General features: G+C 47.4%; 200 protein-coding genes, 1 tRNA gene and 3 pseudogenes (2 of these 204 only partly in view). 105 read left to right on the top strand and 99 right to left on the bottom strand.

Translation table 11 applies throughout. The features are described 5' to 3' along the window. The 4 genes in view from C1H71_RS19675 to C1H71_RS19660 are tightly spaced (at most 3 nt apart) and all read right to left on the bottom strand, a layout consistent with a single transcriptional unit that may run on beyond the window. Positions 1–120, bottom strand: the start of a protein-coding gene (locus C1H71_RS19675; protein WP_223145943.1) for a hypothetical protein. The gene continues 144 nt to the left of window position 1, outside the view; the window shows 120 of its 264 coding nt (coding positions 1–120); the start codon lies at positions 118–120; its stop codon lies beyond the left edge, outside the window. A 3-nt stretch (positions 121–123) separates the two neighbouring features. Continuing rightward, a complete protein-coding gene (locus C1H71_RS19670; protein ID WP_130104734.1) occupies positions 124–1,923 on the bottom strand; it encodes a replication endonuclease in 1,800 nt (599 codons plus the stop codon). Position 1,924: 1 nt separating this feature from the next. Beyond that, positions 1,925–2,179: a hypothetical protein gene (locus C1H71_RS19665; protein WP_130104733.1), complete on the bottom strand. Its 255-nt coding sequence runs from the start codon at positions 2,177–2,179 to the stop codon at positions 1,925–1,927. Positions 2,180–2,182: 3 nt separating this feature from the next. Then, on the bottom strand, positions 2,183–2,500 hold the full coding sequence (locus C1H71_RS19660; RefSeq protein ID WP_130104732.1) for a hypothetical protein: 318 nt from the start codon (positions 2,498–2,500) through the stop codon (positions 2,183–2,185). A 332-nt stretch (positions 2,501–2,832) separates the two neighbouring features. Here C1H71_RS19660 and C1H71_RS19655 point away from each other — a divergent pair, with 332 nt between their 5' ends. Both C1H71_RS19655 and C1H71_RS19650 read left to right on the top strand, forming a co-directional pair. Continuing rightward, complete coding sequence (locus C1H71_RS19655) at positions 2,833–3,483, top strand: hypothetical protein (protein ID WP_130104731.1); 651 nt, start codon at positions 2,833–2,835, stop codon at positions 3,481–3,483. A 2-nt stretch (positions 3,484–3,485) separates the two neighbouring features. Then, positions 3,486–3,761 (top strand): hypothetical protein, encoded by a 276-nt coding sequence (locus C1H71_RS19650; protein ID WP_130104730.1) that lies wholly within the window; start codon positions 3,486–3,488, stop codon positions 3,759–3,761. Positions 3,762–3,810: 49 nt separating this feature from the next. On the opposite strand, the gene C1H71_RS19645 is transcribed toward C1H71_RS19650, so the two are convergent. After that, the gene (locus C1H71_RS19645; protein WP_130104729.1) at positions 3,811–4,038 is read right to left on the bottom strand and encodes a hypothetical protein; all 228 of its coding nucleotides are present in this window, start codon (positions 4,036–4,038) and stop codon (positions 3,811–3,813) included. A 216-nt stretch (positions 4,039–4,254) separates the two neighbouring features. Here C1H71_RS19645 and C1H71_RS19640 point away from each other — a divergent pair, with 216 nt between their 5' ends. Next, positions 4,255–4,875 (top strand): hypothetical protein, encoded by a 621-nt coding sequence (locus tag C1H71_RS19640; RefSeq protein ID WP_130108075.1) that lies wholly within the window; start codon positions 4,255–4,257, stop codon positions 4,873–4,875. A gap of 948 nt (positions 4,876–5,823) precedes the next feature. Here the strand turns inward: C1H71_RS19640 and C1H71_RS19630 are convergent. The 9 genes from C1H71_RS19630 to dapA form a co-directional block, all read right to left on the bottom strand. Then, the gene (locus C1H71_RS19630) at positions 5,824–7,227 is read right to left on the bottom strand and encodes a hypothetical protein (protein WP_130108074.1); all 1,404 of its coding nucleotides are present in this window, start codon (positions 7,225–7,227) and stop codon (positions 5,824–5,826) included. Positions 7,228–7,329: 102 nt separating this feature from the next. Continuing rightward, a complete protein-coding gene (locus C1H71_RS19625) occupies positions 7,330–9,081 on the bottom strand; it encodes an ATP-binding protein (protein WP_130108073.1) in 1,752 nt (583 codons plus the stop codon). A gap of 160 nt (positions 9,082–9,241) precedes the next feature. Beyond that, positions 9,242–9,670, bottom strand: a complete 429-nt coding sequence (locus C1H71_RS19620; RefSeq protein WP_130108072.1) for a hypothetical protein — start codon at positions 9,668–9,670, stop codon at positions 9,242–9,244. Between the two features lie 429 nt (positions 9,671–10,099). Further along, entirely contained in the window at positions 10,100–11,938 is a 1,839-nt protein-coding gene (locus C1H71_RS19615) for a DEAD/DEAH box helicase (RefSeq protein ID WP_130108071.1), read from the bottom strand. Positions 11,939–12,291: 353 nt separating this feature from the next. Then, a complete protein-coding gene (locus C1H71_RS19610; RefSeq protein WP_262488347.1) occupies positions 12,292–13,122 on the bottom strand; it encodes a serine/threonine protein kinase in 831 nt (276 codons plus the stop codon). Next, positions 13,071–13,226: a hypothetical protein gene (locus C1H71_RS21715; RefSeq protein ID WP_262488346.1), complete on the bottom strand. Its 156-nt coding sequence runs from the start codon at positions 13,224–13,226 to the stop codon at positions 13,071–13,073. The genes C1H71_RS19610 and C1H71_RS21715 overlap by 52 nt, the downstream gene beginning before the upstream one ends. Before the next feature lie 89 nt (positions 13,227–13,315). Then, positions 13,316–13,534, bottom strand: coding sequence for a Lar family restriction alleviation protein (locus C1H71_RS19605; protein ID WP_130108070.1), 219 nt, complete (start codon positions 13,532–13,534; stop codon positions 13,316–13,318). Positions 13,535–13,695: 161 nt separating this feature from the next. Further along, complete coding sequence (gene bamC, locus C1H71_RS19600) at positions 13,696–14,844, bottom strand: outer membrane protein assembly factor BamC (RefSeq protein ID WP_130108069.1); 1,149 nt, start codon at positions 14,842–14,844, stop codon at positions 13,696–13,698. 10 nt (positions 14,845–14,854) lie between these two features. Then, positions 14,855–15,733: a 4-hydroxy-tetrahydrodipicolinate synthase gene (gene dapA, locus C1H71_RS19595; protein ID WP_130108068.1), complete on the bottom strand. Its 879-nt coding sequence runs from the start codon at positions 15,731–15,733 to the stop codon at positions 14,855–14,857. 587 nt (positions 15,734–16,320) lie between these two features. On the opposite strand from dapA, the gene C1H71_RS19590 reads away from it, so the two are divergent. Continuing rightward, on the top strand, positions 16,321–19,062 hold the full coding sequence (locus tag C1H71_RS19590; RefSeq protein ID WP_130108067.1) for a sensor domain-containing diguanylate cyclase: 2,742 nt from the start codon (positions 16,321–16,323) through the stop codon (positions 19,060–19,062). 141 nt (positions 19,063–19,203) lie between these two features. Here C1H71_RS19590 and C1H71_RS19585 read toward each other — a convergent pair whose 3' ends face one another. Further along, positions 19,204–19,827, bottom strand: coding sequence for a LysE/ArgO family amino acid transporter (locus tag C1H71_RS19585; protein ID WP_130108066.1), 624 nt, complete (start codon positions 19,825–19,827; stop codon positions 19,204–19,206). A 418-nt stretch (positions 19,828–20,245) separates the two neighbouring features. On the opposite strand from C1H71_RS19585, the gene C1H71_RS19580 reads away from it, so the two are divergent. The 10 genes from C1H71_RS19580 (at position 20,246) to C1H71_RS19545 (ending at position 26,272) form a co-directional block, all read left to right on the top strand. Then, complete coding sequence (locus C1H71_RS19580; protein WP_130108065.1) at positions 20,246–20,935, top strand: energy transducer TonB; 690 nt, start codon at positions 20,246–20,248, stop codon at positions 20,933–20,935. Between the two features lie 29 nt (positions 20,936–20,964). Further along, a complete protein-coding gene (locus tag C1H71_RS19575) occupies positions 20,965–21,642 on the top strand; it encodes a MotA/TolQ/ExbB proton channel family protein (RefSeq protein ID WP_130108064.1) in 678 nt (225 codons plus the stop codon). 1 nt (position 21,643) lies between these two features. Then, positions 21,644–22,060, top strand: a complete 417-nt coding sequence (locus C1H71_RS19570) for an ExbD/TolR family protein (protein ID WP_130108063.1) — start codon at positions 21,644–21,646, stop codon at positions 22,058–22,060. Positions 22,061–22,301: 241 nt separating this feature from the next. Next, a complete protein-coding gene (locus tag C1H71_RS21710; protein WP_262488345.1) occupies positions 22,302–22,604 on the top strand; it encodes a hypothetical protein in 303 nt (100 codons plus the stop codon). After that, a complete protein-coding gene (locus C1H71_RS21705) occupies positions 22,597–22,788 on the top strand; it encodes a hypothetical protein (protein ID WP_262488344.1) in 192 nt (63 codons plus the stop codon). The genes C1H71_RS21710 and C1H71_RS21705 overlap by 8 nt, the downstream gene beginning before the upstream one ends. Beyond that, positions 22,789–22,875: a hypothetical protein gene (locus tag C1H71_RS22080; protein WP_374704465.1), complete on the top strand. Its 87-nt coding sequence runs from the start codon at positions 22,789–22,791 to the stop codon at positions 22,873–22,875. It abuts the gene before it with no gap. Between the two features lie 95 nt (positions 22,876–22,970). Further along, positions 22,971–23,198: an FmdB family zinc ribbon protein gene (locus C1H71_RS19560; RefSeq protein ID WP_262488343.1), complete on the top strand. Its 228-nt coding sequence runs from the start codon at positions 22,971–22,973 to the stop codon at positions 23,196–23,198. Positions 23,199–23,211: 13 nt separating this feature from the next. Further along, positions 23,212–23,862 (top strand): DUF502 domain-containing protein, encoded by a 651-nt coding sequence (locus tag C1H71_RS19555; RefSeq protein WP_130108309.1) that lies wholly within the window; start codon positions 23,212–23,214, stop codon positions 23,860–23,862. Between the two features lie 24 nt (positions 23,863–23,886). Next, a complete protein-coding gene (gene aspS / locus C1H71_RS19550; RefSeq protein ID WP_130108062.1) occupies positions 23,887–25,692 on the top strand; it encodes an aspartate--tRNA ligase in 1,806 nt (601 codons plus the stop codon). Between the two features lie 97 nt (positions 25,693–25,789). Continuing rightward, positions 25,790–26,272: a hypothetical protein gene (locus C1H71_RS19545; protein ID WP_130108061.1), complete on the top strand. Its 483-nt coding sequence runs from the start codon at positions 25,790–25,792 to the stop codon at positions 26,270–26,272. Between the two features lie 102 nt (positions 26,273–26,374). Here the strand turns inward: C1H71_RS19545 and glnE are convergent, their stop codons facing one another. Further along, positions 26,375–29,098, bottom strand: a complete 2,724-nt coding sequence (gene glnE, locus C1H71_RS19540; protein WP_262488342.1) for a bifunctional [glutamate--ammonia ligase]-adenylyl-L-tyrosine phosphorylase/[glutamate--ammonia-ligase] adenylyltransferase — start codon at positions 29,096–29,098, stop codon at positions 26,375–26,377. Between the two features lie 95 nt (positions 29,099–29,193). On the opposite strand from glnE, the gene C1H71_RS21695 reads away from it, so the two are divergent. From C1H71_RS21695 to C1H71_RS19480, 13 genes and pseudogenes are all read left to right on the top strand, one after another. Then, complete coding sequence (locus C1H71_RS21695; protein ID WP_262488341.1) at positions 29,194–29,577, top strand: hypothetical protein; 384 nt, start codon at positions 29,194–29,196, stop codon at positions 29,575–29,577. Continuing rightward, complete coding sequence (locus C1H71_RS19535; protein WP_262488340.1) at positions 29,478–33,044, top strand: YhdP family protein; 3,567 nt, start codon at positions 29,478–29,480, stop codon at positions 33,042–33,044. Before C1H71_RS21695 ends, C1H71_RS19535 begins: the two co-directional genes overlap by 100 nt. 8 nt (positions 33,045–33,052) lie before the next feature. Continuing rightward, entirely contained in the window at positions 33,053–33,856 is an 804-nt protein-coding gene (locus C1H71_RS19530) for a carbon-nitrogen hydrolase family protein (protein ID WP_130108059.1), read from the top strand. Positions 33,857–34,325: 469 nt separating this feature from the next. Next, a pseudogene (tldD, locus tag C1H71_RS19525) lies at positions 34,326–35,764 on the top strand (metalloprotease TldD). Positions 35,765–35,817: 53 nt separating this feature from the next. Continuing rightward, positions 35,818–36,885 carry an enoyl-CoA hydratase/isomerase family protein gene (locus C1H71_RS19520; protein WP_130108058.1) on the top strand — a complete coding sequence of 356 codons (1,068 nt, stop codon included), beginning with the start codon at positions 35,818–35,820 and terminating at the stop codon, positions 36,883–36,885. A 68-nt stretch (positions 36,886–36,953) separates the two neighbouring features. Next, a complete protein-coding gene (locus tag C1H71_RS19515; protein WP_130108057.1) occupies positions 36,954–37,634 on the top strand; it encodes a Bax inhibitor-1/YccA family protein in 681 nt (226 codons plus the stop codon). A 150-nt stretch (positions 37,635–37,784) separates the two neighbouring features. Then, positions 37,785–40,052 carry a PAS domain-containing sensor histidine kinase gene (locus C1H71_RS19510; protein WP_130108056.1) on the top strand — a complete coding sequence of 756 codons (2,268 nt, stop codon included), beginning with the start codon at positions 37,785–37,787 and terminating at the stop codon, positions 40,050–40,052. Positions 40,053–40,155: 103 nt separating this feature from the next. After that, on the top strand, positions 40,156–40,764 hold the full coding sequence (locus C1H71_RS19505; protein WP_130108055.1) for a response regulator transcription factor: 609 nt from the start codon (positions 40,156–40,158) through the stop codon (positions 40,762–40,764). Positions 40,765–41,329: 565 nt separating this feature from the next. Next, positions 41,330–42,577: an ABC transporter substrate-binding protein gene (locus C1H71_RS19500; protein ID WP_223145942.1), complete on the top strand. Its 1,248-nt coding sequence runs from the start codon at positions 41,330–41,332 to the stop codon at positions 42,575–42,577. A gap of 63 nt (positions 42,578–42,640) precedes the next feature. Continuing rightward, entirely contained in the window at positions 42,641–43,540 is a 900-nt protein-coding gene (locus C1H71_RS19495; protein ID WP_130108054.1) for a carbohydrate ABC transporter permease, read from the top strand. Further along, positions 43,533–44,384: a carbohydrate ABC transporter permease gene (locus C1H71_RS19490; RefSeq protein ID WP_130108053.1), complete on the top strand. Its 852-nt coding sequence runs from the start codon at positions 43,533–43,535 to the stop codon at positions 44,382–44,384. The genes C1H71_RS19495 and C1H71_RS19490 overlap by 8 nt, the downstream gene beginning before the upstream one ends. 74 nt (positions 44,385–44,458) lie before the next feature. Further along, positions 44,459–45,550 (top strand): ABC transporter ATP-binding protein, encoded by a 1,092-nt coding sequence (locus C1H71_RS19485; RefSeq protein ID WP_130108052.1) that lies wholly within the window; start codon positions 44,459–44,461, stop codon positions 45,548–45,550. Positions 45,551–45,796: 246 nt separating this feature from the next. Continuing rightward, positions 45,797–46,129: a DMT family transporter gene (locus tag C1H71_RS19480; protein WP_130108051.1), complete on the top strand. Its 333-nt coding sequence runs from the start codon at positions 45,797–45,799 to the stop codon at positions 46,127–46,129. Positions 46,130–46,136: 7 nt separating this feature from the next. Here C1H71_RS19480 and recR read toward each other — a convergent pair whose 3' ends face one another. From recR to dnaX, 3 genes are all read right to left on the bottom strand, one after another. Then, positions 46,137–46,733, bottom strand: a complete 597-nt coding sequence (gene recR / locus C1H71_RS19475) for a recombination mediator RecR (RefSeq protein WP_130108050.1) — start codon at positions 46,731–46,733, stop codon at positions 46,137–46,139. 219 nt (positions 46,734–46,952) lie between these two features. Continuing rightward, the gene (locus tag C1H71_RS19470; protein WP_130108049.1) at positions 46,953–47,282 is read right to left on the bottom strand and encodes a YbaB/EbfC family nucleoid-associated protein; all 330 of its coding nucleotides are present in this window, start codon (positions 47,280–47,282) and stop codon (positions 46,953–46,955) included. A 136-nt stretch (positions 47,283–47,418) separates the two neighbouring features. Then, the gene (dnaX, locus tag C1H71_RS19465) at positions 47,419–49,134 is read right to left on the bottom strand and encodes a DNA polymerase III subunit gamma/tau (RefSeq protein WP_130108048.1); all 1,716 of its coding nucleotides are present in this window, start codon (positions 49,132–49,134) and stop codon (positions 47,419–47,421) included. Between the two features lie 14 nt (positions 49,135–49,148). Here dnaX and C1H71_RS19460 point away from each other — a divergent pair, with 14 nt between their 5' ends. From C1H71_RS19460 to C1H71_RS22075, 6 genes are all read left to right on the top strand, one after another. Next, positions 49,149–49,358, top strand: coding sequence for an oxidoreductase-like domain-containing protein (locus tag C1H71_RS19460; RefSeq protein WP_223145941.1), 210 nt, complete (start codon positions 49,149–49,151; stop codon positions 49,356–49,358). 50 nt (positions 49,359–49,408) lie between these two features. Next, the gene (dacB, locus tag C1H71_RS19455) at positions 49,409–50,788 is read left to right on the top strand and encodes a D-alanyl-D-alanine carboxypeptidase/D-alanyl-D-alanine endopeptidase (RefSeq protein WP_130108047.1); all 1,380 of its coding nucleotides are present in this window, start codon (positions 49,409–49,411) and stop codon (positions 50,786–50,788) included. A gap of 153 nt (positions 50,789–50,941) precedes the next feature. Continuing rightward, positions 50,942–52,933 carry an ATP-dependent DNA helicase gene (locus C1H71_RS19450; RefSeq protein ID WP_130108046.1) on the top strand — a complete coding sequence of 664 codons (1,992 nt, stop codon included), beginning with the start codon at positions 50,942–50,944 and terminating at the stop codon, positions 52,931–52,933. A 49-nt stretch (positions 52,934–52,982) separates the two neighbouring features. Further along, positions 52,983–54,008, top strand: a complete 1,026-nt coding sequence (gene mltG, locus C1H71_RS19445) for an endolytic transglycosylase MltG (RefSeq protein ID WP_130108045.1) — start codon at positions 52,983–52,985, stop codon at positions 54,006–54,008. A gap of 278 nt (positions 54,009–54,286) precedes the next feature. Next, positions 54,287–54,544, top strand: a complete 258-nt coding sequence (locus C1H71_RS19440; protein WP_130108044.1) for a hypothetical protein — start codon at positions 54,287–54,289, stop codon at positions 54,542–54,544. Between the two features lie 12 nt (positions 54,545–54,556). Then, entirely contained in the window at positions 54,557–54,649 is a 93-nt protein-coding gene (locus C1H71_RS22075; RefSeq protein WP_130108043.1) for an IS3 family transposase, read from the top strand. Between the two features lie 126 nt (positions 54,650–54,775). Here C1H71_RS22075 and C1H71_RS19430 read toward each other — a convergent pair whose 3' ends face one another. From C1H71_RS19430 to C1H71_RS19410, 5 genes are all read right to left on the bottom strand, one after another. Then, a complete protein-coding gene (locus tag C1H71_RS19430) occupies positions 54,776–56,044 on the bottom strand; it encodes a porin (RefSeq protein ID WP_130108042.1) in 1,269 nt (422 codons plus the stop codon). A gap of 194 nt (positions 56,045–56,238) precedes the next feature. After that, a complete protein-coding gene (gene trpC / locus C1H71_RS19425) occupies positions 56,239–57,054 on the bottom strand; it encodes an indole-3-glycerol phosphate synthase TrpC (protein WP_130108041.1) in 816 nt (271 codons plus the stop codon). A gap of 90 nt (positions 57,055–57,144) precedes the next feature. Beyond that, on the bottom strand, positions 57,145–58,167 hold the full coding sequence (gene trpD / locus C1H71_RS19420) for an anthranilate phosphoribosyltransferase (RefSeq protein WP_130108040.1): 1,023 nt from the start codon (positions 58,165–58,167) through the stop codon (positions 57,145–57,147). Between the two features lie 30 nt (positions 58,168–58,197). Next, positions 58,198–58,593 carry a lysozyme inhibitor LprI family protein gene (locus C1H71_RS19415; protein ID WP_188053444.1) on the bottom strand — a complete coding sequence of 132 codons (396 nt, stop codon included), beginning with the start codon at positions 58,591–58,593 and terminating at the stop codon, positions 58,198–58,200. Between the two features lie 450 nt (positions 58,594–59,043). Continuing rightward, positions 59,044–59,613 carry an aminodeoxychorismate/anthranilate synthase component II gene (locus C1H71_RS19410; RefSeq protein WP_130108038.1) on the bottom strand — a complete coding sequence of 190 codons (570 nt, stop codon included), beginning with the start codon at positions 59,611–59,613 and terminating at the stop codon, positions 59,044–59,046. A gap of 510 nt (positions 59,614–60,123) precedes the next feature. Here C1H71_RS19410 and C1H71_RS19405 point away from each other — a divergent pair. Then, positions 60,124–60,525 carry an STY0301 family protein gene (locus C1H71_RS19405; RefSeq protein WP_130108037.1) on the top strand — a complete coding sequence of 134 codons (402 nt, stop codon included), beginning with the start codon at positions 60,124–60,126 and terminating at the stop codon, positions 60,523–60,525. Between the two features lie 144 nt (positions 60,526–60,669). On the opposite strand, the gene C1H71_RS19400 is transcribed toward C1H71_RS19405, so the two are convergent. Next, on the bottom strand, positions 60,670–62,301 hold the full coding sequence (locus C1H71_RS19400) for a methyl-accepting chemotaxis protein (RefSeq protein ID WP_130108036.1): 1,632 nt from the start codon (positions 62,299–62,301) through the stop codon (positions 60,670–60,672). 1,491 nt (positions 62,302–63,792) lie between these two features. On the opposite strand from C1H71_RS19400, the gene C1H71_RS19395 reads away from it, so the two are divergent. Beyond that, positions 63,793–64,659, top strand: a complete 867-nt coding sequence (locus C1H71_RS19395; RefSeq protein WP_130108035.1) for a hypothetical protein — start codon at positions 63,793–63,795, stop codon at positions 64,657–64,659. Between the two features lie 238 nt (positions 64,660–64,897). Beyond that, a complete protein-coding gene (locus tag C1H71_RS19390) occupies positions 64,898–65,269 on the top strand; it encodes a CesT family type III secretion system chaperone (protein WP_130108034.1) in 372 nt (123 codons plus the stop codon). A gap of 286 nt (positions 65,270–65,555) precedes the next feature. Here the strand turns inward: C1H71_RS19390 and C1H71_RS19385 are convergent, their stop codons facing one another. The 6 genes from C1H71_RS19385 to C1H71_RS19360 form a co-directional block, all read right to left on the bottom strand. Then, entirely contained in the window at positions 65,556–66,230 is a 675-nt protein-coding gene (locus C1H71_RS19385; protein ID WP_130108033.1) for a hypothetical protein, read from the bottom strand. Between the two features lie 921 nt (positions 66,231–67,151). Next, entirely contained in the window at positions 67,152–67,349 is a 198-nt protein-coding gene (locus tag C1H71_RS19380) for a hypothetical protein (protein WP_130108032.1), read from the bottom strand. A 370-nt stretch (positions 67,350–67,719) separates the two neighbouring features. Next, a complete protein-coding gene (gene sodC, locus C1H71_RS19375) occupies positions 67,720–68,229 on the bottom strand; it encodes a superoxide dismutase family protein (RefSeq protein WP_130108031.1) in 510 nt (169 codons plus the stop codon). A gap of 177 nt (positions 68,230–68,406) precedes the next feature. Continuing rightward, the gene (gene trpE, locus C1H71_RS19370; protein WP_130108030.1) at positions 68,407–69,876 is read right to left on the bottom strand and encodes an anthranilate synthase component I; all 1,470 of its coding nucleotides are present in this window, start codon (positions 69,874–69,876) and stop codon (positions 68,407–68,409) included. A 210-nt stretch (positions 69,877–70,086) separates the two neighbouring features. Further along, complete coding sequence (locus C1H71_RS19365) at positions 70,087–70,338, bottom strand: GNAT family N-acetyltransferase (protein ID WP_374704464.1); 252 nt, start codon at positions 70,336–70,338, stop codon at positions 70,087–70,089. Positions 70,339–70,760: 422 nt separating this feature from the next. Next, entirely contained in the window at positions 70,761–71,513 is a 753-nt protein-coding gene (locus tag C1H71_RS19360; RefSeq protein WP_130108028.1) for a flagellar brake protein, read from the bottom strand. Between the two features lie 265 nt (positions 71,514–71,778). Here C1H71_RS19360 and C1H71_RS19355 point away from each other — a divergent pair, with 265 nt between their 5' ends. The 20 genes and pseudogenes from C1H71_RS19355 (at position 71,779) to C1H71_RS19265 (ending at position 95,248) form a co-directional block, all read left to right on the top strand. Then, positions 71,779–72,501 (top strand): ABC transporter ATP-binding protein, encoded by a 723-nt coding sequence (locus C1H71_RS19355; protein WP_130108027.1) that lies wholly within the window; start codon positions 71,779–71,781, stop codon positions 72,499–72,501. After that, positions 72,498–73,874 (top strand): ABC transporter permease, encoded by a 1,377-nt coding sequence (locus C1H71_RS19350; protein WP_130108026.1) that lies wholly within the window; start codon positions 72,498–72,500, stop codon positions 73,872–73,874. Before C1H71_RS19355 ends, C1H71_RS19350 begins: the two co-directional genes overlap by 4 nt. 93 nt (positions 73,875–73,967) lie before the next feature. Continuing rightward, positions 73,968–74,729 carry an outer membrane lipoprotein-sorting protein gene (locus C1H71_RS19345; RefSeq protein WP_130108025.1) on the top strand — a complete coding sequence of 254 codons (762 nt, stop codon included), beginning with the start codon at positions 73,968–73,970 and terminating at the stop codon, positions 74,727–74,729. Positions 74,730–74,732: 3 nt separating this feature from the next. Next, complete coding sequence (locus C1H71_RS19340; RefSeq protein ID WP_130108024.1) at positions 74,733–75,935, top strand: hypothetical protein; 1,203 nt, start codon at positions 74,733–74,735, stop codon at positions 75,933–75,935. 122 nt (positions 75,936–76,057) lie between these two features. After that, complete coding sequence (locus tag C1H71_RS19335) at positions 76,058–77,128, top strand: sensor histidine kinase (protein ID WP_130108023.1); 1,071 nt, start codon at positions 76,058–76,060, stop codon at positions 77,126–77,128. Positions 77,129–77,141: 13 nt separating this feature from the next. After that, positions 77,142–77,870 (top strand): LytR/AlgR family response regulator transcription factor, encoded by a 729-nt coding sequence (locus C1H71_RS19330; RefSeq protein WP_130108022.1) that lies wholly within the window; start codon positions 77,142–77,144, stop codon positions 77,868–77,870. Between the two features lie 176 nt (positions 77,871–78,046). After that, complete coding sequence (locus tag C1H71_RS19325) at positions 78,047–79,663, top strand: methyl-accepting chemotaxis protein (RefSeq protein ID WP_130108021.1); 1,617 nt, start codon at positions 78,047–78,049, stop codon at positions 79,661–79,663. Between the two features lie 70 nt (positions 79,664–79,733). After that, positions 79,734–80,609 carry a DMT family transporter gene (locus tag C1H71_RS19320; protein ID WP_262488339.1) on the top strand — a complete coding sequence of 292 codons (876 nt, stop codon included), beginning with the start codon at positions 79,734–79,736 and terminating at the stop codon, positions 80,607–80,609. A gap of 63 nt (positions 80,610–80,672) precedes the next feature. Then, the gene (gene surE / locus C1H71_RS19315; RefSeq protein ID WP_130108020.1) at positions 80,673–81,416 is read left to right on the top strand and encodes a 5'/3'-nucleotidase SurE; all 744 of its coding nucleotides are present in this window, start codon (positions 80,673–80,675) and stop codon (positions 81,414–81,416) included. After that, positions 81,401–82,072, top strand: a complete 672-nt coding sequence (locus tag C1H71_RS19310) for a protein-L-isoaspartate(D-aspartate) O-methyltransferase (RefSeq protein WP_130108019.1) — start codon at positions 81,401–81,403, stop codon at positions 82,070–82,072. The genes surE and C1H71_RS19310 overlap by 16 nt, the downstream gene beginning before the upstream one ends. A 26-nt stretch (positions 82,073–82,098) precedes the next feature. Beyond that, entirely contained in the window at positions 82,099–83,067 is a 969-nt protein-coding gene (locus C1H71_RS19305) for a peptidoglycan DD-metalloendopeptidase family protein (RefSeq protein WP_130108018.1), read from the top strand. After that, positions 83,064–83,324: a sigma-70 factor domain-containing protein gene (locus C1H71_RS21690; protein ID WP_262488338.1), complete on the top strand. Its 261-nt coding sequence runs from the start codon at positions 83,064–83,066 to the stop codon at positions 83,322–83,324. Before C1H71_RS19305 ends, C1H71_RS21690 begins: the two co-directional genes overlap by 4 nt. Further along, the gene (gene rpoS / locus C1H71_RS19300; protein WP_262488337.1) at positions 83,321–84,028 is read left to right on the top strand and encodes an RNA polymerase sigma factor RpoS; all 708 of its coding nucleotides are present in this window, start codon (positions 83,321–83,323) and stop codon (positions 84,026–84,028) included. The genes C1H71_RS21690 and rpoS overlap by 4 nt, the downstream gene beginning before the upstream one ends. Before the next feature lie 448 nt (positions 84,029–84,476). After that, entirely contained in the window at positions 84,477–86,819 is a 2,343-nt protein-coding gene (locus C1H71_RS19295; protein WP_130108017.1) for a type I restriction-modification system subunit M, read from the top strand. Next, positions 86,816–87,517 carry a DUF1016 N-terminal domain-containing protein gene (locus tag C1H71_RS19290; RefSeq protein WP_130108016.1) on the top strand — a complete coding sequence of 234 codons (702 nt, stop codon included), beginning with the start codon at positions 86,816–86,818 and terminating at the stop codon, positions 87,515–87,517. The genes C1H71_RS19295 and C1H71_RS19290 overlap by 4 nt, the downstream gene beginning before the upstream one ends. Beyond that, positions 87,514–87,795, top strand: a pseudogene (locus C1H71_RS21685) (GIY-YIG nuclease family protein); the annotation flags it as partial. The gene C1H71_RS19290 and the pseudogene C1H71_RS21685, both read left to right, overlap by 4 nt. 1,088 nt (positions 87,796–88,883) lie before the next feature. Further along, positions 88,884–90,215, top strand: a complete 1,332-nt coding sequence (locus tag C1H71_RS19280) for a restriction endonuclease subunit S (protein ID WP_130108015.1) — start codon at positions 88,884–88,886, stop codon at positions 90,213–90,215. A gap of 450 nt (positions 90,216–90,665) precedes the next feature. Then, positions 90,666–91,481 (top strand): Fic family protein, encoded by an 816-nt coding sequence (locus C1H71_RS19275; RefSeq protein WP_223145939.1) that lies wholly within the window; start codon positions 90,666–90,668, stop codon positions 91,479–91,481. 17 nt (positions 91,482–91,498) lie between these two features. After that, positions 91,499–91,657, top strand: coding sequence for a Fic family protein (locus tag C1H71_RS21165; protein WP_223145938.1), 159 nt, complete (start codon positions 91,499–91,501; stop codon positions 91,655–91,657). 81 nt (positions 91,658–91,738) lie between these two features. Beyond that, positions 91,739–95,248 carry a type I restriction endonuclease subunit R gene (locus tag C1H71_RS19265; protein WP_223145937.1) on the top strand — a complete coding sequence of 1,170 codons (3,510 nt, stop codon included), beginning with the start codon at positions 91,739–91,741 and terminating at the stop codon, positions 95,246–95,248. A 418-nt stretch (positions 95,249–95,666) separates the two neighbouring features. Here the strand turns inward: C1H71_RS19265 and C1H71_RS19260 are convergent. The 4 genes from C1H71_RS19260 to C1H71_RS19245 all read right to left on the bottom strand — a co-directional run bounded on the left by C1H71_RS19260 (position 95,667) and on the right by C1H71_RS19245 (position 101,528). Next, positions 95,667–95,740, bottom strand: a tRNA-Gly gene (locus C1H71_RS19260). Positions 95,741–95,945: 205 nt separating this feature from the next. Beyond that, positions 95,946–97,355 carry an efflux transporter outer membrane subunit gene (locus C1H71_RS19255; RefSeq protein WP_130108014.1) on the bottom strand — a complete coding sequence of 470 codons (1,410 nt, stop codon included), beginning with the start codon at positions 97,353–97,355 and terminating at the stop codon, positions 95,946–95,948. Further along, positions 97,348–100,485: an efflux RND transporter permease subunit gene (locus C1H71_RS19250; RefSeq protein WP_130108013.1), complete on the bottom strand. Its 3,138-nt coding sequence runs from the start codon at positions 100,483–100,485 to the stop codon at positions 97,348–97,350. The genes C1H71_RS19255 and C1H71_RS19250 overlap by 8 nt, the downstream gene beginning before the upstream one ends. A gap of 2 nt (positions 100,486–100,487) precedes the next feature. Beyond that, positions 100,488–101,528, bottom strand: a complete 1,041-nt coding sequence (locus C1H71_RS19245) for an efflux RND transporter periplasmic adaptor subunit (RefSeq protein WP_262488336.1) — start codon at positions 101,526–101,528, stop codon at positions 100,488–100,490. 517 nt (positions 101,529–102,045) lie between these two features. Here C1H71_RS19245 and C1H71_RS19240 point away from each other — a divergent pair. The 6 genes from C1H71_RS19240 to C1H71_RS19220 all read left to right on the top strand — a co-directional run bounded on the left by C1H71_RS19240 (position 102,046) and on the right by C1H71_RS19220 (position 110,820). After that, positions 102,046–102,645, top strand: coding sequence for a TetR/AcrR family transcriptional regulator (locus C1H71_RS19240; RefSeq protein WP_188053440.1), 600 nt, complete (start codon positions 102,046–102,048; stop codon positions 102,643–102,645). A 245-nt stretch (positions 102,646–102,890) separates the two neighbouring features. Further along, the gene (locus tag C1H71_RS19235) at positions 102,891–103,862 is read left to right on the top strand and encodes an efflux RND transporter periplasmic adaptor subunit (protein ID WP_223145936.1); all 972 of its coding nucleotides are present in this window, start codon (positions 102,891–102,893) and stop codon (positions 103,860–103,862) included. After that, complete coding sequence (locus tag C1H71_RS21160; RefSeq protein WP_223145935.1) at positions 103,805–104,080, top strand: efflux RND transporter periplasmic adaptor subunit; 276 nt, start codon at positions 103,805–103,807, stop codon at positions 104,078–104,080. Before C1H71_RS19235 ends, C1H71_RS21160 begins: the two co-directional genes overlap by 58 nt. A gap of 46 nt (positions 104,081–104,126) precedes the next feature. Next, positions 104,127–107,264: an efflux RND transporter permease subunit gene (locus C1H71_RS19230; protein ID WP_130108010.1), complete on the top strand. Its 3,138-nt coding sequence runs from the start codon at positions 104,127–104,129 to the stop codon at positions 107,262–107,264. A gap of 74 nt (positions 107,265–107,338) precedes the next feature. Then, positions 107,339–108,688, top strand: a complete 1,350-nt coding sequence (locus C1H71_RS19225) for an efflux transporter outer membrane subunit (RefSeq protein WP_130108009.1) — start codon at positions 107,339–107,341, stop codon at positions 108,686–108,688. Positions 108,689–108,885: 197 nt separating this feature from the next. After that, positions 108,886–110,820 carry a DUF5666 domain-containing protein gene (locus C1H71_RS19220; RefSeq protein ID WP_130108008.1) on the top strand — a complete coding sequence of 645 codons (1,935 nt, stop codon included), beginning with the start codon at positions 108,886–108,888 and terminating at the stop codon, positions 110,818–110,820. A 192-nt stretch (positions 110,821–111,012) separates the two neighbouring features. Here C1H71_RS19220 and C1H71_RS19215 read toward each other — a convergent pair whose 3' ends face one another. Then, on the bottom strand, positions 111,013–111,576 hold the full coding sequence (locus tag C1H71_RS19215; protein WP_130108007.1) for a GNAT family N-acetyltransferase: 564 nt from the start codon (positions 111,574–111,576) through the stop codon (positions 111,013–111,015). A gap of 74 nt (positions 111,577–111,650) precedes the next feature. Beyond that, positions 111,651–112,952 carry a tryptophan--tRNA ligase gene (locus tag C1H71_RS19210; protein ID WP_223146094.1) on the bottom strand — a complete coding sequence of 434 codons (1,302 nt, stop codon included), beginning with the start codon at positions 112,950–112,952 and terminating at the stop codon, positions 111,651–111,653. A 225-nt stretch (positions 112,953–113,177) separates the two neighbouring features. Here C1H71_RS19210 and C1H71_RS19205 point away from each other — a divergent pair, with 225 nt between their 5' ends. After that, positions 113,178–113,741: a hypothetical protein gene (locus C1H71_RS19205; RefSeq protein ID WP_130108005.1), complete on the top strand. Its 564-nt coding sequence runs from the start codon at positions 113,178–113,180 to the stop codon at positions 113,739–113,741. A gap of 287 nt (positions 113,742–114,028) precedes the next feature. Here C1H71_RS19205 and C1H71_RS19200 read toward each other — a convergent pair whose 3' ends face one another. The 5 genes from C1H71_RS19200 to C1H71_RS19180 are packed head-to-tail and all read right to left on the bottom strand — an operon-like array spanning position 114,029 to position 119,896. Beyond that, positions 114,029–114,976, bottom strand: coding sequence for an alpha/beta hydrolase (locus C1H71_RS19200; protein WP_130108004.1), 948 nt, complete (start codon positions 114,974–114,976; stop codon positions 114,029–114,031). 51 nt (positions 114,977–115,027) lie between these two features. Beyond that, positions 115,028–115,804, bottom strand: a complete 777-nt coding sequence (locus C1H71_RS19195) for a 3-hydroxybutyrate dehydrogenase (RefSeq protein ID WP_130108003.1) — start codon at positions 115,802–115,804, stop codon at positions 115,028–115,030. Between the two features lie 39 nt (positions 115,805–115,843). Beyond that, positions 115,844–117,946, bottom strand: a complete 2,103-nt coding sequence (locus tag C1H71_RS19190; RefSeq protein ID WP_130108002.1) for a 3-hydroxybutyrate oligomer hydrolase family protein — start codon at positions 117,944–117,946, stop codon at positions 115,844–115,846. A 49-nt stretch (positions 117,947–117,995) separates the two neighbouring features. Then, positions 117,996–118,991: a branched-chain amino acid ABC transporter permease gene (locus C1H71_RS19185; protein ID WP_130108001.1), complete on the bottom strand. Its 996-nt coding sequence runs from the start codon at positions 118,989–118,991 to the stop codon at positions 117,996–117,998. Next, on the bottom strand, positions 118,991–119,896 hold the full coding sequence (locus tag C1H71_RS19180) for a branched-chain amino acid ABC transporter permease (protein WP_130108000.1): 906 nt from the start codon (positions 119,894–119,896) through the stop codon (positions 118,991–118,993). Before C1H71_RS19180 ends, C1H71_RS19185 begins: the two co-directional genes overlap by 1 nt. Between C1H71_RS19180 and C1H71_RS20820 the strand changes: the two genes are divergently transcribed. After that, on the top strand, positions 119,895–120,056 hold the full coding sequence (locus tag C1H71_RS20820; RefSeq protein WP_188053439.1) for a hypothetical protein: 162 nt from the start codon (positions 119,895–119,897) through the stop codon (positions 120,054–120,056). The genes C1H71_RS19180 and C1H71_RS20820 overlap by 2 nt on opposite strands. Here the strand turns inward: C1H71_RS20820 and C1H71_RS19175 are convergent. The 3 genes from C1H71_RS19175 to C1H71_RS19165 all read right to left on the bottom strand — a co-directional run bounded on the left by C1H71_RS19175 (position 120,046) and on the right by C1H71_RS19165 (position 123,267). Then, positions 120,046–121,245 carry an ABC transporter substrate-binding protein gene (locus C1H71_RS19175; RefSeq protein ID WP_130107999.1) on the bottom strand — a complete coding sequence of 400 codons (1,200 nt, stop codon included), beginning with the start codon at positions 121,243–121,245 and terminating at the stop codon, positions 120,046–120,048. The two genes, C1H71_RS20820 and C1H71_RS19175, sit on opposite strands and share 11 nt — an antisense overlap. Before the next feature lie 512 nt (positions 121,246–121,757). Continuing rightward, positions 121,758–122,486: an ABC transporter ATP-binding protein gene (locus tag C1H71_RS19170; RefSeq protein ID WP_130107998.1), complete on the bottom strand. Its 729-nt coding sequence runs from the start codon at positions 122,484–122,486 to the stop codon at positions 121,758–121,760. A gap of 10 nt (positions 122,487–122,496) precedes the next feature. Then, on the bottom strand, positions 122,497–123,267 hold the full coding sequence (locus tag C1H71_RS19165) for an ABC transporter ATP-binding protein (protein WP_130107997.1): 771 nt from the start codon (positions 123,265–123,267) through the stop codon (positions 122,497–122,499). Positions 123,268–123,708: 441 nt separating this feature from the next. On the opposite strand from C1H71_RS19165, the gene C1H71_RS19160 reads away from it, so the two are divergent. Continuing rightward, positions 123,709–124,416, top strand: a complete 708-nt coding sequence (locus C1H71_RS19160) for a hypothetical protein (protein WP_130107996.1) — start codon at positions 123,709–123,711, stop codon at positions 124,414–124,416. A gap of 66 nt (positions 124,417–124,482) precedes the next feature. Here C1H71_RS19160 and C1H71_RS19155 read toward each other — a convergent pair whose 3' ends face one another. Continuing rightward, complete coding sequence (locus C1H71_RS19155) at positions 124,483–125,898, bottom strand: sigma-54 interaction domain-containing protein (RefSeq protein WP_130107995.1); 1,416 nt, start codon at positions 125,896–125,898, stop codon at positions 124,483–124,485. 488 nt (positions 125,899–126,386) lie between these two features. Between C1H71_RS19155 and C1H71_RS19150 the strand changes: the two genes are divergently transcribed. Beyond that, positions 126,387–127,160 (top strand): hypothetical protein, encoded by a 774-nt coding sequence (locus tag C1H71_RS19150; protein ID WP_130107994.1) that lies wholly within the window; start codon positions 126,387–126,389, stop codon positions 127,158–127,160. Positions 127,161–127,249: 89 nt separating this feature from the next. Here the strand turns inward: C1H71_RS19150 and C1H71_RS19145 are convergent, their stop codons facing one another. Next, entirely contained in the window at positions 127,250–127,507 is a 258-nt protein-coding gene (locus C1H71_RS19145) for a nicotinamide mononucleotide transporter (RefSeq protein ID WP_130107993.1), read from the bottom strand. Positions 127,508–128,161: 654 nt separating this feature from the next. Here C1H71_RS19145 and C1H71_RS19140 point away from each other — a divergent pair. Then, positions 128,162–129,052 carry a hypothetical protein gene (locus tag C1H71_RS19140; protein ID WP_130107992.1) on the top strand — a complete coding sequence of 297 codons (891 nt, stop codon included), beginning with the start codon at positions 128,162–128,164 and terminating at the stop codon, positions 129,050–129,052. 73 nt (positions 129,053–129,125) lie between these two features. Here the strand turns inward: C1H71_RS19140 and C1H71_RS19135 are convergent, their stop codons facing one another. Together C1H71_RS19135 and pnuC are read right to left on the bottom strand one after the other, a co-directional pair. Next, positions 129,126–129,629, bottom strand: coding sequence for an AAA family ATPase (locus tag C1H71_RS19135; protein ID WP_130107991.1), 504 nt, complete (start codon positions 129,627–129,629; stop codon positions 129,126–129,128). After that, positions 129,626–130,183 carry a nicotinamide riboside transporter PnuC gene (pnuC, locus tag C1H71_RS19130; RefSeq protein WP_188053437.1) on the bottom strand — a complete coding sequence of 186 codons (558 nt, stop codon included), beginning with the start codon at positions 130,181–130,183 and terminating at the stop codon, positions 129,626–129,628. Before pnuC ends, C1H71_RS19135 begins: the two co-directional genes overlap by 4 nt. Before the next feature lie 66 nt (positions 130,184–130,249). Here pnuC and C1H71_RS19125 point away from each other — a divergent pair, with 66 nt between their 5' ends. Continuing rightward, positions 130,250–132,610, top strand: a complete 2,361-nt coding sequence (locus tag C1H71_RS19125; RefSeq protein WP_130107989.1) for a serine/threonine protein kinase — start codon at positions 130,250–130,252, stop codon at positions 132,608–132,610. 160 nt (positions 132,611–132,770) lie between these two features. Here C1H71_RS19125 and C1H71_RS19120 read toward each other — a convergent pair whose 3' ends face one another. Beyond that, positions 132,771–133,166 carry a hypothetical protein gene (locus tag C1H71_RS19120; protein WP_130107988.1) on the bottom strand — a complete coding sequence of 132 codons (396 nt, stop codon included), beginning with the start codon at positions 133,164–133,166 and terminating at the stop codon, positions 132,771–132,773. 165 nt (positions 133,167–133,331) lie between these two features. Between C1H71_RS19120 and C1H71_RS19115 the strand changes: the two genes are divergently transcribed. After that, on the top strand, positions 133,332–134,492 hold the full coding sequence (locus C1H71_RS19115) for an iron-containing alcohol dehydrogenase (protein WP_130107987.1): 1,161 nt from the start codon (positions 133,332–133,334) through the stop codon (positions 134,490–134,492). Between the two features lie 25 nt (positions 134,493–134,517). On the opposite strand, the gene C1H71_RS19110 is transcribed toward C1H71_RS19115, so the two are convergent. The 6 genes from C1H71_RS19110 to flgA form a co-directional block, all read right to left on the bottom strand. Beyond that, on the bottom strand, positions 134,518–135,033 hold the full coding sequence (locus C1H71_RS19110) for a GNAT family N-acetyltransferase (protein WP_130107986.1): 516 nt from the start codon (positions 135,031–135,033) through the stop codon (positions 134,518–134,520). A gap of 92 nt (positions 135,034–135,125) precedes the next feature. Then, positions 135,126–135,497, bottom strand: coding sequence for a nuclear transport factor 2 family protein (locus C1H71_RS19105; protein WP_130107985.1), 372 nt, complete (start codon positions 135,495–135,497; stop codon positions 135,126–135,128). Positions 135,498–135,863: 366 nt separating this feature from the next. Continuing rightward, entirely contained in the window at positions 135,864–136,796 is a 933-nt protein-coding gene (locus C1H71_RS19100) for a hypothetical protein (RefSeq protein WP_130107984.1), read from the bottom strand. 48 nt (positions 136,797–136,844) lie between these two features. After that, positions 136,845–137,129: a hypothetical protein gene (locus tag C1H71_RS19095; protein ID WP_130107983.1), complete on the bottom strand. Its 285-nt coding sequence runs from the start codon at positions 137,127–137,129 to the stop codon at positions 136,845–136,847. Positions 137,130–137,235: 106 nt separating this feature from the next. Continuing rightward, positions 137,236–138,462: a DUF1615 domain-containing protein gene (locus tag C1H71_RS19090; RefSeq protein ID WP_262488335.1), complete on the bottom strand. Its 1,227-nt coding sequence runs from the start codon at positions 138,460–138,462 to the stop codon at positions 137,236–137,238. A 93-nt stretch (positions 138,463–138,555) separates the two neighbouring features. Beyond that, on the bottom strand, positions 138,556–139,233 hold the full coding sequence (gene flgA, locus C1H71_RS19085) for a flagellar basal body P-ring formation chaperone FlgA (protein WP_188053435.1): 678 nt from the start codon (positions 139,231–139,233) through the stop codon (positions 138,556–138,558). On the opposite strand from flgA, the gene C1H71_RS19080 reads away from it, so the two are divergent. Together C1H71_RS19080 and C1H71_RS19075 are read left to right on the top strand one after the other, a co-directional pair. Then, a complete protein-coding gene (locus C1H71_RS19080; RefSeq protein ID WP_188053433.1) occupies positions 139,232–139,537 on the top strand; it encodes a hypothetical protein in 306 nt (101 codons plus the stop codon). The genes flgA and C1H71_RS19080 overlap by 2 nt on opposite strands. After that, positions 139,537–140,775: a DNA recombination protein RmuC gene (locus tag C1H71_RS19075; protein ID WP_188053431.1), complete on the top strand. Its 1,239-nt coding sequence runs from the start codon at positions 139,537–139,539 to the stop codon at positions 140,773–140,775. Before C1H71_RS19080 ends, C1H71_RS19075 begins: the two co-directional genes overlap by 1 nt. A gap of 168 nt (positions 140,776–140,943) precedes the next feature. Here the strand turns inward: C1H71_RS19075 and C1H71_RS19070 are convergent, their stop codons facing one another. From C1H71_RS19070 to C1H71_RS19035, 9 genes are all read right to left on the bottom strand, one after another. Beyond that, entirely contained in the window at positions 140,944–141,726 is a 783-nt protein-coding gene (locus C1H71_RS19070; RefSeq protein WP_130107979.1) for a MipA/OmpV family protein, read from the bottom strand. Between the two features lie 209 nt (positions 141,727–141,935). Further along, positions 141,936–143,165, bottom strand: a complete 1,230-nt coding sequence (locus tag C1H71_RS19065) for an EAL domain-containing response regulator (RefSeq protein WP_130107978.1) — start codon at positions 143,163–143,165, stop codon at positions 141,936–141,938. Between the two features lie 5 nt (positions 143,166–143,170). Further along, on the bottom strand, positions 143,171–144,298 hold the full coding sequence (locus C1H71_RS19060; protein ID WP_130107977.1) for a protein-glutamate methylesterase/protein-glutamine glutaminase: 1,128 nt from the start codon (positions 144,296–144,298) through the stop codon (positions 143,171–143,173). Positions 144,299–144,591: 293 nt separating this feature from the next. Beyond that, a complete protein-coding gene (locus C1H71_RS19055) occupies positions 144,592–145,050 on the bottom strand; it encodes a chemotaxis protein CheD (RefSeq protein WP_130107976.1) in 459 nt (152 codons plus the stop codon). A 12-nt stretch (positions 145,051–145,062) separates the two neighbouring features. Then, positions 145,063–145,626, bottom strand: coding sequence for a chemotaxis protein CheW (locus C1H71_RS19050; protein WP_130107975.1), 564 nt, complete (start codon positions 145,624–145,626; stop codon positions 145,063–145,065). 12 nt (positions 145,627–145,638) lie between these two features. After that, positions 145,639–147,240 carry a methyl-accepting chemotaxis protein gene (locus C1H71_RS19045; protein ID WP_188053429.1) on the bottom strand — a complete coding sequence of 534 codons (1,602 nt, stop codon included), beginning with the start codon at positions 147,238–147,240 and terminating at the stop codon, positions 145,639–145,641. Between the two features lie 17 nt (positions 147,241–147,257). Next, on the bottom strand, positions 147,258–149,189 hold the full coding sequence (locus tag C1H71_RS19040; protein WP_262488334.1) for a chemotaxis protein CheA: 1,932 nt from the start codon (positions 149,187–149,189) through the stop codon (positions 147,258–147,260). Beyond that, positions 149,186–149,440, bottom strand: coding sequence for an Hpt domain-containing protein (locus tag C1H71_RS21680; protein ID WP_262488333.1), 255 nt, complete (start codon positions 149,438–149,440; stop codon positions 149,186–149,188). Before C1H71_RS21680 ends, C1H71_RS19040 begins: the two co-directional genes overlap by 4 nt. Before the next feature lie 212 nt (positions 149,441–149,652). Further along, positions 149,653–149,970: an STAS domain-containing protein gene (locus C1H71_RS19035; protein ID WP_130107973.1), complete on the bottom strand. Its 318-nt coding sequence runs from the start codon at positions 149,968–149,970 to the stop codon at positions 149,653–149,655. Between the two features lie 571 nt (positions 149,971–150,541). On the opposite strand from C1H71_RS19035, the gene astA reads away from it, so the two are divergent. The 5 genes from astA to C1H71_RS19010 all read left to right on the top strand — a co-directional run bounded on the left by astA (position 150,542) and on the right by C1H71_RS19010 (position 157,029). Beyond that, positions 150,542–151,564, top strand: coding sequence for an arginine N-succinyltransferase (gene astA, locus C1H71_RS19030; protein WP_130107972.1), 1,023 nt, complete (start codon positions 150,542–150,544; stop codon positions 151,562–151,564). A 3-nt stretch (positions 151,565–151,567) separates the two neighbouring features. Continuing rightward, positions 151,568–153,034 (top strand): succinylglutamate-semialdehyde dehydrogenase, encoded by a 1,467-nt coding sequence (gene astD / locus C1H71_RS19025; protein ID WP_130107971.1) that lies wholly within the window; start codon positions 151,568–151,570, stop codon positions 153,032–153,034. Between the two features lie 4 nt (positions 153,035–153,038). Then, on the top strand, positions 153,039–154,376 hold the full coding sequence (gene astB, locus C1H71_RS19020; protein ID WP_130107970.1) for an N-succinylarginine dihydrolase: 1,338 nt from the start codon (positions 153,039–153,041) through the stop codon (positions 154,374–154,376). A 164-nt stretch (positions 154,377–154,540) separates the two neighbouring features. Then, a complete protein-coding gene (gene astE / locus C1H71_RS19015) occupies positions 154,541–155,548 on the top strand; it encodes a succinylglutamate desuccinylase (RefSeq protein ID WP_130107969.1) in 1,008 nt (335 codons plus the stop codon). A gap of 164 nt (positions 155,549–155,712) precedes the next feature. Then, entirely contained in the window at positions 155,713–157,029 is a 1,317-nt protein-coding gene (locus tag C1H71_RS19010; RefSeq protein ID WP_130107968.1) for an SGNH/GDSL hydrolase family protein, read from the top strand. A 140-nt stretch (positions 157,030–157,169) separates the two neighbouring features. On the opposite strand, the gene C1H71_RS19005 is transcribed toward C1H71_RS19010, so the two are convergent. From C1H71_RS19005 to C1H71_RS18995, 3 genes are all read right to left on the bottom strand, one after another. Beyond that, a complete protein-coding gene (locus C1H71_RS19005; protein WP_130107967.1) occupies positions 157,170–157,922 on the bottom strand; it encodes a hypothetical protein in 753 nt (250 codons plus the stop codon). A gap of 247 nt (positions 157,923–158,169) precedes the next feature. Then, positions 158,170–159,237, bottom strand: a complete 1,068-nt coding sequence (locus tag C1H71_RS19000; protein ID WP_130107966.1) for a type II asparaginase — start codon at positions 159,235–159,237, stop codon at positions 158,170–158,172. A 151-nt stretch (positions 159,238–159,388) separates the two neighbouring features. Continuing rightward, entirely contained in the window at positions 159,389–160,321 is a 933-nt protein-coding gene (locus C1H71_RS18995) for a dihydroorotate oxidase (protein WP_130107965.1), read from the bottom strand. A gap of 362 nt (positions 160,322–160,683) precedes the next feature. Here C1H71_RS18995 and C1H71_RS18990 point away from each other — a divergent pair, with 362 nt between their 5' ends. Next, positions 160,684–161,838 carry a cache domain-containing protein gene (locus tag C1H71_RS18990; RefSeq protein ID WP_130107964.1) on the top strand — a complete coding sequence of 385 codons (1,155 nt, stop codon included), beginning with the start codon at positions 160,684–160,686 and terminating at the stop codon, positions 161,836–161,838. After that, complete coding sequence (locus tag C1H71_RS18985) at positions 161,838–162,248, top strand: GGDEF domain-containing protein (protein ID WP_130107963.1); 411 nt, start codon at positions 161,838–161,840, stop codon at positions 162,246–162,248. Before C1H71_RS18990 ends, C1H71_RS18985 begins: the two co-directional genes overlap by 1 nt. Positions 162,249–162,584: 336 nt before the next feature. Here the strand turns inward: C1H71_RS18985 and C1H71_RS21675 are convergent, their stop codons facing one another. From C1H71_RS21675 to C1H71_RS18970, 3 genes are all read right to left on the bottom strand, one after another. After that, positions 162,585–162,908 (bottom strand): glutamate-cysteine ligase family protein, encoded by a 324-nt coding sequence (locus C1H71_RS21675; RefSeq protein WP_130107962.1) that lies wholly within the window; start codon positions 162,906–162,908, stop codon positions 162,585–162,587. A gap of 190 nt (positions 162,909–163,098) precedes the next feature. After that, positions 163,099–164,493, bottom strand: a complete 1,395-nt coding sequence (locus C1H71_RS18975) for a pyridoxal phosphate-dependent decarboxylase family protein (protein ID WP_130107961.1) — start codon at positions 164,491–164,493, stop codon at positions 163,099–163,101. Between the two features lie 10 nt (positions 164,494–164,503). Then, positions 164,504–165,268 (bottom strand): 2OG-Fe(II) oxygenase, encoded by a 765-nt coding sequence (locus tag C1H71_RS18970; protein WP_188053427.1) that lies wholly within the window; start codon positions 165,266–165,268, stop codon positions 164,504–164,506. 337 nt (positions 165,269–165,605) lie between these two features. On the opposite strand from C1H71_RS18970, the gene C1H71_RS18965 reads away from it, so the two are divergent. Next, positions 165,606–167,072 carry an alanine/glycine:cation symporter family protein gene (locus C1H71_RS18965; RefSeq protein ID WP_130107959.1) on the top strand — a complete coding sequence of 489 codons (1,467 nt, stop codon included), beginning with the start codon at positions 165,606–165,608 and terminating at the stop codon, positions 167,070–167,072. A 170-nt stretch (positions 167,073–167,242) separates the two neighbouring features. Here C1H71_RS18965 and betA read toward each other — a convergent pair whose 3' ends face one another. The 3 genes from betA to betI all read right to left on the bottom strand — a co-directional run bounded on the left by betA (position 167,243) and on the right by betI (position 171,191). Continuing rightward, complete coding sequence (betA, locus tag C1H71_RS18960) at positions 167,243–168,943, bottom strand: choline dehydrogenase (protein WP_130107958.1); 1,701 nt, start codon at positions 168,941–168,943, stop codon at positions 167,243–167,245. A 66-nt stretch (positions 168,944–169,009) separates the two neighbouring features. Beyond that, positions 169,010–170,482, bottom strand: a complete 1,473-nt coding sequence (gene betB / locus C1H71_RS18955) for a betaine-aldehyde dehydrogenase (RefSeq protein WP_130107957.1) — start codon at positions 170,480–170,482, stop codon at positions 169,010–169,012. Between the two features lie 115 nt (positions 170,483–170,597). Beyond that, the gene (gene betI, locus C1H71_RS18950) at positions 170,598–171,191 is read right to left on the bottom strand and encodes a transcriptional regulator BetI (RefSeq protein ID WP_130107956.1); all 594 of its coding nucleotides are present in this window, start codon (positions 171,189–171,191) and stop codon (positions 170,598–170,600) included. Between the two features lie 661 nt (positions 171,192–171,852). On the opposite strand from betI, the gene C1H71_RS18945 reads away from it, so the two are divergent. Then, on the top strand, positions 171,853–173,850 hold the full coding sequence (locus C1H71_RS18945; protein ID WP_130107955.1) for a BCCT family transporter: 1,998 nt from the start codon (positions 171,853–171,855) through the stop codon (positions 173,848–173,850). Positions 173,851–174,149: 299 nt separating this feature from the next. Here the strand turns inward: C1H71_RS18945 and C1H71_RS18940 are convergent, their stop codons facing one another. From C1H71_RS18940 to C1H71_RS18925, 4 genes and pseudogenes are all read right to left on the bottom strand, one after another. Next, entirely contained in the window at positions 174,150–175,289 is a 1,140-nt protein-coding gene (locus C1H71_RS18940) for a pyridoxal-phosphate-dependent aminotransferase family protein (protein WP_130107954.1), read from the bottom strand. 255 nt (positions 175,290–175,544) lie between these two features. Next, positions 175,545–176,253: pseudogene (locus C1H71_RS18935) on the bottom strand (transposase); the annotation flags it as partial. A 77-nt stretch (positions 176,254–176,330) separates the two neighbouring features. Continuing rightward, complete coding sequence (locus C1H71_RS18930; protein WP_130107953.1) at positions 176,331–177,428, bottom strand: glycerol dehydrogenase; 1,098 nt, start codon at positions 177,426–177,428, stop codon at positions 176,331–176,333. 472 nt (positions 177,429–177,900) lie between these two features. Further along, positions 177,901–178,482: a hypothetical protein gene (locus tag C1H71_RS18925; protein ID WP_130107952.1), complete on the bottom strand. Its 582-nt coding sequence runs from the start codon at positions 178,480–178,482 to the stop codon at positions 177,901–177,903. A 541-nt stretch (positions 178,483–179,023) separates the two neighbouring features. On the opposite strand from C1H71_RS18925, the gene C1H71_RS18920 reads away from it, so the two are divergent. The 3 genes from C1H71_RS18920 to cysS all read left to right on the top strand — a co-directional run bounded on the left by C1H71_RS18920 (position 179,024) and on the right by cysS (position 182,924). Beyond that, positions 179,024–179,809: an endonuclease/exonuclease/phosphatase family protein gene (locus C1H71_RS18920; RefSeq protein ID WP_262488332.1), complete on the top strand. Its 786-nt coding sequence runs from the start codon at positions 179,024–179,026 to the stop codon at positions 179,807–179,809. Positions 179,810–179,875: 66 nt separating this feature from the next. Further along, positions 179,876–181,039 carry a cardiolipin synthase ClsB gene (gene clsB, locus C1H71_RS18915; RefSeq protein ID WP_130107951.1) on the top strand — a complete coding sequence of 388 codons (1,164 nt, stop codon included), beginning with the start codon at positions 179,876–179,878 and terminating at the stop codon, positions 181,037–181,039. A 505-nt stretch (positions 181,040–181,544) separates the two neighbouring features. Beyond that, complete coding sequence (gene cysS / locus C1H71_RS18910; RefSeq protein ID WP_130107950.1) at positions 181,545–182,924, top strand: cysteine--tRNA ligase; 1,380 nt, start codon at positions 181,545–181,547, stop codon at positions 182,922–182,924. A 107-nt stretch (positions 182,925–183,031) separates the two neighbouring features. Here the strand turns inward: cysS and C1H71_RS18905 are convergent, their stop codons facing one another. After that, positions 183,032–183,931 carry a DMT family transporter gene (locus tag C1H71_RS18905; RefSeq protein ID WP_130107949.1) on the bottom strand — a complete coding sequence of 300 codons (900 nt, stop codon included), beginning with the start codon at positions 183,929–183,931 and terminating at the stop codon, positions 183,032–183,034. A gap of 293 nt (positions 183,932–184,224) precedes the next feature. On the opposite strand from C1H71_RS18905, the gene C1H71_RS18900 reads away from it, so the two are divergent. Next, positions 184,225–185,118, top strand: coding sequence for a LysR family transcriptional regulator (locus C1H71_RS18900; RefSeq protein WP_130107948.1), 894 nt, complete (start codon positions 184,225–184,227; stop codon positions 185,116–185,118). 80 nt (positions 185,119–185,198) lie between these two features. On the opposite strand, the gene C1H71_RS18895 is transcribed toward C1H71_RS18900, so the two are convergent. Both C1H71_RS18895 and cadR read right to left on the bottom strand, forming a co-directional pair. After that, the gene (locus tag C1H71_RS18895) at positions 185,199–185,762 is read right to left on the bottom strand and encodes a DUF4442 domain-containing protein (RefSeq protein ID WP_130107947.1); all 564 of its coding nucleotides are present in this window, start codon (positions 185,760–185,762) and stop codon (positions 185,199–185,201) included. Positions 185,763–185,807: 45 nt separating this feature from the next. Beyond that, positions 185,808–186,239 carry a Cd(II)/Pb(II)-responsive transcriptional regulator gene (gene cadR, locus C1H71_RS18890; RefSeq protein ID WP_130107946.1) on the bottom strand — a complete coding sequence of 144 codons (432 nt, stop codon included), beginning with the start codon at positions 186,237–186,239 and terminating at the stop codon, positions 185,808–185,810. 248 nt (positions 186,240–186,487) lie between these two features. Here cadR and C1H71_RS18885 point away from each other — a divergent pair, with 248 nt between their 5' ends. From C1H71_RS18885 to C1H71_RS18870, 4 genes are all read left to right on the top strand, one after another. Continuing rightward, positions 186,488–187,159, top strand: coding sequence for a CsgG/HfaB family protein (locus C1H71_RS18885; RefSeq protein ID WP_130107945.1), 672 nt, complete (start codon positions 186,488–186,490; stop codon positions 187,157–187,159). Continuing rightward, entirely contained in the window at positions 187,159–187,518 is a 360-nt protein-coding gene (locus C1H71_RS18880; RefSeq protein ID WP_130107944.1) for a DUF4810 domain-containing protein, read from the top strand. Before C1H71_RS18885 ends, C1H71_RS18880 begins: the two co-directional genes overlap by 1 nt. A gap of 9 nt (positions 187,519–187,527) precedes the next feature. Then, positions 187,528–188,196 (top strand): DUF799 domain-containing protein, encoded by a 669-nt coding sequence (locus tag C1H71_RS18875; protein ID WP_130108302.1) that lies wholly within the window; start codon positions 187,528–187,530, stop codon positions 188,194–188,196. Positions 188,197–188,425: 229 nt separating this feature from the next. Then, entirely contained in the window at positions 188,426–190,582 is a 2,157-nt protein-coding gene (locus C1H71_RS18870) for a heavy metal translocating P-type ATPase (RefSeq protein ID WP_262488331.1), read from the top strand. Positions 190,583–190,975: 393 nt separating this feature from the next. Here C1H71_RS18870 and C1H71_RS18865 read toward each other — a convergent pair whose 3' ends face one another. Further along, complete coding sequence (locus C1H71_RS18865; protein WP_130107943.1) at positions 190,976–192,127, bottom strand: NAD(P)H-dependent flavin oxidoreductase; 1,152 nt, start codon at positions 192,125–192,127, stop codon at positions 190,976–190,978. 192 nt (positions 192,128–192,319) lie between these two features. On the opposite strand from C1H71_RS18865, the gene C1H71_RS18860 reads away from it, so the two are divergent. Both C1H71_RS18860 and C1H71_RS22070 read left to right on the top strand, forming a co-directional pair. Next, the gene (locus C1H71_RS18860) at positions 192,320–192,898 is read left to right on the top strand and encodes an ATP-dependent Clp protease proteolytic subunit (protein ID WP_130107942.1); all 579 of its coding nucleotides are present in this window, start codon (positions 192,320–192,322) and stop codon (positions 192,896–192,898) included. Between the two features lie 143 nt (positions 192,899–193,041). After that, the gene (locus tag C1H71_RS22070; protein ID WP_130107941.1) at positions 193,042–193,266 is read left to right on the top strand and encodes a GNAT family N-acetyltransferase; all 225 of its coding nucleotides are present in this window, start codon (positions 193,042–193,044) and stop codon (positions 193,264–193,266) included. Here the strand turns inward: C1H71_RS22070 and C1H71_RS18850 are convergent. The 8 genes from C1H71_RS18850 to C1H71_RS18820 all read right to left on the bottom strand — a co-directional run bounded on the left by C1H71_RS18850 (position 193,217) and on the right by C1H71_RS18820 (position 200,043). Then, positions 193,217–193,642 (bottom strand): DUF3299 domain-containing protein, encoded by a 426-nt coding sequence (locus C1H71_RS18850; protein ID WP_130107940.1) that lies wholly within the window; start codon positions 193,640–193,642, stop codon positions 193,217–193,219. The two genes, C1H71_RS22070 and C1H71_RS18850, sit on opposite strands and share 50 nt — an antisense overlap. A gap of 11 nt (positions 193,643–193,653) precedes the next feature. Continuing rightward, on the bottom strand, positions 193,654–194,529 hold the full coding sequence (locus tag C1H71_RS18845; protein WP_130107939.1) for a metal ABC transporter solute-binding protein, Zn/Mn family: 876 nt from the start codon (positions 194,527–194,529) through the stop codon (positions 193,654–193,656). A 33-nt stretch (positions 194,530–194,562) separates the two neighbouring features. Further along, a complete protein-coding gene (locus C1H71_RS18840; protein WP_130108300.1) occupies positions 194,563–195,426 on the bottom strand; it encodes a metal ABC transporter permease in 864 nt (287 codons plus the stop codon). Next, on the bottom strand, positions 195,426–196,145 hold the full coding sequence (locus tag C1H71_RS18835) for a metal ABC transporter ATP-binding protein (protein WP_223145933.1): 720 nt from the start codon (positions 196,143–196,145) through the stop codon (positions 195,426–195,428). Before C1H71_RS18835 ends, C1H71_RS18840 begins: the two co-directional genes overlap by 1 nt. A 270-nt stretch (positions 196,146–196,415) precedes the next feature. Then, complete coding sequence (locus C1H71_RS18830) at positions 196,416–196,982, bottom strand: thymidine kinase (protein ID WP_130107938.1); 567 nt, start codon at positions 196,980–196,982, stop codon at positions 196,416–196,418. A gap of 118 nt (positions 196,983–197,100) precedes the next feature. Then, the gene (locus C1H71_RS21150) at positions 197,101–197,937 is read right to left on the bottom strand and encodes a RecQ family zinc-binding domain-containing protein (RefSeq protein ID WP_223145932.1); all 837 of its coding nucleotides are present in this window, start codon (positions 197,935–197,937) and stop codon (positions 197,101–197,103) included. Continuing rightward, a complete protein-coding gene (locus C1H71_RS21145; RefSeq protein WP_223145931.1) occupies positions 197,934–199,061 on the bottom strand; it encodes a RecQ family ATP-dependent DNA helicase in 1,128 nt (375 codons plus the stop codon). Before C1H71_RS21145 ends, C1H71_RS21150 begins: the two co-directional genes overlap by 4 nt. A 196-nt stretch (positions 199,062–199,257) precedes the next feature. After that, the gene (locus C1H71_RS18820; RefSeq protein WP_130107937.1) at positions 199,258–200,043 is read right to left on the bottom strand and encodes a ParA family protein; all 786 of its coding nucleotides are present in this window, start codon (positions 200,041–200,043) and stop codon (positions 199,258–199,260) included. A 644-nt stretch (positions 200,044–200,687) separates the two neighbouring features. Between C1H71_RS18820 and pta the strand changes: the two genes are divergently transcribed. Further along, positions 200,688–202,733: a phosphate acetyltransferase gene (pta, locus tag C1H71_RS18815; protein ID WP_130107936.1), complete on the top strand. Its 2,046-nt coding sequence runs from the start codon at positions 200,688–200,690 to the stop codon at positions 202,731–202,733. A gap of 254 nt (positions 202,734–202,987) precedes the next feature. Here pta and C1H71_RS18810 read toward each other — a convergent pair whose 3' ends face one another. Both C1H71_RS18810 and C1H71_RS18805 read right to left on the bottom strand, forming a co-directional pair. Continuing rightward, positions 202,988–204,457 (bottom strand): GntP family permease, encoded by a 1,470-nt coding sequence (locus C1H71_RS18810; RefSeq protein WP_130107935.1) that lies wholly within the window; start codon positions 204,455–204,457, stop codon positions 202,988–202,990. Between the two features lie 3 nt (positions 204,458–204,460). After that, the gene (locus C1H71_RS18805; RefSeq protein WP_130107934.1) at positions 204,461–205,528 is read right to left on the bottom strand and encodes a patatin-like phospholipase family protein; all 1,068 of its coding nucleotides are present in this window, start codon (positions 205,526–205,528) and stop codon (positions 204,461–204,463) included. A gap of 545 nt (positions 205,529–206,073) precedes the next feature. Between C1H71_RS18805 and C1H71_RS18800 the strand changes: the two genes are divergently transcribed. Continuing rightward, on the top strand, positions 206,074–207,579 hold the full coding sequence (locus tag C1H71_RS18800) for an AMP nucleosidase (RefSeq protein WP_262488330.1): 1,506 nt from the start codon (positions 206,074–206,076) through the stop codon (positions 207,577–207,579). 228 nt (positions 207,580–207,807) lie between these two features. Here the strand turns inward: C1H71_RS18800 and C1H71_RS18795 are convergent, their stop codons facing one another. Together C1H71_RS18795 and C1H71_RS18790 are read right to left on the bottom strand one after the other, a co-directional pair. Further along, the gene (locus tag C1H71_RS18795) at positions 207,808–208,446 is read right to left on the bottom strand and encodes an NAD(P)-dependent oxidoreductase (RefSeq protein ID WP_130107933.1); all 639 of its coding nucleotides are present in this window, start codon (positions 208,444–208,446) and stop codon (positions 207,808–207,810) included. Positions 208,447–208,477: 31 nt separating this feature from the next. Further along, positions 208,478–209,098, bottom strand: coding sequence for a DsbA family protein (locus tag C1H71_RS18790; protein ID WP_130107932.1), 621 nt, complete (start codon positions 209,096–209,098; stop codon positions 208,478–208,480). Between the two features lie 101 nt (positions 209,099–209,199). On the opposite strand from C1H71_RS18790, the gene C1H71_RS18785 reads away from it, so the two are divergent. After that, complete coding sequence (locus C1H71_RS18785; RefSeq protein WP_188053425.1) at positions 209,200–210,078, top strand: LysR family transcriptional regulator; 879 nt, start codon at positions 209,200–209,202, stop codon at positions 210,076–210,078. Positions 210,079–210,484: 406 nt separating this feature from the next. Here C1H71_RS18785 and recX read toward each other — a convergent pair whose 3' ends face one another. The 3 genes from recX to C1H71_RS18770 all read right to left on the bottom strand — a co-directional run bounded on the left by recX (position 210,485) and on the right by C1H71_RS18770 (position 213,928). Further along, complete coding sequence (gene recX / locus C1H71_RS18780; RefSeq protein ID WP_130107930.1) at positions 210,485–210,931, bottom strand: recombination regulator RecX; 447 nt, start codon at positions 210,929–210,931, stop codon at positions 210,485–210,487. Positions 210,932–210,933: 2 nt separating this feature from the next. Next, positions 210,934–211,992, bottom strand: coding sequence for a recombinase RecA (gene recA / locus C1H71_RS18775; protein ID WP_130107929.1), 1,059 nt, complete (start codon positions 211,990–211,992; stop codon positions 210,934–210,936). Between the two features lie 73 nt (positions 211,993–212,065). Next, positions 212,066–213,928, bottom strand: coding sequence for an ATP-binding protein (locus C1H71_RS18770; RefSeq protein ID WP_130107928.1), 1,863 nt, complete (start codon positions 213,926–213,928; stop codon positions 212,066–212,068). 175 nt (positions 213,929–214,103) lie between these two features. Here C1H71_RS18770 and C1H71_RS18765 point away from each other — a divergent pair, with 175 nt between their 5' ends. The 12 genes from C1H71_RS18765 to purF all read left to right on the top strand — a co-directional run bounded on the left by C1H71_RS18765 (position 214,104) and on the right by purF (position 228,421). After that, the gene (locus tag C1H71_RS18765) at positions 214,104–215,438 is read left to right on the top strand and encodes a D-amino acid dehydrogenase (protein ID WP_308418295.1); all 1,335 of its coding nucleotides are present in this window, start codon (positions 214,104–214,106) and stop codon (positions 215,436–215,438) included. Between the two features lie 945 nt (positions 215,439–216,383). Then, the gene (locus C1H71_RS18760; protein WP_130107927.1) at positions 216,384–219,146 is read left to right on the top strand and encodes a FimV/HubP family polar landmark protein; all 2,763 of its coding nucleotides are present in this window, start codon (positions 216,384–216,386) and stop codon (positions 219,144–219,146) included. A 53-nt stretch (positions 219,147–219,199) separates the two neighbouring features. Continuing rightward, the gene (locus C1H71_RS18755; protein WP_188053423.1) at positions 219,200–219,769 is read left to right on the top strand and encodes a CbiQ family ECF transporter T component; all 570 of its coding nucleotides are present in this window, start codon (positions 219,200–219,202) and stop codon (positions 219,767–219,769) included. A 41-nt stretch (positions 219,770–219,810) separates the two neighbouring features. Continuing rightward, positions 219,811–220,593 (top strand): tRNA pseudouridine(38-40) synthase TruA, encoded by a 783-nt coding sequence (gene truA, locus C1H71_RS18750; protein WP_130107925.1) that lies wholly within the window; start codon positions 219,811–219,813, stop codon positions 220,591–220,593. Positions 220,594–220,604: 11 nt separating this feature from the next. Then, entirely contained in the window at positions 220,605–221,237 is a 633-nt protein-coding gene (locus tag C1H71_RS18745; protein ID WP_130107924.1) for a phosphoribosylanthranilate isomerase, read from the top strand. Further along, positions 221,230–222,453, top strand: a complete 1,224-nt coding sequence (gene trpB, locus C1H71_RS18740; protein ID WP_130107923.1) for a tryptophan synthase subunit beta — start codon at positions 221,230–221,232, stop codon at positions 222,451–222,453. Before C1H71_RS18745 ends, trpB begins: the two co-directional genes overlap by 8 nt. Positions 222,454–222,473: 20 nt before the next feature. Continuing rightward, positions 222,474–223,277, top strand: coding sequence for a tryptophan synthase subunit alpha (trpA, locus tag C1H71_RS18735; RefSeq protein ID WP_130107922.1), 804 nt, complete (start codon positions 222,474–222,476; stop codon positions 223,275–223,277). A gap of 109 nt (positions 223,278–223,386) precedes the next feature. Next, on the top strand, positions 223,387–224,253 hold the full coding sequence (gene accD, locus C1H71_RS18730) for an acetyl-CoA carboxylase, carboxyltransferase subunit beta (RefSeq protein ID WP_130107921.1): 867 nt from the start codon (positions 223,387–223,389) through the stop codon (positions 224,251–224,253). Continuing rightward, a complete protein-coding gene (folC, locus tag C1H71_RS18725; protein ID WP_130107920.1) occupies positions 224,253–225,536 on the top strand; it encodes a bifunctional tetrahydrofolate synthase/dihydrofolate synthase in 1,284 nt (427 codons plus the stop codon). The genes accD and folC overlap by 1 nt, the downstream gene beginning before the upstream one ends. A gap of 2 nt (positions 225,537–225,538) precedes the next feature. Continuing rightward, positions 225,539–226,273, top strand: coding sequence for an SPOR domain-containing protein (locus C1H71_RS18720; RefSeq protein WP_130107919.1), 735 nt, complete (start codon positions 225,539–225,541; stop codon positions 226,271–226,273). An 8-nt stretch (positions 226,274–226,281) separates the two neighbouring features. Beyond that, positions 226,282–226,773, top strand: a complete 492-nt coding sequence (locus tag C1H71_RS18715) for a CvpA family protein (RefSeq protein ID WP_130107918.1) — start codon at positions 226,282–226,284, stop codon at positions 226,771–226,773. A 106-nt stretch (positions 226,774–226,879) separates the two neighbouring features. Further along, complete coding sequence (purF, locus tag C1H71_RS18710; protein ID WP_130107917.1) at positions 226,880–228,421, top strand: amidophosphoribosyltransferase; 1,542 nt, start codon at positions 226,880–226,882, stop codon at positions 228,419–228,421. A 227-nt stretch (positions 228,422–228,648) separates the two neighbouring features. Here the strand turns inward: purF and C1H71_RS18705 are convergent, their stop codons facing one another. Together C1H71_RS18705 and C1H71_RS18700 are read right to left on the bottom strand one after the other, a co-directional pair. Next, a complete protein-coding gene (locus C1H71_RS18705; RefSeq protein ID WP_130107916.1) occupies positions 228,649–230,202 on the bottom strand; it encodes a YiiX/YebB-like N1pC/P60 family cysteine hydrolase in 1,554 nt (517 codons plus the stop codon). Then, on the bottom strand, positions 230,189–230,686 hold the 3' portion of the coding sequence (locus C1H71_RS18700) for a hypothetical protein (protein ID WP_130107915.1). It continues 246 nt past the right edge of the window; the window shows 498 of its 744 coding nt (coding positions 247–744); its start codon lies off the right edge, out of view — the gene reads right to left on this strand; its stop codon occupies positions 230,189–230,191. The genes C1H71_RS18705 and C1H71_RS18700 overlap by 14 nt, the downstream gene beginning before the upstream one ends.

The raw sequence follows: 230,686 nt of genomic DNA, 5'->3' as shown, positions 1-230,686 counted from the left end.
CTGTGATGGATCGATGACATAAGCCTGTACAACTTTCGTGGTTTGCCCTGCAGGGCAGGGGGCACGAGCTGGCGTACCTGCTGCACACACGACCACATTCATAACTTGTCCAAGTGCCATGCTTTATCCATCCAGTCTTATTGCTTGAGCAGTGCCGTGACTGAAATAGTTCTGCTCAAACCGTGAAATAAAAATCTGATTTTCTTTAAAGGCAAAAACATCGCCATCGTGGTGTCCCAGCGTTCCGCCGGTCTGGCCGACCGTACAGTTATTGACACGAGTCCAAGGCTCGCTGTGCTCGCAAGCAGGGGAGAACTCAACTGTCCATTCATGAATGCGCGAGCGAATGTAATCGCCGTCAATACGATCTACGACACCAGTAATTTTTGAAGAGCTGGTTTCGCCATATTTATTGAGTAAATTGGTGTCACGTACGATGCCTAGCGGTAAATCACACAACTTCAAACCTGTACCGCCAAGAACACGGACGTACTCAGCCCAATCCCCTTTATCAGCAGCATCAGACGCTCGTTCCAATATTTCAGAGTCGAAGTGTTCTTCTTGGCGAGCGACTCGACGAAGTTCACGCCATAGCGTTACAGGTGCAATGCCAATCGGTTGAAACTGACGAATCCCCCAGACTGATGCCCACGCCTGAACACGCTCTGCTGCGGTGATGGCCTCAAAGCCGTCATGCGTAACACCGATGCTTTCGCCATCCGTTTGTTTGCCGTCTATATTCTTTGAAATATATTTGGCGATATACCCAGCTGCACTGCCGCGTTTCCAGTTAATCTGGATAAATTTGATTCGGCGTTGCCATTTGATTTTTCCGCTCACACGGTTAATTAATTCTTGTTGATCTTCTTTTGTGAAATAACTACGGAACAGCTCAAGCATGGTTTTTACTTGTTCAGATTCAACAAACAAAAGAAGATGCCAATGAGGGCAACCATCATGATGTGGTTCAGCAATCCGAAAACCGTATGGGTTAATGCTGCGTCGATGCAGTGCTGCGCGTAACCGAGAATAAACTTGAGATAAGTAAGCTTGCCCATCCAAAGGTGTTGTGCCTGGAATATGATATGTATTGGCCACTGCCTTCTTTTTGCTTAAGCGTTTGAACGCATGGAAACGACTCGGGCAAGTTACGGTGATAAAAACACCGACATGAGAAAGATCTCTGGCAATACGTTCTTGCCCTGCAATTCGAGTCATTAACTCTGACCGCCGAATGGCTGGATTAGCAACGCTGGTATCAGCTAAGTCCTGTAAAGAGAATTCATCACCAGCGTCATTGGTTGCTTTGAGGTTTTCCAATAGTGTTTTATTGCGCTTACGTTGCGCACGAAAACGGTAGACACTTTCATCACTAACGTATGCACCAGCCTGAATATTGACTAGGCCAAGACGGATTGCTTCTGCTTCAATTCGTCGGGTTGTGCCACGACGCAAAACACGCCGCCAGTAATACTCATCGGTCAAACGGCGGAGTAATGTTTCTTCGGTAACTCCAGCTTTGCCCGTCTCCGGCAAGTTAGATAAATCAATGTCGTATTGATTGGCAAATTTAATTGCTCGGGACAACAGCTCTTTTGCATCATTTGTTAATGGTGGGCACTTAAGCTGCAGAATTATGTCGTCTGCAATTTTCTTTGCTTGAAGGCGAATTTCTTCATCATTCGCTGCAAGGTTAAATTTCCCTGCAACGGAATGGATATGGTCGCGATATTCTCTAACCAATCCATTGCCCGCCGCCGCCGCACGTGTGTCACTACCTTCGGTTTTGAAAACAATATCGTTATGCTTCCGTCGAATAACACGAGCAAATGAGGCTGGCACTTTTGCTAGGCATTTATCTACGAACCATTTATCTTGCTGAACATAGTGCTGGCGATATTCGACGGATGAGCAAAGTTGCACTTTAAGCTCCTTGTTTCACACGATATGGAACAAGTGGATCAGGCAGGCCAACGACTTTGGCAACGGCCTTGAAGCGAGCCTGATCTTCTTTTGTTTTTTCAATAAAGTCAGGAGTGATTGAGCCAATCAGGGTTGAAACAAAAGCTCGGTCTGCCAGCAAGCGTGATGAAGGATGAAGGCCTGTGTTGAACTCGATATAAACCTCTGCGGCCATTTCAAGGGCTTCCAGAAAACGAGGTATTGGCATCGAATTCATGGTTTATTCCTCGACTGCGGAATAAACATTAACGGTAGGACGGCGGGTGATCTTTTCACCAGTTTCTTTGTCTGTGTATTGAAAGCTTTTAGCTCGGTAGCCGCCGCACATTACAAGGACTTCAACGGTGTCGCCCGATTGTCCTAAGCGTTTTTTTGAGCGAATTTCTACGGAGTTTGGTGGCGTATATTGGTCAATGGCTGGAAGAGTTAATTCGGTATATGTGGAGTCATCAGCACGGCGTACCGAATGAATTCGTCCAAAAAGCAATGCTTGGTTTGGCTTAAGTGATAACTTTTGATTCTCTTGAGGAGTGCTCATTTTTAATTCCTTTTACTGGTATGGGGCGACATTGGAAAATTTGATTTATAAAGTTCATCACTTCGATTTGCCGTCCGTCCTCGCTAGCTGCGGGCGGGCGGCAAATCGAAGTGATGAACAGTGAACAACTTGCTGCTTAATTCAAAAATCACACGTTCGTTAGTTTTGATAACAACAACCGGTTCGGCTGCGTTCGGTGCTGGTTTCTTAACGTGGATAGGTACAAGTAAAATTTGTGTATTTCTCAAAAATGACTCAGGTGAGGTTCTTTGCAAATGACAATACATAGACCATAATCCCCTGAAGCACTTTGTACGAACAAAACAAGCCTTATGAGTACCATTGGTACTTATAATCAACCAATGGTACTTTATATGTCAAGCGAAAATATTAGTGCGCGCTTCAAAACTGTGATCGACGCAACTACAAATGAAGCAAGGAAATTTAAGGAGCTTGAGGAGTATTCGAATATTCAGTCAGTTAGCTGGAGAAAGGCTTACTCGGGTGGACAGCGGCCAACAGCAGAAATGCTAGAAATTTTGAGCAGGCGTAACCCTGAATTTGCATTTTGGCTTGTCAGTGGTATTGATGATTCTGTGACCGGACATGTCAGCCCAACGAAAAATTTTCAGAATGCAACAACAACACTTTTAACTGCAAAATATCTAAAAAAAAGAATTGAAATTAATGAACTTGTGCATCAACACAATAATAAATGCGCGATCGACCACAAAGATAACAGTGATGAGTTAGTCAATAATGCAATTGACGAAACTATTGAAAAAATAATTCAATGCATCTTTAAGGAATATCCAGAGGCTATAAGTACGATAGAAGGGAAAATGGATATTTTTGAAACAATAAGTATTGACGAAAACAATATCGATTTACTAAAAGATGAGCTAGAGGCGACTTTAATAGAGTCAAATAAAAATATCGCAGCAATTCTTGAGAAAAGAATTGAAACAATAAAAGAAAAATAGAAATGTCTTTGTATGCTAGCAAAGCAATACGCTTAACAGAGGACTACAACGAAGAAGTGCACGAGAACTTAGATCCATATCTTGAGGTAATTTTTAGTTATATATGGATATATGCTGAGAATGGAGCATCGCATTGCGAAATTCCATTGAAGTTCCATGTTTTGCGTTCTTTAGAGAATAGAGAAGTAGAGTTGATTAAAAAAGAGCTTAGGCGCATGGGCTATAAAGCGGAATGCGGCAAAAGTTCTTTGAAAGTTACATGGCTTGAAGCTAAGTAATTATTTGTATAAGGTTTAACTTAAGCTAAACCATAGGAAAATTAATAAATTAATTACTAATGAATTTATTCTTGAATAATTTTTTCTTTGCTTCTTTTGCATTGATGCAGTCGGGATTAGAGGCATATCTAGCTGGGTCGTTACTGTATTTTTCAATCGTCTTATTTAATTCTTCTTTGTGTTCAGGCTTCAACCAATAATTAACATCACGACTTGAGTTTTGTGCATGACCCACAGTAGCTCCTGCCAGCGCGATAAAAACAAAAATGTATTTCACTATATTCCCCTTGTTCTTTAACGAATGAAGCAACAGAGAGAAGCTAACACAAAAAACACGCAGCGTAAGATTGAAAAAAGAAAACAGATTGATGTGTGTGCTTTTGCTTACGGTTCGGTGGGTGATCTTCAATTTTATAGCATAATTACCTTGGGCACTGTTCGGTGTAGAGCCTTCGTATGAAGGATATTCAATGTCAACTTGCGGAGAAATGATATGGGCGTATCTTTTTCAATGAATGGATTATTCGGTGTATGGACTGAAGCGCTGGAACGTAACGAACCAACTTTGGCATTTGAACTTTCTAATGGACGAGGGCGATTTTTGTTCATGATGTTCTTTGATCCCGAGGATAAAAGCACAAAAGACCAGTTGTTGTTATTCCTTCAAAATACACGTTATATGTTGCCGCTTAAGTTGTATGGAGCTCATAGCAAAGGCGATTTTCGAATTTTTCTAGAAAGTTGGCAGGTAGAAAAAATTAAAAAAGAACTACAACTTGAATATACAGATGGTGCAGCATTTGATATTACGAGCTTTATCGATGCATTAAATAAAAAAATCCCTGAATCAATAAAACTTGCGGAAAAAATTAAAATTCTTCGAGATAATCTCCCCGCATATAACTCTGAGCTTAAAAATATTCTTGATTTTCATGAAAGAACTGAGCTTATTGGTGAGGTGCGCCTGCCTGATGGGAAAGCTCCCCGCGAAAAAACACTAAGGAAACTTTATCTATATTCAACACGTTCCCCTGAATACGTTGCTGAGTATATAGCTAATTTAAAAAGTCGAAACTGCACTCTAAGTTGGCGTATCCCAAGTTTCGTAGTCTAAATAGAGCAAACTTTGATATGTGAGAAATGGGATTGATGATTTGTTAGTGCTATCAACCGCCATTCTCTCGTCTAATCGTAGCTCTGCTGGCTTTAATTGCTGTGTACATGGCCTCGATGCTAACGGGAGTAATAGACTGATGAATCATGCCTTTAAGTAACTGCAAAGATTGAGTTACTTTTTTTATCGAAAATTGGCCTTTGGATACTTCAACAAATTCAATTTGATCAACGGTAACCAAACCCATTGATGCCCTCACTTTGGCAGGAATAGTAATTTAGCCTTTTGATGTTAACGTTGCGGTTGCCATGCTAAATCCCCTTAAAATATGACATCTATAAATATTAGCGCAGTAATGACTCCACTACAGACTTCACCAAAAGAGGTGATTTCCAAAACCTTGGGACGCTGTCCCAAACCCTGCTCTTGCTTGCGAGGCGGCGGAGTCAGGGGGTAAAAAGCACACCCCCTAACTCCACCTGTAGCTTGGAGGCGTTTCGTGAGCATCAAGGGGCTTTCGCGGCATAAAACGTGGCAAAAATCAGCCACATTTATTCCACGTCCCCTTGACCCTCACTACTCTATTAAAATATAGATGCATATCGTATCGTATTGATGTTTAAACGATACGATATGATATGAATTCAGCAGGTTAATGACAGTATCTGAAAATCAATGCCGACATACGATCAAAAAACACTGGCAATAAACAAGCAAATTCAGTAGTGGTATTTTTCATGGTACTCGGCGGTGGCTAATTATGTGGTGTGTTGTTTATAAAGGTTTTATTCCCTTTATTTATAATAGAGTGGGAATGATCCTGCTTTAGTTGTTTGTTGAGTATTACAAACACAAGCAAAACCTCAGCCTATGGCTGGGGTTTTGTTGTTTTTGGGGGGAGTTGCATGTGGGTTGTTGTTTGCGAAGGTTTTTTGTAATATTTGTTGGCTATTTGCGCTTAATTTTGGTGCGATTCCAGTTGTTCATCCTCTCTGTAATTTTGTATGTTTCGGATGGAGTCATGTGGAACTTATTGATGGGATGGATACGGTATTGCTTTATTAGATCCCATGTTTCAGCATAGGCATCTTCAATATTTTGATATGCAGATATTGATATTGTATTTGGGAGTTTAATCTCCAATTTTGCTTCCTTTCTTTGCAGAAAGATATTCGGAGATTTAATTTCGTCTAGACTAAGTTCACCTATGGTCTTTGTATGAAGGGCTGACCTGTTTAAGATTGAGCATTCGGATACAGTAATTTGGTCAATTTGTGTGTTTAACTCCAATGCTCTCTGAACGCAGCCGTTAAAATCCCAGTCATCATCAGGCTTTGTGATGGTTATTATCCCGCCCAATGCTTCCCATAGTTCTAAAATCGCAACGTGTGGCTGTGTTTTCAGAAGTTCGATTTTTTTAGACTTATTTGATTCATCGTGATGTAGCCAACCATAAAGAAATAGAATTACCTTGAATGTAATTAGATGCCTTGATGCCCCACGACGCATATCATGGCAAATATTTTCTCCAAGTGTTTCGTTTTTAATGCTATGTGTAAAATAATTCGCTAATTGACTCATTGTAAAATCATCTGCGTTTAGGCTGAACTTACAGCTAGCGCACACCAGCTTAAGTAGTTCGATGTGGGTCAACTCTGGGAAATGGTGCCGAGTTAAGATGATCAGTGAGGTATATTCTGATAGTTTTTTGTCTTTTAATGTGGCTTTAAAGGTTTCTATGAAGTAGTTTCTTGTAATTATTTTTGTGAATTGATCGTCTATTTTTTCAACATCACTTAGTTGAGATATTGTTTCATTTGCAAATGCATGTGCTTCTAGCACTGAAAGCATGCTTAATGGTGTGCTACAGGTGATGGAGTCTCCATCCTTGAAATAGATCCAGATGAATGTTCCATATTCTGGGCTATAATCGAGCGCATGTTCGATTTTTGTGAAAAATAATGGTTCGTTGTCTTGTTTAGGTATGAGTTTGCTATGCATTTGTAATTCAGATGCATTAATCATAAAAACATCAATTGCTTGTTTTGTTTTTTCGTAGTCTCTCTTGTTTATTGCATTTATTACAAGTCCTTTTCTAATTATATATTCCATGCCCCAATTGGTTGATGTTAGGTCTGTGAAGTGAGTTAATTCATGCTTTATTAATGATCTATTTTCAATTTGTTCTTTTATTTCTTCTTGAGGTTTTTTATCTGCGTGGGTTATTGATTTTTCAAATTTTACTTTTTCCTCTTCACTGTATTTTTTTATGGTTATTGTGTAGTCGAAAAAATCAAAGACACCATTTTCGCTATGCGTGGCTAAGCTTGATTTATATTGTTGTCGCGTCATTTTATTTCCTCTATAAACTTTGTTGCTGTTTAGCTTCCGGCAATCGGATTCCAATGCGTAGCCCTGTAGTGAATTTACCCCATTTCTTTTGCGTTTTTTGTTTTATTTTATTGGGCGCAATTGCCATTCAACCTGCTTTCGTGCGGATGAAATAACTTGATCAAATAGCATTATATGAGTGTTAGGCTCTCGATTGTCGCTAGGGAAGTCTGCAGATCGTTTGCCTCCAATAAGTAAGATTCTAATCGGAGAGTCGGCATATTTTTTAAACTCATGCCGATAGGCAGTAGCTTGTTGATAGTCAGTGTAATTCAATGAGTGATTTGGGCGTTTGAATTCAATTAATAGATATTCACCGTTTAAGTTTTCGTTAAGCAACAAATCTGGTCGTTTGTCTGCTAATACGCCGATGTATTTTCCTCCAAGATAATCTTCGATTTGTCGTTTTAAAGTAGTATTTGAGCTGAATAAAGAATATTCTGGCCCGAAGATCCATAAATTTGATTCAATGGCTTTATGCATCATTGACTCAAGTGTGCTTGGATTTTGAGAAAGCACTTCAAGCTGATCAAGAAACGTTGACCGTGCGGCTGCATTTTCAGCTAAATATGCTAAGTCGATAAGGCCGAAGTTATTTAAAGCATCTGCAAGAGTACCTACGTCTTTTCGGGGAGCTTCAGAGATGTGTTCAAGTAATATGCGGTAGTCTGATCGTTCCAATGCTTCTAGTAATACCGAAACAATTAGCTCAACTTTGCTTTCAGGTTCGCCATAGTATTTATCAAGTATTTTTTTAATTGCTTGATCAGCAAATTGACGTTTATGTTCGGGTAATGAACTTAAACGCTCTCGAATGGTTTTTTGCAAACGAGCCTGAGCTAATTGGATTTCTCGGCCGTATTGTGTCTTGAATGCAACTTGTAATAGAGGTAATACAAACTCTTCAACCATTTTTAATAATTCGCTATTTTCAACGAGAGAGTCCCAGCCCGCAGTTACATGATCACGTAAACCATCTGCATCAATTTCACCATAAAGCTTTTTAAGTAGCTTTAGGGGGAAGTCATCACGATTTTCTAGGCCAAAAAAACTCGGTTTGCCAATAGACTTGCCATCCACTCTTAGTGTGATACCAGGCTGGCGTAGGCCTACTTTGCCATCGCTAATCGAAAATCTTAGCTTTACGCGGCCAACGAGAGGTAGTATTTCTTCATTTTCAGTGAAACTACCTGATATATCATCAACATCTAGGCGTTTGCCATCAACATTGATTTGAAAGTCATCTTGGCGACCGTAGTCTTGTAATAGTATTTGGCGCAATTTATTTGCATCTGGATATGCTAATCCGTGATGTAAACCAGACAAAGTTATTGTGGTTCCGTGCAATGCCACATCACAAATTTCAGCTCGATAATCAAGTTCTAATTGTTCAATATCTTCAACTAGCGCTAAATCTTGAATTTTAAGTGTAAATCTACACAATCTACCTCTTGCTCGGGTCTCAAGTGTCATCTCCGATGCTGCCATTAGACCGGCAAACTTGCCAATTCCTTTACGACCTTTAATTTGGCGGTTTTTCCCCGCAGTGCGTTCTCCCCGACGAAGTCGCCTATCAGATGCTATTGAGAGATAATTACGTCGTAATTCTTCCTCAGTCATCCCTGAGCCATTGTCAGAAATTACGATAGGCTCATCACTCATTGGGTTGGGCAAAATTATCGTTACCTGCTCAGCATCAGCATCCCAACCATTATCAATTAGTTCTTTTAGTGCTTTTTCTGTAGAGGAGTATTCTTGGCTGAGTAGTGTTGCCAATCGAGAGTCAACTTGAAAATGTAGTTTGGTATCTGACATAAATATTCCAAGCTCGTTGGTTTGATGACAGAGTTTAGCCTTTTATTGTGGGAATGTTCTATTTAATTGGTTTTAAACGACTAATTAGAAAATGAACAACCGGGGACAGATCACGGTTAATTCAGTGATGGTTTGTTTTTTACTGTAACCTCTATTTTTTTTAATCTCCAAACGCCTGCCGCACCACATCAACAAGCCGTTCACCAATTCCTGCATTCTCGGCAAATATCGGATATCGCTTACAAAGCTGATTAGACAGCGCGTTCCCATTCTGCCGAATACTACGAATAATCCCGTCGAGTTCATTATCTGGCGCTTCTAAAAATTGCTTGATGGCGCTGCGGGCTTGATCGTTGGCTTTTAAGAAATGGGCTTCTTTGCGCATTTCTTGCGTTAGCGTGGTGTCGATGATTTTGGCGAGATATTCGGCGTGCGCGGTAAGGTCGGGGTAGCGCCATGCGGGTAGTGCATCGTTGTAAGCGCTGAAGTAAAGATTGTATTCAACGCCATCGTCGGCAATGACTGGCTCGCCAAAATAGTATTGATCGGCATATTTACGCATCAGGCGGCGGGAAAAACGCTCAAGCACTTTGTCGTAAGCAGCGCGCGCTTGGGTGCTGTCTTAGCAGGCGGGTTTGTGGCTGGTGAGCATTGTTGTTTCTGGGGTGTAGAAAGATTGTAAAAAATACATCGATATCGTAGGGCGTATTCGATGCGAAGCCGCAATACGCCGAATGATGCGTGACTCATATGGCGTAATGCCTGCGGTGCTTACGCCCTACTTGCTGTATGGACATTGTAAGTGAGCGATAGCCATTGATACCCAATCTCAGCCATAAAATCGATTACTCCGCCGTAAAAACAGTTATAAATTGAGGTTTTTCAATAAAAACGATTATAGCAGACGGGTTTGGGGGCGTTGTAAACAACCGAGGACAGACCACGGTTAATTCAGTGGTGCTTTGTTTTTGACTGTAGCCACCATTCTATGATTAAGCCCGCGATGCGGGCTTTTTCTTTACGCGGCAATTTTCTCGCAGGCTGCCCGTGCTTTTTGGGCAAAAACTGAATCTCGGTCGGCGGAGAGATAGAGCTGATTCATGGCTCTTGTCATGCCGACATAGAGTACACGGGCTTGTTCGGATTCTTCGCTTTTTTGATGCGGTAAGCTGCCTAAACCAGCAATAGCAACAACAGGGAATTCGAGTCCTTTACTGGCATGCAAAGTAAGTATCGATACGCCGTTGCCTGCTTCGGTGGATCCAGTTTGAATGGGAATCTGGCAGCGTATGAAATGCTCGCGAATGGCATCAAGTTGATAATTGAAATAGGCCAACACGGCCATATCGCGCCATTCAATGCCTTGTGCTTGGCATTGCTCAAACTTTTGGCTGATGGCCGCTATTTCTGCATTGAAGCTGGGTAATTGAATAAACTCCGGTGCGATATCGCGCCGCCCTGCTGTTTGTGGCAGAACCAGCGGTACGCCATCATCTTCGGCATCCTGTGCCGAGAGTAAATCGCGCGCAAATTCATAGGCGACGCCGAGCACTTCGGCGCTATTGCGATAATTCAATTTCAAGATTGTAGTGCGGCCCCGCGCCTGAATGCCGACGCTGGAAAAGGTAAATTGGCGTTTGCTCGATTTCTGGTAAATATCCTGTGCGCTGTCGTACAGCATCAGCAAGGCGTTGCTACTTGGATCCACCATTTGCACGACAAGGCGTAACCATTCTGGTTTGAAATCATGGCCTTCATCAATCAATAGGGCAGAGTATTGCCCTGCAGGCACCTCTTTACGGTTAACGCCATCAATAACGCCTTGAATGGTTTCTTCCCAATACTCAGTGCTATTGGGTTTAGCCTTTGACTTGGGTAATAAATAGGTTCTTGCCATTTCACCGCACCAGCTATGAAACGTTTGAACGGTAACCTGCTGTGATAAACCTTTTTGTGCCATCCAGCTTTTGAGTTTTAGTGATAATCCCTTGTTGAAACAAAGAATCAACACTGGTTTGTTTGCGCTTTTGGCGAGATATTCCGCACGGTAGCCCAGAATCATCGTTTTGCCTGATCCCGCTACGCCATGGATGACGCGATGACCTTCACCCAAGCTGCGTGCCAATTGCTCTTGTTGCACATCCATCACACGGATTAAATCAGGAATCGCCATTACTTCTGACGTTGATTCATGGAGCGCGGCATCAAACAGGCTGCCTTGGCGGCAGACAATACGCACGTCTGGAAATAGGTGCCAACGAATCCGATCAATTTGCGGTAGGGTGAGCTGGCAGGGAAAGGGCTGTAAAAACATATCCCAAAGCCGTTTTTGGAATGCTTCTGCGCCTGCTGATTCGGTCATTTCATCCTGACAAATGACTAGATGCTCGGGAAGTACATCGGCCAAGTTGGCTTCGTTAAAGTCTTTACGTGTGATATTGGCCAACACCACGCCGTGCCCGTAGGGCATGACTAATTTTCCGGCGTAGCGACTGATTGCTGGGTTGATTAGGAGGGGATCTTTTTTGAGCATATCAATGGTGACATTGATAAAGTCTCGTGCCTTAAGCAGTGGATTAACTTCTTTGACAAGCTTGCCATTGAAGTTGCATTCCACCAGATTGGGATTGATCGTCAAAATACTCGTTAGCTTCCAGTCTTTGATTTCAAGCGCTAAAACGCCGCGCAGTGGATTAAGAATCAAAAAGTCAGGGCGTCGTCGTTTTACGCCAACCGTCACGTCATACCAGCAGAGGTAATCGTCTTCGAGCAAAGCTTCAAGACGGCGGGCAAAGCGCTTTTCACCAGACGTCATTCGGGACAGGCAGGTGTTTAAACTGGGGATAAGCGTTGCCATACAAGATTTCCTAAGTGCTGATTTATGAAAATTGCTCGATAATAGGCTTTGCTGTAAGGCATGTCACAAATAGTTTGCATGGCTAGTCAGTAAATGCCTCTTGCTCCGCATGAATAACCCGTTTGCCAATGGCTGCTTGTTCGCTAAAGATGGGATGCCGCTTACAAAGCGGATTAGACAGCGCATTTCCATTTTGCCGAATACTGCGAATGATGCTGGCGCATTATCGCGTGCGTAAAACACTGGGGCGATGTAGTCCGTTAGGGCGTGATAAAGCGCTGAGGGCGGGGTAATAGGGAGATTGCTGGTTAGGGAATAACAAAAAACGAGCGGATTAGGCTCGTTTTTTGTTATTAAACGACTAGGGCGGGTTCATCCATCAGGGCAATTTGTTCGCGTAATTCTAAGATGCGATCTTGCCAATAGTGCTCGGTATTAAACCAAGGAAAGGCGGCGGGGAAGGCGGGGTCGTGCCAGCGGCGGGCTAGCCACCCAGAGTAGTGAATCAGCCGAAGCGTGCGCAGCGCTTCAATTAAGTGCAGCTCGCGCGGGTCAAAATCGCAGAAGTCTTCGTAGCCAATTAAGATATCAATCAGTTGCCGCGTCATTTCGCTGCGGTTGCCAGAGAGCAGCATCCATAAGTCTTGAATAGCAGGGGCGCTGCGGCTGTCATCAAAGTCTACAAAGTGCGGGCCAGCGTCGGTCCAAAGTACATTGCCGATATGGCAATCGCCGTGCAGGCGGATTTGCGCCACATCGCCAGCGCGATCAAAGCTGCGGCGAACGCCATCTAAGGCCAAGGCAATGGCGCTTTCCCATGCGGGTTTGAGCGAGGCGGGGATAAAATCGTGGCTGAGCAAAAAATCCCGTGGGCCTATGCCAAAGGTGTCGATATTTAGAGCAGGGCGATGGGCAAAGGGTTTTAGTGCGCCAACGGCATGAATGCGGCCAATAAAGCGCCCCATCCATTCTAGCGTTGAGGCGGATTCTAGTTCGGGTGCGCGGCCACCGTGCTTATTGAAAATGGCGAATTGAAAGCCTGCAAACTGATGCAGCGTTTGGCCTTGGTGAATTCGCGGCGGCACTACTGGCAGCTCTCGCTCGGCTAGCTCTAGCGTAAAGGCGTGCTCTTCTAAAATAGCTTCGCTGCTCCAGCGCTCAGGGCGATAAAACTTGGCGACCAAGGGGGGCCATCATCTTGCCCCACTTGATACACGCGGTTTTCATAGCTATTAAGCGCAAGCAGCCTGCCGTCGCAAGGCAGGCCAAGGCTGTCGATCGCGTTCATGACACAATCGGGGGTTAAATTTGCGAATGGAGGGGTCGTATTCATCCCCAGATTGTACGGCTAAAGCGAACATCGTGGGGAGGCGTGGTTTATTTCAGCTTGTTCCACAGCACAATGGCTTCTTTTTTGGTGGTGCCTTGCTGAGAGATGGCACTGCAATTGCCGTTTTTGCCAAATTTAGAGCATTGCACCCAGCAGCGGTTAGAGCCTGCTTTAGTGACTTCGGGTTTTGAGCCGCATTTTGGGCAAGGCTGTGGTTCGCTATCGTTGGTGGATGGCTTGCTTTGATAGGGCCTTGAATTGAGCATAGAGGTCGCGCCTTAAGGTAAAAGAAAAATGCCCGCAGCGGCGGGCATGGGTTTAGCGAGATACCGCTTTAAATAATACTAGTTCAGCCAAACGCACAAATAGCAATCAAAGCGCATCCAGTCTGGATGATCGCTGCTGTGTACTTGCGCGCTGGCGGCGCTTATTTTAACTCGCTGAGCAGTGCAGAAATGATCTTGCTATTGTCGTCGCCCTTGATTTTTGAAGTCACGGTCAACTTGGTCTGATTTAGGCCTTCGGTGAGGTGTACTTCATACTCATGCGCTTGTTTTTGCTCTGGCGCGGCGTCTTTTTTCCAGAAAGCCAGCTTGCTAAAGATGCTGCTATTGTCTTCGCCACCGATATCCGCATCCGCACGGCGAATCATGTAAACGCCTTTGCTGCGATCACGGTCATAGACTACATAGCCAGAGCGATCTAGTGCCAAGCCAACACGACGCCAAGCACGATCAAAGTTGTCGGCGATGGACAGTGCCTTGCCATTGTCGATTAAGCTAGCACTGGCAGGCGCTTGGTAAGGCTTTGCAACCACGGCTTGCGCTGTGGCTTGGTCTAGGCCAAAGCGTTGCAGCAGTAAGGAAAGCATCTCAACTTCCATTTCTGGTTCAGGTTTTCTTGGGGTCCAGATGGTTTTAACGTCATCACTATTTTTTGTGATCTTGGCGTCGCTGCTACCATCTTTGCTATAAACCTCAATCATGCCGCGATGCGAGATGTAAATCTCGGTGGTGCCAGGCTCGCTGCCACGCTCTACGCGGGTGCGATAGCGGTCTAGTTCACCAGTAGACAGAATGCGGTCTGATATTTTAGACAGCATACGGGTCACTAAGTCTTTAGGCAGTTTGGCACGGTTTTCTAGCCAATCTGTTTCCATAATCCCAATTGCGGGGTTATCTAAAGACAGCAAAAAGCCGTTATCTAGCCAAAACTCGTGGATTTCTGGCCATAATTTTTCTGGGTCACCTTTTACAACTAACCAGCGTTGGTTGCCAGCCTGCACAATCTTGGCACGGCTGCTATCCCCGAGTATGGTCGCTGGCGTTGCTGTGGTAGCGCTCGGTGCGGGAGTGGTGCTGCCTAAGACCGTATTTGCCTGCACATTAAAGTGACTATTGCTCGCTGGTGTGGTGAGCTCTGGCGGAAGCTCAAGCGTGTTCTTACCAATATTGTCACTGCCACTGCGGTAATCCACTTTCTTTTGCAGCATCAGTTGATCTGAGCTGCAGCCTGCCAAAGCAATGCACAGGCCTAATCCAATAAGACGTGAGGATGTTTTTAATTGATGCATCATTGGCTTCTTATTAGTGGGTTAGTCCGGCGGTGGCCATGGCATCAGATACCAAGGTTTGCGCACTGTGTGAAAGAGGGGTGAGAGGCAAGCGAATACCAGCTTGGATTAATCCCATTTGCTCTACCGCCCATTTCACTGGAATAGGGTTGGCTTCAATGAATAAGTGCTTGTGCAAATCTTGCAGTGGATCATTGAGCGCACGTGCGCCTGCTGCATCGCCTTCAATGGCTTTTTTGCAGAGCAAATGCATTTGTTTTGGCGCGATATTGCCTGTAACAGTAATTACGCCATGCCCACCTATTAGCATAAACGCCATCGCGGAGGCATCGTCACCCGTGTAGAGCGCAAAGTCTGCTGGGGCGCGTTTTACTAAATCTGCAGCGCGCTCTAAATTGCCTGTGGCATCTTTAATCCCAACTACAAAGGGCAGTTGGGCTAAACGAAGCGCGGTATCGTTGGATAAATCGGCAACGGTACGTCCTGGTACGTTATATAGAATGGTAGGTAGCTCACTGGCTTCAGTGATCGCTTTAAAGTGCTGGAACATCCCTTCTTGAGTTGGGCGATTGTAATAAGGCACAACCGATAGGCCATAATTTGCACCCGCTGCCTTGGCGCGTAGCGATAGGTTAATCGCTTCGCGGGTCGAGTTTGCACCCGTACCAGCAATAACAGGAACGCGACCAGCAGCTTGCTCAACCACAACGCGTACAATTTCAATATGCTCGTCTACATCAACCGTTGGCGATTCTCCCGTAGTCCCTACGGCAACAATGCCGTCGGTACCTTGCTCGATATGCCAGTCGACGAGTTTTCTAAGACTCGCGAAATCGAGGCTTCCATCCTCGAACATGGGGGTGACAATCGCCACCAGACTACCTGTCAACATGAGCCTGTAATCCAGTCAATTAAAACAAAGGTCTATTCTAACGTAACGAGGAAGCTGCAGGAAACCTGTCGGTGAAGGCTTTCTGTAGGATTTATGTATCCTTTGTGGGAACTTAGTGTTTGTTTTTGCCTTCCCCCCTATAAAATCCAAGGCTTAGCAGAAACTTGGATTTATCTCTGATAAGGTTGGGTTCGATATTTTTCATAAAAATTGCCATGATTCCTCGGTATTTTTCTTCATTTTTAAGCAAATATTGAATGATGTCTTACGCGTTTTCTTTAAAAAAATGCGAAAAAGTGAACGGAAGCGCTTTAAATATATTTATCTATACTGACACTAGGGTCTGTTGGACTGGGTTGGTTGGCTGATGCGTAACCTGATGGGGTGCTAGGGGTGGTTGATGCATGGATTTATCGCTGGGCTGTGTGTAATCTAATGTTGATAAATTCACTTTGCGCAATCGGCCCTAAGCTGCAGCTAAGAGGCAGGCTTTAAAGTCGCTATACGCTTAATTATCAAGTTGCTTAGCGCGGCTGCGAATCAAACGTCAACAGAGCTAAGGCTTTGTGTAACAGGGCGGTATTGTGGTGAGGGTCAATAAACCTTGGCGATATTTAGGCTGGCGAGATGCATTGGGCGTGTGTGCTCTATTGCTGCTCTTTGCCCTGCATATTCACTCTTGGTCTGTGTATGGTTTATTTGTTGCGATGTATTTGGTGCTGCGTTGGCCGACGCACCCCATGTACCCAACGACGGCTTATGATTCGCTAGCCTTGGCTGTATTGCTACTGGATCAAAAAGCAAACTGCTGTTATACCAATTCACATTTTTGTATTTTAGCGTCTCTCCCTCAAGAGGATGTGCTAGGGGATGGTTGGTTAGCAGCCATCCACCCAGAAGATCAAGCTAGCGTGCTGGCCGCGCAAATTAATTTGCAGCAAGGCTTTTCTTGCACGATTGAGTTTCGTATACAAGATCTTAGTGGCCATATTTGCTGGGTTTCATGCCTGATGCAGGTTGTAACGGGATTTTCGAACGTGGCATATCAGGTGATTTTATTTGATTTTTCGGCTTTTAAACAGCCGTTGAGCGAGGCAGCGGCTTTGCTGTGCGAGCAAAAGCAAAAAAGGGCAGATCTAGAAAGTATCTTTAATAGTTCAAAAGATCCGATTGCTGTTTTGGATTTGCAATTTAATTTTTCATTTTTCAATCAAGCATACGCTAAATTGTTTTTTTCTTTATATGGTATTGTACTTGAAATAAATGATTGTTTTTTATTGTGTGAGTTTAACTCCCCAGATGATCGATCTAATTTAATTACTTTTTGGGGCCGGGCGTTGCAGGGAGAATCTTTTTCAGCGCAAAGTGAGTTATATGGTGAATCATTTTCTGAGGTGAGTGATTCGCAAGGAAAACGTGCGGCTTTAGCTGTGTTTGATATGTCTTTTAATCCACATTTTAATGACGCAGGCGATCAGATCGGGGCCGTTAGTGTTTTGCATGACGTTACTCTCGCCTCTAAAACTAAATTAGCTCTGCTGCGAAGTGAAGAGTTATTTAAAGCGGCGACTCAATCTAGTTTAAGTGCGATTTATGTTTTAGAAGTAATCAAAGACGAAAGTTGGAATGTAAAAAATTTTCAAATTATCGATGTTAATCCAAAGGGGTTCGATTATTTTGATATAAAAAAACAAAATGCATCAGGTTTATTGTTAATGGATGCATTAAATAGAATTAATTCCTCCCACTTATATCCCATGTTTTGTGATGTTTTTTTAAATAAAAAAACGATAATGAGTGAGGAGTTTAGCCTTAATCCATTTTTTTATGGATCGTGGTTTAATTATCAAATTGTTGCAGTTTCAAATGGTGTGGTCTTTACCATTACGGATGTAAGCCAGCGAAAAAAATCAGATTTGGCGATTGCCGCGTATAGCGATTTGCAAAAAGCAATTTTAGATTCGGCTGGGTCTGCCATTATTGTGACGGACCTGAATAACACCATTCGTTTATTTAACCGAGCAGCCGAAAATATGCTGGGTTATCAAGCTGATGAATTAATTGCTAAAGAAAAGCCAGCGCTTTTTCACCAATCGGCTGCGGTGGCAGATCTACTTGCTGATTTCTGTAGGGAAATAGGGGAGGAGCCCAATGCATATTTTGATGCATTTGCTCAGCAAGCAAAGCGATATATACAAAGAGATTGGATTTACCAGCATCGCGATGGACATAGTTTTCCTGTTGAGCTAACCATGAATGTGGTCCGTGATCTGCGCGGAGAAATCACTGGCTATATGGGAATTGCCAATGATATTAGCATTAGAAAGCTGGCGGAAATCAAGTTGCAGCAAAGCGAATCACGCACCTCCGCTATTTTAGGTAGCCTGCATGATAGTGTCTTGATGATGGGTTTTGATGGCGTTATTAGGGATGCCAATCCTGCTGCGCTAAGGTTGTTTGCTTTTGATCAGCTTAAGGGGCGTTCTTTAAGTGCTTTGTTTCCTCGCTTGGGTGAAATCAATAGTAAGCGTGGTGTGGCCAAAGAGTTGTTTGTACGTTTAGGTGTAGATACACGGCGAGTAAGTGAAGTGGTTGCGGTGAATAAATATGGCGATGAAATGGTGATGGATATGGCTCTGGCTGTGGTAGAGGTGGAAGGGGAGAGGGTTTATATCGCCACCTTGCATGATCTTACCCAGCACAAGCTGGATGAGAAGAAAATGCAAGATACTATTGAAGAGCTAGAGTCTTTGCAGGCGAGTTTAAGTGCCAGTCATGAGCAGCTGTCATGCGCAAATTCTGAGCTATCCAGATTGGCGCATATGGATGGTTTAACGGGGTTGGCCAATCGGCGCTTGTTTGATCAAACATTGGCACAAGAATGGGCAAGGTCAGCAAGAAGTGGCGCATACCTTGCTTTAGTGATGCTCGATGTGGATTACTTTAAGCGATATAACGATCATTTTGGTCATCAGGCTGGCGATGAATGCTTAAAACAAGTGAGCGCGGCTTTAGCCTCTGCATTGCATCGCCCTGGTGATTTTGTTGCGCGTTATGGGGGTGAGGAGTTTGTACTGGTGCTGCCAAATACTGATCAAGACGGTGCCATTCAGGTGGTTGAAGTGGTGCTAAACCAAATTCGTAATTTAAAAATTATACATGAGTCCTCGGATGCCGCAAAAGTGGTCACGATGAGTGCGGGTATTGCAGTGATGTTGCCATTGCTGGGTGTTGATTCTTATTGTCTTGTGGAGGCGGCCGATCAGGCGCTTTATCAAGCCAAGCATTTGGGGCGTAATCGCTATTTTGTGGCTGGGAGTAAAGTTTGAGTGCTGTTCTGGATGAATCCCTCACAAGATGAGGGGATAGTCCGGTGTGTGAGTTGTGGGTAAGTCGTATAAGTTATTGATTTTGCAAGGCTAGACTGGGCTGATTAATTTTTAGTCAGCCCCGTTTTTTTATTGCTATTTTTAGAAAAAACCCGTCATTTTTATCAGTGAATAGGCGATTGCTAGCATCATAAAGCCAATGGCGATATCAAGAATACGCCAAGCTTTAGGGCTGCTAAATAAATGGCTCAGCTTGCTAGAGCCGTAGGCTAAAGAGAAAAACCATATCGCAGAAAAACCGACAGCACCTATGACAAAAAATGGTCGTTCACTGGCGGCTTGTTGAGCTCCAATTGAGCCAACGAGCACCACGGTGTCGAGTAGAGAGTGAGGATTAAGAAACGAAAAGGCCAGCCCTGCCAAAATGACTTTGCTTGGCGTACCAAAAGCGCGCTCGCGGTGATCGTCATTCAGCGTGCTGGGGTGCAGTGCATTTTTAAAAGCATTAAAGCCATACCAAAGCACAAAAGCTGTGCCAAAAACAGCCATCCATCGTTGTAAATCGGGCATGGCGGCTAATAATCGCCCCATTCCTGCAACGCCGAGCGACATTAAAAGTAAGTCGCAAAGCGTGCACATTAGTGCGGTTAAGAAAACATGCTGGCGAGTAAGGCCTTGGCGTAGCACAAAAGTGTTTTGAGCGCCGATAGCCATTATCAAGCTAGCGGAAAGAGCTGCACCGTTTAGGGTTGTGGCAAGTGTCATGGCGGAATCTGTAAAAATGAGGGGTGGGTGCTCTGAGGGGCGTGGCGCACTGCTTAGCTTACGAGTTTACTTAAAATCTTGCGCGGTAGTCAATGCGAGGGGTTTTTTTGTGGGGCTAGCAGCCTGTCGGACTTAAGACTGATCTACTACGGAAAAGCCGGATTTGGCCATATTCCACGCATTTTCTCGTTGAATAGCCAGCTATTCGCCTCAAAAACCCGCGAAATCTGTCTCAAACCGGTCTTTCCCTCGCTACGATCGCTTAAGTCCGACAGGCTGCTAGGGATTTGTTTAGTTGCGGGGTTTTTGTAGCCATATTTTGCCGTGTTTTGCTCTGTTTTAACGTGGGGGTTGGCGGCTTAATTTTAGCGATCCTATACAAGTAATTCTTGTAAGAAGAATTGTTCTCGATTAAAGTATGAGAATGATTATCAATAAATCACTTACTATTGCGGTGGCGCTATTTGGTCACGCTGCTCTGCTTTATGGCCTGACAACAATGTCAGATAGCCCAAAAAAGCCAGAGCAGGTGGTGATGTTGCTCGCGCCCGCACCTATGCCGATGGGAGAGGAAGTATCACCCCCTCCGCTTGCTAAGCCTCGCGCACTTACGCCGCCATCTAAACCCACACCGGTTCGGCCTACTACACCAGCCGTGGCAAAAAAAATAAGTCCTAGCGAAGCCCCCGTTCAGCAAGCAACAGGAAAAATGGATGCAGCAGTAGATGCCGCAGCGCCAGTACCTCCCGCTCCCGCTCCCGCTCCCGCTGAAAGTGCCGCCGCTGCTGCGGGCAGTAAGCTCGGCAAACAAGTTGCAGATGATGTTCCTGTTACCCCACCCTTATTTAACACGGCCTATTTAGCTAACCCACGCCCAGCCTATCCGTCGCAATCTATGGCCTTAGGGGAAAAGGGGCGGGTGATGCTACGGGTAAAAGTGAGTGAGTCGGGCCTGCCTTTAGAAATTGAGCTGGCGCATAGCAGTGGCTATCGCCGCTTGGATGACGCTGCAAAAAAAGCGGTTGAACGCTGGAAATTTGTGCCAGGGCGCCGTGGTGATACCGCCATTGTGATGAGCGCTATGGTGCCTGTTGATTTTGTTATTTAATAATTTGTATTTTTATAAAGAGAATGGCAATGAATTTGGCTTTAATTTGGCAGTCTGGCGATCCGGTGTTGGTTTCAGTGTTTGGCTTGTTGTTGCTGATGTCGGTGGTGAGCTGGTGCTTGATTTTATTGCGCAGTAGCTTGTTGATTCGCATTAAGCGCGGGCAAAAACTGTTTTTGGCGGCGTTTTGGAAAGCTTCTGACTGGAGCGAGGCCACTGGCCTTGCTGCTCATGCAATTGCGCCTGAAGCTCAGTTGGCGCGTGCGGGGTGGGATGGCTTAAGCCATTATCGTAGCAACGCAGGCAAAGGCCTTGGGTTGGCGGTGTCTTTAGATGATTTTTTGGTACGTACCCTACGCACCCGTTTAAGCCAAGAAAACGCACGTCTTGAATTGGGTTTGTCGTGGCTGGCAACGGTGGGGTCTATTTCTCCTTTTGTAGGCTTGTTTGGTACGGTTTGGGGTATTTATCACGCGCTGGTGGCTATTGCAACGAAAGGCGATGCGTCACTTGCAACCGTGGCTGGCCCAATTGGTGAGGCGCTGGTTGCCACTGCAGCGGGTTTGGCTGTAGCGATCCCTGCTGTGGTGGCTTACAACGCTTTCGTGCGCGCTAACCGTGTGATTGCGCAGGGCTTAGATGGTTTTGCGCATGATTTACATGCCCAACTGCTAAGCGCTGCTGCTATTGAAACAGAAGGAAAATAACATGGCTTTTGGCAGCTTCGATCAAAACGATCAAGCCCCGATGTCAGAAATCAATACCACACCTTTAGTGGATGTGATGTTGGTGCTGCTGGTGGTATTTATTGTGACTGCGCCGGTGATGACGCATTCGATCCGCGTGGATTTGCCCAAGGCTAAAGCCGAAGTGACGCAAGTACCCCCTGCTGTGCTGCGCGTTACGCTGACGGCAGAGGGGCAAATTGAATGGGAAAAAACGCCGATTAGAGCGGATGAGTTGCCGATTCGCTTTGCCACAGCGATGGCCAAAGATGCTCAGACAGAATTACATTTGTTGGCCGATAAAAGTGTGCGCTACGAGCTGATTGCACAAACCATGTCGGCCGCTAGGCAAGCAGGCTTAACGAAAATTGGTTTGCTTACCGATGGCAATGGCGGCTGATAAGACCTACACACTCACCGTTTTTACCAGACGGAGGTCATATGACCTTCGTTTTTTTTGACCTAAAAAAACAGAAGAATACCCATGAGAGAGTATAACGCGCCTGTGACCCGCGTAGGCCGCACGCCACGGCGGCGCGTGATATTCCACAATCCACCACCAGTATTACCAAGCTGCTGATGGCTAAACCGTTGCTTTCTGTCGTCAGCGCCTTCAGGGGGCCGAGAGGGAAGACGGCAGGATGACTTCGGGTACTTTATCGGTGTTGATCAAGCGCAATCAGCAGTTGGCTAAAGACAGCGTCGTTGCGAAGGAGCTGGGGGCGATTGTTTTGCAAGCCTTGAATGCCAATGAAATGTTTTTCTCAGCCGCGCTGCCTAGCTTTGTTATGCCGCTGCAATTTAATCGCTACGAAAACAGTATGGATTTGGGCAACCATATCGATAACGCGGTGCAGGGTATTTTTGGCACGCAAGAGCGTATTCGTGCTGATTTATCGGCCACGGTGTTTTTTGCTGAGCCAGAGGGGCGAGCTGATGATTGAAGACACTTACGGCGTGCATGAAGTGAAGTTGGCCGCTGGCGATATGATTTTATATCCCAGCTTACATCGGGTCGAGCCGGTTGCGCGTGGTGCACGTTTAGCGTCTTTCTTTTGGATACAAAGCATGGTGCGCGATGTGGGGAAACGTGTGGTTTTGTTTGATTTGGATACGTCGATCAGGTAGCTGCGCCAGCAGGGTGGATCGCACGATATTGCTACGCAGTTGACGGGTACTTATCACAATTTATTAAGGCGCTGGGCTGAACTCTAAGTCAATTACAATAGCCCCGCCATGTTAAATTTTAAATCTATTGTCTAAGGTGCTTCGACCAGCGTAGCCAGACGCGGTATAATCGGCGTTTTTGTGTGAGCTTACACGTAATGCCTATTTATGCTTATCGCTGTGCAGCTTGCGGTCATTCTGACGAGCATATTCAGAAGATGTCGGATGATGCGCTGATCGTATGCCCGACTTGCCATGCGCCTTCTTATGAAAAACAGCTAACGGCTGCCGGTTTTCAATTAAAAGGCAATGGCTGGTATGTGACAGACTTTAAAGGCGGATCACCCGCTAAATCGCCTTCTGATGGCTGATAAATCCATGCTAATGACGCATTTTAAAAAATACCTGCTGACAGGATTACTAGTGTGGGTGCCGTTGGCCATTACGCTTTGGGTTTTGCAGCTGATTATTGGCACAATGGATCAGATCAGCGCTTTGCTGCCTGCTTCGATGCGGCCTGATTCATGGCTATTACATGCTTTACAGGGGTCGTTGCCGTTTTTAAAGGGCTCGCACCATATTCCTGGCTTTGGCGTTGTTTTGACGGTATTGGTACTGTTGTTAACTGGTGTTTTTGCGACCAATGTCTTGGGTTTGCGTTTATTACTGGTGGGTGAAAAGCTACTAAACCGTATCCCGATTGTTAGATCCATTTATAGCAGCGTGAAGCAGGTATCAGACACGTTGTTTTCTGATTCTGGTCAAGCCTTTCGTCAAGCGTTGTTAGTGCGTTTTCCGCATGCAGATGCATGGACTATTGCGTTTATGACTGGAGTGCCAGGTGGTGAAGTGGCTGCCGTATTGGATGGCGAATACGTGAGTGTCTACGTGCCTACTACGCCCAATCCAACCTCGGGCTATTTTATAATGGTTAAAAAAAGCGACGTGATTGAGCTGGATATGAGCGTTGATGCCGCTTTAAAGTATGTTATTTCTATGGGTGTGGTCACGCCTAGTATGAAAAGCACTAATTAAATTAACAGAAAACGAGAAAACTAAATGCGTACTGATTACTGTGGTCTTATTGACACCCGTTACCTTGGGCAAACCGTCACTATCAAAGGTTGGGCGCATCGTCGCCGCGACCACGGTGGCGTAATCTTTATCGATTTACGTGATCGTGAAGGCTTGGTGCAAGTTGTTATTAATCCAGACACCGCTGAAGCATTTGCTACGGCTGATTCCTCACGTAATGAATACGTTTTGGAAATCACAGGTCTGGTTCGCACTCGCCCTGATGGTGCCGCGAATAAAAACCTGATCTCTGGCGAAATTGAAATTGTTGCCACGGACATCAAAATCCTAAATACGGCTGTTACCCCACCTTTTCAGATCGACGATGAAAATCTCTCTGAAAACGTGCGTTTGCAAAACCGTGTGATCGATTTGCGCCGCCCAGTAATGCAAAAAAACCTGCGTCTGCGCTATCGCATCGCCATGCTGATCCGTAACTACCTAGACAGCCGTGGCTTTATTGATATCGAAACACCGATGTTGACGCGTTCTACACCGGAAGGCGCACGTGATTACCTGGTGCCAAGCCGTGTGCACGATGGTCAATTCTTTGCCCTGCCACAATCTCCACAGCTGTTTAAACAATTGCTAATGGTGGCGGGTTTTGATCGCTACTACCAAATTGTTAAGTGTTTCCGCGATGAAGATTTGCGTGCAGATCGTCAGCCAGAATTCACCCAGATCGATATCGAAACATCGTTCCTGAATGAACACGAAATCATGGACATCACCGAATCGATGGCCAAGCATGTGTTTAAAGAAGGGATTGGCGTTGAGCTAACAGATTTCCCACGTATGACTTACGCCGATGCCATGCGTTTATACGGTTCAGACAAGCCTGATTTGCGGGTGACTCTGCAGTTCGTTGAGCTGACTGACTTGATGAAAACGGAAGAATTCAAAGTATTCCGTTCTGCAGCAGAAATGGAAAACGGCCGCGTGGTGGGGTTGCGCGTACCGGGTGGTGCTGCGCTTAGCCGTAAGGAAATCGACGAATACACCAAGTTTGTCGCTATTTACGGTGCTAAGGGCTTGGCTTACATCAAAGTAAACGATGTCACTAAGCTGACTAATGACGAGCATTCTGGTCTGCAGTCCCCAATCGTTAAAAACTTGTCCGAAGCGGCGCTAAAAGAAATTATCGCTCGCACTGGCGCAACTGATGGTGATTTGATTTTCTTTGGTGCGGACAAAGTCAAGATCGTGAACGAAGCCATCGGCGCACTGCGTATCAAGGTTGGCCACGAAAAGGGCGAGGCGGGCGGTTACTTTGCCCAAGGCTGGAAGCCAATGTGGGTGATCGACTTCCCAATGTTCGAGCACGACGAAGAAGCCGATCGCTGGACTGCATGTCATCATCCGTTTACGGCTCCGCAAGACGGCCACGAAGATATGCTCGATACCAATCCTGGCGCATGTATTGCTAAAGCTTACGATATGGTGTTGAACGGCTCTGAAATCGGTGGCGGCTCGATCCGTATTTACCGCGAAGAAATGCAGTCAAAAGTATTCCGCGCGCTGAAAATTGATGCGGAAGAAGCACAAAACAAGTTTGGTTTCTTGCTAGAAAACCTGCAGTTTGGCGCGCCTCCACACGGTGGTTTAGCGTTTGGTCTGGATCGTTTGGTGACTTTAATGGTGGGTGCAGAATCGATCCGTGATGTGATCGCCTTCCCTAAAACACAACGTGCTCAGTGCTTGTTGACCGATGCGCCAAATAGTGTGGATGAAAAACAATTGCGTGAGTTGCATATTCGCTTACGCCAAAAAGCAGAAGTTGCTGCGAGCTAAGTGTTTGATTTTGTAAGAAAAGCATCCACATTCAGTGGGTGCTTTTTTTTGGATTCAACTATAATATATTAATCTTTGCTTTCACATTCGGTGCAAAATGGAAAGATTTGGGGCTGATTCGTTTCATAGTTGTGGGCATCCAATCTTACCTTTGGCTGATGTTGCTGGGGATGAGAGTGAATACGCGCCGCGCTCTGGTTTTTTTTGCAGCCGTTGTATGCAAGCCGCGCAAACTGCATTTGACACCCATATTTATGTGAATATGCAGCAAATTGCGCCGAGAATGGCCGCTTTTGTTTTAGAGGTGACGCATAGTGGGCCTGAATTTGCGGAGTTTTTGGCCGCCTTAGGTTTTGAGTTTCGCCAAGCTTCAATAAACGAGTTGGAGCCTAGCGGAGAGGTCGGTTTGCAGCCCGTTTGGCGCAAAGAGTTTTGGTTTGAAGTGAACCTCCAAGCCCATTATGTGATTGCACTGATGGCTCGTATTAAAGAAGAAGCCTATTTGCTGGCTGATTACCTACCCAATGGCACAGCCGCCGTGCACTTTTTAGATTTTCCAGCCGCCTATGTAGACGTTTAAAGCGGGTTTAATCGTTTATATGGATCTCATCTTTTTTAGGGTGGGAGCAAGACGCCATTTTTTTTGCAAATGCCAGCTTCAAGCCCCCGCTTTAAAACAGTATTAGCTCTGCTCTATATGCTCCCCGAATAGTGTTTGCCAGAGTAGCCTTACCGCCGCCAATTGTGGCTGGATGGGTAGCAGCATTTTTGGCGTAAGCTCTGTGCCATTTAGCCGGCTGCTGTGTTGCAGACGACGTAATTCGCGGTAGCCATCGGCTGCTAAATGCGCCGCGTTTAAGGGAATCAGCCCTTGCTGTGCTGCGGTGGCTAATAGCGCGATATTGCCGGTGTTTAGGCAAAATTCCTTATGCTCTTTGGCATGGGCAAGGATCAGGTATTGCATGATAAATTCGATATCCACAATACCGCCACGCACGTGTTTCACATCTTCAGGGTGGGCGGGGTGGGTTTCTAGCATGCGATCACGCATGGTGCGCACATCAAAGCGCAGTTTTTCTAGATCACGCGGTGCGCATAAAATATCCTCTCTAATCACTTCAAAAGCATTGCCTACCACTTTATCACCCGCGCAGTAACGGGCGCGGGTGAGGGCTTGGTGTTCCCAAACCCATGCCGATTCTCTTTGATATTGTGAGAATGCGCCGATGCTAGAAACCAAAAGCCCTGAAGCGCCATTGGGGCGCAGCCGTAGATCGATATCATAAAGATGGCCTGCAGGGGTGAGTGCGGTGAGCCAGTTGACTACCCGTTTGGCGTACTTTGCATAGATTTCGGTGGCATTAGGATGATCGTCCTCATAGAGATAAACGATATCTAAATCCGAAGCAAAGCCCAGCTCTTTACCGCCTAACTTGCCATAACCAATGACGGCGAATTGGGGCTTAGGTTGGTGTTTTATGCTCAACTCTTGCCAAACTTGCTCTAAAGTAACGGTCAACATTAAATCAGCCAAGTCGGATAAATGGTCCGATACGGTTTCCAAAACCAGTAAGCCGCCTAAATCTTGATTTACTAATCTAAATATTTGAGCGTGCTGAAAATGGCGTAAGCAATCCATTTTGGCTTCGGTGTCATCGCCTAAATCGTTAAGCTCTTGCCGCAGTATTTTGCCAAGCTTAGGCCAATCGGGCAGCTCTTCTAGTAGGCGGAAATCAAGTAGCTCATCGAGCAAAATAGGATGGCGCGTTAAATATTGGGATACCCAAGGGCTGGCACTATAAAGGCTGGCCAAGCGTTTTAGGGTTTGTGGGTGCTCGGCCAATAACGCCAAATAGGACTCGCGGCGGCTGATGGCTTCGAGCAAATCTAAAATACGGGTGAAGGTGGCATCTGGGTTATGAAAGCCTGCGGATACTTTAATTAAGGGGGGTAAAATGCTATCAACGCGTTTACGGCAACGATCTGGCATTTGCAAATAGCGGTTACTGCTTTGCAAAGAGGCCAAACGGCGGTTGATTTCAGCGGGGTTTTCAAAGCCTAGCGCCGCTAAATCGCTGCTATCGCCGTCTTGGGCGGATTGCCAAATGGCGGCCTGTGGGTGGGCATCTCCCTCGTCAGGCGGTAGCACAAATACCTGCTCAAAATGCTGAGACACGCGGTGCCGATATAGCGCGAGCTGCTCACAAAATTGTGCCCAATCAGCAAACTGCATACTGTGCGCGATACGTGCTTGGTCTTCTGTATTTAGGGGCAGCATCTGCGTTTGAGCATCGTCCAGATACATTAAGCGGTGTTCTAAATTGCGTAAGAAACAATAAGCTTCTTGTAGCTCGGCCACGGCCGCATGGCTAAGCGTTCCTTGCTGGGCAAGTTCTTCCAAAATTGCTTGCGTGGGGCGTAGCTGTAGGTTTTTATTGCGCCCACCACGGATCAGCTGAAAAACTTGACCGATAAATTCGATTTCACGAATGCCACCCGGCCCCAGTTTGATATTGTCGATCTTATCTTTGCGGGCTACTTCGCGGCGGATTTGGCTGTGCAGCTCACGCATCGAATGGTAAGCACCGTAATCTAGGTATTTGCGATAGATAAAGGGTGTGACCAGTTGCATCAAGCCTGCTTCATCTCCCGACAAAGCGCGCGCTTTAATCCACGCATAACGCTCCCACTCACGGCCTTGGGTGAGCAGGTAGCCTTCCAGCGAGTCAAAGCTACAGGCCAGTGGGCCAACACTACCAAAGGGGCGCAGTCGCATATCCACTCTAAATACAAAACCATCATCGCTGATATCGCCGATCAGGCTGATGAGGCGTTTACTAATCAGGGCAAAGTATTCTGAATTGCTAATTTTGCGCGGGCCGGTGGTTTGACCGTCTTCGGGAAAAATAAAAATCAGATCAATATCGGAGGATACATTCAGCTCACGCCCGCCCAGCTTACCCATACCAACAATAATCAATTCTTGAACTTGGCCCGATTCTTCACCGATCGGTTGACCATAGCGTGCATCCGGCTGCGATACCCAGGCGAGGGCAGAGCTAAGGCTGATTTCTGCTAAATCACTGATGGTGTGCATGACTTCTTGTAGTGTGGCTAGCCCTGCTAGCTCACGGCTGATGAGTTTTGCCATTACGGCTTGCCGTAAGCGGCGTAAATGCTGTTTAAGTGCGTGGTCGTCCAAGCCTTGCAAGTTGCTCAACGCTTGTTCCATCGCTTGCCTTGTGAAGGGCTGGGCAATGTTTGCCAGCGTAGCCTCGGCTAAATTTGGATGCCTTAGGAAGAGTTGTTGCAGATATCGACTATGGGCCAAGGCTGGGGCAAGTAAGGAATTCGCATTTTGCGTGAGATCATTCATCGGTAGTGGCTCAAAAACGGTTAAAATCATAATTCCCTAACTGACGGGCTCTGTTGACTCTTGGCTTACTGCTTAAATCTTAACAAAGCCTGACTAAGCCTAACATAGCACTGCCATCTTTTGGCATGTCCGAGCCGCTCGAAATGCCTGTTTTCTCTCCTTATTTGCAACGCTTTATCTCTTTTATGCACTGGCATTACCGCTTGTTGCTGCGCTTGCTTGCGGCTGTGGCTTTGCTGCTGCTCGCTACTGTTTTTGCTTGGCAGTTTTATGTTTTGCCTCGTCTTGATGAGTATCGGCCTTGGCTGGTGCAAAAGCTGGAAACCGCGACGGCTAGCCAAATTAGCATGGGGCGATTGTCGGGGGCTGGCGTGGCATTCATCCTTTTGTACGGATTGATGATTTTAAAGTGCATAAGGGCACGCTACCTGGTTTACAGCTCACCTCAGTCGATGCGGATTTATCTTGGTGGTCCTTGCTGCGTGGAGAGTTGCTATTTAGCCGCTTAGCCACCGTTGCGCCGCAGCTCACTTTGCGCCGAGATCAAACAGGGACGTGGTTTGTGGCGGGTTTTCAAGTGCAGACGGGGGCCGCTAAGGATGACAATCGCTTTATTAATTGGTTGCTGGCGCAGGGCGAGTTAACTATAACCGGTGGCCAGCTGAGTTGGCTGGATGAGCAAACCAGCGCTAGCGAGCAAGTGTTTGCCGCTTTAGATTTAGATATCAAACAGAGATTTGGCCGGCACCGGTTTGAGGTTTCCGTTAAGCCTCCTTCAGCTCTTGCAGATACTTTGGTTTTGTCGGGTAATTGGCGTGGCAATGACGTGGGCGAATGGCGAAATTGGTCGGGGAAAATCAAGCTAGATTTCCCACGTGTGGATTTAAAACAACTCTTTGAGCAATGGCCCGCGCCGTCGCTTAGCCGTTTGAGCGGAGTGGGGGGCGTACGAGCCACGCTGCATTTTGCGCAAGCGCGTATTGAAAAAATCGACACCCAGTTAAAACTGAATCATTTAGCTGTGGCTTGGCCTGAAGCACCACAGGCTTTGTATTTGCCGATGTTTGAGGGCGGCTTTATTTGGCAGGATGATCAGCGCGAGCAGTCATTACGTTTAAAAGCTGCACATATCACAACTGTAAGCGGTGATCTTTGCCAAGATTGTAGCGTGAATTATCGGCGCGATAAGGCCGGCGTGCAGCTTTTAGATGGCCAAGCCATCAGCCTAAATGGTTTGGCAGCACTATCGGCATGGCTGCCTGCAGAGTTTCAAGACGCTAGTTTGAAGGGAGAAGTGGATCAGTTTAGCGTCCGCTGGCAAGGCCCATGGCAGAGTGCCAAGCTGTTTAGTGCAGACATCGATGCTAAATCTTTAGAGCTTGCATTACCGCAACTTGGCTTGCCTCAACTGGGCCGCCTTGATGTAAATGCAAAGTTTGATCAGGCGGGCGGTAAGGGCAGCATTGTAAGTGATGATTTATCGCTAACGATTCCAGCTCAATTTCTTGAGCCTTTGCACTTTGATAAGGCGGGCTTTGCCGCGACTTGGCAGCGTGCGGGTAAGGGCTGGAAGCTGGATGTGGCTAAGGCTATGCTAAGCAATGACGACACAGATATCCGCGTTAGTGCTCAATACCAATGGCCAGGCTCAGGTTTAGGCTACTTAGATTTAAAAGGTGAGATTCTTGAGTTGCAAGCCAAACGCGCCTATCTCTATTTGCCCAGAGCGGTAGGGGATGACACCTTGGATTGGCTAAAAACATCGTTATTGAGTGGCAAGGCCGTCAACGGCCGAGCCCAATTACGCGGTAATTTGCAGCAATTTCCTTTTCATGACCCTAAAGATGGCGTGTTTAAAATTACTGCCGACGCCAAGAATGTAGGGCTTTCTTATGCGGATGACTGGCCAAGTATTGATCATATTGATGCTGCGCTAGATTTTCATGGGGCAGCGATGGATCTTCGCGCTAAATCGGGCAAGATTTTTGGCGCAGAGCTGCGTAATGTTGCAGTATCGATTGCAGAAATGGACAGTGATTCACCCATTTTAAAGGTGAAAGGCAGGGCGCAGGGCGCAACGAGCGAGTTCTTACAGTTTGTGCACAAAAGCCCAGTTAAGGAAAGTACCTCAGGCTTTACCGATGATTTAAAAGCCGGCGGCAATGGCGAGCTGGCTTTGGAGCTATCCATCCCATTGGAGCACACCGATGCCAGCAAGATTTCTGGCGAATATCACTTTTTAGATAATAAGCTCGATTTTGGAGGCGCTGTGCCGCTGTTGGAAAAAGCGGCAGGGCGGATTGCCTTTACTGAGCACACGCTCACGATTAAAGATGCAAAGGCGCAAGCTTTAGGCGGGCCTTTAAAACTATCTGGTGCAAGCAACGCCCAAGGTAATTTGCTGTTGAATATGAATGGGCAAGCTGAGATTCAAGATGTGGCAGAGCGCTATAGCCTGCCATTAAAGCAGCGCTTACACGGCAAAGTCACCTATCAGGCTAGCCTCAGTGCTGGCCAGTCGCAGTATGCTCTAAGTGTGCAATCCCCATTGCAGGGCTTAGTCATTGATTTGCCAGCGCCTATGGCAAAAACGAGCGGGGAAAGTCGACCGATGCGTTTGCGTATCCAAGGGGGGACGCAAGAGGCAACTCAACTTGAATGGGCTTACGATAAAAGCGTGCAATTGCAATTATTACTGGGTAACCCGCCAGCACAAGCTGCGCTAGCAAACCAGCCACCAGAGGCTATTAGTAAGCTGAAAGGGCAACTGGTGTTGGGGACGGGTGCTTTACCCACTCTGCCCAAGGCAGGCGTCAGTGTGTCAGGGAGCTTGCCAGAGCTGAATGCGCAAGCGTGGCTCGATTTAGCGGATGAGTTTAAAACAGAGTCTGCGGGCGCGCGGCCTTTACCCTTGCAATTGGATTTACGTATTAATCGTTTGATGGGCTGGGGAAGACAGCTTAATGAATTTAAGCTTAAGGCGCAGGAGCAGAGCGATTCAAGCTGGAAAGGCTCGCTAGATAGTAAAGAGTTGGCGGGGGCTTTTGACTGGAGTGCAAAAGATAAGGGGAAGTTAACTAGCCATTTAAGCAAGCTTTGGCTGCCTTTCCCTGCTTATGGTACCGTGCCGCTGGCTACGCCTTTACAGCAGTTGCCAGCCCTTGATTTAGCCGTGAATGATTTCAGATATAAAAATTATGCTTTGGGTAAGCTGGATGTGAGTGCGGTTCAGCAAGGGGAAAATTGGCGTTTGAATGGGGTAAATATCAGCAACCCCGATGGTAAGCTGAATATGAGTGGTGTTTGGGCAAAAAACCTTGGGCGCACCAGTGGTCATTTTTCGATGGAAAGCGAAAACGCTGGCAAATTACTGACCCGCCTAGGCGTCCCGGATACGATGCGCCGTGCCCCTGCTAAATTAAGCGGCGATGTGGCATGGGATGGGGAGCTGTTCCCGCCAGATTTATCCACCTTGCAAGGCAAGCTGAGGATAGATGTAGAAGCTGGTCAGTTTGCAAAGATCGATCCAGGTGTAGGGCGTTTGTTGTCCATCTTAAGCCTGCAATCCTTGGCGCGCCGTGTGCAGCTCGATTTTAGAGATGTGTTCTCTGAAGGCTTTGAGTTTGATTCAATTAGGGGCGATAGCGTGATCGATCGAGGCGTAGCACGTACCGATAATTTGGTGATTGCAGGCCCCGCAGCACAAGTACTATTCAGGGGCGATGCTAACTTTATGGGCGCCACACAAAATTTACGTGTGAGGATTGTACCGGTGATTGGGGACAGTGTAGCGGTGGCAACAACGATTATTAATCCTGTCATAGGGGTGGCAACGTTTTTACTGCAAAGAGTATTTAAAGACCCGCTCGGCCAGTTGGTGGCTTACGAGTACGACATTACCGGCAGTATGTTAGACCCACAAATTAAAGGGGTAAGTAGCCCTCTCAGCCGTCTGCCCTTTGCTAGAAATAAATAGGAGCCAACATGAATACCTTGATTGCCGCAGCGATTCAAATGGTTTCTGGGCCTGAAGTAGGAGCCAATTTAGCCACTGCCGCACGTTTAATTGGCGAGGCAGCTCAGGCGGGGGCACAGCTGGTGGTGCTCCCTGAGTATTTTGCCATTATGGGCAAACAAGACCGCGATAAGCTGGCGATTAAAGAGCCGTTTGGCGATGGGCCTATTCAATATTTTTTGGCCCAAACCGCCGTTGAACATGGGGTTTGGCTGGTTGGGGGTACCGTGCCATTGGCGTGCGATGATGAAATTCGCGTGAATAATAGCTGCCTAGTGTATTCGCCCGTAGGTGAGTGCGTGGCGCGTTACGACAAGATGCATTTGTTTGGTTTTGATAATGGCGCGGAGCATTTCTGTGAGGCCGATACCATTGCCGCAGGCCATCGGCCAGTGGCCTTTGATACGCCGTTTGGCCGCGTGGGTTTATCGGTTTGTTATGACTTACGCTTTCCTGAGTTTTTCCGCGCTATGTTGCCACTCGATTTTATCGTTCTGCCTGCTGCATTTACCCAGACTACTGGCGAGGCGCATTGGGAAGTACTGCTGCGCGCCCGTGCAATCGAAAATCAATGTTATGTGATTGCCTCAGGACAGGGCGGAGAGCATATCACCGGCCGTCATACCTTTGGCCACAGCATGCTAATCGATCCATGGGGCAAAGTACTCGCCTGCCAATCGAAGGGAGAGGGTGTAGTACTGGCGGAATTAAAATCTAGCCAAATGGATAGAGTAAGACGCATCCTGCCAGCTTTGACGCACCGCTTGCTATAACTTGTATTTGGCCAAAAGCCAGACTTAAAATGGTCATTCACTGCGTGATGCTCCTCGATAATAACCCGTTATTGCCTTCGTCACATGCCTTGTGCCTAGCCGTTTTCCGGCTCAGCGCAATGGTTAATGAAACGTCAACAGACACTAGCAGCCTGTCGGACTAAGCGATCGTAGCGAGGGAAAGACCGGTTTGAGACAGATTTCGTGGGTTTTTGAGGCGAATAGCTGGCTATTCAACGAGAAAATGCGTGAAATATAGCCAAATCCGGCTTTTTCGTAGTAGATCAGTCTTAAGTCCGACAGGCTGCTAGGGTGGGTAATTTTTATGCCCACGCGTGTTTTGTTTGCTCTGTCCCGTGGGCGTTTCCATAGACATTTCGCCTTAAAAGGATTTCTAGCCTTCCCTGCTTCTTGAAGATAGTGTGTAATACCTTTCAATAATCTGATTCACCCTTTGCGATGACACCCCATGACCCATTTAGAAACGGCCCGCCAAACGCTGCTAACCCCTTTTAACCTTGATGATGCCAAGCTCGATCAAGTGTTTGGGCAGATGCTAACGCACGATATTGATTACGCTGACCTGTATTTCCAATATAGCCGTAGCGAGGCATGGAGCTTAGATGAAGGCATTGTGAAGTCAGGTAGTTTTAATATTGATACTGGGGTGGGGATTCGCGCTGTTTCGGGTGAAAAAACCGCCTTTGCCTATTCTGACGACATCAGCATGGCCGCCTTAAGCCAAGCTGCCACGGCGACACGAGCGATTGGCCGCCAAGGTGGGCAAAATACTGTGGCGCTGACGCGTGATGTGGTGGGGCATGCTCTGTATCAGCCGGTTGACCCACTGGCAAGCCTTGATGAGCTGGCTAAAGTGGCTTTGCTAGAAAAAATTGAGCGTACCGCTCGCTGCTTAGATAAACGCGTAGTTCAAGTGATGGCAAGCCTAGCTTCTGAGTTTGAAGTGATTTATGTGGCGCGCCACGATGGGCATCGTGCTGCCGATGTGCGCCCGATGTGCCGTCTTTCTATTCAAGTGATTGTGGAAGAGAATGGCCTGCGTGAGCAGGGGAGTGCAGGTGGTGGTGGCCGTTTTGCTTACGGCTACTTTGATGACGCCATCGTGCTGGATTACGCCAAAAAAGCAGTAGATCAAGCGGTGCTCAATTTACACGCTCGTCCAGCACCAGCGGGTGAAATGACCGTGGTCTTGGGGTCTGGCTGGCCAGGCATTTTATTGCATGAAGCAATAGGCCATGGCTTAGAGGGTGACTTTAACCGCAAGGGCTCATCGGCTTTTAGTGGAAAGATGGGTCAGCAAGTTGCGGCTAAAGGTGTAACCGTGGTTGACGATGGCACGATCGCCGATCGCCGTGGCTCGCTCAATATTGACGATGAAGGGAATCCAACGCAGCGCACTGTATTGATTGAAGACGGTATCTTAAAAGGCTATTTGCAAGATAGCCTGAATGCCCGCCTGATGGATATGCCGCTAACAGGTAATGGCCGCCGTGAAAGCTTTGCTCACCTGCCTATGCCACGTATGACCAATACCCTAATGGAAGGCGGCAGCGTGCCACCCGAAGAAATCATCGCCTCGATCAAGCGTGGCTTGTATGCGGTAAACTTTGGTGGGGGCAGGTAGATATTACCAGCGGAAAGTTTGTGTTCTCTGCGGCTGAAGCTTGGTGGGTAGAAGAGGGCAAGCTGATGTACCCAGTAAAAGGCGCAACATTGATTGGCAATGGCCCCGATGTACTTACCCGCGTATCAATGATTGGTAACGATATGGCGCTAGACCCAGGCGTGGGCACCTGCGGCAAAGAAGGCCAAAGCGTGCCTGTTGGCGTGGGGCAGCCAACCTTGCGCATTGATGGCGGGCTGACCGTAGGCGGTACAGGAGGCTAATCATTTATAGGGCGGCGGATATGCAGTGCCCTTCTATCTTGTAAGGAAAAAAGATGGTTCATTTTCAGCAGATAGCGCTGAGCAATGGTTTGTTCTTAGGCCAAATTTTATTGGCATCGGCTAGGTTGAATGCGCAAAGCCTTGCCATGGTGTTAAAGATTCGTGAGCAATTAGAAATCTGGCGAAACGATGAAAAGATTGTGGCGCTATTGGTTCGGGGTGAGGGCGAGCGGGCTTTTTGCGCAGGAGGGGATATTCGGGCGCTTTACCATGCCATGAGTGACGCGGATTTTTTACACGAGGGGGATGATTTTTTCCGCCATGAGTACGATCTTTGCCGTGAGTTACATCGCTTTCCTAAGCCGGTTATGGCTTGGGGCAATGGCATTGTGATGGGCGGGGGCTGGGGTATTTTTGCGGCAGCCAGTCATCGTATCGTGACCGAATCTAGCGTTTTGGCCATGCCAGAAATTAGTATTGGTCTTTTCCCTGATGTGGGTGCTAGCTTTTGGCTACAGCAATTAGAAGGCAATCTCGGCCGCTTACTTGCGCTAACCGGCAGCCGTTTAAATGCAACCGATGCGCTGGCCTTTGGTGCAGCGGAATTTGCCTTGCCTGCAGATACTTTTGCTGCATTAATGGGGGTGCTGCAAGACCTACCATGGAGCGGGCAAGGCAAGCAGGACGCAGAGCTTGCCAGTGGTGCTTTATCGGCGCTTTCTGCCGTGTGGCCATGTGTTTTGCCAGCATCGGTATGGTTGCCACTGGCCGATGAGGTGGAGCGCATCTGTGCGGGGGATGATTTACTCACGATTTGTGAGCGTATTCAGTCTTATCAAGGCGATGCACCTGCCTTACGCTTGGCCGCTGAGCTGCAAGCGGCAGGCTCACCTACTTCTATTTTTCTGACGTGGGAAATGGCGTTGCGAGCGCAGGCTCTTTCTTACGATGAAGTGGTGGAAATGGAATGGTTAGGTGCAAGAAATTGTTTGCGCCACGGCGATTTTCATGAAGGTGTACGTGCTAAACTGATCGACAGAGATGATCAGCCCAATTGGTCGCCTAAAAAATTATCCCAAGTTAAATTGGCCGAGATCGAAAGTTTCTTTGCAACGGCTTGAAACTTTTTTGAATCATACCAATCTATCTGACATACGCGGCTAGTCCGTGAGAATGGAGACACACGAGAATGGAACTAAATAGCTTAGCTTATGGCAGCTCAGCGCTGTCAACGGAGCGTAATCGCGTATTACGTAACACTTATTTTATGCTGGCGCTGACCATGGTGCCAACTGCTATTGGCGCTTACTTAGGCGTTGCCATGCAGTTTCGCATGTCCCCGCTGATAGGCTTTGTTGTCTTTATGGCAGTAAGCTTTGGCTCGTTTTATGCGATTGAAAAAACTAAAGAAAGCGCAGCAGGTGTGTTTATTCTGCTGGGCTACACTGGGTTTATGGGCTTGTGGTTATCGCAAATGTTGCAAATGGCTTTGCGCTTTAGCAATGGCGCAGAAATGATTGGCCTAGCGGCAATTGGTACAGGGGCAATCTTCTTTACTTTGGCCACGATTGCCACCGTTACTAAGAAAGATTTTTCCTTTATGGGGAAATTTTTGATGATCGGTGTGGTTGTGATCATCTTGGCGGCTTTGGCTAATATCTTTTTCCAAATCCCTGCCCTGTCGCTGACTATTTCAGCAGTAGCTGTGATGATTTTCTCTGGCTTTATTTTGTATGACGTGAGCCGCATTGTAAATGGTGGCGAAACCAATTATGTTAGCGCCACGCTGAGCCTTTATCTGAATGTCTACAATCTATTTACTAGCTTGTTACATTTAATTATGGCTTTTACTGGTAATAGTCGCGATTAATTTGCACGGTCTGGTTTTATTGAAATTTAATTTTTAAAAAATGTCGGAGCAGTTTTGCTTCGGCATTTTTTTTGTTATAAATCAGTGGTCTTTTATGCTCAGGGTTTTACCCTATGGGGAAATAAGCACAATGCACCCTATCCTCCACGCATGATTTCTTCCTTAATACGCCGAATTGGCCAACATTGGCTCTGGTGGCTGGCATATATAGCCATCATTTTGGTCTTGTTGGCATTGGCTAGTTTTGTTTGGCTAGATTACCGGCAAGTGCGCAATGCCCAAGATACCGTCTTGTCGCAGGATTTACTTTGGCAAGAACAAGGGCTGCGTTTGCATTTGCAAACCAATCAGAATGCGATCGAAAATCTTGCCTATGGCATTGCAGCTAGTGCTTTGCATGAAGAAGATTTTCGGGCAAGGGCAGATAGCCTATTGCGCGCATCGCCAGAAATGCTTTCCGTTGATTATGTAAATTCAGTAGGTAATCGCGTTTGGGGATTACCTGCGTATAGTTCACGCCCCCAAAACTTAGTGCCGTTGAATGATCCTATTTTACTTGAGGTACTCGATGGCGCGGCTACTTTAGGCTATGTTTTATATTCAAATGTGATTATGGTGGGCGAGCCCAAAGTGGCTCAAATGGTGTTGGTGGTGCCTGCATTTCGTGGCACAGTTTATTTAGGCTCAGTTTTAGCCACGTATGCATTACCGGCTATTTTGCAGCAGCGAGTGCCTTGGTGGATGGTGCAGCGCTACGATTTATCATTGCTCGATAGTAATGGCGCTGTGCTTGCTCCCCGTGATGCTCGTCTCAATATGGCAGGTGTTAGCCGTTCAGTTGGTTTCGAACCATTGGGGCATGGGCTTAAATTACGTGCCAGTGTGCGGCATGAACAAACCTCAATAACCCAGCTTTGGTTGCTAGGGGTGGTGTTTGCTCTATTAGTAGCCTTAATTTTGGCTCTGCGCTTACTCAGAAAGCGCATGCAGCAACGTCAACAAGCGGAAGATGCACTGCGTGATGAAATGCGCTTTCGTGCAGCCATGGAAGACTCTTTAACGACTGGTTTATTAGCGATTAATCCGGCTGGGCATTTAATTTATGCCAATTTGGCTTTTTGTAGCATGGTGGGGCGTAGCCAAGTGGAATTACTTGGCAAGGCCTCGCCTATGCCATATTGGGCTCCAGAAGAGCTCAGCGTTTGTGCCAATGCATGGCAATCTTTGATGTCTGGAGAGTGCCCAAGTAATGGTTTTGCGCTGCGCTTTATGCGCCGAGATGGCGAGCGCTTTGATGTGCGGTTGTATTCATCACGCTTGGTAGATGGCCGGGGCGAGCATCGTGGTTGGATGGCTTCTTTATACGATGTAACGGACATCAAGCGTGAGCGTGAGGCGCTGGCGGAGTCTCGCAAGCAGCTACTGACGGTACTGGAAGGCTTAGATGCTGCGGTGTCCGTATTTGATGTGAGTAGCGGCGTGGTGCGCTACCGTAATCGCCATCATAGCGATACATTCCCACTGTTTGCCGATGGTGATTGCTGCATGTGTCCGCTGCTGCCACACGGGGTGTCAGAAGCAGAACGGCTTGACCCAGTGAGTGGCCGTTGGTTTTTAATTCAGCGTCGCCGTATTCAATGGGTAGATGGCCTTGGTGTGTGGCTAGAGATTGCGGCTGATATCACTGAAAGACGGCAAGCAGCAGAAGAGGGCCGTAGCCGTGAAGAAAAATTACAACATACGGCAAGATTAGTCAGTATGGGGGAGCTTGCTTCTAGCCTTGCCCATGAGTTGAATCAACCTTTGGCCGCCATTGCGGGTTATGCTGCAGCAGGCGAAGAAATATTATCAAGGGATGAGAAAAACTCGGTGCGGCATATCTTGGTCAAAATGGGCGAGCAAGCACGTAGGGCAGGGCAAATTATCAGCGGGATTCGCAATTTCTCATCGCGGCGTGCTTCAAAAAGTGAGGTGTGCGATTTGACCGAGCTATTAGCCATACCATTGCAGCTACTCGAGCCTATGGCACGGAAATACCATAGTCGTATTCTGATCGATTTAGAAGACGACTTGCCCAAAGTGATGGGGGATGGGGTGATGCTGGAGCAGGTGCTGTTTAATTTATTAAAGAATGGTATGGAAGCGATGATTGATACCCCGATAGAGCAAAGGGAGATCAGAGTATCTACTGCGACCGGTAAAGATTGGTTAGAGGTCTGTGTGGCGGATCGTGGCTCAGGGATTTCAGATCCTACTAAGTTGTTTCAATCTTTTTACACCAGTAAACCCGAGGGGATGGGGATTGGTTTGAATATTTGCCGCTCGGTCATTGAGCAGCATCAAGGGCATTTAAAGATTCAAGCTAATCCTGGTGGTGGCAGTTGTTTTATTTTTCGCCTCCCTATTGTTTTGTCTTAATCACTGATTATATTTTTATATGTAGATTGAATGATGATGTGAGAAGTGATTACGCTTATTCCCTAGCGCTTTTGAATTATTACTATCTATTAAAGGTAATTGTATGCGACCTATTGCTGTAATTGATGATGACTCTGCTGTACGTGACGCGCTACAAATTTTATTTGAAGCTCATCAATGGCCGGTGTTTGGTTTTGAGTCTGCAGAGCACTTTCTAAATGAAGCGGATGCGGCAGATTATAGTTGCTTAATTATTGATGTCCGTATGACGGGCATGAGTGGTCTTGAGCTATATAGTGAGCTAAAAACATCTTTTTATTTGCCGCCAGTTATTTTCTTAACCGGCCACGCCGATGTGCCTATGGCCGTTGCTGCGGTAAAAGATGGGGTAATGGATTTCTTAGAAAAACCTTGCGATTATAGTTTGTTGGTTTCTAGAATCGAAGCTTGCTTAGCGAGGGATGAAGAAGCGCGCAGTGCTTGGAATGCCCGCCAATCCTTAGATGAGCGCTTAGAAAGTCTTACCCCGCGTGAGCGTGAGGTATTGCGTGAGCTATTAACTGGGCGGCTTAATAAGCAAATAGCTGATGAATTAGAAATCAGCATTAAAACGGTTGAAGTGCATCGTGCTCGTATCTATACCAAGCTAAAAGTTCGCTCAGCAGGGGGCTTAGCGGCCTCTTTAAAAGGCGTGCAAATTTCTGAGATTTAGGCCTAAGTTTTCGGTTCGTGTTGTTGCTTGTTTTGGGGGGCAACAATACGAACTGTTTTAAGTGCTGCAGTTTAATCGGCTTTGCTTGGCATAAACGAAGCCATAAAAATATGGCTAGCGCCAAGCTAGCCCATATTTATCCACCTTTAAAATAAACTATATTTCTACCTTGATAGGGTGTTCGCCCTAGGGTCTGTTGACGTTTCATTCACGGCGGCGTTTGGCCCAGTTTTGGGGCTGAACAAGGAGAAAATTGTGACATGGTACACGTACCATGAGCGATTATTAACGCCGTGCAGCCCCAAAAATGGGCTAAACCCGAAGGGCTGAGCCGGAAAATGGCCATTCACTGCGTTATGCTCCTCGACAATAACCAGTTATTGTCTTCGTCACACGCCTTGTGCCTGGCCGTTTTCCGGCTCAGCGCAATTGTGAATGAAACGTCAACAGACCCTAAGTTTATTGCCCAGTCGTATTTCGCCTCATTTGAATTACTCTTGCCTTTGGCATAAAGTAAGTCCAGCGTACAGATACACTTAGGTGCGTATTCAACGAGAGGAAATCGATGATGAAAAAACTGAAAGTGAGTTTGCTGGCGGCGAGTTTTTCTATTGCATTTTCTGTGCACGCTGCTGATGTAGAGGTATTACATTGGTGGACTTCTGGCGGAGAAGCTAAAGCCGCAGTCGAACTTAAAAAAATGCTTGAGGCCAAAGGGCACAAGTGGAAAGATTTTGCAGTAGCAGGTGGCGCAGGGGATAACGCCATGACGGCGCTTAAAACCCGCGTTGTATCTGGGCAGCCACCCGCAGCAGCACAAATCAAAGGCCCCTCTATTCAAGAATGGGGTGATGAAGGTGTACTAGCATCTCTTGATGATGTCGCAAAAAAAGAAGGCTGGGATAAGCTTTTGCCTCCTGTTGTGGCAAATGTAATGAAATATAAAGGCAGCTATGTTGCCGCTCCAGTGAATGTGCATCGGGTAAATTGGCTGTGGGTGAATCCTGAGTTATTTAAAAAAGCCAACGCCAAGGTGCCAACAACTTGGGATGAGTTTTTTAAAGCCGCCGATGCTTTGCAAAAAGCAGGTATCCAGCCCTTGGCCTATGGTGGGCAGCCTTGGCAAGACGCTACTGTGTTTGAAGCCGTTGCACTGGGTGTGGGTGGCAGTGATTTCTATAAAAAAGCCTTTATTCAACTCGACCCCGCCACGCTACAAAGCGCCAATATGATTAAGGTGCTTACGACCTACAAAAAACTCAAGCCTTATACCGATAAAAATGCCCCTGGCCGCGAATGGAATCTAGCCACGTCGATGGTGATTAATGGCAAGGCTGCTATGCAAATTATGGGTGACTGGGCTAAGGGTGAATTTTTAGCCGCGGGTAAAGTGCCAGGTAAAGACTTTCTCTGTGTAGCTGCCCCAGGTACGGCTGCAGCGTACACTTTTAATATCGATAGCTTTGCGATGTTCAAACTGCCGAATAAAGACGCTGAAAAAGGGCAGAAAGATTTGGCGGTTACATTGATGAGTCCAGAGTTTCAAGAAGTGTTTAACTTGAATAAAGGCTCGATTCCCGTGCGCCAAGGCATGAATATGAGCAAATTTGATGATTGCGGCAAAAAATCGGCTGAAGACTTTAAAGCAACATCTGCTAAAGGATCTTTACTCCCGTCTTGGGCGCACGGTATGGCGATGCATTCCGCCACCCAAGGTGCTGTAGCGGATGTGATTTCGCAATTTTGGAATAATGATTCAATGACCGCTCAGCAAGCTAGCGTTAAATTAGCGGCGGCTGCAAAAACAAAATAAGTTAGTACTGCCAAGGGGCAGCAAGGCTGCCTCTTACTGAATCATTCGCTGCCGGAGAAACCCATGTCTATATCAGCTCAAGAGGCGCATTACGGCTTCACAGAGCGCTGGCTGCCGCGCCTCGTTCTAGCGCCGTCTTTTTTATTAACGCTGATCTTTTTATATGGTTTTATTATTTGGAATGGTTATTTATCTTTTACCACCTCGCGCTTAATGCCTAATTTAACCTGGGCAGGGTTGGCGCAATATCAAATATTGTTTGAAAATGAGCGTTGGTGGGTTGCAGTAAAAAATCTATTTATTTTTGCGAGTTTATTTATTGGTAGTGGTATGGCAATTGGGATTGGTTTGGCTATTTTTCTAGATCAAAAAATACGGGGGGAAGGCATATTGCGTACTATATATTTGTACCCAATGGCTTTATCTTTTGTCGTAACGGGCACCGCGTGGAAATGGATGTTAAATCCTGGTTTGGGTTTGGAAAAGCTCATGCATGACTGGGGATTTATTCATTTTACCTTTGATTGGTTAGTCAATTCAGAGATGTCAATTTATACCGTGGTAATTGCCGGTGTATGGCAATCTTCAGGTTTTGTAATGGCATTGTTTTTGGCGGGTTTGCGTGGGGTTGATGATTCAATTATAAAAGCAGCGCAAATTGATGGCGCATATTTATCCAGAATATATTGGAAAATAATCCTTCCAGCTTTAAGGCCGGTATTTTTTTCTACCCTAATGATTTTATCGCATATCGCAATTAAGAGCTTTGATTTAGTCATGGCTTTAACTGGTGGTGGACCTGGATTTTCATCCGATGTACCCGCCACCTTTATGTATGCCATGGCATTTACCCGTGGGCAAATGGGTGTAGGTGCGGCCAGCTCTATGATGATGCTGGCCACGGTGGCCGCTTTAGTGGTGCCTTATCTTTATTCCGAATTGCGAGGTAAAAAGAATGGCTAATACATTGGGCAGAATCCTGCTTTATACCGTACTGTGTCTCACTGCTTTTTATTATCTATTGCCACTTTATGTGATGTTTATTACCTCAGTTAAAGGATTAGAAGAAATCAGAAGCGGTAATTTACTTTCTTTTCCTACGGACATTTCTTTTGCTGCTTGGGGTAAAGCTTGGTCATCTGCTTGTACGGGGGTAGAGTGCCGCGGTTTATCTTCTTATTTCTATAATTCAGTACGAATGGTGATTCCTGGTGTATTAATCTCTACTGCGTTAGGTGCAATTAATGGCTATGTTTTAGCAAAATGGCGCTTTAAAGGTTCTGAAATTATATTTGCCATGATTTTATTTGGCGTATTTATGCCGTTTCAAGTATTGCTGCTGCCTATGGCACAGACCTTAGGTTGGATGGGTATTGCCAGCTCTACAACAGGGCTGGTGTTTGTGCATGTGGTCTGTGGATTAGCCTCAACTACTTTGTTTTTTAGAAATTACTACGTGGGTATCCCGGATGAGCTGATTAAAGCTGCACGGCTAGATGGTGCGGGGTTTTGGCGAATTTTCTTTAAAATCATTCTGCCTATGTCGACACCCATTATTATGGTGACGCTTATTTGGCAATTTACCAATATCTGGAATGATTTTTTATTTGGAGTGGTTTTTTCGGCAGGGGATAGCCAGCCGATTACGGTTGGTTTAAATAATCTTGCTAATACCTCCACCTCGGTTAAAGAATATAACGTAGATATGGCTGCTGCCATTATTGCCGCCTTGCCCACTATTTTGGTGTATGTGTTTGCAGGTAAATATTTTGTGCGTGGTTTAACTGCCGGTGCGGTAAAAGGTTAATATTTCTAATTATTTAAGGTGGGTAGGGTTTATTTACCCACGTGGTACTGCACTAATACCAGAAGGATTTAATAATGGGCGCACTGGCAATTAAAAATATCATCAAAAGTTTTGGTGATACTGATATTTTAAAAGGCATTGATATTTCCATTGAAGCGGGCGAATTCCTAATCTTAGTAGGGCCTTCTGGCTGTGGTAAATCTACGCTCATGAATATTATTGCGGGCTTAGACGCGCCAACGAGTGGTGAAATTTATATCGCTGGGCGAAAAATGAATAATGTGCCACCAAAAGATCGGGATATTGCGATGGTGTTTCAAAGCTATGCGCTTTATCCCACCATGAGCGTGCGGCAGAATATTGCATTTGGTTTAGAAACGCGTGGTGTGCCTAAAGTAGAACAGGATGAGATTATTGAACGTGTATCTAAAATGCTGCAAATTAGCCCGCTGTTACAGCGTAAACCGGCTGAATTATCCGGGGGGCAGCGGCAGCGGGTGGCAATGGCGCGCGCTTTGGCTAGAAATCCAATTTTATTTTTATTTGACGAGCCGCTTTCTAATTTAGACGCTAAATTGCGGGTGGAAATGCGCACAGAAATTAAGCAATTGCATCAGCGCTTAAAAACCACCATTGTTTATGTAACGCATGATCAAATAGAGGCGATGACGCTAGGCGATAAAATAGCGGTGATGAAAGACGGGGTGATTCAACAGTTTGGCAGCCCGCAAGCTATTTACGAAAAGCCTACAAATTTATTTGTGGCAGGTTTTATTGGCTCACCCTCAATGAATTTTATTCCCTGCCATTTGGCCGAGCAAGACGGTGTAATTGGGGTGAGTTTGCAATCGGAAAGTGATATTCAATTTTTAGCCGTTAAACAAAGTGCAGAATTAAAAAATCGAGTGGGACAAAAGATATTGTTGGGTATTCGGCCTGAGCAATTAGATGTGGTGGCAAGCGATGTTCATGGTTTGGGCTGTCTGGTGCAATTAACCGAGCCAACTGGGCCGGATACCATGATCTTTACTGAAATAAATCACAGCCCTGTTGTGGCGCGTGTTCATCCAAGGGCCGTTAAACGGCCGGGTGAGACACTGCGTTTATCCTTGGATATGAGTAAGGCGGTGATTTTTGATGTAGAAAGTGGATTAAGAATTGAATAGCATTGCAGCTTGTCGGACTTAATTTGCCCAACTGTAAAACGCAAGATTTGACTAGTTTTAACGCCGTACCACCCCAAAAATGCAGCCAACCCGAAGGGTCAATTGCGAATGAAACGTCAACAGACCCTAGAGTACGCGGGTTTTTCGTTACGTAAGCCTCAGTCAGAGGGGGCGTTAGTAATTATTCGCTCATTACAGCAAGCTCACTTATCGTAAGATGGTGGGCTTGTTTTTGGGTGTTTATTTATGAATGCATATTTATTATTAGCGCTAGCGATTGTGGCGGAGGTGGTGGCTACTTCGGCATTGAAGGCCACTGAGGGGTTTAGTCGTTTGATGCCCAGTATGGTGGTGGTGATCGGCTATGGTATGGCGTTTTGGCTGCTGTCTATGGTACTAAAAAGCGTGCCTGTTGGGATGGCTTATGCCATTTGGTCGGGGATGGGGATTGTGCTGGTGACGGTGGGGGCAATGTTGCTTTATGGGCAAAAGCCAGACTGGCCCGCGATTATTGGCTTAAGTTTGATCGTGAGCGGTGTGGTGGTGCTACAGCTTTTTTCTAAAATGTCGACGCACTAGTGAGCCTTTAAACGCTACGCCGTTCCAACATAGCTTGGGCTAGGGTACCGGCATCGACGTGTTCTAGCTCGCCGCCAACGGGCATGCCTCGTGCAATACGGCTTACTTTTAGCCCGCGTGCACGTAACATTTCTGCTAAATAATGGGCGGTGGCTTCGCCTTCGGTAGTAAAGTTGGTGGCTAAAATAACTTCTTCCACAATGCCATCGCTGGCGCGCTCTAGCAGCCTTTGCAGGGCGATATCGCTAGGGCCAATCCCATCCAGCGGGCTAAGCCTACCCATCAAGACAAAATAGCGGCCATGAAAAGCCAGCGTTTGTTCCAGCATCATCAGATCAGTCGGCATTTCAACGACGCAGAGTAGGTTTTGTTCGCGTTTTTCATCGCTACACACATCACACAGATCGACCTCAGCAAAGGTATTGCACAGGCTGCAATGCTTGAGTTTGCCCAAGGCGTTATTTAGCGCTGTGGCTAAGTTTGCTGCGCCTTTTTGATCGCGCTGCATTAAATAAAAAGCCATTCTTTGCGCGGATTTGGGGCCAATACCAGGAAGTGTTTTTAATGCGGAGATCAGTGTATGCAGGGATGGAGGCGTGGACATATGCTTCTTTAAGTATAAAAAACGGTGATGAATGCCCTAAAAAATATACTTAAGGATCAATGTTATAGCTGAATGTGGAAAGGTGCTACACCTTGCTCCACAGAATAAATGGAGAGCGCAGAGTCACATAGAGAAGACGTGCTGACACGTGGTTTTCTCTACGAGACTCTATGCCCCTTGTGTGCCCTGTGGTTTAAGGTTTAGCACCCAAAAGCCAGATTAAAACGGCATTTTAAAGCCAGGTGGCAGTTGCATGCCGGCAGTAAAGCCAGCCATTTTTGCTGTAGATGTTGTTTCTGCCTTACGTACTGCATCGTTAAAGGCCGCAGCGATCAGGTCTTCTAGCATGTCTTTATCATCGCTAAGTAGGCTGTCGTCTAGGCTGACGCGTTTTACCACGTTGGCACAAGTCATCACCACTTTAACCATGCCTGCACCGGCTTGGCCTTCTACTTCTACGGTTGCCAATTCGTTCTTAGCTTTTTCCATGTTTTCTTGCATTTGTTGGGCTTGTTTCATCAGATTGCCCATGCCGGCTTTACCAAACATCGTCGTTACTCCTTGGTTAAACTGTTTACATTGGTTTAATAAAATGTGGGTCGGGCAAAGCGCTTATCTTGCTCGGATTGCCGCGTGGGCAAGTACCCTCCCTACAAAATCTTTACAGCTTATGCTGCTAATCGCTTTATAAAGGCTTGATAGAGTCCGGAATAACCGTCGCTCCAAAATCGCGCACCACAGATTGTACAAAGGGATCGTTTTGAATAGATTGCGTTGCGTTTGCAAGGCGGGACATCTTTTCTCTTAAGGCAATGGCAGCGGGGGTGTCGCCACTGGCCGAGCCGAGGGTAATGGTCAGTAAAATATCTTTACCAAAGTGATTGCTAAGCGCTTCACGTAGTTTTTCTTGATAGGCACGGCTTGCAACGGCGGTGTGTTCTTCACCTACCAATAGCTCGATCGAACTATCGGTATAGCCAATTAACTCCGCGTTTTGTGCCAGCATGCCTGCGGCGCCCAACTTAAGCTGCAAGATGAGTGCACGCCAGTCGCCTTTAAATGGGCCAGCTTGAGTGGCGGGAGCTGGTGCGGCGTGTTCTTCTTCATGCCAAGGTGGCGCATTGTAATGCGGCTCATCGCTAATTGGTGGGCGTGGTGCCGCCTGTTCAGCTTTGGCCGGAGATAGATGATGAGGTGCGGCAGGTGCTGTTTGGATCGATGCCACAGGAGATGCTTGATGAGTCAATGCGTCTGACGGCTGATCAGCTATCGTTGGCAATGTTTTATTCGTTGCCGCAGGGAGAATTTGATTTGACGCTGCTGGCGCGAAGGCTAGCATGCGCAGTAGTGTCATGCTAAAACCTGCGTATTCATCTGGGGCGAGCGGCAAATCACGTCGGCCATGCAGGGCGATTTGGTAATAGAGCTGTGCGTCTTCGGGGCTCATGATAAGGGCTAGCGCGGCAATTTGCTCACGCTGGGGCAAATCGTCTGCCAGTGCTTTGGGTACGGCTTGGGCGACGGCAACTTGATGTAGCAAATGGGCTAGTTCGTGCAGCGCGGATTCATAGGATAAGCCTCGGCCAGCAATGGCATCGGCGCTGGCTAAAACGGCGGTGCCATCTCCTGCAATAAGCGCTTCTAAAATTTCAAATAAATAACTTTGGTCTACCGCGCCCAACATGGCGCGCACGGCTAATTCGCCTACATCGCCGCCACCGAAGGCAATCGCCTGATCTAATAGGCTGAGCGCATCTCGCATCGAGCCATTGGCCGCATGGCCTATAATATTGAGCGCACCCTGCTCAAACGGGAGGTTTTCTGCTTGTAATACTTGCTGTAGATGGCCGGAAACTTGCTGTGGCGTCATTTGGCGCAGGGAGAATTGCAAGCAGCGGCTCAATACCGTGATCGGAACTTTTTGCGGATCCGTTGTGGCTAAAATAAATTTAACGTGGGCAGGCGGCTCTTCCAGCGTTTTAAGCATGGCGTTAAAGGCATTTTTTGACAGCATGTGTACTTCGTCGATGATGTACACTTTGAACCGCCCGGCTGTTGGCGAATACTGCGCGTTGTCGAGCACTTCGCGAATATTGTCGATACCGGTGTTCGATGCCGCGTCGATCTCAAGTAGATCAACAAAGCGCCCTGCATCGATTTGCGTACACGCCGAGCACACGCCGCAGGGCGTGGCCGTAATGCCGGTTTCGCAGTTCAGCGCTTTTGCCATAATCCGCGCGATGGTGGTTTTACCCACGCCGCGTGTGCCGGTTAAGAGATAGGCGTGATGTAATCGATCATTTTCGAAGGCATTTGCCAACGCTTTGATCACGTGTTCTTGCCCAACCAGTTGGGAGAATGATTTGGGCCGCCATTTGCGTGCCAGTACTTGATAAGCCATAGATGAATTCTACCATGATGCAGCCACTTGATAATCAGTTTACCTTTCACGAAGGTGACCCCGAACCAGTAGCGCCTATTGAGCCAGAGTTTGAATCCTGCTGCGGAAGCGGCTGTGGGGATAGCTGTGTCTTTGATATTTATTATGTTTTACGCGCTCAATACCTTGTTGATTATGCCGCTTGGCAAGCGCGTCAGGCCGCTCACAAAAAGGGATCTTCTTGAAAAATACCCAAATAAGCTTAAAAAAATTATTATTATTTTGCGTACTAAGTATGGGTCAAGCCCATGCTGCAGAGCTGCCTGCTGAAATTTTAAGCGCACTTAAGGCCGCTAAGTTGCCTGCTGATTCTTTAAGCTTGGCGATTGTACCGCTGCAATCGTCTTTACCGGCATTCTATTATCAGGGTGATAAGCCTGCCAGCCCAGCATCGACCATGAAACTAGTAACAAGCTACGCCGGATTGTCGCTTTTAGGCCCCGCTTATCAGTGGAGCACGGAAATCTATTCAAATGTTAAGCCTGTAAATGGCATTTTAAATGGCGATCTTTACATAAAAGGTTACGGTGATCCAAAACTGAATCTAGAACGGTTTTGGCTCATGCTACGCGATTTAAAAACTGCAGGCGTCAGAGAGATCAGGGGCGATTTAGTTCTAGATCGTAGCTATTTTAGCCAAGGCGCGGATACAACAACTTATGACGATGATGGCGAAGAGCCATATCGGCCTTTTTTAGTCACACCTGATAGCTTGCTGAGTAATTTAAAAAGTGTGCGCCTGTCATTACGTAGCGAGGCCACTGGGGTTGTTGCCTCGCTAGAGCCAAATTTAGCCGCTGTGCAATTAGATAACCGTTTGAGTAGTGGCCCAGTGGCTAATTGCGCTACATTCAAAAATAAACTCCAGCTCAATATCGATAACCAAGGCAGTAGCGCCAAAATTAGCTTAAGTGGCAGTATTCCTCTGGGTTGCAACACTGAGCGTTATTTGGCGTTGCTTGACCACCCCAGCTATACCGCCAGTTTGTTTCGCAGCTTATGGGCGGAGCAGGGCGGAGTGATTACGGGGGGGAATCGCGCTGGTGTGGTGCCAAGCGATGCGCAACTCTTACTAACAAATCGCTCGCCAGATTTGGCTAGCGTGATTCGCGATATTAATAAATTTAGCAATAACACCATGGCGAGGCAGCTTTATTTGAGTTTGGGTGCTGGCGAGGAGGGGAAAGATTCTTCCGCCAAATCCTTTGCTGCGGTAAGCCGCTGGCTCAGTAGCCGAGGCAAGAGATTTGACGAATTAAAGATAGAAAACGGCTCAGGGCTATCTAGGCAAGAGCAAATCAGCGCACGGCATATGGCTGATTTATTGATTGATGCTTGGCAAGGCCCATACGCCGCTGAGTTTGTTTCATCTATGCCGCTGGTGGCGTTAGATGGCACGATGAAAAAACGTCTCGCTAGTATGGCCGGTGAGGCGCATATTAAAACGGGTACTTTGCGCGATGTTCGCGCGGCAGCAGGTTTTGTAAGGGACAGCAACGGCCAAACTTCGGTGGTGGTGGCGTTTCTTAATCACCCACAAGCGGCAGCCGGCCTGCCGGTGATTGATGCGGTGCTACGCTTTGCGCATCTTAGGGTGCATGAAAATAAGCATTAAATAACAGGGATAAGGATGTGGTGACCTGCGCTATCGCCGTTAGCGCAGCTTGGCTCATTTTATTAGCATTAATGTGTTTTTTATTCAGTAATCATTTACAGGCAAGTGCCATCATCTTGTTACAATCCTGTCTTTGCTTTTTGGTCTCCATTTATGTCACTTGATGCAGTTTTTGCCGACGACGGCCCCTTTGCCGATGCGTTTCCCGGCTATAAATTGCGCACACAGCAATTAGAAATGGCGCAGGCCGTTGAAACTGCCATCAAGAACCAAGGTCAGCTGATTGCTGAGGCGGGTACAGGTACGGGTAAAACCTTTGCTTATTTAGTGCCTGCACTGCTATCCGGCGGTAAGGTGATCGTGTCGACGGGAACTAAAACGCTGCAAGATCAGTTGTTTGCCCGTGATATTCCAACGGTGCGCAAAGTGCTGCAGGTGCCGGTTACGATTGCCTTGTTAAAGGGGCGCTCGAACTATGTTTGCCATTATCATTTGGCGCGCACTGAGCAAGAAGGGCGCTTTATGCGCAAAGAGGATATTGCCGACTTAGTTAAAGTGCAGCGTTATATTAAGACGGCGATTTCTGGCGATAAAGCCGCTTGCCCTGGCGTGGCAGAAAACGCGCCGATTTGGGGGCATGTTACTTCTACTCGGGATAATTGCTTAGGCCAAGAGTGCCCAAGCCATAAAGATTGCTTTGTGCTTAAAGCACGTAAAGATGCGCAAGAAGCGGATGTGGTGGTGGTGAACCATCATCTGTTTTTTGCCGATGTATGGTTAAAAGATGAAGGCGCGGGTGAGTTGCTCCCCGCCTGTAATACTGTGATTTTTGATGAGGCCCATCAGCTACCAGAAGTCGCCAGTCTCTTCTTTGGTGAAACGCTAACTTCAGGGCAATTGGTTGATTTAGCAAGGGATTCGCGGGCTGAAGCGCTGGTGGCGGCTAAAGATTTTATCTTGCTACCTGCTGCGGCAGAGGCTTTAGAAAAAGCAGTTAAAGATTTGCGTTTGGTGTTTAAGTCCGATGCAACGCGTGCTCCACTGCATCAATTGCAGCAGCAAAACCCAGAATTTATGCCTGCTTTAGAGTTCGTGGCTGAAAAGTTGTCCATACTCTGTGATTTGCTTGGCAAGCAATCTGAGCGGGCGGAAGGGCTAGAAAATTGCCAGATTCGAGCGCTAGAAAGCGTGGCAACTCTTAAGCGCTGGATGGGAGGCGACGATGAAGAAAGTGTGCATTGGGTGGATGTTTTGCAGCATGGCTTGATCTTGCACGCTACCCCTTTAAATATCGCCCAGTTGTTCCAAAAGCAACTTAAATCGCACCCGCGTGCGTGGGTATTTGCCTCGGCTACCTTGGCGGTAAATGGGCATTTCAACCATTTTAAGCATGAGTTGGGGATATGGGATGCGGTTGAAGCCACTTGGGAAAGTCCTTTTGATTACAAGCAGCAAGCTGTGCTCTATGTGCCGCAAGATATGCCCGAGGCCAATGCGCCAGATTTTACTAAACAAGTGATGGAAAAAGCCTGGCCGCTGCTGCTGACCACCCAGGGCCATGCTTTTTTGTTGTTTACTAGCTTACGTGCTATGCGTGAGGCGCATGAAATTGTGCAAGAAAAGCTGAAGGCTGCGGGGTTGGATTGGCCGGTGTTTCTGCAGGGCCAAGGGTCACGCACCGAGCTCCTAGATAAGTTTCGCCTTGCACCTAACGCTATTTTGGTGGCGAGCCAAACGTTTTGGGAAGGGATCGACGTAAAAGGCGAGCAGCTTTCTTTGGTCGTGATTGATAAGCTGCCCTTTAGCCCGCCGGATGATCCGGTGCTATCTGCGCGGATTGAGCAAATTAATAAATCTGGCCGCAGTGCGTTTATGGACTATCAAGTGCCGCATGCGGCTATTACTCTAAAGCAGGGCGCTGGGCGTTTGATTAGGGATGAAACTGATATTGGTATTTTGATGATTGCGGATAAGCGCTTGGTTGAAAAGCAATACGGGAAAATGATTTGGAAAAGCTTGCCGCCGATGTTTAGATCAAGAGAGCTTGCTACCGTACAACGATTCTTTGAAGTAAAACGCCAAAATGGTAGTCAAGAAGGCGCGGTAGAGCTGTGTAGCTCAGAAAAGTCTGCTTCGGGTGCATAGTGCACCTGAGCGAGTCACGATATAACAACTTTTGAGGTAAGGCGCCAGTATGGCCGTAAAGAAGAAACCACAGAATAAGGGCGGATTTTTCCGCGGGCTTGCCCGTTTCATGCTGCTTTTATTTGGCTTAGCTTGTGCTTTAGGTTTTTGGCTGTATCAATACGCCAGTACACCTCTATTGCAAAATACCCCGCAAGATTTTGTGGTTGCATCAGGTGGCGTTAAAAAAGTAGCAGACCAGTTAGTCAAACAAGGCGTGATTGATCAGGCTTTGCCATTTTTAGTGCTGGCAAGAATCAGCGGCAAAGACAAGCAGCTAAAAGCGGGTAGTTATAACTTAACTGCTGCGGTTAGCCCATGGCAGTTATTAGAAAAGCTGAGTAATGGTGATACGACCACGCTGACGTTTACCTTGATTGAAGGTGCAAATTGGCGAGAGCTGCGCAAGTCACTGAATAGTAATCCGCATCTGCGCCATGACACGGCCTTAATGAGCGATGCTGAGTTGCTGGCGGAGCTGGGGGTGAGCGCCATTAGTCCAGAAGGCTTGTTTTTTCCTGACACTTATCATGTGGATAAGGGAAGTTCAGATTTAAAGTTGCTGGCAAGATCCCACCAGCGTATGCAAGCCAAATTAGATAAAGCGTGGGCAGAGCGCTCTGCCAATGTGCAGCTTAAAACACCCTATGAAGCGTTGATTTTGGCTTCTTTAGTTGAAAAAGAAACTGGCCACGCTAAAGATCGGGCGTTGGTGGCGGGCGTATTTGTAAATCGCTTACGCATTGGCATGCGCTTGCAAACTGATCCGGCGGTAATTTATGGGGTAGGGGATTCACTAGATGGGCGCTTGCGCAAAGTGGATTTACTTACGGATACACCATACAACACTTATACCCGCAGTGGCTTGCCACCCACCCCGATTGCTATGGTTGGGGACGCTGCGCTTAAAGCAGCACTTAATCCTGCCCCCACAACGGCCTTATATTTTGTGGCTAAGGGCGATGGCAGCTCGGTGTTTTCTAATACTTTAGATGAGCACAATAGTGCGGTGCGTAAGTACATATTAAATAGGTAGTCCTTACTGAATTGCACCCCAAAAATTGGATTCCCGTCTATATTTTTGGGGTGTTTTTATGTCCAAGTACACAACGCAATGCAAGCTTTCTGTTATTTAGCAATATTTAACTGGCGAAGCAGGCATCAGAACGATCGGTGAGCAACATGGCATCACCTAAGCCCGTCGCCGAAAATCACACAGCTCCCCTGCTAATTGATGATGAAACCCGTAGTCGTGAAGCATTCATTGCAGAAAAAAACGCCTCCGTTTGGAGGTGGCCTATATAAAAAAGTACCATGTTAGTTCAAGTCAAAGCACCAATCGGTGCAGTAGAAACAGCGAAAATAGTGCTTGAATTAAGGTCGCAGTTTCCCTTGGCTGATTGGTTGAAACACACTGATTTGCTGCGTAGCACTTTCTATTGCCAGAAGGAGGCTTTGGTGGCGAACTATCAAATGGCAAAGTATTGGCAGCACAAGGGCTGGTGCAAAGTAGGCAAAAAAAAGGTAATTGCCACGATCATACAACGATTGAAAGGTTCTTTGATATGTTGAAGTCAGAGTCTTTTGTCAGGGAAATTCAGCATTATTGAGCAACTAGAGCAAGGCATCGTGGATTATATTCATTACTATAACTACGACCGAATCAAGCTGAAGTAAAAAGGGCTGAGTCCTGTGCAATACAGAACCCAGCCCTTGTTAAGTACCTAGCTTTTTACTGTCCAACTAATTGGGGTCAGTTCATTGCTATGTGGCCTTTTGACTGACTTGCTTTGAGCTCGAAGCTTAGAACTTACCAACTAGACCTAGTGCGAACTGGTTCATGTCGTTACCCTTGTCCAGACCGAAGCCTGAAGCAGAGGTGAAGTTAGCATTAGTTTGGTTGTGCATCTTAGTGAATGAAGCAACGGCTTGTACATATTTGTGAAGCGTGTACGCAACAGTAATACTGGCTTGCTGACCACCCGTGTCAACCAGAGTCGTACCGTCAACATCATTTGCTTGTGCGTACTGAACTTGTACTTCTAAAGCATCTTTTTTGTAGCCAGCGATTAAACCAAATACATTTTGGTATTGATCAAAGTTGCCTTTGGCAAGACCACTTAGGCTAGACGTTGTGCGCTCAAACACAGCACCTGCACTAAAGTCCATATAGTTCACTTGGCCACCTAATTGGTAAGCTTCAAGTTTTTGTGAACCCGTCAGGTTTTTAGCACTTGCACCGCTGCTACCGTCCAGTTTCCAGGCGGCATTGCTAATAGTGGTGTAACCAAAGCCAACATTAAACATGCTGTGCTTATAAGCAATACCAACAGCAGTTTGTCCCATGAGGTCAGTAGCGACTGTGTTGCTTGGAACACCAGCAGAGCCAGCTGAGATTGAGTTGGTTGAATCTTTACCGAAGTTGTAGCTTAAATTGCCGCTGAAACCAGCCCAATCAGGCGACTCGTAAGCAACAATATCACCTTGACGGCCACCAAGGCGGTTCAAGATTTGTTTGGAGCCGTAAGTTGATGAAGCATCATTCAGGTTGCCGTAAAGTGTAGGGACGATTTGCTTTAGGGAAAGCTTGTAAGCATTCTCGTAACGGCCGAAACGTAATGTACCTACTTGCTTGCCTCCCACACCCACGAATGTATTGCGGCTACCAATTTCAGCCTTGTCATCAGTATTGTCGCCGTTGTTGCCAAGGTAGAAGCGGCTTTCAACTTGAGCAAGTGCGAAGTAGTCATTGTCCAGATCGTATTTTGCTTTGAAACCCAGCTTGGATGTTTGGTCCATTAGGCGGGTTTGGCTGTCTTTTGTGCTAACTAGCGGCTTGCCAGTGTTGTTTTCAACTGAGATGATTTCAACAGCAGTTGCGGCTGTGCCGTAAATGCTAAATGGGCCGAGCTCTACATCTGCAAAGGCTACAGGTGCGGTAAATGCGGCAGCAACGGCTAGGGCGATAATTTTTTTCATAATCTGTACTACTCCCAAATAAACAAGTGATAGAAATGGCTTGGCCATTCCTGCATTTACAAAGATCACGGCACTTTTGTTATAAAAAGCCATTTTTTATTCTTTGGCATCAGCTTCTCTGTCTTATGTACCAAGCCCATTTAAAGGCTGACCATAAAAAAGAAAATACTCATGAATGACTAATGCACGCATTTAGAAAGCAGATGTACGTTTAGAGTAACAATCTGCTTTCGAATAATGCCAAGTTTAGGGGAGGTTTATTAAAAAAATATGACAAAAATATAAGCTCAAGCCCTTACGAAGCCTTTGTAAGCAGGGCCAAACGTAGTATCTATGCAGCTTCCGGGGGATTCGGCGCGCATAAAGGTTTCGCCGACCAAAAAGTTGTTTACCTGGTTTTGTTGCATAAGAGCAACATCATTAGGGGTAACAATCCCACTTTCAGTAATAACAATTCGGTGGCTGTCGATCAAAGGCAGTAGTCTTAGTGTGTTTTCTAAGGACACTTCAAAGCTACGCAGATCACGGTTGTTAATGCCTAAAAGAGGTGTTTTAAGCTGTTGTGCCAGCTCTAGTTCAACTTCGTTATGCACTTCTACCAGCACCGCCATACCTAAACTGATTGCAATCGCTTCAAAGTCTTTCAGCTGAGCGAGGCTTAGCTCGGCGGCAATCAGCAAAATGCAATCGGCGCTCCATGCCCGCGCTTCAAAGAGCTGGTATTCATCAACCATAAAATCTTTGCGCAGTGCGGGCAGGGTGCAAGCAGCACGAGCGGCTTTCAGGTAATTCAGATTGCCTTGAAAGTAAGGCTCATCGGTTAGCACCGAGAGGCAGGCTGCGCCATGTGCTGCGTAATCTTGTGCATGCACCGCTGGCTGAAAATCAGCACGAATGACGCCTTTGGATGGGCTGGCTTTTTTGATTTCCGCGATAATACCTGGGTGGCCTAATGCGTTTTTACTTTGCAAGGCTGCGGTAAAGTCACGTAGATCGGTATTGTCTTCTGCTTGTTTACGGATTTCATTGAGCGGCAATATTTTGCTGGCTACCGCAACTTCTTGGTGTTTGGTGGCCCAGATTCTTTTTAAGATGTCGGACATGATTGGCTCTTTATTAGGCATGTAAGGGGCATGATTTGCGATGCGTGGAGGTAAGTGCCTAGGGGCGCAGTAAGTAACGCCTTTAGGCCTCTATAAAGCGTGGCTAAATTGCACTAAGTCATCGAGCTTGGCGCGCGCGCTGCCATTTGCAAGCATTTGCCCTGCTAAATTAATGCCGCTTGCAAGTGTATTGGCTTTGCCTGCAGCGTAAATAGCGGCCCCTGCATTCAGCTGAACAATGTCGCGGCAGGGGCTGGCAACGTTGGCGAGCACTTGTTCAATAATACGCTTGGATTGCTGGGCATTATCAGCATGTAAGCTTTTGATGTCGGCCAAGGCAAAGCCATAGTCGCGCGGGTCTATTGTGTATTCATTGATTTGGCCCTCTTTTAACTCGGCCACAAGAGTTGGCCCAGAGATGGAAATCTCATCCATGCCATCTTGGCCGTGCACAATCAGTACATGCTTACTGCCTAATTGTTGTAGAACGCGTGCTTGAATGCCGACTAGGTCAGGGTGAAAAACACCCATGAGCTGATTTTCTGCACCGGCTGGATTGGTCAGCGGGCCAAGGATATTAAAAATGGTACGTACCCCTAATTCGCGGCGAATCGGGGCAACGTATTTCATGGCGCTATGATGATTGGGGGCAAACATAAAGCCCAGGCCAATCTCATCAATAGAGCGTCCAACTTGCTCGGCATTGAGATTTAAATTAATGCTAAAAGCCTCTAATACATCGGCAGAACCCGAGCTTGACGACACCGAACGCCCGCCGTGTTTAGCGACTTTTGCCCCTGCTGCGGCAACCACAAAGGCGGCGCAGGTAGAGATATTAAAGGTGTGCGCACCATCGCCACCGGTGCCACAAGTATCAATTAAATGGCTGCGATCTTGCACTGCAACATGGGTGGATAGCTCACGCATTACGGTGGCTGAAGCAGCGATTTCGGAAACGCTTTCTACTTTTGTGCGAAGGCCAATTAATAGGGCAGCGGTTTGTACGGGGGTCATCTCGCCCGTCATGATTTGCCGCATTAGATATAGCATTTCGTCATAAAACAATTCGTTGTTATCGATTAGGCGATTAAGTGCGGCTTGAATGGTAATCATAAAAGTATCCTTGGATAGCCAGAAGGTGGCTTATTGCACGTAAAAGCGCGACAACTCGTCTGCGCGGGCGCGATCTAGATCAATTCGGCAAGCACGTTCAGCCACCTCTGCACTGCCACCGCCGGCAAAACTTTTTCCTATCCATGTGCAATGGGCGTGTTGGTAGTTTTGATAAGCTTTGCTGGCTTGATTAAATGCGGGCAAAGCTTTAGGACGGCTGGTGACGCGGTCTAGGTTTTTCATCATGGCGCGGGCCGCCGTTTCAGCATTTTTGCGGTCTTGCTCTGCCTGTGGTGCAAGTTTAGCCAGGCAGTCCTTAAGCGCTATTTGATTACTAGCCTGACACTCAACTTGTGCTGGGGGGGAGGTCTCGGCTTGTACGGTTAGCGCGGCGAGGGCGAATGTAAGGGCAAAAATAATGCGCATACTCATCCTTTATATCGTTGGATTCTGTACGGGGAGTGAAAAACCTAGCAGCCTGTCGGACTTAGCATCAGTCAGCTGCAAAATCATCTGATCGGCCTATATTTCACCAGATTTTTGACCAATAACTCGTTATTGGCGCTGCAAATCCGGCAAAATCTGGTCTCGATCATGCGATTTTTCGCGTCGACCATCTAAGTCTGACAGGCTGCTAGCCTACAAAAAACATAAATAGATACCGCAGTGCGGCTATTGCCTTGTTTTGCTTTTTTACTGAAATTACGCAGTGAGATCAAAAAATGCGTAGCTCAGTAAAATTACAAAAGCACGAACAAACTTGAGGCCTAATTCAGTTGCTTATGGGATTGGGGCATTCAAGTTAGGCCAAATAGCTTAAGCAAAGGGCGAGAGTTTAAGTTTGTTTTTTGCGGCTCATTTTTTTGATTACGTGGATTACGCCCACTCTTTAATAAAGTGATCCAGCATCACATGGCCGTGTTCAGTCAAAATGGATTCAGGATGGAACTGCACGCCTTCAATTGGCAGTGTTTTGTGCCGCACACCCATAATCTCGCCATCGTCTGTCCAAGCGGTGATGTCTAAGCAATCAGGCAAGCTGGCGCGCTCAATGGCGAGCGAATGATAGCGGGTTACGGTAAATGGGGAGGGCAGGCCAGTGAAAACGCCGGTGTTGTGATGTTGTAGTGCGGAAACTTTGCCATGCATCAGGGTCTGCGCGTGTATAACCCTGCCACCAAAGGCTTGGCCAATGGCTTGATGGCCGAGGCAAACACCTAGGATGGGCAACTTGCCAGAAAAATGATGGATCGCCGCAAGCGAAATACCTGCTTCAGAGGGCGAACAAGGGCCGGGTGAAACCACAAGATATTTAGGATTTAGCGCTTCTATTTCTTCGATAGTGATTTCATCATTACGATGCACTACCACCTCTTGACCTAGCTCCCCAAAGTATTGCACCAAGTTATAAGTAAATGAGTCGTAGTTATCGAGCATAAGCAGCATGGTGTAATTAAGTCCTTGATTTTATTGGTTTGTTGTTGAGTGCTGCTTATTTTTTATCCGGTGTTTTATCCGATTTTTTCTTATCGTAAGCTCTTGGGGGCGATGAACGCCCTTGTGCTGTAAATTATCGCAGTACAGGGACGGGGCGTCCAGCTCATAGAGACGTTGACTTATTTTGTTGATTCAGTCTTTCACTGAGCATTGACTTGCTTGTAAATACAATCTGTAATTTTACCTTCAAAAGTATCGGGCTTCGGGTCATCATACCCCCATGCGTAGTTGGCCCTTGTTTATGCAGAGGAGCATGATGCATGATCTGATTAACCAGCAGTCCTTCCTGATACCATGAGCAAAATCCATTCCACTCCCGAGTACGGGCTGAAATCCAGGCCTCATCGCTTTCTGTCGATGCGCTGGCTAAACACTACAACCTTACCAAGGCCACCGGGCGCAAATGGAAATCACGCCTAATTAAACGTAAATTTATTACAATAAGTTGAGGCTTGAAATATGATGATGTTGTATGGTGTCGAACGAAAACAGCTTGTGGTTAAAACATTATTTACCCTTTCTACTTTACTGGTCTTGGGATGCTCTGCACATGCTGCAGTAAAACCAGAGGTATTTTCATGTCCAAGGCTAGCAAATGAATCGGGGCATTTAGAAAGAGCGTCTGGAATCGATTTATTCAGTGGCCCGCCTTCAGAGCTTGCGCAGTTAAAACCTGACAATGCAGAGACTGCCAATCGAGGCCCGTTATTTTGGACGATGGGGCCGTCTCAGTATGATTACTGGTATGTGTGCATTTATAAGTGCAGCAATAAGAAACAGGAATTTAAGCTTCCTAAAGTTTATGAGCGCTGTACAAACATCCGTTCAGGAAAGGACTTTGACCGGCTAAGGTGTAAGTAAATTTTTTCTTGGGGTACCGGAAAACGGCGACCATTTGGCCGCCGTTTTTTGTAATCATGCTTTTTGTTTCGTAAGAGGGGCAATCAGGATTTTTTACGAGAAACTCCTTCGACTACACTCTATTTTCCTTCTTGTAATTGGGGCTTAAGCCAGCTTAAACCTGCTGATAGATTGTTTTAAGTTGTTTGATAGTTTCGCTAAATTATTGGATGAGGTGGCGACTTCTTCTACTGCGGCATGGTTTTCTTCGGCCATTTGTGCAATCCGCTCTACATTCTGTGCCAGCTCGGTGCTGACGGTGCGTTGTTGTGAAAGTGCTGAAGCAATATCTTTGATTGATGTTTGCACTTTAGAAGAGCCAGCTTTGATCTGCTCCATTACCAGATTGGTGCGCTCCGATGCTGTAGAAACCTGGCTTACGCTTTGCTGGCTTGATTGCATGCCGCTGACTGCGGCGTTCGTACCTTGTTGGATGGTCTGGATCATGCCAGTGATTTCTTGCGCCGAGCTGGTGGTACGCTCTGCCAGTTTACGTACTTCGTCGGCCACTACGGCAAAGCCACGGCCTTGTTCACCTGCGCGGGCGGCCTCGATGGCGGCGTTTAAGGCCAGCAGATTGGTTTGATCGGCGACGTCTTTAATCACGGTGGCAATATTGCCAATATGGATAGAGCTTTGCTCCAGAATAGCAATCTGTGTGCTGGTGCTGTTGACGTTTTCCAATACAGTATCAATCAGTGAATTCGATTTTTTAACTTCTTCACTGCCAGAATTTGCCAGACTACCGGCCTCATTGGCCTGCTGATTTGCTTCACTGGCGCTGGCCGAAACACTGTCTATGCTGACTGTCAGCTCTTCCACACTGGCAGCCGATGAGGATGCAGATTCGGATTGAGTTTGCGAGCTGATTGCAACTTGCTGCGATGCACGGGCAAGCAGATCAGACATAATGACCAGTTCGGCGCAGTTGTTATTGATGCTGTGAATGGTGGCTTTTAAATCATTCTGCATTTTTAAAAGATCGGCCTGCATGGCCGCTAGCTCGTCTTTGCCTTCTACATCGATAGGCTCGCTTAAATTACCTTCGCGTATTCTTTCTAAAGAGCGGCGAACATGGCTAATTGGAGTAGTGATGCTTCTGGTTAAGATAATCCCCAGTACAATGGCAATGACTACGGCGATGAAGGTGATTAGGGTTGATTTGCTTTGGGTGGCAGTTAATTCTTGAGTGCTAGCGGCCATTGCTTCATCAGATATTTTTTTATTCAGTTCAACCAAAGCACTTAATGCATCGTCATAGGGTTGAAATGCGGCTGCAACTTGGGTAGACACCAGCTCTGCAGCCAGTTTGAAATTGTTGGCGTGCCCTGCTTCAAGCGCGGGTTTGGTGGCTTCTAAGTAGCGGGGCCACAGATCGTCTATTTTTTTTAGCTGCGCCACTTCAGGCGGGGTTAAAGAGGTTGCTCTGTATTTGCCCAGTAATTCTTTTTGCTTGCTTTCATTGGCTTTCATGCCCTCTTCAAGTTTGCTCCTTTTGTTATCGTCGGTTTCTAGTGCAATCGCATAAACAGCTCTGTGATGGTAAATAGCCTGCATATTGGCATTGGCAATATGCATGATGGTAACAAGCTGATTGTCGTGCATATTCGTGGTGAGCGCTTGCATTGATGCTGCACTCTGAATACCAAGGATACCGAGGATTAAGGTAATAAGGGCGCAGGATAAGAAACCAGCAAGTAACCTTTTGCCTATAGAATACTGATTCAGTATGTTCATGAAGCACCTTTAAATAATGCAGGAGTATGTGTTTCATGTATTCATAGACTTATAAATGCCTGCGTACAAGTGAAATTTAATAAATCACGTTAAATAAGCGGCGTATTTCTCTCCTTTTGCCATTTGTAGAAAAGTAATCATTCCTTTTGTTAAGCAAAGGGAATGATTAGGGGCGTTTATATGGAGCTGTACTATATCAATTTAGAAGTGGATTTTTTTTAATGGGGTTGTTTGTATAATTAATTTTATTACAAATAAAGAATAGGGAGATTAAATACAATCATAGGAATGAAGTAGATTACATTGCTCTTCTTCCGCTGGCGTATATTTTGGGGTCGCATGATGAAGGATTAATTAGTGAAGTCAACAGGGGCCTTCTCCAGTGGCGCATTGACATGCCTTTGGTTTTTTGTTGTGTAGTATCCCCCAGTGCATCTTCGTGACCCCGCCACGCCAAGAAACGTAACTCATTATTTTTTGGCACCTGTTGTATGACTCCATGCTCAGCCGCGCCAGAGGTGGGGTTGAGCGTTCAAAAAACCTCTTTGAAACATTGTATTATTTATGGATTTAATCCGCTTTTTTGTTGCAGGTAGTCGCTGGCTTCATTTTTATGAAAATTAACTTATTTTTTATAATCTGGTTTTGCAAAGCATGGGGTAAGGTGTTCGCAGTAACAGTAATTTAGCTGGCGCGTCAGTTCTGTACAGCAAAGAGGCAGGCCTTAATGTGAGGGAGCCTAAATGTCAATTCTATCAACTTAAGCTCAAACCGCTGATTATTTATGTAGTGAAATCATGCGGTTTAGGCTGTTTGGGGTGATCTTTTTTTGCGTGGGGTCGAAGTGAGTCATCGCTTTGCATCGTTCATCCAAGGGCAGCAACAGCAATCGAGGCAGCTCGACTTCCTGCGCAGGCGTCAGGGTGCGATCGATCTTGTGTATCGGTGCCTGATTTCCATTTGCGCGCGGTGGACTTGATAAGGTTGTGCTGTTTGGCCAGCGCATCTACAAAAAGCGATGAGGCTTGGATTTTAGTCCGTACTCGGGGAGTGGTGCGTGCCTGAGAATGGATTTTTCTCATGTTGTCTGAGGGGGGGTAATCAGATCATGCATGATGTCCCTCGGCATGAACAAGGGTCAACTACGCATGGGGGTATGATTACCCGAAACCCGACATTTACGGTTGGTGAGTGCATTGTTGAGTGAGCTGGATGAGGGGTGGATGACAGGCAAGATCTATCTCAACATAAAAGCTTTCATTAAATGAAAAGTATTTAGCTTTGGCGGGAAACTAAGCTGAATTGAAATTTACAGAAAAGAAGTTGCATTATCACCGTAATTGCCTTATGGCTTGCTGGGGTTGATATAAGTATACTTGTGCCTCTTCGTGAGTTTCATGGAGAGTATTTTATTTCTATTGTTCAGTGTTTTTTTTGTTAACTGTTCGTGCGTTAAGTTGTTTATTTCTTATTAAATAATAGGGTGCCATTATGGGACTGAGTATTAATTCTTCAAGTGCAGCTGTGCCTGCTATTGTACCATCATCTTCTACCCCTTCATCGGCAGCTAAAATTGGCAAGCCTACTTCGAGTGCACAGGGGTTGCTTGAGCGTTGCATGGGCTCAACGACGAAGGCTCTTTCTTCTTTGCAAAATAAAGTGGTTAGTTTTGCAAGTGACATTAAAGCGAGCGTATTTGCCCTATGCTCCCGTCTTTTTGGTTTAGGCGCTCCAAGTGGTGCTATAAAGCAAGTGTCATTCCATCCTGCTTCAACTGATTATTTGAAAGCGATGCAGGATTCGCTTGTAAAGGGTGATCTATCGGGGTTGTTTAGAAAGGTTCCGGGCTCGAGTGAGGCCATGGTGTTTGAGACGGCGTTGAGTAAAGGCGATAGCCCCTCCCTTGGTACGGTGCCGCGAGATGTTATTGCTAGCCATTTAAAACAGGAGCTTGGGCAGTTCAAGATGACTGCTGCTTCGTTTGAAACTTTGAGTGATTTGAAAGATAAATGGCTCTCTGCTCCTGAGGGGGATAAGCGGAAAATTGCTAAAGAGGCTGTTGCGTCGTATGTTGATAGTCTTCCTGATACGGCTGATAAGAAGAAAGCGACTGTCATGGTGCAGATATTCGCTGTTTTCGCGAAACTAGCGCCGGAGGATAATGTTTCCCCGTTCAATCGGGGCGCTTTGGATACTTGCGTTGTGCCAAACTTTATGCATCCAGAGCATGTGCTTAGCATGGATGGCTATATGGAGCGCCAGGCGAGTGGGGTTCAAATTTTTGATATGTTGATGAAAGGGGTTTCTCCTCTGACTCCGATTCGTGCGCCAGAAACAAAGCTTAGTACCGCCAACTAAGTTTTCTTAGAAGAGGCGCTCGCTCAGTATGGAGCGCTTCTTTTTTTCCTTTTATACGCATCTAATATTTTGCTTTTGTGTGGGGGCTTATGCCGTGACCTGTGGTGTTTATGCATTTACTCGCTATATCCAAAATAGGGATATTCAGCGTGTTGCAGCGGCCTGTCCTGCTCAGTATTAAAGTAGTGCTTATATTGTACGTGCTTGTTTTTAATTGATTAACTTTGGGAAATATGTAATGTCTGTTAATTTTAATGAGGCTATTAATAGTCTTTGTATTCGTCTTGATTTGTCACTTCCTGCTCAACAGAATGATATGGTTAATTTATCAATTGGAGAGCATGCAATTCATATTACAGCGCAACCTTCACAGATGCTTTTGATGTTTTGTTGTATCGATAGCGCAAAAATTACCGATTCATTGTCGCTAATGCAATTAAATCTGTTTGACAACAATTGTTTAAAACCTATTCTTAGCCAAGATGCGCATAGTCATGACTGGGTATTGTGGAGCCGTCAGCCATTGGACAGTGCAAGTGATGATAGCGTGTATGATCAGCTGGAATTATTGAGTGATTTTGCAGACAAATTAGTGGCTGGTGAGTGTTAACAATTCCTGCGTTTTAAAAGTTAACATTTTCGGTGGAAATATAGTTGGCAAGTAGGTGTACGACAGTTTTATTGTGTTTTTGGCGTGGAAAACTGCATGGCTTTATGTCAAGAAATTTAGCCTGAAAAAGCAATGGCGTCAGGTCTTACATTCTGCAATAGATAAAATTTATAGTAGTTTGCAAAGTAGGTTAGATTGATTGCTCTATGTCAAATGTAAGGCTTGACCCTATGGTGCTTTTCTTTCTGATTTTTTAATTCGGATGTTTTGTCAAAGTTTTTCCACGTCAACTCAATGAATTATTATTTTGCCGAGCCAAAACAGGGAATGCACCTTGTAGCGTACGTTTAAAGTTGTGACGCGAATAGATCTTAGTAGTACTTACTGCCAAATCAGTCTGCTCTAAAAAAGTAGCGCGTGCTATATCCATTAGATCAGCTTTGCCCACCATATGATTTTGCATTGCAGTAACGTTGCCTGAGCCAAACCTTCCTGAATTATTGTCAATATGCCATTCATTGTTTTTATAAAACAACTCACCTGCGATAAATCCTTGTTGGTAACTAATGGTTCCATCACCTTGTAAGCCTTTTATGGCCAATGTAGGGTGCCCATATCTATTGCCGTTGCAGTCAGCATACTCATAGCCGATGACTCGCTCAGGTCGTTTGTTGATTGCGTTATAAGAGAGTAGCCATAAATAATTTACATTATTATCTAAACTGCTTTTTAGTGGTGTTGTTCGTTGTTCGTTACGAAAAAATTCGGAAATATTCAATTTAAACTTATTATCCTGTGTTTCATGTGGTTTAACAAAACGGGGTGGGGTGGCAAGGTCTACTAGTGCGCTATTAGATACAGAAGAAAGAGCTGCCGCAAATGGGGACGGTTTTGACTGTGCAGATATTGGGTTACGAAAAGTAGGTGTTATAGCAGGGCATGAAGCATTAATAGATGGCATTCTTATGTAAAATATATGATATGAAAGTTTATTGCGCTGGCTGCAGCATATGATTGAATTTCAAAAAACAATCCTCCATTCGTAAATAGTAATTCTCTCCTCTGTGTCAGGATGGTTGAGATGCTCCTTTTTTGGGTATCAAAACTTACCCATGGGGTAATCTCACCATTTTTAAGCTCACTTAAAAGTAGAGGCTAGCAGCCTGTCGGACTTAGACGGTCGAAGCGAAAAATCGCATGGTCGATACCAGATTTTGCCGGATTTGCAGCGCCAATAACGAGTTATTGGTCAAAAAGCTGGTGAAATATAGGCCGATCAGGTGATTTTGCAGCTGACTGATGCTAAGTCCGACAGGCTGCTAGGCATGTAATGCCAGTTTTTGTTTCGGAGTGATGCCGCCCAATTCCACATGCTGGTTTTTATCCTACTTTTACTTGGCTGCACTACTACGGGGCTGGATGCTGCTAGTTAAGAACCTAGTAAAAACAAGGATTTTAGGCGATTTTGTGAACGGTACTATGCTAATTATCGAGCATAAGCAGCATGGTTATATCTTGTGAATTAATTAAATATAGTAAGTAGTTAGGTATAAGTTTCACGCGGCATGTTTCGTTACAAATCAATAAGTTGCCGCCGAATTTTGTACGATAACTTTTGCCTAGCTACTTATTACGCCGAGATGCGCGTTTTATGAGGCGAGGCTAAGTTCAATGTCAGCGATAAAAGGGGCGTACGCAAGGGGGGCTCAGGGAAAAACAATCGGCTCATTTCATCCCTGTCAGGGCCTCATTCATGAGTGTTCGTTATGTGTGTCCAGATTGCAGGCATTAATTGAGGTTAAGCTAGCCGGAGACGATGCTGTTAAAGGCGATAAAAAAGGCAAACATGAAGATGTTTGCCTTTTTTGAAAAGCAGCTTAGTTTATTTAGCCATTTCTTCTTTCGGTGCTTCTTTTTTCATATCGGCGTGATTTTTTTTAGCTTCTTTTCTTTCTTTATGATGCTTGTTTTCTTTTTTCTGCAGGGTCATACCATCTTTGTTCATCAAACCTTCAGCAAACGAAGCAACAGAAGTTAAAGCAACGCAGGCCGCAGCAAGAGCAATAACAAGCTTTTTCATAGAAGAAACTCCTTGTGAGAAAATAAAAAGTAGTGACTTAGGCATCATCGATGCTCATTTTTGCTTACTTACTACTGGGGTACATTTGCAAGTTTTTATGAGCAATGAGCGCACTTATTCATAAACTATGTAAGTAGATTTTTCTATCTGGAAATGTAAAATTCATCACAAAGTGGCGCCTTAGCAAGGATTTGTTGTGTAAATGATAATGATTTATCCTGTCTTTACTGACGCGCGTCACTAGTTTTCGGGTGTGGCGGGTTGCTTATCTGAAAATGATTTTTGGGTTTGGCTTACCGCGACCACTATTGCACTGTGCTAAATTGGCGGTGTTGTGCTGCGAAAAATAGGCTTAAAGTATAAGTGATATTTAGTTAGGGATAATCCCACAAGCTACCCGCGCGCCTCCGCCTCCTAATGCTGCGGGGTGGTCTGCATGATTGTCGCCACCCATATGTATCATGAGAGTGTGCTCTTTTAGGTCGGCCATTTTAAGCCGTGGTGCAAGTACAGGCTGATTGGTTTTTCCGTCTGCTCCAATGATTAACGCGGGTAAATCACCTAAATGCCCATCGCCCCAAGGTGAGCCGTGGCGCTTGCTGCCGTGTGGGTCGTAATGGCCACCGGCGGCAAGGGCGGGAACCATTTTTCCATTTTGCTCTTTTGCTGCACAGCTGGCATTTTCATGCATATGAAAACCATGCGCACCTGCGGGTAAGCCTTCAATACGAGGGGTAAAAACAAGGCCGTAGGCAGATTCTGAAATGACGATATTGCCAATAGACTGAACGATCCCTTTATCGTTAACTAAATTCATAGGAACGGTGATATCCGCGTGGGCACTAAGAGTAGTGAGTAGTAATAAATAGATGATTTTCATGGCATATGTCCTTGTAGGGGGGAGGCTATTGAGAGAGGTGTTTGAGTTTACGTGGAAGTATAGTTGGCTCGAGCTGATTTAAAATATCAGGGATGTGGGAATAGTGGGGTAGTAGGGGGCGTACGGTGTTAGTTATATGTCAGGGCGTATCAAGCGCGCCCTGACATAGGAGCGTTATTAAGCGTCTAAGCCAGCTTGTACTAATTCAGCAGCGCGTAATACGGCGCGGGCTTTGTTTAAGGTTTCTTGCCATTCGCTGCTGGGTACGGAGTCCGCCACGATGCCGGCACCTGCTTGCATATACAGGGTTTTGTTTTTAACGACTGCGGTGCGCAGGGCAATCGCCACATCCATATCACCGTTGAAGCCTAGATAGCCAACTGCACCCGAGTAAATGCCGCGTTTGACCGGCTCTAATTCGGCAATGATTTCCATGGCGCGCACTTTGGGTGCGCCGGAAACCGTGCCAGCGGGGAAGGTGGCTTTTAGTACGTCGATATTGCTCATGCCGGGCTTGAGCTTGCCTTCTACGCTAGACACAATATGCATGACGTGTGAATAGCGCTCGATTAGCATTTTGTCGGTGACTTTTACGCTACCGGTTTGTGCTACGCGGCCTGCATCATTGCGCCCCAAATCCATCAGCATAATATGCTCGGCAATTTCCTTAGGGTCTGCCAATAGCTCAGTGGCTAAGGCCTCGTCTTCCAGCCGTGTTTTGCCGCGTGGGCGGGTGCCTGCAATCGGGCGCACGGTGAGGGTGTCGTCTTCAAGGCGCACCAAGATTTCTGGCGATGCACCGACAATATGAAAATCACCAAAATGGTAGAAAAACATGTATGGCGAAGGGTTTAAGGAGCGCAGGGCACGGTATAGCGAGAGTGGCGATTCTGCGTAAGGCAGGCTCATGCGCTGTGAAAGCACCACCTGCATAATATCCCCTTCGATTATGTAATCTTTAGCTTTGAGTACGGCGGCTTTAAATGCTTCTTCACCAAAGCCGGATGTCATTTCGCCAATGCTTGGCGCGGGCCCTTGTAGTGGGATATTAACAGGCTCACGTAATGCCATGCGTAGCGTATGCAATTTGTCAGCGGCGATTTGGTAGGCGTTTTCTAGCTCGGTATTGGCATAGACCACTAAATACAGCTTGCCGGATAGGTTATCCACCACAATCAGCTCTTCAGAGAGGAGTAGTTGGATATCGGGCGCGCCTATCTCATCTGGCTTTTGTGTGTTGGCGAGTTTTTTCTCGATATAGCTAATGGTTTCATAGCCAAAATAGCCGACTAAGCCCCCTAAAAAGCGAGGCAACATTTTATTGGCGGGCGCGCGATAGCGTTGCTGAAAGCTTTCAATAAAATCGAGCGGGTTACCTTGGTGCGTTTCAATCACTTCATCATTGCAAATGACTTCGGTGAGGGTGCCAACTACCTTGAGGCGGGTGCGAGCAGGTAGGCCAATAAAGGAGTAGCGGCCAAAGCGTTCGCCACCCACTACAGATTCTAAAAGATAGCTGTAAGGCTGGTTGGCGAGTTTGAGATAGACAGAAAGTGGGGTATCTAGATCAGCAAATAACTCTAGCGTCAGTGGGATGCGGTTATAGCCTTGATTTTTTAGTGCATTAAAGTCGAGATTGGACAGCATGGTGGTACTCCAAACAGGCTTCTTTACCCCATAGGGCGAAGCGGATCAGCAAAAGGGCGTTTGATCGGGCGTGTTTAGCATTGCCATCGTTGCTTGTTTGGTCTGTAGTCCATATTGTTTCTTATTTTGTGGGGGGTAAGTGCAATTTTTGCCGATCTTAAGCAAACTGGTCAAATTTTTACTGAATTTACTTTACGTACAGCGGGTGGTTTAAATGCTTAAGGGGCTAATAAAGCGGATTTCTTGTCGTGTTTGACTGCCAAGTGTAAAGCTTTTGGCTGCTACGCCATCGTGCACAAACCCAGCTGCGGTATAAAATTTAATTGCTCTATCATTTTGTGGAAACACCCATAGGCTGCAAGTTTTAAAGCCGCTAGCTTGCAAAAGTATTTTTGCTTGCAAGACCAACGCTCTACCCACACCGCTAGACCAAGCCTCACTGGTCACGTAAATCGCTCGGATTTCATCATAACGTGCAACAACGCTGATTCGTTTCTGATGTTACGAAGTTGTCAGTATTTAGTGTTTTAGGCACGTTATTATGGTGTGTATCCCTACTTTTTTCTTGCTCCAGCGTGCTTCAAGAAGGGCTTAAAAAAGGCTAGCAGCCTGTCGGACTTAAGGCTGATCTACTACGGAAAAGCCGGATTTGGCCATATTTCACGCATTTTCTCGTTGAATAGCTAGCTATTCGCCTCAAAAACCCGCGAAATCTGTCTCAAACCGGTCTTTCCCTCGCTACGATTGCTTAAGTCCGACAGGCTGCTAGAAAATCAAGGTAAAAAGCTAAAAATAACATCCGTTTGTCTTAGAGAGGTTTTGTGCTTTCTGTGGCTCAATACTTGGGTTTTAGCGTGCGTAACATCAGTTAGTACGAATTAAAGCTATTGCAAAAGGCTACGTTGCGCCAACTCCAGTTGTCTAGTGGCGGCCTGTAATTTAACATCAAATTGATGATCCTTGTTGAGAAACAGCCCGCTAAAAAGATGCTCACTGGAGGGCGTATGGTCTTGCTCTGGAGGGAGTACACAACAGCATTTTATCTGCGTATGGATAATACAATGCGGACCCAGCTCTAGAGTGCTTTGGTAGGGCTCGCTTAGCTGGATGAGTGCAAGTTTGTCAGAGGGGATCCAGCACGATAATCCCCCTATTGAAATATCATTAATAGGCATGCGCAGTATTTGCTTATTGCCAAGTTGTATGGTGCAAAAGTAAGGATTAATCACGGGTGCTTTGGAGCGAAAATGTTCGCGTCGCTGTAATCTAATTAATGAACCTGGAATAGGGGCTTGCAAGATAGGGCGTGTATTTATATGCCCGTGGTTTAATGGATTGATTTCAAATTGAATAAGTGCACCGCCTCCTAGGGCGGCAACACATATCGCGCTGTTGCCGGTGTTAATTTGGATGTCCGGGAGGGTGTTTTCAAAATACAGCAGATTGTCTTGTTCATTTATTTCTATTAATACACAGATAATTAAATCTTCATTCTCATTTACAAAAATGGTAATGGGCTCATTAAACCTTTGCAGTTGTTGCAAGAAGTTCAGAACTTCTTTGCGCTCTGTTTTGCGGAATTCATTCAGCGTGTTGCCATGCTCAGCTAGAAAAGTAAGCGAAGTTTTAAAGTTCATACGTTTCTCCTATCTCCCGCTTGATTTGTAAGTCTCACAGGCTGCCAAGCCGCTGCCATGCCAAGTGCCGCTGTTTCTGTATAGCAATGAATGCCGCAACTAACAGTTTTAGGGTTTAGATATTGCGTTCGATGCTTGAGACCCTGCTGCAGTTGATCGTGCTGAGAGGTGTTTTATCGGGTGTAGATGCGCCTCATCTCATGGTCATAAATAAAATAGCTGGCCAGCATATATTAGATGCACTTCCTTCGCTGAGGCATCCTCAATGTATCCGATCGTATTAAAACAAGTTAGCAAGCATTATCGTTTAGGCTCGGTTGATGTACCGGCCTTACAAAACGTTAATCTAGAAATTCATCCCAACCGTTTTACGGTGATTGCTGGGCAATCTGGTAGTGGTAAGAGCACTTTGCTTAATTTGATGGGCTGCATTGATCGGGCGGATAAGGGCGAGGTGTGGGTGGCTGGGCAGGATGTCCGTTTATTGTCTGACAATGCTTTGGCTGATTTTAGAGCGGTGCATCTCGGTTTTATTTTCCAAAATTTTAATTTATTGCCGGTGCTCAGCGCTTATGAAAATGTTGAGCTGCCTTTACGTATGCTCAATGTGCCCAGTGTGATCAGAAAAAAGCGTGTGATGGAGCTGCTGGATGCAGTGGGTTTGGCCGATAAGACAAAAAATCGCCCAGGGCAATTATCCGGCGGGCAAAGGCAGCGTGTGGCCATTGCCCGTGCTTTGGCCACCGCACCTAAGCTGGTTTTGGCTGATGAGCCAACGGCTAATTTAGACAGCCAAACCGGCGCAGGAATCTTGGCGCTGATGCGCCGTATGCAATGTGAGCTGCAGGTGAGCTTTGTGTTTTCTTCGCATGATCCGCAAGTATTGGCCGAGGCCGACGATGCGGTGTTTATTAAAGATGGCCAAATTATGAGCATAGAGCGCTGCGAACCCAATCAGGCGCCAGTTAAAGTAGAGGTGATGGCATGAATATGCTGACTTTAGCACTACGCAATTTACTGCGAAATTATCGGCGCTCTTTGGCAACTTTATTGGCCATGTTGGTGGGGGTGGTGTCGGTTTTGTTGTTTGGCGGTTATAGCCAGAATATTCATTTGGGTTTGCAAACTGGCTTCGTGCAAAGTAGTGGGCACTTACAGATTCAGCACAAAGATTACTTTTTATACGGTAATGGCAATCCGGCGGCTTATGGGATTGCTGATTATCCTGCCTTGGTGCTTGCTTTAAAAAATGACCCCGTACTGGCACCGATGCTGACAATGGTCACGCCAACCTTAAGCTTGGGTGGTATCGCGGGTAATTTTTCGGCCGGTGTATCCCGTACCGTATTTGGCCGTGGCGTGGTAGTAGAAGACCAAAATGTGCTGAGGCGCTGGAATGATTATGAGTTTCCTGTAAAACCTAAAATCTCCTCATTAACTGGCACATCGGCCGATTCTACGGTGATTGGCACGGGGGTGGCACGGGTCTTGGCCTTGTGTGGGGTGCTGAAAGTTAAAAACTGCCCGCAAGCCACGCCAGTAGAAGCTTTATCTGGCCCCGATGCCCCCGCCGATGTCTTGGCTTTGTCGAGCGCGGCGTCGGCCCCTGCGACGGGGCGGATCGAAATGCTAGCGGCCAATTCGCATGGCGCACCTAATGTGGCCGCGCTGAATGTGGTGAAGGCGGAAAGCACGGGGGTGAAAGAGCTCGATGATATGTTTGTCGCCCTGCATTTACCCCAAGCACAACGCTTGGTATATGGCGCAGCTGCCCCGCAAGTCACGGCGATTGTGTTGCAGCTCAAGCACACCAGCCAAATGCCCGCAGCAAAGGCGCGCTTGGCGGAGCTAATGGCAGGGTCACTTAAAAATCAGCCGCTTGAAGTACACGACTTTGCCACGCTTAACCCGCAATATGAGCAAATTACTGGCATGTTTAGTGTGATTTTTGGTTTTATCTCCTTGCTCATTAGTTCGATCGTGTTGTTTACCGTTGGCAATACCATGAGTATGGCGGTGGTGGAGCGCACGCTGGAAATTGGCACGCTGCGCGCTATTGGCTTACGCCAGTCGGGGATTCGGCGTTTGTTTGTTTGCGAGGGCGCATTACTAGGCGCGATTGGAGCTGTGATGGGTTTAATCAGTGCTTTAAGTATCGCGTGGGTAGTCAACCACAGTGGCCTAACGTGGACCCCGCCGGGGAATGTCGATCCTATCCCGCTAACGGTACGCGTGTGGGGAGAAGGCAAAATGATGCTGAGCACCGGTCTTGGGCTAATGGGGGTGGCGCTGCTCTCCTCATGGTGGCCCGCCCGCCGCGCTGCCAAGCTCAATATTGTTGAAGCTTTGCGCCATGCTTAAGCCACCGATGTAGCACAGCAAAATCTAAATCTTGCAGCGCAGAAAACACGGGGTTTCTAACATCAGATCAGCCAAAAACTGTGGAGTTTTGATATGAAGAAGATACTTGTTCTCATTTTAGGTCTGGTTTTACACTCGGCCAGCTTTGCTGCGCTGGATGCGCAAGCATTATTGGCCGCTAGCGATACCATCCGTAATCCGAATAAATCGTTTGCCCTGACAACCCATTTGATTGAATACCGTAAGGGTAAAGAAACCGATAGGAACACCTTGGCGATTTACTCTCGGCCCGATGGTGGGCGCTATCGTAATTTGATCCGCTTTGTGGCCCCCATCAGGGATGCGGGAAAATTGCTGCTTAAAGATGGCAATGATCTGTGGTTTTATGATGCTTCTAGTAAGGCCAGTGTGCGGATTTCTCCGCAGCAGCGGCTTTTGGGGCAGGCATCGAATGGCGATGTGGTTACGGTAAATCTGGCGCAAGACTATCGTGCAGAGCTGGCGGGCGAGGAAGATATCCAAGATGGAGAGCGTAAAAATCGCCATTGCTACAAGCTGGCTCTAAAGGCCAGCTCAGAAGATGTGACTTATCATCGCATTGAAATGTGGCTGGATATATCCAGTAAGCAGCCCGTCAAATCGTTGTTTTACACCGAAAGTGGACGCTTACTAAAAACCGCTTACTTTAGGCACTACCAAATGCAGCTTGGGGTAGAGCGCCCAAGTGAAACGGTGATTATCGATGGCCTAGACCCCAGTTGGGTTACCGTCATGCGAAATAGCGATTTTGCTTGGCGTGATGTGCCAGAAAGCTGGCTGCAAAGAGACTATTTACCTCGCTTTAAGCCGGAGTAAACCGTGCATAAATTATGCTGCCTATTACTGGGTTTAATCGGCCATGCCGCTCTGGCTAATGATATCGATGCTTTAGTGCTGGCCGATTTAACCCAAGAAGAGCAAGTAAAATCCAGCGATATGGCTTGGTTTGTCGAAGGCGCTTTAGGTCAGGCACGCTTGCAAAATGGCAGTAGCGAGCAGGCTACCCAGCGTCTTTCACTCGATTTGCGCTTGGATAAAAGTGTGGTTGCTGACTGGCGCGTGGTGTTGACTGATCGCTTAGATTTGGCATGGCAAGGGTGGCAGGGGCCTGTAAGTAAAATCAACACTCTGAAAGAAGCTTATCTAAGCTGGCAGCCGCAGCCCGATTTGGCCGTGGATTTAGGGCGGATTAATACCCGTTATGGTGTGGCGCAGGGCTATAACCCGAGTGATTTTTTCCGTAATGGCGCTTTAAGATCGGTCGTATCGGTTGCCCCTGCTAGCTTACGTGAAAACCGCCAAGGTGCCGTGATGTTACGTGGGCAAAAACTATGGTCGGGTGGGGCGATAACGACAATCTTGGCTCCTAAATTGGCTGAGCAGGCAAGTCATCAATCATTTAGCCCAGATTGGGGTGCAAGCAACCCCCAAACGCGTTATTTATTGGCGCTAAGTCAACAGGGGCCCGCTTCTTTAGCTGGGCAAGTACTGCTGTTTGGCGACGCCGATGCCGAGCCACAGTTCGGCTTTAATCTATCTGGATTATTGAATGATGCAACGGTGCTGTATTCAGAACTTACTGTAGGTAAAGAGCCAGCACTGACTTACCGCATGAGTAGTGGTTTTACTTGGACATTCGCTTATAAACTTTCGCTAAGCTTGGAATATCAATACGATGGTGGTGCTAAAAGCGCAGCAGAATGGCAAGCTTTGCAGCAGGGGCCTATTTCAGACTACTGGCGTTACCGTGGTGAGGTGCAATCACGACAAGCACTCAATACCCAACGGGCGACGATGCTCTACGCCAGTTGGCCTGATTTACTGCCCTCTTTAGAGCTAGCAGCGCTGTGGCGGCATGATTTAATCGATTCCAGCGATATGGCGTGGTTTGAGGCACGTTATCACTTCAAAGCCCTTGATTTGGCCGCACAATGGCAAATCAATCGTGGTGATCCACTGAGCGTGTACGGGGCCTTGCCTCAGCGGCAATCAGGTATGTTATTAGCCAAGTACTATTTTTGAGTCGTTAATTTTAAAGGGCGATATTTTTTATAAAAGTACTAAAGCCTTTTACGCCTCTATGGAGGGGCGAAAGGCCATGTTTTGGTGAGTTAAATGCATCGCTGGGGTTTATGAGGATATAAATGCGGAATATTAAAATAATAATAGATAAATGGCGGCGTGATTTGCCGATTCTACTCTTGGTAAATACGCTGATTGCGGGCTTGTGCACCTTAGTGAGCGATATGAGTTATTTGCTGGATAATTTACTGATTTCCCATTCAATTGGATTCAGTATTTCAGTGATTAATGCGCTCGTCTTTTGCCAAGCGCCACATTTAATTGAATTACCACATAAATTCCTATTCTTGCGTTTGATTTTTTCTATTCCTCTTGGCGTGTTCTGTGGGTTTAAATTGGCGAGTTGGATGGGTGCACCGGATGTATTGGCCTATTTTTTGGTGAATCCAAACCAACAATGGCGTTGGCTAGCCACCGCCGCTTTATTAACCACGGCAGCTACGGGATTTTTTATTGTTTTATATCGAGCACAAACGTATCGAGCACAATTAGCCATAGAGCAGCAGCAATTGGCTGAAGCCAAACAATCAGAGTTGGCTGCGCAATTGGCCTTATTACAGGCACAAATTGAGCCACATTTTTTATTTAATACGCTGGCTAATGTACGTAGCTTGATTACCCGCGATGCCGCCTTGGCGCAAACCATGCTGGATCATTTAAATCATTATTTACGCGCAAGCTTAAGCCGTACGCGCAAGCGGCAGGTTACCTTGGCTGAAGAGCTTGATTTGGTTATGGCTTTATTGGCTATTTCACAAATTAGATTAGGTAGTCGCTTACGCTATCAAATTGATGTGCCCGCTGATTTACACGCTGCCTTACTGCCGCCACTACTCTTGCAGCCCTTGGTAGAAAATGCTTTGGAGCACGGCATTGAGCCCGCCGTTGAAGGGGGTGAGGTGCGTATTGTGGTTGATATTGCTGAGCAATTACTCCGCCTACGTGTTTATGATACTGGGCTGGGTTTGAATGCTGCGGCAAATCAAGCCAGTGGCGATGGGGTGGGCCTACCTAATGTGCGTAAGCGTTTAGAAACCCTTTACGGCGGGCAGGGCCGGTTGGCGCTTTACCCAAATCTGCCCTCTGGTGTAATCTCTGAAATTGTCTTGCCCTTGAGTCGACTGAACCATTAATGGATATTAAACTATGCCTACAGCTTTAATTGCAGACGATGAGCCGCTGCTGGCAGCCAGCCTTGCAGAGCGTCTACAGGCGCTGTGGCCTGAACTGCAAATTGTGGCCGTGGTGAAAAATGGTTTAGAGGCAGTGGCAGAAATTAATCGTAAGCAGCCTGATTTTGTGTTTTTGGATATCCGTATGCCCGGCCTAAATGGCTTACAGGTTGCCAGTACTTTGCATCATGCAAGGGTGGTGTTTGTCACTGCATTTGATGAATATGCCATTTCCGCTTTTGAAAATGCCGCACTTGATTATCTGCTGAAGCCTGTAGGTGATGAAAGATTGGCGCAATGTGTGGCACGGTTACAGCGTGAAAATAAGCCTAGCGTTGATTTTGGTGCTTTGATCTCTCGCTTGCAGAAAGAGCCACCTGGCTTGGCATGGCTTACCGTTGGCTTGGGGGATGTGACGCGCTTGGTGGCTGTGGATGAAGTATTGTTTTTTCAATCGGCAGATAAATACACCGAGGTGGTTACTACACACGAGCGGCATTTAATTCGCACGTCTTTAAAAGAGCTACTACCGCAGCTTAATCCTAAAAGCTTTGCTCAAGTACATCGCGCCTACATCGTTAATTTACATGTGGTTATGCGAATTGAGCGCGATTTATTGGGCAGGCAAAAAATAGAGCTTAAAAATAGCTCGCATAGCTTGCCTTTAAGTCGTAGTTTTGCTGCGCAGTTTCGTCAAATGTAGGTCTTCATTATGCGATGTGAAAAACCGTAGCCTGAGCATCGCTGGCAATCGCTAATTTGTGATTTTTTGATTAGAATTGGTTTAACAGCATATTCTTATTTACCCAACTGCAGCGTCTAGCATACAATCGCAGGTCGAAATTTGATGACCAATTGTGTTGTTTTAGGGGTTTAGTAATGAATATTTCACAACGATTAATTGCATTGATTGTAGTTGCACTACTTTCTTTGCTATCGGTGATGATGTTGGGGGTGTCAAAATTAAATGATCAAGCTGTCCGTCTAAAGTATATTTCCGAGCATTCTATGCAGAGTGCTTTATTAGCAAATAAAATTGCCAACGATTTAAATCAAAATCGTATTGTTTTGTTTGTGCATATTTTATCATCTAAAGATCAAGAAAAAGAGGCTATTGCTAAGTTTGTAAGTTCTAGTCGTGATTTGCTCGTCAAAAATATCAATGCTTATGGGCAGTTTGTGGAAGGGGAGGCAGACGCAGTACTCTATAGGCAATTGCAAGCGGCATATAGTGATTACGATAGGTTATTTATGGGAGCAATGAAGCTTTCAGATGAAAGAGATTTTGCCCGTGCATTTGAATTGGCCAATGAAACAGGTTTCACAAAATTTACCGCAGTGATACAACCTGTAAATGGCTTGGTTAAATTTAACGAAGATCATGCCAAAGAGTTGATTGTTGATGCTGAAACGGCCAATTCAAAGTCTATACTTTTATTCTTATTTATTTTTGGCTTTGGCGTGGCTTTGGTTTCATTTATTGGGTTTCTTATTTACCGCGCAATTCGAAATCCATTACTCGATACTTTGTCTTCTTTATCTCATATTGAAGAAAATCTTGACTTTACTCACCGTATCCCCGTGCAAAGCAATGATGAAATTGGTCAATTAGTGAAAGCGGTTAATCATATTCTTGATGCGGTACAGAAGAGTTTTATTAATATTGAGCAATCCCTTAAGCAGATGTCAGGTGCTGCGGTAGAAATGTCGCTGAATACGCGTCAGCTGTCACAAATTTCTGCCGTATCCAGCGAATCCGCTGCCCATATGGCTGCTACGGTTGAAGAGGTCACTGTAAGCATTAATCATGTGGCTGAGCGTGCTCGAGACACTAAAACCCATACGCAAAATTCTGGGCAATTAGCCAGCGATGGTGAGCATGTGATTAATGCAACGGTCACAGAAATTGATAGCATTGCTGGCACGGTGCGCGAAGCTTCAACTGAAATGAGCGATTTGCAATTAAAGAGCAATCAAATTCGTATTGTGGTGAACGAGATTAAAGAAATTGCCGATCAAACCAATCTACTGGCTTTAAATGCAGCGATTGAAGCGGCTAGGGCAGGTGAATTAGGCCGTGGTTTTGCTGTAGTGGCTGATGAGGTCAGAAAACTGGCCGAGCGCACGGGTAAATCTACTCAAGAAATCGCCAATACTGTTAGCTCAATTCAAGAAGGTTCGGATCGTGCTGTGGCGCGGATGCGGCAAGTCGTGCTGCAAGTCGAAGAAGGCGTGAACCATGCGCGGGGTGCAGGTAAGGCAATTGCCAATATTAGGGCGGCCTCTGACGTGGTTGTCAGCTATGTGGTGGATATTTCTGAAGCGCTGCTTGAGCAAGGTAGCGCCAGTACGGTGATGGCGCAGCAAGTGGAGAAAATTGCTCATATGTCGGAGCAAACCAGCGATGCCGCAGTGCAGTCGGCAGTCTCTGCTGCTCAACTGCAAAAATTAATTGAATCTGTACAAACAGCAATCTCAAGCTATCGTCTTGCTTAATGATTGCCGTTGTGTTCAAGACAAGCCTCCGCCAGCGGGGGCTTGTCTAATTTTTAATAAGGGTTAAAAGATGTTGCAGCGACTAAGGCAATCAAGCTCTTTTTGGATGATTGTTGCCTGTTTTTGTTTTGCCATCATGGGCGTTTTTGTGAAATTAGGGAGCGCACAGTTTTCTGCCGCAGAGCTGGTGTTTTATCGTTGTGTAGCAGGTTTTATTGCCATATCAATGGTGGTGCTGCCGCAGGGGAAAACCTTTAAAGTGAGCGGGCCGATGTTTAAATTGCACCTATCACGAAGTGTTTCTGGCTTTGTTTCATTGTTACTTTATTTTTATGCAATTGCTCATTTACCTCTTTCTACGGCAGTCACACTCAGTTACACCTCTCCCTTGTTTTTAACCTTACTAATGGTTTTGTTTTTAAAACATAAACCTCAACGTAAACAAGTTGTTACCATTGTATTGGGCTTTGTGGGCGTACTGATTTTGCTTAAGCCTACTTTTGAAAGTAGCTTGTGGATGGCCGGCTTGATTGGTTTATTTGCGGGATTTCTTGCTAGTATTGCCTATATTAATGTGAATAAATTAGGGCAGGCGGGTGAGCCTGAATGGCGTACTGTGTTTTATTTTTCTTTATTTTCCTCCCTTGGGGCCGCTATATTGATGCTGTTGCAAAGCCAGCCTTTAGCACCATTAAATCAAAGTAATATTTGGATTGTATTAGGGTTAGGTGTTTCTGCAACAATCGCACAATTATCGATGACCCGAGCGTATAGTCGTGGCAAAACATTGGCCGTTGCCAGCTTGGCTTATTTGACCGTGCTATTTGCAACTTTGTTTGCCGTATTCCTTTGGGATGAAAAATTGGGCGTGTCAAGTTTTATTGCCATGTCATTAATTGCTGGCTGTGGCATATTATCAAGTGCACGAGGAATAAAAAAGCAATAAGTTGTAAGTAATATTGTTATATTTAAATAAATGCTTAAAAATAGCGCGCTTAAGGAGAATTCAATGCGGTTTTTGCTATCGAATGACGATGGTTATTTTGCACCTGGCATTTTAGCTTTGGCAGATGCTTTACGCGAAGTGGGTGAGGTCATTGTATGTGCGCCAGAGCGAGATCGCAGTGGCGCGAGTAATTCTTTGACTTTGGATCGCCCTTTAAGCGTACGCAAAGCGCCTAGCGGCTTTTTGTATGTGAATGGCACGCCAACGGATTGTGTGCACTTGGCGGCTACAGGGTTAATGGATTCGCTGCCCGATATGGTGGTGGCTGGCATTAATCATGGTGCCAATATGGGGGATGACACCATCTACTCCGGTACCGTAGCTGCGGCTACCGAGGGGCATTTATTTGGCGTACCTGCCATAGCGATTTCATTGGCCTCTAGAAACCCACAGCATTTTGCTACAGCTGCAAAAGTAGCCCGAGACTTAGTACAAAGATTTATTCAATCGCCTTTTGCCGCGCCAGTGTTATTAAATGTCAATGTGCCGGACATTCCTTATGAAGAACTAAAAGGCGTACAAATGACTCGCTTGGGGCGTCGACATAAATCGTCAGGCGTGATTCAATCCAAAAATCCTCGTGGGGAAACCATCTGGTGGGTAGGGCCGGTGGGTGAAGTATCTCATGCAGGGGAAGGTACTGATTTTTATGCAGTAGCTCATGGCTATGTATCTGTAACCCCTTTGTCGGTTGATTTAACCGCTAAAACACAACTTGATCTTGTCTCAACATGGCTATCCGATTAAATATTGCCGCTTTGGGCGGTGTTGGTATGACTTCTGCTCGCACTCGAGCACGGTTAGTTGAGCGTTTAAAAGCACAAGGGATAGCCCATTCTGCCGTTTTAGCGGCCATGGCAGAAGTGCCGCGCCATGGCTTTATCGACGAGGCTTTGGCACATAAAGCTTACGATGATTTGTCATTGCCCATTGGTTTTGGGCAAACCATTTCACAGCCTTATATTGTGGCGCGGATGACGGAGCTGGCCATGGGGGCGGCGCAGCATGAAAAAGTATTAGAAATTGGTACGGGTTGTGGTTATCAAACCACGGTATTGGCTTTGCTATTTAAAACGGTGTACTCCATTGAGCGTATCGGGGGCTTGCATAAGGCTGCACGTGAGCGATTAAGTGTGTTGGGCGTGCATAATGCACGCTTACGCCATGCGGATGGCAGTAAGGGATTGCCCGATGCGGCTCCCTTTGATGTGATTATTATTACGGCAGCAGCACCAATCTTGCCGGAGGATATGCTTCCTCAGCTTAACTTGGGAGGACGTTTGATTTTCCCTGTTGGGGAGGCTGAGCAAGAGTTGCGTCAGATAGAACGAACCTGCGAGGGTTTTGTTGAAACCCGTCTAGAAAAAGTCAATTTTGTACCGCTATTGCCGGGTACTGTGTAAATCGCTTTAAGTAAGGAGATTTTTCTGTGAACTGGCAAGGTCTGTGTGCCCCTTTAGTTTTAGTGCTTGGCGCTTGCGCTAGCCATCCTACGCCGCCTGCGCCGATTGTTGATCGCAGCGCCGTGACTCCCGCCCCCGCTCCGCGTGTTGTCGCCGCTGTGTCTAGCCCTGTGATCAACGGCGATACACGGCCTGCTACGTATATGGTTAAGAAAGGTGACACGCTTTATCGTGTAGCACTTGATCATGGCTTGGCTTATCGCGATCTAGCTGTGTGGAATAATTTAACGGATATAAATGGCATTAAAATTGGCCAAACTTTACGGCTTATAGCCCCAGAGGGGGGCGTAGAAATTCGCCCGTTAAAGAGCGACGAAGCGCCTAAGACTGAGGAAACAAAAAATTACCCTAAGGCTGTAAAAGCAACCTACGGAGGGCAATCTGCCAGTGCGGTAGCTGCTCTATCTGAAGGCCCTGTTGTTGCTTTAAAATTACAGACAGAACCCGCTAGACTACCGTCTGTCGCGGCGCATTCTGCCTCTGAAGTAAGGATTGCATCTGCGGTTAAAATCGTAGAAAAACCTAGTATAAATGCCTCTTCTACGCAAATTATGAAGGAAGAAAAGCCCTCAGATTGGGCTTGGCCGACCATTGGACGAACGGTGAAAGGCTTCTCTGACGAAAACCGTGGCATTGATATATCAGGGAAAATGGGCCAGTCTGTAGTAGCATCAGCTAAGGGTAAGGTTGTTTACGCCGGAGCGGGTTTGCGAGGTTATGGAAAGATGGTTATTCTTAAGCACAACCAAGAGTTTCTTACTGCTTACGCAAACAATAGTAAGCTTTTAGTCAAAGAAGGAGATGAGGTAAAAAGGGGAGATAAAATTGCTGAGATGGGTAATAGCGATAGTGAACAGGTCAAACTGCACTTTGAAATGCGCAGATTTGGGAAGCCGGTAGACCCTGCAAAATACATCCAAGCGGAAAAAACATGAACGATCAGCTTGATATTCTGGAAGAGGAACTGCTTGAGGACGGTGATGACCTCGAGAAGGCCGAACAGGAAGAAGGTGCGGAATCAGACATAGAGCCTGCTGCTGAGGAAGCCGAGGCTCATGTTCACGAAAGCACGGGCGATGTCACACAAATTTATCTAAATGAAATAGGTCAAAGCAAATTACTTACCCCTGATGAAGAACGGGCTTTGTCTCGGCGTGTTGTTCAGGGGATTTCCAAGCTCGGCAAAAAATGATCGAGCATAATTTGCGTTTGGTCGTAAATATAGCGAAGCACTATATTAATCGCGGTATGACTCTTCTTGATTTAATTGAAGAAGGCAACATCGGTTTAATGCACGCATTAGAGAAATTCGACCCCGAGCGTGGCTTTCGTTTCTCTACCTATGCCACATGGTGGATTAGGCAAAGTGTAGAGCGGGCAATTATGAATCAATCACGCACGATTCGTTTGCCAGTGCATGTGATTAAAGAATTAAATGTCTATTTGCGCGCCCAAAGGCATTTAGAAGCGCAATTAGGGCATGAGCCAGTTATTGAAGATATTGCGCATTTGGTGGGTAAATCAGTAGAAGATGTGCGCAGGGTAATGAGCTTGAATGAAAGAGTGGCCTCCCTTGATGCCCCTCTAGATATCGACCCAATGCTGACCATTGGCGAATCTATTCCAGATGATCAACACGATGGCCCAGAAGCCATTTTGCAAAATGCTGAAGTAGAGCGTTATGTACGGGAATGGCTAAAGCAATTAAATGAAAAGCAACGCATTGTGATTGAGCGTCGCTATGGCCTCAATGGATATGAGGTCTGTACTCTGGAAGATTTAGCTGCCAATTTGAATTTAACCCGAGAGCGGGTGAGACAAATTCAAATTGAGGCTCTGGAGCAATTACGCCGTATATTACGCCGATATGGCGTAACGAGTGATGTCTTGCTCTGATCGAATCTTTGCTCAGCATATAAAAAACCAGTGAGACCCACTGGTTTTTTTTGCGTGTTTTCTATGGTTTATTTAAGTAGGTTATTTCGTTAAAGCAAGATATAAATATTAAAAAAATTACCTGATTATGTCCTCTGCATAGCCAGGCGGCCAAGGCTTAGCTATGAATAATGTATCCAGCATGTGTGGGCTAAGGGCTCCCCAATTTAAAACCGCTCAGACCGTCCGAATTTATTCCATACGGGTTGCTAAATTAAGGGGGCCTGAGCAAGAGACATAATTAGGGATCGTTTTATTAATTTTAATGGCGGCTCAAAAAATAGCCATTATTTATTCTTATTTATTTCAACGCGTAATTGCCCAATATAGCGATACTCAAAATAACCTCCCCCTCCTCAAACCCGCTACAATACCGCCCATCAAGTATTCTGAATCAGGTCGAAAGCAAATGTCACAAGCCACCAACAATCTCGCGGCCTATATCTGGTCACTCGCTGATCTTTTGCGTGGGGATTTTAAGCAGAGCCAGTATGGCCGCATCATCTTGCCATTTACGCTATTGCGCCGTTTGGAGTGTGTGCTGGCTGAGACTAAAGAAGCCGTGCTCAAGCAGGTGGAAATTGTTGAGCTGATGAGTTTGCCGGAAGAAGGCGAGGAAAAACTACTGCTGCGTGCCACGGCTACGGATAAGAATAAAAACGGCATGTCGTTTTACAACACGTCCAAAATGGATTTGAGCACGCTTGGTGAAGCGGGCATCAAGGCGAATCTTGAGCAGTATATTCAATCCTTCAGCCGTGACGCGCGTGAGATTTTTGATCATTTTAATTTCGCTGAATTTATTGCACTACTGAACGACGCCAATTTGCTGTACAAAATCATTCAAAAAGTTCGCACTACGGATCTAAGCCCTGCGGCGGTTTCCAATTATGAAATGGGTTTGGTGTTTGAAGAGCTAATTCGCAAATTTGCCGAAAGCTCAAATGAAACGGCGGGGGAACACTTTACCCCGCGCGACATCGTTCGCCTCACTACATCGCTGGTGTTTATGGAAGACGACGATGCGCTGACTAAAGAAGGCATTATCCGCACCATTTACGACCCGACTGCGGGTACAGGTGGTTTCCTATCGGCGGGGATGGAGTACGTGCACGAGCACAACCCGCAAGCAGTGATGAGCGCCTTTGGCCAAGAGCTGAACCCAGAAAGCTATGCGATTTGTAAAGCCGACATGCTGATCAAAGGCCAGAACGTCAGCAATATCAAACTCGGCAATACGCTATCCAACGATCATCTTTACGCCAATAAATTCGATTACATGCTATCTAATCCGCCATTTGGCGTGGATTGGAAAAAGATTGAAGGCGAGATTAAAGACGAGCATTTGCAAAAAGGCTTTGCTGGCCGCTTTGGCGCAGGCCTGCCGCGTGTCTCCGATGGCTCGCTGCTATTTTTGCTGCACCTGATTAGCAAATTGCGCGATATCGCTGAAGGCGGCGCGCGGATTGGGATTATTCTGAATGGCTCGCCGCTATTTACCGGTGGCGCTGGCTCGGGCGAATCTGAAATTCGTCGCTTTATTCTTGAGACTGATCTGCTGGAAGCTATCGTCGCCTTGCCAACCGATATGTTTTACAACACCGGTATTTCCACCTATGTGTGGGTGCTTTCCAATAAAAAGGCTACCGAGCGCAAAGGCAAAGTACAGCTCATTAATGGCGTAAACCTTTGCGGCAAGATGCGTAAATCTCTGGGTAGCAAGCGCAATGAAATGTCTGAGGATGATATTCGCGAGATTACCCGCTGCTTTGGTGATTTCGCCGTGGTGGACGCGCGTGAGCTGGATAAACCTGCCGAGCAAAAGAGTAACCGTGGCCGCCAGTCCGCCAACCCCAAGGCCGAAGTGGCTAAAACCTTCGCTGCCAAGATCTTCGCCAGCCACGAATTTGGCTATCGCCGCATTACCATCGAGCGCCCGCTGCGCTTGTCGTACCAGCTGACTGATGAGCGCATTGCCGCACTGCGCTATGAATATGGCGCACTGAATGCCGCTATGAAGTGGGTGTATGCCGAATATGGCGCGACGCATTGGCAAGATTCGTCAGCGTGCGAAGACTACGGCCAGCTGGGTGATTACGAAATAGAAATTCGCGCCTACATTAAAAGCCATTTAAGCGACCTTAAAGAAAAGCAAATCAAAGACTTGCTCGACGCTAAAACATGGCTCGCTCAAAAAGCCCTGCTGCTAAAAGCCCAGGCTTTGCAATTACAGATGGGCAGCGAGCAAAGCGATGATTTCAATGGTTTTGATGACGCGCTAAAAGCCGCAATGAAGAAATCCGCCATTGCGCTGGACACCAAAGAGAAAAAACAACTCACCGATGCCGTAAGCTGGAAAAATCCAGTTGCCGAAAAGGTCATCAAGAAAATCCACAAGACCGCCGCTAAGCCTTTATACGGCCTGTTTGCCGTGGGCAAAGAAGTGGTGGAATACCAGGCTGATGGTGATCTGCGCGATAACGAAAACGTCGCGCTCGATCCAACTCGCAGCGTCAATGACATCAATGAAGCCTATTTCATCAAAGAAGTGCAGCCGCATGTGCCAGATGCGTGGATTGATGCCAGCAAGACCGATGCTAAAGACGGCGAGATTGGCATTGTGGGCTATGAAATCCCCTTCAATCGCCACTTCTACCAATACCAGCCACCGCGCGATTTAGTTGAAATTGATGCCGACTTAGACGCTATCAGCGCAGAAATTATGGCGCTGCTGCAAGAGGTGCATTCATGAGCGCACCAATCAATACGCCCGATTTTGCCGAAATAGTTCACCTCATCGCCGCTGCGCGTCAGCAAGCCTATCGCGCCGTGAATACCGCGCTGATTGAGTTGTACTGGCAAGTGTGCGCGTATATCAGTCGCAAGATTTCTATCGCCGAATGGGGTGATGGAGTGGTGAATCAATTAGCGCAGCATCTAGCTGTAACGCAGCCTAGTTTGAAAGGCTTTACCCGCAGTAATTTGTTTCGTATGCGCCAATTTTATGAGACTTATCAGCAGGATGAAAAAGTCGCGCCACTGGTGCGACAATTGTCATGGAGCCATAACCTCATTATTTTGGGCCAAAGCAAGCGCTTAGAAGAGCGCGAGTTCTATCTGAAAATGGCAACGCAAGAAAGATGGGGTAAGCGAGAGCTGGAGCGCCAATTCAAAGCCGCGCTATTTGAGCGAAGCGTATTAAACCCAGCAAAACGCTCAACATCGTTGAGTGTTTTGCTGGACGCTGCAATTGTCTCAGCACTGTTGAGACAATTGCCAAGGGCGGTAAAAGTGTCACCGCTGGTGACACTTACTCCGCGGCGTCATTCCCGAGTGCTTTTGTCGGTAATCCAGAGGGCTTATTACTCGATAAAATTGCGTGTAAATAACGGCCAGTGCAACTGGATTCCCGCCATCCGTGGAATGGCGGCGAAAAGGATGACCGCATGAAAGCCCCAGCCGTTTACATCCTCGCCAGCCAGCGCAATGGCACGCTCTATATTGGCGTGACTTCCGATTTGATCCAGCGCATCTGGCAGCATCGAGAAAGTGTTGTTGAGGGGTTTAGCCAGCAACACAGCGTAAAAACACTGGTTTGGTACGAGCAACACGAAACAATGGAAAGCGCCATTAGCCGAGAAAAACAGCTAAAAAAATGGAATCGAGACTGGAAGCTGCGTCTGATAGAAAAACAAAATCCGCAATGGCTAGATTTGTGGCCGGAAATTACTGGCGCAGTGCCACAGCACATCAACCCCAATCCCGCTACTTCGTCATTCCCGAGTGACTTTGTAGGGGATTCAGCAGAGCCACTGGATCCCCGACAAGAGCATTCGGGGATGACGCCGTTGTGTGGTGATGGCGGCAATGCTGCGAGTGCTGCTATTTCGTCATTCCCGAGTGACTTTGTCGGGGATTCAACAGAGCCACTGGATCCCCGACAAGAGCACTCGGGGATGACGCCGTTGTGTGGTGATGGCGGCGATGCTGCGAGTGCGGCTACTTCGTCATTCCTTAATGACTTTGTCGGGAATCCAGCAGAGCCACTGGAGCCCCGACAAGAGCATTCGGGGATGACGCCGTTGTGTGGTGATGGCGGCGATGCTGCGAGTGCGGCTACTTCGTCATTCCTTAATGACTTTGTCGGGAACCCAGCAGAGCCACTGGATCCCCGACAAGAACATTCGGGGATGACGCCGTTGTGTGGTGATGGCGGCGATGCCGCGAGTGCTGCTACTTCGTCATTCCCGAATGACTTTGTCGGGAACCCCGCAGAGCCACTGGATCCCCGACAAGAGTATTCGGGAATGACGCCGTTGTGTGGTAATGGCGGCGATGTTGCGAGTGCCGCTACTTCGTTATTCCCGAGTGACTTTGTCGGGGATTCAGCAGGGCCACTGGATCCCCGACAAGAGCATTCGGGGATGACGCCGTTGTGTGGTGATGGCGGCAATGCTGCGAGTGCTGCTATTTCGTCATTCCCGAGTGACTTTGTCGGGGATTCAACAGAGCCACTGGACCCCCGACAAGAGCACTCGGGGATGACGCCGTTGTGTGGTGATGGCGGCGATGCCGCGAGTGCGGCTACTTCGTCATTCCCGAATGACTTTGTCGGGAACCCAGCAGAGCCACTGGATCCCCGACAAGGGTACTCGGGGATGACGCCGTTGTGTGGTGATGGCGGCGATACTGCGAGTGCTGCTATTTCGTCATTCCCGAGTGACTTTGTCGGGAATCCAGCAGAGCCACTGGATCCCCGACAAGAGCACTCGGGGATGACGCCATGTGGAGATAAAGAGAGTGAAGGAGACGCAGCATGAGTCGGTATCAGGCGTATGCGGAATATAAAGATTCTGGGGTTGAGTGGTTGGGTATATATCCAAGCCATTGGGTATTAACTAGAGTCAAATTTGAGTCGTATGTTAAAGCTCGTGTTGGTTGGCACGGGTTAAAATCCGATGATTTTACGGACGAAGGCCCTTATTTGGTAACTGGCTCCGACTTTATTGGCCCAGTAATTAATTGGGATAATTGTTATCACTGCGATCAAGAAAGGTACGAGCAAGATCCCTACATTCAATTAAAAGAAGCTGATTTACTTATTACTAAAGACGGAACAATTGGTAAAGTAGCATTAGCTAGTGGACTTAATGGAAATGCCACTTTGAATAGTGGCGTATTTGTAGTTAGGCCATTAAGTAATAGCTATACAACCCGCTATTACTTCTGGCTTTTAAAATCAAATGTTTTTACTGGATTTGTTGATTTCAATAAAACTGGCAGTACTATCGTTCACTTATATCAAGATACATTTGTAAATTTCAAATATGCAATGCCAAGTTTTGCTGAGCAAGAGAAAATCGCCAACTTCCTCGACCACGAGACGGCGAAGATTGATTTGTTGATTGAAAAGCAGCAAGGCCTGATTGCGCTGCTTAAAGAAAAACGCCAGGCCGTCATCAGCCACGCCGTCACCAAAGGCCTCAACCCCAACGCCCAAATGAAAGATTCGGGCGTGGAATGGCTAGGCGTAGTGCCGGAGCATTGGACATTAAAAAACTACCGATATGCTACGAAAATATATCGTGGAAAGTTTGGCCACAGGCCTAGAAATGATCCAGCTCTTTATGATGGCAATTATCCATTTATTCAAACGGGTGATGTGGCACAGGCAGGAAAACACATTCTAAATTATAAGCAAACATTGAATGATCGCGGCGCGGCTGTAAGTCAAAAATTTCCTGCAGGAACTTTAGTTATGGCAATTGCAGCCAATATTGGAGACACAGCAATTTTAGATTTTGAAGCTTATGCACCCGATAGCGTTGTTGGCTTTAAACCCTATGAAAATTTAGATTTAGAATTTCTAAGGTACAGCCTAATGGCTGCATTGCCAGCACTAGAACAAACCTCTACCCAAAGTACACAGGCTAATTTGAATATTGATCGAATTGGTAGTGTGCAAGCTGCATTCCCTCTAATCGATGAACAATTAGAAATAGTTTCGAAGCTGGACTCATTAATTGAGCGGTATGGTCAGATTGAGGAAAAAGCTTTGATAGCAATCGAGTGCATGCAAGAACGCCGTACCGCCCTCATTTCCGCCGCAGTAACCGGCAAGATCGACGTGCGAGGTTGGCAGGCTTAAACCGTCATTCCCGAATGGGTTTATCGGGAATCCAGCAGCGCGGCTGGATCCCCGACAAAACCGCTCGGGGATGACGCTAGTTTTATATGGTATTGCTACGTAGCCATTGTTTTTAAATGCCAACAAGGAAATACCTGTGGTTTCGTAGGGTGGCTTAGGCCGTTCGCGGATATTTATTCTGGCGATATGGGATATGGCCGTAACCCACCATTGCGCTATTGATAAGAACGCCGATTAAAACCGTGCCCGTTTTGGTATGGTCATGGTGGGTTACGGCCGATAAACATCTCTTATTTGGGATCCAACGCAGCGGCCTAGCCCTCCCTACACCACCACGGCAGCGTACTGATTCAGATTGTATTTTTTAATGGGTATTGCCATTTAGCCATTACCAATAAATTGCTACATGGCAATACCATGATTATTTATATTTAACCCGTGAAGCCGACCATGCCCGATTACCAACCGCCATTTAGCATTACACCTGCTGTGCTTCGTTTGGTCGCTGACGTGGCCGAGGCAACTGGGCGGGTGTCGGTACAGCTGGAGGTGGAACAGAATCTGCGCTTGCGCCGCCTTAATCGCATTCGCACCATTCAAGGCTCGCTTGCGATTGAAGGCAATACGCTGAGTACCGAGCAAATCACCGCGATTTTGGACGGTAAACGTGTGATCGCCCCGCCGCGTGAGATTGCCGAGGCGCACAACGCGATTGCGGCGTATGAGGCGATGAGCGATTGGCAGCCGACCAAACGTGCCGATCTACTGGCTGCGCATCGCACGTTGATGAAGGGGGTGCTGGCAGACGCTGGGCGCTATCGTAGCGGTGGTGTGGGTGTGATGTCGGGTGGGCAGGTGATCCACATGGCCCCTCCTGCTGATCGGGTGGATTACCTGATGAATAATCTGCTGGGCTGGCTAAAGCGCTGCAATCAACATCCGCTGATCGCGAGCTGCGTGTTTCATTACGAATTTGAATTTATCCACCCCTTTGCCGATGGCAACGGGCGCATGGGGCGGCTGTGGCAAACGCTGATTTTATCGCGCTGGAATCCGCTATTCGCCAATCTGCCCGTTGAAAGCCTAATCCACGAAAACCAGCCCGCCTATTATCAAGCGCTGCAAGATAGTACCGCCGGTAATGACAGCGCACCGTTAATTGGGTTTCTGTTGGCAATGATTTTGGCGGCATTAAACGACACAATTAGCGCCCAATCCCCCCCCAAGTCACCCGTCAAGTCACCCCCCAAGTCGAAAACTTGTTAGGTGTGCTTATCGGAGAAATGAGCGGCAATGAATTACAAATCGCGCTGGGCTTGAGCGACAGAAAATCATTCCGCGAACGCTATCTTTTACCCGCGCTTAAAGCGGGGCTGGTTGAGATGACCTTGCCAGATAAACCTAAAAGTCGCTTGCAAAAATATCGCATCGTCAAAACGTAATATTTAAAAGTCTGTCATTCTGAATAACCCCATTCGCTAATGACGCAAATAGCCAATTAACTGATTTCAAAGACCCACACCATGACCGATAAAGCCGCAGAGCTCGCCTTTCAAAATGACATCATCGCCCAACTGCTTGCACATGGCTGGCTGCTGGGCAAAGCCGATCAATATAACCGTGAATTGGCCCTCTATTCAGATGATTTATTAGGTTTTGTGCAAGAAACGCAGGATGGGGAATGGCAGAAGTTTTGCGCGAATTATCCTAAGGAGCCTAAGCAGCGGTTTTTGGAGTTGGTGGCAAAGCAATTGCAAAAGGCCGACCCGAACGCCACCAGCGCGGTATCGCGTACCTATGGCACGCTGGGTGTATTGCGCCACGAGATTAAAGACCGCAATACCCGCTTTAGCCTGTGCCAATTTAAACCCGAGCATGATTTAAACCCCGATACTTTGGCCCGCTATAAAAAGAATCGCCTGCGGGTGGTGCCAGAGCTGGTTTACAGCCCTTGGGCAAGTGCCGCTTTGGTCGCTACTAATGCTGCTACAGCGTCATTCCCGAATGTTTCTATCGGGAATCCAGTAGCGCCGCTGGATCCCCGCCCCCGACAAAACCATTCGGGGGTGACGGGTTGCTCAGAGATGACAAGTTTGCACGGGAATGAGGAAGCCATAGGGAAAGCCAAAAAATGGCGCATTGATTTGGTGTTATTTGTAAACGGCCTGCCGGTGGCCACGCTGGAATTAAAATCCGAATTTAAACAAGCGGTGCAAAGCGCCATTAAGCAATACAAAACCACTCGCTTGCCTGTTGACCCGATTGCCAAAAAGCCTGAGCCATTATTAAGCTTTAAACGCGGCGCAATTGTGCATTTTGCTGTGAGTCAATACGAAGTGCATATGGCGACGCAATTGGCGGGGGACGCTACTTATTTCCTGCCATTTAATAAAGGCACGGCAGAAGGTGGGGCGGGAAATGATGTGCCTGCCGATGTTAATCAATACGCTACAGATTATCTGTGGAATGAAGTATTGCTGCCGGATAATTTGCTCAATATTTTAGCGCGCTATGTGCATTTGCAGATTGAAGAAAAAGAAGATTTTGAGGGCCGCAAGTACAAAAAAGAATCCATGATTTTCCCGCGTTACCATCAGTGGGATGTGGTGAATAAGCTAATACAGGCCGCTAAAGCAGAAGGGCCGGGGCAAAAGTATTTAATTCAGCATAGCGCCGGATCGGGTAAATCCAATTCTATTGCATGGGTGGCGCATCAGCTTTCCAGCCTTTATAACGAGCTGGGCAAAAAGCAATTTGATTCGGTAATTGTGGTGACGGATCGCAATGTGCTGGACGCGCAGCTGCAAGACACAATTCATCAGTTTGAGCACACCGATGGTGTGGTGGGGCGGATTAATAATCAGGAAGGTGATGGTTCAAAGTCAGAAAAACTCGCCAAGGCATTAGAGAGCGCGCAGCCAATTATTATTGTGACGATTCAGACTTTCCCCTTTGTATTAAAAGCCATTGAAAACAGCGTCAGCTTAAAAGAGCGCTGCTATGCCATCATTGCCGATGAGGCGCATTCATCGCAAACCGGCTCTACCGCAAGGCAGCTGAAAGAAGTGCTGATGAAAGACGCGACGGAAGAAGATGAGGCGCTCAGCACCGATGACATCATCACTGCCACGATTGCCTCGCGCCGGGCTTCTAAAAACTTGAGTTATCTTGCTTTTACCGCCACGCCCAAGCCCAAAACGCTGGAGCTGTTTGGCCGCCTGCCACTCCCTGATGAAGTGGCGTCGCTGAAGAATAAACCTGCTGCCTATCACGTTTACAGCATGCGTCAGGCGATTGAGGAAGGCTTTATTCTGGATGTGTTGAAGAACTACACCAATTATAAAGTGGCTTATAACTTAGCCTTAAAAATTGAGAATTCTGATCAGGAAGTAGAAAGCAAACGCGCCAATGTAAAGCTTAATCAATGGGTGCGCCTGCATGATCACAATATCGCGCAAAAAGTGGTGGTGATTGTGGAGCACTTTAAAAACAATGTGATGGGCTTGCTGGGTGGGCAGGCCAAGGCGATGGTGGTGACCAGCTCGCGTAAAGAAGCGGTGCGCTATAAGCAGGGCTTTGATAAATACATCAAAGAAAAGGGTTATCACAAGATTCACGCCATGGTGGCGTTCTCTGGCGAAGTAGAATTTGGTGACAAAGACCCACATCACTTGTCATTTCCTACTTCGTCATCCCCGAGTGATTTTGTCGGGGATCCAGATATTGCGCTGGATCCCCGACAAGGGCTCTCGGGGATGACTCCCTTCTACGAAAATGACGGGCATAAATATACTGAAAGCAATATGAACATCTACCTGAAAGGGCGCGATCTGCGTAAAGCTTTTGACTCGGACGATTATCAGGTGATGATTGTGGCGAATAAGTTTCAGACTGGCTTTGATCAGCCCAAACTCTGCGCCATGTATGTGGATAAAAAGCTAGGTGGCGTGGAGTGCGTGCAAACCTTATCGCGCCTGAACCGCACCTATCCTACCAAGGCAGAAACCGGCACCTTTGTGCTGGATTTCTTTAATGAGCCGCAAGAAATCCTCGACGCATTTCAGCCTTATTATCAAACGGCCGAGTTGGCGGATGTGTCGGACCCGAATCTGATTTTTGAATTGTCTGAAAAACTGCGGGCAGAGAGCATCTTTACCTGGCAGGAAGTTGAGCAGTTTTGCAGTGCTTTTTTTCTAAAAAACAAAAGCAATGCGGCCATTGCCAATATTTGCAAACCGGCAGTAGAGCGCTGGCAGCAGCGCTATAAATCGGCGACAGAAACATTCAAACAAGCAAAAGCGATGTTTGAATTGATGAAGAAAGAAACCAATAACACGGTCTTGCTCACCAATGCAGAAAACAGCCTGAAAGATTGCCAAAAAGCAAAAGATACACTGGAAATCTTTAAAAAGGATTTGGGTACTTTTGTACGCTTTTACGAATTTATGTCGCAGATTGTTGATTACGATGATAAAGACTTAGAAAAGCTCAGCCTGTATGCCCGTAATCTGCGCCCTATGCTGCGTGAGATTATCCTTGAGGAGGACGAAATTGATTTAGATAACGTCGTCCTCAGCCATTACCGCGTATCCAAGCTGTATCAGCAGGATTTAGTGCTGAAAGAAAGCAAAGGCGAATACCAGCTTGTAACCGGCGAAGCATTGGGAAGCGCTAAACCGCAAGATAAAAAAGAAGAATTTTTATTGCAAATTATTAATCGCCTGAATGAATTATTTATTACTGATCATTTAAGCGATGCGGATATGCTGAGTGGTTTTTACACCTACTGCGACAAAATAGAGGAAAACAAAACCGTGATGCTGCAAATTGCAAACAACACCCCCGAACAGGCAATGTTAGGCGATTTTCCAAAAGCATTTTTAAGTGCGGTCATGGATTCCGACGTAGCACAACGCAATTTGATGATTCAAATTCTATCGAATCAGGAAACTTCAGATGGCGTGACACTACTTGCATTCAATGAATTAGTTAGGCGGCAAAGAAACCAGACGAGCCAGCCAAACCGAATGTAATTCATGACAAAAAACGCCGACTTGTTGATTTGTAAAAAACAGCTGATTTGCACGGCAAGTATTTAATTAACAGACGCAGAAGAATTCGATAACCCGAAATATAAGAACAATCGAAAAGCGTGTATGCAAGCCAAGGGATGATCTGTATGTGACTCATAAAAAGTACCACAGAATTCAACGAGAAAGCCGGGCTGTTGTCTGATGTGCATCTTTTACCAGAGGATATGCCAAAGTTCAGAACATTTGGGCGTGGAGCAATTCCAAAGTATCGCGAGGTTAAGAAATCAGGAAGGCCACTAAATTGAATGCGCAGATACAGCATAAGGTTTGACAGTTAGTGGGTTTCTGATGACGAGTGGGGCTGGGCAGGGAGTAAAAGATAAAGCCCTGAAAAATCAGGGCTTTATCTTTTTTTATTTGGAGCGGGTGAAGGGAATCGAACCCTCGGCGCTAGCTTGGGAAGCTAGGGTATTACCATTATACGACACCCGCTGTGTATTGTTGACGCATTGTAAGTGCTGCCTATGATTTTTGCAAGCTTGCTTAATGTTAATAGTTCTTCTTGCTCCTTTTATTGGCGTTATCTTTGATGTGATTGTCAGGATGAAGTTATTAGCTGCAAGCAAGTTCTGGGGGCTTTGAAAAAAACCCAAGCCAAGAATCCTTGGCTTGGGTTTTTTTTGCTAAATAAAGCGGTTTAGCTAGCGTGGCTTGGGGCTTTCCAGCCGCCGCCTAGGGCTTTGTACAGATCCACGGTGGCGGAGAGTTGATCGCGTTGGGCCGCGGCTAAATTGAGTTGGGCTTGGAATAATGATCTTTGTGCATCCAAGACTTCTAAGTAGCTAGAAAAGCCGTTGTCGTAGCGTAGGGTGGCGAGCTTTAATTGCCGAGTTAGCGAATCGAGCTGCTGCTGCTGGGCGGCAACGATTCTTACGCTGCTGCTGCGGGCGGCCAAGGCACTTTGCGTTTCGGCAAAGGCTTGTTGGATGCTCAGACGATAGTTTGCCACGGCTTGTTTTTGGCGGGCTGTAGCGCTATCGACCGTTGCGGCGGTTTTACCGTTATCAAACAGCGGTGCGGCCAAGTTACCAAGAAAAGACCACGTTTTGGCAGGGCCAGTAAATAGATTGCCGATTTCCGCACTTTCTAAACCCAATATTCCCGTGAGTGAGATGGTTGGGTAGTATGCGGCGCGGGCGGCGGCAATTCTGGCCCCTGCTGCACGTAGGCTCTGCTCGCTGGCCTGAATATCTGGCCGGCGGGCCAGTAGCTCAGAAGGTAGGCCTAGCGGCACATTCACAGGCACGCTGATTTGGGTCAGCATTTTGCCGCGTGGTACGCCAATATCAATCATGGCACGTGGGTTTTGGCCAATCAAAATGCCAAGGCTGCTTGCCACTTTGGCGATGTTTTGCTCAATGCTGGGTACGCTGGCTTGGGCGCTGGCGAGCTCTACTTCGGCTTGGCGCATATCTAGTTCAGAGGTCACCCCGCCCTCAAAGCGTCGTTTACGCAGCTGAAAGCTTTCTTGCCGCGTTTTGAGCGTTTCTTGGGCAATGGCGAGCTGCTGATCCAGTGCGCGCAAATTAAAATAGGTTTGCGCCACATTGGCATACAGCGCTAGCGCTACGGCATCTCGGTTGTATTCGCTGGCGAGTAGATCGGCCTTGGCTGCATCGGTGCTGTTTTTGATGCGCCCCCATAAATCCAGTTCCCACGACGCGGTTGCACCGAGGCGATAGCTATCAACGGCGCTATCATTCACTGGGCTATTATTTTGCTGGGAAGCAAGGCTTCTAGACGCTTTGCCACTTAAATCTAGCCGAGGTAGTTGATCGGCGGAAGTGATGCCAAGCGCGGCGCGGGCTTCGTCGATGCGCGATGCAGCAATCACTAGATTTTGGTTATTGGCTTGGGCCGCAGCAATTAATCCATCTAGAGCTGGGTCGTTAAATTGAGCCCACCAGTTTTGGCCAATCGCAATGTCGCTAGCGGCATCACTGCGCCAGCTGCTGGGCAGATCGCTACTCGTGTCCACCACGGGAGGCGTAAGTGCGCAGGCACTTAAGGTGGCCGTAATCAGTAGGGCGAGCGCAGATTTACGCATGGTGATCTCCAGCTTCTGTGTGGGCGGCGGCTTTTTTCTCGCTGCTTTTCATAATTAAACGGAAGAAGAGCGGAATAAAGAAGATGGCAATAAAGGTGGCGGCCAACATCCCGCCAATCACCGGTGTGCCAAGTGAGTGGCGGCTGGCCGAGCCTGCGCCGCTGGAGGTTACGAGCGGTACGCAGCCTAAAATAAAGGCCAAGGATGTCATCACAATCGGACGGAAACGCAGCCGAGCCGCCGAAAGCGCCGAATCTAGCAAGCTCATTCCTTCTTCGTGCTTCATCACGGCAAATTCTACAATCAGAATGGCATTTTTAGCCGCCAGCCCCACAAGGGTAACGAGGCCAATCTGGAAGTAAACGTCGTTGGTTAGTCCTGTAAGGTAAACCGAAAGCAAGGCACCAAATAGCGCAAAGGGCACGGCACTGATCACGGCAATAGGCAGTGTCCAGCGCTCGTACTGCGCAGCCAAAATCAAGAACACCATGATAATGCCAAAGCCAAATGCCAAGGCAGCTGAAGAGCCTGCTGATTTTTCTTGGTAGGCAGAACCGGTCCATTGCAGTTTGTAATCGGAGCCCATGACGCTGGCTTCCACTTCTTCTAGTGCTTTGATTGCTTGCCCAGAGCTGATGCCGGGCGCAGGTTGGGCCATGATTTTTGCTGCTTGGAAGACGTTGAAACGCTCAACCAATTCTGGCCCTGCCGAGGTTTTTACTTTAACCAAGCTGGTCAGTGGAATCATGTCGCCTTTATCTGATCGCACATAAACATTGCGAATATCATCTGGGCGGGCACGGTAATCCGCTTCAGATTGCAATTGCACACGATAAGTGCGGCCAAATTGGTTAAAGTCATTGACATACACTTGGCCAAAAGTGGCTTGCATGGTGTCGAATACTTGGTTAATGCTCACCCCAAGTGCCTTGGCTTTTTCGCGATCAAGATCAAGATAAATCTGCGGTACATTGGCGCGGAAGGTGGTGGAAACACTGGCAAACTCGGGGCGTTTTTTTGCTTCGTCAACAAAGCGCTGGGTGGCTTTCGAAAACTCCGCCGTACTACCTGTGCCGCGATTTTGCAGATAAGCCTCAATCCCGCCGGTTGTGGACATTCCTTGAATAGCGGGTGGATTAAAGGTGGCCGCAAAGCCATCTTTCATTCCCATATACGCCATGCCTTGGAAGGTTTTAGCGAGGGCAAAGGAGCTGTCGGCGGGGTCTTTGCGCTCTTTCCAATCTTTAAGTGTTGAGAAAACAATGCCGCTATTGCTAATCACCGCGCCAGACAAAATGTCAAAACCGACAAAGGAAACGACGTTTTCGACATTTTTATTTGCCATCAACATTTTTTCAAATTGATCGCTAGATGCGGCAGTACGATTAAGCGAAGACGCATCAGGCAGCATCACTGCGCTGATTAAAGTGCCTTGATCTTCATCGGGCACCAGTGCGCCGGGTACTTTTTGCAGCAAGACAAAAATACTGAGCAAAATAGCGGCAAATAATATAAACGCCACGCCAACACGGCGGTTTAAAAAGGCCACGCCACTGACGTAACCATTGGTGATGCGATCAAAGCTATTGTTAAACCAAACAAAAAAGCGGGCCGGTTTGTGATGGTTGTTTTTAAGCAAAATAGCGCATAGAGCAGGGGTGAGCGTTAGGGCCACAATCCCAGAGATCACCACTGAAACTGCAATGGTCACAGCAAACTGCTTATACATCACACCAGTCATGCCACCCATAAAGGCCACGGGCAAGAATACGGCGCATAGCACTAATACAATGGCAATCACTGGGCCAGCCACTTCTTGCATCGCTTGGATAGATGCTTCTTTGGCGGAGCATTTGGTCTCGCTCATGATCCGCTCGACGTTTTCCAGCACCACAATGGCGTCATCCACCACGATACCAATAGCCAATACCATCCCGAACAGGGTTAAAAGATTGATCGAAAAACCGAGTATTAACATGCCGGCAAAGGTACCAATCAAGGAGATCGGTACGGCAATGCAGGGGATGAGCGTGGCGCGGAAGTTTTGTAAAAACAGGTAAACCACGATAAATACTAAAATAATGGCTTCGAACAGCGTATGAACCACTTCCTCAATCGAAATTTTAACGAATTCGGTGGTGTCATAAGGGATGGAATAAGCAATGCCTTCGGGAAAGCGTACTTTTAGTTCTTCCATCTTGGCTTTTACGGCCGCAGCGACAGCAACCGCATTGGCACCCGGTTGCAGATATAGACCAATGGCTACCGCTGATTTGCCATTTAAACGGGCTTGCAAGTCGTAGTCTTTACCGCCCATTTCAACGCGAGCCACGTCTTTTAGGCGAATTTTTGCTCCGTCGGACGTCGAGCGAACGATGATGTTTTCGAACTCTTTAGCATCTTTTAAACGGCCCTGCGTATTGACTGTATAAGTGAAATCAATCGGGGCTGTAGTGGGCTGTGCGCCAATTTTACCTGCAGCAAATTGGGCGTTTTGTTCACGAATGGCCGCAATCACGTCAGAAGGAGAAAGCTTAAGCTGGGCGAGCCGATCTGGCCGCAGCCAAACGCGCATGGCGTAGTCTGTGCCGCCAAACATACTTAAATCACCGACACCAGGTAGGCGCTTTAGCTCGTCAACGATATTGAGCTGGGCATAGTTAGAAAGGTAGGTGGTGTCGTAGCGGTCATTGGGTGAATTCAAAGCCACAACTTCTAAGATCGATGTGGATTTCTTCTTAACCGTTACCCCTTGGCGCTTTACCTCTTCAGGCAGCTGGGCTAAAGCGGCAGAGACACGGTTATTCACGTTAATCGTGGCTTGGTCAGGGTCGGTACCAATTTCAAAGTACACATTCATGCTCATCTGGCCATTTGAAGCGGAGCCAGATTGCACATAAATCATTTTTTCCACACCATTAATTTGTTGCTCAAGCGGTGCGGCTACCGTTTGGGCAATCACTTCTGGTGTAGCACCTGGGTAAAACGCCGTCACCGAAACCACTGGCGGAGTAATGCCGGGGTATTGCTCAATGGGTAGGGAGCGCATCGCGGCTAAACCAGCCAGCACGATGATGATGGAAATCACACTGGAAAAAATCGGCCGCTCAATAAAGAATTTAGAAAACATGCTTATTCCTTTTGTGCAGCAGGGGTGCTGGCTGGGCTTGGGTTAACCACAGAGCCTGGCTTGGCTTTCATCAGCCCATCCACAATCACTTTCTGCCCTACTTTTAGGCCGGATTCAATAATCACCTTACCATCAATCACCGAGCCCAGTTTAACGGGGATAGGTACCACTTTATTGCCTTCACCCAGCGTCATCACAATATGGTCGGCTTGCGATTGCACTATTGCACGTTCAGGCACTAAGAGGGCGTTTTTGCGTTTGCCAAGCTCCAGAGTGACGCGAACAAATTGCCCAGGCAGTAAATCACCCTTAGGGTTTTTGAAAATAGCACGCGCGCGAATCGTGCCGGTTTTAGGGTCTACACGGTTATCAGAGAAGTTAATTAAGCCGGTTTGCGCGTAGTTGCTGCCATCGGCCAGTTTGATTTTGGCTTTAAAGCTTTCGTTTAAGGTGACTTGGCCGCTGCGTGTGGCGGCTTCTAGCTCTTGGCGATCTTGCTCGGAGTAAGAAAAATTAACATAGAGCGGATCAAGCTGAGAAATAGTCGTAAGGCGGCCAGAATCACCGGTGGCAGAAATTAAGCTGCCTTCTGATTGCACTAACTTACTGGTGGTGCCAGAGAAAGGTGCTGTTACTTTGGTGTAACCCAAATTAAGTTCTGCTTGCTTTACACTGGCTTGTGCCGTTTGCGTGCTAGCAAGGGCTGAGGCGTAGGCAGATAAAGCGTCGTCGTAATCCTTGCGGCTTACTGCGTTTTCTTTAAATAAAGGCTCAATTCGATCGCGATCGGCACGGGCTTTTTCTAATTTTGATGCTTCTTGCGAAAGTTGGCCTTTGGCTTGATCTAGCGTGGCTTTATAAGGCTCCGGATCAATTTCAAAAAGTACTTGCCCCGCTTTTACTTGCGCGCCTTCTACGTAGGTTCTTTTTAATAAGATGCCATTCACGCGGGAGCGAACCTCAATGTCACGGTAGCCAGCAGTTTCGCCCACCATCTCTTTATTAAGAGCAACATCCGTGGCTTTTATTTCAATGAAACTCACAGGGGCCGGCGGTGGTGCGCTTGGGCCCTTTTTTTGCTCACAAGCACTCAATAGGATGAGTACGGCAAGGGTGCTCAGGTGAAAATTTTTTGGTAACAACCTAGTACCCTTTTTCATTAGGTGATCTCCAGCTATAGGGGTTGAAGTCTTGAATGTTTATATATGATGCTGCAAAAAAAACATAGCAAACAGCTCTCAGGTTAATGCTGTTTGCATTACTTAAAAGTGTGGCCTGTCAGGGTATAAGGGTTTAATTGGGAGAGCTAGTGCATATTCATTTGAAAAAATCACACTATTATCTTGTTAGTTTAAACGTTTAAAGATAATTGTTGTGATTTATGCCGATTGCTTAATGAAATGTGTTTTTTATGAGCAAAATAAAGCGGAATACGCACTTATTTTTTCTGCAGGCCTTGGTATTGCTCAGTAGTAAAACTAAGGCGCGTTTTTTTACGCAAATATGTTCACTTTGGCTTTTTTATAGATTAGACTGTCCAGTCCAAGTTGAGGGATGATAATGGTTACAAGTAAGATTGAGCCGCTGAATGCAGGTGTCGATCCTGTCCTAGAAGCCGCAAAACTTGTTTTTTGCGAAATGGGTTATCGAGCCAGTATAGATAAGGTAGCTCAACGCGCTGGCGTAGCAAGGCAGACGATTTATAATCGCTTTGGTAGTAAGCAAGCTTTGTTTGAGCTGACGATCGAGCTGTGTATCGCTGAAATGTTGGCTCCTCTGGCGGTGGATGAGGGCACAGTGCGGGAGCGCTTAATGCGCTTTTCTTTGTCATTTAGAGCGCGGAGTCTGGATCCTGAAGGCATTAGTGCGCACCGTGTACTGACCTCTGAAGCACCACGTTTTCCTGATTTGGCACGTCGGCACTTTGAGCTTTGTATTGAGCGCACCGCCAAGCAATTAGCGCTGACTTTGGAAATGGCGATGCAAGAAGGCGGCTTAATTCAAGCCGATGCCTTTGAAGCTGCGGCTTACCTATTAGATACCCTCAGTGGTTACGATCGTTTGAAAATGTTTTTTGGCGGCGAGCCACCTGATCCCGCTGGTGAAGAGGCCAAGGTTGAGCGTCTTGTAGACCGTTTTTTGCGTGCCTATCGCCCATGATCGTGGCGGTATTGTGAAGGTTTGTGAGCATCACAATGCATTAAGGGCGCAGCAAGCCGCGCTCCTATATTTGTTTTGCTGCTGTTGTTTTGTGCCGCTAAACGTTTGTATTAATGCCGCAAGCTAAGTATCAGATTGTTAGTTTTAAAAGTCAGCCAAGCGTTCATACACGCTTTGGCAGATCGCCATGTGGGTCGTCAATTTATTGGCGCAAATATTTTAATTAAGCGGATTAAGGATTAGCAATGCTTCCTTCACTCAAAAAAAGTGTGATTTTAGTTTTGGGCGCAGCAAGCCTATTAGCGGCTTGCGGTAAAAGTGGGCCAGAAAGCGCTGCGGGTGGCGCTGGTGGAATGCCGCCACCTGAAGTCACCGTGGTAATGGCTCAGGCGGGTAGTGCGGCATTAACGCGTGATTTAAGCGGCCGTATCACGGCAGTACGTACTGCCGAAGTGCGCGCTCGCGTGGATGGTATTTTAGAAAAACGCCTGTTTAATGAGGGCGGTGAAGTGAAAGCGGGCCAATCTTTATTTAAGATTGATTCGCGGGTGCTAGAAGCCAATGCCGCCACGGCTAAAGCTGCACTGGCTAAAGCAAAGGCCAGCGTTTCGATTGCCAAGCAAACGGCTGATCGCTATCGCCAGTTGGTGGATGAGCAGGGTGTAAGCCGTCAAGAATTTGATCAAGCCGAAGCACAGCTCAAGCAAGCTGAAGCCGAAATGGCCGCAGCTGAGGCAGAAGTGCGCCGCAGCAGTGTGGATCTAGAATACGCCAGCGTACAAGCGCCTATCAGTGGCCGTATTAGCCGCGCTCTGGTTTCAGAAGGTGCGCTGCTGAATAAGGGGACGGCAACGCCATTGGCAACGATTGAGCAAATCGATTCGGTGTATGTGGATTTCAATCAGTCTGGTGCAGATTTGCTGCGTTTAAAGCAAATGACAAAAGCGGGTAAGTTAAAGCAAGCCACTTTACCCGTTGATCTCTTACTTGAAGATGGCACGGCCTATGCGCACGCGGGCAAGTTGCTGTTTGCTGAGCAAACCATAGATCCAACCACGGGTACGGTGACTTTACGCGCTGAATTCCCTAACCCAGATCATCTCTTGCTGCCTGGCATGTTTGCCACGGTAAGGGTTGCGCAGGGGCGATGGATGCCACGGTGCGTGTGCCACAACAAGCGATTGTTTCATCGCCACAAGGCCAGTTTGTTTACGTAGTGGGCAGCGACAATAAAGTCGCCCCTGCACCAGTGAAAACCGGCGGATTCTCAGGCAAAGATTGGATCATCTTGAGCGGCTTAAAAGGCGGCGAACGTGTGATGATCGATGGCATCCAAAAAGTACGCCCTGGCGCGGTAGTGAGTCCGGTGGATGCGGCTGCGGCTAAATCTGCACCAGCATCTGCACCTGCTACTTCTGCCCCTGCAAAAAAATAGATGTTGCTGATGATGCACAGGCATCACTAGCGCATTAGGAGAGTTTATGTTTGCTCGATTTTTTATCGATCGCCCCGTCTTTGCTTGGGTGATCGCCATTATTATTGTTTTGGCAGGTTTGCTGGCTTTTAAAAGCTTGCCTATCTCTCAATATCCCGAAGTGGCTCCGCCCGCTTTAACGATTAACGCCACTTATCCCGGCGCAAGTGCGCAGGTGATGGAGGAAACGGTTACTGCGCTGATTGAGCAGGAAATGAACGGTTTGGAGAACATGCAGTACATGAGCTCCAACAGTGATAGCGCCGGCAATATGGCGATTACGCTGACGTTTAAGCCGGGTACAGATTTAGATATCGCCTCGGTCGAAGCGCAAAACCGGGTAAAACGGGTTGAAGCACGTTTGCCTAGCGAAGTACGCCAACAAGGCGTGCAGGTGGTTAAATCACGTAGCAACTATCTGATGTTTGTGACGCTCTTGTCGCCAGATGGTAGCTACGACAATGTGGCGCTGGGTAGTTATGTTAATTCCAGCGTAATCGATTCCATTCGCCGTGTGCCGGGTGTGGGCGAGGCGATGTTGTTCGGCTCTGAATACGCCATGCGTATCTGGCTGGATCCGGCTAAGTTGGCTGGTTTTAAACTGTCTGCGGCTGAAGCGTTGGCTGCCGTGCGCGCGCAAAACGTGCAACTGGCGACGGGGGAAATCGGCCAGTTGCCAGCGCCTGCGGGCCAGCAATTTACTGCAACAGTGGTGACGCAAGGCCGCTACTTAACGGTTGAGCAGTTTGGCAATATCGTGCTGCGCGATGGCAAAAACGGCTCGCAGTTACGTTTAAAAGATGTGGCCAAGGTTGAGCTGGGCGCATCCGATTACAGCGTGTTGGCGCGTTTAAATGGTAAGAGCATTGCGGCGATCGGGATTAAGCTCTCCCCTGATGGCAATGCGCTCGAAACAGCCAAGGCAGTAAAAGCCAAGCTAGACGAGTTGTCTAAGTTCTTCCCTAAGGGCATTGCCGTTGAAGTGCCTTACGATACTTCTAAGTTTGTCGATGTATCGATCAAGGAAGTATTGACCACGTTAGTTGAGGCGATTGGCTTGGTGTTTATTGTGATGTACCTGTTCTTGGGTAATATCCGCGCCACGCTGATTCCAACCATTGTGGTGCCGATTGCGCTGTTGGGTGCTTTGGTTGGCTTACAGCTATTTGGTTACTCCATCAATGTGCTGACTATGTTTGCTATGGTGCTGGCGATTGGTATCTTGGTTGACGATGCCATTGTGGTGATCGAAAACGTCGAACGGATTATGTCTGAAGAGGGCCTTGCGCCGCGCGAAGCCACGCAAAAAGCGATGGGGCAGATTATTGGCCCGATTATCGCTATTACCCTGGTGCTGACCGCCGTGTTTGTGCCGATGGCGTTTTTTTCTGGTGCGGTAGGGGCGATTTACCGCCAGTTCTCAGTCACCTTGGTGCTGACGATGTTCTTCTCGGCGCTGATGGCTTTAACCTTAACGCCTGCGCTGTGCGCCACCTTCCTTAAACCTTTGAAAAAAGGCGAGCATCATGGCACTAAGGGCTTTTTGGGTTGGTTTAACCGTAAGTTTGCTGCATTAACTTTACGCTATCAGGGCTGGGTGGCCACATGCATTCGTAAGACTGGTTTGTCCTTGCTGTTTTTTGCTTTGATTTTGGCCTCTACCGGCTGGTTGATGTCGCGCTTGCCTACGTCTTTCTTGCCTGATGAAGACCAAGGTTACTTTATTAGCGTGGTGCAATTGCCTGCAGGCGCGACGCGTGAGCGTACGCTGGAAATCGTTGAGCAGGTTGAAGCACACTTTGTGAAGCAGCCAGAAGTAGATCGCGTGATTGCAATTGTCGGTTTTAGCTTCTTTGGCCGAGGCCAAAATGCGGCACTGGCGTTTGTTACCTTAAAAGACTGGAAAGATCGTCCTAAGCCGGATGATCAGGTTGCGGCGGTGGTGCAACGCGCCAATATGATGTTGTTCCGCATTAAGCAAGCGTTCGCATTTGCAACCAATGTGCCGCCGATTCCTGAATTGGCCTCGGTGGGAGGGTTCGATTTTCGCCTGCAAGATCGTGCCGGTTTAGGCCGTGATCGCCTCTATGAAGCACGCAATATGTTGCTTGGCATGGCTGCACAAAATAAAGCCTTGGCTGGGGTTCGCCCAGATGGTCAAGAACCGGGTCAGCAGCTTTTACTCGATGTAAATAAAGTAAAAGCCAGCCAGCTGGGTATTGATATGACTGAGCTAAACAACACGTTGTCCATCTCACTTGGCTCGGCCTATGTGAATGACTTTGTGCGGGAAGGCCGTATTTTGCGTGTGCTGATGCAGGCTTCGCCAGAAAGCCGCCTTTCGCCTGATGATTTACTCAAGCTACAGCTCAAAACGCGTGCGGGTAATTTAGTGCCGCTATCAGAAATTGCCGTGGCTAAATGGCAGGCTGGCGCTTCTGCGCTTGATCGCTACAACGGCTTGCCTGCGTTTAAGATTTCTGGCGGCCCAGCTCCGGGCAAAAGCTCGGGTGAGGCGATGGATGCCATGGAGGCGATGGCCAAGCAATTGCCCGCAGGTGTGGGCTTTGAATGGTCGGGTACTTCGTTTGAAGAGCGCCTGTCTGGCTCGCAAGCGCCATTCTTGTTTGGCTTGTCGATTCTGATCGTTTTCTTATGCCTTGCAGCGCTGTATGAAAGCTGGTCGATTCCGTTTGCAGTGTTGTGGGTGGTGCCGCTGGGTATCTTTGGTGCGGTGGCCGCCATGACCTTGCGCGGCTTGCCGGACGATGTGTACTTTAAGGTGGGGCTGATCGCCATTATTGGTTTGTCGGCAAAGAACGCGATTCTGATTATTGAATTCGCCCGTGATTTGCAACGCCAAGGTATGAGTGCCGTTGATGCCACGCTGGAAGCCTGCCGCTTACGCTTTCGCCCTATTCTGATGACCTCGTTCGCCTTTATTGCCGGTGTATTGCCGCTGGCGCTAAGTACCGGCGCAGGGGCCGCCAGCCGCCGTGCTATTGGTACTGGGGTGATGGGGGGGATGATTACCGCTACGGTGTTTGCCGTGTTCTTAGTGCCGGTGTTCTTTGTGGTAGTGCGTCGCTTCTTCCCAGAAAAAATCGTGGTACGCACGGATGAAATCGCGGATGACCATCGTTAATTAGATTTGTCAGTATTCGAAGGGTGCTTGATTCGCCCTTCGAACGATGAAGCGAACCCATAGGTAATAAATGTATGAAAAAACAATTCATGTCTAAGACAATGCTGCTTGCGATGAGCTTGGCATTGGGCGCATGCGCCATGGGGCCGGATTACGTCCGCCCTGCGGCGCCTGTGGCCAGTGCCGTAGGTAGCCAGCCGCAAGATCTCAACACGCCAGAGTGGAATAGCTATTTTCTAGACCCTGCGTTAAAGCCGGTGATAGATAAAGCGTTAGCCAATAACCGTGATCTAAAAATTGCCACGGCCAGAATTGAAGAAGCACGCGCGCTGTACGGCATTCAGAAGGCGGATTTGCTGCCATCAGTGAGTGCTAATGGCTCAGGCAACACCAGCCGTAGCAATCCAGATTTAGATATCAGCCGCCGTTATGAAGCTAATTTGGCTTTACTCTCTTATGAGGTGGATTTTTGGGGGCGGGTGCGGCGTTTAAGCGAGGCCGCCAAAGCCAATTACTTAGCCAGCGAAGAAGCACAGCAATCCGTACGCAGCGCGCTGATTGCTGATGTGGCAAATAGTTATTACCTTGCGCAAGCCTTAAATGCGCGCAGCCGCTTAGCCGAGCAAACGGCTGCCGCGCGTCAGGAAAGTGCCCGCGTGGTGAAACGCCGTGTGGATGTTGGCGTGGCTAATCGTTTAGATCTCTTGCAAGCAGAAGCTGCACAAGACAGCGCCTTAAGCGATAAAGCGGCCTTAAGCCGTCAAGCCGTTAACGCGCAAAATGCACTCACCTTGCTAGTGGGTGAAACGGTGATCTTGCCCGCTGTAAACTTAAATGCTGAGGTGTTTGCATTGCCTAGCGGCTTAAGCTCGGCGGTGCTGCTTGATCGCCCTGATGTGCGGGCCGCAGAGCAAAAGTTGGTCGCGGCCAATGCCAATATCGGTGCTGCCCGTGCTGCATTCTTTCCTAAAGTCACCCTAATGGGTAGTGCGGGGGTGATGAGCGATGAATTGAGCGATTTGTTCGCTGGTGGCAACCGCGCTTGGAGCTTTCTACCACAAATCAGCCTGCCGATTTTTGATGGCGGACGCTTAAGTGCAGGGGCAGATGTTGCTGCGGCACGTAAGGTAATAGCCGTGGCGGAATACGAAAAAACCATTCAAATGGCATTTAAAGACGTGGCTGATGTGCTGTCTGATCAAGGATGGTTGGTAGAGCAGCTTGCCGCCCAGCAAAAGCTGGCAGATCGTCAAGGTCAGCGTTTAAAACTTGCCGAAGCGCGTTATGCCTCTGGTTTATCCAGCTATTTAGATGTGCTGGATGCGCAGCGTGAGTTTTACACTGCCAGCCAAGCCCTGATCGAAACCCGCCGCGCCCGCCTTGCGGTATCGGCTCAAGCGTTTAAGGCTTTGGGAGGGCGATAGCTAAAGAAGCCACACCTTACAAACGATAATGATTAAGTGATGTATAGAGGGGCACGGCCTGCCGTGCCCCTCCCTCCAAATAGCATAACTCGCCCGTTTATCGCTAAATCATGAGTAAGTCTTCTTGTCAGCGTTGGAAGCCCACCACAATCCTATAATCACATCAAACTGATGCGAAACTTATGAGGGGGTGGACCGTGGATCAGCGCTTAAAGCTTTGTCTTATTGCAGTTGCCGTTAGTCTTGGTTTGTACGCTTGTGGAGGAGGCAGTAGTAGTTCAACGCCATCTACATCCGCAGCCGTTACGCCGACAAGTATTCCCACCGCAGTGCCAACCCCAGCTCCGAGTGGCGGTGCTTACGCCCAAGGTACGGTAACGGGCTTTGGTAGCGTGATTGTTGATGGTAATACCTTAGACGATAGCAATGCCAGCTTTAAGGTGGAGCAAGATCCTTCCGCCATCAGTACGGGCACCAGCAATGATATCAAGTTGGGCATGAAGGTGGAGTCTGACCAAGGCAGTGATGACAAAATCAAAACGTTGACCGCTTTGCCAGAGGTTTACGGCAAAATTACAGAATTACAGGTGGGTATTGGTTTTAAATTGGCAGGTCAAACTATTCGTGTGTCTACGGATGCCGCAGCGCCCACCGTATTTGAAGGCGCATCGGTGCTGGTTGATTTGCTAGTGGGCGATGTGGTTGAAGTGCATGGTAGCCGAGATGCTGCTGGGGTGATTGTGGCCACGCGTATTGAGCGCAAAGACCCTAGCAGTACCGTGATGGTGCGCGTGGTAGGGGTGGTGAGCCAGCTTGATAATGCGGCTAAAACTCTATCAGTTAGCGGCTTAAAAATTGACTTCACTAACGCAAAATTGCGCCCAGATGGCGTGGTGTTAGAAAACGGGCAGTTAATTGCCGCTTGGAGTGACCAAGCCATTAGTGCCGCCAGCGTCATGAGTGCTAAAGCATTAAAAGTAAAAAAACCGCAAGCCGGTGATGGGCTGAAAATGCAAATTGGCGGCTTAATTGCCAGCTTAGATAGCAAAACACTGAGCTTTAAATTAGGCGAGGTGATCGTCGATGCAAGTAAATCTAAATTTGAAAGCGGCGTAGTGACCGATTTAGCCAATGGTAAACCCGTCCGAGTAGGGGGCGTTTGGCAGACCGATAAACTGGTGGCAGCCAATGTGAAGTTTGTTAAAGACAGCGGGGATGCCAAGGTTGAGCTAAGCGGCTTAGTCACCGATTTTGTTTCCTTAGCTAGTTTTAAGGTACGAGGCGCATTGGTTGATGCAAGCGCGGCCACTTTTGATGGCGGAGCTGCAGATAACTTAGCCAATGGTGTGCTAGTGAAAGTGCAGGGTAGCGTGGCCAACGGCACTGTTTTAGCTAAAACGCTAAAAATCGACACGCCACCCGTTGTAACGACACCACCTAACGCCAGTGCACCCAGCAATGCCAGCCAAACGGCAAGCTTAGGGGTAAGAACGATTACGGGTGAAGTGAAAGATCTGGATGCTAAAACCGGTAAATTTACTTTGAGCGGCATAAAGCTGACGCTGCAAATCAATGATAAAACCGAATACGGCACACAAGGCTCGGATGTGGTTGCCAGTAAGGTTGATTTTGTAAATGGCAGCAAGGTGTTGGTGCGTGGTGAGATGCTGGCTGATGTGCTGATCGTTAAGGAAGTGAAGCTTGCGCCTAAAATTGCACCACCGATTAAGTTAGCGGGTGTATTAAGTGGCGTAACGGCAACGCAGTTCAAGCTCAATGGCGTTATTGTGTTGTGGAGTGCAACTACGCCTATAGATGGTGGGGCGTTAGGCAGCGTGGCGAATGGCGTGGCGGTTGAAGTGACTGCCCTGAAGAGCGGCGATAAAATAAGCGCTCAAAAAATAGAGGTAAAAGGACGAGCCACCACCGCGAATGTTTTAGAGATAAAAGGCCCAATTAGTGACTTAGTGTCGGCCAGTGATTTTAAAGTGGCAGGGCAAAAAGTGAATGCCAGCAAAGCCGAAATCAAAAGCGGCAAAACGGCAAATGTAGGAAATGGCCGTCTAGTTATGGTAAAAGGCACGCTTACAAATGGCGTATTAATTGCTACGCAGATTTCATTTGAAGATTAACTCGCCTTAACTGCAATAAACAACGCCCCAAAAGCTGAACCTATGTTTATGCTTTTGGGGCGTTTTGTTTTGTATCTTAGGGCTCCTAATTCAACACTGTGCGCAAGCAGGCCCCTACTACGATATTTCAGGGTTTTTACGGCAAGAAGGTGGTTTTTATGCGTTACTGGACTTCAGCATTGCAAAGCAAAATTAACTAACGAGGAGTTGATAAAGCAAAGCATCTACATTGCCGTACTCTGCTCCAGCGTTAAATTCTTTGATGAACATCGCGCCGGCTTTTTCTGCAGATCGGCGTGATGCAATATTGTTGGCTTCCATTGAAATGTCGAGCCACTTAAGATCAAGCTGATGCGCAATGGGTAGTAATTGGCGTATTGCTAGACTGGCGTAGCCCGCGCTACGTTTCCATGGCACGACTGCGTAGCCGATGTGCCCTAAGCAATAAGCGGGGAGCTCTGAGGTGCCAAGTTGCCAGCGAAGATTGATTTCCCCTGCATATTCCCCGTCAGAGATCCAGTACCGACAGGAAGGCAGGCGGGGGACTGCTGTTCCATCCTCTAGTACAACCGGCCTACCTTTACCTTCAGGGTTAGATAGAGAGGTTAAAAAAGCAGCAGGATTACGCAAAATACTATCTAGAAGTTGCCTTGCCCCTGTAGGCGCAGAGTCATTGCTTGGCGTCCAGTTACGCTCAAGAGCAGCTATATAACTAGGTAAGAGTGCTTCGTTGGGGGTGACGAGTTTTACAGTCATGTGTAACTCAGGTGGCCATCAATTTACGGTTTACCCCGCGCTGTAGCGGGGTAAACCACCAAGCAAAACGTACTTTAATCAGCCAACAAAACCATTAATGCATCAGCAACATCGCTTAAAGCAACACCTTCGCCTAGGGCGATCGGCGTGTTGCTTTCTAGTGCTGCCACGCCTTCGTTCTTAAGTTTTGCAATCCATAAGCCGGCTTCACGGCCTTGGCTAAAGCCTTGGCTTTGTAATAAAACACGGCCATCGCTGGCGCTAAAGTTAAAGTAAAACAGCCCATCGTCTAAGCGGAACTGCTTAAACAAGGGCAATGCCGCTTTCTTTTCAGTCTTGGCGGCAGGTGCGGCCAGGGCTTGCATCGGGCGCAGTCCAAGGGACTCACGTACTTTTTTCAGTAAAGGTGCTGCGGTGGCGCGCGCTTTTGCGGCCCCTGTTTGTAGTAGCGCTTCAATTTGCTCTGGGTGCGCGATAAGCGCTTCATAGCGCTTGCGCATTGGGGCAATATCGCGTTCGAGTAAATCTAAAAGACGTTTTTTTGCATCGCCCCAGCCAAGGCCTGCACGTAATTCAGTTTTAAATTGGGCGGTCTCTTCGCTGCTGGCAAACGCCTCAAAGAGGGTGACTAAGTGCGAATTATCAGGGTCTTTTGGCTCGCCAGGTAGCAAGCTATTGGTCACAATTTTAGCAATGGCGTCTTTAAGCGCCTTTGCTCCACCTTCAAACAGAGGAATGGTATTGTCGTAGCTTTTGCTCATTTTGCGGCCATCTAGGCCGGGTAGAGTAGCAACGTGCTCTTCGATATGCGCTTCAGGCAGGACAAATAAATCGCTGCCTTGGCCAAATAGGTGATTAAAGCGCGCTGCTACATCGCGGGTCATTTCAATATGCTGAATTTGGTCGCGCCCTACCGGTACTTTATGTGGGTTAAATAGCAGGATATCTGCAGCCATTAAAATTGGGTAGCAAAACAGGCCCATGGTAATGCCTGCGTCAGCATCTTCGCCCGCTGCCTCGTTGATGTCCGTGCTAGCTTTGTAAGCGTGGGCGCGGTTCATCTGGCCTTTAGCCGTTACGCAAGTCAGTAGCCAATTCAGTTCAGTCACTTCAGGCACATCGCTTTGGCGATAAAAAGTAACGCGTTCTGGATCAAGCCCCGCAGCCAGCCAAGTAGCGGCAATCTCTAGGCGCGAGCGCTCGATTCTAGCCGGATCATCGCATTTGATAAGGGCGTGGTAATCCGCCATAAAAAAGAAGCAATCGCTATCTGGGCTTTGGCTGGCGACAATGGCTGGGCGAATCGCCCCTACATAATTGCCAAGATGGGGTGTACCCGAGGTGGTAATGCCGGTAAGAACACGCAAACTCATCACTTTTTCCTGTCGATTCAAGCTATGGCTGCAAGTCTAGCAGGCGGGCGGGTTTCGTGTAAGTAAATTGCACAAAGCGAAATCAAATTTGCTGCGCCAGAATTAATCTCTGTGGTAAATGGGGTGGTTTATTTGGACATGATTATGGTATTAATGTTGTTTGGCTAATATGTATCAATAAAAAGGTCTATATTGGTTTTTTTAGATCTTTCCAATAAAGGAATTGAAATGCGTAATAAACTATTTAGCACGCTGTTAATTACTTCAGGTTTGTTAATTGGGCAAGCTGCTTTGGCTGGCGAGATCGCAGATGATGAGGTGTTGGTTGGCGTTTCTGAACAATCAGTCCTAGAGGCTAAAGTGGATGCGATTGATATTGATCAGCGCACAATTCAATTAAGCTTGCCAGATGGTCAGGTACTGAAGTTTGAGCACGTCAGTCCAAAAATCACTCACTTTGACCAAGTTAAGGTTAACGACAAAGTGGGGATTGCCTCTGCTAAATCCACTGCTTTAGTTTTACAAAAGGGCGGTGCAGGGATTCGTAGAATGGTTGAGGCTCAGGGCAAGGATGTTACTGTGGATGGCGCTGGTATTTTAAAAACCCGCACTGTTTATAACGACATCTTGAGCGTGAATCTTAATGCCGGTAATATCAGCATTAAAAATCTAGAAGGCGCAGTTATTACTATTCCTGTTGAAAACAAGGCGCTGCTCATGAAAGCATCGGCCGGTGATCAACTATTAATCGTTAATCGTGCCAAATTAATTGTTTGGGCCAAATCAGTATGATTGATTTGCAATTTAATTGAATTTTTCTATTAACCGCTAACAGTGCATCGTTAGCGGTTTTTTTATGCGCTTAAACCGAGAAGTCCAATGCTTAAATGAAATATTGGGCTTCTTGTATATATGCCTAGCAGGCTGTCGGACTTAAGACTGATCTACTGCAGAAAAGCCGGATTTGGCGATATTTCACGCATTTTCTCGTTGAATAGCCAGCTATTCGCCTCAAAACCCGCGAAATCTGTTTCAAACCGGTCTTTCCCTCGCTACGATCGCTTAAGTCCGACAGGCTGCTAGATAGATTTATTTAGATTAAGCCAAGCCCCAATGCTTTGATAGGTTCGCTGACACTCTTCTTTGACTAGGTTTTCTAAATTGAGAAACGTATGGGGTAAATCACTGAAGTGTAAATGATCGGTGGCAACGCCCACTTTTTTAAGCTTAGCCAAATAATCAATCCCCTCATCTCTTAGCGGGCAAAATTCGGCGCTGATGACTAAGGTGGGTGGGAGTTTGTTGCTAAATTCTGCAAAGAGCGGGGATGCTGTTTTTCTGTCTTCTTGATGTTGGAAATAATGATTAAAGTACCAAGTCACTTTTTTTGTGCTTAACAAGTTGCCCACGCCGTTTTCAACTACAGAAGCCGAACTCAGAGTGTAATCAAGGCTTGGGTAAATCAGTACTTGAGCATGCAAGGGAGTATTGGGCTCAAATTGTAATTTGTTAGCCACGGTAGCAGAAAGCGCCCCGCCTGCGGAATCACCACCAATAGAAAGCTGGGGCAGGTAGTTTAGCTTTCTATCGTCTAATACGTGCCATATATTCTTAACTACATGATAAGCATCTTCTACGGCGGCAGGATAAGGGCACTCTGGGGCTAGGCGGTAGTCCACAGAAATAACAATATGCTTGGCGGCCTGAGCAATTTTGCGGCATATCGCATCGTAAACGGTAATGCTGCCTGCCATATGCCCGCCACCATGAAAATAGACCAAGACCGGCAGCGCATGATCAGGGCTAGGGTGATAAATACGCACCGGCACTGGGTAGCCCGTGGATTTAACCAGATCGTCTTGCACCCAAGCTATTTTAGGAATGTCAGTTACAAAAACAGCCGTTAAATAGGCCAGCCCCTCGCGAATATTGGTGCAAGTTGGCTTATAACCATTGGCCTCTAATACGGCCATTTGTTGGTTAAACTGGTTAAGCCAAGGTGTAATTTTAGGGCTGAGTTGTCGCATGTTGTTTTCCGTTATTTAAAATTAATTGTATTTTGCTGGGTGATCGGTGGTTTATTGCGCAATCCAGCCGCCATCAATATTCCATGCGGCTCCGCGTACTTCTTGGGCGGCATCACTGCATAAAAACAGCAGAAGCGCGCCAATTTGCTCTGGTGTAACAAAAACCCCAGAAGGTTGTTTTTCTAGTAAAAGCTGTGCCTGGGCTTCGATATGGCTGATGCCTTGTTGTTTGGCCTTGGCTTCAATTTGTTGCTCAACTAAAGGTGTTAACACCCAGCCGGGGCAGATTGCATTGCAAGTCACCCCCGTTTGGGCAAGCTCTAAAGCCACAGATTTGGTTAGCCCTATCATGCCATGCTTGGCCGCCACATAAGCGGATTTACTGGCAGAGGCCACCAAACCATGCACAGAAACAATATTGATGATTCGCCCCCAGTTTTGTTGACGCATAGCGGGCACAACCAGGCGGCTGGTATGAAACCCTGCAGACAAATTAAGCGCAAGAATGCTGTTCCAGCGCTCAATAGAAAAATCTTCAATATTGGCTAAATGCTGAATCCCTGCGTTATTTACCAAGATATCAACGCCGCCAAATTCATGATTGGCATAATTAATTAACTCGCTAATTTGCTCGGGGTAGCGTAAATCTGCGCCATGGTAACGAACCTTGCCCCCAGCTTGTTCAACGTGCTGGCGTGCGGCTAGCACATCACCAAAACCATTTAACACAATATTTGCACCGGCATCAGCCAAAGCGCGGGCAATGCCTAGGCCAATACCGCTGGTAGAGCCAGTAATCAGTGCTGTTTTACCAAGCAAAACGTGCATGTTTAACTCCTGAAGTAAGGTGGGCAGGGGGCTGCATGCTTATTGGGGAATGGTAAGAGTAGTACCACTAAAGCGAATCGCATCGCCTGTGGCTACAGGGCTGGCAATGGCGGGCAGGGCGCTGATATTCAAGTTATCCGTGGCAACTGTACGTGGCGTGGTGCGAACCAATTGGCTATCTGGCAGTGCTGCGCCGGTCGTTAGGTGAGCCCACATCGCATCGAGTACACGGCCAGCATAGACATGCAGCGGGATAAAGCGCGTTGGAAAACCACTTAGTGCTAAGAAGCTATCAAAATGCTGGCCATTGGTGACTTCGATATACCGTAGCTTGGAGGCGCTGCCTTCGCTCGCTTGGTTAAGTGCGTAATAAGCACGGGCAGCATGGTTTACTGGGATCAGCGTGTCCGAGCGCCCTGCCACAATAATTGCCGGCTTGCCTTGCAGCTTGGCGCTGAGTTGTACTTCCTTCAGGCCGCTGGCTACGCGATCAGCAAGCAGTTTTTCATTGCCGGTTAATGCCGCGCCGGTTTGCGGATTAAGCCCTGTGGCAAGCTTACGCAGGCAAATTGCGCCATCGATATTGTAATCAGCGGTGTTGGTGGAGGCCGAAATAGAAAACGCATCGGCCTTGGCAATACCTACCGATAAATTATTGATAATGGATATCCCCGCGGTGGGCGGCACGCCGTTGCCGTTGCCAAAGATACCCGCCAAGCTCACGCTATTGGGCGCGGTAATGTCGCCGCTGGCATTGCTAAATGCATAGCTATAACCGCAAATATTGTCTTTTACTGAAAAACGCCCATACGCATTGATATAAGTTAGTGCCACGCCAAGGGTGGCGCTTAGGCCGTAATGACTGGCGTGTAAGGCATCTCCCTCGGCTAACCAGCCCGCTGCAATGAGCTTGCTATAAGCATCGCTAGCCTGTGCTTCAAGCGTACTGCCATTGACTAAGCCTTTGGCCGCGAGTGAGGCACAGCGGGCGCTGCCCAGTGTGGCGGATACCGCGCTGCCAAAGGCCGAATTTGCCCCACTTAAGCGCGCCGACTGCACCGCGCAGGGCTGGTAAAGATTGGCCAGCGTAAAATAATCAATTAACGGCTTACCAATGCTGGGCATGGTGGCCGCCCCTTGGCGAATATTTAAATTACCCGTAGTAAAGGGCTGAACTTGAGGCTCGCTCACGGCCACGCCATCGATTAAACCTTTGCTATCTTGCTCGGCGGCGGCCAGAGCGGCTCCACCGCCATTGGATGCGCTAGCGGCAATCACCGTAACGCTGGCTGGGTTGGCAAAATCAGCCAGCCGCGTATCCCCTTGCAAACTGCCGTATTTTTCATTGAGCAACCAAAAAGCAAATTCAACCGCACGTAGCGTGTTTTTACCCCAGTCTTTTTCTGGGTTTTGCTGCGAGTGGCTGTGTTTAGAGGCGAGGCGATAGGGGTATTGGGAATTAAAATCGACTAATTCGGCGGGGGAAAGATCGGCGCTAAAATGGCCATTATTAAGGCTGCGGCTAACGCGCAAGCCATCTATTTGATTCACCGTATCGCTGCTTAAATCATGGATGCCAATTCCAGAGCCTTTGTCGGCGTAAGCAACAGCGCAGCCATGTTTAAGCGCCCATTCACCCGAGGCGGCGATTGCGCCATAAACCCCTCTAGAGCCCGATGATGTTGCGGTAATTACGCAAGGGGTACTTTTGTTGAAGCTAGAGGGAATCTGCACCATCAGTGTGACATTTTGCTTGCCGCTGCCATCGTCGCTGTAAGCCAGGTATTCATCCCCAGCAATCTTGCCCTCACCCAAAGTATCGTTGCAGCTGATGTCAATGTTGGGGCCGTAGAGCCTGCCATAACCACCGCTGCTACTGATATCCACCAAGGCGCGGTAATTGTTGTAAATCGCCGCACGGCGTAGCTCGGTAGCGGTAGGCTGATTAGGATTGGCGTAGGCTTGCAGTGCAAGGGACAAACCACTTTTACCTAAGCCTGCGGTGAGTAAATCGTTGCTATTGCCATCTAAACTGGTTTTGCTGACGCTGCCTAGCCAAGAGGGGCGGATATTTTCATTTAAACTATCGTTGCTATTGCAGGCAGATAATAAAAGGGCAAAACCTGTAAAAAGTAATCGCATCGTGCACCTCGATGTGTGGGGAATAAAGAGCTAGGCGTAGCCCTTATCGTTAAAAGCTTCGTTTCAATCGGTAAGCGATTTCGCCCACAATGCCGCGTCTAAAGGCCATCACGCAGACCACAAACACCACGCCAATGGTCACGGTAACCCATGAGCCCAGCGAGGCCAGCTCATGGTGCAAAGTGCTGACGGTAACGGCACCGACGAGCGGGCCGAGTAGCGTTCCCATACCACCAAGCAAGGTCATTAGCACCACTTCACCGGACATATGCCAAGACACATCGCTGAGTGAAGCCAAGCCCACGACCAGCGCTTTCGTTGCACCGGCCAGGCCCGCCAAGGCGGCAGAGAGTACAAAGGTGGCAAGTTTGTAGCGGTTTACCTGATAGCCCAAAGACAGCGCGCGTGGCTCGTTTTCTTTGATAGCTTTAAGCACCATGCCAAAGGGTGAATGCACGGTGCGCCAAATCAGCCAGTAGCCGCCAAAGGTAATGGCCAGCACAAAAAAATACAGAGCAAGCGGCAATTGTTGCTGGCCTACGCTAACGGTGCTGGATAAATCAATTAAGCCAAATAGGTGGCCTTTAGGGATACCTTGCAAGCCATCTTCGCCGCCGGTAAAAGGCAGCTGCAAGCATAAGAAAAACACAATCTGCGCCAGTGCCAAGGTGACCATCGCAAAGTAAATGCCTTGACGGCGGATGGCGATACTGCCGATGGCGAGCCCCAAAATAGCGGCCCCTAGCATGGCAAATAAAATACCTAGCTCAGGACTAAAGCCCCAATGCTTAATGGCATGCCCGCAGAGATAAGCCGCACCGCCAAAAAAAGCCGCATGACCAAAACTAAGCAGGCCGCCAAAGCCGAGTAATAAATTAAAGGCACAGGCAAAGAGGGCAAAGCACATCAATTCCATGGCAAAAATGGGGTAAATTATAAATGGCGCAACTGAAGCCAGTAGCAAGGCGATGATCCACGGGGTGAAGTGGGTTTTCTTTTTTTGTAGCGAGGCTACAGAGGCGAGTTTAATCACTGGCGCATTCATTAATTTTCCTTACCAAATAAGCCAGAAGGACGCCAAAGCAATACCAGCGCCATCACAATAAAAATCACAGTATTGGCGAGCGGTGGGTAAAACACTTTTACCAAGCCTTCTAATAGCCCCAGCGCAATACCCGTCAGAATAGCCCCCATGATTGAGCCCATGCCGCCAATGACCACCACGGCAAACACGATAATGATTAAATCTGATCCCATCTTGGGGCTAACCGAGTAGATCGGGGCGGCCACCACACCAGCAAGCCCAGCCAAAGCAACGCCTAAAAAATAGGTAAGGGTACGTAAGGAGGGCACGTCAATACCAAAAGCGCGGGTGACGTCTGGGTTTTCTGTGCCGGCCCTGAGGTGCGATCCTAGTTTGGTTTTCTCAATCAAATACCAAACGGCAAAGCAAACTGAAAGCGATAGCACAATCGAAAAAAGCCGGTATTTAGGAAACACCATAAAACCTAGATTAATGGCGCCTTCTAAGATTTCTGGTTTGCCGTTGTAAGGCTCTCCGGCCATATTGAAATAATTGCTCAGCACCCCTTCAAAAATAAGTGCCAGCCCAAAAGTGAGCAATAGGCCATAAAGATGGTCGACTTTATACAGGCGGCTGAGCATGGTTTTTTCAATCAACACGCCAAGCAAACCCACTATGATTGGCCCGATAATCAGCGCCACCCAGAAAGACATACGAATGCTTTCATCACCTAGCCAACGTCCTAATTGGTCGTAGCCTAGTAATGCCACAAACGCCCCTAGCATATAAAAAGCGCCGTGGGCAAAGTTGACGACGTTAAGCATGCCAAAAATCACGGCAAGGCCAAGGCTGAGTAAGGCATAAAAAGCACCATTGTTTAGGCCGAGTAAGGCTTGCGACATGATGGCTTGCAAGGTGATGTCCATGCGCTACCTCGGTGGCAATAAAAGGAGGATTGAAGGGGGAGGGGCCGTTCTGCGTGCGAGGGTTACCCCGCTCAGCGATGCGGCGATACCCATCGTGCTTGGCAATATTGATGGGCATCGCTTTGCTCCACCCATTCTACGCACGACACTTATTTCTTAATTAATGGGCATTCGCTGGCAGATAGCGGCTTGAAGGCGACATCGCCAGGGATGGTGGCAACGAGTTTGAGCTGATCCCATGCGCCTTTGGATTCGCTAGGTTTAAGCACTTCTACCAGATACATATCGTGCACCATGCGGCCGTCTTCGCGGATCACACCGTTTTTAGCGAAGAAGTCATTGATCTTGGTTTCACGCATTTTCTTCATCACTGTATCGGCGTCATCGGTGTCTGCTGCTTTAATTGCATTTAGATAATGCAGGGTGCTGGAGTAAACACCTGCGTGATCCATCGTTGGCATAAAGCCCGCTTTGGCGAAAAATTTCTTACCAAACGCTTCCATTTGAGGGTTTAACTCCCATGAATAGGCTGTGGTAAATGTCATGCCTTGCGCAGCATTCAGGCCCAGTGCTTTGATATCGCTATCGAATACCAATAGCCCTGCGATGGTTTGCTGTAGCCCAAATTCTTTGGCTTGCTTCACTGCGTTTACAAAATCAGCGCCTGCATTGGCAAGGCCTACCACCTTGGCTTTAGAGTTTTGTGCTTGCAGTAAGTAAGAGGAGAAATCAGTAGAGGAAAGCGGGTGTTTTACCGTGCCAAGCACCTTGCCACCGGTGGCCGCGACAATCTTGCTGGCATCGCCTTGTAGTGCCGCACCGAAGGCGTAATCTGCTTGTAGGAAGAACCAGCTATCTAAACCTTGCTTCATTAGCGCGGTAGCGGTGCCTTTAGCCAAGGCATAGGTGTCGTAAGCGTAATGCACGCCGTAAGGGCTACATTCCTTGCCGGTCAGCGCGGTAGAGCCTGCGCCATTATTAATGGTGATGCGCTTTTTCTCCGCCCCTAGTTTTTGTACTGCAATACCCACGCCAGAATTCAGTAAGTCGTTCACCATATCTACGCCTTCGGTGTCGAACCACTCCCGCGCCTTACCTACGCCGATATCCGCCTTGTTTTGGTGATCTGCACTGACTAGCTCAATGGGTTTTCCCAGTACTTTGCCACCAAAATCAGCAATCGCCATTTGCGCCGCGATCACCGAGCCTTTGCCGCCTACCCTAGCATATACGCCGGACATATCCGTCAGAATACCGATCTTGACCATGTCGCCAGAGAAAGGGCCAGCAAATGTGGTGGCAGGTAGGGCAAGCGCTACAGCAAGAACAAGTGGTTTACAGTTTTGCATAGGGTGTATCTCCGTTTGAGGTCGATCTTGCGGGGACTGCGGTAAGGTGTTTTTTGTAATGATCAAAATGGCTGTCGTAGGGCGGGTGTACCTCCGATATGAAATATTTCAAACGCCAACCAAAAGACGTTTTTAGTGCCTTCGGCACGTTGATTTTGGTGCGGCAGCCACCGCTGGGCCTTCCTTTCTTGCTTCGCCAAGAAACGAAGCCAAGCGACAACAGCAAAACACGAAGGCCCCTGCGCTGCGGACAATCGAGTCGGCGGCGGGCGGGATTGGCTCGTTCCTCGCTCCCAAGCGATCCCCCGCCCCGCTTGTTCCTCGCTTCGGCGTGTTTCAAGGGGAGGCTTAAGCCCCGTGTCGAGAGCGTAGTTGTCATCACTTTTCTTCGTTTGCTGCTAAGAACCAAACTGTTTAGCTCACATGAAGTAAACCCCGCGAGCAATACAGAATAAATACGCGGGTAGGAGCCTGCCCTATGGTATGGAGTTGGCGTAAGTTGAGGTCTGTACTCAAACCCCAAGATAATGATTTAGCCTGCTTGCACTGGCGGATAGCTCGTCTGCGCTGATTGAATCCACCACTTGGCCGTGCTCAATGACGTAATGTCGATCAGCGATGCCTGCGGCAAAGTGAAAATTTTGCTCGACCAGCACGATGGTGTAGCCGCGCGCTTTAAGTAGCTCTACCGTTTCGCCTAGCTTTTTAACAATCACTGGGGCCAAGCCTTCGGTGATTTCATCCAGAAGCAGAAGGCGTGCGCCGGTGCGTAAGATTCGTGCCATCGCCAGCATTTGCTGCTCGCCCCCCGATAGCCTTGTGCCCTGGCTTTTGCGGCGCTCCCATAGGTTGGGAAATAGCGTGTAAATCTCTTCCAAACTCATGCCGTCGCTGCGTACTTTTGGCGGCAGGTTGAGGTTTTCTTCTACATTCAAGCTAGAAAAAATCGCCCTCTCTTCAGGACACCAGCCCACGCCAAGATGGGCAATTTTGTGCGTTGGCATACGGATCACTTCGCGGCCATTCACCATGATCGATCCGGCGCGCTGGCCGGTTAGGCCAAGAATTGCTTTGAGTGTGGTGCTGCGGCCTGCGCCGTTACGGCCCAATAGGGTAATCAGCTCGCCACGGCGCACACCAAAATCAATCCCATGCAAAATATGCGATTCACCGTAAAAAGCGTGTAAACCACTTACCCGCAACATCTCACCCGCATGATCTTGAATCTCATGGTTAAGCATGCAGTGTTTCCTATGGGGTGGCGGGAATAGTAGGGCTTACGCCCAAATAGGCTTCCATCACTTTTGGATCGGCAGAAACAGTGGCGTAATCGCCTTCGGATAAATGCTGACCACGCGCTAACACGGTGATTTTGTCGGCCAAGGTAGAAACCACTTTTAGGTTGTGCTCCACCATCAAAATGGTGCGCCCTACGGCCGCGCGTTTGATGAGTGCGGTCACGCGTTCTACATCCTCAATGCCCATACCTTGGGTGGGTTCGTCCAGCAGCATCAGCTTGGGTTGTAGCGCTAAGGTAGTCGCGATTTCTAAGGCGCGTTTTCTGCCGTAAGCCAGCTCACCCGCTAATACATGGGCAAACTCAGCAAGGCCTACATCTCCCAGCAAGGCCATCGCTGCATCGGTGAAAACGTTGAGCTCTTGCTTAGAGCGCCAAAAGCGATGCGCGCCACCATTAATCCGTAATAGCGCTACGCGGATATTGTCGAGCGCACTCATATTGGGGAACACGGCTGAAATCTGGAAGGAGCGAATTAACCCCTTGGCGGCGACTTCGGCAGGCTGCGCCGTCGTGATATCAACGCCATCAAAAATCACTTGGCCAGAAGTGGGGGATAGAAACTTGGTCAGTAAATTAAAGACCGTGGTTTTGCCCGCACCATTGGGGCCAATTAAGGCATGAATACTGCCACGAGCCACTTCAAGATTAATATCACTGACTGCTGCAAAGCCTTTAAATTCTTTACAAAGGCCGTGCGTTTGTAAAATAGGATCTGAGTTCATTGTATCCATCCGTCAGGCTGGGTGTTGCTCAAGGGCGATGAGATGAATGGGTACGTGCTACTTTGCCAGAGGTAGTCTTTCTTTGGTAGAAAGTTATAGTATTTTTTTGGAAAAATATAGTTTGGTATTTTTTTATCACCCTATCTGCTTAGTAAGCATTATGTGTGCCAGCGTTCAGGAATGAATGGAGTAGCGGCTTTGAGCGCTTTGAAAAAAACAGATATCTACAGAATGAGACGAAAAAAGCCGTTGTGGTGCATAAAAATGTAATAAAAGGAGGGGGTGGCTTGCTTTACGGCTTGTCTATAAAACGAGACGATTTTCTCAATATGGAGACGGTTCTTTCTTCGCACGCCTAGACCTTTTATTTAAATAGGCTGCAGTTATAAACCGAGGGTCTAAGTAAATTGCTCAGCGTGACTCGCTCAAAGGTATGCTCAAATGCATGGATTCAATCAACTCGTTGAAGATCTGGAGAAAGCATTTCCGGATGACTGGTGGATCAGCAGCAGGCGTAAGTCTAATCTGACAACTCCCAACGCTTACCCTCAGGTTCAAGTGTATGAAAACGCGTTACGTAAACTAGACCAAGAGTCTTGGCTGCTTATGTCTCAAAATGCACATGAGGCGTTTTCCCAGCCTAGAGGTATACGAGGCAAAAACAATTTTTTCAGTTTACTCAATGAAGCTTTGGCATATGAATATCTTATTAATGAAGGGTTTAAAAATGTACGTTTAGTACCTGCAGGTAAGAATAAGAAAAGTCCTGATATTTCTTATGAGGACAATGGGCTACTGCGCTATTGCGAGGTAAAAACCATTTGCGAATCTGACGAAGAACTAACAAGACGCCGTTCTGGTGAGGCATACAGTAGTTCGATTTACTGTAAGCTTAGTGAGCAGTATTTAGGAAAGTTTGATTCAACTATTGAGAAGGCAGCTAAGCAAATTCAAGCGGTTTTAAGTACTGGCTTGGTCTACCTTATCGTTAATTTCGATGATTTAGTACTAGATAACTACGAAACGTATCGGTGTCAGCTAGCAGAACGTTTACGGGAAAAGTTTCCAAGTCAAGAGATTCTAATTCGTGTTGGAGTATCTAGTCCGCTGTATATCCAACATCTCATCGAAGATCGTAAGACACAATGAGTATGATTTTTTTAGGGGAAGTGCGCTGCGCTTGTCTAGGTGCACAATGCAAGCACTTTGAATAACTTACCCAGCTCCCTCCAGTTTGAAATTTGCAATTTTCTTATAAAGCGTCGCACGCGCTAGGCCGAGTTGCTTGGCGGCGGTGGGGATGTGGCCTTTGCCGTTTTTGAGGGCTTCATTGATGAGCTGCTGCTCGAAAGCTTGCATGGATTCGGCGTGTGATTGGGTGCTGCTGCTGTGGTTGGGCTGAGCGCTGGGGTAAAGGAGCGGGGCAATATCGTCCGCTTCTAATAGCGCTTTATCGCTCAGCATCAGTGCCCGTTCTAAAATATTGTGCAGCTCACGCACATTGCCCGGCCAATGGTATTGGCTTAAAAGTGCGATGGCACAAGGCGCAAGGTGATGTTGACCAAGGCCACTGGCGGCGAGCTTGTTCATCATTGATTCGGCTAGTAGCGTTAGGTCGGGCAGCCGGGCGCGTAGTGGTGGCAGCTCGATGGTCAGTACATTCAAGCGGTAGAATAAATCAGCTCTAAATTGCCCTTCGGCAATGAGCTTGGTGAGCGGCGCAGAAGTGGCAGCGATGATGCGCACATCGGAGCGCTGCACTTGATTAGAGCCTAGCGCTTCAAATTCCTTGTCTTGTAAGACGCGTAATAATTTGACTTGCAACGCGGGCGGCATATCGCCGATTTCATCCAGGAACAGCGTGCCGCCGTGGGCGAGTTGAAATTTACCGATGCGGCCCTTTTTGTCCGCACCGGTGTAAGCCCCCGCGCTTGCGCCAAATAGCTCGGCCTCGAGCAGCGTTTCAGGAATGGCCGCCATATTGAGTGTGACCAGCGGCTTGTGCGCACGGGGCGATGCGGCATGAATGGCATGGGCCAATATCTCTTTGCCTGTGCCGGTTTCGCCTAGTAATAAAATTGGCGCGTCCCTTTGTGCAGCACGCAGGGCTTGGCGTTTTAGCTCCAGCACCGCATCGCATTCGCCAATAAAATGGCCAAAAGAATATTTAGCGCGGCGCGCTTGGGCAAGCGATTCATGCGCCACGGCCAGCTCTTTTTGCAAGCTAGAAAACTTAGCCACTAAGGGCGCAAGGGATTGAATTTCATCAAATAAAGCAAAGCCAATGGCGCCAATCAGCTTGCCTTGTGGGTCTTTAAGCGGCAAACGGGTGACTACCAGCGTTCTATCCGGTGTGTCCATTAAATCTAATAAAATAGGTTGGCCGGTTTTAAGTACATCCCTAAGCTGGCTATTGGGAATGACTTCTTCTACGGCTTTGCCAATGGCGTTCGCTGGGTCTTTAAAACCAAAACGATCGGCATAGCGGGCATTAATCCAAACAATTTTGCATTGCTCATCCACAATCACCGTGCCTTCCGAATGGTCTTCTAAAGTACGAAATAAAGATTGCAAAGCCAATTGCCGCTCGTTATGGCCATCGGTTAATTGATTTGGGTGAAGATCAAACATTGCCCGTATTCCTAAGCGTGTAAGGGTTTTCTACCATAACACGCAGTGGTAATTTATTAAAAGAAACAATAAAAGGTTTGAAAAATATGGGTATTAAACGTTACAAAGGCTTAAGCCTCTTCAGAAAAAATACAAAAAGAAGCTCAACGGATTTTATGCGTTTTTTTAATTAAGAATCAACTGAACTGATTCGCGGAGTGAGAGGGAGTCTGGTTTGAGCATAATTGAACGAATGTTTTAGGGAAATAGCGGATAAATCAATGAAAGAGCACCGATTGCTCAACTGATCTATTCTTAATGTAGTTTGCTTATGTGCCGCAATGCGGTATGTAGGGGGGGGCTAATATGCAGAGGTAGCAACATTATTCAGACTAAAAAAGAATGAATTGGCGAGCTCAACGAGGGCAAGCCATGGAATGAACGCGACCGCTTGCATTTTTAATTGATAACTTATGGGCTTGTGATGCCGTTGGTACTAAGGGGGTAGTATGAAGCGAATTATTTTGGTGTTAATGATGATCTGTAGTCTTGGTCTACCCCCATCCGCTTATGCAGTAAAAATAATCGAACTCTGGACTTACTACGATTATCCCCCTTTTATTACTGATATTGCAGCTAAGCGTGGCTTAACATATGACTTTGCTGATTTTTTAGGCAAGCACCCTAAAAATAAAGGGAGGTATCAATTTGATGTGCAAATATTACCTAGAAAACGCATCGATACTTACTTAATGGAGGGGAAGCAAGGGATTGTCGTGTGGACCAATCCTTTGTTTTTCGATGATCAAGCAAAGCTTAAATATCGCTGGACCACCGCCTTATGGAGTGATAGCCAGGATTTTATTTCTTTAGTTGAAAAACCCGTTGAATATAGCGGAGCTGCCTCTTCATTGTTTGGTTTACGCATCGGTGGCGTATTGGGGCACAACTATATTGGCATTCAGAAAGAAATGGATGCAAAATTGATTTTACGAAATGACGTTTTACGGGATGAAGTGAATATACAACATTTATTACAAAAGCGGATTGATGTCTTGCTCATTGCTCAATCCACGATGAATATTTATGAAAAAGAGCTACGGCTAAAAGGAAAAATCCATTATTCGAAAATACCACTTAATCGTTATACTCGGCATTTATTGCTACAGAGATCGCTGGAGGAAGATCTCTATGTCTTTTTACAACAGGTTATTGACTCTGGCTCGCTACCAGAAAACAAGTCATGGCAGATGCTGTTACAAAAGTATGAAATCAATCCATAAAGAGGTTGTTTCGCCCGATCGAAATGCACTGATTTTAGCCAACTCTTTTCTCTAGCTGATCCAGCCCGATACGGCTAGGGCAGTCAGAATTACATAGAGAACGGCAGTAAGGTGCAAACCCTTAAGGCATAAACACCAGCCGCAATGAGATCAAGCACAATCCAGAACGGCCAGTTTTCTATTTTTTTGCGGGCTTGCATCCATTGCGCAAGTAGGCCAAATACAAAAATTCCAGAATCAATCACCGTGCCTTTTGAATGGTCTTCTAAAGTACGAAATAAAGATTGCAAAGCCAATTGCCGTTCGTTATGGCCATCTGTTAATTGATTTGGGTGAAGATCAAACATTGCCTGTAATCTTATGCTTGCAGAGGATTTTCTACCATAATACGTAGTGGGCTTATCTGCTTCATTAGGGCTCGGGTTTACTGAGAATCTGTTGTATAAAATTAGCTAATTAATAATCCCAATAAAATAAATAAACTTAGTCATGAGCAAAAAGTGCTGATTAAATAATTGCGTATTAATTTTTTAATGGCCAACGTGCGTAATGCCAAGTCACGTGGCGAGGTATTTCGGCCAAATCAGCTTCGCTTTGCAGCTGATTTAATAATTTTTCATCTAGGGTTATGCGCCAGTAAAAATAATATACGGGTTATGCGTAGTGTTCCCCACATAGGGGTGAGCAAAAGACAAAAAGTGAAGAGGGATAGCAAGCAAAGGAGGGGGGGAGTTTCTTTCTGGAGTGAGAATTTATATCGAAGTAGGCTGTACGCTGGTGGCAACTTCATTGGACTTTTTTTTTGTACGCAGGATGGGGTATCCTTTGGTTTTTTAGTGGCAGGAGTGTTGATTTAATGCTAAATCCATTGCTAACCCTACAAATCCTGCCTTAGGGGTAAGTTTGCTGGGTTTGGAGTTCTCTATTTTTATGGGTTGTTATTTGTCAAGAATTTTCCAATGTTATCATTGAATATTTTTCATCCTAATGAAGGAGGTGCAATGAATAGAATGATTGTTATGGTTTTATGTTTTTTTTGTATTTTACCTGCGTATTCAGAAATACAGCTTGATAAAGATTTTTTAAATGAATTGCATGGGTTTACTACTGAGTTGACTATATCTGATGGCATTAGCGCAGGATATTTTTCTGAACCTGCAGAAAGGAATGAGGAGTCAGATTTTGATATAAGTATTGTGCGGTTGCCCATTCCAATTTATTCAATGAAACTAGGGGGAGGCGTGCTTCGTACGGGTTTAAAGCTGGGGTATTTAAGAGCAAAAAAAGAATATTACATAGGCGGAATAATGCCTGATGGTGCAACGTTTGATGTTAAAAATAGCAGTATGGCTTTAGTTGTGGGTTATCAGTATTTATTTTTAGAGTCTTTTCTTCTTGATTCAGAACTTGCTATTGCCCGATCTAAAATGACGGTTGACATTACAAGTGATAATCAGGCGTATAGAGGATATATGAACAGCTACGCTTGGGCTATTAATCCTTCGGTTGGTGTTTATTATAAGCATACTAAAGATGATATAAATAGCTCAATAGGGCTTGGTTTTCGTTCTGTGCAAACGATAGATACAAATGAAGGTATCACGCAGGTAGAAGATCTAAGGAGTGATATTATCAGTGCTAAAGTAGATCTGGATAAGAAGACAGGTTTTTATGTGTTTGATACGCCTATTTACCCTCTTGGATTTATATATTTAAGTAAATATATAAAGGGTAACTCGATTAGCCATTATTTAGCAGAGCTTGGCACGGGTTTTTATGTGCCACTTGGGGTTATCGCTGGGCAGCAGCGAGTATTAAAGCTAAGCACATCGATTATCCGAGGTGAAGAAGGCTTTAGAGGTTGGACATTAGGGGCTGCTCTGGCTCTATAAATAGTTTTCATTTAATGCAGAGGGCAAAAAAGGTTTACATTTTTTAGATGTAATACCCTCTGCGTACTAATGTTTAGTACTCTAACCCCATCGCTAAAATCGTTGCCATCGCCAATCTCCTCTCCCTGTTTCCTTCTACTACCCGATAATTCGCGCCGCTGGCTTTTAAATCTGCTTCATAAAGATCAAACAAATAATCTCTATCGTCTGGATTTTCTCGCAGCGGATCGGGCTCCCATGGCAGGTCTGGGCGGGTGAGTAGGTGCAGGGCGTAGTCTTGTGGCTTGTAGAGGGCAGCAAGCTTGGCGGGGCAGTGGCCGTAGCGCACCTCGGCCCATATTTTGCATACTAGCACCGTGGTGTCGCATATCAGCAGTGGCGCATGAAACGCCGTTTCTGCTGCGAGCTGGCCTTGAGCGATGCGAATAATGTCGTCCAAACCATAATCATTTGAGCCTTTGTCTGCAAAATATTCTCGCACATATTCAGCCACCCAAGGCGCGTGCAGGGCTGCGGCTAAATCACGCGCTAGGGTGGATTTGCCGCTAGATTCTGGCCCGACGATCGCAATTTTCATGCGGTAGCCAACTCTTTTCTCCAGCTGATCCAGCCCGATACGGCTAGGGCAGTCAGAATCACATAGAGAACGGCAGTAAGGTGCAAACCCTTATAGGCATAAACGCCAGCCGCAATGAGATCAAGCACAATCCAGAACGGCCAGTTTTCAATTTTTTTGCGGGCTTGCATCCATTGCGCAAGTAGGCCAAATACAAAAATTCCAGAATCAAGCAAGGGGACATCGGTGGGTAAAAACTGCACTTGAAAGCGGGTAACTAAAAGGGTGAGTAGTGTGCCACCACCGGCAACGATTAGCCATTCGCGGCACGTTAGCTTACTGATGGCTAATGAGGTATCTGTAGCGTTTTTTTTCCAGACCCACCACCCATAGAGGGCAAGCGCGGCGTAAACAAATTGCAGCAAACTTTCGCCAAACAAATGTGCATCAAAAAATAGCCAAACGTACAGTAAGCTGGCCAGCAATTGCAGCGGCCACGTCAGCACATGGCTGCGTGTAGCAAGCCAAATACCTAATAAAGATGCAATGAAACCAATGATTTCTAATATAGACAAGACAGGAGGCTCCGAATTTAAGCGTGGTAAGGCTATATTGCTAAGAAGAAAAAGGAAAGCGTCGTTATGAAAGAATTTGCAGGAGGTCGATTTAAAGTTGTCAAAGAACTAGGGCAAGGCGCGCAAGGTTTGGTTTTTCTTGCGAATGATACGCAGTTGGAACGGCTTGTGGCGATTAAGGTATTGCATAGCCATTCGGTTACGACCGCTGATGAGGCTAAAATTGTTAGCCGCCTGCAGCACCCCAATATTGTGGCCTTGTACGATACGCTGGTTCATAACGGCCATCCTTGTTTGGTTTTTGAATATGTTAAAGGCCAAACGCTGGCCCAATTGATAGGCCGAGATGGTGCGATGGGGTCGGTAGCCGCAGTAGAAATGATTTGTGGGGTATTAGAAGGTTTGGCTTATGCCCACGAGCAGGGGCTGATACACCGCGATATTAAGCCGCATAATGTGATGCTGGATGAGCAAAATCGCCCGCGTTTAATGGATTTTGGCATTGCAGCAAAACGCGGTAGCAAAGAAGCAGGCGGCATGATCGGCACGGCGGGCTATATGGCCCCTGAAATGATGCAAAACCTACCTGTTGATGCAGAAGCCGATGTGTTTGCCGTAGGAATGACGCTTTATCAAATGCTAACTGGCCGAACTGCCGCTGAGGGCGAATCGGTTTTTACGATCTTACACCGTATCGCAAACGAGCCTTTTGTTCCGCCATCTAGTCTTAAAGATAGCGTGGATGAAAAGCTTGATCATTTGGTGATGGTCGCCCTATTTAAAAACCCGCAGGAGCGTTATCACGATGCGCAATCTATGTTGCTGGCGTTGCGCGAGTGGCTGGGCGGGCAAAATCAGCAAGAGGGCGTTGAGAGTAGTGGCAATAGTACTTTAGATTTTTTGCTGCGGCGTATGCGCCATACTGCCGATTTTCCTGCGCTATCTCAAGCGGTTACGGCGATTAATAAGATTAACGAGGGTGATGCCGAGCGCTTGCAAGTGTTATCAGAAGTCATTCTGCAAGATTTCTCCTTAACCAATAAATTATTAAGGATTGTTAATTCCGTTAGTTACGGCCATTTTGGCGGCACGATTAGTACCATTTCTAGAGCTATTGTGATTTTAGGCTTTGATACAATTCGAAATTTAGCGATTACCCTGCTGCTATTTGAGCATATGCATAATAAATCACAAGCGGTTGCCTTGCGCGATGCGGTATTAAGTGCTTTTTTTGGCGGTATTTTATCCCGCGAGCTAGGTAAAAAAAGCGGCGCACGTGATGTAGAAGAGGGGCTGATTTGCGGCATGTTTACCGCGCTGGGTAAATTACTGACGGTTTATTATTTTCATGAAGAGAATGTTGAAATTAATAAACGCGTGCAGGCAGGCGGTAATGAAGAATCCGTTTCGGTGCAAGTATTGGGATTAGGTTTTAGAGATTTAGGCATCGGTGTGGCACAAAGCTGGAATTTTCCTGAACGAATTACCGCCAGCATGCGCTCCTTACCTGAAGGCAGTATTAGATCACCACAAAACCAAACCGAGAGGCTGCGCTTATTTGCTAATTTAGGCGCGGGCTTAGTGCCTTTGGTTTATATGCCAAAAGCTGCAGCAGAACATGCTTTAATTGAAATGGAAAAAAAGATTAGGCCCGTTTATGCGTGGACAGCGCGTGATTTAGGCGATTTATTAAAAGATTCCGCAAGTGCCTATCTTGGCTATTTATCTATTTTAGGCGTGGATACCCGTGACAGTGATTTTGCGAATAAATTACGCCAGCTGACTGGGGTGCTCACCGAAAACCCTAATGCACCTCTAGTGGCCGATACAATAGATCACGCTCAAATCATGACGCGGCAGTTTGATATAAAATCGGAGATTTCACTGCTGGATGAGAGCCTTATCCCCCCAGCTGAAACATTAGCTGCAGGGGTGCAAGATATTACCAATGCCTTGGTTACTAGCTTTAAATTAAACGACGTTTTGCAAATGATTTTAGAAACCATGTATCGCGGCATGGGCTTTGAACATGTGTTGATTGCTACGAGAGACCCAAAGAAAAATAAAATTGTGGGGCGCTTTGGTTTTGGTGCAGAAATTGGCGAAATAATCCCTCTGTTTCAGATTGATTTAGATAAAGCTGTGGATGTATTTCAAGTGGCGATGGAAAGAAACGCAGATATTTTTATTGAAGATATCAATATTGAATCGATCCGGTCGCGCATCCCTAGCTGGTATCGCACCGTATTAGCATCACAAACTTTTATTATTTTCCCTTTGGTGTTAGAGAAACGCACCATAGGCTTGTTATATGCGGATAAAGGTAAGTCGGGAAGTTTAAAGATCGCAGGTAAAGAATTGAATTTATTAAAAACATTAAGAAACCAAGCATTGCTGGCAATTAGGCAGAAGCAAATGGGTTTATGAGCTTTGTATTTGCTGAGGGGATTGCGTTGTAAGGTTAATCAGGCGTAATCCACGAAAAACACCTAAGTCACTAAATAAATGCTAATCAACCAAAAAATGGGTCATGCGGAACTTATTTTTACGTGTGTTTCGTGGACGAATAGCTTTATAACGGTAAGGCTTAGCTTTTTTTAATTAACTGGCCCGTAAAGCGGTCTCGGTTTGCCCAATAAGTACATTTTGGGCAGGCTTCACCTACTGGGTAATCTGTACCTTCTTCATGCGGGCAGCCCAGAATACGCTCTGGGGAAATCACAGACATAGCGCTGTGATGAGCGATAAAAGCGATCACTTCAGCCATCGCCTTAGCATTCTTGCGAATATCGCCTTCATCAGCAAACCACTTTTGCAGCGCGGCCACTTCGCCTTCTTCTTCTAAAATAATGCCGACGGCTACTTTATTAGCCAATTGATCATTGGGCCCATAATAGGTGACGGTTGCGATTGGATAACCATTAAAGCCACGCTTGGCTTTTTTCTTGAGTTTGTCTTGATACCAAGTTGCTTTGAGTGACATATTGAAAAGGCCTTGAGGCTATTTGCTAAGTAGCGAAGTTTACGCACCTTAATAACGCTTGGAAATATTTGATCTGGCGCATATGCATTGCTTGCGGTACTCCTACTGCGCCATCCTTTTCAATGTAAATTAGCGTAAGCTTACATATTGGTAGAGGAGAACCCCATGCAAAACTTTAGCTTTTACGCGCCGACACGTATCCACTTTGGGCAGGGTCAGCTTGCACAACTTGCCCATGAAATCCCTCCAAGTGCCCGGGTGTTGCTGGTGTATGGCGGCGGTAGTATTAAAGTAAATGGCACTTACCCAGCGCTATTGGCGGCTTTAGCTGGGCGTGAAGTATTTGAGTTTGCGGGGATAGAAGCCAACCCAGAATACGAAACGTTGTTGAATGCGGTGTCGCTCGCTAAATCCGCACAAGTAGATTGGGTTTTAGCCGTGGGCGGCGGTTCGGTGGTGGATGGGGCCAAGTTTATTGCGGCGGCAACGCGGCTGGATGTTGGGATTGATCCTTGGCTGATTGTTGGCAATCGCACACCACTGCATGATGCCTTGCCGATCGGCGTGGTATTGACCTTTCCCGCTACAGGCGCAGAGAGTAATTTTGCTTCGGTTATTTCACGCCGTGCTACGCAAGATAAAATGTCATTTAAAAATGCACTGGTTTTCCCGCGCTTTGCAGTGCTCGATCCACAATTAACGTGTAGCCTGCCACCGCGTCAAGTAGGTAATGGCGTAGTGGATGCGTTTATCCATACTACTGAACAATATCTCACCTTTCCCGCTGAGGCACGTTTGCAAGATCGTTACGCCGAAGGCCTGCTGTCTACCTTAATTGAAGTGGGGCCACGTACGTTGGCAGACTCAAAGGATCTGGATGCTCGTGCTAATTTTATGTGGTGTGCTAATCAAGCGCTGTTTGGTTTGGTGGGCGCTGGCCAGCCCCAGGATTGGGTAAGCCATGCAATTGGCCACGAGCTAACAACCCTTTACAAGCTAGATCATGCACAAACGTTGGCGGTGATCTTGCCAAGTTTATTGCGTTATTGCTTTGACGATAAGTTGCTGAAGCTGGCGCAATATGGTCGGCGTGTTTGGGGCTTGGTGGGCAGTGATGTAGACGTTGCGCATGCCGCCATTGATGCCACGGTTGATTTTTTTGAGCGCATGGGGCTGCCAACGCATTTAGCCAGCTACGGGCTAAATGCTGATGAAGTGGCGCAGGCGATAAGCGAGCTTCTGCCTAAGCATAAGGCCTTCCCTTTGGGCGAGCGCGCTAAGCTGACGTTAGAAGATTGCGTGGCAATTGTAAAAATGGCAGGGTAATCATAGGTGGGCAGTGGTGTCCACTCTATAGTTTGAGCGCATAGCAAATTTCATGCAGGGGGTGGCCAGTGAGTCTGCTGTCGGTTTTTTGCTGCCCGTTGACACAAAAACCACATTGCTCATAAAGCTGGCGTGCGCTGAGGTTATCTGAAATACACCAAAGTAAAATCTGCTGGTGAGAAAAACGCCGAGCGTTAGCAATAGCATCCATCACCAGCCGCTTACCCACGCCTTTGCGCCAAGCGTGCGGGGCAATATTCAGCGCCCAAAGCTCCGCAGTATTTGCCGTGCATTCAAAACGCGGTGTGCCTAATAAATAAAATCCAACGACTTGTTGTGCTTTTTCAGCGATGGACAAATAAAAGTGCGGTGAAAGCTGCTCCAGCTTTAGCTTAAGCGCTTCTATATTTGTACTAGGGTCTAGTGCAGCCAAATAATCATAAGGCATAAATTTGGCGTAAGCTGCCTGCCATGCAGCCACACGAACTTGGCCAATTGCTGCTGCGTCGGTAGGCAAGGCTGGCCGGATGGTGAATGGCATAATGTTTACCTATCAGGTTGAGTATTGAATTGGTGTGTGCTGGGCGAATATTTGTGCTCACGTCTATATCTGGCAGTATAAAACCCAAGGCATTAACTAATATCAGTTAGTCTAAATATTTTATTATCTTTACATTCAAACTCAGATTGTCCTTGTAATGAAAGCTTTTCCCCGGCTTTTATCCCATTAGCTAAATTAATGGCTAAAACGGCTTGATGATGAATATCTACCAGAGTTAATTCTGCGGATTGACTAGTGCTTTTCATTGTTTGTGAGCGTGATATAAACATGCCCGCAGCTTGACGCACGATATACTGAAAAGCAGCAATACCAATGGCTCCGGCGGTGATTTGACCATTGGATATATTTTTAAAAACAATCTCAGGATGAGAGAGGGTAACTATTTGCTCAATATCAAATCTATTATAAGCAGTAATATATTTTTGAATAAAAGCAATACTCATAAAAACGCCTGCTAAGAGATAAAGGGACATTCGTCTTTTATGTATCAGTCAGCGTTAAACTGGTGGAGTGTGTCTTTGTTAGGATATGTATCCTGATTGCAGTGCAATATACCAGTCAGCCCTGCCTCTAGCTAGTGCTAGTTTTGCCATAGCTTTATGCTTATATGGCACGCTGATTAGTGGGGCGTACCCGTGGTTTTTTGCAATTTTACGATGGCATAGCGGGCGTCAGGGCTACCGCTTTCTACTTTATTTGATTCTGTTCTCCTAGGGTCTGTTGACGTTTTATTCACGGCTGCGTTTGGCCCAGTTTTGGGGCTGAACAAGGAGAAAATTGCGACATGGTACGAGTACCATGAGCGATTTCTAACTTTCGTTCCGCCCCAAAAATGGGCTAAACCCGAAGGGCGGAGCCGGGAAATGGCCATTCACTGCGTTATGCTCCTCGACTGCAGCCAGCTCTTTTAGCTCTGCATCACACCAGGGCTGCTCGTCTACGGGCAGCTGCTTAAAAAATGCACGGGCAGCCTGATGATTCTCAGTGAAAGCCTCGCCATTGCCTAACTTACTTTGTGTAATAGCCAAGATGGCATAGGCAAAAAACAACTCGAAAGCGGGAGCCTTGTTTTGCAGGCAAAGACTAAGGCAGCTTTGGGCACTGCTCAAGGCGGCATTAATCTGCTCTGCTTGTAATAAGCTGCGGCAGAGCCGGTAATAGGCGCGCTCAACTTCTAGCCATGTTCCGGCTAGTTGCCAATATTTCAGTGTGCTTTGCGCGGCCAAAATCATCGCATTGGTTTCTGCCGCAGTGCGCCGCTTAATTTCTTCCAGCGTACAGGCCAGTGCGTTGCCAGCGATAGCGAGGGCGCGGTGCACAGGAGTAGGTAGCGGCTCTTCAATCGCTAGCGCCTGAATGAATTGCTCAATTGCGCGATCAATAGCGCCTTGTGCGGCGAAAATACTGCTGGTGTTGGCAAAAACATGGGCTTGCTCAGCGGCACTTAGTGTTGCTAATACCGCACTCTGGCCGGATGCATAGCTCAAAATGGCGCAATTAAGGCGAGTAGCATCAGCAGCAACGGCGTCTGTCGCTGGCAAACTATTCAGTAAATCAATGCCCTGTTGCCATTGAGCTAAATGTTCGCCGTACACATGGCAAATCAACCTTGCCAGTGCCAAGGTCTGCGTGCTGGATTGAGGCTCAGGCATGGCTATAGCGAGCCTTGCGGCAACATCCTGAGGATGATCACCATGATCTGCCCATGCGGTCTGGATGAAAGTATCAAAGCTTACGGTCATTTTTATCTCGGAAAAGTCTAGCAGACTGTCGGACTTAAGACTGATCTACTACGGAACAGCCGGATTTGGCCATATTTCACGCATTTTCTCGTTGAATAGCCAGCTATTCGCCTCAAAAACCCGCGAAATCTGTCTCAAACCGGTCTTTCCCTCGCTACGATCGCTTAGGTCCGACAGGCTGCTAGGACTTGTGCTAGGTGGCAGGGATTGCATGGCATCGATAGCGGCCGTGGCTTGAGGTAAATGCCCTTCTACCAATAAACGGTAAGTGGGCGCGCTTTCTAGCAAGGCTTGCAAAGCGGCGGTATCGGTGATATTGGCCTTGGTAGGCAATATGCTTTAAATAGTCGGTTAGATTAAAATTACTATGCTTGCATAGAGGCTTATCTCATTCGTTTTGGCATTAGGGCACGGTATGCCGCGCCCTTACCTTAACAAGTTAAAAAGCGGCGGGGGCGCGGCTAAGGCAGGTTTGGTAGCGGCCATCGACGCGTTTGGCAAACCATTCGGTAGTGAGTTTGCGCGTGATTTTAGGGCTTTTTAAGTCAATTTGTGGCAGTGCTTCACGCGGCATATTGCCTGCTAGGGTAAATAAACGTTGATAAAGTGGCGTTTGGCCAAATCCGCTGAGCTTTTCTAGCCGTAAATCACGGCGGATTTCTTCATGACTTAAATTTAAGCGCTTACCCATAGATTGCAGCGCTTTTTCTGTGCCGCTACTTTGGCGGCTTGGGTTGCCGTTTTCATAGCGCAGTAAATCGCCATCTAAATCCATACTGTCATTAGTCAGCTTATTCAGTGCCGCTTGAAAAGCCGCATTACGGCTGGCATAGCGGCCTGCATTGAAATCGGCAAAGCGATAAATCATCTTACTGTAAGGGGCTGGGTATTGCAGTAAAATGGCCGTGCCAAAATAAACCCCTCCTTTACGGCTGAAGACTTCGCTTCTTACACTTCCACGTCGGGCATATGGATAAGGCCAAGCACGTACGTGCCCTTCAGCAAATTCTACGCTGACTTGCATCGGGCCACCGGTGCGGATGGGGTTGCTCATATTAAAGGGCAGGCTCAATCGTTTGGCATCGCTCGCTAAGTCTTCAAACACCGCGTTCATTTGTGCTTCTGTTTGAAGCTTATCGATGCGCTCTTTATAGCTTTTGCCATTAGGCGAGCTTTTTAATAACGCCGTTTGTACCGCAATCAGCGGGATATGATATTTACCCGCTTTTTCTTCGACCTGCTTCCAAACAATTTTGCCTAAGCCTGGCACGGGGGGATCACCTTGCCAGCTTGATTCCTGCTCAATCACCGCCATTACAGCGCAAAAATACTCTGGGGTGTAGGGGATTTTGAGTGCAGTAAAGCCATCTAGCAGGTCGTTTCTCCAGCCATTACGCTCGCTGATCTTGGCCGGCAGCAGCTTATTGAGTAGCGCTTGTGCTTCTAATTGGCTGATAGATTTAAGCGCAGGTGGTGGCGCTACAACGACTACGGGGGGGGGCGTAATAACAGGTGGGCTAGGAATAGGGCTTGGCGTGGGGCTAATCACGGCAACCGGTGCACTTGCTGGGTTAGCGCTAGGAAGTGGTGGGGCAATGATGGGGGCGCTGGCGCAGGCAGCAAGCAAGGAGCAAAGAAGGATAGGGCTCAGTTTACTAGGCAGCACGGGAAGGGCCAATTCAAGCAAAAAGGCGAGCTTAGGATAAAAACGGCCAGCTTGCCACCTTTGTTTGCATCAAGCCCGCTTAGGCCTTAATGGCTAATTGCTTACATCTACGTTGCCCGTAGCAGTGGCAATGCCTTGCACCATTTGCCGACTATTGTTGATTCTAACCCGCACAGATTGGCCTTCGGCGGCATTATTCATGGCGATGCCTTCATTGGCCACTTCGATGCCGTTATCACGATAGATAATACGTACCTTTTGATTTTGCTGAATCACCATCGATGCCCTAAGCATTTCTTGGCGTAAGGGTTTGCCAGCGGCGACTGCCGTATTCAGCGTGCGGCCAATGGCTTGAACGGGGTCTAAAATCACCGAGCCAGGTAGGGCGCCCAGATCACCCTGTTGGGCAATCACATCGCCACTGCCCACTTCTTGATTAGCAGAGAGCGGCCTTGCGGCTACATAGTAAGTTACCAGTAGCGATACTTTCACCGGTAGATTAATCCCCCAGCTAGCGCCGTCAACGCATTGAATGCGTAGCATGGTGTTGCCCAGCAAACGATAGCCACTCGGTAAGCTCACATCGTATTGTTTACATGGGGCGAGCTGCAGTCGGTTATCGATTTTGCTGAGTTTATAGCTGGGAACGCCCGTGCTGTTGGCAAGGGATATATCCAGCCATTGTTGGGCGGCATGCTGAATGGTGGCGATGTCCGTTGCTTGGACAGCGCTGCTAAATAGCGTAAATAAAGTAAATAACAGAGGTCTCATGCAAGTGATTATAGGCTTACTGTCGTACATCGCCTACAATCCTGCGGTTGCTGCAAAGGAAATCACTATGTTGGATCTATTGTTTGGAATTACCACCTTGGTGGTTTTATTGGCTGGTGCTTTGGTGGTTGCTCGCTTGCAGCAGCTTGCTCAGTCACAAAGAGATGTTTTAGATACGCTGACGCAAGACATGGAAGCGAAGCATAGAGAAATGCTATCGGACTTGCATGAAGGCCTAGTTCGGCAGACAGAAAACACACACTCCGCATTAACCCAGCAGGGGCTCAGCTTTCTGATGCGGTGATGCGCTCTGGTGAACGGCTGCGAGATACCATGACCGAAGCATTTGAACGGGTGCGCGGTGGAGTAGGCCAGGAATTAAAAGAAACGCGCGAATCTTTAACTCGATTACAAGCCGCGCAAACGGAATCTTTATCCACCATGCGGCTGTCATTAACTACAACGCTTTCTGAAACGCGTGAGTTAGTGGTGAAGCAATTGGGCGATATTTCTAGCCAGCTTACAGGAAAGCAAGATGCGCTGCGGGAAGAAATTCTACTGAAGCTATCGCAAATGCTGGCCGAGCAATCAGTACGTGAAATGGAGCAATTGCAAAATGCGCTCGCACTAACCACCACACAACTAACCGCTACAGTTGGTGAACTCACTAAAATGGCGGATGCCAAATTGGGTGAAATTTCTGGCAAAGTGACGGAGCGCTTGGAAGAAGGCTTCAAAAAAACCAATGAAACTTTTGCGAATGTCATGGCACGCTTGGCCACCATTGATGAGGCACAAAAGAAAATTGATGGCCTCACCACCAATGTGGTGAGCTTACAAGAGTTACTAGGGGATAAGCGCAGCCGTGGTGCATTTGGTGAAGTGCAGCTTGAACATTTAATTAGAAATGTGCTGCCTAATCAGGTGTATGAGTTTCAATCTACTTTATCTAATGGCACGCGTGCTGATTGTATTTTGCGCTTGCCTGAGCCAACGGGGACCGTGGCGGTGGATGCTAAGTTTCCATTAGAAAACTACCATCGAATGTTTGATACCAGCGTAGATAAAATAGTCGCTTCGAAGGCGTTTAGAGGCGATATTAAAAAGCATATCGACGATATTTCTAGTAAATATATTATCCCCAATGAAACGGCTGATGGCGCGGTCATGTTTATTCCCGCTGAAGGGGTATTTGCGGAAATTCATGCTTATCACCCCGAGTTGGTGCAGCATGCAATGGCGAAACGGGTATGGATTGTATCGCCAACTACCTTAATGGCCGTGCTGAATACCGCAAGAGCCGTGATTAAAGACGTAGAAACCCGCAAGCAAGTACATATTATCAAAGAAGCACTTGGCAAACTGGGGCAAGAATTCACCCGCTTTGATGACAGAATGAAAAAGCTGGCCACGCATATACGCCAAGTACACGACGACGTACAGCAGGTCAGCATTACCAGCGATAAAATATCCCGTCGTTTTATTGAAATCGAGCAGGTTAAGCTAGAAGGCGTTGAGCCTGAGGTTGCTTTGATTGACTGATGTTTTACCCGCCCCTGCCAAAGTTGTAGAAGACAACAATGGGGAGGCTCAAAACAAAGCGCCCAGTTGAGGGGAAGTGTTTATCTTTATTTCCCCCGCTGGCCGCTTTGTTTCTTATGTCTATTTTTGCTTAATAATGGGCATGGCATGCCCGTAAAAAAAGTGAATTTACCAGTGGTAGCCTAGGCCAAACAGACTGTAGAGTTCACCTCGGTGTTGCACAATAGGGCTATGGCGAACGCTTTGATCATATTGCTCGTAGCTGATGGCCGCCATAGCAATCCAATTTTTATTGATGCGATAACTACTGATCAAGGAAGCCATAGGCGATACGGTATGGCCGGTATCGTAGGCTGGCCGACTGCTGGTGGCTTCGCTGTTATTTACACCACCAAAATAGTAATTGGCCAGCTTACTGCTGCGAATCATCATGCCTAAGCCCGGCATAAACAAAAATCGCTCCCGTACTATGGGGAAGTCGGCCCAGAGCAGGATTTCTTGCCCTTGGCTGGTGCCCGTGATATCGCTAGCAATACGGGCGGTGAAGAGTGCATAGGGAGTAATCCAATTGGCACCTATGCCCGCTTCTAATTCCCATTTGCGCTTTTGCAAGCCTTTAAATTCAGGCGTAGTTTCTGCATCTAAATTACCCAGACGCACCCGACCAAAGCCATATAGGGCAAAATTACCTTCTTTGTAGAGGTAATACCTAGCCCTATCCCCTAAATACATAAAATCTTCGCCTAAATACACCATGCCAGGGATGAGGTATTGCGGGCGATCTTGTGCGGAGTATCGTGCTTGGCCAAGGATGCCAATGCCGCCGAGCAAAAGGCCTCTCGGAATGGGGCTACTATCACTGGGGGTGGCAATTAAGTTGAGTGAGCCAAGTTCAATCTCAGCCTTGGCTTGGGTTGCAGAAAAAACAAAAAAAAAGACTAAGATGCTCATGCAAAATGAGTGGGGCACACGAATAATCATTTTTATTAGTCATTTTTTAAAAAAATGTAGTCTAGCAAAATGGCCGTCTTGATTGGAGGGAAAGCGGCGGGAAAAGTGCGCCCACTTTGTTTTTTGGTCTAAATACCGCAATGAGCCTATTTTATGGAGCCGTGCCCCATTAGGCTGCAGCTGCGCTATGGCGGTGAATGCTTCTGTGTTTATTCTGTCGGTGAATTTCCTGTGGGTGTACATAGCTCTCGCAAACGTTGGTTATTCGCTTTTAGCCAAGGAAGTAATTCATCACCAGGCATGGGTTTTGCCGTTAAATACCCCTGCACCACATCACAGCCTAATTGTTGTAGCACGATGAGATCATCGAGATCTTCAACGCCTTCGGCAATGCTTTTTAGGTTGAGTTTTTTTGAAATTTCGATGGCACTTGCCAAAATAGCGTGCAAGTGTGGCTTGAGATGCGCACCATCGACAAAAGATCGATCAATTTTTAGCTCTGTAAAGGGAATGCGGGACAATTGCTGCATGGATGAAAACCCCGTGCCGTAATCGTCGATAGATAGACCAAAACCTTTTAATCTAAGCCTTGCCAGCGTACCTAGCGCATCACCTACATCGCCCATTACGGCAGTTTCTGTTATTTCTAAAATAATATAAGCAGGGTCAATATTGAACTCGGCTACTTTCTGAGCAATTTGCTCAGCAAAGTTGGAGTCCGATAAAGACAGCATGGATAAATTAACCGCAACGGTGATTTTAAGCCCACGCTCATGCCAATGACGGCACTGCTGTAACGCTAGATCTAGGATTTCCATAGTGAGTTCATTAATCAAACCATGCTCTTCGGCAATGGCAATAAATTGCGATGGCATGACTAAACCTTTTTCAGGGTGTTGCCAGCGCATTAGCGTTTCTACCCCCTTAATTACCCCTGTATTAACTGAAATTTTGGGTTGAAAATAGGCAATAAATTGATGCTCAATCAGTGCCTTAGTAATTTCGGATGCCGCCATCACTAGCTCAGGCCGAATTTGTAGCTGATCTTTGGTGATGGGTTTAAAGTGGGATAGTGCTTTATCTAACTGTGGCTTTGTTAATGGTTTTTTAATCGCCCCTAGTACAGGTAGGCCGTATGCTTGCAGCATGGTTTCTACTGAGGCAATCAAAGCGTCTTCTTTGGCGCTAGACACAATCACAGAAACGGGGATGGATTGATGAGCCAGCTCCTGAATGAGCTGAATACCATCCATACCAGGCATTTCTAGATCAATCAGCATAATGTCGGGTAAGTCCATTGTTTGAAGCAAGAGCAGTGCCTCCCCGCCATCAGATGCTTCGCCAATGACGGTTAGACCAATGTCTTCACAAATGGCTACGGCGTGCATTCTTTGTACAAGGCTGTCTTCAACAATAAATACATTGAGAGATTGGGACATGTTTTTCACCTGTTAGACAATTTGCTGATTACTTCAGGGATGCGTTCAAGGGCAATGATTTCATCAGTGGCTTCTAGCTTTATCGCTTCTTTGGGCATACCAAAAACTACACAACTGGCTTCATCTTGAGCATAAGTACGTGCGCCGGTCTCATGTAATTCTTTTAAGCCTTTGGCACCATCATCCCCCATCCCCGTTAAAATAAACCCCACGGCATTTCGCCCTGCAGCGTTGGCTACAGATCTAAAGAGTACGTCCACTGAGGGGCGATGGCGGCTTACTAGGGGGCCATCGATCACGTCAACGTGATATTGCGTGCCATTGCGCTTAACCAGCATATGCTTGCCGCCAGGAGCAATAAGCGCAAGACCAGGCAAGATTCTGTCGTTGCTTTTTGCTTCTCTGACTTCAATTTGAGATAGGCTGTTGAGCCTTGCGGCAAACGTAGCAGTAAATTTTTCAGGCATATGTTGCACAATCACAATGCCAGGTGATGTTTTGGGTAGCTCTGGCAAAATGCTTTCTAAGGCTTGTGTTCCGGCTGTGGAGGTGCCAATAGCAATGATTTTTTGAGTGGTTTGGATAGAAGTATTGTTGCCTGCGGCTTGTAATATGGCGTCTGCAGATAATTTGGGTGAGCTCATCCGCTCTTGCATCACGCTGCCTGCTGGGGAACTTTGGCTGCTTGGTGAAGCAGGTGAAAGTGCACGAGGTGATGAGCGAGGGCGTTGCATGCGTGCCATCGATGCGGCCCGAATAGCATGCAGTAAGTCTGAAGCGCTATCTTGAATGAAATCACGAATGCCTAATGAAGGTTTAGTGATAATTGCCAGCGCGCCAGCAGAAAGCGCCTGCATCGTGATCTCAGCCCCTTTTTCGGTGAGGGAGGAGCAAATGACCACTGGAGTAGGGCGCTCAATCATAATTTGTTTTAAAAATGTGAGTCCATCCATCCTTGGCATTTCGATATCCAGCACGATGACATCTGGCCATTCTTTTTGCATCTTTTCACGGGCAAAAATAGGGTCAGGTGCAGACCCAATCACCACGATATCGCTGGCCTTAGATAAAGTGTCGAGCATTACCTGCCGCACAACGGCAGAATCATCGACAATCATTACTTTAATGGCCATGATTTAGTCCCATCTAAACAAGCATAATCTTAGTTATAGGGCGTTTATATCCATTGTGCATTTTGAGTGCATAAATTTACTGTTTTTTAGCGGTGCAGCACCCGCAAGACTAAGGGCTTTTAACGCCGTACAGCCTCAAATATGCAGCCAACCGGAAGGGCCAGTCCGGAAACGGCCTTTCACTGCGTTATGCTCCTCAGAAATAACGTGTTATTACCTTCGTTGCATGTCTTGTGTCTGGCCGTTTCTCGGCTCAACGCAATTGCGAATGAAACGTCAACAGACCCTAAGCATTATGGTGGATTTAAGCGATGCACTCGCACTTGTCCCGTGCTTAAATCAAGCTCTATTCTGCGTGATTGAGACCCACCAGTGTCTTCAAAATCAACCGTGAGCTCTGCGTTAGCTAGGAGCTTTTTTGCGGCGTGGATATTGCGTGCACCAATCGATACCGTAGGCTGTAACTTTAAAATTTGGCTGCCCCCGTATATTTGGTAGCGATATTCATTAGGCAGGCTGGCATATTCATTCATATGCTGGCAAAGCAGATAAAATGCATCACAGCCATAACGCCCGCTTAGCTCGGTTCTTTTGCTGGAATTTGGCAGCTGAAAATGGCACATCCCGCCGTGTTTTTTGTATGGGTGCCAAGCGGTAATCGCCAAGCAAGAGCCTAAAATAGTGTACAAGCAGTCAGGGGCTTGAGCGAAGCGCACATCTCCAGGTAGTAAAAAAATGCGTTTGGAATGCATGCATGTCTCACACTATTCAGCGTTTTGTGGGGCGCTTAAGGTAGGGTGGTTAAAGTTGATTTTATCGGTCACCATTGTGGTCATTTCTCCGAGTGAAAGCACATGGTTTACATCCAGTATAATGACAAATTTGTCATTTATGTTGCCAATTCCAGCAATAAATTCGCTACGTATTTTGGCACCAAACTCAGGGGCGGGCTCAATTTGATGCGCGGGGATTTCTAATACCTCATTAACTGCATCAACTAATACACCCATTTCATGATATTCATCAGCGAAAAACACCTCCAAAATAACTACGCAGGAGCGCCGGCCCAGATGGCTGGCGTCTTTACCAAAACGGATAGCTAAATCAATAACAGGAATAACTGCGCCACGCATATTAATTACACCATGCATAAACTGCGGCATAAGCGGCACTTCGGTTACCCCTGGGTATTCAATAATCTCTTTAATACTGTGAATAACCACAGCAAATAATTCTTGGTTTAAGGTAAAGGTGAGATATTGTTTTTCCTCAACAATAGGCGTACTGGATTTTAGCTCGCCATTTTTTCTTAATTGATTTAAATTCATTGGCGTAATCCTTTAATACGACACAAATGGATTTTCGTGCTGGGTGGTAGATATAGATGTATGCAAAGTAGGAATACTAGGCGGTGTTTTTTGCATGATTTTGTCTGTTTTAAAGAAACTGATCATTTCTTGTAATCGGGAAGCGTGAATTGAAAGTTCTTCAGAAGTAGCGTTCAGTTGCTCCGCTGCTGCTGCATTGCCCTGCGTCGTTTGGGATAATTGGCCAACTGCGGAATTAATTTGATCGATCCCATTGGCTTGTTCTTGCGATGCGGCAGAGATTTCTTGAACTAAATCCGCTGTTTTTCTAATTAAAGGAACGATTTCTTCTAGTCTATTGCCTGCATGAGTGGCTTGATTAACACTATTGCTGGCAAATTCACTAATTTCTTGAGCGGCAATTTGGCTGCGCTCGGCAAGTTTACGAACTTCTGCTGCCACCACAGCAAAGCCTTTTCCATGCTCCCCTGCGCGGGCGGCCTCAATGGCGGCATTGAGGGCCAGCAAATTAGTTTGGTAGGCAATATCATCAATAATACGGATGCGATTCGCAATTTGCTGCATCGCCTTAGCCGTCTCTTTTACGGCCAGGCCTCCTTCAATTGCATTACTAGACGCACTACTTGCAATACCTTCCGTAACTTTTGCGTTCTCACTATTTTGGGCAATAATTGAGTTTATTTGCTCTAATGCAGAGCTGGTTTGCTCTATGCTGGCGGCTTGTTCTGAGGCGTTTTGAGCTAAATTTTGGGAAGAGGCGTTAACCTGCTCAGATGCGCTAGCAAGGGCATCTGAAGTGCCATGCACTTCGCTCATGATCGTGCTTAAAGTTTTGCACATAGAGTGTAAGGCAAATAAAACGCTAGATTGATCACCTGCGATTAAGTTACTGGTGTTTCTTAAATCACCTTCCGCTACTTGCTTGGCAATTCGCACGGCTTCGCTGGGTTCCCCACCAATTTGTGCAGTTATTCTTCTGGTGATAAATAACGCAATAAAAATAGCAATTAAAAAACTACCGCTCATTACGGCGATCATAAATAGGTTTATCTTACTTGCTAATGCCTGCGAATCATCATACAAGGTTTTACTGCGGGCCTCGTTGCTATCTAGAAGCTCAGAAAGAGCATCGTCAACTTCTTGAAACAATGGACGAACTTCTTCTAAAACCACTCTACGGGCTTCCGCGTCGTTATTTGTATTGGCAAAATCGATAGCTTTTTTCTGTGCAGCTTTAAAATTTCTCCACTGCATTGGGATTTTGTTCAAAATACTTTCAGTAGCAGGGCTTTGCGGAGTGGCTTGATATTGTTTTATAAGTTTAAACATTTTTTTTTCATGATCATCCATAATGGCCAATGTTTTATCTCTTAGCTCTTTATCATGAGCAATTAAGTAAAAATTTAATTTTCTAGCTACATAAATAGCATTGGTGTTTGCGTTGGCAATGTGCTTCATTGGCTCTAGTTGATTAACATACATTTCCGAAATTAAATAATTCATCGTATTTATTTTTACTAGGCCGATGATTCCAGTTAAAAGCGATAAACTGGCGATAGCCATAAAAGATATAATTAACTTTTGGCCTAACTTTAATTTGCCAATCCAAAACATTGGATTCTCCATGTGCTTTATTTGTTGTTAATAAGGGATAAAGACGTTTTAGTATTTAATTGACGAGTTTGGCTGGTTTGTTCTACATGTGATTTTCTGTGTGCAAACTGCACTAATTGGGCAATATCTAAAATTAAAGCAACTTGGCCTGTTCCTAATATGGTCGACCCGCTGATGCCCTTTACGTCTCTAAATAACAAACCTAATGGTTTGATAACGGCTTGAAATTCGCCAATTAACTTGTCTACTACTAAGCCCGCACGATTTTGCCCATATTGCACAATCACAATACTTTCTCGAGTGGCCGTATTGTTAGGTAAATCAAATAATTCACGTAGGCGAATATAAGGTAGTACTTTGCCACGTAAATTTACAAAATTGTGCTGCTCGCTCTCTGGCATCAGATCCGCGCACTCTAAAACTAAATCCAGCGGAATGATAAACGTAGAATTTGCCACTTGCACTTGAAAGCCATCAATAATTGCCATGGTGAGTGGTAAACGAATTCTAAAAATACTGCCGGTGCCTTCTTCGGATAAAACCTCTACTTCACCACGTAATTGTTCAATATTGCGTTTTACAACATCCATACCTACCCCTCGACCAGAAAGGTGGGTTACTTTTTCTGCTGTCGAAAAACCAGGCTCAAAGATCAGCTGATATATTTCATACTCATTTAACATTGCATCTTTGCTGATTAAATTTTTTGCTATGGCTTTTTTTAATATTTTTTCTTTATTTAGTCCATAACCATCATCACTTATTTCGATGACCACGCTACCTGATTCATGGAAAGCACTGAGCGTTAATTCGCCTTGAGCAGGCTTGCCTTTGGCGATACGTATATCTGGCAACTCAATGCCATGATCAATGGCATTTCGGACAATATGCATTAATGGGTCATTTAGTTTTTCTATCATGCTTTTATCAAGCTCAGTTTCTGTGCCGACTAATTTAAGCTCAATTAGTTTTTCTAAGTCTTTAGATGCATCTCTAATTACTCTTGGGAAACGATCGAAAACTTCTTTAATTTGTACCATTCTTAAATTAAGCGCGCCATCTCTAATCTTTTCCACCAAATCAGAAAGATTGGAGCAGGCCTCTAACATGCTAGGGTCTTTGTTTTTCTTTGAAATTAAATTGGCTGCCGCACCAGCAATCACCAATTCCCCCACTAAATTAATAAGTAAATCAAGTTTTCCTGCTTCAACTTTTATAAATTTTAATTCTTGTTTGTTTTTATCTGCACTTTGTTTTTGCTTGATTAGTGCGGCCTCCACAATAGGCGCAGCGACTATATTCTCTTCAATGAAAATGTTACCTAAAGGACGATCTGGCGTGTGTTTTTGGATGTGTAAAATTTCTTCTAATTCTAAAGGTGTGATGGATTTTCCCTTGATAAGAATCTCACCAAGCAATTCTGGCGGTTCGGGTAGAGAATGGATTAAATCAATGTAATCTTGTATCTGTGAATGAGGTGCAATAATACGTATGGTGCTATCTTTTCTAATAAAATCAAAAGTATTTTCAATGGTTTGCTTGTCTGCACTTGATTCTAAATCAATTTCAAATCCAAGATAGCAGTGCTCGGCATTTATTTCTGGCAGTGGAGGCACTTTGTCAGTGATCGAGTGGATATAACTAATTCTACCTAATGTGGCTAGGTAGGTGATAAAAGCAAGAGGATCTAGGCCATCTAGTAAAATATGCTTAGCAAACCGTAATGAGATATGCCAGTGTGCATCGTCTCTACTGGTTTGCTGATCTTTTTCTATTGGATTTTTTACTTCTAGGATTTGTAAACTGCTAGATTTATTAAGATAATGCGCGAGATGGGTTAAGAGTGTCTTACGCTTTTTTGAATCTGGGTCAATATGTTCTTTTTTGTTTTCTACTGCATTAATTAATAAGCTGAGATAGTCTTTGCATTCTAGTAATAATGTAATCATAGGGCATCGATATTGACTTCTTCATTTCTCACCAAATCCAGCAGACTTTCCATGCTGTGGGTGAAATCAACAATCAAATCTAAAGCAAATAGCCCTGCGGATCCTTTAATGGTATGGGCTGCCCTAAATAGAGACGCAACTTCATCTTGGCTTACACTTCCCGCTTCGATAATCAGCAACGCTGATTCCATCGACATCAGTAAATCTCGTGCCTCTTCGATGAGCGCACCTCTAGCGGAGTCTAGGTCCATTTTTTACTCCTTATAGAGCCTAGCAGCCTGCCGGACTTAAGACTGATCTACTACGGAAAAGCCGTATTTGGCCATACTTCACGCATTTTCTCGTTGAATAGCCAGCTATTCGCCTCAAAAACCCGCGAAATCTGTCTCAAACCGGTCTTTCCCTCGCTACGATCGCTTAAGTCTGACAGGCTGCTAGGCGTGCTCTACGAAAATCTACGTCTTTAGCGTTGGGTCAACACTAAAGGATCCCCTAGCTCGGCAGCAATATTGTAAAGATCGATTACATCTAATACGCATTGGCTGTGCCCGTGAAACTGCAAGGGAATATTTTGCGCGTTTGCAAAGTTTTTAAGACTCAATAAAAGTTGGATTCCTGTGCTATCGATATCACTGACCTCAGATAGATCAATATGAATTTGGTCTTCGGTGTGTAGCAGCTCAAGCAGGGTCGTTTGCGTGAGCTTTGCAGTGTAAATCGACATTTCTCCACTAATCGCAATTGAGCAAAGCTGGTTGTTTCTAGTATGTGTAATTGGCATAGGGGCATTCTGCTTAGGGATTGGGGTTTAAAACCCACCCAGAAGGGGGAGTTTACTTCTTGTATTAAACATTGCCTAAGGCTCGGTTTTTAAAGTGTTTTATTGGTTTGCCCGTCCTCAATGCCCCCTAAGCATGCATATGCATCGTGCTTTAAATACGTGCAGCCATGCACATTTTTGTCGATAATTCGCCGCTCTGCTGAGCGAATGGCTGGCTTTTTTATGTTTTGTGTCAGTTACGCCATGAGTTATTCATAGTCAATTTTAAGCAAACTTGAAAGCAATATGCTGCACTGCCCACTATTTGCTGAAGGATAGGCATCAGTTGGGACTTGTCCCGATGTAATGCAGGGTGGGCTTTGCTAGGCTCTGTTGGTATCAGCGTCCTTTCTGTTATAGCGGGTAAATGGCGTGTGTTTACGCTGGGCTTGCCTTTGCCCTCAGCGGTTTACTCCACCTCTACATTGGCTGGATTTCGGTGGTAGACAGTCCTTTCCTCAGAAATGAAATAAATACCTGCAGCGCCTGAGTTTGTGTTCGCATCAGGTCTGGGTTTATAGGAGTTTTATGTATGTTGATCCGTCCAATTGAGGCTGGAGATTTACCCGCGCTATTGAATTTAGCCAAAGACGCAGGAGTAGGGGTAACCACCTTACAGGCCAATCCTGAGCGTTTGTCTACCCGTATTTTGGCTAGCGAAACCTCTTTAAATGCAGAGGCCCCAGATGTTGCAGACGCCAGTTATGTGTTTGTGCTTGAAGATGAAGTCAGTGGCAAAATAGTGGGTACGTCTGCTATTGAAGCGGCTGTTGGCATGCATGAAACTTGGTACAACTACCGCGTTGGCCTTAATGTGCATGCCTCCAGGGAGCTGGGTATTTATAAACAGCTCGCCACCTTGTTTTTAAATAGCGATATGACCGGCTCAAGCGAGCTGTGCTCATTGTTTTTGCTGCCTAGCTATCGTAAAGACGGTAATGGCAGTTTGCTATCTAAGGCACGTTTCTTATTTATGGCGGAGCACACTGAGCGGTTCTCGCAGCGCATTATTGCTGAAATGCGTGGGATTTCCGATGAGTCAGGTTGCTCGCCATTCTGGGAAAGCTTAGGCCGGCATTTCTTTCGCATGGATTTTGCCCGCGCGGATTTCTTATCCTATGTGGGCAGTAAATCCTTTATTGCAGAGCTCATGCCACAGCACCCAATTTACACCTGCTTTTTATCAGATGAAGCGCAAGCCTCGATCGCAGAAGTGCATAGCGCAACCCGCCCAGCGCGCGCCATGCTAGAGGCAGAAGGGTTTCGCTACCAAGGGTATGTGGATATTTTTGATGCTGGCCCAACGTTGGAGTGTGATTTGAATCAAATTCGCGCGGTGCGTGCTAGTCATTGTTATGCAGCAGAGTTAGCTGATGTGGCCGTTAATGGCCTACCGTACTTGGTTTCTAATCGTCAATTGCAGGGGTTTCGCTGTGTTATTGCTATGGCATGTCCATCTAAGCACGGCTTGCAATTAAGCCAAGCCATCTTAGATCAACTGGGCATTGCCAATGGAGATAGCGTACGCGCCGTACCGCTTTCTGCTAAGGAGTAGTGCATGCAATTAATCGATGGGCGCTGGTTGCATGGTAAAGGGGATGCGTGGACTTCGCGCAATCCTGTTAGCCAGCAGGCCGTTTGGGTAGGAAATGCCGCAACCTTGCATGAGGTAGATGCTGCCGTGGGTGCTGCGCGGGCGGCATTTGCCGCGTGGCGTGATACAGAGCTCAGTATTCGCATCGCGGTGCTACGCTGCTTTGCAGATTTACTGCAGGCCAACCTAGATGAATTAGCCGCGACCATTGGTTTAGAAACAGGCAAACCACGCTGGGAAGCCGCGATGGAAGTTGCCAGCATGGTGGGGAAAATTGATTATTCGATTCGTGCATTTGAAGAGCGCACTTATCGTAAGGAGTCAATCCAGGGTGATGCCAGTACGGTACTGCGGCACCGTCCGCATGGGGTTGTGGCGGTGTTTGGCCCTTATAATTTTCCCGGGCACTTGCCCAATGGCCATATTGTGCCTGCACTACTGGCGGGTAATGCGGTGGTGTTTAAACCATCGGAACTCACCCCAATGACTTCGCAAAAAACTGTTGAGCTATGGCTGGCGGCAGGTTTACCCGCTGGGGTCATTAATTTACTACAAGGTGGGGCAAAAACAGGAGCCTTACTTGCCGCGCATACTGATTTAGATGGCGTTTTTTTTACGGGCAGTGCGGCTACTGGGCATCTATTGCACCAGCAGTTTTCTGGTCACCCAGATAAAATATTAGCGCTTGAAATGAGCGGCAATAACGCTTTGATTGTGGATGAAGTCAAAGATGTACCCGCTGCAATTCATCACGTGATTCAATCCTCTTTTATATCGGCAGGCCAGCGCTGCTCCTGTGCAAGGCGTTTATTTGTGCCTAAGGGCGAATGGGGCGATGCATTTTTAGATAGGCTGGTACGGGTTAGTGCCGAGCTTAGAGTGGGGGCATGGGATGCCGAGCCACCGCCTTTTATGGGCGCAATGATCTCGATGGCGGCGGCAGATAATATGCTAACAGTGCAAAACCAGCTACTGGCAAAAGGCGGTAAAATGCTCTTAGAAATGCGCCGTTTAGATGTGACTTCTGCACTGCTGTCAGCAGGATTAATGGATGTCAGTGATGTGGCTGATTTACCCGATGAAGAGTATTTTGGCCCTTTATTACAAGTGCAGCGTTATGCAGATTTTGATGAGGCGATTCGCTTGGCTAATTGCAGCCGCTTTGGCTTAGCGGCGGGGCTTTTATCCGATAGCCGCGATCGCTATAAAGTGTTTTGGCGTGAATCTCGTGCTGGCATTGTAAATTGGAATAAACCACTGACAGGCGCATCCAGTGCTGGGCCTTTTGGTGGGATTGGGGCAAGTGGCAATCACCGCCCAAGCGCTTATTACGCAGCAGACTACTGTGCATACCCTGTTGCTTCTTTAGAATCTGAATTACTTGTTATGCCCGCAAAGTTGCCCCCAGGTCTGGCCATTGGAAAGGAATAAATAAATGTCGACGAGTTTTGAAGCGAATTTTGACGGTTTAGTTGGCCCAACCCACCATTACGGCGGTCATTCTTTTGGCAATGTGGCTTCTACATCCAATGCCAATAAAGCTGCTAATCCGCGTGAAGCAGCCAAGCAAGGCTTGGCTAAAATGAAAGCACTGGCGGATATGGGCTATAAGCAGGGCGTATTTGTACCGCAAGAACGCCCTGCGATTGGCTTACTGCGTGAGCTGGGTTTTGCTGGGGATGATGCCGCAGTATTAGCTGCAGTTGCTAAAACGTCGCCAGGATTACTGGCCAATGTGTCATCTGCATCCAGTATGTGGACCGCCAATGCCGCAACGGTAAGCCCTTCGGCCGATACTGGTGATGGCCGTGTGCACTTTACGGCGGCAAATCTACAAAATAAATTTCACCGCGCTATTGAGCACGGGCAAACTACGCGCTCGCTTAAGGCGATGTTTAATAATGAGGCGGTGTTTGCCCATCATGATGCCCTGCCTATGCAGGCGGTGTTTGGCGATGAAGGTGCAGCCAATCACACCCGCTTTTGCCATGATTATGGCAAGGCTGGGGTGGAATTCTTTGTATATGGCCGCCAGCACTGGGGCGGGGGCGTTGAGCCGCAAAAATTCCCCGCGCGGCAAACGCGCGAAGCGGGCGAGGCGATAGCCCGTTTGCATGGCTTAAGTGCTGACAAGCTGGTCTTTGCACAGCAAAACCCCGCCGTGATCGATGCGGGGGTATTTCACAATGACGTCATTTCAGTGGGCAATCAAAATGTCTTGTTTAGCCACGAAGCCGCTTTTTTGCGCCAAGCCGCGGTGTATGCCGAGCTAGACGCCAAGCTTGGTGGCGGCTTACAAGTGGTTGAAGTGCCGCTAGCCCAAGTGGGCATAGCGGACGCGGTGAAGTCCTATCTCTTTAATAGCCAATTGTTGGCGCGTGCCGATGGCCGACAAAATTTAGTCGTGCCAGATGAATGCCGAGCCACGCCTGCGGTTTGGGAATACTTACAAGGAATGCTGGCCAGTAATGGGCCGATTGCCGAGCTGATGGTGTTCGATTTAAAACAAAGTATGCAAAATGGCGGCGGCCCAGCTTGCTTACGTTTACGCGTAGCTTTGCAAGAGCAAGAGTTAGCGGTGGTAAACCCACATATTTGGATGAACGATAGCTTATTTACTCGCCTTAATAGCTGGGTGGATCAACATTACCGTGATCGTCTGACCGAGGCGGATTTAGCCGATCCTCATTTGATGACCGAAGTGCGCACCGCTTTAGATGAATTAACACAAATTTTACATCTGGGCTCGATTTATCCTTGTCAGTTAACTTGATCAATATCACTGAAGTTCAATGACGCAATACAATGAAGATACTTACTAATTTCTTGCATTGGTTGTGGTTGCCGAAGTGTACAAGACGATTGCTGCTTATCTAGTGTGAAAAAAACACCAACAGGGCCTAGACTTCCTTCAGTTACCCAAGACATAGACCCAAAATGAATCCTTCTTTTTTAGCACAAACCTTAGCAGGAAAAACCGCGATTGCCTTGCCTTATTGCCTACCAAATGGCACCCATGTACAAGTCATGGATGAAGGCATTATTCGCTTTGAGCCTAAAGATCCTAGAGATCGTCAATTAGACGTGGTACTCAGCTGTGGGATACACGGCAATGAAACTGCGCCTATCGAGCTGTTAGATCACTTAGTAAGCCAAATTCTAAATGGGGAGCTGCGCGTGCGCGCCCGTGTGCTCTGTATATTTGGCAATGTGGAGGCAATGCGCCAAGGGATACGCTGCATTGAGCAGGATATGAACCGTTTGTTCTGTCGCATGCCTGAGGTAGAAGATGGCCAAGAGGCACGCCGTGCTGCCATGCTAGAAATGCAGCTGATGCGGTTTTTTTCTCGCTCGATTCAAGATGGAAAACCACGGTTGCATTACGATTTACACACGGCAATTCATGGTTCTTTAATTGAAAAATTTGCTATCTACCCCTTGCCACCGCATGGACGAAATTTTGAACCCTTGCAAGTGGCGCGCCTCGCGGCGGCTGGGGTAGATGCGGTGCTAATGCAATCCACCACCTCCACAACATTCTCTTTCTTTTCCAGCCAATATTGCGGGGCGGCTGCGTTTACAATTGAGCTAGGCAGGGCCATGCCCTTTGGTCAGAACACGGCGCTTGATCTAAACAAAATGCAGGGTTATCTAGAAAACATGATCAGTGGTGAGTTGCCAGAGTGCGAAGTGGTTCCGGCGCATATTCGCCTTTTTAAAGTTTCACGCGAGATCGTCAAGCAAAGCGATGCATTTGCTCTAAGTATTGACGCGCATATGGATAACTTTGCGCCATTGCCGCTGGGAACGCTCTTGGCCGAAGAGGAGGGTATTCAGTATATTGTGAATGAGGTAGATGCAAGATTAATTTTCCCCAACCCAGATGTCAGCATCGGCCAACGGGCCGCCTTGGTGATTATTCCTGCGCAAGGCTATGCACGTTAATGAGGTTTAAAAGCTGAATGTTATGGCTGGGATTCTAAAAGGTGAAAAACGGTATGTTTTTTCGCCTTTTTTTTTGCCTGTGTATGGGTGTTTCAAGGTATAGGTGGCACTTTGGCATTGTCGTAGTATAAGAGAATGATAATGTTTTAGGCGGATAAACATTTATGCGACATTTAATCCTTATCAGCTTGCTGATCGCTACTGCCGCAGTTTTTGCCAATGAAAATGTAAGCCCTGATGTGCAATTGGGGAGCGTGTTATCCGCGGAAAAACCACTGAGTGCCGAAGAATTGTTTAATGCGCCCAAAGTCGCTAGGTCTGCACGCTTAGGGGGCTACACGTACACCTATTTGCGTTGTTATTATCGTAAAAAGGATGAGCTAAGCCAACCTGCCACAACTTACGCTTGGGCGACAGACCCAAGTAGCGGCGCGTATTACAAGCTATATGGCAATTGGTGGGCGGATGGCTTATTTCAGTGGAAGAATATGTTCTATAGCGAAGTAGCCCAAGAAACCCTCAGTAGCGTGTGCAGGCAAACATTAAGTCAGAAGGGCATAAAAACGCCGGTGGCACTGGTGGCCGCTGCTAATAATGCCTTATCTTTTGATTCCACGGTATGGACGAATGATCAGGCGACACAAAGTCATGCTATTAACAAGGTGATTGCCTTTGGCGATAGTCTCTCTGATACACAAAATATGTATAACGCCTCCTTTTGGAAATTGCCTAATTCAAAAACGTGGTTTATTGGCAGCTTTAGCAATGACAAAGTTTGGGTGGAATACTTCGCTGAAAATCTGAAATTACCTCTCTATAACTGGGCGATTGGGGGCTCAGCAGCGGATACGCACTTAGTGGTACCCGGGCTTATTCAGCAGGTACAGTCTTGGAAGGAGTATACGTCGCAAGCACCGGCGTATCACCCCGAAAGTACTTTATTTACCATGCTGATTGGTGGGAATGACTTAATAAGTTATGGCCGCAGTGTAGATCAATTGATTACGGCACAAACTACGGCTTTAGATACGCTGATTGCAGCGGGTGCTAGCAATATCTTGCTGCTTAATTTACCTAATGTTTCGCGGGCGCCAATATTTAAATTGCGCAATGATGCGGATAATGTAGCGGCACAAGTGATTGAGTATAATCAGCGGCTCACTATTTTATTAAAAGCACTACGTGATAAGCATGGGGCGCGTTTAAATATCCAACTTTTTGATACTAATGCCATGTTCGCTGATTTATTAGATCACCCTAGTAAATACAATGTAAAAAACACGACGCAAGCGTGCTTAAATATTAACTCTGCGGCGAGCACGGTGTATCTACAGACACAAAAACTGCGTCTAGAGTGCACTAATCCAGATGAATATGTATTTTGGGATAATATGCATCCCACCACGCATACCCATCTCTTATTAGGCCAATTTACCAGCGATTTTGCTAAGCAATATTTTGTAAATTTACCGGTGAATTAACCCTTTTAAGATAAAACTAAAGGCCATAGCGGCCTTTAGTTTTATTGGCATAGTAATTAACACACTTGCAAGCATGAAGAGTAGTGAGGGGTAAACTTACGATGAGAACTGGCAAAGTGAGATACCTAAGCAATGATGGCTTAGGGTTGCCAGTCTTGATAGGGCTTATGCACTTTTATATAGGCTTTTTGTAACTCTCCGCTGGCACGGGCTGCTGATATTGCTTTACTAAGAGCCGTGTTTACAAAATCACCACGCTGATTACAAGAGAAGAACAGTAGGTCAGGGTAATCATCAAAATGAGCGCGGTGTATTTGGTTGAGCTTAAATTTTTTAATAATGTAATCTGATTCTTCTTGTGCCCAGAGCACGGCATCAATCCGGCCTGCATTTAGTTTTTTAAGTGATTGCTCTAAATTAATCACACTATTGGTGGAGAAGCCCCAGTTGGCTGGGGGTGCTTCAATCGTATATTTAGAGAGATAGGCTGCATTTATAATATCTTGTTTATATAGAGGTTTTGTTTTAAGGGAATAAAGCACAAAACTCACTTTTCCTAGCATTTCTTTTGAGAATTGATAGGGTGTGAAATTATCAGCCCCTGCGCTTACTTCCATAATAGGAAATCGAAAATCGGCATGTTTATTATTAATATCAAGGTATACGCGCTTCACGGGCTCGATGCTGATGCTAATCTTGCCTTCTGGATAATATTTGTTAACGGTTTTTAATAGATCAGGAAAAGGGCCTGAATCTGCATTTTCTAATATTTCTGGTAGAAAAATGGCGACGCCATGAAAGTCAGGGTTGTTAATAGGGGAGATATCCGGCGTGATCGTGCCATTACAAGCATAGATTGCTCCTGCGGCAAGCCCTGTACCAATAAATACCATGTTGAATATATGCCTTGCCATCATAGTTCGCCTACATTGTAGTTATGATTAAGCTTAGTGCATTATGATGGCGTATTTAAATTGCTTAAGATTAAATCAGATGGCCGAGCGAATTTAATATTTATATGGGATGTCAAGCTGGTTTTTGTTTGCCCAATAAAAATGCGGCCTGAAAAGCCGCATTTTTATATTTATTAAATGAAAGCTACTCACTGCTAAATTAAATGTCGCAGCGATGTCGATTTGTTTAGTAGGTGTAGAACATACGTTGAATTTCTTTACTGTCTTTGGTTTTAGTTAGCGCTAGCATCAATAAAATGCGGGCTTTTTGTGGGGTGAGGGTATCGGATACGGTGAAATCGGTTTTGTTATCATCGTTTTCACCGTCACGAACGGTTGGGCCGTTGCCTACGCGGGATGAGCGATTAATATGAATGCCTTTTTGGCGTAGTTCGGTAAGGCGGGTACGCACAGAGGTGGATAAGCTGCCATTACCAGTGCCGGCATACACAATCCCTACGTCGCCAGCGGCAGCAAATGCATCAATTGCAAGGGTGTTAGCATTCGCCGAGCCATAGGCAATATCCACAGCAGGCAGAGTTTCTAGTTTGCTTACATCGAATTCGGTTTCGCTGGTGTGCTTACGGGTACTGCTACGGTAAAACTTAGCTTGGCCCGATACCATATAACCAAGACTACCGAGTTCTGGCGCTCTAAAAGTATTGCCGGTCATGGTATTGGTTTTAGTGACATCGCGTGCGCCTTGGATTTCGTCATTTAAAGATACGATTACGCCTTGACCTACCGCCTCTTTGCTACCCGCTAATGCCACTGCATTATAAAGATTGATAGGGCCATCGGCGCTGATGGCTGTGGCAGGGCGCATCGCACCTACAATCACAACAGGCTTTTTACTTTTAACCACTAGATTTAAAAAGTAAGCCGTTTCTTCGATGGTATCGGTGCCATGGGTAATCACAATGCCGTCTACATCGGGCTGCTTAAGAACCTCATTCACGCGCTTGGCCAGTTTCAGCCAGTGCTCGTTGCTCATGTTTTCGCTGGCGATTTGGAATACCTGCTCGCCTTTAACATGGGCTACTTTTTGCAATTCAGGCACGGCTTCAATCAGGCGCTCTACTCCGATTTTTGCAGCGGTATAGCCTACCGTAGTGGTGCTGGTAGCGCCCGTGCCAGCAATGGTGCCGCCAGTGGCTAATATCATCACGCGAGGAAGTGCATCGGCGGCGTTAGCAGCAAAAGCAGCAAACATCAAAGTAAGAGTAAAACCCGTTTTAAGACATTGAGTACGCATACTATTGCTCCAGGTTGGGGTGTGGTTACTAATAAAACTACACATATCCAATATAAAAGCTGAAATTTACAGAGCCACGCTATAATGCGCCGATAGATAGTAAGCGTAGACGGATGGGATTATCAATAGGGATATGTATTAGTTTTTATTTTTAAATAGTTTTTAATTTTCCTTGATATTCTTCAATTTTCTGATAGCCCTTTTGTTGCATGATTCGTGCTAGCTCTATTTTTAATCGTGCAAAAATATCTACACCTTCTTCATACAAAGCCGTGCCAACTTGAACAATGCTGGCTCCAGCTAATAAATGCATAAAGACGTGCTCGCCGGTGCTAACACCCCCACAGCCAATGATAGATTTTTCTGGGCAGCGGCGATAAAACGCATTGACATTGGCAAGTGCGGTGGGTAACACGTATTCGCCGCCAATTCCGCCAAATCCTTGCTTGGGTTTAATAAGCACGGTTTCGCTATTGATATCAATCATTAATCCATTACCAATTGAATTAATGCAGGTGACGAAAGCCACTTTGTCATAGCGATTTAATATTTCTGCTACTTCATCAAAATGCGCAATATCAAAATAAGGCGGTAGCTTCACGCCAAAAGGGCGGGCATAGGCAGAACTAATTTCCGCTAATATCACATCTAATGCTTCAAAATCATAGCCAATTTGCGCTTTACCAGGCACATTTGGGCAAGAAAGATTAATTTCTACCATGGCGGGTGTATAGGCATCTTGAATTTGCGCCACCATCGTTAAGTTATCGTCTAGCGTTAATCCTGCTACAGAAAAAAATAATGGTTTATTTTCGTAATCATGCTGCTGGGCATAATCTAAATAATAAAGATGGCCCTCATTGGGTAAACCCATTGAGTTAATACTGCCCATAGATAAGGTGTGATATCGCGGCTCTGGGTTGCCATCGCGGCGAACCAGTGTGCAGCTTTTAGTCACCATTGCGCCTGCTTCACTCTTTGCAAGCGCATTGAGCTGATTCGTCACGTTGCACCAAACACCTGATGCGTTCATCAACGGCGCAGCTAGGGGGCGTCCAAGGAAAAAAGTTGATAGGTCAAGCATGGTTGGCTTTTCATAGAAGTTTATGTAAGCTCAATCATAGAATAGAGCAAGCATTTAGAATGTGCGCGAAATCAAGAAATGTGGCGAACTGGCATTGTTTTTAATTGGAATAACCGGTTTTTTAGAATTGTTAATTGGTAACAAAAAATATTAAGTGTTTATTCTTGAGCTCGAGATTATCGCTTTTATAGGCGGAGCATCACCAGCCGTGTAATTTGAATTGAAGTAAGCTATATATCGGAAATAATGCTGTGTAATTTGCGACAATGGGAATGTGTATGATGGTGTGGCGTATTTTTTTGGTAAGAAAAACCGTAAGTGAATCGTTGTGGGTATCTCTAAAGAAGTAGGAAAGGGAAAAAATGCTTAATAAGGCAAGCCTTAATTTCTATCGTGCGGTACTGCTTATTCCTTTTTGTGTGGCGCTACTGATGATGGCCGCCATTTTTTTTGGCAGTAACTATTTGCATGACCAAAGTGATAAAAATACGCTCTTGAAAAAAATCCCCGTATCGGTTGCAGGTGCGATGCGGCTAAATGTAGAAAATAATACAAATAAATTGGCTGGGTTACTGAAGGTTTTGGAAGGTAGTGCGATTTTTCAAGATGCTTTTGTAAGATTGGATAGGACCGCTTTACTGGTGGCTAGCCAAGGTTTATTTCAGCGATTAAAAGCAGATCATGATGTAACGCATTGGTATTTTATGACGCCAGAGCGGCAGATTTTTTTGCGGGTGCACCAGCCCGATCATTTTGGCGATATTGTGGAGCGTAAAACGGCGATTGATGCTCAGCGTCTGAATCAAGTGTCGTCAGGAGTGGAGCTTGGAGAAAGAGGCACATTTTCCATAAGGGTGGTCTTGCCTTGGCGGGATCAACAGCAACGATTGCTGGGCTATTTAGAGTTAGGTATGGAGGTGGGTAAATCCTTATCCAACTTACAAGACTTGGCCGGGCTTAATTTATTTATGCTGATTGAAAAAAAACACTTGAATCGAGTGAAGTGGGAGGAGGGAATGCGCGGGCTGGGCCAGGTGCCTTCTTGGGAGCAGTTTCCTGATGTGGTTTTAGTTGGTAGTACGCGGCATATTGATCCACGCTTGTTACACTACACGCGTTTTGCAAGGGGAGGGCAAACGCAGTCTTCTTTTGAGGTAGGCATCGACAATGAATGGTTAAGCTTTAGTGAAGTGGCCTTGCATGATGCCGCAGGGCAAGCCGTTGGACAGTGGGTGGTGGTTAATAATTTCACTGAAAAATACCGAGAGCAGCGGCAGTTTGCATGGCAGGTTTTGACGGCCCTATTGGTGTTTGGGGGCGCTAGTCTGTTGTTTGCAAAGCATGTGGTAGATCGTGTTTATATCCGGCTTACCCAAACAGAAAGTGAGCGGGATCAATTCAAAATAAAATCTCAGTTAGATGGTCTTACTGGCTTGGCCAATCAAGTCGCTTTTTATCGTATGTTGGCGCAAAACATGGTCCATTGTCGGGTGGATGGGGGGGATTGGCAGTTTTGATGATCGATATTGATTATTTTAAAAAAGTGAATGACAACTACGGGCATCAGGCGGGGGATGAGGTACTACGCAGAGTGGCCAGGCTCTTACAAGAGTGCATTCGTCCGATTGATTGTGCCGCACGTTATGGTGGTGAGGAGTTCGCAGTGTGCTTGTATAAGATGCCGCTTGAGGGGGCTTTGCTGGTGGCCGAGCGAATACGTGCGTGTGTGGAGGATTACTTGTTTGTGGTGAAAGATAAAGAGCTTAGGGTGACGGTAAGCATCGGTATGGCGAGTTTTCCCTTGAATGGTGACACACCAGAAAGCGTTGTGGCCGAGGCAGATCAGGTGCTTTATGCCGCTAAACGTGCAGGGCGAAATTGTGTACTGCAGGCCGGTGTGGTTTATTCAGGGGCAACTTCCGTTTGACCCGCGCTGATTTACCTTTCAATAAGCTTTGTATCAAAATGGGGACCATCCTGAGCTTATGGCCAAGTTTGCCTCAGGACAAATAGATCGACATTTACACTGAAGCTTTATGTAGGCTGTCGATTATTTTAAGTATTTACAGGGCGCGTTATTTTATAGGGCAGAGTCTGCCATAGCGAAACCGCTGTATGGATTCATTAACCATCCCTGCCACCTTGTTGCGCTTTTCGTATTCATTACGCAGAAAAGTAGCGTCATCACCATTGATAATAAGTTGATGAATATGGTTTAAGGCAGGGGTGCTATCTAATGCGGGGGTGTGGGGCTGAATGCAGTCTAAAGTGCTGCGAATATCCTCCCGTAAGCTAGTTTGATGGCAGCCCGCTCCACAGAAAACGGCGTATCGCAAACGCGTAGCTCTACGGTGCCAAATTCAGGCTTAGGGCGAATATCCCAGTAAAAATCCTTCATGCTTTTGATCACACCGATTAACGCCATTTTTGCAAAATACTTTTGCTCGAAGTCCTTCCATATTTCACGCATTTTCTCGTTAAATAGCCAGCTATTCGCCTCAAAAACCCACGAAATCAGTCTTAAACCGCTACGATCGCTTAAGTCTGACAGGCTGCTAGGATGAAGCACTAAGCGATAAAAGGGCAATATCTTATCTCCATAACACTCTCAGCTAAAGAGGCAGAAAAAATCACGTTTCCCACCAAAAAGTTTGCAGAATAATCCGTTTATTTGCTTATTTAAAAAATAAAAATGGTGCGAAAATTGCGAATATCAACGCATTCTGCAAGAAGTAAAAACATATTGAAAAGGCTTTGCTCTTAAGCAAAGCCTTTTTTTACATCAAATCTTTTGCTGAGCTTTGAATAAGTTGCCAAGCCTCTCTCACATGCTGCTGATTGACCTCAGTTTGGCCAATCACCATCCTAAGAGCCAATTGTTGATTTATTTTAGTATGAGTCATAAATACTTTGCCGCTGGCGTTAATACGGCGTAGCAGCCCCAGATTAATCTCGTCACTGGCTTTTAAACGAAAGCAAAGTAAATTAAAATTACGTTTTGCGGAAACTTCAAAATGAGAGTCCTGCCTTACCCAACACTCCAATTCCGCACTTAAGTCAATATGATACCGAATCAGTTGGCTTAAACCCTCTACACCATACCAGCGCATGACAAACCAGAGCTTCAGGGCCCTAAAACGACGCCCAAGGCCTACGCCCCAATTCATAAAATTAGTTTGATCCGTGCTATTCGGTGATTTTAAATATTCAGGGATGAGCCCCAGCGTAAATGTTTTAAGAAGGCTTTCTTTATCACGGATAAAAAATGCCGAACAATCAAAATTGCAAAGTAGCCATTTATGTGGATTCACCACCATGCTATCGGCATCGGTATATCCAGCCGCCAATTCACGTACTTTGGGCAGCATCAGCGCCGATCCAGCATAAGCGGCATCAATGTGAAACCAAATCTGCTGCGCTTTGGCTATTTGTGCCATCGCCGCTAAATCATCCACCGCCGTACTACCGGTCGTACCCAAGGCCCCCACCATAAAAAACGGTGTATAGCCTTGCTCAATATCATCGCTAATCGCTTGCTGCAATAAATCAATCCGTATTGATTGATGCTCATCTACGGGTATTTTCCTTAAATGCTGCAATCCAATCCCAGCGATCTTTATCGCTTTTTCAATGGAGGTATGCGCTTCGGATGAGCAATAAGCGCTTAATTTATGCCCTGCTACACCAGTTTCATTAATTTGAAACAGAGTCGCTCGCTCTCTTGCTACTAATAGCGCGATTAATGTAGAGCTGGAGGCGGAATCCTGAATCACCCCCGAAAACGCCTCCGGCAAGCCCCATAAATCGCGTAGCCAATCCATCATTCTTATTTCTAATTCGGTCGCAGCAGGTGAGGTGAGCCAACTCATGCATTGCACGCCTAAGCTAGCTACCAACATTTCAGCCAGTACCGATGGCGGGCTGGTATTAGATGGGAAATAGCCAAAGAATTGAGGGTGCTGCCAATGGGTAATACCGGGTAGAATAATATTTTTAAAATCTTCAAATATATCTGAAAAATGCGTTGCATCCCTAGGGGCAAAATTCGGTAGCTGCTGCAAAATATCGCCGCCTGTTAATGCAGAAATAACCGGATATTTAACAACGTTTTGCTGGTAGGCATGCATCCATTCACTTACCTCAGCCAATGCTTGTTTAAAGTCTTGTTGCATTGTTATCACCCTAATTCCAAAGCAAAAGTGGTTTTTCTAACTGATACCCCATAAACATTTGCGTGGTAATACGCTCTTCACCCACAAACGCGCAAATTGCGTGGGGTTTACGGCAGTTGAAGATCACTAAATCACCGAGCTGGGGTTTTATTTTAATCGGCGCTGGTAGTTGAGCCCGCCATTGATCAGGCGCTTGAGTAAATGGCGAAAGTGCGGGGATATCCCATATTTCTAATTCGCCACCTATATCAGGTACTTTCACATAAATGTTAGCGGCTAATTGCGCATCTAATTGGGCGTACTTAGGGGGTAAAGCATCAAAGTGTGGTTCTAAAGCACTTAAATAAGATTTTTCGGCTTTGCTGATTCGCACAATACCCGCAAGCATTTTTTTATTTTCGAAATGACCAACTGTGGCGCCTGGAACAAATAGCTCATCTAATTCCAAACGTAATTTATCAATAGGCGATAAGTAATATTCGCAATATCGACGTAAACGCTCAGTTTGCGCATTGACTTCGCCATAGTAATTATTTATTTCTGCAGGGCTTGTTATGTTGTAGGTACTATTAAATGGGATACCAATACGATCAACGCCAAAATATTTTTGTAAAAGCACTTTATCTTCTACTACCTCATGGGTGTAGGGATCAATCTCTTTGCTATGCAATATATTGTGGCTTAGTAAATCACATAAATGCGCTGGATAATACCCTTCGATGACGATGGCCACAATATCATCATGAATCAATTCTTGAATAATATTAGCTGACAATTTATTTGCAATTCTGACTATTCTTTGTCCCATAAGATATCACTCCCATGTATTGAAATACTAAGTCGATTGGAAAAAGATCATGGCTTCATCCTTTCCTTGTGAGAAATTAGATTAACCACGAGCCAACGCAAGGCTACCACGCAGAATTCACCAAGGTAGTGCGAATCATTATTATTTAAGGATATATACAAAGAACAATTTATCAATTCCTTTGACATATTTGTTGCGCTTGACTTACTGCCCAAGGGAAATCCCTAGTGATAAAGTGTCACATTGTGCTCAACAATGGCCCTCCTTTGACATATTTCGCATTCCAAATGCGTCTGGAGAGCATATGCAAGAATGGGTTAATGCAGTTAATAGCTGGGTCTGGAGCCCTGCCCTTATTTACTTATGCCTTGGTGTTGGCCTGTATTTTTCGATTCGCACCCGCTTTATGCAAGTTCGCCATATTCGCGAAATGATTCGCCTGATGTTCAAAGGCAAAGCTTCTGATGCGGGTGTTTCCTCGTTTCAAGCCTTGTCTTTATCGCTTTCTGGTCGCGTTGGAACCGGTAATATTGCCGGGGTTGCCACCGCGATCTCTTTTGGTGGACCGGGCGCTATTTTCTGGATGTGGGTAGTGGCTTTTTTAGGTGCTAGCACGGCTTATATCGAATCAGTACTCGGGCAGATTTATCACGAAAAACACGAAGGCCAGTATCGAGGTGGCCCCGCTTTTTATATTGAAAAAGGCTTGGGCTGGAAATGGTATTCCATGCTGTTTGCTATTGTCACTGTTATCGCCTGTGGAGTGCTTATGCCCGGCGTACAGGCCAATGGGATTGCCGCTGGCTTAAAGACAGCGTTTGGCCTTAGCCCAGAAGTCACGGGCGCGATTGTGGTGCTTTTACTTGGGATGATTATTTTTGGTGGGGTAAAACGCATTGCCAAGGTGGCACAGGTGGTGGTGCCGTTTATGGCGCTGGGTTATATCCTGATTGCCTTTGTGGTGATTCTGCTCAATATCCAGCAATTACCCGATGTATTCATGTTGATTATTCGCTCCGCCTTTGGTACTGAGGCAGGCATGGGAGCTATGTTGGGCTTGGCGATTCAGTGGGGCGTAAAACGCGGCATTTATTCCAATGAAGCGGGCCAAGGTACGGGGCCCCATGCGGCCGCTGCGGCGGAAGTCAAACACCCTGCCCAACAAGGCTTAGTACAGGCATTTTCTGTGTATATTGACACGCTCTTTGTGTGCTCTGCCACCGCCTTTATGATTTTAATTACCGGCAAATACAATGTGGTTGCACCCGATGGGCAGGCTATTTTTACAGGATTGGCTGGCATGACAGCGGGGAGTGATTTTACTCAGGCCGCTGTAGAGCAAGCCCTGCCTGGCTTTGGCTCCATGTTTGTCGGTATCGCCCTGTTCTTTTTCGCCTTCACTACGATTTTGGCTTACTACTATATTGCCGAAACCAATATCGCATTTTTAGCCCGAAAGATTCCTTCTGCCGGACTATTTTTTGTTTTAAAAATAGCCATTCTTGCCGTATCGTTTTATGGCTGCATTCGTACTGCCGAGTTAGCTTGGGGATTGGGCGATATGGGGGTTGGGCTGATGGCTTGGCTTAATATCATTGCCATATTAGCGCTACAAAAACCAGCGCTGGCCACGTTAAAAGACTATGAACAACAACTAAGTCTGAATCAAGAGCCTGTATTTAACCCCAAGGCATTGGGCTTGAATGTAGCCAAACATTGGCATGTAAAGCACTTAGAATCTGAACTTGTGCCAGAAGCACCCAAAGCTTAGCCAAGTAAACAATGCCGATCCTTTTGTAAGGATCGGCATTGTTTTAACCGTGATAGCGCAATGCGCGGTGGGCTGCGTCATTTAAACGCAAATGGCGGCGAAATCGATGGTAAAAAAACTAATATATCCGGTCATTTCTTCCTGTGTCTCCAAGCCTGTTTTGTAGCTAATTACGCAGTACTACTTATTTTACGCAGCGGGTTACCGCGCACCGGCGTATCGCCTGCCACATAGTAATTAGCGGTGCTACGAGGCAGTGGCTTGCGACCACGGATTTTGTCGGCCATTTTTTCGGCGATCATGATCGTGGGTGCGTTCAGGTTGCCGGTGGTGATGATTGGCATGATTGAGGCGTCGATCACACGCAGGCCTTGTATGCCATGCACGCGACCTTCTGTATCGACCACGGCCATTTCGTCAGTGCCCATCTTGCATGAGCAGGATGGGTGGAATGCGGTTTCGGCGTGCTCGCGGATAAACGTGTCCAGTTGCTCATCAGTCTGCAGGTCGATGCCTGGGCTGATTTCACGTCCCCGGAAAGCATCCAGTGCAGGTTGTTGCATGATTTCCCTAGTCAGGCGGATGCCATCACGAAATTCCTGCCAGTCCTGCGCGGTGGACATGTAATTGAAGAGAATGCTTGGGTATTCGCGCGGGTTCTGTGACTTCAGCTGGATGCGGCCACGGCTTGGCGAACGCATGGAGCCCATGTGCGCTTGAAAGCCGTGCTCTTTGACACCGTTGCTGCCGTTGTAGTTAATCGCTATGGGGAGAAAGTGGTATTGAATGTTCGGCCATGCGAATTCTTTACGGGTACGGATAAAGCCGCCTGCTTCAAAATGGTTGCTGGCCCCGATTCCGCTACCATTGAGTAACCACTCTGCGCCGATGGCGGGTTGGTTATACCAGAGCTGTGATGGGTACAGAGAAACGGGTTGGGTGCATGCGTATTGTAGGTATAGCTCTAGATGGTCTTGCAGGTTTTCACCAACACCAGGCAGATCGTGGACCACTGGAATATCCAGGCTTTCTAGCAGCTTAGCTGGGCCGATGCCAGAGCGTTGGAGGATTTGCGGTGAGGCGATTGCGCCGCTGCACACCAGCACTTCCTTGCGGGCACGGGCTTCAATGCGCTCTTCTGCGGCTCCGGTCAGGTAGCGTACGCCAATGGCACGCTTGCCTTCAAACAGAACCTTATCGGTTAGGGCGTGAGTGACGATGGTTAGGGTCGAACGCTTTTTGGCCACATCCAAGTAACCACGGGCGGTACTGGAACGACGGCCGTTTGGCGTCACGGTACGATCCATCGGGCCGAAGCCTTCTTGCTGGTAGCCATTTAAGTCTTCAGTACGTGGATAACCGGCTTGTACGCCGGCTTCAACCATGGCGTGGAATAATGGGTTGTTACCGGCTTTGGGCGTAGTCACACTGACTGGGCCTTCGCCTCCGTGATAATGGTTAGCACCAATGTCGCGGGTTTCCGCTTTAAGAAAATAAGGGAGGCAATCCAGATAGGCCCAGTCTTCCAATCCTGGTAATTTGGCCCAGCCGTCATAATCCATAGCATTGCCACGGATGTAGCACATCCCGTTAATCAAGGAAGAGCCACCCAAACCCTTGCCGCGACCGCACTCCATCTTGCGGCCGTCCATATGTGGCTCCGGATCAGTCTCATAGGCCCAGTTGTAGCGACGGCCTTGAAGTGGAAACGCTAATGCCGCTGGCATTTGCGTGCGAAAATCTAGACGATGGTCCGGGCCACCGGCTTCCAGTAGTAAGACAGTGACCCCTTCGTCTTCAGTTAGTCGTGCCGCTAAAGTATTACCGGCAGAGCCAGCACCGATGATGATGTAGTCGAACTCTTGAGACATGGGGTGCACCTTCTTTGAATAGGGTCAGGGGAGTGCTTCGCACTCATCGTGAGTAATGCTCGGTTTTTAGAACACTGAGATGTAGTCGCCTAGCTCTACTTGTACCGATTTGATACGGGTAAAGTTGTTCAGCGAGCTAATCCCATTCTCACGTCCCACGCCTGATTGCTTGTATCCACCGACTGGCATCTTGGCATCGGATTCGCCCCAAGCGTTGATCCAGCAGATGCCGGCCTCCAGTTGGTGAATGACTCGGTGGGCACGGTTTAGGTCTTTGGTGATCAAACCGGCAGCGAGACCAAAGTGCGTATCGTTCGCACGACGGATCACCTCTTCTTCGGTTTCGTAGGTTAGGATGCTCATCACTGGGCCGAATATTTCTTCCCGAACAATTGTCATCTCATCGGTGCAGTCAGTGAACACAGTCGGGGCTACAAATGCGCCTTTGGCCAAATCACCATCGGTTAGGCGGTTGCCACCACACAGCAGCCGGGCACCTTGTTTCTCACCTTTGGCGATATAGCCAAGCACGCTTTCCATCTGTGCAAAGCTGACTAGCGGGCCAAAGTTGGTATTTTCATCTTCAGGGCTGCCAATACGGATGCGGGCAACGCGTTCCACGATTTTGGCTTCGAAGGCCGCTTGCAGATGCTTTGGCACGAACACGCGAGTACCGTTGGTGCAAACCTGTCCGGAGCTGTAAAAATTGGCCATCATCGCGGTATCGGCCGCGCGATCTAGATCGGCGTCGTCAAAAATGATGAGTGGGGATTTGCCGCCCAATTCCATGGTCACATCTTTGAGCGATGAACTCGAAGCGTTGGCCATGACTTTCTTGCCGGTAATGGTCCCACCAGTAAAAGAGATTTTTGCGATGCGCGGGTGCTCGGTCAGCCAAGTGCCAACTTCATGGCCGCTGCCGGTCAGGACGTTAAATACACCGTTCGGAACGCCAGCTTCGGTATAGATTTCAGCCAATTTCACCGCTGTTAGGGAGGTGACTTCGCTTGGCTTGAATATCATCGCGTTCCCAGCTGCCAGCGCTGGCGCGGATTTCCATAGCGCGATCTGAATCGGGTAGTTCCATGCGCCGATACCTGCCACAACACCCAGTGGCTCGCGACGGGTGTAGACAAATGAAGTAGTGCGTAGTGGAATCTGTGCACCTTCGATACTAGGGGCCAGCCCAGCGTAGTATTCCAGTACGTCAGCACCGGTGACGATATCGACGTACTTGGTTTCGGATAACGGTTTGCCGGTGTCAAGTGTTTCTAGGGCCGATAATTCATCGTTGCGCTCGCGCAAGATTTCGACTGCACGATGCAGGATGCGCGAACGCTCCACCGCGGTGAGTGCCGCCCAGATTTTTTGTCCTTTTTCAGCGCTGACGACAGCGCGCTCGACATCTTCTTTGGTTGCACATTGCACCTTGGCGAGAACTTCACCGTTAGCCGGGTTAATGGCATCGAAGGTGGCAACGCTGCCAGCGTCGCTATAACCACCATCAATGTAGAGTTTTTGCAATTCAAAACGGGCCATAAAATCCTCACAGGTGCATAAGTGGTTGGCGTTAATCGCCAAAAAGGTGCTGCTTATTAAAACTCGGGAAACATTGATCAACAGGCGTTCAGGCCGTGGTCGTTTGATGTGTGTTTTAGCTCGCCTGCTTGGCTAATTGGTAATCCATGTATTCATAAGCGATTTGTTGCGCCTGCCTTGTGTCGAAAGAATCACCTGACAGTGCACCGCGTAACCACAGACCGTCAATCAAGGCTGCCAAGCCGCGTGCTGCGCTGCGCGCATCGGGTAGAGGCAGAACCCGCCGGAACTGGCAACACAGATTCGAGTACAGGCGGCGATCGTTGATTCGCTGCAATCTGTGTAAAGACGGGTGGTGCATGCTGGCGGCCCAAAAGGCTAGCCAAGTTTTCATGGCGGGGCTGTTGACTTGGCTGGCATCGAAGTTACCTTCGATAATGACTTGGAGATGCGCACGTGGGCTGTTGTCTTCCAACGCATTTCGCTGTACGTGGACGTTCTCGGTCAAAGTATTCATTAGGTACCGCATCGTGGCGGCGAGCAGGCCATTTTTACCCTGAAAATAGTGACTGATGATGCCATTTGAAACCCCCGCAAAACGGGCGATCATGGCAATGCTAGCATCTTCCATTCCGACCTGATCAATGGCCATCAACGTGGCGTTTATCAACTGCTGGCGGCGAATAGGGTGCATACCGACCTTAGGCATGGTGCATCTCTCTTTATGCTTTGAAACGAGTGTTGAGCATCCGTTGTCTTTGAAAGACAGTCTATTTTGTTTTAATTGAACGTTCAATTAAAAAAGAATAAGCTCTACGACAAATGATTACGATATATCGTTTTTTCCTAGTAAAAATAGCAACACATGGCATCGACAAATTCCTGAGGCCTGTCGAATAAGCAAAGGCATTCTCATTGAGGGTGCAATTTTTTTTGCCCGTGAGCGTAGCAATCAACACCGTTTATGTGAGGTGAGGGCCTTTTTATTGGCCATGTCTGCGTTAATGGTTAAAAACTGAAATCAAGATTTTTTTAATTAGAAAATAGCGGCGAATGCAATAAACGCGGTCTTTGTGCGGGGCTTATGAGCCCCGTAGCAGCCTCGATTGTTCACAGCAAGGGGATGGGTCACTAAAAAGATCTGTTTGTTTTTTTGCTTAGTGGCAATGCCGCTTTATGCAAAAAGCAGTGCGCAAGAAAAAAACGTGCACACCCGATTTAAAGAGTAAGTATCTACTCAACTCTATTTCAACATTTTACGCAGACATAGCCTGTTTAGTGCCAGTCGGTCAACGGCTAACGCAACGACTGGGCGCGGGTAAAGTGTTGTTTTTTGTTCTTCTTATCGCCCAGTCTGGAGCATCTGCGTCATGAGTTCTGCCTCTCTTATAAAGACCTCGCCAGAAAAGGTGCAGGTCAACGGTTGGGTGTTCTACACCTCTACCGTAATGATATTGTTACTGACTGCCATTTTGATCGCCGCTCCGCAAGAGGCCGGTCGAGTGCTGGGTGTGGCCCAAGCTTGGTTGTCGCGTAGCTTTGGCTGGTATTACATGATCGTGATCGCCGCCTACCTGTTATTTGTCGTTGGTGTAGGGTTTTCGTCTTATGGCAAGCTCAAATTGGGCAGCAAAGACGATACACCGGATTTCAGTTACGGAGCCTGGACTGGGATGCTGTTCTCCTCGGGCATTGGCATTTCGCTACTGTATTTCGGCGCGTCAGAACCGCTTGACCACTACTTTAACCCGCCCGAAGGCACGGCAGCCACCGCTCAGGCCGCCCGCCAAGCTTTGCAGCTGACCTTCCTGCACTGGGGGCTGCACGGCTGGGCAATCTACGCCTTAGTTGGTTTGGCCGTGGCGTACTTTGCCTATCGGCATAATCAGCCATTGGCGCTGCGTTCAGCGTTGTTCCCGCTAGTGGGCGAACGTTGGGTAAGGGGCGCAGCGGGTCACGCGGTAGATGGATTCGGCATGTTCGTGACGCTATTGGGGCTAGTGACCAATCTGGGGATCGGCTCGATGCAGGTGTCCTCTGGCTTGGAAAACCTGTTCGGGATGGCGCACAGCAATACCAATCTCCTGATCGTGATTATCGTGATGAGCACGGTGGCAACGATCGCAGCTGTGTCCGGCGTGGAAAACGGAATCCGCCGCCTATCCAACCTTAACATCGTGCTATTTAGCGGGTTGTTGATTTTTGTTTTGTTGTTCGGCCCAACCCTGCACCTGCTTAATGGTTTTGTGCAGAATATTGGTGATTACATGAACGGCATCGTACTGAAAACTTTCGATCTCTATGTATATACAGGTGATGGCGAGAAAGCCGAACGTTGGATGGGCTTGTGGACGGTGTTTTACTGGGCGTGGTGGATTTCATGGGCTCCATTTGTGGGCATGTTCATCGCGCGTATTTCTCGTGGTCGTACGGTGCGTGAACTGGTGGCGGGCGTACTACTGATTCCACTGGGCTTCACCCTCGCTTGGTTATCGATCTTCGGGAATTCAGCGCTTGATCTGGTGCTCAATCATGGCGCAGTAGAGTTGGGGCGAACAGCCCTAGAGCAACCGTCGATGTCGATCTATCTGTTGCTTGAGCACTACCCCGCGTCGAAGGTGGTGATCGGCGTGTCGATCTTTGTTGGCTTTGTACTATTTCTGACCCCCGCAGATTCTGGCGCGGTGATGATGGCTAATCTTTCTTGCAAAGGCGGCAATGTTGACGAAGATGCGCCGCACTGGTTGCGAATCTTTTGGTCATTGGTGATCACTCTAGTAACCATCGGGCTCTTGTTCGCTGGTAATTTCGAAGCAATGCAAACCATGGTGGTGCTGGCGGGGCTGCCCTTTTCGGTGGTGTTGATCTTTTTTATGTTTGGCTTGCACAAGGCCATGCGTCAGGATGTCGCCATCGAACAGGAGCAAGCGCAACTTGCTGAACGTGGGCGTCATGGTTTCAGTGAGCGCTTGACCGCTCTAGACCTGCACCCTACCCAAGCAGTAGTACAGTGCTTTATGGATCGTAAAGTGATGCCAGCTCTCGAAGTGGCGGCTGTGCTATTGCGTGATCAAGGCTTGGATGTGAAGACTTTGCTTGGCAAGTCCAAGCGCTGCATGGGCGTGCGGATCGAGATGGGTGAGGGAAACCCATTTGTCTATGAGGTGAGCTTGGACGGCTATCAGACGCCCCCAAGCGAATCACCAGAAGATGATGAAGGGCGTACGCGTTACTACCGGGCTGAGGTTTATCTGTACAACGGCAGCCAGGAATACGACCTAATGGGCTTCTCTCCGGAGCAAATTACCCGCGATGTGCTCGATCAGTTCGAAAGCCACCGGCAGCTTCTTGGCCGTGTTTATAGCTAAAAATCGATTCGTGTGACCACATCCCTAGGCTCTGTTTGACATTTTCCCAAACAAATCACCTAGGGTCTGTTAACGTTTCATTCACGGCTGCGTTTGGCCCAGTTTTGGGGCTCAGCGCAATGGCGAATAAAATGTCAACAGACCCTAATTATCCATAATCCTAAGCAAAAAAAGCAAAGGGACTAAACCGCCCCTTTGCTGATATACATGAAATTTTTTTTCAAATAATGAAAAATGCAGCCAAGCCATTTATCGCGCACAACAGGCCCGACTTTTTGCACCGCGCTTCAAACAAATACTTAACGCAGCGCTGCCGCCAAAGCATGGACGCACAACGCAATATTTTCGCGCCTTGCACCGTAGCCCATCAGGCCGACTCGCCATGCTTTACCTGCCAGCACACCTAAGCCTGCGCCGATTTCTAAGTTGTAATCTTCTAGCAACACCTTACGCACCGCTGCATCGTCTACGCCAGCAGGAATATGTACGGTATTAAGCTGAGGCAGGCGGTAGGCTTTATCGACTACAAACTCCAAGCCCAAAGATTCCAGACCATGGCGTAGCAATTGATGCATATTTGCATGGCGCTGCCACGCGTTTTCTAAGCCTTCATTGGCAAGGAGTCGCAAAGATTCATGCAAGGCATACAGCGTATTTACTGGCGCTGTATGGTGATAGCTACGCTTAGCGCCACCTGTAGCATTGCCCCAATAGCCCATGACCAAGCTCTGATCCAGAAACCAACTTTGCACCGGTGTTTTACGCGCTTTTAATTTAGCGACGGCCGCGTCAGAGAAAGAAAGCGGAGATAAACCCGGCACGCAAGATAGACATTTTTGACTGCCTGAATAAACAGCATCAATGCCCCAATCGTCCACGCGTAGCTCTACGCCACCAAGTGACGTCACCGCGTCTACAATTGTCAGGCAATCGTATTGCTTTGCCAGCGCAGATAAAGTTTTTGCATCAGATAGCGCGCCAGTAGAGGTCTCTGCATGCACAAAAGCTAAAAACTTGGCTTCTGGGTGCGCTTTAAGTGCATCTTCTACTTGATTTGGGTTGACGGGCTCACCCCAAGCATTGTCCACCAGTACGGCAATTGCCCCCAAGCGCTCCACGTTTTGACGCATGCGTTCGCCAAACACCCCGTTACGGCAAACAATCACCGTTTCGCCAGGTTCAACTAAATTAACAAAACACGCTTCCATTCCCGCCGAACCGGGGGCAGACACCGCCATCGTAACCGGATTTTTAGTCTGAAATGCGTATTGAAGCAGCGTTTTAATCTCATCCATCATGCCTACAAACAGCGGATCTAAGTGCCCCACAGTTGGCTTAGACAGCGCGGCCAGCACGGAAGGGTAAATATCTGATGGCCCAGGGCCCATTAAAATACGATGTGGCGGGAAGAAAGGCATAATCATCGGGGGCGTAAGCATGAGAGGTCTCCTGAGTGGGTATGACATTATCGGACTTTTTGCACCCACCTACGGCAGCGGGAAACACCTATGTTGCTGCAGTGCAAAAAACCATCCATTCTGCGCTATTCGTATGCTGATTTTAAGTGGATTTTCATCCGAAAAACGTACACTTACACTGAGAACAAAGCAGAGCAATGCTCAAAAGCTAAATACCATCCTCAAGAAACGCAATGAAATATATTTTATCGCTAAGATTCGCATCTCTCATTTCACCTTGCTTTGCACGAGCTTCTTTGCAACTTCACGCTTCACATGCGCCCAAATTTGCTCGTCTGGATTTAGTTGTGGCGAATAGGGTGGTAAATAATAGATCTTCAATTTACCTGCCAATTCATTAAGGTAGTCTTTCACTATGTTTGTCTTGTGAATGGAATGACCATCCACAATTAAAATAACGGGCGTGGTGGCGTCCTGCATGAGTCGTTTTAGAAAATTCAGAAAGACTTCCGAATTAACTGACCCTTCATGCACCATAAAACTAAATTCGCCACGAACACCTACCGCAGAGAGCATATTGAGTGAAAAACGGCTGCCTTTTCATAACGCGGCTGATCGAGGCTTTTGATAGCGATTTATTTAATTAATACTGAATCAATTCACCAATCAGCGCTAAAGGCCATAGGCAAAAATTAAATCGATATTGCTATGGTGTATTATCTTTTACGGCGTGTGCAAACCATTGCATTTCTTCTGCTGTTACTTTAGGCGGACGGCCTGAAATAGGTTTGGCTAATAATGCATTTTGACCACCACTGGCAAAATCAGCGAGCCATCGATAGAGTGAGCGCGTATTAATACCAAAGGCTAATGCAACCACTTCTGGGGATTGTCCTTCTTTAACGGCTTTTACCGCACGCTGGCGCATCACTTGTAAAGTGGCGTGATCAATACTGCGTCCATCTGAGTTTTGTTTACATTTCATTTGATAGTTATATCAAACAATGACACTACTTTCTAAATTGTTAGTAAAAGAAAAGGTGATTTTCATCACCTTTTCTTTTATGCATGGATTGATTGGGCGTGTTGCTGGCGTATGCCTAGTTGATTGACCTCCAAAATAGCGCTATACACCGCCATAGGGTCTATTTTGAACGGCCTATTTTGAATAGTTTCACCTTCTGCGCATGCCGCTTTTGCGATACTCATTAGCGCTTCTTTGCTAATGTCAGCAGCCCCAATGTCAGCAAGGCAAGTAGGTAGACCAACACTACGGCAGAAGCCTAATACTTGATAGATTTCTTCAAGTGGTGCATTTTCTAGCGCCAATTGCATCAGTGCACCAAAGGCTACTTTTTCACCATGAAACAAATGGTGGGATTCGTTAAGTAACGGTAGCCTATTATGTACAGCATGGGCAGCTGCCAATTCATCGCTTTCAAAGCCAACGCCACTCATATTGGCTTCAATGATGTTTTCTACCTCTGGGGTTAGCGTTTTACTCTCAACCGCTAATTTGGCTTTTAGGCCATTTTTTAATAATGTTTGATAACAAAGATCGGCCACAAGCATTGCGGCTTTTGTAGGCATATCGCCAGTCATGCCCGAGCGTAAATTGGCGCGAGCTTCAAAATATGTAGCTAATGCATTACCCATCCCAGACACCAATAAGCGCACAGGGGCTTGAGCAACGATTTGGCTGTCTACGAGCACAACATCTGGTTTTTTAAGTAATCTTAAATAAGATTCAAACTGCCCCGTTTCAGTGTAAATCACCGATAAAGCACTGCTAGGAGCATCAGTGGAAGCAGTCGTGGGAACAATCACCACCGGCACATTAAATAAATGCGCAACCGCTTTGGCGGTATCCAGTGTTTTACCGCCCCCCACACCGATTACCACCTTAATATCTTGAGCCTTACAAATGGTCACCAAGCGATCAATTTCTTTGCGGGAGCATTCGCCTTCACACGTTTCCATATAAAAAACAGCATGTGCATCGCCAAAACTTTTAGCAATAATCGGGCTAACAATATGCTTGACTTTACCTCCGCTGATAATGAGTGCCGAATCGCCTAATTGCAGGCTATGCTTGGCTAAAGAAGATAACACTCCTTGGCCTTGTATATATTTACTGGGGGTTGAGTTAATCTTTTCCATTTCATTTTCTCCTTACTAGCTAGCTCCAATTAGACTTAATTGCTAGCTATTATTTTCAATGTTTTTTCTACGGGTGAATGTGATTGTTTTACAGTTGATAATTAATTTTTTGAAGGGTGAAAAATAGTTATGCCAAAGGCGTATTGCTTGCTTGAGTTTAACAAAGACAGTCATTCTGGCAATCGCCCTGCAAAATTAACTCATCATTAAGAGAGTTTTAATCGTCATATTAAATTAGAGAAACTGCCATGCGAAAGTCGTGGGCAACTTATCACGCAAAACCCTAGCCGAGGCCGGTTCAACCGTGCCTGACTCGCTCCACAAGCAGGGCATGAGTTTTGCCTATACCTACAAGCGCCGCGCTAAGCTTGGCGCAATGGAGGTTTTAACGATGATGCGCAGAAAAACAGAGAATGAGAGCGCACTTTTAAGCGCGCTTAAAAGTAAAGGGAATACCCCCCACTTCGACTCGTTATTGCGATCTAAACCCTGCTGGGACGCCCCATATATATTTAAGGATAATCCCTTTTTGATTCTTATTTGCCGCATAAAAAACAGCTTGATGATAATAAATGTATAAAGCTACCGGGTAAGATAAAAAAGTAGGCAGAAAATTGCCGATAAAATCACTGGCCATCCCAATGTTGCCGTTGTTTATGAAGGTATTTAAATAGTAAACATAACTTGAGCTAAGGTAGAGTTGGTATCCCCACCAATGCCAAGTCACTTTAGTGACGTTACCAGCCGCTTGTGAAGCAGCGTTTTCTGTAAAAACGATCGTGTTTTCGCCAACAAAAGTAACCGTTTTTTCCTCCCCTAAAGAATCAGTAGGAGGACTGGTTAGTACGTGGTCTCTGTATTGTTGTGTAATCGAAACATTTCTATCTTGGTCAATAATAAGATAGCCGGCTTCAACAAGATCCAACATTTCCTGAGGGATTTCTCCATCTTCAGGAATTTCCATATCGTCTGTCGATTGGGAGTTTAGATCTGTTTTACCTGGAACACTGTTTGATCGTGCCAATGCATGCACGCTGTCTACGTATTTTTCCATTTTTTTCTCTATTTAATTATAAATTAAAATAAATTATCGTCACGCTGATGCATTCGCAGCAAATAGGTGTACCCCTGCGTTTTTATTTGAGTCGTTTGCATTAAGCGGCGAATTCCAAAATGAAATGTTTACTTCTTTTACCCCCTTAATGATTAAATTATAAAACATGAGTTTAACTACATTCTTTCTGTAAGTGAAATTATAATATTGGTATTTTGTAATATCGTGGCTCTGTTGAGGTTTGCTGGGTGCACAGAATAGAGTGGAAACTAAAGTGCGGCGTTTCAAACCAGCGGGGGCGTGACTTTAATTGCCACAGGAGGGGGCGGAAATGCACCAATGACTGTGCGTTTAGGGTAAAGACTTGCGCCACAAAACGTGAATACAGTCCGACACATTGGGCCGTAAGCCCGTAGAATCACTGAGGATCTAATAAAAAAGAGTGGAAATCATCCGAAATGCGGACATAAGGCTTTGATTGATTGCCCCGATATCGAATGTTTTTAATGTGTTTTTGGCCTCCATCCTTGACGGTAAAATATTGATTAATAATGAATTTTCTCTAAAGGTTGCAACTTACAATATTCACAAGGGGTTGTCGCTCTTTAACCAGCGATTGGTGGTGCATGATGTACGCGAAGCCTTGCAGTCGCTTGCGCCAGATTTAATTTTTTTGCAAGAAGTGCAAGGTGCGCATAGCCAGCGCGACAAGCGCTTTGCCACTTGGCCTAGCATCCCGCAGCACGAGTTTTTGGCAGGAGATCTTCATACCGCTTATGGCTTAAACGCACGCTATAAGCTGGGCCATCATGGCAATGCTTTGCTTTCGCGTTTTCCTATCGTGCGTTGGCACAATCATGATTTAACCCTGCATCGATTTGAGCAGCGTGGTGTTTTGCACTGTGAATTAGCCGTACCAGGCTGGTCTCAGCCCTTGCATGCGCTGTGCGTGCATCTCAACTTACGCGCAATGGATAGGCGTAAGCAGGTGAAAATACTGATTGAGCGGGTATTGAATGATGTGCCACACGATGCACCTTTGGTTTTGGCGGGGGATTTTAACGACTGGCGTGGCGAAGCCACGATGCAATTTGCCCGAGAGTTGGGCTTAATCGAGGCTTTTAATGCCCTTCACGGCGTATCGGCTAAGAGTTTTCCGGCGCAATTACCAATGTTGTCGCTAGATAGAATCTACTTACGTGGCTTTACCGTGCAAGCGGCCAATGTATTGGGTGGAATACCGTGGTCTAATTTATCGGACCATGTGCCCTTATATACGGTATTACACAGAACCGAAGAGGGAATTTTAGTTCCTAGTCACAATTAATGCCTACCCAGCAAGCAAGCTTGGGGCGATTAGGTGGATATTTTTAAAAAAACATGAGGCTGACTTATGTATGTGGCGGGAAATCGTTTCAAATTGCTTTTTAATGGTGCCGATTATTTTCCTGCGCTCATTGACGCTATCTCAATCGCCAAGCATGAGGTGTTTTTAGAAAGCTATTTATTTGAGGCCGATGAGGTTGGTATTGCGGTGATGCAAGCATTGATGGCCGCGGCACAACGTGGTGTTAGGGTTAATTTACAGCTAGATGGCTTTGGCGCTGGCCATTTAGTAGCAACATGGCAAGAGCAATTAACGCAGTCCGGCGTGCGGCTTTTGTTCTTTAGACCAGAGGTCAAAGCCTTGTCATTCGATAGGCAGCGTTTACGCCGATTGCATCGAAAATTAGCCGTAATTGATGCAACAGTCGCCTTTATTGGGGGGATTAACATCCTTTCGGATGTCGAACCCAATCAAACGGGCTGGGCGCCGCGCTACGATTATGCTGTGCGTATGATTGGGCCTTTGGTGTTGCAATTGCACGAATCGGTAGACCATTTATGGCGACATACCGCATGGGTGCAATTACACCCCGACTGGGCAAAGAAAAGCAGGCTCAAGCCATCCCCCATGATATTAGGGCGTGCCCGTGGGCAATTTTTGTATCGGGATAATCTGCGCCACCGTGGTGATATTGAGCGTGAATACCTACAGGCAATTACGCGGGCAAGGCATGAGATCATTATTGCCAATGCTTATTTTTTGCCTGGCTATCGCTTTCGCCGCGCTTTAATTCAAGCGGCCAAGCGTGGGGTTAGTGTGGTGCTATTGGTGCAAGGCAGGGTGGAGCATCGCTTATTGCATTACGCCAGCCTAGGTTTTTATCAGCAATTTTTAAATGCAGGGATAGAAATCTATGAGTATGAAAAAGGTTTTATGCACGCCAAAGTTGCGACGATTGATAGCATTTGGTCTACGGTAGGCTCTAGTAATTTAGATCCATTTAGCCTCTTGCTCGCGCGCGAGGCAAATATCTTTGTGCGCGAAAAGGCCTTCGCTGCGGAGCTGCGGGCCGATCTGCGCCGCGCCTTACTTGAAGACGCTCGGCAAATTAAAAAAAGCACGGTGGAGCGTGATCGCTGGGTTTACCGCGTAATTCCCTGGCTCTGCCATGCGGTAGTGCGTTTGATGATGGGGATTAGCGGCTATGGTGGGCGACGCTATTTGGAGTAGCACGCTTTGCTTGCTCTCTGAGCATGACGCTGCGAGATCCAAGAGAAGGTGCCGTTTACAAAAAGGGCGGAAAGCACCAGTAGATGCTGCAATATGGATTACGTCGCTTTTTTAGCGGGCTAAAAATGGATATGGCTTAAGCTTGGTCAGTTAATTCATGCTTGGGGAAATGTGAAAGCGGTTTTGTAATTCTTGCAGTAGTGCTTTAGCGTAAGTTTTTACTGCGCCGGATGAGGTACGATCTTTGCGTGGAATATTGCTGCCGGTGACGTATTTTTTTCTTCGTACCCAGCAAGTTGGTTGTCTGGTGTTTTAGTGCTGGCACAAGCGCCAAAAAATAACATTGTAACTGCAGTAGCTTTAAGTATTTACATATGATTTTGTCATTAAACACTACTGATGTTAAGTGAATATGTGCACCGAACATTCATAAAGCAAAGGCTTATGCAGCGCAGGCTGGGCAGCTTTGGTAGAATCGCCCTTTTACGCAAATGAAACCGCTTCCATGTTAAACGTCTACAACACTCTGGCACGCGAAAAACAGCTCTTTCAGCCCATTACAGAGGGCAAGGTGAATATGTATGTCTGCGGCATGACCGTCTATGACTACTGTCATCTTGGGCACGCCCGCATGGTGGTGGTGTTTGATATGGTGGCACGCTGGTTGCGCGCTTCGGGCTATGCGCTCAATTATGTGCGTAATATCACCGATATCGATGACAAAATCATTAAACGTGCGCTAGAAAACGGCGAAGCCATCAATGCGCTAACTGGCCGATTTATTGCAGCAATGAATGAAGATTTTGATGCGTTGGGCGTGATTCGCCCAGACCACGAGCCACGCGCTACCGAGCATGTGCAAGGCATGCACGAGTTGATCGCCAGCCTGATCGCCAAGGGTTTAGCGTATCCCGCACCCAATGGTGACGTGTATTTCGCAGTGCGTAAGTTTGCAGGCTACGGCAAATTATCTGGCAAATCCCTCGATGACTTACGCGCTGGCGAGCGCGTGGATGTCGATGTCAACAAGCAAGATCCGTTGGATTTTGTGTTGTGGAAAGCCGCTAAAACCGATGAGCCGCAAGATGCTAAATGGGCTTCGCCTTGGGGGGAAGGGCGTCCGGGTTGGCATATAGAATGCTCGGCCATGAGTTGCCATCACTTGGGTAGCCATTTTGACATTCATGGTGGCGGCGCAGATTTGCAATTTCCGCATCACGAAAACGAAATCGCCCAATCTGAAGGCGCGCACGGCCATGCTTATGTGAACTACTGGATGCATAACGGCTTTATTCGGGTGGATAACGAGAAAATGTCGAAAAGCCTCAGTAATTTCTTCACCATCCGTGAAGTGCTTGAAAAGTATGATCCTGAAGTAGTGCGCTTCTTTATCTTGCGTGCTCATTACCGCAGTCAGCTTAATTATAGCGATGCCCATCTAGATGATGCGAAAGGAGCATTAAATCGCTTTTACACCACACTAAAAAATGTGCCAGCCGATGATACGACTATCGACTGGAGTAGCAGCTATGCTGAGCGTTTTAAAGTGGCGATGGATGATGACTTTAATACTGTAGAAGCGGTTGCCGTCTTGTTTGAACTGGCTTCAGAGGTAAATAAACAGCAATCAGCAGTCTTGGCGGGCCAGCTTAAAGCACTAGGCGCAATCTTGGGCTTGTTGCAGCGTGATGCCGTTGCTTATTTGCAAGCAGGTATTGGCGAAGACGAATACAGCGCAGAGGCGATTGAAACGCTGATCATCGCCCGTAAGGCGGCCCGTGTTGCTAAAAACTTTGCTGAATCAGACCGCATTCGGGATGCGTTGATTGCGGCGGGCATTGTGCTAGAAGACAACGCGCAGGGCACTACTTGGCGGCGGAGTTAAACCCCTTCGTTATTAAGTTTAAAAAAGAGCACTTGAAGTGTAATGCCTTTGTCATGATGCTTGCTCCCTTCGCCAGAGTGGCGGCTTATGCTTTTGCCTAAGTCGCCTCACTCACTAGCCACCCGCTGCCCCCACCAAACCCCTGCCAGCGCCAGCACTCCGCCTACTGCATGGTAAGCATAGAGCTGTTCGTCCAGTAGGGTGGATGCCGCCAGCGCTACAAATAAAGGGAGTAGGTTCATAAAGAGGCTGGCGCGGGCTGGGCCGAGGATTTTTATGCCGTTCATCCAGAAGAACGGTGCGCCGATTGAGGCGGGAATGCCTGCATACAAAATCAAGGGGATATTTTGTGCAGTAATGGGCGAGACGGGGGCCAGCCACCAGAAGGGCAATAGCATCAGAATGCCAAACCCAACTTGCACATACAGCTGCTGCCAGGTTGATAGCGGCAGTGCCCAACGTTTCAGCAACACGCCGTAGAGCGCATTTGATGCCACAGCGATCAGCATAAGCGCGTCGCCTAGCTGCACTGCGCCGTGAAGCAAAGTGGCGGGCTGGCCGTGGGTGCAGAGGATCAGTAGGCCTAAAAGAGATAATCCCACCCCGCCGAATCGCGCTGCTGTGAGTGCTTCACCCACAAATAAACTGGCTAACAGGGTAGAAAATAGCGGCATTAAAGCCACTACCACGCCCATATGGATGGCCGAGGTGGTTTTTGCCGCTTCATAAGCCAGCCCCTGATACATGCCCATACCTAAACACCCTAGGAAAGCGAGCTTGGGCCAGTGCGCCGCCACAATGGCGCGTTGTTGCCACACGGTGCGTAATACAAACGGTGTTAAAACCAGCCCTGCCAGCAGCCAGCGGTAAAAAGCAATGGCTGCGGGCTCAATCACCACGGCGGCGGCTTTGGTAACAAGGGTGTTGCCTGTCCAGATCAGGATGGCCAGTAGGGGGTAGAAAGAAGAATTGATAGCTACAGGGGCGGCTGGAGTGATGGGTTGCATAATGATTTAGCCCGTCATAAGAAGATAGCCCTATCGTCCAGCAAGCCTTACTATTGTGTAAATTGACATTATTGCAATCCATTGCTGCATTTTTTGCATGTATTTGCACGCTAGCGGTGATGCTTTGAGTATGGTGCCTCACAAAAACACGCTGTATCTCTGATAAAAAACGTTGAGGTAGGGTGTGGCAACGCCGCTAATTAGCTAATTTTTAACGTTCTTTTTGTAAAGCGTCTTGTTTTCTGTGATTTAAGATCTGGATTTTTGCTGTGTTGCAGCATAGGAAAGTTGCCGTGAAATATCTTGATTTCAATTTGTTATTAGATCTGGACGCACTGTTGCGCGAAGGCAGTGTGGTAGGTGCTGCACGGGCATTGCATCTTAGCCCGCCTGCGATGAGCCGCCGTTTAACGCGTTTACGCGAAGCCATTGGCGATCCCTTGTTTGTCCCCGCTGGGCGCGGCCTTGTGCCAACACCACGGGCGCTGGCTTTGCATGCGCGGGTAAGGGCGGCCATTGAAGAAGTGCAGAGCGTGTTTACGCCACAAGAGGTAGATTTTACCCGTCTGCAACGCACGTTTACTTTGCGTGCCAACGATGGTTTTTTAGGGGCGTGGGCCAGTCGGCTGGCTGCGGCCCTGCGGGTTGAAGCGCCTGATATCTCCTTACATTTTGTTTCCCGTGCGGATAAAAATATTGAAGCCTTGCGTAATGGCAGTATCGATCTGGATATCGGTGTGGCGGGGCGAGTAGAGCCGGAGGTTTACAATCAGCCGCTGTTTAGTGCTTCTTTTGTTGGCGTGGTACGGGCAGGCCATCCCCTTGCGGGCCAAGTGGTGAGCGCAGAGGATTTTGTGGCGTGGCCGCATATTTCTGCATCGCGGCGTGGTCAAGAGGCGGGCCGTATGGATGCTGCGCTTAACGCCTTGGGCTTGCAACGGCGCGTGGCGATAGTGGCACCTGGCTTTCAGGCGGCGCTGATGATGGCGGCCAGCTCAGATTTTATTACCGCCATGCCCGAGCCTTTTGTCCGCTGGGCCATGCCGCAGCATCATCTATATTGCTTTGAGCTGCCGGTTATGATGGCGGGCGTGGAGATTAGTCAGAGCTGGCACACCCGCCACCACGCTGATCCGGTCCACCGCTGGCTGCGGGGGCATGTGCAGGCTATTTGTCATGATGAGTAATGATTGGCATGGGGGTTTGCACGATGGGTCGATAAAAATGCTAAGCAAGGCTTTCAAAAGTCAGCGAGCACTCTGTGCATTTAATCCCCTGCGTTCTCTGTGGTGAGTAAATCCCTCTTTGCTCGACGCTCGGCCATTTTATTGTCGTATGTGCTTTTATGTGCAATGTATAAAACACGCTCGACTTCGGCGCAGACATAGCCTTTTTGATCGATCAATTGCACAGGGTAGACGCGGTCTATTTCTGGGGTGAGGGCGAGCAGGTCACGGATTTCTGTAAGTTCAGCTTCGTCGACTCTGAATTCGACCACCAGCGTGCCACGGCCTGGGCGTTTAAAGCGGATGGTGCCGCCTTTATCCCACACTACATAATCGTCCCCCAGATTAAAATACAAGATGCTCATATAAAATGGGTCGGTGGCGGCAAACATGCTGCCGCCAAAAATCGTGCCATTGATATTGCGCGTCTTCCAATTGAGCGGTAGCTCTACGCGGATATAGCGCACATCAGGAGATACGGCGGTCACTTTGCAGCCTGTGCGGCGAATGGCGGGAAACCAGTTCAAGCCAAATTTCATCAGCTTTGCAACAAGGCGCGGGCGGGCGACGATATAGAGGACGATTTTTCTAAAGAAAGGCGACATTCACGAGTCCGGTGGGTGAGGTGTGGATTTTACGTGTGTAAGATATTAGCCTAAATGAGTATGCCGTTCAGGGGTATTGCTGACTTCCATATTGTTTAAACCTTGCACAATGCCGCAGTCTTGCACCGCTTGCTCGCTCTGGCACTGCTGCCTTAGCGTTTTAAGCTGCGTTTCCAGCTTAAGCAGCTCTTGAATCCTGACGCTGACATGCTCTATATGTGCGTCGAGCAGATTATTTACCGAGTGACAGTTGTCTTCAGGCTGGTCCATTAATTGCAATAAGGCTCGGATTTCCTGGTGCGTCATATCCAGTGCACGACAGTTACGAATAAAGCTTAAGCGCTCTAGATGTAGCTCGCTGTAATCACGATAATTGCCGCTGGTGCGGGCAGGCTCGGGCAGCAGAGACTCCTTTTCGTAATACCTTACCGTTTCAACTGTGCATTGTGCAGCTTGGGCGAGCTCACCGATTTTCATAATGCATACTCTTTAATAATGGTTAGGCCGCTTAGGCTTTAGTTTGCTGCTTCAGGATTGCACCGTATTGCTTGCAAGCGTTGGGGGTAAGAGCGCTGAAAATATATAAGTAGTAAATGAGCTGGTGTTGTATTGCGCAAGGGAAAGAATGGCTAATGTAAGAGAGTCTTATGACAAAATCAAATTTACTCTTACTAAATGCCTAAGTATGATGCGGAGCCTTGCTTCAAAAAAACGGAAACAAATTTATGAAACAGCTCAGAGCGATTCCTCTTCTTGCCACCGTAGCTTTATTATCCACATTGGCAGGATGCGCAACAGAAAGCTCGCGTTCTTTGGCTGTACAAAAAGTAGAAAGCGCGGCTAGGCCATACGTCGGTGTACGTACGCCAATTGCGGTAGGTAAGTTTGAAAACCGTTCTAGCTATATGCGAGGTATTTTTTCTGATGGCATTGATCGTATGGGCGGGCAATCTAAAACAATTTTAATTACCCATTTGCAACAAACCAATCGTTTTAATGTGCTGGATCGCGACAATCTGGACGAGATGAAGCAAGAGGCCGCCATTAAAAAGCAGGCCCAGTCTCTGAAGGGGGCTGATTATGTAGTAACGGGAGATGTCACCGAATTTGGCCGTAAGGAAGTGGGCGATCAACAATTGTTTGGGTTGTTAGGCCGTGGAAAATCACAAATTGCATATGCCAAAGTAAACTTAAATATTGTCAACATTGCAACGTCTGAAGTGGTGTTTTCAAGCCAAGGCGCTGGCGAATACAGTTTGTCTAACCGTGAAGTTGTAGGCTTTGGTGGTACGGCTAGCTACGATTCAACGCTTAATGGCAAAGTGCTGGAATTAGCGCTGCGTGAGGCGGTGGATAATTTGGTATTAGCGATTGATACAGGTGCTTGGAAACCATAATGAAAAAAATATTCATAAAAAAAACGATGCTTCCCTTTGCATTGTTGGGCGGCGCTTTGTTGGTGGGATGCAGTACCCCTCCTAAAACGCTTTACCAGTGGGAAGGCTATCAAGCGCAGGTTTATGAGTATTTGAAAGGTGAAGCTGCTGAAGAGCAAATCGCTAAACTTGAGGAGGATCTGCAAAAGATTCAGGCAAAGGGAAATACCCCGCCACCAGGTTATCACGCACATTTAGGCTTGCTGTATTCCTCAGTAGGAAAGCTGGATCAGCTAGAAAAAGAACTATTGGCTGAAAAAACGCTCTTCCCAGAGTCTGCTACTTATATGGATTTTTTGCTGAAAAAACACAAGCTTTAAAGGACGATGATGCTAGAAAAAATATTTAAGCTATGTGCTAGCCTATCTGTTGTGGCTTTAGTTGCAGGATGCGCTACGCCTAAAGCGTATGACTATACGGCGTTAAAAGAAAGCCGACCTCGTTCAATTTTGGTGTTGCCACCTGTGAATGAATCCCCTGATGTTAAGGCGACATATAGCATGCTGTCTCAGGTTTCTTATCCCCTAGCAGAGGCGGGTTACTATGTGTTGCCGGTAACGTTGGTTAATGAAACTTTCAAGCAAAATGGCTTGAATAGTGCGGCTGAGATTCATGCTGTTTCGACAGCTAAGTTAAAAGAAATTTTTGGTGCAGATGCGGCGCTTTACATTACGGTCAATAAATACGGCACGACTTATTTAATTATTGATAGCGTGACCGAAGTGACTGCCAATGCGAAATTAGTTGATTTAAAAACCGGCAAATTGTTGTGGGCAGGTGTTGCTTCGGCATCTAGTAGCGAAAGCGGCAATCCTAATGGTGGCGGTATTATTGGTGCCCTTGTAATGGCGGCAATTAAACAAATTGGCAATTCGGTAACGGATGCGGGCCATCCGATTGCAGGCATAGCAAGTCAGCGGCTTTTATCCGCTGGCCATGCAGGTGGGCTTTTATATGGCCCTCGTTCTGTTTCTTATAATAAAGATGCGGTTCATTAAACGAACGAATTGTGTTTGTAGAGTGATTGAGTCATGCCAATGCCAGTCTGTATTATGCGGACTGGCATTTTTTTAAGTTAAAGCGGTGCGTTTTTTGTAATTAGGCATGAGTTGGGAAGTACATTGTTTTTTTAAGGACTTGAAATGTTGAATTTATTTGAACATAAAGCTTGACCCTAAAGTGGCTTCAGGCTGTGTAATGGTCTGAAGCATATCAGGAGTACGCACCGTGTCCAATTGTTGCAACCATTCTTCCCCCGCCAAACCTCGCTACCGCGTTGTTGGCTCGCCTCCACCGCCTTTGCCTCAAGGCGATGGCGCTGGGGTGTTAAGCCGTATTCATATTCAGCAGATGGATTGCCCGACAGAGGAAGGGCTGATTCGTAAAAAGCTGGGGGCGATGGCAGATGTGAGTGGTTTGCAGTTCAATTTGCTGCAACGCGTGCTCACTGTTTCGCATAGCCAAGCGGCCTTGCCTGCAATTCTGGCTGCGATTGCTGAGCTGGGCTTTACGCCGCGTGTGGATGATGGGACGAAAACGGTGGTTGCCGAAGTGGCTAAACCTTGGTGGCCCTTGGCGCTGGCAGGTGTGCTGGCGGTGGGGGCCGAGGTTTGCGATTGGCTGGCGATGCCGGTGTGGTTAACGGCGGTGCTTGCGATTGCGGCGGTGCTGACTTGTGGTCTGACGACTTACAAAAAAGGCTGGATTGCCGTTTCTAACGGCGATTTAAATATCAATGCGCTGATGAGTATTGCGGTGACGGGTGCGTTGTTAATTGGCCAGTGGCCTGAAGCGGCGATGGTGATGGTGTTGTTTACCCTTGCCGAGTTGATCGAGGCCAAATCTTTGGGCCGCGCCCGAAACGCGATTAGCGGCTTATTACAGTTGACCCCAGAGCGCGCCACGGTGCAGCAGGTGGATGGCAGCTGGCAAGAGCAGGCGGCGGCCAATATTGCACTCGGCAGTATTTTGCGGGTAAAGCCTGGCGAGCGGATTGCGCTGGATGGCGAGGTAATCTTGGGGCAATCGTTTATTAATCAGGCGGCGATTACCGGCGAGAGCCTGCCGATAGAAAAGAATATTGGCGACACGGTGTTTGCCAGCACGATTAATGAAACCGGCTCGTTTGAATATCGGGTTACGGCGGTGGCGGGCAACACCATGCTGGCGCGGATTATCCATGTGGTAGAGGCGGCGCAAGGCGTGCGTGCGCCAACCCAGCGTTTTGTGGATCGCTTTTCTAAAATTTATACCCCCGTTGTTTGCGCGCTGGCCTTGGCTGTGGCGGTGATTCCGCCGCTATTCTTGGGGGGCGCGTGGCAGGAATGGATTTATCGTGCGTTGGCGATGCTGGTGATTGCCTGCCCCTGTGCCTTGGTGATTTCTACTCCGGTAACGATTGTCAGCGGCCTTGCCCGTGCGGCGCGGCTGGGTATTTTAATTAAGGGTGGTACTTATCTAGAAGAAGGGCGCAAGCTAAAAAGCCTAGCGCTGGATAAAACCGGCACGCTCACTTTTGGTAAGCCGGTGCAGACCGATATGGTGGCCTTGGCGGATGTGTCGTCCGATGTTTGCCAGCGTATCGCCGCCAGCCTTGGTGCGCGCTCGGATCACCCTGTTTCTAAAGCGATTGCGGCTCAGATCAATGATTATCTTGAAGTCAGTGATGTGAAAGCGCTGTTGGGACGCGGCATCAGCGGGCAGATTGAGGGCATCTCTTATGCAATGGGTAATCATCGCCTGATCGAAGAGCTGGGCCTTTGCTCGCTCGCGCTGGAAGAAAAGCTGCAAGTGCTGGAAATGCAGGGCAAATCGGTGGTGGTATTGGCCTCTGATCGCGTACTGGCGCTGTTTGCCGTGGCCGATACCGTGCGGCCAAGTAGCCGCGAAGCAATTGCCCAGCTGCAAGCCTTAGGCGTGGAAACAATTGTATTGTCAGGAGATAACGAGCACACCGTGGCGGCGATTGCTAGCGATCTGGGTATCGCCCAAGCGCACGGCAATTTACTACCAGAAGACAAGCTGCGCCTTGTGGAAGGCATGGCCGCATCGTCCGGCATGGTCGGGGACGGCATCAACGATGCACCGGCCTTAGCTCGCGCCGATATTGGCTTTGCCATGGGCGCGGCAGGCACAGACACCGCCATCGAAACCGCCGACGTGGCGCTGATGGACGACGATCTACGCAAAATCCCCGAATTTATCCGCCTGTCTAGTGCCACGCATCGCATCTTGGTGCAAAACATCACGCTGGCGCTGTTAGTGAAAGCGGTGTTTCTAGCGCTCACCTTAGCTGGCCACGGCACGTTATGGATGGCGGTCTTTGCCGATATGGGGGTGAGTTTGTTGGTGGTATTGAATGGTTTGAGGTTGTTGAGGGGGTGAGGGCTTGATGTTACGTTGAGGTCGTTTTTTTAGTGCCTTCGGCACGTTAATTTAGGTGCGGTGTCCCGCGCTTGTGTGGCCAAAAAACGAAGCCAAGCCACAACACCAATAACACGAAGACCCCTTCGCTGCTGACAATCGAGTCGGCGGCGGACGGGATCAGCTCGTTCCTCGCTCCCAAGCGATCCCCCGCCCCGCTTGTTCCTCGCTACGGCGTGTTTCAAGGGGAAATTTAAGCCCCGTGCAACTAGCCGCGATATAAATCCTTATTGCTGGGCATTACAAACACTCAAAACCTGCAAAACAACTTAATTCAAGCTTTGTTTTTCTCCGTGTAACTCCGTGTTCTCGGTACCCTCCGTGGCTCAAGATTTGGATTTTTCTCGCATAGTCTTACACCGCCTCCATTCTGCCATTCATTAAATAATCAATCAGCTCACGCACAGGGCGAATGGCTTCTCCAAATGGGAGAGAGCCATTACCTCTGAAAAACAAGCCTTTATCGACTTCGCCGTGCATGGCGGAGGCCAGTTTGAGATCGATGCAAAATTGGCCGACTTTATTCAGGCCATCACGCAGGCCGCAGTGGCTAAGGCAATCCATGCGCTGGGTGCAGCGGCGTGGATCGGCCTTGGCGAGCGCTTGCAAATGACTTTCGCGGCGTAAGTATTGCTTCAGCCAAGGTGTGGCAACGGCGCGGGCGGGTAGGCCGGCTACGCTAACAAACTCGGCCAGATCGCTGGCTTTGGCGTTGATTAAGGTTTGTTTGAAGTTAATATGCGCATCGCCTTCTTCGCAGACGGCAAAGGCAGTGCCGAGTTGCACTGCATCGGCCCCGTTGCTAAGCCAGCGACTGACTTTTTCATGGCTATCTATGCCTCCCGCCACGATCAATTTAGGCGCGTCGCGGCCTAAGCCCAGTTCGGCAAATAGGGCGTGGCAATCGGCCAGCACTTTAGCAAAATCGAAACGTGCATCGTGTATATCGCTGATGCGCGCCGCGCCCAAGTGGCCGCCGGCGTGGCCGGGGTGCTCGATTACAATCGCGTCAGCTCGGCGGCCTTTTTTTAGCCATTTTTTTAAAATAATCGCCACACCGCGTGCATCAGACAAAATCGGGATGAGTGCCACTTTAGGGTAATCGGCAGTCATTTCTGGGAGATCAATTGGCAAGCCAGCGCCCATGACAATGGCGTTTGCGCCGCTTTCGCAGGCTTGCTTTACCAGAGCCACATGATCTCGCACCGCTTTCATTACATTGACAGCAATCATACCGCAGCCATTGGCGATCTCTTTTGCAGCGCAAATCTCGCGGTCTAGTGCCGTTAGGTTTGCTTTGTCGATTAAATTTGCATCTAGGCAGCGGTGCGTTTGGGCCATTAAATCGGGGTGATGCTGGCGTAAATCCACGCTGGCAATGGTGCCCACGGCATTTTCTTTTGCCACTGCACCCGCTAATTTATGTGCCGAAATGCCGACACCCATGCCGCCCTGCACGATGGGGAGTAATTCTCGCCCAGCAAGCTTTAGTGAGTTGAAGCTCATTTTCTTCTGTTTATCCTTACGAAGTATTCAACAGAGTAGGCGTAGTAGGCTTAAAGGGTATTGCTTAGCGTCAATGCTCGGGCGCTTAGTAAGGAAATGCTGGGCTGCATAATGAATAAAGGTGGCAATCTTCACGTATTCCATTATGATTGCTGTTGATGTTTGTAAGTTTAACCGTCTGGGGAGCATGCAATGTCTGAAGAAGTCGCGGCAACAGGAGGCTCGCAAGATGCCTTTTTGGAAGAAAAAGCGTTTGAATCGCGTTTTGTTTTTATTATCGGCACCATTAACGATGTATTGGCTAAAGACACTGCTAGGCGCTTAATTGCGCTGGCAACAGAATCCGCCAAGCCGATTAATATCCTGATTTCATCGCCTGGCGGCCATGTGGAATCGGGCGATGTAATTCACGACATCATCAAATTTATTCGTGCGCCGGTGAATATGATAGGCAGCGGCTGGGTGGCCAGCGCAGGAGCACATATATTCCTTTCTGTGCCAAAAGAGCGAAGGGTATGCCTGCCAAATACGCGTTTTTTGATTCATCAACCCAGCGGCGGCATGGGTGGGTCGGCATCCGATGTGGAAATCCAAGTTAAAGAAATCATCCGTATGAGGGAGCGAATTGCGGCGGTGATTGCTAAAGAAACCGGGCAAAGCCTAGAAAAAGTACTGAATGATATTGAGCGTGATTACTGGATGAACCCGCAGGAGGCCATTGAATACGGCCTTGTTTCGCGCGTGATTCAAAGCTACGCTGATTTGGAATAAACGTAAGTTTGCCATCAACAGCTCTCAGTAGCTCACTGAGGGCTGTTCTTTTATGCATGGGCAGGAAAATTAATCTGGCTAAACGCTGGGCAGTTTTGCAAGGATTGTTGCAGCGCTGTTTGTGATCTGCGGCAGGTTACGAGATGTATTTGGTTAGCGAATTCCTTGAGCGATTAAATCCTCGTATTGTGGAGTGCAAAGCTCAGTTGGTGGCGTATGCAGATTTACAACAAACAGACTTAATGAGCCACTTTTTTGTGCATGACGATTGGCAGGGCAATGGCTTGGGTAAAGCCCTACTAAGGCATGTGGAAGATCTCAAGCCATGTCTAGTCGATAAAACAGCCCCATTTCCTGCACAATTTTGAACTGTCCCTTAATATGCATGCGCTCAGTGCTGACTTTAATCGGCTGGGGGCTATTCACCAATACCATGGCTTCGCTACCACCAGGCATACAGCTGGCGCAGGTAGGTGGTTTAGCCGATAAAATAAAGCGCCGCACACTACTCCCTGCCTGCAGCGGAAACATATACCCCGCCAAGCTGATGTCTGTTTGATCCAATGCTTTAATGCGAGGGTCAAATGTTGTTTCAGCTTCCCCCAATAAGCCAGGGCTGATTTTAATCTTAGCCAGCAATTGCCAGCTGGTAAGCGGCTCATCAGCATTAGAGGCTAAAGAGCCGATCAGCCCAGTAAGAGTGAGTAAGGCGGCAAGGGGGAGGATCACTTTGCGAATTTGCATTGAGCAGCCTCTTACTTTAAAGCGTCCAAAATAGCCTGCGTATTATGGCTAAACATGGCCAGCCAGCTGGGCGCTTTTTTTGATAAAGCATCGGTATAGAGAGGTGGGCCAACTTTGGCTTGGGTTTCGCTGGCAATTTGTGCAATCAGCTTTGGATTGCTGATGTTTTCTGCAAACACTGCACGAATATTGTTTTTACGAATCTCGCGGATTAGTGCTGCCATTTGTCGGGCGCTGGGCTCGGCTTCAGTAGAAATGCTTTGTAGCGGCAGTAATTGCAGCTGATAGCGTGCACCTAGATAACCCAATGCATCGTGTGAAGTTACTAGCTTTCTGTTAGCTGCTGGAATCGCAGCAAAAGCGGTGCTGGTTTTTTGATCCAGCTCTGCAATCTGGCCTTTAAAGCGACTAGCGTTTTGTGCGTACTGGTTTGCACCGGCGGGGTCGGCTTTTGTTAGTGCGAGCTTGATTTCTTCTACCATCAGCAGCACGGCCTGTGGGTCATGCCAAGCGTGTGGATCGGTGTGGCCGTGGTTATGGCCTTCATGGCCCGCTTCTGCCATCTGTCTTGGCTTGATGTTTTTGCTAACGGTAACCACGTGGCCTTTATAGGCAGAGGCTTGCTCCACGCGCTTTAACCAGCCTTCGAAACCCAGCCCGTTGACAAAAAATATAGAGGTAGCCGAGAGTTTTTTAAGGTCTGCGGGTTTGGCTTGCCAGATGTGTGCGTCTTCATCCATGCCCACTAAGCTGCTGACTTCCACTCGGCTGCCGCCGATTTCCTGTACTAAATTAGCCAGTACGCTAAAGCTAGCCGCTACTTTAAGTGGTGCTGCTTGGGCGACGCTGCTAACGGCCAGTAGCAGGGCGAGTAAATGTTTACGCATGATTAAATCCTGAAAGTCAGCTAGGTTTAAGGTTTAAATCGCATGGTGACGCGATTTGCGCCGCACAAATAAGCCAAAAGGGGCAAGTAGCAGCGATAGGCAGTACAGAGCGCCTGCAATGAGTACAATGGCGGGGCCAGATGGCAAGTCCCATTGGTAAGAGGCAATTAGCCCCGCTACGCAGGCAAATAGGGCAATCGCCCAAGACAGCACAAACAGCATGGAAAGCCTTTCTACCCACAGCCGAGCGGTGGCTGCAGGTAGCATCATTAGCCCCACCGCCATTAGGGTTCCCATAGCCTGAAAGGCTGCCACAAAATTAAGCACGGCAATTACCATAAAGCCAATATGAAAGCGCATGCCATTGCCGCTGGTGGCGGCAATAAAGCCTGAATCAGCGCATTCCAGCACAATGCCTCGGTATTCAATCGCTAGCCAGAGCAGGGTGATCGTGGCTACGCTACTTACAATTAGTAAAGATGGATCATCAATGGCCAGCACTGAGCCAAATAAAAGATGAATCAGATCAACGCTACTGCCCCATTTAGAAACAATCAGCACGCCAATGGCCAGCGCCAATAAATAAAACCCAGCGAAGCTGGCGTCTTCGTTTAATCGGGATTTTCTGGCGGCCACGCTGGCAGCTAAAGCCACCAGTAAGCCTGCCACTAATCCGCCTCCAGCCAGCCAAGGCAAGGTTAAGCCCCCAAGTAAAAAGCCAATGGCAGCCCCAGGTAATACGGCGTGCGATAGGGCATCGCCAAATAAAGACATCCGCCGCAGTAAGAGCAAAATGCCTACTGGTGCGCAGCCTATCGCCAACGCCATGCTGCCGACCAGTGCGCGGCGCATAAAAGCAAATTCTGTCAGTGCGCTGATAATTTCATATTGAGCCATTATTCGCATACCTCACACCATGCAGCATCATTGCGCCAGTGCTGAGCGCGGCGGTTTGCTTCTGCAAGTAATTCATTCGTCAGTACATCAGCGGTATTGCCCCAAGCAATGGCCGATTGCGCTAGGAGCAGGGTTTGCGGATAGTGCGCGCGTACTTGCGAGATATCGTGCAAGACGGTGATTTGGGTTTTTCCTTGGCGATGCCAATCGTCTTGTACTTCTAAAAGCTTATCTACCGTGGTGCTATCCACATTGGCAAAAGGCTCGTCTAGCAGCAACACATCGGCATCTTCAACAATCAGCCGTGCAAAGCGAGCGCGTTGCAGCTGGCCGCCGGATAAATTACTAATCGGTGCATTAGCAAAATCGCTTAAGCCTACACGCTCTAGAGCGGCATCGGCTTGCAAGCGATCTTGCTTAGAGAGGCCGCGCCATGCGCCACGCCGAGACCAAGCCCCTGCCAGAGCCAGCTCTCTTACCATTAAGGGAAATTGCTTGTCTAGGGTAGAAAGCTGGGCTAAAAAAGCCAGTTTGCCATGTGAATGCACATGGCCTTGATCAGCAGATTTAATCCCAGCCAAAGCGGCCAATAGGGTGGATTTTCCTGCGCCATTTGGGCCAACCACGGCAGTATGGCTGCCGGTTTCAAACCGGCCAGACAGCGCATGTACCGCAGTTCTATCGCGGTAGCAGAGTGTGAGGTGGTGTACTTCAATCATGCTTGCATGGCCCAATCGGTCAGTGCCCATAGCAGTAATAATAAAGGCAGCACACACAGCACCCGCTGCCATGCGGCCATTTCAAATAAACCTCTCACGCCAATCTCCGATATTTATGGTGCATCATTACAGCATCAGGGCGAACAATAGCAATTTATCACCCTTTTGTGCAAGTCAGTTGCATTTGATGTGAATATTGGCGTGGCATGATGCGAATACTTCGTAGGGGCACAGCAAGCAGCGCCCCTACGTTTCTTTTGTCTTAGGGTGTTAAGTTGTTTTAGCCGCGTAATAGCATTTCGCGCACATGGCAAGGTAGAGAGAATTGCCGCCAATCACAATTTGCTCGCCAGATACTTCACGTAAGCCTGCGGCATTAAATCTGGCATTCATCGTTGCTTTTTTGCCGCATAGGCAAATGGTTTTCATTTCTTCTAAATCGTCGGCCAGTGCAAGCAAATAGGCAGAGCCAGGAAAGGGCATGCCCAAGAAATCGGCGCGCAGGCCGTAGCAAATCACCGGTAAATTCTTTTGATGCGCCAAGATATGTAGCTGCTTGACTTGCTCTGGGCTTAAAAACTGCGCTTCATCAATCAAAATACAGGCCACAATTCGATTGGAAAATAACTGACTAAAATCGGTATCTACGTTAAAAATCTCTGCCGAGCGCGTCACCCCTAGGCGCGATGCCACTGTGCCCACGCTATGCCTGTCATCAATCGCTGCGGTAAAGAGTGCAATTTGCATATTGCGTTCTTCATAATTGTGAGCAACTTGGAGCATGGCGGTAGATTTCCCCGCATTCATGGCGGAGTAGCGAAAGTAAAGTTTTGCCATAAAATTCTCAAGAAAACACAAAAAACAGCGCATTCTACGCCGCAATGGTCATGCTTGCGATTTTGCGTTGGCGATCTTTTGATGAGTCGTGGCTTATTTTTGCACTGATTTACGCCATTTATAGGGCCATGCTGTTATCAGTGGGCAAGATCGTTTCCAACAACAAAGCTGCCCTGACTTCTGCAAAAGGGTAATCTGCCAGTTTGCCAAAATAAGTCATTTTACTAGCGCGGTATTTGGTGAGGTGGGGCAGGGTGATGCCACAGAGAAAACAGCTAAGTAGATGCGCACTCAGGGGCTTACCTGCTTTGCTGATCAGGTCTTGGCACATAGCGTTTAAATCTAGGCGTTCTAGCTCAACCAGCTCTGGGGCAGGGGGCAAGGTGGCGGGTTTGCCGTGGCATACGCTGCAATGCCCGCATTGTGTGGGTGCCGCGGCATCACCAAAGTAATTGGCAAGTGTATGGCTTAGGCATTCGGTGCTTTCAAATAAGGCCAGCATTTGGCTGAGGCGATTAAGCTCGTTTTGCTCTTTTTGGTTAAACTGCTGATAAAGGCTTAAGGATAATGGCGCTGGATCAATGGGGCTTAGCACTTGAAAAACATCGGTCATTTGCTTGGTTTCTAGGCGCAAAAAACTTGCTTCATCTAGATATTCTAGCGCGGCTACGGCGCGTTGGCGCTGATCGGGGAATTCATTTAAAAAAGAGACAAAATCAAAGCTATACCATGTTCTGGCTAATTTGGAATGCTTGAGCAAGGTGGCAATAAACTCGCGCCGATCACTATTAAAATGCCCCAGCAAATCGGCTTCGCTCATTTGCAATACAAAACGGTATTCGCTGTAATAGCTATACAGCGGTTTAATTTTGCCTTGCATATTTAAATATACCAGCAAGGTTTTTAAAGGCAATTGGCGGATATTGCTTTGGGAAGACAGGCTAAATAACGTCATCTCCCATTGGCCATTCCCGCTTCATCTACAATATTTTTTAATACTTTGGCAATGGATGCTTGCTCTGGCGTATCGCCATAAACAAAGTTTTTTAGCAGATTTAGCCCATCTTGGCTGCCTAATAAAGTACAGAGCGATTTTTTGCCATCCCGCCCAGCGCGACCAATTTCTTGGCTATAGTTTTCTACCGATTTGGGTAAATCGTAATGAATCACTTGGCGAATATCGCTTTTATCAATACCCATGCCAAAGGCAATTGTTGCCACAATCACTTGCGATTTGCCTTGCATAAAATCATCTTGAATCTGCTGGCGTAGCAGATTATCTAAGCCCGCGTGATAAGCCGTGGCGTGGATTCCTGCTGCCTGTAATTTATCAGCTACTGTTTCGGCGGTTTGCTGCTGCGTTACATACACCACACAGGGGGCATTCGGCGTTTTTTCGAGCAGATGAATGAGGGTTGCGTCTTTTTGAGTGCTGTCTACGGGGCGAATATGCAAATGTAAATTGCTGCGGTAAAAGCCCGTTACTGTAACGTGCTCATCGCGAATGGCAAATTTGCTCGCCATATCTTGGATAACGGCTGGCGTGGCTGTCGCTGTAAGGAGTAGGGCTTGCGGGATATTGAGTTCTTTTTTGTAATCGGGCAGCTTTAGGTAATCAGGACGGAAATTATGCCCCCATTCCGAAATGCAGTGGGCTTCGTCAATAACCAGTAATGAAACTGATACTTGGCCTATAAAACGGCGAAAACGCTCGTTTTTTAAACGCTCTACTGAAACCATTAAAATCTTTAGCTCACCCTGCTGTATATCTTGCATCACTTGCTGGGTTTCTTCGCGGCTTTGGCTGGAGTCAATGGCGGCTGCACGAATGCCCTTGCTATGCAAAAACGCCAGTTGATCGCGCATTAAGGCTAATAGCGGAGATATCACCAAAGTAAGGTGTGGCATTTGCAAAGCGGCTAGCTGATAACACAGCGATTTTCCTGATCCTGTTGGAAAAATCGCCATTGCCGAATGCCCATTAACTAATGCTTCAACAACTTCACGCTGCCCATCACGAAATTGGCTAAAACCGAAGTATTGCTGCAGTTGTTCAGAAAGCGGTACGGCGTTAAACATAAGACGTTGATTCCAAAGTGCAAGGTAATAAGGTAAAACAAACGACGTAATACGGGGCTAATATTAACAGAGGTGTAAGATTTCTGCCGGTGTATTACCACGCAGTCCTGTGTTTGTTTAACCTGAACAAATAGGCTGCTTAGATCAGCCTGCTACCGCCAGTAGCAGGCTATTTGCATCGGTTTTGTTTTAAATCTTACTCGAATGGAAGATCTAATGAAAGCGAAATTAAGTTACTTTCGATTAGCTCATCAAGTAAAAAAGTAAAGTCAGCCGCAGCACCAGAGCTGGGGGCAAAATCAAAGATGTTTGATCCGCTACCCACCGCTGCTGAGAGCGCTTCTTGCTCCCGAATCCGCGTTTTAAGTACTTCGCCAGGAAAATGCTTAGTGAGCTGACCCGATACGGTTTCGGCGGTAATTTGGCCTGGGGTGTAGCGGTTAATTAAATACCGGCGTGGTTTACGGGCTTGGAATTTTTCTAATCCTTTTAAAGTTTGCGCAAGTTGCATTGCACCATTAAGGGCTAGGTATTCAGCGGCTACGGGAGCCAGAATAATATCTGCAGCAAATATCGCTGAAAACGACAACACACCAAGGGTAGGGGTGCAATCAATAATAATCGGCAGGCCAAAGCCTGAAAGCATCTCAGCGGTCAGCGCGAGCTTGAGCCGCCAAACGTGATCTTTGTGCCGTGTAAGCTGCGCATCCACCTTGCCAAGTTCTAAATGCGAAGGCACAAAGTTGATGCCGTCGTCTCTGGAAATAATTAAATCTGAAAGGGTACTCGCGCCCTGAAAAAAGCGGTAAATGCTCTGACTACTTTTAGGCTTGATGCCATAAAGTGAGGTGAGGTGAGCTTGCGGGTCTAGATCAATAACAAGGGGTTCTACACCATTTTTGGCGATAGCTGCCGCTAAATTGGCCGTCACCGTGGTTTTACCTACGCCACCTTTTTGATTGAAAACGACAATAACTGTCATAAAACTCACCTAAGGTGATGGATGGAGAACGTGATGCTGCACGGCAGCAAGGTGATTCTAAACGATTCTTTGATATAAAGCAGAGCGACAGTCTTACTTAAGTAAATGTTAAGGTAAGTAAGGAAATAATGGCCTCTATTCTTGTCCTTGGGCTGGCAGCCTGTCGGACTTAAGACTGATCTACTACGGAAAAGCCGGATTTGGTCATATTTCACGCATTTTCTCGTTGAATAGCCAGCTATTCGCCTCAAAAACCCGCGAAATCTGTCTCAAACCGGTCTTTTCCTCGCTACGATCGCTTAAGCCCGACAGGCTGCTAGGCGATTTTAAGCCCTGTTTTTCTGATTGATTTAAACTTCCTTCCCTTTGTCATTTGGAAGTGCCCTATGGCTGGAAAGTCCCTATTCAGCTTGTAAACTACGCTATAGCGTTGGTGTTTTGTGAGTATTTACGCCAATTGCAGCCAATGACCGTGTTTTTTTATGACATGACGCAAAGTTGATGCACGAGGTGTGAAAGTTGCCGACCTAAAAGCAGCGCTTTGTTCTACATTGACGGCCTTTACGGGATGCTTGGCCTGTCTGTCATACAAATTACCGTTTTTTTAGCCGTAACCAAGCTTGCGGCGAGCTTAGGATCAAATTATGCAAACTTTTTTTGTGGCACCTACAAGGCAAAATGTTGGCCTTACTTCGGTCTCTTTAGGCGTTGTTCGCGCCTTACAACGTCAAGGTCTAAAAGTAGGCTTTGTTAAACCGGTGTCACAAGAGCACCACGGTATTGAGCGCTCTACTCATTTTGCCACGCAAATTTGCCAAATTGAATGCCCGCACTCGCTCTCTATCGCCCAAGTGGTTGCTCGCGTTTCTGCGGGGCAAAATGATGAGCTGCTCGAAGACATTGTGAGTCTTTGCATGGGGGCGGTGCAGGGGGTGGATGTGCTGGTGGTTGAAGGGATGCACTTAGATCCAAGTAATGCATTTACTGCCCGCCTCAATAATGAGATTGCCCGTAGCTTGCAAGCCGAAGTGATCTTGGTGGCGAATGCCCGTGCCGTTGGTGCGGTGGCAGAGTCTCGCTTAGCGGCTAGCCAACTAAAAAACGAAGGTTGCAAAGTAGCGGGAGTCATCTTTAATAAAGCCGCTGATAACTTTGATGCAGCATCGGCTCAATATGAATTGGATGGTATTGCGTTATGGGGGGTGATCAAATACGACGCCGCGCTAATGGCACCGCGCACCCTAGATATCGCCCGTCATTTAAATGCAGAAATACTGATTGAAGGCGATATTGCTAACCGCCGTGTATTAGAAACGGTGATTGCTGCGCGCTCTGTACCTGAAGTGATCGAGCGCCTAAAAGCGGGTGCGCTGGTGATTAGTGCCGGAGATCGGGATGACGTCATGCTGGCAACCGCACTAGCCGCCAGTAAGGGCGTGCAGTTAGCAGGCTTATTATTGACGCATTCTAGTAAGCCCGATGACCGTATCTTGGAATTAGCACGTCAAGCTTTAAACAGCGGCATCCCCGTCTTAAGTACGGATAGCGACAGCTTTAATACCGCGATTCGGATCACGCAATTGCCCCCTGCCGTTGCAGAAGACGATAGCGAGCGCATGAATTTGGTACTGGATGCGGTGGCAGAGCAAATTGATATGGGCATGTTGATGAATGCAGTGAAAGTGCCTCCATCGACACGGATGTCGCCCCCTGCCTTTCGCTACCAACTCATCAAAAAAGCACGCTCTTCGCGTAAAACCGTGGTCTTGCCTGAGGGCGAAGAACCACGCACGATTCGCGCTGCGATTATTTGTGAAGAAAAAGGGATTGCTCACTGCGTGTTGCTCGGAAAGCGTGCCACCATCGAAGCAATTGCCGCAGCACAAGGTGTTTCATTGCCCGCTAGCTTAGAAATTCTTGATCCCGATGTTGTTCGTGCTGAGTATGTTGCACCCATGGTTGAGCTGCGTAAGAGCAAAGGGTTGACTGAAGGCCAAGCGTTGCAACAACTTGAAGATTCTGTAGTGCTGGGAACGATGATGTTGGCAGTGAATAAGGTAGATGGCTTGGTATCAGGCGCTATCCACACCACGGCCAGCACGGTGCGTCCCGCTTTACAGCTGATTAAAACTGCGCCAGGCTCGTCTATTGTATCGTCAGTATTTTTTATGCTGATGCCCGAGCAAGTGTTGGTTTATGGCGACTGCGCCATCAACCCTAATCCAAATGCCACTCAGCTTGCAGAAATCGCTAAGCAAAGTGCCGATAGCGCCCGTGCCTTTGGTGTGGATCCTAAGGTGGCAATGATTAGCTACAGTACCGGTATCTCTGGCGCTGGGGCGGATGTTGATAAGGTGCGCGAAGCCACCGAGTTGGCTCGCAGCCTTTACCCTGATTTAGTTTTGGATGGCCCACTGCAGTACGACGCCGCTTCTGTATCCGAAGTGGCCGCACAAAAAGCGCCAAGCAGTGCGGTAGCGGGTAAGGCGACGGTGTTTGTATTTCCTGATCTGAATACCGGCAATACCACGTACAAAGCCGTACAGCGTAGCGCCCATGTCGTCAGCGTTGGCCCGATGTTGCAAGGCTTGCGTAAACCGGTGAATGATTTGTCGCGCGGTGCTTTGGTCGACGATATTGTCTTTACCATTGCCTTGACCGCCATTCAGGCTCAGGACTTGGCTGCGTAGTATGCTTTTTTAAAAAAACCGAGCTTTTGCTCGGTTTTTTTTGGGTCTAAATAGAGGGCCTATTCCAGTCTTATTAACTTTGTTGGCGGATTCAACTCAACCTTGCTGTTAGCCGCTTCAACCCGCGTATTCAACGAGCAAGTGTTGCAGTATGGCAATCAGTGGTTTAGCCATATTCACTAAACCCTATTAAAAGAGAGCAAAAAGCCCTCGCAAGTCGAATGTTTTTCGGATTGCGAGGGCTTTTTTAATGGCTAAAACGAACCAAACATTGTCCCCAGAACAATCACCACCACCAGTGCAATGACCGCGCCGATAATACAACTCATCACGATATCTAGATAGCTTTCGCTATGCGTTGATCCGCATAGCGTCAGCAAAGTCACCACTGCGCCGTTATGCGGCAAACTATCTAATGTACCTGCGCCAATGACCGCCACGCGATGGAGAAGTGCAGGATCCATGCTGATTTCAGTTGCCAATTGCAAATAGCTAGCGCCCAGTGCATCAAGCGCAATCGTCATCCCGCCCGATGCTGAGCCGGTGAGTGCGGCTAAAATATTGGTCGAAACTGCCAAGGAAACCAACGGGCCGCCCTGAATCGACAACACCCATTCAGTAACCAGAGAGAACACAGGCATCGCAGCCACAACGGCCCCAAAACCTACCAAACTGGCAACGCTGAGAATCGGCAAGCTTGATGCATTTGCACCCGCTGCAACGGTTTCGCGCAAATTAAGCAGGCGTTTGCGATTGCCAATAATCAGCACCGTAATTGCAGACAATAGCGCCACAATCACCGACCACACGCCACTAACCGAAGAGAGGCTGATGCCACCCCATTGCGCATTAGCCAAAAAGCTCGTATCCACTCTAGGTAAGATCACCATCGACATGATGAAGTTGACTGCAATGACGACTAACAATGGCAAGACGGCCATGAAGGTGCTCGGCGCTTGGGTGCTATGGCAGCCAGTGTGGATTTCATGCGGGTCAAAAGAATCTGATGTTGAAGCACGTTCACGCGTTAAAGCATTGTCGGCCAGCTCAGCAACTGCAGTGTTCACTTGCTCTATTTGGTCTTCACGACCATAACCCTCACCAGCGCGGCGCGCCGCTGCAGCAGCACGTAGCAGCCACCACATCCCGAAAGAAAACATCACGATAGACGCAATAATGCCTAAACCCGGCGCAGCAAACGGCGTGGTGCCAAAAAATGGCATCGGAATCGCATTTTGCACCGCAGGTGTACCCGGCATCGCCGACATGGTAAAGGTGAACGTACCCAAACCAATCGCCGCGGGCATTAAGCGATAAGGAATATTTGCCGCACGGAACAAACCTTGCGCCATCGGCACAATGACAAAGAAAGCGACAAATAAGCTCACCCCGCCATAAGTGACTAATGCACCGGCCAAAACCACCGCTAAAATCGCGCGCTGAATGCCGAGTTTCTCGGTCATAAAGCGCGTAATTTCGGTGACTGAGCCGCTATCATCCATCAACTTGCCAAATACGGCGCCAATCAAAAATAACGGGAAGAATTGCGCGACAAACCCGCCTGCCGCACCCATAAAAGTTTGCGTCCAATGCGCCAGCATCGGCTCACCCGAGGTAATCGCGACAATGAGTGCTGCTAGTGGGGTAAGTACCAACACGCTCCAGCCACGGAAGGACATCCAGATTAAAAAACCGAGCCCTAATAAAATTCCGAGCAAACCCATTTGCTAAACCTCCGTTAATAGGAAGTCAATATCCAGTGTCGAGCGCACGCCAATGCTGTCGCCATGCGTTGCTAGAAATTGCTCCGCCGCTTTTCGGCCTTCGTCACGCAACATGCAAAAGAACGCCCATTCGGCCAGCATTTTTGACGAATAGCCCAGTTGCAGCATGATGGATCCGCTTTCTACGCGGTGGATTCGCATTTTGGCCCAGTTTGCGCCTTCGCCAATGCTGTTTGGATCTGCCACTTTGCGTAATAGCGCCGCCATGCGAAGTTCTTTTATTAATGGCGAATTAAACGAAATCTCATTTAAGCGATTATTGATTTCATTGGCGGTACGCGGCGTGCCTGGGCGGGAAATCGGATTGATTGAAACTAAAATCGTATCGTCAGATTCGCAATCGCGCACCAAAGGCGTGATCGTTGGGTTGCCCGTAAACCCACCATCCCAGTAAGGCTCGCCATCAATTTCAACGGCTTTAAACATCGTTGGCAAACACGCCGACGCCATCAACACATCCGAGCTAATTTCGGCATTACGAAATACGCGCCCACGGCCCGAATTTACATTGGTTGCGGTGACAAATAGTCGTGGCAATGTGGTTTTTGCTAAGCGTTCAAAGTCGACACATTCATTTAGGATTTTGCTGAGTGGATTTACGCCGCCTATTGAAATGTCATATGGCGAGCAGAGGCGTGCTGATAGATCGGCGGCAACGAATGCCGGGGAATAATCTAGCGTCCATTTGCCCGTGAGCATTTCAATCAGGCCACGGCGAAACGGGCTAAGCAAAGCGGCATCGGCAACGCTGCGCCAGAATTTCTCGAGTGCTTTCTTTGCGCCTTCACGACCGCCAGCGGCTAAGCCATCGGTCATCACTGCTGCGTTCATCGCGCCTGCGGATGTACCCGAAATGCCATCAAATTCCATCCACGTTTCTTCTAAAAATCGATCCAGCACGCCCCAAGTGTAAGCGCCATGCGAGCCGCCGCCTTGCAAAGCCAAATCAACAAGTACCGTTTTACGGGTGCCAGTAGCAGGAACTGCTGGTTTATTTTTTGCAATCGCCATTTTTGAAGCCTTTTTATCAGTCAGTTCGTGGATATGCTGAGGCAGCTTGCCGCACTCAGAGCGATGAGCCCATTGAGTTCATTTTTACTGAATACAGCAGACCTTGTTGTTGCTAGGGTATATGCCTGAAATTCTTTTAATGTAAGGGTTGTAAAATGTATACATCCATATTGCTGCGGTGCAGCACTTTTAGAGGGGTATCTAATCTTAGAGCTTGTGGGAGGTAAGTTAAACCTTGATTTGCTTTTCAAAATATTGGCTCTGCTCGACAAGGGATAGCTTTGGATTTTGCAGTTCCTGCAAAGCCTGCTGGGTTGCTTTATGTATAGAGCTTGATGCGTAGCATTTTGCATCAGTCGTTAAAGGCTTGGTTTTGTGTGGGTTGCAGTTCTCTGTTTGGATGTATTTGAACTGCTTGCATGCGATCAAGTCAGAGTCTTTAATTTCAACAAAAGAAGATAAATGTAATCTACTTAAAAGTAGAATAGATCGACTAGAAAGATTTGTTCGTCTGGTATTTTCAATAAAAAAGCTGGAGGCACCCAATGAGCCGTCGACGTATGCCTTACCTGCCTGAATTTGTTGCTCCAACCCGCCATACCGATCCTGCACAAGCTTTAGCCCAAGTTCGCTTGATTTATGATCGTAGCGTTGCGCATTTGCGCGATGCTATGCAGCGCTTTGTGGACGGTGAAACTTTGCCTGGCCATGTGCGTGCCTATTATCCTTTTGTTCGGATTCAAACTGACACGGCCACGCGCTTAAATGGCAGCGAAGCGCACCTGAGTTATGGCTTTGTGGCGGGGCCAGGAAGTTTTGAAACCACGCTGACTCGCCCAGATTTGTATGAGAAATATTATTTAGAGCAGTTTACTTTGCTCTTACAAAGCCATCGAGATGAGCTAGAAGTGGGAATCAGTACTCAGCCCATTCCTGTGCATTTTTCTTTTGCTGAACATGATCATATTGAAGGCTCGCTCACGGCCGAGCGCCGCCAACTGATGCGCGATATGTTTGATTTGCCGGATTTATCCGCAATGGATGATGGCATTGCCAACGGCACTTACGAGCCTAAGCCGGGCGAGCCAGAGCCGCTGTCTTTGTTTACCGCAGCGCGGGTTGATTACTCCCTACACCGCTTGCGCCATTACACCGGAACCGTGCCTGAGCATTTTCAGAATTTTGTGCTGTTTACCAATTACCAGTTCTATATCGACGAATTTGTGCGCCTTGGGCATGAGTGCATGGAAGACCCAAATAGCGAATATATCGCCTTTGTAGAGCCGGGCAATGTCATTACTCGCCGGGTGGGCCTGAGTACCGAAGCGATTGATGCGCTGGGTGCTGCACCACCGCGCCTGCCGCAAATGCCTGCTTACCATTTGATCCGTGCAGATAACGCGGGGATCACCATGGTGAATATCGGCGTAGGCCCCGCCAATGCCAAAACCATTACCGACCATATCGCCGTCTTGCGCCCTCATGCGTGGATTATGCTGGGCCATTGCGCGGGTCTGCGTAATTCGCAGCAAATGGGCGATTACGTACTGGCGCACGGCTATGTGCGTGAAGATCATGTGCTAGACGAAGATTTGCCACTCTGGGTGCCGGTGCCTGCCTTGGCAGAAATTCAGCTCGCACTGGAGGCAGCCGTGTCGCAAATCACCGAAATGAAAGGGGCCGAACTCAAACGCATTATGCGCACCGGTACCGTGGCAAGTACCGATAATCGCAATTGGGAGCTGCTTCCTGACAATCGCCCGCAAAGGCGCTTTAGCCAAAGCCGTGCCATCGCACTAGATATGGAAAGCGCCACCATCGCCGCCAACGGCTTCAGATTCCGCGTGCCTTACGGTACTTTGCTCTGCGTGAGTGACAAACCCCTGCACGGCGAGATTAAACTCCCCGGCATGGCGAATCACTTCTACCGCGAGCGGGTCGATCAGCATTTACGGATTGGTATTCGAGCGATGGAGTTGCTGCGTGATCAGGGCGAAGGTCAGCTGCATAGCCGGAAGCTAAGGAGCTTTGCTGAGGTGGCGTTTCAATAGAGCGAATTTAGCGTGGGCACGCTTTTGTGCCCACGCTGTTTTAATGTTGCGGGTTACGCCTGTGGCTAGAGTGCAATAGCAAATGGCTAGGCGTGTATTTGCAGGGCCTTTAAATCTTTCTGTGTAAATACCTTTGGAGTGACTGGTGGCCGTTCAGCCGGTCACCAAACTCTATAACGAAACGATTCAGCGCCATCCGCCCGTTTTGAATCGGCATCGTCCCTTAATTTAGTACCCTAAGGTAAAACGCTGGCGGCTGTGCTGAGCGTTTTCTGCTTCATTCAACATCGCTACTGCGTAGTCTTCTACTGAGATACGACTTTCACCTTGGGCATCGAGTAGCAGCTGATCGCCACCTAGGCGGAATACGCCGGTACGGCTGCCTGGCTCTAAATGCGCAGATGGGCTGAGCATGCTCCAATCTAGCGTGCTTTCTTTGCGCAGTAATTCAAGCGCAGTACGTGCACCCAGCGCAGTGCCTTTCCATTCTGCTGGAAAACTAGGGGTGTCCACAACCTGCACGCCCGGTGCTACTTCTAAGCTGCCCGCACCACCAACCACTAAAAAGCGCGCTACCCCTGCGGCTTTTACACTGTTTAAGATGTGGGTGAAACCATCCACAAAATATTGGTAAACATCACCTGCAGCATGGCCGCTGAAGGCGCTGATCACGATGTCGTGGCCAGCAAGTTGAGCGGTCAGCGCAGCTTCGTCATTCACATTGGCCTTAACGGCGGTTAAAGAGGTGTGGCTAGGCAGTTTGTCGATGTTTTGAACGAGGGCGCTAACTTGATGGCCGCGTTCTAGGGCTTCAGCTAATAATTTTGAGCCAACGTAACCGGTTGCGCCGATGATTGCAATTTTCATGATGAGTCCTTTGTGGTGTTTAAAGTATGGATTATTGGTGTTTTGCTACAAAATCGATTAAGGCTTGTGGGTCTTGGTAAAGCAAGGAGCTAGGTACAGCAGAGAACTGATTATCTTTTTGTAATAACAGTGCAGGCACGCCTCGTAAGCCATGCTGTTGCATGATTTTTTGAGCCTTGCTGGTTATCTCGCTTAGCTCTTTTGGCCACCAGCCAGTGGCAAAGTCTTGAGCAAATTGCTGGCCATCTAAACCAAATTCAATTGCTATTTGAATAAATGCGCTGCTTTCTTGTAAGCCATCGTCGTAGCGTAGTTGTTGTATGCGGTGCAAGATATGAATGGCTTGCTCGGGTGCGGCCTGACTAATCAAATAATAGGCTAGTGTGGCGTTGCTGGAGTTAAATGGGGTGAATAGATCACCCAAGATATTGTTTTTGTAAGCTTGGCTAAATACTTGACCCGTCATTTGTGCGATGCGTTGATCATTGCTCCAAAAGTACTGAGCCATTTCTGCGTTCATAGCTTGTGGGCGGGCAAATAGGCCGGTTGGATGGAGTTGCCATGCAATATTGCTATTTTGCTTGAGTGCCGCAAGAGCGGGAGCCGCGCCGTAGCACCAGCCGCAAAGTGGATCAAATAAAAGATGAAGCATTGTGTGTGTCCCAGAGAATATGCTGCTATCTTGCCTGTTATAATTGATGAGATAAATAAGCCAATTAAGAATTGAATGTTTACAAAAACGGAACAATGCCTATGTTGGATTTAAATCGCCTCAGCACCTTTGTGGCCGTGGTGGAGTCGGGCGGTTTTACCGCAGCGGGGGATAGGCTAGGGATGGCGAAATCTTTAGTGAGCCAGCAAATCAGCAAACTTGAATCTCAGCTTGGCGTGGCGCTGTTTACCCGTAGTACGCGCAAAGTATTACTCACTGAGCAGGGCGAACAGCTGTATGCGGATATCTCACCCCTATTATTAGCTGCGCATGAGGCGGTGGATAGACTGGGGCAGGTTAAGGCATCTGGGCTGTTAAGAATCACCGTGCCGGTGGATTACGCCGGTGCGGTGCTTGCCCCCTTGCTGGCCGAGTTTGCCTCTTTGCATCCACAGCTAGAAATTGAATTGCTGGCTACGGATGAAGTATTAGATTTATTGGCCGAGCGTATTGACATTGCCTTTCGCTTAGGGCGCTTACAAGATTCGGCACTGCATGCGATTAAGTTGGCGCAATTTGCAGAGTGCGTTGTGGCCGCACCTACATGCTTGGCGCAGTTTGTTTTGCCCACACATCCTCAAGATTTAGCTCGGCTTCCTTGGGTGACAATGACGCGGCTGCAAGCGCCGTTAACATGGAAATTTAACCAAGCGGGTGAAATGTGTACGGTAAGGATGCGCTCGGTAATGCGTGCAAGCGCGCCTTCTTCGGTATTGGCGTTGGTCAGAAATGGGGCGGGGTTATCGGTTTTGCCTGATTTTATGGTGGCAGAGGATTTGGCCGCAGGACGGTTAGTGCATGTGCTGCCCGAGTGGACGCTATCAGCTGGCGGCATTTACGCTGTTTATCCAAGCGCACGTTATTTACCGGTTAAGGTCAGGATTTTGCTCGATTTTATGCGTTCAAGATCGATGACTTAGTTTAGAGCGGGCATTGGTCACATGATCTAATTCTCTGTTTGCTTATGCTCATTGTTTTCTAGTATAGGAATAGGCAGTAAGCAGTTTGACAATCGGGGATGATCATGTTGGGTAATTTGATTTTTAGCGCCACTGTGGCGTTGGAGTTGCCCCGAATGTGGGCAAGGTGCTCTTGCAGTCGTTGGGTGCTTTAATGTATGGGATGCCTTTTATGCCACTCAAACCATAAAAGGGACTTGCACCTCAAACCATAAAAGGGACTTGCACTATTTGAGTTGGATTTTCGATAAAAAATATTCGGGGATGGCGATTTAATCAAAGCTATCTTGATGCTTTGCTTTTGTCGTGGAGGTGGTCTGGCGTATCAAGATCACTGGTCTAGTGGCGTACTTGGTAATGTTTGCGACTAAAAATCATCGTCCTCAGTACCGCATACCACCTTGTAAATAACCGACACCGAGAAGCCGCGGCTGATCAAGAAGCGCAGTTGTTTGTTTTTTTCTTTTGGGTCTTGGGGCGGGCTGCCAAATCGTTTACGCCAAAGTGCTCGGGCTTGCGCTAGCTCATCGTCGCCATGTTCTTCCATAACTGCAGAGATAATGTCGCTTGCCACGCCTTTTTGCTGTAATTCTGCGCGTAAGCGCTGTGGGCCGTAGCGTGCAGAGCGGTAGAAAACCCATTGCTCTGCAAAGCGTGTATCAGATAGCCAGCCTCGCTCCACAAAGTCGTCTAGCAACGCGTCGACTTCGCTTGAATCTTCAGTAAAAGGTAGTAGTTTCTGCCGCAACTCCCCGCGCGCATGATCACGGCGCGCAAGGTGTTGCAAGGCTTTATTGCGTAATACTGAACTCATACTTATTCGTCAGATTCTTCTTTTGGATCATCTAATAACGCAGCAGGATCAATCGGTAGTAAGCCACCTGCACCAAGTTTTGCGCGGATTTTTTGTTCGATTTCAGCGGCAATTTCTGGGTTGTCTTTCAAATATTGACGTGAGTTTTCAATTCCTTGGCCAATTTTATTGCCGTTGTAGCTATACCAAGCGCCTGACTTTTCGACGATTTTATGCGTAACACCGTGCTCGATGATTTCACCTTCATGGCTAATGCCTTCGCCGTAAAGAATATCAAAGGTCACGATGCGGAACGGTGGTGCCACTTTGTTTTTGGCGATCTTAACCTTGGTTTGATTGCCGATAATCTCATCACCTTTCTTGACCGCGCCAATCCGGCGGATATCAAGGCGCACTGATGCATAAAATTTCAGTGCATTACCACCGGTGGTGGTTTCAGGGCTTTGCCCTGGCATCATGTTGCCGATCTTCATGCGTAGCTGGTTAATAAAGATCACCAGGGTGTTAGTGCGTTTGATATTACCAGTGAGCTTACGTAGGGCTTGGCTCATTAAACGTGCTTGCAGGCCAACGTGCACATCACCCATTTCGCCTTCAATTTCTGCCTTAGGGGTAAGGGCGGCTACGGAGTCAACTACGATAATATCAACGCCGCCAGAACGAACCAACATATCGGCGATTTCAAGGCCTTGTTCGCCGGTGTCTGGCTGGGAAATTAGCATTTCAGACACGTTTACGCCTAGTTTGCTAGCGTAAACAGGATCGAGTGCGTTTTCAGCATCGATATAAGCAGCAACACCACCGAGCTTTTGCACTTCAGCTACAACGTGTAAGCAAAGTGTGGTTTTACCTGATGATTCTGGCCCAAAAATTTCTACAACACGCCCGCGTGGTAAGCCGCCAACGCCAAGGCCTAGATCCAAACCTAATGATCCGGTAGAAACCACTTGTAGATCATTTTGGATTTGGTTCTCCCCCATTTTCATGATGGCGCCTTTGCCGAACTGACGTTCGATTTGCGCGAGTGCCGCGGCGAGTGCCTTGCTCTTGTTGTCGTCCATGTGTGTGTCCCGAGCGCTATGTGAAAGTGACTTGATTATAGAACAATCGTTCTGTAAATGAAAAGGGGTTTACTCACAATTCGTTGAGTAGATGATTATTGAGCTGTGCTTTGTTTGGTAGAGTGAAGTAAAAGAAGGTGTTGCTGCCTGGCTGCGATTTGGTCCAAATACGACCATCATGGCGATGAATGATGCATTGCACAATGGCAAGTCCAATGCCATTGCCGGTGAGCTCGCTTTGCGAGTGTAGGCGTTGAAACGGTGAAAATATTTTATCGGCATGAGCCATATCAAAGCCGCAGCCATTGTCTTGAATATGAAAAACGGTTTGTCCGTTGACTTGGGTAGCGCCAATGCTGATCTTTGCGTGTTCTGTTTGTTCGGTAAATTTCCATGCATTGTCGAGCAGATGCCGCAAGGCGATCAAGATGAGTTTGGGATCGGCATGGGCTTGTAGATGTTCTTCAATATGCACTTCAACTTGGCGCTGTGGTTGAAGGCTACGAAATTCATCGATGATTTCTGCGCTTAATTCGCTAATGTCGATCGCTTGACTGCGCACTTCGATGCGGGTGAGCTTGGATAGGTTGAGTAGATCGTCTATCAAGCTGGCCATATTCTGTATTGTGCTGCGGATACGCGCTAAATAATTACGCGCGTTTACATCTAGCGAGCCAATATAGTCTTCAAGCAATACTTGACTAAAGCCTTCAATGGTGCGTAATGGAATTCGTAAATCATGCGATAGCGAGTAGGAGAATGCTTTTAGCTCGTGATTGGCCGAGGCTAGCGCGCGGGTACGGGCTTCGACAACTTCTTCTAGGTGGTTGCGGTAGTGCTCCATCTCTAGCTCGGCTTGCTTGCGTGCGCTGATATCAATAATAAAGCCTTGTAATGTGCGCTTATTATTGGCATCGCATTGGTTAGATGCAGTAAGCAGTACCCAGATTTCCTTGCCTTCGCTGCTTTGAAAGCGGCACTCAAACTCAGAAGTACCTTCCTTGCTTGTTTCGTTAAATAGGCGATACGCGTGGTGCCTATCATCTGGGTGTAGATAGCTGGAAAGAAAGCCCTCGTGATACCACTGCGCAAGTGGGTAGCCAAGCAGTGCTTCAGCCTGCGGCCCAACATAAGTAAAACGCCATTCATCTGGGTTGGCATCCCAAGGAATGATACGGGTGGATTCTACTAAACGCTGGTAGCGATCTTGACTGGTGCGCAGGGCAAGTTCAATTTGCCTGCGGCCGAGTAAATCGGTTTCGAGTTGCAGGTTTTTCTGCTCAAGCGTCAAAATGAGTTCAGATAAAGACCGGCGTGTTGTGTCTAAGTTTTGCCCAAGCGTACCAATCTCGTCACTACGATGCCAAGTAAAGGCTTCATCTAGCTCGCGGCGAGCCAGTTTAATCGCTTGCCTAGACAGCTCGGCTAATGGACGGATAATGCGCGATTCAAGCAGCAAAAGAATCAGCCCTAAGCTCAAAACAATTTGCAAAAGCACGGCAGCAAGGTAGAGACGTTGCTCACTACTAATACGTGTAGTGGCACTGCCGTCGTCTAATTCAATGGTGATGGTGCCGATATTGCTACCTTGCTTACTCACGACACGGGTGAGTGAGTGCAAATGCCCACGGCGGCGCTCTGGTTTATTGGCTTCTAAAAACAAACCCAGCGTTGAATCATTGACCGTAATTCGCACAATACGCTCGTCGCTGACTACCGAGTCCAGTAGTGGTTTGCCTGCGTCCGGCGATAAATTCCAAAGCGGCTCTTGCATCCCTAGCACTAGGATGTCTGCAATCCGTTGATGATCATTATTGATTTGTCGCTGAGCATTATCGAGTTGACGGGTCAAGCTGATATAGCCATTTACGCCTGAAGGGAGGAGTAAACCTAAAAGCGTGGCAAAAATAATAGAAGTACGAAGCGACAGATTCATAGCGTGGCAGGGCTTGGCTTTAGAGTTAGTGTGTCTGAGATGGTTAGTTTAGATCAAGTCTTGTCTTTCTAGTTAAACCTATGTGTTTTTCATGATACTGAATGCCGTATTATGAATCGCCCTATGGGGGGCATAAAGAAAAAACAATAGATTGATCATGGGTTAAGCAAACAGATTGATCGAGTTAGTATTGAGATTTACGGCTTGGTTTGGTAATCAACAGGGCAAAAAAATTCAATCGTTATTTGATGGGGGGATAAAAATGAAAGTCATTGTATTGGGTGCTGGCGTGATTGGAATTACCTCTGCGTGGTTCTTAAATCAGGCGGGGCATGAGGTTACAGTGATAGAACGGGCCCCAGAGGCGGCAAGGGAAACCAGTTACGCCAATGGAGGGCAAATTTCAGTGTGCCACGCCGAGCCTTGGGCTAATCCCCGGGCACCTTGGAAAGCATTGCAATGGCTGGGGGAGGAGGACGCACCTCTATTGTTTCGTTTTAAGTTGGATTGGCATCAGTGGCGCTGGGGCTTGCGCTTTTTACAACAGTGCACCAAAGAGCGTGCGCGTTATAACCTGCAAAACTTAGTGCGCTTAGGTTTATATAGCCGAGATACCTTGCAAGCGTTACGTGCTAGCACAGGGATTGAATATCACCAGCGTACAGAAGGCATATTGCATTATTACACTGAGCTGTCAGAGTTTGAGGCGGCGATTCCAGCGGCAAAATTAATGGGTGAGTTAGGTTTAGATCGACATGTGAAATCAGTCGCAGAATGCTTATTGATTGAGCCTGCTTTGCAGAGCTCTATGCGGCCAATTGTTGGTGGTACGTATACCCCCAGCGATGAATCTGGGGACGCACGGGTCTTTACCAGCGAGTTAGCGTTGCGCTGTGAGCAGGCGGGGGTGAAGTTTCGCTACGACTGCGAAATAGCGGGCTTTGAGTGTGCTGGAGACGATGTGCAAGCGGTGCGGGTGCAGGGTGATCAGGGTTTGGAAGCCCTCACTGCAGACGCGTTTGTTGTGAGTTTAGGTAGCTATAGCACGCTGCATCTGCGTCCCTTGGGTATTCATTTAGATATTTACCCTGCAAAGGGGTATTCCGCAACGATTCCTGTGCGGGCAGAGCATTGCGCCCCTACGGTAAGCCTGACCGACGATGGTCATAAATTGGTGTTTTCGCGCCTTGGTGATTATTTGCGCGTGGCGGGTACGGTGGAGTTTGATGGCTATAGCTTAGATTTGAACGCAGTACGTTGTAAGGCGATTATTGATCGCGTGAAAGATATTTTCCCTAGTGGTGCAGATTATGCTGCGGCTGAATTTTGGACCGGGCTGCGGCCAGCAACGCCAGGTAACTTACCCTACATTGGCCGCACCCAGTATCCAAGCCTTTGGCTAAATACTGGGCATGGTACTTTAGGTTGGACAGAGTGCTGTGGTTCGGCATTGGCTATTGCTGAACTTATTTCCGGCAAAAAACCTGATGTAGATTATTGTTTTCAGTAAAAATTTTGAGCCGTGTTATGGCTTGCTTATGATTTATTGAGGGGGTGATTGGGGGTGGGGTTTTGATTGAAATGCAACTTGCTAAGTCATGTTGCTTAGCAAATTTTACGCAGATGCCTTTAAAAAGAAGAGACCCTATTTCAAAAAGAAAACGGTCGCATCATTTTGTTGTCAAGCTTGGTCATCTCAATAAACCCCGTGCTAACTCATTTTCATTTGTCATTTTAAAATGACTGAGAGTGGCGTGTTTTTGCTGTTGCCTAGTATAAACAATGACGACCTATTTGCTCTGTACGGATGGTTTGGGGCTTTTTGATTCTGCTGCTTTGAGTAAAAACGATTGCTAGCGATGGAGTACAGCCGGTTTTCCGTTGTATTTTATGCCATTTTATTTTACGTAGATTAGTTGGGGTTATTTACCTGTTTAGGTGTAAGCTTCGCCCCGTATCCATTCACCAAATGCGCTGTATGTGTTTGGTGGGCTTGGATTTATTCCATAAAAGATGAATCGATTACAGTATGCTGCTCAAGGTTTTGACTGGGGCATGAGCCTGCTTAGGAAAAGATTGCCCGTTTGATTTTTGTAGATATCGATTGGATTAATGCTTAATATTTGCTATAGGATTTAAGTGCCTAGCATATATGTAAAAAGAGAGCGATATTTTTTTGTACTGCAGTGTTTTTAGATTGATGGAGCGCTGATTTCTTATTTCTGGTGGTAGGAAACAGAGCTATACGTATTATTTTGCCTTATTTGAAAATCAAGTTTTAACACGTATGCTGTATATAAATTAAGTGAGCGGCTTGCGTCACGCTTGGCGCAAATGTTATGTTCATCAAGAAAGCAATAAGCGCCGAGGTTTCATCCTTGGTTAAAAAACAAAGTGAAGTGTTGGGGGAATTGTGCCGATCAAACCGAAACTCAAGGCTTGTGTCCTTGCTCTTATGTTAGCTGTACCCTTGTCTGCGGGTGCTGTTGGATTAGGTAGGCTAAATGTATTGTCTGGGCTAGGCCAGCCTTTTCGAGCTGAAATTGATTTAGTTTCAGTGCAGCCTGGGGAGGCAGAGGGCTTAGTTATTCGTCTGGCAGCGCCGGAGGCTTTTGCGCAAGCGCAAATCCCATATCCCTCGTCTACGATGGGTTTGCGGCTTGTGATTGATAAACGCGCTAATGGGCAGCAGTTTGTATTGGTGTCCTCAACTCAATCTATTTCTGAACCGTTTTTAGATTTAGTGATTGATTTAAATTGGGCGAACGGAAAAATTCGGCGCGAGTACACCGCGTTGATTGATCCGTTGAGTTATGCGCCATCCGCTATAGCAGGAAACGCATCAAGAGCATCAAGAGAATCATTCGCGCCATCCGTGCTGCCTGGCACCCGCCGCACAGGGGTTATTAAGTCTGCTCCTAGAAAATCAGAAGCTAAGTCTCCAGATGCCGCGGCGACAGATGAGAAATCAGCTGATCAATATAAAGTGAAAGCTGGGGATACGCTGTCTTCGGTGGCACGCCAAACGCAGGCAGAAGGCGTTTCGCTAGAGCAAATGTTGGTGGGCCTGTATCGCAAAAATCCAGACGCTTTTAATGGCAATATGAATCGCTTACGTCGTGGCCGTATCTTAAACGTGCCAAGTAAAGAAGCGTTGCAAGCGACTCCGGCTAAAGAAGCCGCCCAAGAAGTACGCTTGCAATCGAAAGATTGGCAGGCTTATCGCAACAAAGTTGCTGAAGCGGTACAAAAGCGCCAAGCGGTAGCAGGTAATGAGCCGGTCAATGCGGGCAAAATTACGCCTAAAGTTGAAGAAAAAGCCTTGCCTGGTAGCGCAAATCAAGATGTTTTGAAGTTGTCTAAAGGCGAAACGCCTGGCAAAGCGAAGGGCGATGCTACATCGCAAGGCCGTATCCGAGCCTTGGAAGAAGAAGTAACGGCAAGACAAAAAGGGTTGGATGAGTCAAACCAACGCGTGGCCGAGCTGCAAAAAAACATTCAAGACATGGAAAAACTGCTGGCGTTAAAAAGCCGAGCAGGGGCAGAGTTGCAAAGCGCTAGCAAGCCAAGCCCTACCGTTGTTTCTGAAGCTAGTCCAGAGCCTGCCGCTACGCCGCTGCCAATTCCTGTTGCCACAACGGAGCCGTTGGTGGCTAGCGATGTTCCCGCGCTGATGCCGGATACGGCCAGTGTCGCATCGAGCGTTAGCCCAGCAAAGAAAGTACGTCGTTCTTTACCTGCTCCAATGCCTGTTGCTGAACCTAGCACCGTAGATGCGCTAATGGATAATTTATTGCCGTTAGGTGGTGGTTTGGCAGCGATTATTTTGGGTGGTGCTGGCTTTGCTTGGACGCGGAGACGCAGGCAAGGTAGCGCGTTTGCGGATAGCGTATTAACAGGTGGGGATTTAAAATCTAATACTCTGCTTGGCAATACTGGCGGTGCGGTGATTAGCACCCAGCCAACAGAAAACTCATTCCTTACCGATTTTAGCCGCCAAGGTCTAGGCACCATTGATACGGATGAGGTTGATCCGATTGCTGAAGCTGAAGTGTATATGGCTTACGATCGAAACGAGCAGGCTGAGGAAATCCTACGTGATGCCTTGGTTAAAGATCCAAATCGCCACGAAATTCGCCTGAAGCTACTGGAAATATTGGCAGCCAAAAAAGACAAAACGTCTTTTGAAGAATTGGCGGCAGATCTCTTTGCTATGACGTCAGGTAAAGGCGCGCATTGGGAGCAGGCGGCGTATCAAGGTCGTGAAATTGACCCAGAAAATCCGCTTTATACCCAAGCACCCGTAAATACGGCCTTTGCCTCAACTACGGCCGCTAGCGTGTTTGAAAATATGTCTATGCCTGCTGATGAGTTTGACTTGCCGCTTGATGAGCTGCCAGTATCCTCGTCAGCAAGTAGCGTCAGTGATTTTGATGAAATGATGAGTGTAGAGGCCGCTGCACCAAACGTTGATCATCAAGCTAGCCTCACAGATCTAGATTTGTCGCTTGATTTTGATTCAAATACGCTTGATATGACTGCGTCAGTAGATAAAAAAAAAACCGCCATCGATGATTTAGCCAGTCTTGATTTTGGCATGGATGACTTCTTGGTGGCAGGAGATGCGGCAAAACTTGTCGACGCGCCTAGCGACAATGAAATGCTTGATTTGAACTTGCCCGTTGATTTTACTTCATCAGTAGCAAAAGCATCGGCTGAAACGGTCGCTTCCCTAGAGCCTATTGCGGATGATTCATTTGGTTTGAATTTTGATCTTGATGCCATGCCAGAAGCTGCTACCGATATCACGGCTACTTTGCCTGATTTAGATTTGAATGATGCACCAAATCAACCCGTGCCGCCTAACGGCGGGGCCGATGAGGTCTTGGAAGCCGTTAGCCCGGATGATGGTTTAGGTTTGGATTTTGATTTCTCTCTTGATACGCCTCTTGAAATCACTACATCCAGCTTGCCAATGGAAGGATCCATTGATTTGGGTGATTTAGGACTTAACTTTGAGTCGGATTCTGCGTTTTCGACAACAGAATCAAGTTTAGATTTTGCAGGGGATGATCCTGTGCAAACTAAAATTGATCTGGCAAAAGCGTATGTGGATATGGGGGATGTCGAAGGTGCAAGGGAAATCTTACAAGAGGCTCTTGGTGAAGGCAACCCTGATCAGCAGAAGCAGGCGCAAGCTTTGTTAGGTAATCTTTGATTAGAATACATTCTGCAAATCAAATTGTAGTTTGGCTTTGGGTGGCGTGTATCTTGCAATTCTTGCAGGGTACCCCACTCATTGTCTTTTCTGCGCTATGTGTTTTACTTGCCCTAAGTTATTGTGCTAAGCGCTGCCGCTTAACTTTAAAACGCTGCCGCTATTTATTGTTGGCGATTGCGCTGGTGTATGGCTGGGCTACGCCAGGGCAGTATCTTTGGCCAAGCCGCTACTCACCCACGATAGAGGGCTTGGCTTTGGGTGGGCTGCAAGCCGTGCGTTTAATCGGTGCACTAGCGGCCTTGCAATTACTGCTGTGGAGGTTAAGCTCGACGCAGATTTTTTCTGGGCTGTATGTTTTATTGCGACCACTTGCATATTTGGGGTTGAATCGGCAACGCTGGGCTTTGCGCTTGAGCTTAACAATGCGTTTCTCGGTCGAGTTTTTATCCCAAGCAGAGCCACTAACGTGGAGCACATTTGTGCAGCGATTGGCGCTTGCGGAGCAGCCTTGTGAGTTGCAGGAAGTCTCGATTCTGGTAGAGTCGCTGTCTTTTTTTGATTGGCTGTTGCTTGTGTTCTTGTGTGCAGCGGCATTGAGCACTTTGCTAATGCTTCATTAGATATTTTTTTGTAGATGGCTTCTTTGTAGATGACGATGTTAATGAAATACGCGCTCGCAGTGGAATACGATGGCCGAGCCTTTTATGGCTGGCAAGTCCAAAAAGATTTGCCGACCGTACAGGCGGCTTTAGAGCTGGCGCTCAGCCAAATGGCGGGTGAGCCCATCCGCGTGCATGCCGCTGGCCGTACGGATACCGGCGTACATGGTGCGAGGCAGATTGTTCACTTTGAAACGCAGGTGAATCGCCCGCTCACCGCGTGGGTGAGGGGGGTGAATAGCTTTCTGCCTGATTCGGTAGCCGTATTATGGGCCAAGCCTGTTTCGGATGGGTTTCATGCGCGGTTCTCGGCGTTTGCTCGGCATTATCGCTATTTATTGCTCAATCATCCGGTGCGCCCCGCACTTTGGTCAGGGCGTATGGGCTGGACTTTTAATGATTTAGATTTTGAAGCGATGCAGGCTGGGATAGCGTATTTGCTTGGGCAGCATGATTTTACAAGCTTTAGGGCCGCGGAGTGCCAAGCTAAATCTCCGATCAAAACCATGACGCGGGCGAATATACAAAAAGAAGGTCATCTTATTATTTGTGATTTCTCTGCCGATGCTTTCTTGCACCATATGGTACGTAATATGATTGGAGCCTTATTGCATATCGGCAAGGGCAACGATAAGCCCGAGTGGATGGCCGAATTAATCCTTGCAAAAGATAGAACAGCCGCGCCACCAACCTTTATGCCAGACGGACTATACCTCGCTGGTGTAAGCTATCCACCTGAATTCGATTTGGCAAGCGAGCCAGAATCACGCCATGGTTTAATTTAACGGGCAGATGGATGAAAACACGGATTAAAATTTGCGGTCTGCGTGACCCAGAAATGGCAAGACGCTCCGCCGATTTAGGCGCAGATGCTATTGGCTTGGTGTTTTATCCGCCTAGCCCACGCTATGTGGAAACCGCCATGGCTGAGCAGATTGTTGCGGCCTTGCCTGCCTTTGTCAGTAGCGTGGGTTTGTTTGTGAATGCTGAGGCGGCCTTTGTGCGTGGCGTACTGGATCGCGTGCCTTTGGATCTATTGCAATTTCATGGTGATGAGTCGCCGGAATATTGCCAGAAATTTGGCCGCCCTTATTTGAAAGCACTAAGGGTAAAGCCTGATCTAAATTTGTTAGAATATGCGCAGCGCTTTGTAGGGCCACTCTGTAAAGGGATATTGGTTGATGCCTTTGTAGATGGCGTGCCAGGTGGTACAGGCGAGGCTTTTGATTGGGATTTGATCCCAGAAAAGCTACCTTTGCCCCTGATTTTGTCAGGTGGCTTACATTCAGAAAATGTTTTTGAAGCGATTTGCAAGGTCAAACCTTGGGCCGTGGATGTATCGAGCGGTGTAGAAAGTAGCAAGGGTGTAAAAGATGTAGCAAAAATTGCTGCGTTTATTAATCAAGCAGAGAGAAATGCGCATGACTGAGACAACACACGGCCAGCAATCCTATCAGCAGCCCGATTCCCACGGTCATTTTGGCCAGTTTGGCGGTATTTTTGTTGCCGAAACTTTGATTCCCGCACTTGATGAGCTACGTATTGAGTACGAAAAAGCCCTGCAAGATCCTGAGTTTGTTGCTGAATACCATAGCGAGCTCAAGCACTATGTTGGCCGCCCTAGCCCGATTTACCACGCCAAGCGTTGGTCTGAAATACTCGGCGGCGCGCAAATTTATCTAAAACGCGAAGACTTAAACCATACCGGCGCACACAAAGTAAACAACACCATCGGCCAAGCGCTGCTTGCTCGCCGCATGGGTAAAAAACGGGTGATTGCCGAAACGGGAGCGGGCCAGCACGGCGTGGCATCCGCTACGGTTGCGGCGCGGTATGGTTTGGAATGCATCGTGTATATGGGTGCTGAAGACGTGAAGCGCCAAGCCCCCAATGTCTATCGTATGAAGCTCTTGGGCGCTAAAGTTGTTGCCGTAGAATCTGGTACCAAAACGCTGAAAGACGCCATGAATGAAGCGATGCGTGATTGGGTGACTAATGTCGATTCAACCTATTACATCATCGGCACTTGTGCTGGCCCTCATCCTTATCCGCAGTTGGTGCGTGATTTCCAACGGGTGATTGGCGATGAATGCAAGGTGCAAATGCCAGAAATGATAGGTCGCCAGCCAGATGCCGTGGTGGCCTGTGTGGGCGGTGGCTCTAATGCAATTGGAATTTTCTATCCCTACGTCGATGATTTATCTGTACGTTTGATTGGTGTAGAGGCGGGCGGGGATGGTATTGAAACCGGCCGTCACGCGGCTCCCCTTACTACCAACGCAAAAGTAGGCGTATTGCACGGCAATCGTACCTTCTTGATGCAAGATGAAAATGGGCAGATTAGCGATACCCATTCTGTGTCTGCGGGCTTGGATTACCCGGGGGTTGGGCCTGAGCATAGCTACCTAAAAGACATCGGTCGCGCAGAGTATGTGGCGATTAATGATGATGAAGCGATTGCAGCTTTTCACGATCTTTGTCATTTTGAGGGTATCATTCCGGCCCTTGAGTCGAGTCATGCATTAGCGCATGCGGCCAAGATGGCTAAAACGATGTCAAAAGATCAAGTGATTTTGGTGAATTTGTCGGGTCGTGGTGATAAAGATATCCCAACATTGGCCCGCCTTACTGGTATCGAACTTTAATAACACCCCTGGATAGACCTATGTCCCGAATTCAAGCAACGTTTGCGCGTTTGCAAGGCCAGAATCGCCAGGCCTTGATCCCTTTTGTGACTGCAGGAGATCCGCATCCACGTATTACGGTTGGTGTAATGCATGCGCTGGTGGCGGGTGGCGCTGATATTTTAGAGCTGGGCGTGCCGTTTTCTGACCCGATGGCCGATGGCCCTGTGATTCAGCGAGCATCAGAGCGGGCGCTTTTGCATGGCGTTTCCCTGCGTCAAGTGCTGGGCATGGTCGCTGAGTTTCGCCAGACCAATACAGAAACACCGGTGGTATTGATGGGCTACGCTAATCCGATGGAAGCGATGGGCTATGAAGCATTCTCTAAGGCGGCGGTATTGGCAGGCGTAGACGGGGTATTAACCGTTGATTTGCCACCTGAAGAAGCCAAGGAGCGCGTCGACATCCTTAAATCACACGGCATCGACCCCATCTTTTTGCTGGCCCCCACCACGCATGCATCCCGAATTAAAGCGGTTGCAGAGATGGCGGCAGGTTACGTGTACTATGTTTCGCTGAAGGGTGTAACAGGTTCGGCCAATCTTGATATTAAAGATGTCACTGAAAAACTCAGTGTTATCAAAGAATATCTCAATATTCCCGTAGGCGTGGGTTTTGGGATTAGTGATGCAGCAACGGCAAAAGCCGTGGCTGGTGTGGCCGATGCGGTTGTGATTGGCTCACGTTTAGTAAAAGAAGCTGAGGCGGGCGAAGAAGGCCTAGCTGATCGATTAACAGACTTTCTTACCGGCATTCGTGCCGCGATGGACACCGCACGCGCTTAAACAAGTGTTGATGGCCAGCGCAGAATACGGAGAACAGCATGCTGTTCTCCGTATATCTACAAGGCCTCATTTGCTAGTTTATTAAAGTGCTGCTGATGGAGAAATAACAATGAGCTGGCTGCAAAAACTGCTTCCGCCGAAGATTAAGATTCGCACTACGGTGACCAAGTCAGGTGTGCCTGAGGGCTTATGGCATAAATGCCCTGCTTGCAGCGCGGTTTTATACCGTACTGATTTAGAAAACAACTTAGAAGTATGCCCAAAGTGTGATTACCACAATGCGGTAGCCGCACGCCGCCGTTTGGATATCTTGCTCGATCAAGAAGGCCGGTTTGAAATTGGAGCTGAAGTCAAGCCGCTGGACGTGCTGAAATTTAAAGATAGCAAAAAATATAGCGATAGGCTGAGTGCGGCACAAGAAGCAACGGGCGAAGACGATGCACTGGTTGTAATGCAGGGCGCTATTTTAAATGTGCCGGTTGTGATGGCTGCATTTGAGTTTAAGTTTATTGGTGGTTCGATGGGCTCGGTGGTTGGCGAGCGCTTTGTTCGTGGCGTGCGGGTGGCTATCGAAAACAATATCCCTTTTATTTGTGTGTCGGCTTCAGGTGGCGCACGGATGCAAGAAGGCTTGAATTCGCTGATGCAGATGACCAAAACCAGCGCAATTTTAACCAAGCTGGCCGATAAAAAACTGCCTTTTATTTCTATTCTAACCGACCCAACAATGGGTGGTGTTTCAGCCTCCTTTGCCTTTTTAGGTGACGTTGTGATGGCAGAGCCTGGCGCGTTGATTGGTTTTGCCGGCCAGCGTGTGATCGAGCAAACCGTTCGTGAAACCCTGCCAGAGGGCTTTCAACGCGCAGAATTCTTGCTGGAAAAAGGCGCTTTAGATATGGTGGTTGACCGTCGTGAAATGCGCCAGAAATTAGCCCAATTAATGACACTCCTTTCTAAACAGCCTGCCCTTAACTGATGCCTACTCCGTTTGATTCCCTCTCTCTTGATGCGTGGCTTTCCTATTTAGAACAGCTTCACCCCAGTGCGATTGATATGGGGCTAACGCGCGTTGCCAGCGTGCGTGATGCGATGGGCTTAAAGCCTAATTTCCCTGTGTTATTGGTGGGGGGAACCAACGGTAAAGGCTCGGTGTGCACAATGTTATCGAGCATTTTACACGCGGCTGGATACAAAGTCGGCACTTACACCTCGCCGCATTTATTGCATTACCATGAGCGGGTGGCTATTAATTTGCAGCCTGCAAGTGACGCCGATATTGTGGCTAGTTTTCAAGCGATTGAAGCGGCACGTGGTGAAATATCCCTGACCTACTTTGAGTTTGGCACGCTCGCCGCAGTGCAGCAATTTATGGCTGCAGGCGTGGACGTGGCGGTATTAGAAGTGGGTTTGGGCGGGCGCTTAGATGCGGTCAATGTTTTTGAGCCCCTTGCTTCGGCGGTTGTGAACGTTGGCTTAGACCATCAATCCTACTTAGGCGACACGCGCGAGGCGATTGGCTTTGAAAAAGCAGGTATTTATCGAGCCAATAAAATTGCAATTTGTGCTGATCCTGAGCCGCCGCTGAGTTTGATGAATGAAGCACGGCGTATTGGCGCAAACTTGCAGCTTATCGGGCAAGATTTTGGTTTTGAAAAGCAGGCAGAAGGGCAGCAATGGACGTGGTGGAATAAAAACGGTGTGCGCCGCCATGCGCTGCCATTTCCCGCGCTGCGTGGGCAATATCAATTAGGTAATGCTGCGGTTGTGTTGGCCCTACTTGATGCCGTAAAAGATGTACTGCCGATCGGTATCGGTGATATAAAGCGCGGCTTGCTTGAAGTTGAGTTGGCCGCTCGTTTCCAAGTATTACCTGGCCGGCCTGCGGTGGTGCTCGATGTAGGGCATAATCCGCACGCGGCTAAAGTCTTACGGGCTAATTTAGATAGTATGGGTTTTTATCCAGTCACGCATGCGGTGATGGGGATGATGGCCGATAAGGATATTGCAGGTGTAGTGGCCTTGTTGGCAGATCGTATCGATGTATGGCATTTAGCGGCACCACAATTGCCGCGTGCGGCGAGTCCTGAGCAATTGGCAAAGATTGTCAGTAGCCTTACTCCTCGTGCACAGATAAATATTTATGAGAATATCGAACTTGCTTTCACGGCGGCCTGTAAGCTGGCTACAGAAAGTGATAGAATTCTCGCCTTTGGATCCTTTTACACAGTTGCTGAAGTTATGGCGACGCATGAGCGCTGAATATGCTTAACCGAAACACCAGCGAAGATTTGCTACAGCTTAAAAAACGTGCCCGTCGCCGCTTGGTGGGCGCTATTACCTTAGTGGTTTTTGCCCTGATTGTGTTGTGGACGGCACTTGATAGCACTCCACCACGCAATATCGCTGGTAGTAACAGCATAGAAATCATCTCTAGCTCTCCCGCTCTGCTGCAGCCTGTTGTAAAGGCTGCGCCTGAAGTGGCTTTAGTGGACACTGCAGAGGTGCCCGTTATTTTAACACCGCAGCCCGAGCTAGACCCCCCGCTTCAAGAATCAACGCCAACACCGGCCCCTCAGTATCGGGTGTCTAGTAGCACTCAGTCTGTTTTGCCTGGTAAGTTGGTGAGTCATCAAAAAAAAATAGTGATAACACCCGTCCCAACGCCTAAACCAACGCCTATTGCCGTGGCTGATCCCCAAAAAATATTAGATGGGCTGGATGCCATGCCTAGTAAGTCAGCGGCCCCTGCTGAAAAAACCCTACGTGATAAACGTTACTTTATTCAAATTGGCGCTTATGCCGATGGCGATAAAGCAGCACAAGTCGTCAGTAAGCTTAAAGCTGAAGGCATACCTGCCTATTCTGAAAAGGTAACAACAGAAAAAGGTGCATTAATGCGGGTTAGAGTCGGGCCAGTCAAAGACGAGGCGAAAGCACAAAGCTATCTTAAAAAAATGGGAGTGCTTGGCTTAAGCGGGCACCTATCTAGCAAATAGGTTGAACGATGACAGGTTTTGATTACACAGTATTAGGCATTATGGGCTTATCCATGCTGCTGTCAGTGATGCGGGGCTTGGTGCAAGAAGTGCTGGCTTTGGCGGCTTGGGTGCTGGCATTTTGGCTGGCGAGTCATTACGCCAGCGTGGTCGCTGTATGGATGCCGCAAAGTTTACCCAATGATGAGCTGCGTTATTTGGCGGGGTTTATCTTGATCTTCTTTGTGACTTGGGTGGCTTCCGCCATGTTGCGAGTGACGTTCAATCAATTTTTGCAAGCTACCGGCTTAAAACCGATGGATCGCTTGTTTGGTGCCGGTTTTGGCCTATTACGTGGCTTTTTATTATGCTTAACCCTGGTTTTAGCTGCTGGCTTTACCAGCCTACCTAAGCAAATGATTTGGCGAAATGCCATGTTTAGCCCCTTATTTGAAGAAGCAGCCGTGATGGCCAAGGTTTGGCTGCCAGAAGCGCTGTCTGCGCGCATTCATTACGATTGATTTTGGGTCGGTGCTTACCACCACTCTGTTTAAAGATACTGCCGTGATGGCCATTTTGGCTGCTATGCGTGCATTTGTTAGATTAAAGAACTAAAGGGGCACTCCGATGTGTGGCATTGTAGGTATCGTCGCCAAGACACCCGTTAATCAGTTGTTATACGATGGTTTGCTGGTTTTGCAGCATCGTGGTCAAGATGCTGCAGGAATCGTTACTGCGGAGGGGCTCACGCTCCATATGCACAAAGGGCAGGGCTTAGTGAGTGATGTATTCCGCACTCGCAATATGCGCTCTTTGATGGGGAACGCTGGGATTGGCCATGTGCGCTATCCAACGGCAGGCTCTGCCTCTAGCCTTGCAGAATCGCAGCCTTTTTATGTAAATAGCCCATTTGGTATTGTGCTGGCGCATAACGGCAACCTGACCAACGATAAACAGTTGAAAGAAGATATGTACCGCACTGATCTGCGCCATATCAACACCAACTCCGATTCTGAAGCGCTGCTCAATGTGTTTGCGCATGAGCTGTCACGCCGTGTCACAGGGCCTCACCTGGATGCAGGCACTGTATTTGATGCGATCACCGCTGTGCACGAGCGGGTAAAAGGCGCTTATGCAGTTGTGGCAATGATTGCTGGCTTTGGCTTGGTGGCTTTCCGTGATCCTTATGGTATTCGCCCGCTGTGCTTAGGCACGCACGAAACACCAGAAGGCCTTGAATATATTGTTGCCTCAGAATCTGTGGCACATGATGTATTGGGCTTTAAATTTGAGCGTGACATTGCGCCAGGCGAAGCGGTATATGTGACTTTTGAAGGCGAATTCCATAGCAAGCAATGCCATGCCAATCCTGTGCTTGTGCCTTGCATCTTTGAACATGTTTATTTCGCCCGCCCAGATACCGTTATCGATGGTATTTCGGTGCACGAAGCGCGATTAAATATGGGTGAGAATCTAGCCGATAAAGTCGCCGCTGTGATTCCAAAACTTGATATCGACGTAGTTATTCCTATTCCGGATACCAGCCGTGATTCAGCCTTGCAATTAGCCAATAAATTAGGTTTGCCATATCGCGAAGGCTTTATGAAAAACCGCTATATTGGCCGCACTTTTATTATGCCAGGCCAAGCTAGCCGTAAAAAATCAGTGCGCCAAAAGCTTAACCCAATTGCGGTTGAGTTTCGAGGCAAGAATGTATTACTGGTGGATGATTCAATTGTGCGTGGTACAACCAGCCGCCAAATTGTACAAATGGTGAGGGATTGCGGGGCAACTAAAGTTTATTTAGCCTCCGCTGCGCCGCCAGTGATGTATCCGCATGTTTATGGTATTGATATGCCTACGCGTGCAGAGCTGATTGCAACGGGCCGTACTGATCAGCAAATCGCTGATGAAATTGGCGTGGATGCGATTATCTATCAAGAATTAGATGCTTTAATTGATGCGTGTAGCAAGGCCAGTGCAGGCAAGATTACTTCATTTGAAACATCCTGTTTTGATGGCAAATATATTACTGGCGATATTACGCCAAAATATTTGGATGAATTAGAAGCCAAACGTCTATCGCCTTTATCCGCTAAAGCGGGGGACGTTGCAGAAAGCCGTTTATTAGATATGAATATTGGCGTGGGTGAGCAGAATCTGCTTTAAGCAATTTCATATTTAAAACGCCAACCCTAGGGTTGGCGTTTTTTTGCTGAAGAGTAGAGGTACTTACAATATTAGAATTTTGCCAAATAAGAAAAACTGCCGTGGATAAGCGAGCCAAGAATCCCTTTTCGCTCATACTTTAATGGCCTTTGGGTTTGCTTGAACCAGCACGTTAAATTCACGGAAGCCTTTGGTAAAAAGCACGTTTTCTTTTTGTTTGACTATGGCTACTGGGTTGAAGGGCGAGCATCGTTGATGATCTCGTTGCTGTGTTTTACTCTTGAGATCAGCGCAAGTAATTTTTCTTGTAACTGATCCTCTTCGCGCTTGCCATCGCGGTACATGATAATGGGGCTAAAGATGGGCATCTCGCCCATAGCCAGTTGGGCTACATTATCTGGGCTAATGGTGTAGCGGCCCAGTGTTTGGGCCAGCGGCCAATCAAGATCTGGAAAGACCACGTAGGCCAGCTCAGAACAAACGATGCGCTCGTGCGTCATTACGTCAAAATTAAAATCGTATTCTTTGCCCAGCTGCTGCACTGCGGTGATTGCGGCATTGCGCTGGTAATCTTTACTTAATATGCGTTGATCGCGCAGCACGAGCAGATCATCAATATTCATAAAGTGATCGAGCGTACTCAGGGTGACGCCAGAGCGCAGCGCTTCTACGATGCGTTTCCCTTTACGTACTTGCTCTTGCCACTGAGCTGGGATGTCATCCCATGCCCCCATTTCTTTTAGCTCGGCTTCAGAGCCTAGCCACAGCGCCATATGGCCGTAGTGGCCGGGAATCATTTTATCGGTGAGGCGAAACGGTGTTTTTTCCAGCAAGATATCCAGTGGGCGCATTTCGCTTTCTAGCTGGATTAGTGTGCTGGGATCAGGGCGATTTAACTTGCCATTACGCGTTTGCACTAGGCCCACCATTTGGCCAAAGCCAAAGCTTAGACCAAAGCTAAGGATGTTCTGTGCTACTTTTCTCTGCTGATTAAAGTCTTCAAGAATGAATTGTGTGATTTCTAGTGGATTACCTCTGGTGCTTTTTCGCTGATTCACATACCAAACCGTACTTTGGCTCAGGGCATATAAATATTGCTCATTAGCATCAGGTGTTTGGCTGCTTTCACTCCGCATTTTAAAGTATTGATCGACCAGATTACTGGCGAGGAGTAGCTGAGCGTGTACCTCGCCTGAGCGGTACTGGCGGATCAATTCATCCAGTTGTATGGTGTTTTTTACATCGTAATTAAGTAGGTAGCGAAGTTCTGCGTTCTGCGCGTAGGGCGCAATGGCAATTTGGTAGCTATCCATCAGCACGAGCGCCGCGGCTAGCCCGCGTTCAAGATCGAGCAGTGTTTTTTTACCTACCTCGTCATATGGGTTTAGCGATGGCGCCCACATTCGGCTTTTTGCAGTGGTGCACAGCTCCGGCAAGCCGGTTGTGCTGGGCTTTTGTATGTTTAGGCGGATGGGGGCGCTCAGGGCAAAGCAGGGGGCGATATGCTCTACTTCGGGTAGTAGGCGGGCGCGTACAGCAAAATACTGCTGAATAATGCCGCGTAATTGCTCGCTTTGCTGGCGGTTTAATTTGGGGGTGGCGCTATTGCCGATGATCTGATGCTGCTCGGCAAAGCGGTAAGCTTCGGTGCGGATGCTGATCAGCTCAGCAATGCTGGTCTGGAATTCTTGCAGGCTACTTACCGCCTGAGCAGGGCTGGTCAGCGTGAGCAATAGCAGCAGGCTGGCAAAACGGCGAAATAACAAGTCAGGCAGTTTCATGGGGGCTCGCAAATAAAATAAATAGGCAGGCAAGGCTGGCTAAAAGATGTTTTAAAGTATGGCCGGATAAATACTGCTGCAGGGTATTAAAAAGCATTAGATCCTGTAATTCGGCAGTTTTGGCCAAAATATAGCAAAGGCTAGCCGCCAGCATCAGCCAAAAAGGGCGCTGCCTGCCGCAAAGCTGCCACTGCCATAGCGGCAATAAAATCAGCGGTAAAGCCTGTAGTAATAAATAGGGGCGCAAATCTTGTGTGACGGCCCAATAGCCCACAGACAAAACGGCCCAGCAGGCTAAGGGAACAATAAACCATGTGCTGTTGAGCCTGCCATGCAGCTGGCTAGCCAGTGCCGATAAAAATCCCGCGCAAGCAAGGGCAATGGGGATCCGATCCCAAATCAGCCGCACATCATCAGGCGCAAGATGATACCAAACCGAGCCTACCGCAGTGAGCAGCAGGCTGAAAAATCCAAACATCCAGCC

This window comes from Iodobacter fluviatilis (assembly GCF_004194535.1).
Lineage (GTDB): Bacteria > Pseudomonadota > Gammaproteobacteria > Burkholderiales > Chitinibacteraceae > Iodobacter > Iodobacter fluviatilis_A.
This window is presented reverse-complemented; position numbering and strand designations above follow the sequence as displayed.

Excerpts from the sequence above, each read along its gene's own strand:
- C1H71_RS18875 (WP_130108302.1), top strand. The coding sequence starts at position 187,528 with ATGCTAGAAAAAATATTTAAGCTATGTGCTAGCCTATCTGTTGTGGCT.
- C1H71_RS18840 (WP_130108300.1), bottom strand. The coding sequence starts at position 195,426 with ATGGCTCAATATGAAATTATCAGCGCACTGACAGAATTTGCTTTTATG.
- C1H71_RS21710 (WP_262488345.1), top strand. The coding sequence starts at position 22,302 with ATGACTTCGGGTACTTTATCGGTGTTGATCAAGCGCAATCAGCAGTTG.
- C1H71_RS18940 (WP_130107954.1), bottom strand. The coding sequence starts at position 175,289 with ATGCTTACGCCCCCGATGATTATGCCTTTCTTCCCGCCACATCGTATT.
- C1H71_RS19440 (WP_130108044.1), top strand. The coding sequence starts at position 54,287 with ATGTTAGTTCAAGTCAAAGCACCAATCGGTGCAGTAGAAACAGCGAAA.
- C1H71_RS19045 (WP_188053429.1), bottom strand. The coding sequence starts at position 147,240 with ATGTTTTGGATTGGCAAATTAAAGTTAGGCCAAAAGTTAATTATATCT.
- C1H71_RS19345 (WP_130108025.1), top strand. The coding sequence starts at position 73,968 with ATGAAGAAGATACTTGTTCTCATTTTAGGTCTGGTTTTACACTCGGCC.
- C1H71_RS21165 (WP_223145938.1), top strand. The coding sequence starts at position 91,499 with ATGAGCGGCAATGAATTACAAATCGCGCTGGGCTTGAGCGACAGAAAA.
- C1H71_RS19355 (WP_130108027.1), top strand. The coding sequence starts at position 71,779 with ATGTATCCGATCGTATTAAAACAAGTTAGCAAGCATTATCGTTTAGGC.
- C1H71_RS19490 (WP_130108053.1), top strand. The coding sequence starts at position 43,533 with ATGGCTAATACATTGGGCAGAATCCTGCTTTATACCGTACTGTGTCTC.
- C1H71_RS19000 (WP_130107966.1), bottom strand. The coding sequence starts at position 159,237 with ATGCGTACTCAATGTCTTAAAACGGGTTTTACTCTTACTTTGATGTTT.
- C1H71_RS19520 (WP_130108058.1), top strand. The coding sequence starts at position 35,818 with ATGGTTCATTTTCAGCAGATAGCGCTGAGCAATGGTTTGTTCTTAGGC.
- C1H71_RS19625 (WP_130108073.1), bottom strand. The coding sequence starts at position 9,081 with ATGTCAGATACCAAACTACATTTTCAAGTTGACTCTCGATTGGCAACA.
- C1H71_RS19575 (WP_130108064.1), top strand. The coding sequence starts at position 20,965 with ATGAATTTGGCTTTAATTTGGCAGTCTGGCGATCCGGTGTTGGTTTCA.
- C1H71_RS18850 (WP_130107940.1), bottom strand. The coding sequence starts at position 193,642 with ATGCAAATTCGCAAAGTGATCCTCCCCCTTGCCGCCTTACTCACTCTT.
- C1H71_RS19335 (WP_130108023.1), top strand. The coding sequence starts at position 76,058 with ATGCGGAATATTAAAATAATAATAGATAAATGGCGGCGTGATTTGCCG.
- C1H71_RS19190 (WP_130108002.1), bottom strand. The coding sequence starts at position 117,946 with ATGCGATTACTTTTTACAGGTTTTGCCCTTTTATTATCTGCCTGCAAT.
- C1H71_RS19060 (WP_130107977.1), bottom strand. The coding sequence starts at position 144,298 with ATGGCCATTAAAGTAATGATTGTCGATGATTCTGCCGTTGTGCGGCAG.
- C1H71_RS19115 (WP_130107987.1), top strand. The coding sequence starts at position 133,332 with ATGCAAAACTTTAGCTTTTACGCGCCGACACGTATCCACTTTGGGCAG.
- C1H71_RS18720 (WP_130107919.1), top strand. The coding sequence starts at position 225,539 with ATGCTTAACCGAAACACCAGCGAAGATTTGCTACAGCTTAAAAAACGT.
- C1H71_RS19545 (WP_130108061.1), top strand. The coding sequence starts at position 25,790 with ATGGAAAGATTTGGGGCTGATTCGTTTCATAGTTGTGGGCATCCAATC.
- C1H71_RS19310 (WP_130108019.1), top strand. The coding sequence starts at position 81,401 with ATGGCTATCCGATTAAATATTGCCGCTTTGGGCGGTGTTGGTATGACT.
- C1H71_RS19275 (WP_223145939.1), top strand. The coding sequence starts at position 90,666 with ATGCCCGATTACCAACCGCCATTTAGCATTACACCTGCTGTGCTTCGT.
- C1H71_RS18945 (WP_130107955.1), top strand. The coding sequence starts at position 171,853 with ATGAGTTCTGCCTCTCTTATAAAGACCTCGCCAGAAAAGGTGCAGGTC.
- C1H71_RS19290 (WP_130108016.1), top strand. The coding sequence starts at position 86,816 with ATGAGCGCACCAATCAATACGCCCGATTTTGCCGAAATAGTTCACCTC.
- trpD (WP_130108040.1), bottom strand. The coding sequence starts at position 58,167 with ATGATTACCATTCAAGCCGCACTTAATCGCCTAATCGATAACAACGAA.
- C1H71_RS19530 (WP_130108059.1), top strand. The coding sequence starts at position 33,053 with ATGAATACCTTGATTGCCGCAGCGATTCAAATGGTTTCTGGGCCTGAA.
- pta (WP_130107936.1), top strand. The coding sequence starts at position 200,688 with ATGCAAACTTTTTTTGTGGCACCTACAAGGCAAAATGTTGGCCTTACT.
- bamC (WP_130108069.1), bottom strand. The coding sequence starts at position 14,844 with ATGATGCATCAATTAAAAACATCCTCACGTCTTATTGGATTAGGCCTG.
- C1H71_RS19120 (WP_130107988.1), bottom strand. The coding sequence starts at position 133,166 with ATGTCACTCAAAGCAACTTGGTATCAAGACAAACTCAAGAAAAAAGCC.
- C1H71_RS19075 (WP_188053431.1), top strand. The coding sequence starts at position 139,537 with ATGCGCTCTGGTGAACGGCTGCGAGATACCATGACCGAAGCATTTGAA.
- C1H71_RS19325 (WP_130108021.1), top strand. The coding sequence starts at position 78,047 with ATGAATATTTCACAACGATTAATTGCATTGATTGTAGTTGCACTACTT.
- C1H71_RS19280 (WP_130108015.1), top strand. The coding sequence starts at position 88,884 with ATGAGTCGGTATCAGGCGTATGCGGAATATAAAGATTCTGGGGTTGAG.
- C1H71_RS18800 (WP_262488330.1), top strand. The coding sequence starts at position 206,074 with ATGAGCCGTCGACGTATGCCTTACCTGCCTGAATTTGTTGCTCCAACC.
- recA (WP_130107929.1), bottom strand. The coding sequence starts at position 211,992 with ATGGACGACAACAAGAGCAAGGCACTCGCCGCGGCACTCGCGCAAATC.
- C1H71_RS19200 (WP_130108004.1), bottom strand. The coding sequence starts at position 114,976 with ATGCGACAACTCAGCCCTAAAATTACACCTTGGCTTAACCAGTTTAAC.
- C1H71_RS18715 (WP_130107918.1), top strand. The coding sequence starts at position 226,282 with ATGACAGGTTTTGATTACACAGTATTAGGCATTATGGGCTTATCCATG.
- C1H71_RS19170 (WP_130107998.1), bottom strand. The coding sequence starts at position 122,486 with ATGCTTAACCATGAGATTCAAGATCATGCGGGTGAGATGTTGCGGGTA.
- C1H71_RS19320 (WP_262488339.1), top strand. The coding sequence starts at position 79,734 with ATGTTGCAGCGACTAAGGCAATCAAGCTCTTTTTGGATGATTGTTGCC.
- trpA (WP_130107922.1), top strand. The coding sequence starts at position 222,474 with ATGTCCCGAATTCAAGCAACGTTTGCGCGTTTGCAAGGCCAGAATCGC.
- C1H71_RS19400 (WP_130108036.1), bottom strand. The coding sequence starts at position 62,301 with ATGAACATACTGAATCAGTATTCTATAGGCAAAAGGTTACTTGCTGGT.
- C1H71_RS19050 (WP_130107975.1), bottom strand. The coding sequence starts at position 145,626 with ATGAATTTAAATCAATTAAGAAAAAATGGCGAGCTAAAATCCAGTACG.
- C1H71_RS19065 (WP_130107978.1), bottom strand. The coding sequence starts at position 143,165 with ATGTCCCAATCTCTCAATGTATTTATTGTTGAAGACAGCCTTGTACAA.
- clsB (WP_130107951.1), top strand. The coding sequence starts at position 179,876 with ATGTATGTGGCGGGAAATCGTTTCAAATTGCTTTTTAATGGTGCCGAT.
- C1H71_RS19395 (WP_130108035.1), top strand. The coding sequence starts at position 63,793 with ATGGGACTGAGTATTAATTCTTCAAGTGCAGCTGTGCCTGCTATTGTA.
- C1H71_RS19605 (WP_130108070.1), bottom strand. The coding sequence starts at position 13,534 with ATGCTCAATTCAAGGCCCTATCAAAGCAAGCCATCCACCAACGATAGC.
- C1H71_RS18805 (WP_130107934.1), bottom strand. The coding sequence starts at position 205,528 with ATGGCGATTGCAAAAAATAAACCAGCAGTTCCTGCTACTGGCACCCGT.
- C1H71_RS18895 (WP_130107947.1), bottom strand. The coding sequence starts at position 185,762 with ATGTCGCCTTTCTTTAGAAAAATCGTCCTCTATATCGTCGCCCGCCCG.
- C1H71_RS19135 (WP_130107991.1), bottom strand. The coding sequence starts at position 129,629 with ATGAAAATTGCGATCGTCGGGCCAGAATCTAGCGGCAAATCCACCCTA.
- C1H71_RS19255 (WP_130108014.1), bottom strand. The coding sequence starts at position 97,355 with ATGCGTAAATCTGCGCTCGCCCTACTGATTACGGCCACCTTAAGTGCC.
- C1H71_RS19640 (WP_130108075.1), top strand. The coding sequence starts at position 4,255 with ATGGGCGTATCTTTTTCAATGAATGGATTATTCGGTGTATGGACTGAA.
- accD (WP_130107921.1), top strand. The coding sequence starts at position 223,387 with ATGAGCTGGCTGCAAAAACTGCTTCCGCCGAAGATTAAGATTCGCACT.
- betB (WP_130107957.1), bottom strand. The coding sequence starts at position 170,482 with ATGGCCCGTTTTGAATTGCAAAAACTCTACATTGATGGTGGTTATAGC.
- C1H71_RS18975 (WP_130107961.1), bottom strand. The coding sequence starts at position 164,493 with ATGCAACAAGACTTTAAACAAGCATTGGCTGAGGTAAGTGAATGGATG.
- C1H71_RS19140 (WP_130107992.1), top strand. The coding sequence starts at position 128,162 with ATGAATAGAATGATTGTTATGGTTTTATGTTTTTTTTGTATTTTACCT.
- C1H71_RS19150 (WP_130107994.1), top strand. The coding sequence starts at position 126,387 with ATGAAGCGAATTATTTTGGTGTTAATGATGATCTGTAGTCTTGGTCTA.
- C1H71_RS18835 (WP_223145933.1), bottom strand. The coding sequence starts at position 196,145 with ATGATTGAAGTACACCACCTCACACTCTGCTACCGCGATAGAACTGCG.
- C1H71_RS19110 (WP_130107986.1), bottom strand. The coding sequence starts at position 135,033 with ATGCCATTCACCATCCGGCCAGCCTTGCCTACCGACGCAGCAGCAATT.
- C1H71_RS19515 (WP_130108057.1), top strand. The coding sequence starts at position 36,954 with ATGGAACTAAATAGCTTAGCTTATGGCAGCTCAGCGCTGTCAACGGAG.
- C1H71_RS19380 (WP_130108032.1), bottom strand. The coding sequence starts at position 67,349 with ATGAAAAAGCTTGTTATTGCTCTTGCTGCGGCCTGCGTTGCTTTAACT.
- C1H71_RS19580 (WP_130108065.1), top strand. The coding sequence starts at position 20,246 with ATGAGAATGATTATCAATAAATCACTTACTATTGCGGTGGCGCTATTT.
- C1H71_RS21705 (WP_262488344.1), top strand. The coding sequence starts at position 22,597 with ATGATTGAAGACACTTACGGCGTGCATGAAGTGAAGTTGGCCGCTGGC.
- C1H71_RS19040 (WP_262488334.1), bottom strand. The coding sequence starts at position 149,189 with ATGATTACATTATTACTAGAATGCAAAGACTATCTCAGCTTATTAATT.
- rpoS (WP_262488337.1), top strand. The coding sequence starts at position 83,321 with ATGATCGAGCATAATTTGCGTTTGGTCGTAAATATAGCGAAGCACTAT.
- C1H71_RS22070 (WP_130107941.1), top strand. The coding sequence starts at position 193,042 with ATGTATTTGGTTAGCGAATTCCTTGAGCGATTAAATCCTCGTATTGTG.
- C1H71_RS18745 (WP_130107924.1), top strand. The coding sequence starts at position 220,605 with ATGAAAACACGGATTAAAATTTGCGGTCTGCGTGACCCAGAAATGGCA.
- C1H71_RS18845 (WP_130107939.1), bottom strand. The coding sequence starts at position 194,529 with ATGCGTAAACATTTACTCGCCCTGCTACTGGCCGTTAGCAGCGTCGCC.
- C1H71_RS18830 (WP_130107938.1), bottom strand. The coding sequence starts at position 196,982 with ATGGCAAAACTTTACTTTCGCTACTCCGCCATGAATGCGGGGAAATCT.
- C1H71_RS19105 (WP_130107985.1), bottom strand. The coding sequence starts at position 135,497 with ATGAGTATTGCTTTTATTCAAAAATATATTACTGCTTATAATAGATTT.
- trpE (WP_130108030.1), bottom strand. The coding sequence starts at position 69,876 with ATGCTGTCCAATCTCGACTTTAATGCACTAAAAAATCAAGGCTATAAC.
- C1H71_RS19555 (WP_130108309.1), top strand. The coding sequence starts at position 23,212 with ATGACGCATTTTAAAAAATACCTGCTGACAGGATTACTAGTGTGGGTG.
- C1H71_RS19330 (WP_130108022.1), top strand. The coding sequence starts at position 77,142 with ATGCCTACAGCTTTAATTGCAGACGATGAGCCGCTGCTGGCAGCCAGC.
- C1H71_RS19570 (WP_130108063.1), top strand. The coding sequence starts at position 21,644 with ATGGCTTTTGGCAGCTTCGATCAAAACGATCAAGCCCCGATGTCAGAA.
- C1H71_RS19630 (WP_130108074.1), bottom strand. The coding sequence starts at position 7,227 with ATGACGCGACAACAATATAAATCAAGCTTAGCCACGCATAGCGAAAAT.
- C1H71_RS19240 (WP_188053440.1), top strand. The coding sequence starts at position 102,046 with ATGGTTACAAGTAAGATTGAGCCGCTGAATGCAGGTGTCGATCCTGTC.
- truA (WP_130107925.1), top strand. The coding sequence starts at position 219,811 with ATGAAATACGCGCTCGCAGTGGAATACGATGGCCGAGCCTTTTATGGC.
- C1H71_RS18865 (WP_130107943.1), bottom strand. The coding sequence starts at position 192,127 with ATGAGCTTCAACTCACTAAAGCTTGCTGGGCGAGAATTACTCCCCATC.
- C1H71_RS19070 (WP_130107979.1), bottom strand. The coding sequence starts at position 141,726 with ATGAGCATCTTAGTCTTTTTTTTTGTTTTTTCTGCAACCCAAGCCAAG.
- C1H71_RS18820 (WP_130107937.1), bottom strand. The coding sequence starts at position 200,043 with ATGACAGTTATTGTCGTTTTCAATCAAAAAGGTGGCGTAGGTAAAACC.
- trpB (WP_130107923.1), top strand. The coding sequence starts at position 221,230 with ATGACTGAGACAACACACGGCCAGCAATCCTATCAGCAGCCCGATTCC.
- dacB (WP_130108047.1), top strand. The coding sequence starts at position 49,409 with ATGGGTCAAGCCCATGCTGCAGAGCTGCCTGCTGAAATTTTAAGCGCA.
- C1H71_RS19230 (WP_130108010.1), top strand. The coding sequence starts at position 104,127 with ATGTTTGCTCGATTTTTTATCGATCGCCCCGTCTTTGCTTGGGTGATC.
- surE (WP_130108020.1), top strand. The coding sequence starts at position 80,673 with ATGCGGTTTTTGCTATCGAATGACGATGGTTATTTTGCACCTGGCATT.
- C1H71_RS20820 (WP_188053439.1), top strand. The coding sequence starts at position 119,895 with ATGCGCTACCTCGGTGGCAATAAAAGGAGGATTGAAGGGGGAGGGGCC.
- C1H71_RS18985 (WP_130107963.1), top strand. The coding sequence starts at position 161,838 with ATGATCGATATTGATTATTTTAAAAAAGTGAATGACAACTACGGGCAT.
- C1H71_RS19005 (WP_130107967.1), bottom strand. The coding sequence starts at position 157,922 with ATGGTATTTATTGGTACAGGGCTTGCCGCAGGAGCAATCTATGCTTGT.
- C1H71_RS19510 (WP_130108056.1), top strand. The coding sequence starts at position 37,785 with ATGATTTCTTCCTTAATACGCCGAATTGGCCAACATTGGCTCTGGTGG.
- C1H71_RS19235 (WP_223145936.1), top strand. The coding sequence starts at position 102,891 with ATGCTTCCTTCACTCAAAAAAAGTGTGATTTTAGTTTTGGGCGCAGCA.
- C1H71_RS19185 (WP_130108001.1), bottom strand. The coding sequence starts at position 118,991 with ATGAATGCGCCAGTGATTAAACTCGCCTCTGTAGCCTCGCTACAAAAA.
- C1H71_RS19160 (WP_130107996.1), top strand. The coding sequence starts at position 123,709 with ATGCATGGATTCAATCAACTCGTTGAAGATCTGGAGAAAGCATTTCCG.
- C1H71_RS21150 (WP_223145932.1), bottom strand. The coding sequence starts at position 197,937 with ATGACGTTATTTAGCCTGTCTTCCCAAAGCAATATCCGCCAATTGCCT.
- C1H71_RS18885 (WP_130107945.1), top strand. The coding sequence starts at position 186,488 with ATGAAACAGCTCAGAGCGATTCCTCTTCTTGCCACCGTAGCTTTATTA.
- C1H71_RS19010 (WP_130107968.1), top strand. The coding sequence starts at position 155,713 with ATGCGACATTTAATCCTTATCAGCTTGCTGATCGCTACTGCCGCAGTT.
- C1H71_RS19125 (WP_130107989.1), top strand. The coding sequence starts at position 130,250 with ATGAAAGAATTTGCAGGAGGTCGATTTAAAGTTGTCAAAGAACTAGGG.
- C1H71_RS19250 (WP_130108013.1), bottom strand. The coding sequence starts at position 100,485 with ATGTTTTCTAAATTCTTTATTGAGCGGCCGATTTTTTCCAGTGTGATT.
- astE (WP_130107969.1), top strand. The coding sequence starts at position 154,541 with ATGAATCCTTCTTTTTTAGCACAAACCTTAGCAGGAAAAACCGCGATT.
- sodC (WP_130108031.1), bottom strand. The coding sequence starts at position 68,229 with ATGAAAATCATCTATTTATTACTACTCACTACTCTTAGTGCCCACGCG.
- C1H71_RS19080 (WP_188053433.1), top strand. The coding sequence starts at position 139,232 with ATGCAAGTGATTATAGGCTTACTGTCGTACATCGCCTACAATCCTGCG.
- C1H71_RS19195 (WP_130108003.1), bottom strand. The coding sequence starts at position 115,804 with ATGCACGTTTTGCTTGGTAAAACAGCACTGATTACTGGCTCTACCAGC.
- C1H71_RS18785 (WP_188053425.1), top strand. The coding sequence starts at position 209,200 with ATGTTGGATTTAAATCGCCTCAGCACCTTTGTGGCCGTGGTGGAGTCG.
- C1H71_RS18930 (WP_130107953.1), bottom strand. The coding sequence starts at position 177,428 with ATGGAAAAGATTAACTCAACCCCCAGTAAATATATACAAGGCCAAGGA.
- C1H71_RS19155 (WP_130107995.1), bottom strand. The coding sequence starts at position 125,898 with ATGTTTGATCTTCACCCAAATCAATTAACCGATGGCCATAACGAGCGG.
- C1H71_RS21690 (WP_262488338.1), top strand. The coding sequence starts at position 83,064 with ATGAACGATCAGCTTGATATTCTGGAAGAGGAACTGCTTGAGGACGGT.
- C1H71_RS18905 (WP_130107949.1), bottom strand. The coding sequence starts at position 183,931 with ATGCAACCCATCACTCCAGCCGCCCCTGTAGCTATCAATTCTTCTTTC.
- flgA (WP_188053435.1), bottom strand. The coding sequence starts at position 139,233 with ATGAGACCTCTGTTATTTACTTTATTTACGCTATTTAGCAGCGCTGTC.
- C1H71_RS19265 (WP_223145937.1), top strand. The coding sequence starts at position 91,739 with ATGACCGATAAAGCCGCAGAGCTCGCCTTTCAAAATGACATCATCGCC.
- C1H71_RS19470 (WP_130108049.1), bottom strand. The coding sequence starts at position 47,282 with ATGTTTGGTAAAGCCGGCATGGGCAATCTGATGAAACAAGCCCAACAA.
- C1H71_RS19505 (WP_130108055.1), top strand. The coding sequence starts at position 40,156 with ATGCGACCTATTGCTGTAATTGATGATGACTCTGCTGTACGTGACGCG.
- mltG (WP_130108045.1), top strand. The coding sequence starts at position 52,983 with ATGGCCGTAAAGAAGAAACCACAGAATAAGGGCGGATTTTTCCGCGGG.
- C1H71_RS18965 (WP_130107959.1), top strand. The coding sequence starts at position 165,606 with ATGCAAGAATGGGTTAATGCAGTTAATAGCTGGGTCTGGAGCCCTGCC.
- C1H71_RS18795 (WP_130107933.1), bottom strand. The coding sequence starts at position 208,446 with ATGAAAATTGCAATCATCGGCGCAACCGGTTACGTTGGCTCAAAATTA.
- C1H71_RS19390 (WP_130108034.1), top strand. The coding sequence starts at position 64,898 with ATGTCTGTTAATTTTAATGAGGCTATTAATAGTCTTTGTATTCGTCTT.
- astD (WP_130107971.1), top strand. The coding sequence starts at position 151,568 with ATGCAATTAATCGATGGGCGCTGGTTGCATGGTAAAGGGGATGCGTGG.
- cysS (WP_130107950.1), top strand. The coding sequence starts at position 181,545 with ATGTTAAACGTCTACAACACTCTGGCACGCGAAAAACAGCTCTTTCAG.
- C1H71_RS19180 (WP_130108000.1), bottom strand. The coding sequence starts at position 119,896 with ATGGACATCACCTTGCAAGCCATCATGTCGCAAGCCTTACTCGGCCTA.
- C1H71_RS19055 (WP_130107976.1), bottom strand. The coding sequence starts at position 145,050 with ATGCATTCCAAACGCATTTTTTTACTACCTGGAGATGTGCGCTTCGCT.
- C1H71_RS19360 (WP_130108028.1), bottom strand. The coding sequence starts at position 71,513 with ATGAACTTTAAAACTTCGCTTACTTTTCTAGCTGAGCATGGCAACACG.
- C1H71_RS19350 (WP_130108026.1), top strand. The coding sequence starts at position 72,498 with ATGAATATGCTGACTTTAGCACTACGCAATTTACTGCGAAATTATCGG.
- C1H71_RS19450 (WP_130108046.1), top strand. The coding sequence starts at position 50,942 with ATGTCACTTGATGCAGTTTTTGCCGACGACGGCCCCTTTGCCGATGCG.
- C1H71_RS18860 (WP_130107942.1), top strand. The coding sequence starts at position 192,320 with ATGTCTGAAGAAGTCGCGGCAACAGGAGGCTCGCAAGATGCCTTTTTG.
- C1H71_RS19485 (WP_130108052.1), top strand. The coding sequence starts at position 44,459 with ATGGGCGCACTGGCAATTAAAAATATCATCAAAAGTTTTGGTGATACT.
- C1H71_RS19295 (WP_130108017.1), top strand. The coding sequence starts at position 84,477 with ATGTCACAAGCCACCAACAATCTCGCGGCCTATATCTGGTCACTCGCT.
- C1H71_RS18990 (WP_130107964.1), top strand. The coding sequence starts at position 160,684 with ATGCTTAATAAGGCAAGCCTTAATTTCTATCGTGCGGTACTGCTTATT.
- C1H71_RS18880 (WP_130107944.1), top strand. The coding sequence starts at position 187,159 with ATGAAAAAAATATTCATAAAAAAAACGATGCTTCCCTTTGCATTGTTG.
- C1H71_RS19660 (WP_130104732.1), bottom strand. The coding sequence starts at position 2,500 with ATGAGCACTCCTCAAGAGAATCAAAAGTTATCACTTAAGCCAAACCAA.
- C1H71_RS19410 (WP_130108038.1), bottom strand. The coding sequence starts at position 59,613 with ATGCTGCTTATGCTCGATAACTACGACTCATTTACTTATAACTTGGTG.
- C1H71_RS18810 (WP_130107935.1), bottom strand. The coding sequence starts at position 204,457 with ATGGGTTTGCTCGGAATTTTATTAGGGCTCGGTTTTTTAATCTGGATG.
- C1H71_RS18925 (WP_130107952.1), bottom strand. The coding sequence starts at position 178,482 with ATGGAAAAATACGTAGACAGCGTGCATGCATTGGCACGATCAAACAGT.
- purF (WP_130107917.1), top strand. The coding sequence starts at position 226,880 with ATGTGTGGCATTGTAGGTATCGTCGCCAAGACACCCGTTAATCAGTTG.
- dapA (WP_130108068.1), bottom strand. The coding sequence starts at position 15,733 with ATGTTGACAGGTAGTCTGGTGGCGATTGTCACCCCCATGTTCGAGGAT.
- C1H71_RS21145 (WP_223145931.1), bottom strand. The coding sequence starts at position 199,061 with ATGTTTAACGCCGTACCGCTTTCTGAACAACTGCAGCAATACTTCGGT.
- C1H71_RS19615 (WP_130108071.1), bottom strand. The coding sequence starts at position 11,938 with ATGGCAACGCTTATCCCCAGTTTAAACACCTGCCTGTCCCGAATGACG.
- C1H71_RS21680 (WP_262488333.1), bottom strand. The coding sequence starts at position 149,440 with ATGGACCTAGACTCCGCTAGAGGTGCGCTCATCGAAGAGGCACGAGAT.
- C1H71_RS19655 (WP_130104731.1), top strand. The coding sequence starts at position 2,833 with ATGAGTACCATTGGTACTTATAATCAACCAATGGTACTTTATATGTCA.
- C1H71_RS19650 (WP_130104730.1), top strand. The coding sequence starts at position 3,486 with ATGTCTTTGTATGCTAGCAAAGCAATACGCTTAACAGAGGACTACAAC.
- astA (WP_130107972.1), top strand. The coding sequence starts at position 150,542 with ATGTTGATCCGTCCAATTGAGGCTGGAGATTTACCCGCGCTATTGAAT.
- C1H71_RS19175 (WP_130107999.1), bottom strand. The coding sequence starts at position 121,245 with ATGCAAAACTGTAAACCACTTGTTCTTGCTGTAGCGCTTGCCCTACCT.
- C1H71_RS19100 (WP_130107984.1), bottom strand. The coding sequence starts at position 136,796 with ATGACCGTAAGCTTTGATACTTTCATCCAGACCGCATGGGCAGATCAT.
- folC (WP_130107920.1), top strand. The coding sequence starts at position 224,253 with ATGCCTACTCCGTTTGATTCCCTCTCTCTTGATGCGTGGCTTTCCTAT.
- C1H71_RS19460 (WP_223145941.1), top strand. The coding sequence starts at position 49,149 with ATGATGCAGCCACTTGATAATCAGTTTACCTTTCACGAAGGTGACCCC.
- recR (WP_130108050.1), bottom strand. The coding sequence starts at position 46,733 with ATGTCCACGCCTCCATCCCTGCATACACTGATCTCCGCATTAAAAACA.
- betA (WP_130107958.1), bottom strand. The coding sequence starts at position 168,943 with ATGTCTCAAGAGTTCGACTACATCATCATCGGTGCTGGCTCTGCCGGT.
- C1H71_RS19215 (WP_130108007.1), bottom strand. The coding sequence starts at position 111,576 with ATGACTGTAAAACTCGTCACCCCCAACGAAGCACTCTTACCTAGTTAT.
- C1H71_RS19405 (WP_130108037.1), top strand. The coding sequence starts at position 60,124 with ATGATGATGTTGTATGGTGTCGAACGAAAACAGCTTGTGGTTAAAACA.
- dnaX (WP_130108048.1), bottom strand. The coding sequence starts at position 49,134 with ATGGCTTATCAAGTACTGGCACGCAAATGGCGGCCCAAATCATTCTCC.
- aspS (WP_130108062.1), top strand. The coding sequence starts at position 23,887 with ATGCGTACTGATTACTGTGGTCTTATTGACACCCGTTACCTTGGGCAA.
- C1H71_RS18705 (WP_130107916.1), bottom strand. The coding sequence starts at position 230,202 with ATGAAACTGCCTGACTTGTTATTTCGCCGTTTTGCCAGCCTGCTGCTA.
- C1H71_RS19205 (WP_130108005.1), top strand. The coding sequence starts at position 113,178 with ATGCGTAATAAACTATTTAGCACGCTGTTAATTACTTCAGGTTTGTTA.
- C1H71_RS19385 (WP_130108033.1), bottom strand. The coding sequence starts at position 66,230 with ATGCCATCTATTAATGCTTCATGCCCTGCTATAACACCTACTTTTCGT.
- C1H71_RS19480 (WP_130108051.1), top strand. The coding sequence starts at position 45,797 with ATGAATGCATATTTATTATTAGCGCTAGCGATTGTGGCGGAGGTGGTG.
- C1H71_RS21715 (WP_262488346.1), bottom strand. The coding sequence starts at position 13,226 with ATGAACGCGATCGACAGCCTTGGCCTGCCTTGCGACGGCAGGCTGCTT.
- astB (WP_130107970.1), top strand. The coding sequence starts at position 153,039 with ATGTCGACGAGTTTTGAAGCGAATTTTGACGGTTTAGTTGGCCCAACC.
- C1H71_RS19035 (WP_130107973.1), bottom strand. The coding sequence starts at position 149,970 with ATGCCAATTACACATACTAGAAACAACCAGCTTTGCTCAATTGCGATT.
- C1H71_RS19225 (WP_130108009.1), top strand. The coding sequence starts at position 107,339 with ATGAAAAAACAATTCATGTCTAAGACAATGCTGCTTGCGATGAGCTTG.
- glnE (WP_262488342.1), bottom strand. The coding sequence starts at position 29,098 with ATGATTTTAACCGTTTTTGAGCCACTACCGATGAATGATCTCACGCAA.
- C1H71_RS19585 (WP_130108066.1), bottom strand. The coding sequence starts at position 19,827 with ATGACACTTGCCACAACCCTAAACGGTGCAGCTCTTTCCGCTAGCTTG.
- C1H71_RS18770 (WP_130107928.1), bottom strand. The coding sequence starts at position 213,928 with ATGAATCTGTCGCTTCGTACTTCTATTATTTTTGCCACGCTTTTAGGT.
- betI (WP_130107956.1), bottom strand. The coding sequence starts at position 171,191 with ATGCCTAAGGTCGGTATGCACCCTATTCGCCGCCAGCAGTTGATAAAC.
- C1H71_RS18995 (WP_130107965.1), bottom strand. The coding sequence starts at position 160,321 with ATGCTTGACCTATCAACTTTTTTCCTTGGACGCCCCCTAGCTGCGCCG.
- C1H71_RS19665 (WP_130104733.1), bottom strand. The coding sequence starts at position 2,179 with ATGAATTCGATGCCAATACCTCGTTTTCTGGAAGCCCTTGAAATGGCC.
- C1H71_RS19495 (WP_130108054.1), top strand. The coding sequence starts at position 42,641 with ATGTCTATATCAGCTCAAGAGGCGCATTACGGCTTCACAGAGCGCTGG.
- trpC (WP_130108041.1), bottom strand. The coding sequence starts at position 57,054 with ATGTCCGACATCTTAAAAAGAATCTGGGCCACCAAACACCAAGAAGTT.
- C1H71_RS19415 (WP_188053444.1), bottom strand. The coding sequence starts at position 58,593 with ATGCGCATTATTTTTGCCCTTACATTCGCCCTCGCCGCGCTAACCGTA.
- C1H71_RS19145 (WP_130107993.1), bottom strand. The coding sequence starts at position 127,507 with ATGTTTGATCTTCACCCAAATCAATTAACAGATGGCCATAACGAACGG.
- C1H71_RS19430 (WP_130108042.1), bottom strand. The coding sequence starts at position 56,044 with ATGGCTTTTTATAACAAAAGTGCCGTGATCTTTGTAAATGCAGGAATG.
- C1H71_RS18760 (WP_130107927.1), top strand. The coding sequence starts at position 216,384 with ATGTTAGCTGTACCCTTGTCTGCGGGTGCTGTTGGATTAGGTAGGCTA.
- C1H71_RS19500 (WP_223145942.1), top strand. The coding sequence starts at position 41,330 with ATGATGAAAAAACTGAAAGTGAGTTTGCTGGCGGCGAGTTTTTCTATT.
- C1H71_RS21695 (WP_262488341.1), top strand. The coding sequence starts at position 29,194 with ATGTCCGAGCCGCTCGAAATGCCTGTTTTCTCTCCTTATTTGCAACGC.
- C1H71_RS19165 (WP_130107997.1), bottom strand. The coding sequence starts at position 123,267 with ATGAACTCAGATCCTATTTTACAAACGCACGGCCTTTGTAAAGAATTT.
- C1H71_RS18790 (WP_130107932.1), bottom strand. The coding sequence starts at position 209,098 with ATGCTTCATCTTTTATTTGATCCACTTTGCGGCTGGTGCTACGGCGCG.
- recX (WP_130107930.1), bottom strand. The coding sequence starts at position 210,931 with ATGAGTTCAGTATTACGCAATAAAGCCTTGCAACACCTTGCGCGCCGT.
- cadR (WP_130107946.1), bottom strand. The coding sequence starts at position 186,239 with ATGAAAATCGGTGAGCTCGCCCAAGCTGCACAATGCACAGTTGAAACG.